Source organism: Paenibacillus tarimensis (assembly GCF_021532315.1).
GTDB lineage: Bacteria > Bacillota > Bacilli > Paenibacillales > Paenibacillaceae > Paenibacillus_I > Paenibacillus_I tarimensis.
The window spans coordinates 57,672-288,357 of record NZ_JAKGAO010000012.1 but is presented as its reverse complement, the minus strand read 5'-3'; the positions used below and the strand labels follow the sequence as shown (position 1 = coordinate 288,357).

The window sequence follows — 230,686 nt, the reverse complement described above, 5'->3', positions numbered from 1 at the left end:
GCTATGGTATGAGCAGCCAGCCGAAGTTTGGGAGGAGGCGTTGCCGATCGGCAACGGCCGCCTGGGTGCCATGATTTACGGTGGAACAGTCCAGGAAAGGCTTCAGTTGAACGAGGATACACTGTGGGCCGGATTTCCGCGGGATACGGTTAATTACGAGGTGCGAAGGCATCTTGCTAAGGTGCGGGAGCTAATCTTTGCCGGCCGTTACGTCGAGGCACAGGAAATAATAGAAGCTCACATGCTTGCGCGAAATACCGAGCCTTATCTGCCGGCAGGTGATCTGATAATTGACCAGCTGGAGGAACAGGGGGAAATCATCGGCTATTACCGGGACCTTCAGCTTCATGACGGCGTTGCCCGCGTACGTTATCAAGCGGGGCAGACTGTTATCAAGCGGGAATATCTGGCTAGTGCACCCGATCAGGTGATCGCGCTGCGCTGTATGGCAGAAGACGGAGCGTTGAATGTACGTCTGTCGCTCACTTCGCCGCTTAAGCATCGATGTGAAGCGGATGAATCAGGTTGTCTGCGGCTCTTGGGTCAGGCACCAAGCCATGTCGCTGATAACTACCGGAACGACCATCCGCAGTCAGTCCTGTACGAAGAAGGGCTCGGCATGGGTTATGCTGTAATAGCGGGTGTCGATACAGACGGCGTTATATCTGTGACCGAACAGCAGCATATAGAGGTGCGGGATGCCAAACAGCTGACCGTATATGTAACAGCAGCAACTAGCTTTGCGGGAATCGACAGGCAGCCGGAGACAGGAGTAAGCGCTTATACTGAGCTGTGCCGTCAATGGATCAGCAATGCGGTGTCGTTAGGCTTTGACCGGTTGAAGGAGCGTCACGCGGAGGATCACCGCCTGCTGTTTGGCCGGGTAGAGCTGGAGCTTGAAGGCGGGCGGAGCGCTTATGATGACCGGCCTACGGATCGCCGCTTGATGGCGTATAAGGAGCATGGGGATGATCCCTCGCTTGAAGCGCTGTACTTTCATTATGGGCGCTACTTGCTGATGGCCAGCTCCCGGCCGGGGACACAGCCGGCGAATCTTCAGGGGATCTGGAATCCGCATGTCCAGCCGCCCTGGAACAGCAACTATACCATTAACATAAATACGCAGATGAACTACTGGCCCGCTGAGGTTTGCAACCTGAGCGAATGCCATGAGCCGCTGTTCGACCTGCTTGATGAGCTCAGCCGGACAGGGGGGAGAACGGCTCTGGTTCATTATGGGGCAAGAGGGTGGACCGCTCATCATAATGTGGACTTGTGGCGTATGTCGACCCCTTCTGCGGGCAGTGCCAGCTGGGCATTCTGGCCGCTGGGCGGGGCGTGGCTGTCCCGGCATCTGTGGGAGCACTATGCTTACAGCCTTAATCTTAGTTTCCTTAGAGACCGCGCCTATCCGGTTATGAAGGGAGCCGCATTGTTTGCCCTGGACTGGCTGGTCGAGGGTGAAGATGGCGTGCTGGTCACCAATCCGGCGACATCTCCTGAGAACGTATTTCTAACGCCGGATGGCCAGCCATGCAGTGTGTCAGCCGGTTCCACTATGGATATCAGTATGATCAGGGAATTGTTCACGAATTGTATTGAGGCAAGCCGGCTGCTGGGCGTCGACGAGGCTCTGCGTGTGGAGCTCGCGACCGCTCTGGGACGCCTGCCCAAGCTGCAGATCGGAAAGCATGGACAGCTTCAGGAATGGCTCGAGGATTTTGAAGAGCATGAGCCGGGACACCGTCATGTTTCCCATCTCTATGGTTTGTACCCCGGCAGTGAGATTCACCCAGGCACACCAGAGCTGCTGGAAGCAAGCCGTACGACGCTCAGACGCCGGCTTCAGAATGGTGGCGGCCATACGGGCTGGAGCTGCGCTTGGCTGATTAATCTATTTGCAAGGCTTCGTGACGCCGAGCAGGCCCATCATTTCATTGCCACCCTGCTCACAAGGTCAACCTACCCGAACTTATTCGATGCGCATCCTCCTTTTCAAATTGACGGGAACTTCGGAGGAACATCGGGGATGGCGGAGCTGCTGCTCCAGAGTCATCTGGACCGTATTGATCTGCTTCCGGCTCTCCCGCCACAATGGAGCGCAGGCAGGGTAACCGGTCTACGGGCGCGCGGCGGCTTTACAGTAGACATTACCTGGAGGGAAGGTAGGCTGGAGCGGGCTGTCATCCACTCGGCTGCCGGTGCCAGATGTACGCTGAATTATGCGGAGCACTACCTGATAACGGATTCCGCCGGCACTGCTATGCAGCTCTCGCACGGCGGCTTCGACACGCAGCCGGGCTCCCGCTACACGGTTACGCCGGGGTAAAGGAAAGCTTGCCAAAGCTGGTACAGTAAAGGGTAAATTACAGACCGTCCGGTATGCAGGCTGTGCATTCGGACGGTTTTTTGGCGTGCTGGTTTTGGGAGTGTTAATCTGGGTTTATTGGTGCTGGTTATGCTATAATTCTGGAGAAGCAGGCTAACAGTGAAATTTACGGGGGGCTAACTCGGATGCGGATTGGGGCAATAGAAGCGGGAGGCACTAAATTTGTATGCGGTTACGGAAATGAGCACGGTGTTATAGAGGAACGGGTTAGTTTTCCGACCCGCAAGCCGGAAGAAACCCTTGCTGATGTTATCGGTTATTTCAAGGACAAGCAAATAGAAGCTGTCGGGATTGGCACATTCGGGCCGATTGATATCGATCCGGCGAGCCCAACCTACGGCTTTGTGACAACAACGCCAAAACCCGGCTGGTCCGGTTATAACTTTTTGGGCGAGATGAAGAGGGCATTCCCGGTTCCGTTCGGCTGGGATACAGATGTCAATGCGGCTGCCTATGGGGAGGCGGTCTGGGGAGCTGCCCAAGGCTTGGACAGCTGCGTCTATTACACAATAGGAACCGGGATCGGAGTAGGCGTATATGCGGAGGGCAGGCTGGTTCACGGCCTTGTGCATCCAGAAGGCGGGCACGTGCTCGTCCGCAGACATCCTGACGATACCTATGAAGGCTTCTGTCCCTACCATGGTGATTGTCTGGAAGGTGTTGCTGCTGGCCCGGCGCTGGAGAAGCGCTGGAAGGTTAAGGGGAGCGAGCTTGCGCCTGATCATCCGGCATGGTCCATGGAGGCTTACTATATCGCTCAGGCAGTGGCTGCGTCCATCCTGATGCTGTCCCCGAAGAGGATTATTCTGGGCGGAGGCGTCATGCATCAGCAGCAGCTGTTTCCGATGATAAGGAAGGAAGTCGCCAGCCTGCTTAACGGCTACGTGAGCCACCCTCTCATCAGAGAAGGAATTGATCATTATATTGTTCCACCAGGACTTGGGGATAACGCGGGACTGAGCGGCGCTCTTGCGCTAGGGCTGGCAGCATACAAGCAGGCAGCGAAGGGGCGTTAGAGAGCAATCTGGCAGCGGGGAGAGGGGGTTACGAACATCTATCATAATTTTTACATGTTCATTTCGGTTCTCAACCTGTTCTTTGCAGCGGTTATCGTTTTTTTGGAGCGGCGGAATGTCGTCGTCACATGGGCGTGGATTATGGTGCTGCTATTCCTGCCTGGTGTCGGGTTTGTGCTCTACCTGATATTGGGACAGAATCTGAGCCGGCGCAAGCTGTATAAGATGAAGGAAGAGAAACGGGGAAGATTCCATGCGCTTATCGAAGCACAGCGGGAACGCTTCAGAGAAAGCCGGATAAATTTCCACGATCCGCAAATGGCTTATTACAAGGATATGATGTTCATGAATCTGACAAGCGGCAATGCGTTCTATACGCAGGACAACAATCTGGATATATTTCCCGACGGGTTATCCAAGTTTGATGCGCTATTGGAGGATATCGGGAAAGCGGAGCACCATATCCATCTCATGTATTTTATTGTCCGCAATGATCTGATCGGCAGGAAAATCGTAGATGCACTTGCCTGCCGTGCGCGTGAAGGGGTCAAGGTCAGGTTCTTGTATGATCATATTGGCTGTTCCTCGCTGCCAAAGGGATTCTTTGATCAGTTGATCGCTTCTGGCGGGCATGTCGCCGCTTTCTTCCCGTCAAAGCTCAGGTATATCAATTTCCGGGTGAATTACCGCAACCACAGGAAGCTGGCCATTATTGACGGACGATACGGATATATCGGCGGGCTCAACATTGGTGATGAATACATGGGCCTGGTTCCCCGCTTCGGATACTGGCGGGATACACACCTGCGCTTACAGGGCAGCGCCGTGCTGCAGATGCAGGCCCAATTTATGATGGACTGGAACCTGGCGGCGCCCTATCGGGCATTTTATGAGGATGAGAAGTATTATCCTCACCATTCATACAACGGTAAGATCGGCGCCCAAATTGTGGCCAGCGGCCCGGATGAAGAGCTTGAGCAGATCAAGAACGGCTATATCAAGATGATTCTCGCGGCCAAAGAATCGATATATATTCAGACGCCTTATTTTATACCGGATGATAGTCTGCTGACGGCTTTGCGCATGGCTGCATTTGCGGGTGTTGACATCCGTTTTATGATTCCAAGCAAGCCGGACCACAAGATGGTCTACTGGGCCACCTATTCATACCTGCACGACCTGCTCGAGGCAGGAATCAAATGCTATCTGTACGAACGGGGATTTCTTCACGCCAAGACCATTGTTGTTGATGGCAAAGTGGCTTCGGTTGGTACAGCGAATGTGGATATCCGCAGTTTCAAATTGAACTTTGAGGTCAATGCATTTATCTATGATACAGCAGCCGCACACCGGCTCCAACGGATATTTGAAGCGGATCAGGAAAACTGCAGGGAACTTACGCTCGAAGCATACCGGAAGCGCCCGCTCCTGCACCGTATTGAAGAGTCGTTCGCCAGACTGCTGTCGCCTATATTGTAAAGCTCAAGACGCTGCCGACTGGCAGCGTTTTGTTGGTATATGTGCCAACGCTTGCTTAAATCCCGGATGAATTGGCTCGCTCTCCCGGTTGGTCTTTTAATCTGAAGCGTCTATAATGAACAATAAGTAGAATATAGTAGAACTAATTGATATGGACACAGGGGGGAGCAGATGAACAGCTTAACACCGCAGCCAGCCCCGCAGCCCGGCCCCGCACGCTTGGCTGGTTTGTGGCGATGGCTCGTTGACCGTGCGGCTACAGCATGCCGTTACGATACCTTCATGTGGAAGGCGGGCTCCCTTGGAATTGCAGTTTGCTTTGCCATGCTGCTTGCGATCACGGCGATGGGCATACCAACGGGGCTGGGGTATGGGGTTGATGCTGCTATTCTAGTTACACTTGGCCTGTCGGCCTTGTGGCTGGTCTCCCGCTGTATTGCCCTGCTGCTCGCATTAATCGGCATTCCGGTCCCCCGATTTTTTGCTGGCTGCTTCCTTGCGGCAGCAGGGGGTACCTATGCCATGTTCCACTTTGCCGAGATCGGCTGGCAGCCTGCGCTCCTGCTGTCTGTAATAGCGGCTGTAAGCGGCTCGCTCGCAGGCTGGTTTACGGGACTGCTGGTTCACCCGCGCCTGAGACCAGGTGTTAAATGGACAGCAGCAGGACTGGCATTGATCATAGCCTTGGCATCGATGCAGTTAAGCTCATATGGTGCCGAGGAGGCAGGCGGAATCCCTGTTGCGGGTAGCAACGCCAATATTACACCTATACAAGCCGGGAATCCTGCTGAGAAGGGTCCATATAAGGTGAAGTATTACACTTACGGCAGCGGAGATGACCGGCACCGGGAAGAGTTTGGAAGCGGCACAGATTGGATTAGTGAAACAGTGGATGCGGGTGCTTATATAACGAGATGGCCGAAGTTAAGAACCTGGTTTTGGGGCTTTGACCAGTCCGCGCTTCCGCTCAACGGACGCTTGTGGATGCCGGAAGGCGAGGGACCGTTCCCGCTGGTTCTTATCGTGCACGGAAACCACCTGATGGAGGATTGGTCGGACGGCGGGTACCGTTATATCGGTGAGCTTCTGGCAAGCCGTGGTTTTATTGCTGTATCAGTGGATGAGAATTTTCTTAATTATTCTGTATGGTCTGGCATCCCGAATCAGGATATGAAGATGCGCGCGTGGATGCTGCTGCATCACCTGCAGCAGATTCAAGCATTTAACCTGATTGCCGGACACCCGCTAGGCGGTAAGGTGGATCTGGAGCGTGTGGGCTTAATTGGCCATTCCCGTGGTGGCCAGGCTGTGGCAATGGCCGCAGATGCGAGCAGATGGTTTGACGAGGATCCGCTGCTGGAGAGCCTGCAGAAGGTTCAAATCAAAGCAGTAGCTGCCCTGGCGCCGACAGACCGGACGGTTGACAAGAAATCGGCATATCTGCGGGATGTTCACTATTTAACGATTCAGGGCGCAAGAGACGCGGACGTTAATAATTTTTACGGAGAGCAGCAGTACAACCGGGCATCATTTTCTAAAAACAAAAATGCTTTTAAGGCAGCTGTCTATCTGCCCGACGCCAACCACAGCCGATTTAATTCAGATTGGGGCTCCTATGATCTCAGCATGCCGGGAGGAATGCTGCTTGATATAAGCGATGTGATGAGTGCCGAAGATCAGCGCCTCGCGGCCCAAGTTTACCTGTCAGCCTTTATGGAGACCGCTTTACACGGAAGAGAAGAGTATGAGAGATTGTTTGCTGATTACCGGACAGGCAAGCAGTGGCTTCCGGCGGCAGACTATATCACCCGTTACGAAAGCGGCGCCTTCAAGGCTATCAGCCGGTTTGAGCAGCCTGCCCTGGAGTCGATTAACGCTGGTGTTACCGCTTATGCGGATGGAGCTGACTCGTGGTATCACGGCAGCGTCCTTAACCGTGACGGCAAGGATAAAGGAACCGATGCGCTTGTTCTCAAATGGAATTCAGTCGCGTCCTATTCCATCTCATTTGTAGGCCGGTACTGGCAGACGGTACAACCGGAATCCGTTACAGCAATAACCTTCTCAGTTGCCGATCTTAGTCATGAGCTAAAGGAAGCGGCGGCGGTTCCCGGCTTGATCATCGAGGTAGAAGGCCAGGATGGCCATACAGCAGCTGTGCCGCTCAACGCGCATGACGTGTTCCGGTCGCCTCCATCCATTACGTACACGATTCATCCTTTCCTCGAGCGCAAGCTTAAGAAGGGGAAGTACAAACAAGCCATAGAGCCTGTTTTTCAGACGTATACGATTCCCGTTTCTTATTTCAAGAAGATGAAGCCCGATGTGTTCGATGGCGGGCTCTCGCGCCTTACCATCCGTCTCATGAACGGACCCGGCAGAATCATGATTGATGATCTGGGGTTCAATGCGATGAGCTGACGGATTCATACCACCGCCCACCCGTTTATTAGTTGACGAGGAGCTATACCGTCTTGCCGGACAAGAGCACGATTGTCCCGAGATAGTATAGACCCGCCGGGGAGGCGGTTTTTTTGGCTTATGCCGGGAAACCTAATAGTTGTTTCAATCCTGCGCAAAGAGGAGGAACATCATCATGGATAATATTTTCGAAAAGGCGCCGCTTCCGCTCACCTCGAAGGCAAGCGGGAAGGGGGCGTTCTTCGCGCCTGAAGTATACGCTTTTACGGTACAAATCGTTAATGTATGCTTCATCGGAAAAGGACCTGGCAGCTGGTTCCTGATTGATGCCGGTGTGACCAAGGCGGAAGGCGATATTGTAGAACAGGCGGAAAGGCTGTACGGGAAAGGCTGCAAGCCGCAGGCAATCCTGCTGACTCATGGGCATTTTGACCATATTGGTGCCCTGCCGGAGCTGCTGAAGACCTGGGATGTTCCTGTCTATGCTCATGCTGCGGAGCTGCCGTATTTGACAGGACAGCAATCTTACCCGCCGGGAGACCCTTCGGTTGATAATGGAATGGTCAGCAAGATGTCACCGATGTTTCCGCATGACGGCCTTGATCTGACTGGTCGGGTGATAGCTTATAACACGGATGGGACGGTCCCCGGGCTGGCTGGCTGGCGGGTTATCCATACGCCGGGCCACACGCCGGGGCATGTGTCACTCTTCCGCGAGGAGGACCGTACCCTCATCGCCGGCGATGCTTTTGTAACCGTGCAGCAGGAATCGTTATACAAGGTAGTTACCCAGAAGCAGGAGATCAGCGGTCCTCCCAAATATATGACAACGGATTGGGATGCTTCACGCACCTCGGTTAAGAAGCTTCTGGCCTTGCGGCCTAAGACTGCCGTAACCGGTCACGGGCTTCCAATGGAGGGAATAGCACTGATTGAGGGACTAGAGAAGCTCGCTTCTCATTTTGACGAAATAGCGGTGCCCGAGAAGGGCCGCTTTGTAAATAAATAAAGGTCAAGCCGCCTCCCTACGGGTTTCGGCATCCATACTCCTGGCCATAATGGAAATGAAAGGAGGGGCTATGGATGCCGATTCTTCCCGTGCATGAGCGGTTGGCAGAACTGTGGGTGCTGCGGCAGTCCAGGCAGCTGACAGATGCTGAACAGAAGGATTACGAACACTGCCTTGCTTTCAATGCTTCTTACTGCCGGGAGCTGGCTCACCTGAAGAATATGTCGCTGCTTGCCTCGATGACCTCTGATACGCAGTGGCAGCATGAGCTGTGCTGTAAAATTGACAAGCTTTCAACGGGACGGTAGGGGATTAGTATAGTGGACTTGGAATGGCAATGGCTGTGGAAGACGATTCTAATCGTCGTTGTTGGAGCAGGTCTCCTGCGGATTGCCGGAAGGAAGTCCATTGCGCAGATGACTACTTCACAGACGGTTATTATGATAGCGATTGGCTCATTGCTCATCCAGCCCGTGTCGGGCAAGAGCATATGGGTCGCTTTTTCCGTTGCGGCAATAATGGTAGCGACCTTAATCGGCCTGGAATGGATGCAGCTGAAGCTTAACTGGGTTGAGAAGCTCATTACAGGCAGTGCTGTTCCGCTTATCGTTCATGGACAGCTGCAGGAGCGGAACCTTAGAAAGGTCCGGTTAACGGTGGACCTGCTTGATAACCAGCTCCGGCAGAAAAGTGTGCTGCGGCGTTCGGATGTTAAGCATGCGATTTTGGAGCCAGGCGGCCAGATTACGGTGGTTCTGAATGAAGCCGCACAACCGGCTTCCAAGCAGGACCTTGTCCGCCTGAGCAAGGATGTTCAGTCCTTGCGGAGCTTGATTGAACAGCTGCTTGACCAAGGCAAAGCTCAGGATCACAGCAGCCATACAGATGGCGCCACCACCCAGGGCAATAAACAACCGGGGCATCAGAAGGGTGAAAAGGTTTCGGACCCGTCGACAGCGGATCTATTCCTGAAGGTTATAGGGGAGAAGGGTCCGGCCAGTCTGGAGGAACGGCTTCAGTGATAGATCCTGCGATTGACTCGTCATAACGGGTATAACAGGTTCCTGTTGGGGGATACTATGTGTTGGTCATGGTTGGCATGGCACAACAGATAGCTCATAAGGAGGCTGTACATACTAATGACAGCAAATTTAGGTGCTCACGAGGTATTGGAAATTCATGAGGTGCTGAATTGTACAATTGACGCGGCTAACACGTACCAGCTGCTGCGCGGGCAGGTTAGGGACCCTCAGCTCCAGCATATGATGGATCACCAGCTTCAGTTCATGATGAATGAATACAACAGTATGGTCCAGATGACACAGCAGCAGGGCATGTCTCAGGCGGCTCCTTACCGGGCAATGAAGACGTCCCAGCCGGTATACGGCTTGGACAATCCGCAGCAGATGAGCCCGGTCACAAGTGCAAGCCAGATGGACGACCGCGATGTAGCATCCTGTATGCTTGGCCTTCTGAAGTCGGCTGCAGGCCTGAAGATGAAAGGCTCGCTTGAGTGTGCGAATCCGCAAATCCGCCGTGCTGTGCAGCAAGCGGCGATAAACTGCTCGGAGCAAGCATACGAGGTATGGCAGTACATGAACCAGCAGGGTTATTATCAAGTACCTACGATGAAGGAAGTAACCACCGATACTATGCTGGGCATGTATGCAACAGCAGGTGGCATGCAGCAGTCCATGGGCGGCGGTATGAACCAGCAAAATATGATGCATGCAATGCATCAGGGCAATATGCATCCAACCTCGCAGTCCGGCAGCATGCAGGATATGAATAACATGAATAACATGAATAACATGAACACGATGCAACAGGGGAGAGGCTACAACCATACGCTGCCGCAGTAAGCGGCACTCATTTGGCAAATGGAGACGCTCCTTCAGACGTCGTTAATAAAAACGGAAACGACCCGGAATTCGGGTCGTTTTTGCACATTGCCAATCTCGTGTAGGGAAGGGAGAATGAACAGATGAAGGAAAAAAATCTGCTTGCTTATTTCAAAAGCATGGAAGAAGCCCAAGCGGCTATGCAGCAAATCAAGCAGCTGAATTTGACGGACAGCTCCATCCGCCGGGTTGACGGGTATCCCGGTGATGGCAATGAGAGGATCATGAACCCGATAACCAGCGATTTTCACAGCTTGGGTTATCTGACTCTCGATGCTGAAATTACAGACCATAATGCAGGGATTTTATCAGCGGCAAGTGTCAGCGCGAGCGGCTTCAGCTCCGGCGGACCCGACAATCGTGTAACCGGCAGAGACGTTCTCCTTACAGCTGTTATGGATGCCAACGATTATGAAAAGGCTGTCCGGGCAGCTGAGGAGCATGGCGGGCTCGTGTAAACAGTAGGCTTATAAGAGGGCTGCTCCGGGTCTTAAGTGACCGGGAGCAGCCCTCTTCTTGCTGTCTCTTTGTGTCCAGTGCCCAAGCTTTGGTATCATGGTAGTGAGAGTGAAAATCAGGAGAGGAGCATATGGAGATGAGCTATGGACCTACAATCGAAGGGCTGATGAATCATCGGTCGATCCGCAAATTCACCGATCAACTGGTAACGGAAGAGCACCGGTCAGCGATATTGGCTGCGGGGCAGCAGGCCTCCAGCTCCAGTAACATGCAGGCTTTCAGTGTCATCCGGATTACAGACCGGCAGCTGAGAGAGGAGCTCATGGCTATAACCGGGAATCAGAGCTATGTACTTGAGAGTCCGGAGTTCTGGGTATGGTGCGCGGACTTGTACCGCTATACGATGGCAGCGGGACAGGGCTCAGGCAGTGAAAGGCTGGAAGAAGCGAATGCGGAGTGGTATACAATCGGCGCGGTGGACACGGCACTGGCCGCTCAGAATGCGGCTGCGGCGGCTGAATCACTGGGTTTAGGCATTGTCTACATCGGCGGCATCCGTAATGATATCCGCAGGGTGGGCGAGCTGCTCAAGCTCCCGCAGCTGGTTGCACCGCTGTTCGGCATGTGCATCGGCTATCCTGATCAGGATCCTGTCGTGAGACCGCGGTTGAGCCCGGAAGCGGTCATGCATGAGAATGAGTACTCTTCTTCCGCTTATGCCAGTCTCATAGCTGAATATGATGACCGTCACCGGTCTTATATGAGAGAACGGTCGGGCGGTAAGCTGGAGACCAGCTGGTCGGAACAAATGGCGGCCAAGCACTCCCAGTCCGGCAGACAGATTGGCGGTTACCTGAAGCAGCAGGGCTTCCGCCTTGATGATTAAGGAGGTGCTGTTATTGGACCGGTTAAAGTCTGAGAGATTCCGGCTGGAATTGGGTGAAGGGCTGTATCTGAAAGGGACTGTAACCGCCGGCAATGCCGCTCCCGGCGCAGGTAGTCCGCAGGGCAGACGGGGGATGCCTGTTCTTCTGCTCTGCCATGGGTTTAAAGGCTTTGCCGAATGGGGGTTTATTCCATATACGGCAGAATGGTTCGCTCAGAAAGGCTTCTACACGGTACGGTTTGACTTCTCGTGTAACGGTGTGGGCGAGACTGATTTTGATGAATTAGACAAATTTGCGGCTAATACGTATTCCCGTGAGCAAGCCGATTTGGAGGCGCTGCTTTCCGCAGTCAGACGCCGGCAGCTGCCCCTTATGGACGGGGTGGATGAGACCTCAATTTCTCTATTGGGGCACAGCAGAGGGGGAGGTAACGCCATTCTGTTTGGAGCCGACCATTCGGATATCTGCGCGGTTGTAACCTGGAATGGCATTGCAAATGCGAACCTGTTTGATGAAGAGTTTGAAGCAGAAGCGCGAAAAAATGGCCGTGCCTTCGTTATGAACGCCAGAACGAAGCAGGAGATGCCCATCGGTGCCGGTTTCTTTGACGATCTCCACAGCAATAGGGAGCGCTTCAGTATTCCCAAGCGGCTTGCAGATTTGCGGCTTCCTGTACTACTTATTCAGGGTGATGCGGATTCCGACAGGCTGGTTGAGGGCCATGCGCTCATGAAAAGCGCCGCTTCCCAGCATCAATATGTCACGATCACTGGTGCCGGACACACGTTTGGAGCTGTGCACCCATTTACGGGGCCGACTGCTGAATTAACTGAAGCACTGAATTCGACCTTTAATTTTCTGAGCCGAATACATTCGTTCTAATTCTATTCCAGGGAATATATACAAAAGAACAAAGCCCCTGACCGGTGCGGCGGTCAGGGGCGTTTCGCATTGAATTGAGGGATAGATTTTGGTACAATTAAGAAATTGGAAAAGATGTAACTTAATAAACAGATATTACTAATAAAATTATACACTACAACGACGGTCCCTGTCAATAGCCTTTGAGGTCAAAGGGATCAAAGCAGTGAGGAGCGAAGCTTGCATGAATGAAAAGGATGAGCAGTGGCAAGCCGAACAGGCACGCGTAACTTTTGTTGTTGACAGCATTTCCAAACGAGCTGATGAGCTGGAGGATGAGATAGGAGATGTCCGGTCGGAAGCGGTGGATATCCGCAAGCATTTCTGGGATGAAGTAACGGTTAATTTCAGTAATGCTGAGGATTTAACGGAGACGTATTTCAGCATGAAGCAGCAGGCTGACCTGCTTGCCGAACGTGAGCGCAGCCAGCGCCATTCCGCTGCTTATCTGGGCAAGCTTAAACGGCTTATCCAGTCACCGTATTTTGGAAGAATTGACTTCCGGGCGGAGGATGAGAGCGAGGCTGAAACCATTTATCTGGGGATTGCCTCGTTCCGGGAGGATGACAGCGATACGTTCCTCGTGTATGACTGGCGTGCTCCGGTTTCCAGTCTGTATTACGATTATCCGCCAGGGCCAGCTGCGTATGATACACCAGGCGGAGAGGTGCGCGGCGAGCTGGAGCTTAAGCGGCAGTTTGTCATCCGCTCCGGAATAATCCGCTATATGTTCGATACCGGTGTGACCATCGGCGACGAGCTGCTGCAGCAGATGCTGAGCCGGACGTCAGATTCGACTATGAAGAGCATAGTGGCCACCATTCAGAGAGAACAGAACCAGATCATTCGTAATGACAGCAGCCGCATGCTGATTGTACAGGGAGCAGCGGGCAGCGGCAAAACGTCAGCAGCTCTCCAGCGGGTAGCTTACTTGCTCTATAAATACCGGGGCGTGCTTACTTCAGACCAGATGGTGCTTTTCTCGCCAAATCCGATGTTTAACAGTTACGTATCATCGGTCCTGCCTGAGCTGGGTGAAGAAAATATGCTCCAGACAACCTTCCAGGAATATCTGGAGACAAGGCTTGGCAAAGAATTTGAGCTGGAGGATTCCTTCGACCAGCTGGAATATGTGCTGACAGCCGGACAGGAAGCGGGCTACGGCGCCCGGTTAGAAGGAACCCGTTATAAGTCGTCGACCGCATATCTGGAGCTGGTCAAACAATACCTCGATGGGCTTGTTAACGGCGGAATGCGTTTTCGTCCTGTTGTCTTCCGGGGCAAACAGATCGTGTCAGCCAAGGAGATGGCTGACAGGTTCTACAGCATGGACAGCTCAATCCGGCTTGCCAACCGGCTGATTCTGATTAGAGACTGGCTGCTTGAGCGAGTTGAACGTTATGCTTCGTCGATTAAGGAGGAAGCATGGGTTGAGGAGGAGATGCAGCTGCTCTCAGCGGAGGACTATCAGCGGGCTTATACCAGGCTGCGCAGACAGAAGAAGGGCATGGGAGAAACCTTCGACGATCATGAAGCGGAGAAGGAGCTGCTCGCCGAAATGATCGTGGCCTCAGCCTTAAAGCAGGTGCGAGCCAGAATCAAGCTGATGAGGTTTGCCGATGTAAAGGGATTGTACCGGAAGCTGTTCGAAGACCGGGAAGCAGCAGAGCGGGCGGCGGGTTCCCTCGCACTGCCGGAGCAGTGGGATGAGATAGCCGCACAGACGGTTCGCGAGATGGAGCAGGGCAGGCTTTTTTACGAGGATGCGACACCTTATCTGTACCTTAACGAACGGCTAAAAGGCTTTAGAGCAAACACGAATGTCCGGTACGTGATTATAGACGAGGCACAGGATTACACCCCCTTTCAGCTCGAATTCCTGAAGTGGCTGTTTCCTCGTGCGAGAATGACGGCACTTGGCGATTTGAACCAGGCTATCTATGCTCAGACATCTGCTATGTCAGATACCGATCCGCTGACCAATCTGTACGGCCCTGATCAGACCGAATGGATTCATCTGCTGCGGAGCTATCGTTCGACCCGGGAGATCGTCAACTTTACCAGAGGACTGGTGCCAGGGGGCGATAAGATTGAACCCTTCAACCGGGCAGGCAAGCAGCCGCTGGTCAAGCTTGTTAACGGGCAAGAGGAGCTTCACCGCCAGATTATCAGCCTGCTGCAGACATGGACAGCGGAAGGCTATGAGTCCGTGGCCGTCATCTGCCGTACAGCGGAAGAGAGCAGCAGGGCTTATGCGGGGCTTAGCGGCGTGTTGCCTATCAGGCTTGTTACGAAAGATACCATGCAATTTGAACGGGGCATCTCCATTATTCCGGCTTACCTGGCAAAGGGTGTAGAATTTGATGCTGTCATGATCTACGATGCGTCTGAGCAGGTGTACCGGCAGGAGAGTGAACGCAAGCTGTTCTATACGGCCTGTACGAGAGCTATGCATGAGCTGGTCTTGCTGTCTCACGGCGTACCGAGCCGCTTTATCCGGGAACAGACTCCCGATAGCTATAGAACGGAGGAATAAGCATGTGGGTTGCTGCAGCCGGATATCTCATTATCATCAATTTGCTTATGTTTTGCCTCATGTCCGTTGATAAGCGGCGCGCGGTAAAAGGCGCTCGGCGGATTGCCGAGAAAACGCTTTTTACCACCGCTGCACTCGGCGGGGCAGCAGGCGGAATCGCTGCCATGAAGCTTTGGCGCCACAAGACCAGGCACCGCTCGTTTACCGTTGGTCTTCCTTTGCTGGTTATGCTGCATCTCGCCTTAATAGCTCTTCTTGTCAGATATGCGTAAAGTTATTTGACATAGTTTCTGGGTAAAGCTGTCAACAGGTTGAATCCGTAGTATATTGGATAACATCATATTATTCATGACTCCCGGTATAACCAGATCAAACAGATCACTGTCGCAGCTAATACCCGCCTGACTATCCGCTTTCGTTATTCCCACCATGGTTCTTACACACTTCTGTACTTCAGCCCGTTGCTGTTTGGAGCTTCCGCTTCAAGGGTATTGGGGTGAAGAGAGATAGATTGTCCTTCATAACCTAACTGCTCCTTGCTTATGCTGTTCTGCCGGTGGACAGCCGGCAGTAAAGCCCGGGCAGTGATTGGTTAGCCGCTCTCACACAGCATTATATACCTTGTAAGCAGAAGGTTACCCGTTGTCATGCTGGCAGCGGTGCTAGAGTGATGGTCCAAACAGATACAGGGAGTGATGAACATGGCCCGGAAAGAAATGATCGCCATGCTGCTTGCAGGTGGAGAAGGAAAGCGGCTTGGTGTGCTGACCAAAAATCTGGCAAAGCCTGCCGTCCATTTTGGCGGGAAATACCGGATCATTGATTTTACCCTAAGCAACTGTACGCATTCCGGTATTGATACGGTAGGGGTGCTTACGCAGTATCAGCCTCTTGTTCTAAACCGGTATCTGGGGATCGGCAGTCCCTGGGGGCTGGACCGCAGAGACGGCGGGATGGCAGTACTACCTCCTTATATGAAATCCAAGGGAGGCAGCTGGTATAAGGGAACGGCTAATGCGATCTACCAGAACATGAGCTTCATTGAACGCTATGACCCCGAGTATGTCCTCATTATTTCAGGTGACCACATTTACAAGATGAATTACGACCAGATGCTCGCCGATCATAAGCGGCGGGGCGCTGATGCAACCATTGCAGTTATTGAAGTGGATTGGAAGGAGGCCAGCCGGTTCGGCATCATGGCAACGAATGAAGAAGGACGCATCGTCTCATTCGAGGAAAAGCCGAAGAAGCCTTCCAGCAATCTTGCATCGATGGGTGTATACATTTTTACATGGCCTGTGCTGCAGCAGTACCTGATCCGCGATGAGGAGAATCCGGAATCAACCAACGACTTTGGCAAAGACATTATCCCGGCCATGCTGGAGGATGATATATTCCTTAACGCTTATTCCTTTAAAGACTATTGGAAGGATGTCGGCACGATTCAGAGTCTTTGGGAAGCGAATATGGATCTGCTGTCGGACCGCACAAGCCTTAACTTGAACGATAAAGAGTGGCGCATTTATTCGGTTAATCCGAATCAGCCGGCTCACTATGTTTCTCCTACCGGCTGTGTAACCGGTTCGCTCATTACAGAGGGCTGCTTTATTGAGGGCAGGGTCAATCACTCTGTATTGTTTGCCGGTGTGCAAGTCGGTGAGAATACGGTCATTGAAGACTCCGTTATCATGCCCAACGTGCAGATTGGCCGGAATGTCACGATTTACCGGTCGATTATTGGTGAAGGTGCGGTGATTGCGGACGGGGTGACACTTGGAACTCCTGACACGAACACTGATATTCATGTCGTGGCAAGCGACGAAATGGTGCTTCGCAATGAATCCGCATCGGAGGTGGAGGCATGAGTGAGCAGATGATGGGTGTTATCAACCTGATTCAGGAGCCGGATGAGCTCGGTTCCCTTACAGCCAGCCGCTGTCTGGCCACAGTGCCATTTGGCGGCCGGTACAGGATGATAGATTTTACGCTGTCTAACATGGTTAACTCCGGGATTACCAAGGTGGGGCTGTTTGCCCATACCAAATTCCGCTCCCTGATGGACCACGTGGGATCCGGGAAGCATTGGGATCTGCATCACCGTCAAAGCGGGCTGTTTGTACTTCCTCCCGTTGCCGAGGATATGAGTGATCTTCGCAAGGGAGACCTGTTTCATTTTTATATGCACCGCGATTACTTTGCCCGCTGTCATCTGGAGCATGTGATCATTTGCCGGAGCCATATGGTATGCAATATGGATTTGTCAGCCGTCTTGAAGCAGCACCTGGAGAAGGATGCTGATATTACCCTGGTTTGCAAGCGGCTGGATGAGGAGCCTGCAGGCCTGGCGAGACGGGTACAGGTGGATGGGAATGGCCGGGTCATCGATATCCAGGAGCATTTCGGAAGGCTGGAGACAGACATCGCCTCGATGGAAATGTACGTCATGAAGAAGGAACTGCTGCTTGACCTGGTTGAGACATCGCTGGCACGCGGCCAGGATGACCTAATAAAGGATGCGATTATGTCGCGGCTGGGCTCCTTGAATATCCAAGCGTTCTTCCATGAAGGTTACCTAGGTATAGTCAATACCTTGCCAGCCTACTTCAAGTATAATATGGAGCTGCTTCAGCCGTCCGTCTGGCGGGAGCTGTTCTTTATGCCGGGACGGGTCTACACGAAGGTTAAGGATGAACCGCCGACAAGCTATCTGAAGGGAGCGCAGAGTGTCAATTCATTGATCGCCAACGGTTGCGAAATCGAAGGTACTGTGATCGGCAGCATCCTGTTCAGGGGAGTTAAGGTCGGTAAGGGAGCCGTGGTCCGCAACAGTATCATCATGCAAAACGGAATCGTCGGGCCTGACAGCACGCTTGAGCATGTTATTCTGGACAAAGAGGTTAAGATTGAGCCGGGCAGGGATATCCGGGGGGTAGAAGCCTCGCCTTACCTGGCTGTAAAGCGGAAGGTGATCTAATATTCTAACGCATAAGAACAGCAGGAGATGACTTCATGAATGTATTGTTTGCCGCGTCTGAAGCGGTTCCCGTTATCAAAACAGGAGGGCTTGCGGATGCAGCGGGGGCACTGCCGAAGGAACTGGCTTCGAGCGGTGTCAGAGCCGCTGTTATCCTTCCGGGTTATGGAGCTGTATCCGGCAGCATCCGCTCTTCCTTCCGCTTAGTAACAGAATTCCGGGCAGGGTTCCGGGCGGCCGAGCGAACCTGCCGGCTGCTTGAGGCGACTTTTGAAGGGGTTCGTTACTATCTAATTGAAGAGCCGGGTTATTTTGGCGGACAGCAAATGTACGGGTACCGGGATACTGCTTCCCGGTTCGTCTTCTTCAGCATGGCTGTATTGGACGCGCTGCCTTACCTGCACGTTAGACCTGATATTATTCACTGTCATGACTGGCACACGGGCTGGATACCTTATCTGCTCAAGACAAAGCTCTGCGTGGAGACAAACTGCCGTATCCGTACAGTTTTTACGATACATAGTCTCTTATATGATGGAATTATGCAGACAGCTGATCTTAAGGCGGTAACCGGCGAGGAAGCGGAAGCGCACAGCAGACTGCTGGCCACAGCAGACGCCGGAAGCTGCCTGCGGACCGGTATCCGGTATGCGGATAAGCTGACTACGGTCAGTCCGGCTTATGCAGGTGAAATTCTTTCAGCGGAGTTTGGAGGGGCTTATGCCGGGCTGCTTCAGGAGCGGGCGCAGGACTTGACAGGCATTGTAAACGGGCTTGATCAGGATCTGTTCGATCCTGAACACGACGGCATGCTGGCACATACGTTTACCGGTGATATAATGGCAGCCAAGCGTGTGAACAAGCTAGCCCTGCAGCGGGATCTTGGTCTGATTGCCTCCGAGCGTATCCCCCTTGCGGGAATCGTATCCCGGCTGGTGGAGCCGAAAGGGCTTGATCTGCTGGAAGAAGCCATGCATCAGATCCTGCAGCAGACGGATTTGCAGATTGTTGTGCTGGGTACGGGTGAGAGGCGATATGAGGAGATGCTTCTCCGGGCGTCCGGGCTAATGCCTGACAGGGTAGCTGTGCGAATCGGCTTTGACGATGCGCTGGCACGTAAAATATATGCAGCATCCGATCTGTATCTCATGCCTTCAAGGGTGGAGCCCTGCGGAATCAGCCAATTAATTGCAATGAGATACGGAGCGGTTCCTGTCGTCCGGGAGACCGGGGGATTGAAGGACACAGTTGAAGCTTATGATGAATATACAGGAAGAGGGAGAGGATTCCGCTTTCAGCCTTATCAGGCCGGCGCTTTCCTTGCCACGCTGCATGAAGCGCTTGCCTGCTACAGGCACGAGTCGCTATGGCGGCAAATCATTGATAACGGCGCTTACGCAGACTACAGCTGGAGCAGTTCCGCAAGGCAGTACAAAGCGGTATACAATACGCTTGCGGGAAACGGAAAGGGGTAATCATACATGGCGCGTCATCTGGTTGTCGGAAATGGAAAGATGCTTGTCAATTTGGACAAAAATTGTTTTATTCGCGATATTTACTTTCCCTTTGTCGGGCAGTTGAATCATGTCGGCGGGCAGTATTGCCGTTTCGGCGTGTGGGTGGACGGTTCGTTCTCCTGGCTGGACTCGCCTGAGTGGAAGATGGAGCTTGGTTATGTCGAGGATTCGCTTGTAACGAATGTAATCGCACGTAATGAAGCGCTTGGTTTGGAGCTGCAGCTTAATGATGGAATACATCAGCGGGAATGCATCTACCTGAAGCGGGTGGTCGTACGAAGCACGACAGAACATGAACGCGAGGTTCGGCTGTTCTTTCATCATGACCTGATGATCGAGGGGACAGAGGTCGGTGATACGGCGGCATTCTACCCGGAGAACCGGACTGTCTTCCACTATAAGCGTTCCAGTTACTTTATGTTTAACGGCTTCTCTGATGAAGGCGGTATTATGCAGTATTCAACCGGTATCAAACGGTTCCATTCCGCTGAAGGCACATGGCGTGATGCCGAGGATGGCAATCTGATGGGCAATTCCATCGCTCAGGGCTCCGTTGACAGCACGATCGGATTCATGACGCGGGTCTCTGGCGGCGGCGAGAAGACAGTCTATTACTGGATGTCGGCCGGCCATAACCTTGAAGAGGTTAAGCAGCTGAACCAGTATGTCACTGACAGTCATCCGGAGAAGCTGCTCAGCCGGATAGTCATCTACTGGCGGCATTGGCTGCTTCGCACCGAAACGGATTTTGGCGATTTGCCGGAGGAAGTTGTAAAGCTGTACAAGAAGAGCCTTCTGATTGTTCGTACGCAGACTGATGAGAACGGAGCGATCATCGCTGCGAATGATACCGATATTCTTCAGTATAACCGGGATCATTACAGCTACATGTGGCCAAGAGACGGGGCATTAATTGCCGAGGCCATGTCGATGGCCGGTTACCAAAGCATGATTGCGCCGTTCTTCCAGTTCTGCGCGGATACGCTGTCTCCGGAAGGCTATTTGTTCCACAAATACAACCCGGACGGAACGGTGGGCTCCAGCTGGCATCCTTATCTGGTTCAGGGCACCGAGCGGCTGCCGATTCAAGAGGATGAGACGGCGCTGGTGCTGTATGCGATGTGGAAGGATTACACTTACCATCAGGTCATTGAGCTGCCTCAATCCCACTACAGCACGCTGATCCGGAAGGCGGCCAATTTCCTGAGCGAATTTATGGAGCCCGGTATGAACCTGCCGAAGCCCAGCTACGACCTGTGGGAGGAGCGCTACGGAATTTGGACCTATACGGCGGCTTCCGTATATGGGGGGCTGATGGCTGCCGCTTATTTTACCGATTTGTTCGGCGACTATGAACGGAGCGATCATTACCGTAATACGGCCGAGTTGATCAAACAGGGCATTCTGGAGCATATCTGGGATGAGGAAGCGGGCCGTTTTGCAAGAGGTCTGATCTACAAAGACGGTGCCTGGGTTAAAGATATGACGCTTGAGAGCAGCTTGTTCGGCTTATGGGAATTCGGAGTCCTTCCGGTTGATGATAGCCGTGTCGAACGCACGATCAAAGCGATTCGCGACGGCCTGGGTGTCAAGACCTCGGTTGGCGGAGTTGCCCGCTATACGAATGACTATTATTTTCAGCAATCGAGTGATATTGAGAATATTCCCGGCAACCCATGGATTATCTGTACCTTATGGATTGCCAATTATGACATTGAATCTGCGAAGACGCTTCAAGACCTGGAGGCGCCAAGAAGGACGCTTGAATGGGTATCCAGGCAGGCTTTGTCCAGCGGTGTGCTGCCCGAGCAGTTAAACCCGTTCGACGGTTCGCCGCTTGCGGTTGCTCCATTGACATGGTCGCACGCAACCTATGTGCAGAGCGTCTGCAAGTATGCCCGCGCTTACCGCAAGCTTAAGGGGCAAGACGGGAAGCGATAGGGATCTGGATTAAAGAAGCCGCAATAAATGGGGCTGGTCCTCAGCTGTTCTCGAAAGAGCTGCTGGGGCCAGCCCTAATTGTTAGTGCGATGGCTGTTGGAGATTTATCTTGATCAATTGTGTGCTGTGCGCCACCGCCAGGCCAGTACGGCTCCGGCAGCTGCAGCGGCCGCCCCGAAGTAAAAGCCGCTGTCGATGCCGGCAAGGCCGTTCAGCCAGCCGGCCAGGAAAGGACCTGCGAACATACCGGCCGCGTACATCGCTTGATAGAACCCCATGGCGGTCGCACGCTTGCTCTGCGTTACATCCTGGATGGCCATACCAAGAAGAATGGGCAGGTGAAGCCCCTGAGCGAAGCCGTTAAATGCCTGAGTGGCCATTAATACCGGAAGCGACGGCGACCAGGCGACAGCAGCCGTGAAGAGGCCGCTTAGTAGGAAGCCGGCCGCCAGAATGCTCCAAGAGCCGTAACGGGGTGCGAACCACTTGGTGCTGACCAGGCTGGTGAAGGCATGAGGGATCATGAAGGCAGCGACAATAAGGGTTAAGTCGGCTTTGCTCGCCCCAAGATCCGTTGTCGCCTTGAGGGGGGTAAAGCCGAACATCGTTATGAACAATACGCAGTGGGCCAGAATGGATAGGATAGAGACGCGCAGCAGAATGCCTTCCCTTACGACGCCTCTCATCTCTCCTAGTGTTATCGGCCGCCTGCTATTGATTCCGTTACTAGGTTCCTTGATAGCGAAGGCTGCAGCCAATCCGGCTAGGCCTATACCAATACCGGCCGCGAAGGGGGCTTCCCAGCCGTAAAGCTCGGCCAAATATCCGCTGACCGCCATTCCGGCCAGCTGGCCGGAAACCGTCATAAAGCTGATTGTGCCCATTGCTTTCGTCGCGTCTTGGCTGCGGAAATAACCGGCATACAGTACGGTAAAGGCGACCCAGGTTGAAGCGCATATCCCTGCCATAACCCTGCCTGCGAGCGGCCAGACAGCCGAGCCTGGTATGATAAAGAGAAAGCAGCTGGCCGCCCCGGTCAGCATACCAAGCATAATGAATGGCTTGCGCCTGCGCAGCCTGTCGGACCAGATGCCGAGCGGCAGCCTTACAAGGATTTGCGTAAATCCATAACTGCCAAGCACAAGCCCGATCAGCTGCATGGACAATCCGCGAAATTCCAGATAGGGAGTAAGAATGGGCATGTATACATAGAGTGTGATCCAGTAGAGCAGGGTGACAATCCAGAAGAAGGTATGATCCGCTCTGGTCGTCGCTATAGGCGGTTCCTCAATAACGGCAGATGCAGGCCTTCCATACGGAGAGCTCTTCGTCATCATTGATCGACTCCTGACATCCATAAGAGTAGGTAATACAAGGCAAGGCGTTCCCGTTTACTTTACAGGATTATTGTCAAATTTGTCACTAGGGGAGCTTGCAGGCAGGAATCGGCCTCCGGAACTTAAAACAATATACAGCTGTGATTCGTAAAAGGATTATCAGCGCGCAGCAAAGGAGTTTTGTAAGAGATGCCCTTTACCATATCACATACCGTATTTGCAGCCCCGCTCAAGAAGCTGGCACCCCGTTATTTGTGCGTTACAGGGCTTGTTCTCGGCAGCATGGCCCCGGATTTGGAGTATTTTGTGGCGATGAAGTCCTTCCGGACGATTGGTCATTCCCTGGAAGGGTTCCTCCTGATTCACCTGCCGCTATGCACAGCCTTTGCATTTGCTTTTCATACCTTTATGCGGCCGACGCTGCCCCTCATGCTGCCTTCAGCAGGCGGCGCCGACCGGTTCGCTGAACCGCGAAGCACCTGGGGGCTGAACTGTCTGAAAGATTGGATGATCTTTCTGATCTCGCTGTTTATCGGGTTCTTGACCCATATGTTTATGGATGAATGGACACACAAGCACACGTTCTTCTACGAACGGTTATCCTTTCTTCGCCGGTCAGTAGCCGGAGATCATGTGTACCATTGGCTGCAGTACGGTTTATCGGCCCTCGGGATCGGAGCGCTTGTGCTGTATGCTGCCTACAGGTGGTGGAGATGGAGGTCCGGGAGGACGAAGCCTGATGCCGGGCGGCCGCTTCATTCAGGAGGAGCCAAGCTTGTCTTTATCCTGCTTGCTCTGCTCGCGGCTGCGGCTGTGATTCTCTTGAAAGCCTATTCCGTCCGCAGCTTCAAGGTCGTAGAGCTGATCGCGATCGCGCCATTCTCGGCCGCTGCTATCGGATGGTTTACAGCCGGGGTACTGGTTATGCACAAGCGCAGCTTGGCGACTGGCCTGCTGAAGCTGCTGCTTGTATTCGGTTCTGCCTGCTGGTGCTGGGCGTCGGGATGGCTGCTGAAGCATTATGGCCTTGCGCTTGCAAGGAGGCTGCCGGGGCTGGATTATACAGATCTCTTCTACATGCGGTGGATAAGCTGCATATGGCTGCTCTCACTGGTACTGCTTGCGGTCTCCTGCTGGAGAGTTAGCGGGAGAACTGCAATGCAGAGGACGGAGGTAATCAAAGGCAGACGCTTAGGACACAATAAGCGGTATGAAAGTTAATTGCGGGAGAATAAGGGTAATAGAGTTTAACATGACAATGAATGAAAAGGGCGTATGCTTGTGGCACTAGAATGGTTCCTTGTCGCACTGTTGATCGGACTAACCGCTTTCTTTGTCGCTGCTGAATTTTCATTTGTTAAGCTGCGGCCGAGCAGAGCCGACCAGATGGTTATGGAAGGAAGACGGCATGCGCTGGCTGTTCAGCGTGTGCTGAGCAACCTGGATGGCTATCTGTCTGCCTGCAGGCTTGGCATGATATTAACTGCGCTCGGACTTGGCTGGCTGGGTGCGGTAACGGTAGAGCGGACGGTAACACCGCTGCTCGTCCGACTGGAGGGTATGGAGCAGTCTACAGCAGCAGTATCCACGCTTGTGGCCTTCCTGCTGGTGGCTTTTTTGTATATCGTGCTGGGGGAGCTGGTGCCCAAGACTGCTGCTGTGCAGAAGACGGAGAAAGTAGCGGCCTGGTGTGCGCTGCCGGTTATCGGATTCTACTGGCTGATGTTTCCGGCGCTCTGGCTTCTCAGGGGGAGCGCAAGTCTGCTTGCTGGTTTATTCGGTCTGCGGAAGGGCACAGGAGAGACGGAGGCGCATTCCGAGGAAGAAATTAGGCATATCCTGTCTGAAAGCTATGAAAGCGGCAAAATCAACAAGACGGAGCTGAGCTATGTCAGCCGGATTTTCACCTTCGATGATTTGCTTGCCAGGGAAATTATGGTGCCCCGGACGGACATGGTTTGCCTGTACCTGAACAAGACGCTGGAAGAAAATCTGCGGATTATTAAACGCGAGCAGTATACCAGGTTTCCGGTTGCAAGAGAGAGCAAGGATCACATTGTCGGCTTTATAAACACCAAGCAATTTTTCCTGAAATATGACAATAACCCGGATTTCAAGCTGGCCGGACTCTTAATGCCGCCTATGACGGTGCCCGATGTTATGCCGGTGAAGTCCCTGCTTAAGAAGATGCAGGCGGAACAGGTGCATATTGCCCTGCTTCTCGACGAATACGGCGGAACCTCCGGCATTATTACCATAGAAGATATTCTTGAGGAAATCGTCGGTGAAATCCGCGATGAATTCGACAAGGATGAAAGCAAGGCGATTGAGATGGTTGAGCCGGGCCATTATCGTGTGGAAGGCAAGGTGCTGCTTAGCGAGCTGAACGAGCTGCTTGGCACCGAGCTGCCCAATGATGATGTCGACACAATCGGCGGCTGGATCTACAGTGAGCGCCCGGAGGTTCGTACTGGGGACACCTGGGAGCATGATGACCTGACGATTACAGTCACCGAGATGGATAAGCACCGGATCTTGAAGGCAGAGCTCCATAAGCTGTAAATAAAGCGGAAAAGACCAAGGGAAGCGCGCCGGCGCTTCTCTTTTTTTCTTCTGCAGGCTGGATTGGCCGGTTTCTTAATGAGAAATATGGACAAGAAGGAATTTTTCAACTGCTGGGCGAATATTATTGCGCTAATGCCCAGTTTTGGCTGAAGGCCATATGCCGGGCGAGGCAAATAGAGAAGAGAATGGGAAATGGAAACGGAGTGAGTGGATTGGGTGATTTTATTACCGGAATTATTATGGGAATCGTGGAAGGCCTAACCGAATTTCTTCCTGTTTCGTCAACGGGCCACATGATTCTCACGGCGCATCTGCTGAACTTTGAAGGGGATGTTGCCAAGACGTTTGAGGTCGTCGTCCAGCTTGGGGCCGTGCTGGCCGTACTTGTCTTGTACTGGAACAGGTATATGACGATCTTGAAGGATATGCTCCGCTTCCGCTTCAATGAGCCTAACAAGCTGAACGCCATTCACATGCTGATCGCCATGCTTCCGGCCGGTATCATAGGCATCAGCCTTCACGGTTTGATCAAGGAGCATCTGTTTGGACCGATGACGGTTATCTACGCCTTGGTGGCAGGCGGCATACTAATGATAGTGGCTGAACGTACGAAGCGGACGGTGACAGCCGAAGAAACGAATGATATTACGTATAAGCAGGCGTTCGGAATCGGCATGTTCCAGTGTCTTGCGCTGTGGCCCGGGTTCTCGCGGTCAGGTTCCACGATCTCAGGCGGTTTACTGCTTGGCACAAGCCAGAAGGCTGCGGCAGATTTTACGTTCATGATCTCGGTCCCGGTTATGCTTGGCGCTACAGGCATCGACTTGTACAAGAGCCGTGAATTTCTGACGGCAGGCGATATGCCGCTGTTTCTCATTGGACTCGCTGCTTCCTTCATCGTGGCGATGATTGCGGTGGTGACGTTCTTGAATCTGATTAAGAAGCTCAGGCTGATGTGGTTTGCCATTTACCGTTTCGTCCTTGCGGCTGTCTTCTATCTGTTCATGATCTAAACTGGCGTCATGCATATTTTGGCAGCGGGCTGAGCACCCTACCTCCAAGGATTGGAGGGGCAGCTATGGGAAAATCAGTCTTGCTTAAGGCCGTACTGGCTTGCGCACTGTTCATGTTAACCGGGGCTGAAATGGAACCGGAATACGCACGATGGGGCCGGGTAGCGATGGAAAGAACCGCCATCCGCTACGATAAGGCGAGTATTGTCGATTACAGCTACCTGGGACGGCGTGAAGCCGGTCAGCATAAAGCTGTTGAGTCCTTCCGGTTGTGGCTGCGGCAGGCAGGAAGAGAATTTGGCGTTGTTGTCCGCATATCGGTTGACACGGCGAGCAACAGGCCGACAGACATTGTATTTGAAGAGGTAAAGCCATAACGTATAGATGAGGGTTGCCCTGTCGTCCTGCGGACGATGAGAGCAGCCCTTTCTGTGCTGCACTTCTTGGTAGGTAATCCGGCTTGTTGGTATATGCATGATGACAAGGGAGTGAGCAAGAGAATGAATCGTACAGGAATGGAAGAACCAAGAGATTCGGGAGCATCAGATCAGGAAGCGCCGGCGATCCTGGGAATCGGTACGGCGCTGCCTCCATACAAGCTCGAGCAAAAGGAGGCGGCGGGCAGGCTTGCGGAGTCTTTCGGCAGCCAGTCGGATACGGGCAGGTGGGTGCGCCGCCTGTTCAGGCAGTGTGGTGTAGAAACCCGTTACACCTGCGAGCCAGACCTTCTGCCGATGGCAGCAGAAAGCCGCTATCTGGGAGATCCCGCGGCCATGAGGGCGGGGGCTCCGACTACCGCGGAGCGAATGGCGGTGTACAAGCGTGAATCAGTACCGCTTGCACTTCAGGCGGCCCGGGGAGCAATGGATTGCTCTTATACAGAACCTGAGGCTCTTACCCATCTGATAACGGTTAGCTGTACAGGACAATGGCTGCCGGGCCTAGAGACCGAGCTAGTGAAGCTGCTTGGTCTGCGAACGGATATTCGTCGTATCCCGCTCACCTTTGTCGGCTGTGCGGCAGGCTTGAAGGCTATCGGCTTGGCCGGGCATCTGATGGCTGGTCATCCGGGTTCCCGCATTCTGATTGTCTGTGTAGAGCTGTGTACGCTTCATCTTCAGCCGTCGGGTGACCGAGACGCACTGTATGGAGCCTCTTTCTTCGGGGATGGGGCAGCGGCTTGCGTCATTGGGCATGCTTCAGGTATTGCGGCTTCGGCAGACCGGGGAATATTCCAGCTTGGAGACTGCCGTACTGTCTTGTTCCCGGATTCCCAGGATGAGATGACCTGGGATGTAGGGGGCCACGGGTTCGATCTGTACCTTTCGACGCAGATCCCCAAGCTGCTTGGAAGGTTCGTGCCGTCAGAAGTGTCCGGGCTGCTTGGTGATAGAGGTAGACCCGATTTCTGGGCAATTCACCCGGGAGGCAGGGGGATTGTGGATGTCATTCAGGAAATGCTGGCACTTACTGACGATCAGGTGGATGCCAGCCGGGCGGTTCTCCGCAACTACGGCAATATGTCATCTGCCACTATCCTGTTTGTGCTGGAGCTGATCAGCCAGAAGCTGCAGGCGGAAGGCGATGGGGCGACTTCCGAAGGAATGGCTGTGGCCTTCGGTCCGGGGCTGACGGCTGAGCTTGTCCGAATGACCTATGTTCCCCCTGTACCGGGCAGGACTCTAGAGGAGAGGAAAGTGGCGGTTTATGCCCCTTTTTAAGCCGTTACGGCAGCGGGCGGCAAGGGCGGAGCTGATGGATGATTTTTCGCTTGGCGGCGAGGAACTCAAGGGTGCTCTTCAGAAGCTGCGTATATTAAACCGCATCTTCCTGGCTTCATCGCCTACCCTGCATGGCGTACAGAAGCTTTGGCAGGACGCGGGAAAGCCCCAGGCACTGTCGATTCTTGATATCGGAGCCGGTTCAGGCGATGTGAACCGCCGGCTGCTGAAGTGGGCTGACGGCTGTGGCGTACGGCTTCGGATCACGCTGGCGGACATTACGGAGGAAGCATGCGAGGAGGCAAGAGCTTACTACAGGAGTGAACCGAGAGTAAAGGTGACCCGCCGGGATTTGTTCGAGCTTCCGGAAGAAGAAGCGGACATTGTCACAGCTACCCAGCTTGTCCATCACTTCGACGGGGGAGTGCTGCCGGCTGCTGTCCATGCCATGCTGTCGGCTTCACGGATCGGAGTGGTGATCAATGATATTCACCGTCACTGGCTTCCATGGGCTGCCGTCTGGACTGCAGCGCGGCTGCTGACCACGAACCGGTATATCCGGCATGACGGCCCCTTATCGGTGGCGAAGGGCTTCCGGGCAGAGGATTGGAGAAGGCTGGGCGCGGAGCTCGGCAGGCCCGACCTTTATTATTCCTGGCGGCCTCTGTTCCGCTACGCGGTAGTTATAAGCAGCTCGGCGAAGCAGGATGAAGGACGAAGGGGGAAGGGACATGATGCACGAGTATGACGCAGCTGTCCTTGGGGCCGGAATTGCCGGCGCATCTCTGGCGAAGTCGCTGGCCGATAAGGGGTGGAATACGGTTCTGGTCGACCGGAAGACATTTCCGCGGCATAAAGTGTGCGGCGAGTTTATGTCGCCTGAATCCGTCGGCCTGCTGCGCGGTTTGCGGCTTGAGGATACCGTAATGTCACTGAATCCTGCACGAATTAATATGGCCAGGTTAATCTTTCAAGGCGGCCAGACTGTAGAGGTGCCGCTCCCTGGACAGGCGCTTGGTATAAGCCGTTATACACTCGATGCGGCGCTGCACAGGGAGGCTGTCCGTTCAGGTGCCGACCTGATGGAAGGACATGTCGTACAGGCGATATCCCAGCCTTCGGCGGGGGAAGGGTTCGCCATTCAGCTGCGGCACAGCGGTGAAGTACAGACCATAGGAGCCCGGATAGTTGTCAGCGCAATGGGAGGGAGCGTGCCGGCAGGCTTGCCCGGACACAGGAAGCTTCCAGCGAACGGCCGGGGTTACATAGGTGTGAAGTCGCACTATGATAATATGGCGATCGGACCGGCTGTGGAGCTCTATATCATGAAAGAAGGGTATTTGGGGCTCAGTCCGATAGAAGAGGGGAGGATCAATGCCGCTGCGCTGGTGACGTCCCGGCTGGCTAAGGAGAGCGGCAGCTCGGCGATGATGATCATGGAACAATTCATCGACAAGCATCCCGCCCTGCGGAAGCGGATGAGCCAGGCAGAGCCCGTACCCCGTTCGCAGGCGGCTGTATTCCCGGTTCATATTGGCTCCCCCCCGCAGATTTGGGACGGTATTCCTCTTGCGGGTGATACGGCAGCCGTGATCCCGCCGCTGTGCGGTGATGGCATGGCGATGGCGCTTCGTTCCTCGCAGCTGTGCGCCGGTATGGCAGACCAGTTCCTGCGGGGAGAGCTTTCGTATGAGAACTGGCATATGGCCTATACACATGCCATCCGCAGCGAGTTCCTCCGTCCTCTAAGCTGGGGGAATATGCTCCACAGGCTGCTTAAGATACCGGCTGCCGCCTGGATGTTTCCTCATCTGGCGAATGCAGTTCCCGGCTTGTCGTCCAGGCTCGTAAGGGCTACCCGCTTATAGCCGCCAGATAGCCGCAGCAATCCGCAAACCAAGGCGTTCAATAGATTACCAATAATTTGAATCCAAACGCGCGGCGTTCCGTATATCTACTTATCACTGGATTGGAGGCGCACTTGGATGATTATAACGACGACACCAACAATTGAAGGCAGACCGATTTCGGATTATGTGGGCATCGTGAATGGCGAGGCGATCATGGGGGCGAATTTTGTCCGGGACTTCATGGCTTCCATCACCGATATGGTGGGCGGGCGATCCGGCACCTACGAGAACAAGCTGAAGGAAGCAAGGGACCTGGCTATTGGGGAAATGATCGAGCAGGCAAGACGAATGGGTGCCAACGCTATTGTCGGTATCGACATTGACTATGAGGTTGTCCGTGACGGCATGCTGATGGTTGCGGTGAGCGGAACGGCTGTCAGAGTGTAAGGAATAGGAATACTGAGCTGCTTCTGGTCCAATAGGATCGGGGCAGCCTTCTTTTTGCCCGAAGGCTCTGACCGGTAATATGCTAAGGTGTTACCCGTTCTCTCTATCGGAGTGTCTATTCTGCTGCAGGACTACTGGACTTCCATATCCCGGAACGATACAATGCTAGTGACAAAACCTGCACCGGGTGCACAGCCAGGAGGGTGTCAGCATGGACTATATGCGCAGGATGGCAGAAGAGAAAATTCGGGAAGCGATCGAACGGGGCGAGCTTAAGAATCTCCCAGGAGAGGGCAAGCCGCTGAAGCTGGACGATTTGTCCCATGTGCCTGAAGAGCTCAGGGCAGGCTACATCATGCTTAAAAATGCCGGCGTGGTGCCGGAAGAGGTACAGCTGGCCAAGGAATTCGTCACGCTGCAGGATATGATTCGAATGGGCACCAGCGAAGCCGGGAAGGAAGATCTGCGCAGACAGCTGACGGAGAAGCAGCTCCGTTACAGACTGCTGATGGAACAGCGCGGCTTCACGGACAGCGGCGTGTTCGATCAGTATAAGGAACAAGTGAAGCGACAATTGGAAGGAGAGAGCTAATATGTATCCGGAAATCACAACGACTGAACTGGCTGAGCGTCTGGCCAAGGGGGAGAAGCTTAATCTTGTGGATGTGCGGGAGCGGGATGAATGGCAGGAGGGTCATATTGCTGAGGCGAGACTGATACCAATGTCTGAGCTTGCCGACCGCGTGGACGAGCTGAAAGCGGATGAAGAGCCGGTCATTCTGATCTGCCGCAGCGGCGGCAGAAGCGGCAAGGTATGTGATTATCTGCACGCCCAGGGTATACCAGTGATCAACGTCACTGGCGGCATGCTGAGCTGGATGGGAGCGACCGTATCAGGCGAGTAATCGAGCCAGATAGCTGGACGAGATATGTTATTCGTTTGACGATTTGTGCAGGTTGTAGACAGTAAACGCCGTTCAATGCTATAGTAACGATTGCAGAAACAACTTCATCGATTGGGGAACAGGTGCCGACTTCTTGCCTGCCAGGCGGGAAGGCGGCTTAATAGGGAAGTCCGGTGAAATTCCGGCACGGTCCCGCCACTGTAACGAGCTGCCTGCGTATGCCTTGTGAGCATACGAGGGACAAGCGCCGATTGTCACCGGCACACCGGACGGCCGCTTGTAGGCTCTAGTCAGACACCTGCCTGAACCCGGATTAACGCTACCTACGCGGATCTAGGGAAGTGTTGGAGATTGACTCATGCCTTGCGAATCCGTCCTGCCTGGACAACCGGATACGTAGACGATCTGCCAGTTGCCCGGCAGTTGAGACAACGAACATTTCCGACACTCCCGTCGGGAATGTTCTTTCTTTTTTTATCACTTATTTACTACAGGAGGATGATACATCATGAACGAACAGAACACCAAATCCCGCCCCCGCTATATCCAGGTACTCCTTACGGCCGTGCTCGTACTGACGCTGGCCCTGCTTGCCGCCTGCGGAAGCGGCGATAAGACGGGGAACGGGGAACAGACCAATACGGAAGCAAGCCAGCAGAACCAGCCAGAAAGAAATGCGGGAGCAGTGAATGAAGCGCCGGTTGAACCGGAAGCCGAGCCGGCGGGTGAGACAGCCTATCCGCTTACTCTGACTGATTCTACAGGCACCGAAGTTGTAATCGCACAGGAGCCTGAGCGGGTTGTGTCGCTGGTTCCGAGCGAAACGGAAATTCTGTATGCGATTGGCGCATCCGAGCAGGTAGCGGGCGTTGACGACAACAGCAATTATCCCAAGGAAGTAGCAGACAAGCCGAGAGTCGGCGGTATGGACACAAACATCGAGGCAGTGGCCGGACTTAACCCGGATCTTGTCATCGCGAACGGCAGCATGAATGGATCGGCTGTTGAAGCTCTCCGCAAGATGGGAGTAACGGTGTTTGCATCTGAGCCCAAGACAATCGAAGAGACGATTGCACACATTGAGCAGATTGGCGTCATCGTGAATCGCCAGCAGGAGGCACAGGAAGTCGCGGAGGAAATGAGAACTGAACTGCAGACTGTGCTGGAAGCTGTAAAAGGAGCATCGGTCAAGAAGGTGTATCTGGAATTCTCACCGGGCTGGACAGTCGGCAAGGGCGAGTTCCTTGACGAAGTGGTGACACTGGCAGGCGGCAAGAACGTAGCCGGAGACCAAGAGGGCTGGTTCGCGATGGATGCCGAGCAGATTCTGCAGGCGAACCCCGATGTCATTATCTACCCCGATATGGGCGAGGACACCACAATCATTGACGCCATCAACAGCCGTCCGGGCTGGAATGAAATTGCAGCGGTCAATAACGGCGAGGTCCATGCAGTTTCCAATGATCCGCTTGTCCGGGTTGGCCCGCGTCTGACAGACGGCCTGCTTGAAGTCGCGAAGGCGATACATCCGGACCGCTTCTAACAGACATACATCATGAAACTGAAAATAACAGCCTATGGAGGAGCAGCAATGCTTCTCCTTGCTGTATCTGTTGTTGTAACGCTGTCATTTGGCTCGGCGGGGCTTTCGGTTGGCAAAGTGTGGGCGATTCTTCTTCATCAGCTCGCCTGGAACGCAGATTCCCCGCCTGAATGGACCAGGCTGGAAGAGGCCGTCGTCCTCCAGGTCAGACTGTCCCGGGTTATTCTGGCTGTATTAGTAGGCGCCTGTCTTGGGCTTGCCGGCGCGGGGTTTCAGGGTGTGCTGCGGAATCCGCTGGCTGATCCCTACACGCTCGGTGTCGCTTCGGGCAGCTCCGTTGGTGCCGCATTCATCATTCTTATGGGCTTCCAGGCAGTGCTGGGCATGTGGACGGTTCCGGCCGTTGCATTCGCGACCGGACTTGCGACGCTGCTTGCTGTATTTTGGCTGGGGCGAACCGAAGGACGGGTGGAGCTTGAAACGCTGATCTTATCCGGTGTTATTATACAGGCTTTTCTTGGCTCATTCGTATCGCTGATGATTTCCATGTCGAACAGCGTTGTGAATGAAATTCTATACTGGCTGATGGGCAGTCTTGCCAAGCGGGGCTGGGAGCATGTGCTGCTCATGATCCCGTTTGCCCTGCTGGGGCTGCCGGCAATCGCCGCATTTGCCCAAGCGATGAATTTGATGGTTTTGGGCGAGCGGCAGGCCGCACATTTGGGGGTGCGTGTTGAGCGTACCAAGCTGATTGTACTCCTCTTCAGCACGCTGTTAACCGCGGCAGCCGTATCTGTGACTGGCGTCATCGGCTTTGTCGGTCTGGTTGTACCGCATTTGGTTCGTCTTATAGCAGGCCCGGACTACAGGCTGATCGTGCCGCTGTCTGCCCTGGTTGGCGGCATCTATGTACTGTGGGCAGACACGCTTGCCCGCATGGCGCTCAGTCCCAAGGAAATACCGCTTGGCGTGCTTACCGCTCTTGTAGGAGCACCTTTCTTTGCGTATCTGCTCAAGCGGCGGAAGGCCGGGCTTAAGGAGGGCAGCGCATGATAGAAGTGGAGCAGGTACATAAGCGTATTGGCAGCAGAGATATTCTGCAAGACATCTCTTTTACATGGAGAGAGAACAGGATGTATGGCATTATCGGCCCCAATGGCGCAGGTAAATCTACGCTGCTCAGCCTTTTGTCGGGGGTAGAGCCGTACCAGTCAGGACGTATCCGGCTGCGCGGCAGGCCGATTGAAGAATACGGACGGAAGGAGCTGGCCCGCTGGCTTGCTGTGCTGCAGCAGGAAGCGCTGCCGAAGGCAGCTTTTACCGTGCGTGAGATTGTGGCTATGGGCCGTTATCCGTTCCAGAATTGGCTGGGTCAAGAGGAGAAGGATGCGGAAGAGCTGGTGGACAGGGCATTGCAGCTTGTGGGCCTGCACGCCATGGGGAACCGCCGTTTACACCAGCTCAGCGGAGGCGAGAGACAGAGGGCGGCACTGGCTAAGGTCATCGTGCAGCAGCCGCAACTGATCCTGCTCGATGAGCCGACGACCTACCTGGATATCGGCTATCAGGTGCAGCTGCTGGATACGGTTCGCAGCTGGCAGCGGACAGAAGGGCTGACAGTAGTGGCGGTCCTTCATGATCTGAATCTGGCTGCTCAATACTGCGATGAGCTGCTCGTTCTCCAAGACGGCAGAATTGCTGCAGCGGGTACTCTGGCAGAAGTGTTGACAGAGGAGATGATCCGCAGCGTATACGGTGCGGACCCGATTGTGTTGACGCACCCGGAGCATGGTGTCCCGCAGGTGCTGCTGCGGCGGGGTAAGGAACCAGAATGATCATATAGGGAGAGTGCGGAGGATGGGAAGAGAACAGGAACTGCAGGCCATTATCAACCGTATCGGAGGGCTTGATGAAGCAGCGGTGTCAGCTGCCGCCCAGCGTCTCGACAGCTTGACGAAGCCGCCGGGGAGCCTGGGTAAGCTCGAAGAAGTCGTTAAGCAGCTTGCTGGCATCACAGGACAAGCCATACCGCCCGTTGAACGCAAGGCTGTTGTGGTAATGGCTGGCGATCATGGGGTGTGTGAGGAGGGGGTCAGCGCTTTTCCTCAGGAGGTGACATCACAAATGGTGGCCAACTTCCTCTCCGGGGGAGCTGCGGTTAACGTTCTTGCCCGGCAGGCAGGCGCAGAAGTAATTTGCGTGGATATTGGTATGGCCTCACCGCTGAAGCATCCCGGACTGCTGCAGCGCAATGTCAGGAGAGGCACAGCGAACATGGCTAAGGGTCCTGCCATGCGCCGGGAAGAAGCGGTGGAGGCAATCCTGACCGGTGTCATCATCGCGGAAGAGCTTGCCCGCAGGGGGGTGGAACTGCTGGCAACGGGAGAAATGGGGATTGGCAACACGACTGCCAGTGCCGCAGTTTATTCAGTACTTGCGGGTGTCCCAGTAGAGGATGCTGCCGGTCGGGGAACAGGCATCAATGATGAGCGGCTGGGCCACAAAATCGAAGTGATCGCCCGGTCCGTTAAGCTTAATGAGCCGGACGCTGCAGATCCGATTGACGTGCTTGCGAAGGTTGGCGGACTTGAAATCGCAGGCTTGACGGGACTGATTCTCGGTGCGGCGGCTGAGCGCAGGCCGATTGTTATCGACGGGTTTATCTCCTCGGCGGCTGCACTTGCCGCCGCTCGGCTCTGCCCTGCGTCGGTGTCTTATATGATCGGCTCCCACCAGTCTCATGAACGGGGTCACAGTAAGCTGCTGGACGAGATTGGTTTGACACCGGTGCTAAGGCTGGATATGCGGCTTGGTGAAGGGACCGGCGCCGTTCTGGCCTTCCATCTGATAGAGGCCGCTGTGCGTCTCCAGTCCGAGATGGCAACCTTCGAGAGCGCCGGTGTGGCGAAAGGATAGGGGGTTGAAACAATGGCCTATCTTGTAACTGGCGGCGCGCGCAGCGGAAAGAGCGGCTTCGCCGAGGAGCTGGCGTCCAGGCTCGGCAGCCGGGGAATCTATGTAGCGACTTCTCAGCCTTATGATGGCGAGATGGAAGAGCGAGTTGCGCTGCATCGTGCTGCGCGGACGGAATCTGGATTCTCTTGGGAGACAGTTGAGGAGCCGCTGCGTCTTGCGGATTTGCTGCTCCAGCTGAATGATAGTCTCGCCGCGGAAGGAGAAGCGCCGGTCATCCTCGTGGATTGTCTGACATTATGGTTGACAAACCAGATGCTTCTCTTTGAGGAAGCTGATGAGGAATTGTCGCGCCGCGAAAGAGATGAAAGGCTGTATGCCAAGGTGGAGGAGCTGGCTGACGCTGCAGCAGCTGTCCAGTGTCCGCTTATTCTGGTGACGAACGAGGTTGGCAGCGGAATAGTGCCGGATTACCCGCTTGGCCGGCGGTTCCGGGACCATGCGGGGCGACTGAACAGGAGAATAGCAGAGCTTAGTGAACGGGTTTTCCTGGTTACGGCAGGGATTCCGGTTGACCTGAAGGCGCTGGCGTTTCGATGGGAGGAGCTGTAGGGCATGCTGGTACATTCTTTGCCTGATATAGCTCTTCTGATCAGCTGTGCGATTGTAGTGGACTGGGTTGTAGGCGACCCTAGGTGGCCGATGCATCCGGTCATTTTGATCGGAAGATGGATATCCCGTTTGGAGGAATGGTTATACCGTTCCCCGGAGCATGGCGGAACGCCTGCTGTCCAGCGGCTGCGCGGCACTATGCTCGCACTGTTGACGATCCTGGCTTCCTTCGGACTCATGGCGTGTATCATATGGACCGGCTACTGGATTCATGAATGGCTCGGATTTGTACTAGAGGTGTGGTTTATATCGACGACAATTGCCGCGAAAGGGTTGAAGGATGCGGCGATGAAGGTTTACATGCCCCTTAAAGCCGGAGATATCGAGAACGCCCGCCTGTATACAGGCTATATTGTTGGAAGGGATACTAATGATCTCACAGAAGCGGAGACGGCAAGAGCAGCGGTGGAGACGGTGGCGGAAAATACGGTGGATGCATTCGTGTCTCCCTTGATTTTTGCACTGATTGGCGGAGCACCGCTAGCTATGCTGTACCGATCGGCTAATACGCTGGATTCAATGGTTGGATATAAGAATACCAGATACATAGATTTCGGCTGGTTTTCGGCACGCCTTGATGATTGGCTGAATTTCATCCCGGCCCGTCTCACCGGTTTACTGCTGGTTATTTCGGCCGCGGTATGCCGGGGGATGTCAGCGTCTCGAGCATTCCGGTCTATCCGGCAGTTTGCCCGGCTGCATCCGAGCCCGAACAGCGGTATTCCCGAATCGGCCGTAGCCGGTGCGCTGGGGATAGAGCTGGGAGGAATCAACCGGTATTTCGGGCAGCCAAGCGAGCGTGCCAGGATGGGCTGGCCGATCCGGCCTTTGCACCGGGAAGACATATTGGCGGCCTGCAGGCTGTTATACATAGTAAGCGTTATCTGGTTCACGGGAGGAGCAGTGATATGGTTATGGCTGCAGTAAAAAGCGCACTGCAGGGCCTTGTAATGGCTGTGCAGTTCTTAACCCGTTTCCCGGTGCCGGTGGGCGTGCCATTCGACCAGAGAACGGCGGCGTGGAGCACGCTGTTCTTCCCGGTGAGCGGGGCTTTAATCGGCCTTGCTACCGGCGGCGCAGTATGGCTGCTCGCGGAGTGGCTTCCTGTACTGCCGGCTGCTGTCTTAATTGTCGGGTTGTGGACCATGCTTACCGGCGGTCTGCATATGGATGGCTGGATGGATACGGCGGATGGCGTGCTCAGCCATCGTTCGAGGGAGAGAATGCTTGAAATTATGAAGGACAGCCGGGTTGGGGCGATGGGCGTCATTGCCGCCGTCCTGCTGCTGCTGTTCAAATTTGCAGCGATTGCTGCGCTGCTGGAGGATGGAAGAAGCCTGGCGGCTGCTGTCGTTATCGCATGTGTGCCAGTGTGGAGCCGGTGGTGGATGACCGTTTCAATTGCCGGTTGGCCTCATGCGCGTACTGAAGGTCTCGGCCAGCTGTACCAGGAGGTTGGCATCAGGCATGCGGCAGCTTCGGCTGTGACCGGTATTGTTGTGACAGCTGCAATTATTTATATGGCCGGTAGAACGCATCTCCCAGGCGTTTACGGCTGGATTACAGAGATTAGCACGGGTACATCAGATCATGATTTGGCGCTATCCGTTTGGATTGGCGTGCTGCAGTGGCCGCTGCTTGCCGTGTTATTCGGACTGCCCCTGGCCTGGTGGCTGGCCCGTAAGCTTGGCGGGCAGACCGGTGATACCTACGGCGCCCAGAATGAGTGGGTCGAGGCCGGCCTGCTGCTGGCTGCCGTGATATCGCTGTCTCCAGCGTGACAATATCAATCAACTTGAGGAGGATGAGAATGCTTGAGAGGTTTGGACACGGCGGTGATCTGTTAACCGCACAGGAAGCGTTTGGCGGAAGTGCCGCTGATTTTGTTGATTTCAGCTCTAATATGAACCCGCTTGGACCGCCGCAGGCGGTTCTCTCTGTTATACAGGATTACGGGCGGGTCATAACTGCTTATCCGGATCCTGCTTCAAGGAGGCTGACTGCGAAGATTGCCAGGCTGCACGGCGTGCAGGAGGAGAGTGTGCTGGTCGGTAATGGGGCGGCGGAGCTGATCGACCTTATTATAAGAGTAAAGCGTCCGAGGGCTGCTGCTGTCCCGGCGCCAAGCTTCACAGAATATTCAGACGCCGTTCATAAGGTCGGCGGGCAAGTGTGGGATGTACCGCTGCTGGAGGAGGAGGAATTCGCCTTTAATGAGAGAGCGGCTGCCTCAGTGGAAGGCAGACCCTCTCTGTGGATATTCGGCTCACCGAACAATCCGACCGGACGCCGGGTAGAACCTTCGATAATCCGGCAACTGCTGGATGACGGACATACGGTTGTACTCGATGAAGCGTTCATGGACTTTATGCCTGACGGAGAAGCCGCGAGCCTGATTCAGGAAGCGGAGGGTCATGAGCGCTTGACCGTACTTCGCTCGATGACGAAGTTTTACGCGGTCCCGGGTATCAGACTGGGCTATGCTATCGCTCACCCTGATACGATAAAGGAGATGCGCCACCTTCAGGTGCCTTGGAGTGTCAATTCCCTGGCGCAAGCGATTGGGGAGGCGGCTCTGGAGGACAGCCGTTTTGCCGAGGAAACTTTGGAATGGCTGACTATTGAACGTCCTTATCTGTCGGAGCAGCTAGGCAGGCTGGGGCTGCGGGTATATCCTGGTGAAGCGAACTATATCTTATTCTCACTACCTCCTGAATCAGGGCTCACGGCAGGTGACCTGCAGAGGGCATTGGGCCGGAGAGGGGTATTAATCAGGGACGCTTCATTATTTGCAGGGCTTAGCCCGTTTCACTGCCGGGTAGCCGTCAAGCTTCGAGGGGACAATGACCGCCTGCTGGCTGAACTGCGGGCATGTTTAACTACCGGCACAGATGAAGGGGGTGGAGCGGTTGAAGCCAAATGAAAGAGGTCACAAGGCCGTTACGCTGATGGTACAGGGAACGACGTCAGATGCCGGAAAAAGTCTGCTGACCACTGCGCTCTGCCGGATATTTACCCAGGATGGTTATAGAACGGCCCCCTTCAAATCCCAGAACATGTCGCTTAATTCTTACGTCACGTGGGACGGGAAGGAAATCGGCCGGGCACAGGGCATGCAGGCTGACGCATGCGGGATAGCGGCTACGACGGATATGAACCCGATTCTGCTGAAGCCGAAAGGGAACATGACTTCACAGGTTGTGGTGCATGGAAAACCGCTGCGGGATTATGATGCAAGGGCTTACAGGGAAGAGTATCTCGCTGAGGCTGGGAAGATTGTGCAGGACGCTGTCGGGAGATTAAGGAATGAATATGAAGTGGTTGTTCTGGAGGGAGCCGGAAGCCCTGTAGAAATTAACCTGAAGGACCGGGAAATCGTGAACATGAGAATGGCAGCTTGGGCGGAAGCACCCGTACTGTTAGTCGCAGACATTGACAGAGGAGGGGTGTTCGCATCAATTGTCGGCACTATGGAGCTCCTGGAACCGCATGAGCGGGAACGGGTTGCCGGGTTTGTCATTAATAAATTCCGGGGGGATGTTTCTCTTCTGCAGCCGGGGCTGGATTTTCTGGAAAAGAAGACCGGTAAGCCGGTGCTTGGTGTCATTCCCTACCTTGAAGCGCTTGGCCTGGAGGATGAGGACTCGCTTTCGCTCGACAGCCGGCTGGCCAGAGACGGATTCGGCGGCAGCGGCAGCAGGCCAAGCGCAGGGGAGTTTGCAGGGCAAGCGGGCTGCGATTCACTTGAGAAGCTTGATATTGCTGTTCTTCGTCTGCCGCGCATCTCGAATTTTACCGATATAGATCCGCTGTATTATGAACCGGATGTGCGGATTCGGTATGTGACAGAGACGTGTGATTTTGGACAGCCGGACGCTGTGATTATACCCGGAAGCAAGAATACGGTAGAGGACTGGCTATTTCTACAGGAGTGCGGTCTGGCTCAAAGGCTTGTTGAATACGCTAGTGCCGGAGGCTTGGTGGCCGGAATCTGCGGGGGATACGAGATGATGGGCAGCCGCCTACTTGATCCTATGAAGGTGGAATCGGATAAGGAAGAGACGGCCGCATTGGGATGGTTTCCGTTCTCGGTAGTATTCGCCGCTGACAAGAGAACGGTCAGGGTGAAGGGTGAGGCTCAGCTGCCGGGCTGGCAGGAAAAGCATTCTATTGCGGGATATGAGATTCATATGGGTGAAGTGCGGAGTGAAGGGGATTACGCCCGGCCCTTCATACTTGCACGAGAGGAAGAACCGCTACGGGCAATGAGCGGGCAGTCGCAATATGAATCCGCTTATGCTGAAGGGGCGGCTAGCGGGGACGGCAGAGTCTGGGGTACCTTCATCCATGGTGTCCTGCACAATGACGATTTTCGCCGAGCTTGGCTGAACGAAGTGCGGGCAGCAAGGGGGCTGGGGCCGCTTAAGCCGCTGCTGCGGTTCAGAGAGCGGCGTGAAGCCGCGTTCGACCGTTTGGCAGACCATGTGAGGCGGCATCTGGACATGGAAGTTATTTATAACATTACGGGACTTGGGAGGAAATTATAATGCAGCCCTTTCGCTCCGGACGCTTATATCATGCAGATTGCTGGCCTGACCTTACATTCACGCTCAAGGAAGACGCCATTAGTGTGAGCGGAGCCGGGAGGCTTGATTGCGCCAGCAGTGCCATTCTTAACGGCGGTTTCTATCAAGCGGATACGTTTGTTAACCGCCGGGTAGCGCTTGACTTTGACTGCTCGGACCCTGTAACGGATTTGCGGCATTATCTAAACGCGCAGGGAGTGGATGCTTCCCGTACAATCGGGCTCCTGACTGCTGCGGACTTGACCCGGGCATCGGTTCAAGAAGCCAGGGGGGATGGCTTCAGGATGGTTGTATGCACAACTGCCGGACTGGGCAACGCAGCTAAAGCAGGGATTCCCCGCACCGTCTTTCCATCCTACCGCCCCGGTACGATTAATACGATGATTTTTTTGGATGGCCTATTCTCGCCTGCCGCCATGCTGAACCTTATGTGTACGGCTACTGAAGCCAAATCCTCGGCATTGTGGGATCTGGGTGTCCAGGATGCGGAATCAGCGGGCAAGCTGGCAACAGGCACAACGACCGATGCGCTTGTCGTGGCTGCCACCCAGAGCCGGACATACGGCTTGGAGCATGTCTATGGCGGGACTGCGGCGGCAGTCGGGCATGCGGCCGGCAGGCTCGTGTATCTGACTGTCAAAGAATCCGCTTCGTCTGCCGATAAATAAAGGGCATCGAAAAAGGCATCAAACATACATCTAACTTACATCTAAGATACATCTAAGGGGTAGCAATTGTTCATGAATAAATACCGGGATATGCTAATCACAGATCTTGTCCGCCAGCTTGAGATATGGCTGGAGGAATCAGAGTCCGTACCGGATGCTGAAGTCCATAGGCTGCTGCACACGGTCATAGGAACGGCGGGAACGATTGGACTGGTTGATCTACAGGAAGCAGCCGAGCAGCTGATGGAGAAGCAGAAGGATAACAACGAAAAATGTTGGATGCCCGCTGAACTGCGGACCTTCCTGGTAGACATTATAAAGATTGTATACAACTATCATGATAATGAAGAGCTGCGTATGGACGGTGATGATTTATCGCCTGCCGTAATTGATAAGGACAAGCCACTCGTTCTAATTTTGGACGATGATATAACATTTCTTATGTATTTGAAGGAGAAGCTCGAGCAGTGCGGCTGGGTCGTGGTGGCTACCCGCAGCCCTGATAAAGCAATATCCTATTTTCATAACTTGAATCCTGATTGCTTTATTATTGATTACTTCCTGCCTGAGACGAACGGGTTGCGGGTAATGGAATCGATTCAGGATATTATCCGAAAGCAGCTCGCGTCAACGATCATGGTCAGTGTGGACAACGACAGGGAGACACGGCTGAATGCCTTCCGGATGGGTGCTGATGATTTTCTACATAAACCGCTTGATTTGGAAGAACTAATTATTAAGCTTCAGCGGAAGTTCGAGAAAAAGCGCTGGATCAATCAGTCGCTCTTTATAGATGAGCTGACAGGGGCCTATAACCGGAAATATCTGTCCGACCATTATGCGAAGCTTCAGCTCGAGTACGAACGCAGCAAGAAGCATTTCTCGCTTGCCGTGCTCGACCTGGATCACTTCAAACAGATCAACGATGCCCACGGACATTTGATGGGCGATTATGTTTTGTCCCAGTTTGCTGAATATATGAAGGCCAACATGCGTCCCACGGATGTCTTTACGCGTTATGGGGGCGAAGAGTTTGTGCTGCTTCTGGACCAGACGGGGGGCACCGAAGCGATGCAGATCGTCGAGCGGCTGCGCAAGGGCTTTGAACGGCTGGTCTTCACCTCGAATTCGGAGCGTTTCCCGGTCACATTCTCCGCTGGTGTGGTGGAATACTTCGGCGAGCACACGGAGATGAAGGACTGGCTGTCCTGGGCTGACCAGGCGCTGTACATAGCCAAGAGGAAGGGCCGGAACCGCTCTGTAATGGCGGATTCGAACAGTCTGGAGATGCAGGGATGTGTGCTCCGTGTAGCGGTCATTGATGATGACCCGATTGTGCGGACCATGCTGGCGGAGAGTCTGAAGGGTCTGCTGGGCCAGTTGGTGAATGCCGACATTCGGACTTATAGGGGTGGAGAATCGTTCTTCGAGGATGAATGGCACACAGGCGGCGATTCCTACTTAATTGTGCTCGATGGCATGCTGCAGGGAATGGACGGGCTCGAAGTATTGGAACGAATCCGCAGAATAGCGGAACCATCCCGTTATCTGGTGATCATGCTGACCGCAAGAGGCAGCGAAGAGGATATCGAGAGAGCGCTTGATCTGGGAGCGGATGATTATATGACAAAGCCGTTTAGTCTGGAGGAGCTGAAATCTCGGATTATCCGACTGGCAGGCTAGTGGGATTGACAGCATGATGACATATTGAAACAGATTAGGAGGGATTATGTGCTGAGAATAGCCCGGATTCCAAGCTGGCCGGGAGCCAGCCCTTTTTGAGCGTCTTGAAGAACTGCATGAGCATAATTTTGATTGGGTGTGGGTGGACTTCGATATGCCGTCTGCCGATGAGACTGAACTGCTCGATACCCATTCCCATTTTCATCCGCTGGCGATACAAAATTATTCCAGTAACGTTAAGAAAACCTTAAGCAAGCCTTAAACATTCTTATAAAGCGATCACGATCGGGACAACGGCTGAGCATCTCGTGTATAGTGGGAATAAAGCCGTATTTTTGTGTGGATAAGGAGAGCTGAAGGATGTTGAACCGCCGGATATTAATCGTAGACGACGATCGGGAAATTGCAGAGCTGATTGATATATATCTGCGAAATGAAGGTTATATGACCGAGCTGGCGCATGATGGACAGCAGGCTTTGGAGGTGTTCGAGCGGCAGCCTGCCGATCTGGTAGTGCTTGATATTATGATGCCGCATATCGACGGTCTTGAAGTGTGCAGAAGGCTCAGACGTGAAGCAAGCATTCCAATCCTGATGTTAAGCGCCAAAGCGGAGGATATGGACAAAATACTCGGTCTGATGACCGGGGCGGATGATTATATGGTAAAGCCGTTCAACCCTCTAGAGCTGGTTGCGCGCGTAAAGTCGCTCCTAAGACGTTCGTTCCAGTATAGTGCGGCGGGGCCTGTGGAGAAGGAAGAGACGGGCATTGTACGACTGGGTCCGCTGCGGATTGACAAGACCACACATTCTGTCCATGCCGACGGCCGGGCGCTGCATTTGACATCTACAGAATTTGGCATCCTGCATTTGCTGGCTTCATCTCCGGGCAGAGTATTCAGCGCAGAGGATATTTTCCAGCAGGTGTGGAAAGAAAAGTACTTCGAATCCAACAACACGGTCATGGTCCATATCAGCAAGCTGCGGGACAAGCTCGAGCAGGAGACAGGGGATAAGCTGATCGTAACCGTATGGGGAGTTGGTTATAAAATTGAAGGCTAACAAAACGAACGGCATGATGCTGCGCTTCATCGGTCAGCTTATCCTGAGTGTAATTTTGTCGGTTGTTACGGTCTACTCAATGCAGATCCTGGGTGAACGGGTAACGCGCGATATATATTTTGCCCGTTCGTTCGCGCTGGAGGTGCTGCGCACCTTTGGTGAAGGCTTCGTGATCCTGGCCAGCTGTGCGTTCTTCTTCGTGATGTATCTGTGCTTATTCCAGTGGAGATGGTACCGGTATGTAAACGAGATCAATGGCTCGGTCATGCATATTGCCGAAGGAAACTTCGATCATAAGGTTCCGGTTAAGCAGAACAATCCGCTGGGCGACCTTGCTTTTTATACTAACAGGCTGGTCACCCAGCTTCGCAAATCTCTTGATGAAGAGCGCAAGGCAGAGCAGACCAAGAACGAGCTGATAACGAATGTTTCCCATGACCTCAGGACGCCGCTCACCTCTATTCTCGGGTACTTAGGTCTGGTAGAGCAGGATCGATACCGCGATGAAGTGGAGCTCCGTTATTATATCCAGATTGCACACGACAAGGCGCGGAGAATGAATGTGCTGATCCAAGACCTGTTTGAATATACGCGTATGCGTCATGACAGTGTGCCGCTGCGGCGGCTGCGGTTCAATCTGGTTGAAATGCTGGGCCAGCTGCTGGTTCATTTTCGGGTTACGCTGGATGAAGCGGGCGTAAAGGGCAATTTGCGTGCTGGTGCCCAGCATGTCTATGTGTTCGGGGACCCTGACAAGCTGGTGCGGGTCTTTGAGAACCTGCTTCATAACGCGGTGACATACGGGAAAGACGGCGGGCGTGTCGAAGTGGAGATCCGCACCGTGCTGCAGGAAGCGGTCGTTGAAGTAATCAATTATGGCGATCCCATCCCAAGTGTGGATCTTCCCCACATCTTTGACCGGTTTTACCGGGTGGATAAGTCCCGCGCGGAGCATACCGGCGGCTCGGGACTTGGGCTTGCTATTGCCAAGAGCATCGTCGAGCGTCATGGCGGAACAATCAGAGCGAGCAGTGATAGTGCCCAAACGGTGTTCGAGGTCCGTCTTCCGCTGTATAACGAGAATCAGGAGCAAGACCATTAGATGCTTCTCGCTCTTACGCCGAATGAGCATCGTATGATGCCGGATTCTGTCCAAAATAATAGAACGATAAGGCAATCTTAAGAATTTCTTATGAATTGGTTAGCCTCTTCTTAAATCTCCTCCTCTACAATGAATAGTATCAACGAAGAGAACGATAGCCTAATTATTGGGCTGCAGGCAGTTGGATCTATGCATTGGGATGGGGAGAGTGAAGGGGATGTTGAAGCAGGCGGCCATGCTGCTGTGTGTAGCTGCCACGGCAGCTGTAGGTTTTAAATGGGTATCGGCGGAGCCGGCCCTATCGGCGGAGATGAAGCCCGAAATAGCGGCCGCATCGGCTATTCTCATAGATGCAGATTATGGTACCGTATACTATGAAATGAATGCCGATGATGCGCTGCCCCCGGCCAGCATGTCGAAGATGATGACGGAGATCATCCTCCTGGACCGGATCAAGGAAGGCGCTATCGCATGGAATGATAAGGTGACAATAAGCCCCTATGCCGCTAATGTTGCCGGCGCTGAGATGGGAGCTGAGGAAGGTCAACGGCTGACTGTAGAGGAGCTTTTTGCAGCGATGACAGTCCATTCGGCTAATGATGCCGCAGTGGCACTGGCCGAGCATGCAGCGGGTACGGAGACACAGTTTGTGGAATGGATGAATGAAAAGGCGCAAGCAATCGGCTTGTCCAAGCAGGCATTCTTTGCCAATGCGACCGGCTTGTCGTCGGCTGACTTGATCCGATTTCCGCAGGCGGCTTCCCTCGAAGAAACAAGCTTGACAGCCAGGGATACGGCTAAACTGGCGGCTTATCTGGTTAAAGTCCACCCGAAAGTGCTGGATGTAACCAAACGGAGTGAGGTTACGGTTGACCAAAGCCGTATTGTCTTGCGTACAACAAATATGATGCTTCCCGGTGAAAACCATGCTTACAATGGGAATGACGGGCTTAAGACGGGTTATACACAACGTGCGGGCTACTGCTTCACAGGCACTGCAGAGCGCAATGGTAAACGCCTGATCGCCGTTGTCATGGGGACGCCCAATAGTGACGCACGGTTCACCGAGACAGAGAAGCTGTTCCGTTACGGATTCGGGCGGAAATCAGCGGACAGCTGGCAGGCCATGCTGAGAGCAGTACTTATTAACCATAATTAGAGACCGGCGGCGCACGAGCATTCGTGGCTGCCGGTTGTTTTTTGCTTACGCGATTATTACAATGGACAAATAAACAAAACTATGCCTTGCACAGGAGTGATAGAAGCAAGTGGAAAAGGTAACCAGCAGACCAATCCGTAATTCTGCCCGAGCGGTAATCATTCAGGACGGCTGTGTGCTGCTCACCAAAAATAAGGATGCAGACGGCTTCTTCTACCTGTTTCCCGGCGGCGGTCAAGAGCATGGAGAGGAGCTTCGGGACGCAGTCATGCGGGAATGCATAGAGGAGACGGGGATGCCCGTCAAGGTGGGAGACCTAATTCATATACGGGAATACATTGGCCGCAATCACGAATTTGCGGAGACGGATGCTGACATCCATCAGGTGGAGTTTTATTTCATGTGCGAGCGGGAGACGGATGGGCCCGAACCGGTAATGAACGGAGATCTGCCGGATTCTTATCAAGTAGGCGTCGAGTGGGTAGAGCTTGAACGGCTGGGAGACATCCGCCTGTATCCGGCAAGTCTCGGCGACAAGCTTGCGGGGAAGAGGGCGCTGCCCTGTTACATGGGAGATGTGAACTAGGCTGGCTGGCCGGCCTTGGAATGGCTAGTGAGAAGAGGGGAAACGAGATATGCTGCAATCTGATTTGCCAGTGGATGCGGTGCTGCCGGAGCTGACATCAGCTCTTGCCAGGACGTCCAATGCCGTTCTGGTAGCGCCTCCGGGAGCGGGAAAAACGACAAGAGTGCCGCTTGCTCTGCTCCATCAGCCTTGGATGTCCGGCAAGAAAATTCTTATGCTGGAGCCAAGGCGTATGGCTGCCAGATCAGCTGCGCATTATATGGCGTCAAGTCTGGGGGAGAAGGTCGGCGGGACAGTCGGCTACCGGGTGCGAATGGACAGCCGAACAAGTGTACATACACGGATAGAGGTCATAACCGAAGGGATACTGACCCGGATGCTGCAGTCGGACCCGGCAATTGAAGAAGCGGGGATTGTCATCTTCGATGAATTTCACGAACGCAGTCTTCAGGCGGACCTTGGGTTAGCGTTATGTCTGGAAGCGCAGCGAGTTTTACGGGAAGATCTTCGCCTTCTCGTCATGTCCGCAACAATTGAAGCGGAGCCGGTTGCCAGACTGATGGGCGGCGCCCCCGTAATTATTAGTGAAGGAAAGAGATTTCCGGTAGAGACCCGGTATTATCCGCGGCAGGGAACCGCCGAACAGCTCGAACAGCACACGGTCCGGGTTATCGAGCACGCACTTGCACATGAAGCGGGCGACATTCTGGTCTTCCTGCCGGGTGAAGGTGAAATCCGGCGGGTACAGGGTCTGCTGTCCAGCCGCGGGCTTCCGGATACCGAGGTGCTTCCGCTTTATGGGGCACTGCCCCAGGAGGCGCAGGAGAAGGCACTGGCACGGGCAGCCGCTGGCAGGCGGAAAGTCGTGCTCTCCACTTCTATTGCAGAGACGAGTCTGACGGTAGAAGGCGTCCGGGTGGTAATAGATGCGGGGCTTATGCGGGTACCGCGTTTCTCCCCGCGTACGGGCATGAGCAGATTGGAGACCGTACAGGTGTCGGCGGCGTCTGCCGAGCAGAGAAGAGGGCGCGCGGGCAGGCTGGGTCCTGGTGTGTGTTACCGACTCTGGACAGAAGAGCAGCATCAGCATCTAGAGCCAAGTGGTAAGCCGGAGCTAATGGAGACGGATTTGGCTTCGCTTATGCTGGAGCTTGCCGCTTGGGGTACGCCTGACCCGGCACAGCTGTCATTCCTCAATCAGCCTCCCGCGGGTGCTGTTAATCAGGCAGGCGAACTGCTCAAGCTGCTGGGCGCTGTGGATCAGGGAGGTCTGCTGACCATACATGGTAGACTGATGGCGGAGCAGCCGCTGCATCCGCGGCTTTCGCATATGGTGTTGCGGGCCAAGGAGCATGATGAGCAGCTTGGCGTACTGGCTTGTGATCTGGCTGTTCTGCTTGCCGACCGGGATGTTCTGCGCTGGAAGCAGAAAGATTCTGCTGAAGCGGACATCGTTCTGCGACTGCAGGTGCTTAGAGCGGCCGGCCAAGGAAATGAAGGGATATTCCGGGGCGGACTGGCAGATCTAAAAGCCGCCAGCCGGCTTGTTCAGGAAGCCGCGCGTCTTAAACAAAGCGTGGGATTGCCGCAAGCCCTTAGTGATGGGAGCCTTGATCATATGAGCGGTGTGCTGATGGCTTTTGCATACCCTGACCGAGTGGCCGTGCCCCGCCGCAGTGGAATTGAAGGTTATCAGCTAAGCGGGGGCAGAGGTGCGGTCATGCGGCCGGTGCAACCCCTCTCGGCAGCTCCAATGCTGGCTGTGGCCGAGATTGATGACACCGGATCAGCCGGACGCATCCGTCTTGCGGCCTGGCTGGAGCCAGAACAGCTGGAGCGATATTTTGCAGAATCCATTAACGAAACGAGATCCGTGTTCTGGGATTCACAGACGGGAACCGTCCGGGCACGGTTATACAGAATCTTTGGCTCTATAATATTGCAAGAGAAGACACTTGCCAGACCGGAGCCTCATGAGGTTGCAGCAGCTTTGATGGAAGCGGTTAGAACGGAAGGGCTGGACATTCTACCGTGGACCAAGACAGCGAAGGCATACCGGCAGCGGTTAGCCTTCCTCCATCACGTGGATGCCTCCTGGCCGGATGTATCGGACGAAGCACTGCTGGAGCGGCTGGATGAATGGCTGCTGCCTTTTTTGGACGGTCTTGGCAGCCGCCTTGACCTGCAGCGGCTCCAGGTTCAGCAGGCCCTGGAAGCTCTGCTTCCTTGGGACAAGCGCCAACGTCTGAATGAAGGCGCACCCACGCATTGCACCGTTCCAAGCGGGTCACGTATACCGATCGATTACAGTGAACCGGCTTCGCCGGTCGTGTCGGTGAGGCTGCAGGAGCTGTTCGGACTTCACACAACGCCGGTCATTGGTTTCGGCCGTGTGCCTGTTACGATCCATCTACTGTCTCCAGCCAGCCGCCCGGTGCAGGTGACACGCGATTTGGCAAGCTTCTGGCGCAATACGTATCACGAGGTGAAGAAGGATCTTAAGGGACGCTACCCGAAGCATTACTGGCCAGATGATCCGATGACAGCCGTACCTACCAGCCGGGCCCGGCCAAAGCAGCAGGGGTAGTGCAGTGAGCGCAAATCTGATGGTTTGCAGGCAGCATGCTATATGCTCTGCTGTGTTTGGATGTCTAGTTAAGGTTACCTTAGAATGGCTGCGCCTCAGGCTGTATACATTGGACTGCATTGTCCATATTAACAACTGGGTTACGCGGAAAGGAGGGGGAACCATGACATCGAACCATAAGCAGGAACAGGCTCAAAACTCGGCTGAGCATGCGCATTGCGCTGTAATGCAGGCGGAGGAGCACCCGTCCGAACGAATGATCGACCAAGCTTCGCATTCGCTTGTACATGCCGAGGCGGCTATGCATCAAGCCGATGAGGCAGGCTCCGGACAATCGATGGAGGCGACCAAGAGTCAGCTGCGGAAAGACCGCAACCGGCTTGAGGGCAATTAATTGATTAATTGACTAATTGATTAATTGATTCAGGCAGCACAACCTTTATCCTTCTAACAAATAAGCCGGTCAAGCCACTGCTAAGTGGTTTGACCGGCTTCATTATTGTAACGACTGTTGAGCGGTTAACGGCTGCGGCCTTTGCCTGAAGGTTTGCCTGACGGGCGGCCGCCGCCCCTCCGGGATGAATCGCTCCCGCGTCCCGCAGTTTTCCCGCCGCCGCGCACGGAGTCGCTGCCACGGCCGGCGGGTCTGCCAGCGCCGCGGGCATCATCGCGACCGCGCCCGGCAGGTCTACCAGTGCCGCGAGCAGATTCGCCGCGCTCAGCGAATCCGCCAGCGCCGCGGGCATCATCGCGACCGCGCCCGGCAGGTCTGCCAGTGCCGCGAGCAGATTCGCCGCGTTCAGCGAAGCCGCCAGCGCCGCGGGCATCATCACGACCGCGCCCGGCAGGTCTGCCAGTGCCGCGGGCAGATTCGCCGCGCCCAGCTGTTCTGCCGGCACCCCGGCGAGCTTCACCGCTTCGTTCGCCGGAGCGTCCTGCAGCATCTCTGCCGCTGCGGGCAGGCTGCTTGCTCCGGCTGGCGCGAGGTGCGCGCTCTGCTGCTTCAGGACTGAAGTCGTCATCAGCTGAAGCAGGTCCGACACCAAAATCGGAGCTCGACCGGCGCTCCAGCCTTGCGTCAACCGTCCTTTCAATGGAAGCGAGCTTCTGCCTGTCGCGAGGCGAGAACAGCGTGATCGCCATCCCCTTTTGCCCTGCACGACCTGTTCTTCCAATCCGGTGAATATAGCTTTCCCCGTCGAGTGGAATATCATAGTTGTAGACGTGGGTGACTCCTTCCACATCGATACCACGGGCTGCTACATCGGTAGCAACAAGCAGCTGCAGCTTGGCGCTGCGGAAGCGGCGCATAACCTGCTCCCGCTTGGCTTGTGTCAAGTCGCCATGCAGCTCGTCTGAGAGGAGGCCGTGCTCCTGCAGTGCTTCATTCAGATTTTTGGCCCGAACCTTTGTCCGGCAGAAAATCACGGCCAGGTAAGGACGATGCTGCTGGATCATAGCGAGCAGGGTGTCCTGCTTAGCTCTGTCGGTTGTTTCGACAGCCAGCTGCTTGATGCTTGTCAAGGTAACCTGCTGCGTGCGAATCCGGATATCCTCCGGGCTCTTCATATAACGCTTGGCAAGTCTCCGGACGGCATCGGGCATAGTGGCGGAGAAGAGCATCGTCTGCCTTCGTTCGGGCGTTTGCATGATCAGCTCCTCCACCTCGGTCAGGAAGCCCATATGCAGCATTTGGTCTGCTTCATCCAATACGAGCATCGATACGTCGGACAACCGGATCGTACGGCGCCGGAGATGATCAAGCAGCCTTCCGGGTGTCCCGACTACGATGTGAGGTCGGCCTTCCAGCTTACGAATTTGCGCCTCGACGTCTTGTCCTCCGTAGGCGGCCAGAACATTAGCAGATACAACCGAAGCCAATTTATTAAATTCCTGCGTAATCTGCAGGGCGAGCTCGCGTGTGGGAGTGAGAATAAGCGCCTGAACATGACTGTTGTCTGGCCGAATCTTCTCTAGAATTGGCAGGGCAAATGCAAGTGTCTTGCCGGTGCCTGTCTGGGCCTGTACAATGGCATCTGCACCAGACAGAAGCACCGGGATAGCACTTGTCTGAACCGGGGTTGCCTGCACAAGTCCGTGCTGGCGAAGCTCATCCGTCAGTTCTTTCCTGACGCCCAGCCGGTCAAAAGGGGTGGTCATGGGTTTGATTCCTCTTTTCGGTTTTGTAAATTAGCATGATTCCCCTAGTATACCAGTTTGCGCAGGAAAAAACAGAAATCGCGTCAATTTGATTTTTATACGTGTTATTTCACTATCGGCCAGACATCAGCAGATTATTGACCAAAGTATTCGATATCGCCGCGGTAAGCTTCGTAAGCGGCCGAATATTCCATCGTCCTTGCCACCTCATTAATGAAGTCTTCCCCAAATCCGGCACGCCGGAGCAGGTGAAAGCCAAGCTCCATTCCAGAGGCAATTCCGCCAGCGGTAATGAAGCGTCCGCTGTCCACCACGCGTGCCCGGCTGATTTTGCAGGCCGGTGCGATATCCGCAAGCCGGTCGATCGGTACTTGGCCCATATTGGATGCTTCCAGCCGATCGGGCTCCTTGCGGTTGGTTGCAGCGAGGCCGTCCAGCAGTCCCATAGCACCGTAAATCCAGGAACCGGTGCAGACACTGCTCAGCAGAACATCCTCCGGGAGGCTCTTGATATAGTTGTGAAGCCTTCCATTGTATAACTCTTGGCGGGTGCCGAAGCCGCCCGGGATCAGGAACGCGTCAAAGTTCGGCTGATCCTGGAAGCTGTACGAAGGCCAGACGGTCATACCTGCCTGTGTCTGGACAGGCCTCATGCTGTCTGCAATCAGAAATGCGTCCAGTCCAGGCTCGAAGCGGCGTGCTACGGAGAAGACGCCGTAAGGAGCCGCGTAGTCAATAATTTCTGCATCCTTAAAGACATAAATCCCCAATCTAAACCCATTGTTAGCCATCGTATTCACTCTCCGTTACGTTCCATTATTCCGTTCCGCGGTCGGTAGTTATACGATATCACAGGAAGCGGTATTTTACTTATGAATGGTTATGATATAACATATTTATAATCGAAATAGGTCAACTGGATTGAGCATGGGAGGGATCGGAACGGTTATGCTAGAAAAGATGGAAGGCCGGTATCTGAAAACATTTCTGGCGGTCTGGGAGCAGCGCAACTTCAGTAAAGCGGCGGAATACCTTGGCTATGTACAGTCAACTGTTACGGTTCATATCAGTCTAATGGAGGAAGCCCTGGGGGTTAAGTTGTTTACGCGTCTCTCCAGGGGAGTGGAGCCAACAGAGGCGGGAATCAAAGCGGCGGCATATATTTACCAATGGGAGCAGCTTGGCCGTGCACTGGAAGCGGAGCTGTCAAGCGGAGGGGAGCCGGCGGGCGTTGTACGAATCAGACTGCTCGAATCCTTATGCGTTTCGGTGCTGCCAGGCTTTTTGCAGCAGTTTCTGAAGAGCTATTCCGGCATCAAGCTCCGTCTCGAGACCGGATTTATGCAGGATATTGCGGAGGCCGTCCGAGCCAGGCAGGTTGACTTTGGTATTGTGCCGAAGGACCCGGAAAGCGACGACCTGCACTTCACATTGTTAATGGAGGACGAACTGTTATGTGTTGCTGCGCCTGAGCTGGCTGCACGTATTGAGCGGTCTGGCTGGAAGTCGGCTGGAGAGGAGCCGGTGCTTTCCTTCGGGAGCCGCTGCATGTATCAGACGGCAGCCGGTCAGGTGCTGTCAGCCGCAGGGGTCGATCGCATCAGGTATACGGAGTTTGCCAGCCTTGATCTGATCAGGCAGACGACAGCCGCAGGACTCGGCATTGCTTTTTTGCCGGCTGTCACGGTTAGAGGAGAGCTGAGCTCAGGCATACTTGCCAGCATACCTCTTGATAATCCGGTGAAGCTTGGTTACGGGCTGATCGAACGGAAGGACAGGTACATTAACCCTGCCGGTGAAACGTTCAAAAATTCGCTGATTTCCTCTTTAGACCTGTTTCCAATACAATAGATGATAGCATGATTAATGGTCCTGTATGGCATGAGATAAACCAAGACAATGAGGGGAAAATTGGAGGTTCGGGCGGCAATGAATCAAGGGACGGTCAATTGTGGGGAAGCAGAGTCATACATCGTGTCCTGCCTGCGCGAGCTTGGCAAAACGAAAGAAGAGATAGACAGCCGGGTTAAGGAGGTCCGGCGGGATATAGCGGCTACCGGCACTTATATGCATACATATGAAGAGCTGGTTCACGGCGCTCGAATGGCCTGGCGTAACAGCGGACGCTGCATCGGCCGATTGTTCTGGAAGACGCTGGAGGTATTCGACTGCCGGCATATCTTTAAAGAAGATGATATCTTCGCGGCTTTACAGAGGCATATCGATTATGCGACCAATGGAGGACGGGTAAGACCTGCGATCTCAATCTTCAGGCAGTCATCGCCTGATGGAGAGCCGGAGGTGCGGATCTGGAACCATCAGCTGATCCGTTATGCCGGTTATGAGACGGAGCATGGGGTGACGGGAGACCCTGCATCCGTTCCGCTGACACGCATCTGTACCAAGCTGGGATGGCGGAGTGACGGCACAGACTTTGATATTCTTCCCGTTGTTCTGCAGACAGGCACACGCGAGCCTCATATTTATAATCTTCCCAGGCAGCTTGTTAAGGAGGTGCCGATCCGGCATCCGCATATGGAATCGTTCCATTCGCTTGGCTTGCGATGGTACGGTGTGCCGTTCATATCGGATATGGCACTTGAGATCGGCGGCATTCGATATACCGCAGCCCCGTTCAATGGATGGTATATGGGGACGGAGATCGGTGCACGGAATCTGGCTGATCCCTTCCGCTACAACAAGCTTCCGGAAGTGGCGAAGCTAATGGGCCTCAGCATGGACAGTAATATCAATTTGTGGAAGGACAGGGCGCTCGTTGAGCTGAATACCGCTGTTCTCTATTCCTTTAAATTGGAGGGTGTAAGCATAGTAGACCACCACACTGCTGCAGACCAGTTTGTCAGATTCGAGGAGCAGGAGGCGGCGCTGGGAAGGGAAGTGTCAGGCAACTGGTCCTGGCTCATTCCGCCGATGTCACCGGCTGCTACGCCTATATTTCACAGGCATTATGAGAACAAGATCGTTAATCCCAACTATCATTACCAGCGCTGTCCATTCCATCAAGCCCCCTAAGCGGGCTATAATCAAGAAAAGGGGCGGGATGCACATATGGTATGCATGAGGTGCAAAGGCAAAGGCAAGATCCGAATTGTAATTCCGGCCGCCATGATGGTTCCGTGTACCCGCTGCGGCGGGACAGGGGTTGAGCCTGACACCAAGCAGGCAGGAAAAAGCTTGTTGAAAGACCGCATCCTGGGTTGGTTCAACCGGGGGAAGCGGTAACGCCGGACTACGTTTCGATGGACAAAAGGAGAACCACCTATGGCATTCGGGTTGAAGCGTGAGGAGTTGAGGGAGTGGAAGGCTAAAGTCTCGTCGGGCGAAATCGCTTTTATAACCCATTACTGGCTGGAGCCCAGGTTTCCCGGAATCCGCACGGTCACGAAGGTCGGATGCGCCGATGTGGACAAGCTGAAGCGCTGGTGCCAAGTTAACGGGCTCGATCCTTCCTATATTCATTACCGGGAGCGGTATCCGCATTTCGACCTTATCGGGCGAAGACAAGCCGAGATTCTGCTGCAAGAAGGACTGACTGATCAGCTGAAGCGTTTTGGTATGCTTTGAGTAATTAGGATTTTATCTATATAAGCTAATAACAGACAGGAGTGAACAAGATGGACAAGCTGTTTTTCATCCAGCTGGGAATGGGAACCGATTTGCACGGTCAGAATATCACCAAGGCTTCGGTACGGGCTGTTCAGAATGCTATTCATACGAATTCCATGCCGGGACTCCGCTCTGTCCTGCCTGGAGGCTCTCTTCAGGAAATGAAAGTTAACGTCAAGCTGGCTGTACCCTGTGATCAAGATAAATTGGATGTGGAGAAGGTTAAAGCTGTGCTCCCGTATGGGCAGGTTACGGTCGAAATCACCGACGGCGGCATGCTGACAACCAGCGGTGTTGTGCTGCCGGATAAGGATGACGTCAACGATTTGATCTATGTTGTCATAGCCTCTGTGGAGGTTGGGTTATAGGCGCGAACCGAAGGAAGTTTATTGGAAAGGCGGGCCGTTTAGGAAGGATTTGTGAAAAGGAATCTGCCTATTAAGCGGTGCCGCCTCTTTTGTTACTTACCTGGTGCAAAGTAAAGGATTGGCTTGGCAAGTAACCGGCTTCTATGCTACATTATAAACGTATTGATACAGATAGTAGCAAATAGGTGAAGCGTCCGCTTCTCCTTTTGGGGGGGAGACACATGAATATTCAGCATCTGCGAATGAATGAGGAAGGATTGAACCGTTTCTTCGGACCGCTGGAAGCGAAAATTATGAACATTATCTGGAGTTCTTCCAGAGTGACGATTCGAGAAGTACAGGCTGCACTAGGAGAGCAGCATCCTCTATCTTTCAATTCCGTTATGACGGTTATGAACAGGCTCATAGAGAAAGGCCATCTTACCAAGGTTTCCGAAGGTCGCGGTCGCGGCAAAACAACTCTATTCATGCCTGTGCAGACTAGAGACCAGTTTATCCATGCCCAGACGAAGCGAGTAGCGGAGGGGCTTATCAGTGAGTTTGGCGACCTTGTTGTTAACCATATGGTTGAGGCGATGGAGGATGCGGATCCTTCTCTGCTGGAAAGGCTGGAATTTAAATTGAATGAAATGAAAGTGCGGAGGACTGGATGCTTATAAGACGGCATGGTTCCTTCGCCTGCATTATTATGATCGGTCTCCTTGTATACAGCCTGTTAAGTTTTATCCTGCTCAAGGACTGGATAACATTCAGGCCCGGCTGGTGGTGGCTGAGCTGGTTTCATGATGCCGTTCGGACCAGAGGCTGGGCGTATAACGGAGCTGTTCTTCTGCTTCAAATAATGGCGCTTGTGATAATGATCCGCACGCTGTGGTACGCGCTCCAAATTTGGCTCCTGCACCGGAGAAGCATGAGCAGGCTTCTTGCTAGTACTGCTGAGCCGGGTCAATATGAGATTCCGGCATCGTTGAAAAAGCTGTTAGGCTATCCTGTGATGATTATTCCTTCCGGGAAGCTGTCAGCTTTTGCGGCGGGCTGGCTTCGTCCCCGAATTGTGGTCACGACTGGCCTGCTCTCCTTATTCGATTCCGAAGAACTTAAGGCCATTTTGCTGCATGAGCAGTACCACTGCCGCCAACGTGACCCATTGCGGCTCTATATTGTAAAGGTACTGGGCAAGAGCTTGCGGTTTGTTCCCGTACTGAGGGGGCTTGTCGATTACTACATCATTTGGGATGAGTTGTGTGCGGACCGGTATGTCATACGAAATATGCGCACTTCGGAAGGCTTGGCAGGGGTGCTGCTAAAATGGTCAGCCGCCCGCAGGTCAGCACCGCCGGTTCATGAAGCAGCAGCCGTGGCTTATTTTGCACCGACGGCAATGAACTACAGGATTCTGCAGCTGCTTGAGCCGGGCCGGGAACCGGAAGTACCCTTAATGAAGCTGCGGAAGGCTGCCGTTACAGCGGCGGGGCTGCTGTTTATATTTATGATGTCGGTTGACGTATGCGGCTAGTATAGGCAAACCTGTTGAAGTTAGCACGATTTGATTAGTAAGATATACAAAAGGGGCAGTTCCCATGGTCATCCAGGATGACTTTGGAACTGCCCCTTTTGCCCGCTTAATCAGGCTTAGGCCTCATGCTTCAGCTTGCGGTCCAGCAGGAATGGACCGAACGGTACAAAAGCGGAAGCGACGGCGGCGGCAACTCTTGTGACCGTCCATCTCTTAACGAGCGTGACGTGGGCAATTGCCAGAAGATACAAGACAAACAACAGACCGTGCAATCCGCCTACAACGGCGACAGCTTGCGGCATGTCCGCCCAGTACTTAAGAGGCATAGCGATGAAGAGCAGCAGAATGAACGAGATGCCTTCCGCAATGCCAATGTAGCGAACACGACTGATTACATTACCGAGCATGGATACAACCTCCATCGTTTGGGGTGTGATAATTAGCACAACAGTTACAATACATTATAACCGACATATCCGCCGCCGGGAAATCATTCGCGAATTGTTCAGTAAATATACAATTGTTAATCAATTATTATGCATTTCGGGCAAGCTGTCAGGTTTCTTGTGTGATCATGCTTAAAGGCGTTTAATAATGAATAAGTGTTGCACTTAGGCTGTTAGGAACAGAGAAATTGGAAGGGTGATCGCTGTGACGGTCCATATACGGACAGCTGCGATAATGCTGGCAGCTGCCCTAACGATAATTGGCTGCAGTACGGAGAATAACCCAGGCCTTGGTGAGCGGAAGAGCAGCAGGGAGCCAGTCGAAGCAACAGAGCGGCAGGCTAGCAGGAATGAAACAAACGGTGAGACGGAGAAATATGAAGTCATTGCGACTGACCTAGAGAGCCCTTGGTCCATTGCGCCGCATGAGGATGTTTTCTATATTAGTGAGCGCGAGGGGACAATTGCGAGGGTCCAGGGCCAGAAGCTGACCAGAGAAGCGGTCAATCTGAAACGGCCAGTCGTTCAAAGGGGCGAAGGCGGGCTTCTTGGTCTTGAGCTGTTCCCTGATTTCAGTGAAACGGCAAGAGCTTATGCTTACCACACATACGAGTCTGAAGGGGAACTGATGAACCGGATTGTTGTCCTGGAACGGGTGGACGGGCAGTGGGACGAAGTAGACGCGGTACTTGAAGGTATTCCGGGGGCCATGTTTCATGATGGCGGGAGACTGAAGGTTGGTCCGGATGACCATCTATATGCAACAACTGGCGATGCCCAGCAGGAAGGGCTCGCCCAGCAGCTGAATAGTCTGGCAGGCAAGATACTGCGTATGAAAAGGGATGGAAGTGTTCCGGGGGATAATCCGTTTGCAGGCTCTCTTGTCTATTCATACGGTCACCGCAACCCGCAGGGAATCGCTTGGTCCGAAGATGGGGTGATGTTCAGTATGGAGCATGGACCCTCCTCGAATCCCGGCGGGCATGATGAGCTGAATGTGATACGGCCAGGCTTGAATTATGGCTGGCCTGAGATAATCGGAGATGAAGCAAGCGAAGGCATGGAACTGCCGCTGTATCATTCCGGCGAGGATACGCTTGCTCCGTCGGGTATAGCGGTCAGCAAGAGTGGTGATATTTTTGCGGCTGGTCTGATGAGCGAGCAGCTGGTCCGCTTCTCGCCTGAAGGAGATTTTGAAGGGATTGTGCTGGATAAGGTGGGGAGGATCCGGGATGTAAGCATCCATAACGGACAGTTGTATGTAGTGACGAACAACACGGATGGACGGGGAAGCCCTGGTCCAGAGGATGACCGGCTTTTGCGGTTGAAGCTGGAGTAATGCGATAGATCCCCCATTATCCTTCTCCCCAGTAGGACAAGAGCTTTCTGCTCACGCAGTTATGATCAAGGCTAACAGGGAAGGAGAGAGCTGAGGATGCGTTTTCAGGTGAAGCGTGATGTCCGCTACATAGTCGGCGGTTTGTTAGGTGTGGCTATTATCGATCTTGTGCTGGTGCTGCCGCTATGGATGAGCAGGGGGTCATCGCTCATAGAGAATTTATGGTTCTTACTGCTGGGTTTTGCAATCAGCTGGCTTATTATCTGGTTATTTTTCGATATATCCTATAAAATGGAAGATGATGCGCTGCTTATTACAGCAGGACCCTTCCGCAGCCGTATTCCATATGAGAACATTACCAAGATATCCAAAGCGAAGGAGATTGAAGCTGGTTACCGGCCGCTCTTAGCCTCTGATGCGCTGGAAATCCATTACTGCTCAGGGGTGTTTTCCAGTGTGAAGCTTTCACCTCGTGACAAGCAGCGTTTCCTTGAGGAGCTGATCAAGCGCTGTCCTTCTCTTATCATTGGGCCGTTAGTATAATTTATTTGCAATGGGGGACTTGCGTTGGATAAACAATCAGTAAGCGAAACGGCCCGGAGGATCGCTCTGCTCAGACGCTTATTGACCGTAGTGGTTGCCCTGCTCTCTTACATCGGCGGGTGCGCTGCATATGCTGCTGCAAGCAAGGCATGGTCGGGAGAAGTACCACCGTTCACACTTTCCTTCCTGTTCTGGACATTCACGGCCTATGTCACAATGGGGGCGCCTTTTTTCTGGCTGCTGTGCACGGTAATCAAGAGGCGGTTTGGGCGGAATAAGAAGGCGGTGTTTGTGAGTATCCTGGTTTGCGGGCTGTATTTTGTGGTCCCGACTATGCTTACATATATCATGCTGTTAATTCCATTTCCTGAACTTCTCGTGGCTCCGATTGCTATCAGGTTCTATATACTATTCGGCAGCTCGGGGATCTTGTTCGGTATGGGGTACGGCATCGTTCAGCGATTTGCGGGTGCGAAATCTGCGCGGACGATACAATAGGGGGACTGGCCAGGAACACTATGTTCCATGGGCCGTCCCTTATTTATTATCAGCAGTCAGTCATACAGCGGATGATTAGTTACGCTTTGCGGCAGAAGGATATCCCCTAGCAGCCTGTTGAAATGCCAAGGTATAGCGCAACTCATACGACAGGTTCTATCCTACAGCTTTAATGGCATACCTCTCTACATGTAGTCTGGTTATACAAATATCAGTACAAGATATAGTGTGTTAGGAGGGGGTGGCTTCACATCATTTTGCTGAAGAATTGGTAAAATTCTATATCCAACAACCTCAAAATCTGGTACATTAACAATAAGTAAAGGAACACATATTTCCATAATTGCAGCTAATGCGCAGGAGTGATAGGCGGATGACAGTGATTCGTTATACGGTAAGGAAAGCAGACGGGCAGGACATTGACCAGGCGGCTGAATTGTTTAACGCTTACCGGATTTTTTATGGGCAGGAGCCCGACTTGGAGGGAGCCAAAGTCTTTTTAACGGAGCGTTTATCCCGTAATGAATCCGTATTTTACCTTGTATGGGATGAGACTTCCGGGCGTACAGCAGGCTTCACGCAGCTGTATCCGACTTTTTCCTCGGTTTCCATGAAGCCGGTCTGGACGCTGAATGACTTGTATGTACGTGAAGAGTACCGGGGCAGGGGTGCTGTTCAGCTCCTTATGGATGAGGCCAGGAGGCTTGCGTCATCCACTGGCGCAAAAGGGCTTCAGCTTTCAACCGCGATCGATAACAAGCGGGCCCAGGCGGTGTATGAACGCAGCGGCTATAAGCGGGATGAGGCCTTTTATACATACAGCCTGATGCTGTAGCGGTGATGACAAAATCGTTGAGCAAAACGTACAGGCGGGCGGTAAGGATGCGGCCGGATAGGAAGAGCCGGATTACAAGTATAACAGCACTTGGAATTCTTCTTGTCTACACCTGCCTTCTGGTCTATTGGATGTTCTTTGCCTTCGGGCGTTCCGCAGGAACAGGTATAGAGGGATACTCGTACAATTTAACGCCCTTCTCTACTATTCAACAATTTCTGAATATTCAGCAATATAATGTGAAAACATGGGCCACCAACCTCATTGGAAATATCGGTGTGTTCCTGCCCTATGGCATCCTGATGCCTGTCATCGTTAGACGGCTGAGCTTCCGGTGGTTCTTAACAGGCTTTATGCTATGGATAACACTGGTGGAATGGATACAGATGCTCAGCAGGAGAGGGAGCTTTGACATCGACGATGTCATACTCAACTCACTGGGGGCTTGTATAGGCTGGGCTGCATATGCCTCTATAAGACGTATGATTCGATAACAGCTGCTGCCTGGCCGCAATAATACGATAAGGTGGTGTCACATATGACAGGAAGAGGACAATTATTGGCCGATTTCCGGGAATGGATTGAATATGTGAAGGAGCTGGAGCAGCGGAACATGGAGGCCTGGAGCCGGCCTGTCGGCCCTGGGAAGTGGTCGGTCAAGGAGGTTGTGAGCCATATCATGCTGTGGGACAAAACATTTTGCGAAGAGGCGATTGAGCGTATATACCGGGATGAACCCCTGACGGTAAGGCATCTGGACTACGACCGATTTAATGCGGATGCGTCTCGTTATGGACTCCAGTCCAGTATCCAGCACTTGACTGACCAATCGATTCGCTATCGTGAGCGTATTATTGACCTTATTCAATCACTCTCTGAGGAAGCGTATTCCCGCACCTACCTGGACGGAGACAAGCAGATGTTTAAGGTTGAGCAGTATTTGCAGGACTTTATTGCACATGACCGCCATCATATGAATCAAATTCGAAATGTGCTGGCAGCTGACAGGAGTTTGTTTAACCGGGACAGTGAACCGGACGGCTTGGCAGTCATGTAACAGAGGGGATTGAGTATGAAGTTTTATATTGTGGATGTATTTGCGGAGAATCGCTATGAAGGGAATCAGCTTGCGGTCTTTACACCCGAGGAGCCGCTGACGGAGAGACTGATGCAGCAGATTGCGAGAGAGGTCAATTACTCGGAGACTACTTTCATCATGCCTGAAAAACGTGCTGACGGAGGGTATGAAGTCCGAATATTCAGTCCTGCTGCCGAGCTGCCCTTTGCCGGTCATCCCACACTCGGAACCGCTGCAGTCATTGAGAGACTTCTTGAGCCAGGGAGCAGCAGCCTTATCCTTCATTTGCAGGTCGGCCCCATTCGGGTCGAACGGATTCAGGAGCAGTGGTGGATGGAGCAGAATCAGCCAATGCTGGGTACAATACTATCCGACCGGAAGCAGGCGGCATCTGTCCTGCAGCTAAAGGAAGAAGACCTTGTCAGTGATCTGCCGGTCCAGCTTGTATCGACTGGTCTCCCTTCTGTTATCCTGCCGTTGGTATCGCTTGAAGCGGTCAGCCGTTGTCTTGTCGATCATCATCAGTTCAAGCTATTCTTGGAACAGCAGGTGCAGGCTAATATAGTAGCTTTTGCCAGAACCGGGCCGGGCTCTGAAGACACCTTTCGGGTCAGATGCTTCATTAATGAGCCGGGCTTCCTGGAAGACCCGGCTACCGGCAGTGCAAACGGCAATCTTGCGGGTTATCTAGTTGAACATCAATATTTTGGTAATTCAGAATTGATCAACTACTCCGTTCAGCAGGGTGTAGAGATGGGCAGACCTTCTCGTCTTGCTGTCCAGGCGGGTAAGTCGGAAGGTCGGTTCACGATCCGGGTCGGCGGAAAAGTGGTGCCAGTGGCATCGGGTGAATGGCTGCTCTAAGGCCCGCCGGCATGCAGGTAATCATCTCTGATCGGGAATCTGGCGTATTAATTCGCCGGCACTGGCAGCCTGTTCAAAAAGCTGGATGCCGCCAGCAGGGTCGGTACAGGGGCCGCCGTGATAACAGATAATAGAGTGAATTGGATAATGCGTAAGATGCAACAATGATTGCAGAGCTTTAGCCGGGTCAGAGCATAGTCCGGGTTCCGGCAGCTGCAGCAGCCCGTTCTGCACAGAGGCCGCGTCACCGGCTATCAGCGTGCCCGTAGCCTCATGAAAAATGCTGATATGGCCGGGTGTATGACCCGGTGTAGGTATAATGATGAGTCCGCCGCATAACGGCAAACGTTCCCCGCCTTGAAGCTGCACATCAACCGGTGCCTTCGGCGGGTTATTTAACGTTCTCCGAAAAGCCTCCCTCCATTCGGCAGGCACGCTCTCCGGCAGGGAGCGAACAGCGTGCTCTACCGCTTCAGGTGACAGCTTCAACAGTCTCTTCTCTCCTTGTATATAAGGCGCTTCCAGTTTATGAGCATATACAGTGAGTTTTTCGTGTCCTGAGGCCAGAAGATCCGGGAGGCCCCCAATATGATCCAGGTCCTGGTGGGTTATCAAGACATGCTTTATCCGGGATAAGGCCAAGCCGGCCTGCGCGGCTGCTTCCTTTAACAAAGAGAGTTGTCCTGGATAACCGGTGTCGATTAATACAGCATCATGTTCATCCCAGACTATGACGGGGTACACGGTTTCTGCCTTACCCATTATCGGGGCGGATAACGGAAGAGCTTTAATTCCACTCCTGTTGTTCATTTTATCCCTCCAATAAAATAGCTTTCTTAGCAAAAGTGATTTTACCAGAAGGAAAGGTTAGTTGTAAATAATAAAATAATTATTATACCATAAAAACAGTTATTTGTCAACTTAAATTTTGATCATTATAATCTAATGATTGTAACGTTTTCATATTATTGGAATGCCTGTGTTACGAGATCTTTGTATAATGTTGAACTTCAGCAAACATTTCCTCTATATGATCGCTATGAATCTATCATAAGGAGGAGAATAATGCTTAGAAAGTTCGCTGTGCTCTTATTGTCTATGGTCGTTTTGGCCGGTACATCGCTAGTCCCTGCTAACGCCGGTGTGGTGACTAACCCGAATCCCGGTGGGACGCCGGGCTCTTGGACACAAGGGGACAGGCCGCCCGTCGTCGACCCCGCAAAGCCTGCAATCTTATTCGTTCATGGCTTAAACAGCAGTGCAAAGGTCTGGTATGAAGGCAATGATATGTATCAGTATGCGTTTGACAATGGGTATGAGACGGCCTTTATTAATCTGCATGATATTACCGGCACCTCTCAGAATATGTGGGATAACGGCCGGCTGCTGGCGGACAAGATCAAGGAAATCAGCAATCATTTTGGCAAGAAGCTTGTCATCGTAGCACATAGTAAGGGCGGCGTTGACACCCAAACTGCTTTAGTCCACTATAACGCTCATGCGTATGTCACCAATGTGATTACACTCGGAACACCGCATCATGGCTCGCAGCTTGCGGATCTTGCCTACAGCAGCTGGGCCAGCTGGCTTGCGGCGTTGATTGGTTCTAAGAGCCCCGGCACGGAATCCATGCAAACCTCTTATATGAAATACTTCCGCTCACAGACAGACGGCCTTGCCAATGTCTCGAAGAATAAATATTATACGTTTGCTGGTGATAATTGGGGTTCGGGCAGTACCTCCCATGTGATCGGCGGTATGTATCTGTCCACGTTTGGCGCAAACGATGGTGTGGTGACGGTAAACAACGCCTATCTTCCGAAGGGGACGATGGTTTCCATCGGGCGTTGGAACCATTCCACGGTGCGGACAGGCTCCCATGTCTTTAACCTGATTAAGCCTTATCTGACAGCTCCTTCGGTGTCCACAGGAATTAGCAGGATGTCTGCTGAGGATATGGGACAGGTTGAGAATACGAGCGCCGATCGGAGCGCGGAGCCAGTAGAAGTGCAGGCGGCAGCAGTACATGCGGGTCAAACAGCACAATCAGAGGCAGACAACCGTTATTATATCCGCGGCGGCGAGCATAACGGTACAGCCTCTGAAAAACTGGTTGTAGAAAATGGCGTTGCTTCTGTCAATCTGAACTGGATTTCTAACTATCCGGTCGATCAGCTTCATGTTGTAACACCAGACGGGGAGGAGCTCCCTGTACAAGCGCAAGTGATAGCGGATGACGGCTTGCTGAATGGAGCCTATCACCACACGGTATCGCTACCGTCGCCTGAGGCAGGGGAATGGACTGTGAAGGCGGACAGCAGCCAGCCTGGCGCTTATTTGTTCATGGCTGCTTTTGAGAAGGCGAACGATCAGCATGCCAAGCTGAAAAAAGAACTGAATGGCAAACAGCTCAAGGTGGATACGAAGGGTCTGAAAGCCGATAAGACCAAACTGAAGGTGCAAGTTGAATATTACAATAACGGAACAAAGCAATCCGCCGCCTCCATTAAACAATCGTATGGCAAGAAGGGTAAGAAGGTGCAGCAAAGCCAGATCCAGGCTTCAGAAGCGATTGTACTCCCGGTGACAGAAGGAGAAGGCGTATATAACGTAACTGTGGATGTCGAAGGGGAAACCACGGAAGGATATCCGATCCGCCGGACGCTCATTAAATCTGTCTACGTGGATGCGAACGGCAACGCATACAGCTCTTGAGATTAAGAGTGCTCCACAACCCGGTCTGCTCGAATGCTGGAGCAGTCCGGGTTTTACTCTACATGGCCTACGTATTCTGCACACAGCAAACAGCTGCCCTTCCGGTTGCGGGAAGGACAGCTGTTTGCTGTATTTCTGCTTGGCTATTCTTATGGAGTCTGAGTGTCCTGCTTAGATTTGCTTCCGTTTGTGAAGTTTTGGAATTGACTCATCAGTTTCTGGCGGGCCTGCTTGTTTCGGAGCAGGTAAGCGGCTCCTGCACCCAGTGCGCTAAGCATCATATGTTTTGTTCTCATGGTTAATTCCTCCTGTCTATTCTTGTTTGTCGTTCTGATTATTGAATACCCCGTATTTGCTAAGCTAACGCTTTATCATACAAGCTCTAATGAAATCCTCATCTAAACAGGAAAATCCAATTCGGTTCGCGAATTGAATAGGGAACGTATAGGCTGCGGTATAGAAAGATGGGATGAAGCGTCGTAGTCTGATAGCAGTTTATGCCGAATACTGCGCTTGCCCGGGAAATACCCCCGGTAATATTTAACGTTCCTTCTCGCTACGGCTGTATACCATTTCGGCTGCGATTGTGATCAGTCCGGCAAGAATACTCGAGGTACCAACTACTAATGCTGCGACGCCTAGGCCCATCCCCTTAAATCCGCCGACCGCAAAGCTGTAGATTAGTACAGATATACTCAGAAGCAAGGTCAGAAGAAATGGGGCATAAACAGCAGGTCTCGTGTTCGGGACAAGGCGTTTAAACGTGTACGCGAGAATAAGCTGCAGGATCAAAGTGCCTGTGAAGAGGAGCGCCATTTCGGCCACTGGAAACACCCCCAGAAAATTAATCATGGACAGTTTACCATACACTATTTACCTAGTGATGATCCACATGGTAAATACGTAAGGAGAAAGAGACGCATCGAAGGAGATGATGGCATGAGCCAAGCTATCGCCGTTATGGCTGACATACATAGTAACTCACCAGCACTTGACGCGGTGCTTAACGATATAGAGTCCAGACATATTACGCAAATTGTTAATCTGGGCGACACCTTGTTTGGACCAATTGATCCACTCGGTACTGCCGATCGGCTCATGCAGCGGAACGGAATCATACATATTATGGGTAACTGTGATGAGCTTCTGCTCAAGGCTCATTCCGAGTCATTAACGTTTCAGTATGTGAAGCCGCTTATGAGCCCTTCCATGCTAAGATGGATCCAAACGTATGTGTCTACCTGGGAGTATGAGAACATCTTGTTTTGCCATGGTACCCCCGATTCTAATGATATATACCTGGTTGAGGAGGTCACGGATCAAGGTGCGGCGGTCAAGCACCCTTCCCGGCTGGCGCAAGAATTGGCAGGGGTCCAGCAGACACACATAATATGCGGGCACAGCCATATCGGGCGAACAATCTATTTGCCGGATGGGAAATTCGTCATTAACCCGGGTAGCGTCGGACTGCCAGCGTACTATGATCAATTACCTCTGCCGCATGCTATGGAATCTATGGCTCCGCACGCCAGGTATGCAATTCTGAAGAAGATGGAGGATGCCTCCTGGCGTGTGGAGCATGTATCACTTGTCTATGATTGGGAACGGGCTGCGCGGCTGGCCGAGAGGAATGGCCGCAATGACTATGCATATGCCTTGAGAACGGGTCTGGTTGAGCCGTGTTAAGCATAAGGAGTGCGGGTACTCGCCAAAGGCTCTGGTATTTGTTGGCTGTCATGCTGACGATGGCACTTGGGCTTTGTGTCAGAGCGCTGCCGTTCGGGCTGCCGGAGTTCCTGGCGGTTCATGCTGGCGACGCCATATGGGCCGCCATGATTTATGCGGGTATACGGGTCATTAAGCCTGATCTCCGCCCCATGCAGTCGGCAGGAATTGGCTTGTTCGTCTGTCTGATCGTGGAATTAAGCCAGCTGTATCAGGCTGACTGGATTAGTGCTATTCGCAGTACCACGCTAGGAGCGCTGGTTCTGGGGCGGGGATTTCTCTATACTGATCTGCTGCGGTACACGGTGGGGACGGTTATCGCGACAGCTGCTGATTTGACTGTTAAAAGAGTCGGCCGGGTCTAATATCGGGACCTGAATCTTCACTATGAGGCCCGTACCTCACCAGGCAGGCTCCGTGCTATAATAGGCTGGCAGTACATTCAGACTACTTCTATTAGGAGCATTGGAGTGAATCATCATGCTTAAGAACAACGATTTTATAATTGAAGATGCAAAGCTTGAGGATCTGGAAAGCATCGTAGCTATCTACAATGAAACGATACCCTCACGGCAGGTAACAGCTGATCTGGAGCCGATAACGGTGGAAGACCGGTTGAAGTGGTTTGATGAGCACTCACCTGAGCATCGGCCATTATGGGTAATGAGATCGGGCGGCAGCATTGTTGCCTGGTTGAGCTTTCAATCCTTCTATGGTCGTCCTGCTTACAATGGTACAGCTGAAATCAGCATCTACATAACCGCCGCTTACCGCTCCAGAGGAGTCGGCGCGATTTTGCTGCAGCACGCTATCGAAGCATGTCCGCGGCTTAAGCTTAACAACCTGGTCGGCTTTGTATTCGGCCATAATGAGCCGAGTTTAAGACTGCTTCGTAAGTTCGGCTTTGAGCAGTGGGGGCTCCTGCCGAGAGTTGCAGTTCTTGATGGCGTAGAACGGGACCTGGTTATTATCGGCCGGCGTGTGGAATAGATGCCTGTGCGCGTAGTCAGTTGAACTGTTTCGGGTTAAGAGAGAATAGGTCTTAGAGCGGCATGAAGCGATTGAGGTACATATCGAATGGGAGGAAGATCCGATGGACAACGGAAACAAGGAGATCCGTGTTGGATTGATTGGTTACGGTTTGGCGGGCGCTACCTTTCATGCGCCGGTGCTGACGACGGTCGATGGATTGAAGCTGGTCAAAGTAGTCGAACGAAGCGGCCGTGGAGCCTCGAAGGAGCGTTACCCGTGGGTTCAGGTTGTCCGGCAGCCAAGCGAGCTGTATTGCGACCCGGAGATTGATCTGGTTGTTATTACAACGCCGAGCACGAATCATTACGAGTTCGCCAAAGAAGCGCTTAAGGCCGGTAAGCACGTAGTTGTGGAGAAGCCATTCACAACGACAGCGGAGGAAGCGGCAGAGCTCATCACGCTTGCCCGCGAGAAGCAGCTGATGCTCAGTGTCTTCCACAATCGCAGGTGGGATGGAGACTTCCTTACTGTTCAGCAGATTGTCAGACAGCAGTTGCTTGGCCGGATTACAGCATGTGAATTCCGTTGGGACCGCTATCGTCCTGTAGTCAACAAAGCGAAATGGCGGGAGACGGATGCAGCTGGCAGCGGTATATTTTATGATCTCGGTGTACACTTCCTGGATCAGGCGCTCAAGCTGTTCGGCCATCCAGAGACGGTTCGGGGAGATATCCGTGTCCAGCGTGATGGCGGAGTTGCAGATGACTTCTTTGATGTTTCGCTTGGTTATCCGGATGGCTTGAATGTCCGTTTAACATCCTCTGTGCTTGTACGGGAGCCGGGACCGCGTTACGCCTTGCATGGTACAGAAGGGTCCTTCATCAAGTATGGCATTGATCCGCAAGAAGATGCACTGCGCGCGGGACTTTCGCCAAGATCGGCCGGATGGGGAATGGGGCCCGAAGCCAACTGGGGAATGCTGAATACGACTGTGGGCGGCCTTCATGTGGTCGGCCGCGTAGAAACAGCTGCAGGCAGCTACGCTTCCTATTACCGGAATATTTATGAACACTTGGCTTATGGAGAAGAGTTGGAAGTGAAGCCGGAGGAGGCAGCCGCAACGATCCAGTTAATTGAGCAAGCCTTCCAGAGCAGCAGGGAAGGGCGAACAATAAACCTGATGGGTTGAAGTGTGCCCTGCAGCATACGGTACAAGGGCATGCTTCCTATAGATGGTTAGATCATGGATCCCCCTGGTTAAGAAGATGGTATCGCAAAGGAAGATACTGCATACCGGGGGGATCGTTATGTTATCCAGAATAGCGCGTGTGCGCGAACAGGAAAGGCTTTACCATGAGCACTGCTTTGAGGAAAACCGCTTATACCAGAAGGGGACCTGGATGGAGGAGCCCACGGAGATTGTGCTGCTGTATGCAGGAGAGCTGATTAAGGCTGCGGAAGCATCCGGTACCGGGCCGTTGAACGTCTTGGACCTCGGCAGCGGGGTAGGGCGCAACAGTATACCGCTTGCAGCCATGCTCAAGGAATCAACAGGCGGTCAGGTAATATGTGTAGACCTGCTTAAGATGGCGGTTGATCAACTTTTCGAGTATAGTGAAGCCTATCAAGTGGCGGAATATATTAAGGCGGAGCAGGCTGATATCAGTGATTATCAGATTCCGGCCGGCCATTACAATTATATTGTAGCTGCTTCAAGCTTGGAGCATGTCCGTTCTGAAGAGCTTCTTGACCGTGTTCTGTTAAGGATGAGGGAGGGCACCGCACCGGGCGGCATCAATTGTATTGTAATGCATACGTCAATTTCAGAATATGATGCGCAAACCGGCGCGAAACGAGAGACCTTCTTCGAAGTGACGATGGACCAGGGTACAGCATTGTCCAAGCTCAAGAAGTGTTATGCGGGGTGGAATGAGCATCACGTACAGGCAGAGCCGCAGGAGCTTGAAATTAACAGGGGTAACACACCGGTCATCCTGAAAGCAACGAGCATTACTTATGTGGTGCAGAAGCCGTGAAACAAAATCAGGTGACAAACTGTGCAAAATGTGTCACAATAAAAGCAGGACGATAAGGTATAGGGATACCAGGGCACTGCCGATCCAAGGATGCCCTGGTTTTTTCTGTTACGGGTTATTGGTATGCTGCTTATTAGGCAGCTTTGCGGAAGGTGTGCCTTTGCCTTGCGTCTGCCGGTTCTTTTGATCCTTCGCTTGTGTATCTTTCACTTTATTAACAAAATCCCGGGTATTCTCCATGTGAGTCATGCCTCCCCTTGTAATTTACAATCGTTCATAGGTTGTCCTTGGTCCTGCAGCGTATACATAACTTAATAGTTAAACGCTTACCAATATGACCAATCAACGCTATAATTAAACTAGAACAGCTTTCAAGACGGGAGTGAGCGTCTCTTGAATTTTATTCATCATAACGGCTATCATATCAAGCTGATGATGGCGGCCGTCGAGCACAAGCCGGTCATGCGCAATCTGATGCAGTTTTATTTGTACGACACAAGCGAGTATAACGGGAAGGACCCGGATAAGCATGGCGTCTTTGACTATCCATATTTTGACCATTATTGGACAACTCAAGGACGTGAGGAGGAGGGGCGGCTTCCGATTCTGATTCAGATTAATGATTCATTAGTCGGCTTTGCATTCCTCAATAACTTCAGCCTGACGATTCCCCGGACACCGACAACCCGCAACCTGGCGGATATATTTATTCTTCGCAAATGGCGGCGAAAGTCGATCGGGAAGGTCATTGTGAAGGAAATATTCGATTCTTATCCCGGCCAATGGGAAGTTAAACAAGAGAGAGAGAACACGAACGCGCAGCAGTTCTGGCGTAATGTTATTCATGAATATACGAATGGCGGCTACCGGGAGGTTGTGCTTCAGGACGAGCGGTGGGACGGCCCTGTCCAGTCGTTCGATAATAACGGCAGACTGTAACAGCAGACGGTGTCCGCCTTCCTTTCCTTTCATTACTTAACTCTTAGACGGCGATTCCCTACAGGGGATATCGGCGTCTTTTTGCCTGTTTACCAGAAAAGTCCTGTGGTCGAAACGGGCAGATTGGGGTAAGTAAGGATACAGAACGAACCCAATAATACGGAAGGGTGAGGTGATCGGAATGCCTTTAATGTCGGTTAACGCCTGGAGCTTTGAGAAAAAGCTTGGCCCAATGCGAATGATGGAATGGGATGAGAACTGGAATGAGCACCGTCTTGTTGTGGAGCCAAATCAGCAGGAAATGACCATTCCCCAACTGCTGAATATGCTGGGTAACAACGGTTTTTATGGGGTAGAAATTCCCTATGGCAACATTCAACTGACATCTGAGGAGAATGTTAATCAGCTGTGGGAGAAATCCCGGTATACCGGTGTGCAGCTTACGTCACTGCTGCTTGATTACGGCGATTTGTCCTCGGAGGACGAGGAAAGAAGGCAGCGGGATATCGAATGGTATAAACGCTGGATAGATATCGCGGGTAAGGCTGGATTTATCAGCGTGCGTATACCGGGCGGGGAGGCTGAGCCGGAGGATGAAGAGGCGCTCCAGCGTTCGGTGGAAGGTATGCTGGAGCTGGCTGATTACGCGGACAGTCGGCGGGTGAGAGTATTGACGGAAAATTTAGGCAGGCTTCTCTCGACCTCTGATAACTGCCGCAAGCTTCTCGACGCTTGTGAAGGTAATGTGGGATTGACAGTAGACTTTGGCAACTTCAAGACAGACAAGTACAGACAGCTTGCTGTGCTGCTGCCTTTTGCTTATACAGTTCACGCCAAAGCCGAACTGGACAGCAGAGGGGAGATTGACTGGGATGATTTTCGGGCTTGTCTTGATTTATGTGCAGAGGCGGGCTTTAGAGGCGCTATGTCCTTTACTTATCTGGGAGAAGGCGATGAGTGGAGCTCGATTCTGCAGCTGAAGGAAGAAGCGGAAACGGTCTTCGTAAACCGAGTATAAGAAGGTGTATATAGTATGGGCGTTCGTTTGACGAAGAAGGATGCATTTGTGGATACCGCGCTCCTGCAGTTTATTTTCCCCTTTTCAATTAAAGACGGTTTGAGGGATGAACTGAGGGCGGGACTGCTGGAGCGCGGTTATCAGCCCTTTACTCTGGGAGACCGTTCATTGGAGGATGCCTACTATGGCGCAGACTACCGCGTATCCCATCAGCAGCTGGAACGGTATTATCTTCCTTTTACCGGCAGTATATTATTTCCGGATTATCACAGCAATAGTGTCTTTCAACGCTTGTCCCGGGCTATTGAAGAGGATTACCAGCTGTCACTGGGCGAGAGGAGCATTCCGTTCTGTGTTCAATCGGTTGATGTCGTCATCTGTCCATTCGACCTCGGGTTTGTTACGACGCGCGTTTCTATCGAAGAGAAATTACCTTACAGCCTGGTTTTGGAGTTTGCAGACCGTTTCAGGGACTTGGAAGATATTAATTCGCGGGATAAGCATACCTCAGTCAGGCAAGGGGAGCATCGTTACGGACAAATGGAAGAATTTATATTCAAGAAGGTTGCGCCGGGAGTAATGCCTTATCTGGAGACCACGGATTTGGATGAAGCATATTATGAAACACTCCCTTATTTTGTTGACGAGCGCATGTTTGTGGTTATGTTTTGCAGGTTTGCTGAAGGATATGCTATTGATACGGTGGATATATACAGAGCCCTTCACTTGGATGGCATGGATGAGAGCGGTGAATCTGTCATCGGGTCCTCCAACCCAGACTTTATCAAACGCTACTGTGATCAGCATGTTTATGACAGATGGAGTCCGGGAACGGTGTACGGAGCTAATGAGCATACCTTCTGCTGTATGACAACCACTGAGGGGAAGCGGAAGCGCGAGCTTGCAGGGGGGATGTACGGGGAGCTTTATTACGGGCTGCTGCTCAGCCTCTTTCACAAAATCGTGCTGTTAAAGCTGTCAAACAACTACTCTACGATCCGTCTCGAAATTGATAAACAGATGGTGGAGAAATTAATTCGCGCGATAACGACGCTGTCGGCCAAGTACTATTTTCTGGAGGTCGCATCCCAGCTTAAGGGCAAGGAACTGTTCAAAATGATCCGGGCTAACTTTGGCATCCATGAGCTATATATTGAAGTGAAGGAAACGCTTGGAGAACTGTATGATTATCAGGACCGTACCAATGCGAAGACCCAGAATTACCTTCTAATGCTGCTTACTCTCTATACGGTTATTGGCGGTATTTATGGTATGAATCAGGTCATCGAAGATCTCGATGGTTCAATCAACTGGGCGGCAATGATGAAATATTCGCTCTTCGAGTATATTGCATTATTCGTAACAATGTCGGGGCTAGTAATTGGAATTGTGCTTGCTGTAGTCGTAACCAAACAATGGCTGTCCGACTACTTACGCAGGAGAAATTCACGAACCTAGGAAATCTTCCTCATCACACCCCGGTAGAGAGCTAAAGGGTTATGTTACTATAGTTCGTAGATGAAATTATTTACTTAGTACAAAGGTCTCCTTTACATTTTTTTTCAAACATTTTACAATTAAAGAAACTGATACGTATTGTATCTGTTTGAAAAATGACAGAGACAAAGAAGGTAGATTTTATGTCTTCTATTTTGAAGGAGTGGCTCGAACAGAAGAAGATCGAGGCGGTAAGAAAATACGAGGACTATGGCCCCCAGATCACGGATTATCATTTTGTATGGGATGACTGCACGGAAAGGTGGATATTTTACGTCGAGATTCTGCTGGAAAAACCATTTGTGCTTCCGTGGGTTGATGAGGAGAAGACCTATGTGATGAACGCCGCGTTCCCGGTTGATCCGGAGATGAATGATTTTGTACAGGTGTATTAGGACAGGTTATGCGATCAGAAGCATCCGCGACCCGGATGCGCCTCTGATCGTAGTCAGAAGATGAGGCATTACGGTGAAGGGTGGCATACGGGAATGCTGAGGTTCTCAGATATGGCACCTAAATTCATGGTTGACACTGAGAATGAATATCATTATTATATAGTCAACAGCTTGATTAGATGTTCTGCTTAAGGGGTGTCTGGATTGAAGACGATAAAGTACTGCTGCCGTAACGAACGACACGGGTCTAAGACAGTATATAAGACGCTTAAGAATGAGTTCCCGGATTTGAAGCAGAAGAAGAAGAGCTGCCTTGGATCCTGCAAGATGTGTCATAAGCAGTGCTTCGTCAAAATCGGCAAGCAGAATATGCTGTGTGCGCATACACCTGACGAGCTGTACGCAGAATTGAAGAAGCTGATTCAAGAAGGCAAGAAGCCGAAGAAAAGCAAGAGCAAATCGAAAGAGCGGGAGCTGCTGCCGGTATAGCTGGATCTAGCTGGTCCTGATCAGCTGCGGGCATTGTATTTCTGGTCCAGGTTCTGGTAAGCTAATTCTAGAATCATGGCGTGTGATTCATTCACGAACAGAAAGGTGTGCTGCAGAATGATTAATGATACTTTAAGCGAAGCGCTCAACGACCAGATGAACTTTGAATTTTACTCTGCGCAAGTGTACCTGGCCATGGCGGGATACTGCTCCGGTGAAAGCCTCGACGGGTTTGCCAACTTCTTTATTGTGCAGGCTGAAGAGGAACGATTTCATGCGATGAAGATTTATAAGTATCTTAATGACCGCGGTATTCGCGTCCAGATTACGGGAATGGATGATATACGCAATGATTACGGGTCGATACTTGAAGCCTTCGAGCATGCCTATGACCATGAGAAAATAGTGACCAAGCGCATATACCATCTGTCGGACCTCGCGATGAATGATCGTGAGCATGCGACGATCCAATTCCTGAAATGGTTTATTGATGAGCAGGTAGAGGAAGAATCGATGTTCGATAGTATTATTAATAAGCTAAAACGAATCGATAAAGACAGCAATGCTTTCTTTATGATGGACAATGATTTTGCACAACGCGTGTTCACGCCTCCCGCTGACTAATTCAGCTTCGGCCGTTAACATACCCTCAGCACAAGCCCTTCTGCCTGCAGGCAGAAGGGCTTGTGTGTTATAAAGACAGGAGATTCTTGCACTGGTGTGGTAAACGGTGGACATGTTCTGAAAAAGGGGCATAAAGCAGAAACTGACAGCATAGGATAAAAAATCACATTTCCGCGAGAAGCAGCAGGAGGCAGTTGGATGGGAATCTTATATGATATTGTGAATCAGAAGAAGGTAAGGCAGGGGCTGGAAAACAGTAAAGTCAGCAAGCCGGTAATCCGGACAGGCAGCACGTCTGCCCTCAAAGGGGAAGGCGGCACATCCGTCCGGCAGAAGGAAGTATTTGATGTTCTTGTAAAATGACAACTTAGGCTGCGGCATGCAGCCTGCGGTTAGCTTGAATGGTGAAGACAGAAGGGGCTGTTCCGGCAAGTCTACAGGACTTGCCGGAATGGCCCCTTTAGGTTGGACAGCCTCTTGTAGAGCAGTTTATCGCTGCTGAAGCTTCTCCAGCCAATCGGAGTCCACGGTGACAGGCTTGTCTGGGATTTTGGATACACGAAACGACCTGATTAGCTCTCGGGCATGAATCGGCTCAACCCGGTCGTGCAGCCCGCTAATGCTGGCTAATGCCCCTATGATATGTTCGGGAAGCACTCCCGCCTCTCTGAGCGCTCTCAGAGAGAGGGCTCCGCTGCGCTTGGCAAGCCGGCTGCCATCCGGTTCAACCAGCAGCGGAACATGCGTGAAGCTGGGCGGCTGATATCCGAGGGCCTCATACAGCAGAAGCTGTCTGGGCGTGGAATCGAGCAGGTCAGAGCCTCTGAGGACATCGGTGATCTGCATGGCAGCATCATCCATAACAACGGCCAGCTGGTAGCTGAATATTCCGTCCGCCCTTTTGATAATGAAATCTCCTCCTGAGCCGGCGCTGAAGGACTGCAGGCCAGCAGCCTGATCCTTATAGCTTATAGGACGATCAGGAATAGTGAAACGAAGAGACGGCGACTTTCTAGCTGCCTTGGCTGCTCGTTCATCATCTGTCAGCCCGCGGCAAATCCCCGGGTAGACTGGCCCTTCAGAAGACAGTCCGTGAGGAGCTCTAGCTATGGCATTAAGCTCTGCTCGGCTGCAATAACAGGGATAAAGGAGTCCCTGAGCCTGGAGCTTGGCTGCTGCTTGCTCATACAGTTCAAGGCGTTGGGATTGTGTGTAAGGCCCATAGGGACCGCCAATATCCGGTCCCTCGTCCCAATCCAGGCCGAGCCAGCGAAGGTCCTCCAGTATTTGCCTGGCGAGCGCCGGCTTAGAACGCGGCCTGTCAATATCCTCCATACGTATAATAAACTGTCCGTCGGCACTTCGTATCTGCAGCCAAGCGAGAAGTGCAGTCCGGGCATTGCCAATATGCATTTCACCAGATGGTGTCGGAGCAAATCGCCCGCGCGGCATTGAGTATCACCCCTGTAGAAAAAGAGCAGGGAAGCATCCCTGCTCATTACGGTTCGAGTTATGTAAGTGGCGGAGCTGACGGGATTCGAACCCGCGGTCTCCTGCGTGACAGGCAGGCATGTTAGGCCTCTACACCACAGCTCCTTGCACTTGGCAATGATAACATGACGGATAAGCAAGCGCAACGGTTTTATCGTAGATTAATATAGGCCATAAGGTTAAATCACCGGGAAACCGATTATAAATAAAGTAGAGAACCTGATTCAGGATATGGTAAAGATGGAGAGGAGGTCATGTATGGATAAGCTGTTCCGTATGAATTGGCAGCTTCGTGACGGCTGGTTCGTCTGGTGTGAGAACGTTCCACAGATTGAGCTGGCAGCTGTGCGGGAGGGCGGTCACGGATCCATTCTTCAGACATTGTTTCATATTATCGATATGGAACAAAGCTGGATGCGAAGCTTTGCCGGGCGGGCTGAGCATCATTTTCAGTATGAAGATTATTCGGATCTGGATGCCATCATGGCATTGTCGGATCGCTGCAGGCCATTTATCGAGGATGTAGTAACAGCATGGAGCCCCGAGAAGGATCTGGAGACGTTCTCCCTGTTTGGAGCAGACGGCAGACAGATCGAGACGACATGCGGCTATGCCATTCGTTATGTAGCCTCGCATGAAACGTATCATCTAGGACAGCTTTCCATCTGGGCAAGACAGCTGGGCTACGACCCGGTGGATATGTCACAGCTGCTGACTGACCCGCAAAGGCTGGGCAGATCCAGAGTGCAAACCCGATCGAGACAACGATAACAGTCTCCCAGCCGTTATATAGATTCAGTAGAGCTGAAAATGGGGTATACTGTTAATAACCATGCAATTCATCAGGAGGAAACATGATAAAATCCCATACGGCCGGAAGCTCCAGCGGAGAAGCCGAGGCGGCTGTTCACGGTTTGGACACGGACAAGCTTAATGAGATGAATGATACAGCCAGGCAGTACGGCATGCGTTCGGTGCTGATTATGAAGGATGGACGCAAGGTATGGGAGTGGCATGAGCAGGGAGCGGATCGTATCGGGTCTGTCTATTCCTGTACGAAGAGCGTTTTATCGGCCTTAATTGGCATTGCGCTGGATGAAGGCCGTATCCGCAGTGTCGATGACAGGGCCGTTGAATATTTGAATCTGCCGAACAGCTTTGACGGACATCCGGTTACAATTAAACAGCTGCTGACGATGACTCCCGGTTATGACTGGCCTGATTTTGATAAACCGTATAAAGAGATGAAGAAGGCAGACGATTGGGTTCAATATGTTCTGAACCGGCCTTTGGTTCATAATCCTGGTGAAGTATTTACTTATAACTCAGGAGGCTCTCATTTATTATCTGTTGTCTTAACCAGAGCGACCGGGAGGAGTACGCTTGCGTACGCGAGAGAGAAGCTGTTTGGCCCACTAGGCATCAGGCGCCTTAGATGGGGAGGGCAGCACGGCATTCAGGAAGGTGGTGCAGGCTTGTACCTGACAGCTGAGGATCTGGCCAAGCTGGGAATTCTGTATGTTAATCAAGGCGTCTGGGAAGGTAGTCGTCTGCTGTCCGCTGGCTGGATTAATGAGTCAACAAGACCTCATTCCAAGGGATTGGTCAACTATCGGCCCTCCATCTACGGTAACTATGGCTATCATTGGTGGGTGTCCGCTGAGCAGCCGGAAGAAGTGCCGGCCTATTATTTTGCTTTTGGGTATGGCGGGCAGTACATGGCGGTTGTGCCTGAATATAATACCGTTGTGGTGCTGCGTAAAAATCTTGCGGGACGCAATAAGGCGATCCTCTCCAGGCGGATTCTGCACGAATATATTTTTTCTTCGTTAACGGGCAAAACCTGCAACATTATTGAAGGGTGAATCGTCATATAAGTATAGAAGAAAACACATCCGTACAGACGCAGCAAATGAAGTGGGCTCGCAGGCGGTAGTCTTCTGAGGCAAAGATAAGACAGAAGGGCAAAGGGTGATTGGACATGAAAAAGATGGTTCTGCTGCTCGGCGTTATGGTTCTTAGTTTCCTGCAATTCAGTGCTGTAGACGCTAATCAGGGTGATAACGTTCCGGACGAGCATACGCAAACCTACTATATTCATAAGGTCAATCGTGAAGCTGGCGGACGCATGCTGATAACTGCGGAGCGGATTGAATGGTATGAGGGCGAGGAAGCAGATGCGAAGTTCCGGGAGATCGAACAGGATCCCGAGATGACCGAAGCCGTAAACGGTTATTATATTGTGGAAACTGGTGAAGGCAGCGTTACATTTGAGGTAGCGGATAACGCAGCATTCCTTATGCAGATCTATAACCGTACTGGCAAAATCGAAGAAGCGGATATCGTCTGGAATGAAGCCGTTACGGGTGAGAAATTTGCCAGCATTCTGGAATCAGATGAGGCTTGGAGTTTGAAGGATTACCCGTACCATATCACGTTCCGAAATGGTAAAGCAGTGAGAATTGTCCAGCAGTATCTGCCTTAGAACAGCATACTCAACAGATAAGGCTGTCTCAATTACCGGAGGGTTCCCGGTCTGAGACAGCCTTGTTTAATGCTGAAATACTTATTTGTTATCTGCAAGAATGTTACACTGCATGGATTTTCTTCGAGCCGGCAAGCTTGCGGAGCTCAGCCTTAATACGTTCCTTAAGCTCGGCGTCTGCACTAAACTGGACGCCGTATAAATACCGATCCTGTTCTTGCAGCTGCCAACGAACATCACCGGATACGAGCAATGGCCCTTCCTCAGAAAACGGAAAATCAATCATCAGCTTCACGTGATTAATCTCGACGCGCAGATCCAGCTGAGCTGCCAGCTTGCAGCCGCTCTTATGAATATCGATTAAATCCGCTCGTGCATGTCTGGATTCAATAACTTTACCGTTGATTTCACTAATTTGGAACAGGCAGCTCTCTGGTGTAGTGAACTGGTAGCGAAAAGGCTCTTGTCTGCGACTAGCTGTCATGCCTACCTCCAATAGTAATATATAACTAATAGTATACTAGGTAATGGTCACCTTGACAATTTAAGATTTAGCAGGCTCTAGTGAGGATGATCGAATGCCGCTGTGGCAAGATTGTTCTGAAGGTTAAACGGATTTTATCTGAATTTCAGCTTTTATTAAGGAAAAATGCTCTAATTCATGGTAAAGTGTAAAATAGATTGGGCATAGATGAAAGGGGTAACGATAACACAATGACGGACAAGCTGCAAGGAAGTACAGAAGAATTGGCAAATATACAGGCTTCCGGGGGGGAAGTTAAGGGTAAGGGGAACAAGAAAGGGCCCAGCGGTGGTATGATTTTATCCTATGTACTGGCTGTCATGCTGGTAGGAGCCATCGTCCAGCCGCCATTTGCCAGCAGTGCAGAGGAAAAGTCAGCAGTAGTCGCAACGGTTAACGGTGTGGCTATAAGCAAGCAGGATCTGTATGACAAGCTGGTGGAGCAGGAGACTACAAGGGCTCTGCTTGACAATATGATCAGTGAGGAGCTTATTCGTCAGGATCTGGAAGGAGCGGGTGTTACGGCTTCTGAAGATGAGATTAATGCCGAGCTAGATAAGATTAAGCAGAACTTTCCGACGGAAGAAGATTTTCAACTGGCACTCGAACAGAACAATCTGACACTGGAAGCTCTTAAGAAGCAGATTGAAACCCAGGTGAAGATCGATAATATGCTGTCTGCAAAGGTGCAGGTGACAGATGCTCAGGTTGAGGAACATTTTGAGGCAAATAAGTCTTCCTATGATCTGCCTGAACGTGTGAAGGCTTCCCATATCCTGGTTGAGACCAGGGAAGAAGCAGATGATCTGCTGGCTCAGCTGGAAGGCGGAGCTGACTTCGCATCTCTTGCAGTCGAGCATTCCTTGGATACGAACTCTGCCCGGCAGGGCGGCGATTTGGATTATTTCCCTAGAGGCATGATGGACCCGGGCTTTGAAGAAACGGCTTTTAATCTGCCGGTTGGCTCTATGGATATTGCCCAATCAAGCTACGGTTATCATATCATCCATGTAACCGATCATCAGCAGCCTAAGGAAGCGACACTGGAGGAAAACAAGGAACAGATTCGGGAGCAGCTAGAAACCGAGCAGCTTTCCGTTTTAACGAACGAGTGGTACTCTAATCTCCAAGCAAATGCCAAGATCGTGAATCATTTGAATTCAACTGAGGATGCAGCTGCAGCCGAGGGTGACACTGAAGCGGCTCACTGATTAATAGCGCGATAGCTAATAAAAAAGAGAATCCCCAGCGTGCAGGGGGTTCTCTTCTTTAATTAAGGGGGTGGAACGGATGAAGATTGTGATAACGGGCGATACGCATATGCCAAGAAGCGCCAAGCAGCTGCCCTCGCGCCTGATTGATGAGCTTCGGGTTGCGGAGCTGATCATACATACAGGGGATTGGTGCTCGCTTGAGGTTGTTGAGATGCTGGAGGCGTATGCCCCTGTCAAAGGTGTGAAGGGGAATAACGATGGTCACGATATTTTCATGCGGTATCCATCGAGGAGCACTGTAGAGGCAGATGGATTCCGGTTAGGCGTGGTTCATGGCGATGGGACTAAGGGTTCCACGGCTTCCCGGGCTTGCGCCGCCTTCGCGGAAGATAACGTGGATGCCATTATCTTCGGTCATTCTCATATTCCTCTTCATGACATTAAGAACGGGGTACACCTGTTTAATCCGGGCTCTCCGACAGATAAGCGAAAGCAGTCCCGATTTTCATTTGGCGTACTCGAAACAAGGGACTGTGCAGGATCAAGGATTCTTAACTTCAGGCATATTTATTATGATTCCAAGCTCTAAGGACGGGGAGCTGCAGAAAGCACATTCGTGGGCGTAAGAGGCGGATGTGTTCTTTTTGCGTATAATGATCCAGGTCAGTTAGCGCTCGATCACATTGTTTTCGGAAATAACTGAAAATTCTTGTATCAAAACGGATACAAGTTGATTATAATAAAATTGTAAAGAATGCGCTTACATTATGTGTCTCTTGTGGAGGTGCGCAGCTAATGAACGAAACGAAATATCGCAAACAGGCGTTGAATTCTTGGGAAGCGGAGAAAACGCAGACAGTCTTGGAAATAAAATCTGACTTGATTTTCTGGAACAGGAGGCTGCATAAAGCGGTTAGTCAAATTGCCGGGTGGCTGGAGGAATTACAGACGCGGATGAGAAGAAGAACTTCCTGAAGAAAGAACATAAAATAAACAGGCGGCTGGAATGTCGATTAGCATTCCAGCCGCCTGCTTTATTTAGTTTAGTGAGAGCCTGTCGAATGCAAACCGATCTTATCGATGAGATTCTGGCTCTCCTTGTTAAGCCCTTCGATTGTTACCGTCTTGCCGTTATCCTTATATTTGGCAATTACCTTGGCGATCGCAGTCACAGCTGAATGATCCCAAACATGAGAGTGAGTGAAATCCAGGACGATATACTCCGGATCGTCGCTGTAGTCAAACAGCTCGGCGAACTTCATCATCGTACCGAAGAAGAGCTGGCCGGTAATGGTGTATCTTGCGGCCCCATTGGCTTGAATGACCCGGGAACTGTGGATCTTGGCGCTTCTCCATGCGAAGATGAGGGCACTTAGAATGACACCGGCAATAACACCCTTGGATAAGTCATGTGTGGCTACTACTATGGCTACTGTAACGACCATAACGAGCGAATCGGCTACTGGTATTCTCCGCATGCTAGTAAGGGATTGCCAGTCAAAGGTTCCGATGGATACCATGAACATAACGCCAACGAGTGCAGCCATCGGAATTTGTTTAACTACATCCCCCAGTACCATGATCAAGAACAGAAGGAATACACCTGCTACAAGTGTTGAAAGGCGTGTTCGTCCTCCAGATTTAACATTAATAACGGATTGTCCAATCATTGCACAGCCAGCCATGCCGCCGAAGAAGCCGGTAATAAAGTTAGCGATGCCCTGGCCTTTAATTTCACGATTCTTGTCACTGCCGGTATCGGTCATCTCATCTACTATTGTGGCAGTAAGCAGAGACTCCAGTATACCGACGATCGCTAGTGAAAGCGCGTATGGAAAAATAATGACGAGCGTCTCCCATGTCCACAGAACAGCCGGGATATGGAAGACTGGCGGCAGATTGGACAAATCTCCCATGTTGCCGACCGTATTCACATTAAGTCCCATCGCGATCACGATAATGGATACCGCGATAATCGCTGCGAGCGCAGAAGGTATGGCCTTCGTAAACCGTGGAAGGATATAGATAATCGCAAGCGTGAGCGCGACCAGACCGTACATAACCCAGCCCTGGCCTTCAAAGTGGGTAAGCTGAGCCATGAAAATCAGAATGGCGAGCGCATTAACAAAACCGGTAATAACAGAATGGGGAATGAATGTTACGATTTTTCCAAGCTTTAACCAGCCTAATATAACCTGAATCACACCGGTCAGGATGGTGGCGGCAAACAGGTATTCCACACCGTGCTCCCTGACAAGTGTCACCATTAGCAGGGCCATGGCACCAGTGGCGGCCGAAATCATCCCTGGACGCCCGCCGGTAAATGCAATCACGACAGCGATACAGAAGGATGCATACAGTCCGACCATCGGATTGACACCAGCGATGATCGAGAATGCGATTGCTTCTGGAATAAGGGCAAGCGCGACGGTAATACCCGACAGAATATCCCCGCGGGTATTGGTAAACCAATGCTTATGAAGTTGTTGAAACACGAATAAGTTCCTCCTTGTTGTTCTTGCTAATGTAATATACCGCTGATAAGTGACTTTCCACTCTCAGGAAAGTCGGGGCCGATGTGTGCTAAACGGCATTATACAGGAAGTTGGCCGACAACTCTAGTGGTCAAAAAAGTCACTAATCCCAGTATAACAGATGGTTTTCTTAAAATATCTCCGGATATCTTCGTTATTTATTAAGTTTCACAGTCTATGATGAAAGATGCAGAGAGTCAAACGGCTGTGTTAAACTTATTTCATCATTAAAGGAGTATACAATATCACTTTAGAGGAGCAGCTGGTGCAGATGAGACGAAAGCAGTTCTTTCTGGTTGTTTTATTGTTTCTTGCTTTTGTAGGAATTAATTATTACATCGGGTGGAACGGCAGTGCTTTTCTGGAAGTGGCTGCTCACGGCTTTCCGATATGGATGTTTTGGATTATGTACTGGTTATTTGCAACAGCTTACCTGATTGGCCGCTCTGGCATTATAAAAGGACCGGCAGCCAGGCTGTTAAAGGTGATTGGGTCGTTCTATTTCGCCATACTGGAATTCGCTGTGCTGCTTCTCCCGCTAACTAATCTTGGATACCTTGCGGCAGCGCATTGGGGTTTAGACAAAGTTACATACATTAAAGCCGCCGGGTGGTCGATAGTCGGCATATTAATGCTGCTGCTCGCCCGGGGCTGGTGGAACGCAACCCGGCCTGTTGTCAGAAATTATGAGCTGTCCATACCAAAGAAGTCTGAAGGAGCGCAGCAGCTTACCATCGTTATGGCTTCAGACATCCATTTAGGCAATGTGGTCGGGAACCGGCATTTGTCCAAGCTGGTAAAGGCAGCCGAGCGGATCCATCCCGATCTTATTCTTCTGCCAGGCGATATTATCGACGATGTCATCGAGCCTTTTGTCCGCAACCGTATGGCAGATACAATGTGCAAGCTGCAGGCTGCAGCCCGATATGGTGCCTATGCTATTCTTGGCAACCATGAATATTACGGCGGCCATGCCGATGAATATGTGAAGCGTATGGGGGATATTGGAATTCGTGTGCTGCGTGATGAGACGGTGACCGTGGATGGATGGTTCCATATCGCAGGACGCAAGGATAAGACGGCGGAAAGCGCGGAGCCGGACGGGCGCAAGACTGTGGAACAGCTGCTGGCTGAGATCGACAAAACGAAACCTGTACTGCTTATGGATCACCAGCCATATGCCTTCAACAAGGCTGCAGCTGCGGGAGCGGACCTGCTGCTTTGCGGACACACGCACCGCGGACAGTTTGCGCCCAATCATCTGATTACCAAACGGCTCTTTGAGCTTGATTGGGGATATATGATGAAGGAGAACATGCATGTGATCGTATCATCAGGCTTTGGAACGTGGGGACCTCCGGTCCGCCTGGCAAGCCGGTCAGAAATTATCTCCATTACCTTGAAATTTTCCGGCTGATTGAATGAATCGTTCGAAATATTGTGACAAACCGTATGTCAAAACCGGTTGTGCAAGCGATCAAAAATGACTAATCTAGATAGAGGATTGCTGAATCATGGTTGGGGGGATCATATTGGACAAGCAAAAGGAACGCAATTGGGTTCTGACCATATTCGGATTTTCGATTATACTGGTCGGGATTATTACGGTACTGTTCTTCCTGCCGGGTTACGAAGGCGAGGTTGGATTTGACGTAACTATTCTTCCGCTGCTGAATGCGATTTATAATTGCTTCACGTTTACCTTTCTTATTATCGCTCTTGCAGCTATTAAACGACGCAATATAGCGGTGCATAGAACCTTTATACTTGCGGCCTTTACAACGACTGCTCTATTCCTGATCTGTTATGTTATCTATCATTTCCTGACAGAACCAACGAAGTTTGGCGGCAGTGAAGTGATGCGCTATGTGTATTTCTTCATTCTGGTTACCCATATCCTGCTGGCTATCATTAACGTGCCGCTTGCTCTTTTGTCCATCGTATGGGGCTATACAAACAATATTAGCAAGCACCGCAAGATTAGCCGCTGGACAATGCCCGTTTGGCTGTATGTCAGCTGTACCGGGGTTATTGTGTATCTGTTGATCTCTCCTTATTATTAAGTTCTGTAATGAGATAAGAAGCTGACAGCGTTCATTTTTGCAAAAGGGTTTACCTTTGCGAAAATGAGCGCTGTTATCTTTTATGGCAGACGTTACGCAGAAATTTGAAGCGGGGAATAAAATGACATACAATAGGATTGCAGAACCTATAGAAAAAGGAAGGATGATGCATGGTGGCAGAATGGAAGGAAATTACGACGCTTGATGAATGGGAGCAGTTGAAGCAACAATCTGCCGAGCGTCAGGTACTTCTGTTGAAGCACAGTACCCGCTGTCCGGTTAGCACCAGTGCACTGGAGGAGTATGAAAGCTATTTGGCGGGAAATCCGAACGCAAATACGGATTATTATTTAGTTAAGGTTATCGAATCTCGTCCTGTTTCAAATCAGGTAGCCGAGGATCTTGGTGTGACGCATGCCTCACCGCAAATCATTCTGTTCAAGGATGGAAAATCGGTCTGGAATACGTCCCACTGGTCAGTTACCAACAAGCATATTACCGCGGTACTCGACTAATCCGGCAGAGGCGCACAGCGTTTAAGCCTAACACTAATGAAAAAAAGCTGTTCCCTGTCGAGTGATCAATCAGGGAACAGCCTATGTGGTCATATATGTTAAGCAATATCAGCTTGTACAGACAGCCGATACGCTTGCAGGGAATGCTCCACAATCGTATCAAATAGCTGTCCAGCTGCAAGACCGAGAATCTCTCTTGCATACCGCCAGGCGTTTTCTTCGATGCGTAAGGCAATTAAGTTATGCTCCATCTCGCTGAAGGCAGAATCGAGCCGGTCCGAAAGCTCCGTGAGCTCATGGTCCTCCGCGTGACCAAGCTCATGAGCGAATATAATGGTGATGTATTCATCAAGCTGTTCAAGAGAGCCGAGAAGGCTGCTGCATTGTTCCTCAATTTCCTTCAGATACAAGGTAATCGAATGGTCGCTCATCTTGTATTTACCGCCCACATTGCGATTATCCGGAAAATAATTCTCGACGTTTAATCTTACGCTGCTTCCCGACAGCTTGATAAGCGCTGTAATACGGCTCATCGATACTTCGCTTAACATGTCATTCCCCGTTTCTAGATGTCTTTATAGTAGTTGACACTTACTCACGGCCAGAAAGTTGCTGATTGAACTGTTTAACTAACGGGATATTTGGGTAGACCCTACACAATATACCACTAAAGAGTTCCGTGTACAATAATATGGTAACAAAAAGAGCGTACTGTTTGGCAGCACGCTTGTCTTATCGCCAGCTTAGATCAGGCGATCATATAAATATCGAACTCACCGATGTCGTTGAGTACTAAAGGTACGGTTAAGGCCTCCATCTTGTGGAAAGCAGAGTCAGCCTGAACGATATCCGGCGGTGTTATATCGACAGCAATTCCTTCGTTGGACAGCATGGTGCTTGCGTTGCCGCTGATCATATTACCGAGCTCCGCAATCGCGCTCATGCACATGTCATCCAGCTCAGAAACCGGATAGCCCCCCATCATGGAAGATACGATCTTCATCGCTACATCCTGTGGAAAGCAAAACACCACATCTCCTTTGATCTGACCGATAATGCCAATCCTGAGCATCAGAAACTCGCTGCCTTGAATAGGTTTCAGCACGACTTGTCCGACGGAAGGTTTAACCTGAATCATCGTCTCAATGACGTGAACAGAAGACGCCAGGAATGGATTAATGTATTGTGCATTCATGTGCAAAGCCTCCAAGTGAGAAAATATAAAAGCCGCTGGCCATTTCCGGTGCGGCTTGTTGACGGTGCGCTCCCGCAATTCGGCAGCCCGGCGACCCTGGGAGCTGGTGCAATTCTTCTCCGTTAGGCCCGTAGCTTTGCGTCCCAGACTTTCGACTGGTTTGCGATTATCGTTGCTGATATATTCATTTGCAGCAAAAGTCCCATCAAAATAGTTCTTTATACCTCATCTTAACACAAGGATACGACAAATGTCATTGATAATTTTGTAAAATTATCCCGTACGCCTTGATACATAGGTAGTCGTGCGCCATTAACAATGTCGTGACAATCTCTTAGCTAAAATACCAAAAACAGCGTAGTCTTGTTGATCCCCCTTTTGAACGGCTCTACAATGAGGGCACTCCAATAAGGATGTAACGTGTAGGAGCATAGGAGCATTTGGCTTATTGTCTAAGGAGGAGTATGGAATGCAGAACAGAATGCCCCAGGTGCGGCAGGCGATGGTGGCTGCCCCTCATTATATAGCCAGCGCAGTAGGCGCCTCTATTCTCCATAAGGGAGGAAACGCATTTGATGCTTCCATCGCGGTCAGTGCAGCGCTTGGTGTTGTATATCCTCATATGACTGGACTGGGCGGCGATTCATTCTTCCTCATGTATGAAGCTTCCACGGGGGAGTATACCGGTTTTAATGGAAGCGGACGGTCCGGGAGGAAGGCAGTCCCGGATTGGTATACAGACAGAGGGATGAGCCGGATCCCCATGCGGGGAATCGAGAGTGTTGTTACCGTGCCCGGAATGGCGGATTCATGGTGGGAAATATGGTCCCGCTACGGAAAGCTGCCTTGGGAGGGGGTGCTCGAGCCTGCAATCCGGTACGCAGAGGACGGATTTCCGGTTTCTGAAAATTTGGCGGAATGGCTAAGGAAGGATGAGGGTCTTATTCTCTCAGACAGTAATATGAGAACAATCTATTCGAAGGAAGGACGAATTATTCAGGCATCCGAGCACCTGCTGCAGAAGGGGCTTGCCCAGTCGCTGCGGTATATCCAACGAGAGGGAGGGAGGGCGTTTTACGAAGGGGAGCTCATGGAGCGGATTATAAGTGCCTTGGGGCGGGATGGCGGTCTGTTGACGGAGGAGGATTTTCGGGGTCATCGGGGTGAATGGGTGAAGCCGATAAGCACTGTATACCGTGGCAGGACAGTCTATCAGATGCCGCCGAACTCTCAGGGCTTCAGTTTGCTCATGATGCTGAATATGCTTGAAAATACCGAGCTGGCACAGATCCCCCGCCGCTCAGCTGCCTTTTATCATGTGATGACTGAAGTGATAAAGAAGGCGTTCTATGACCGGGACGCTTACTTGACGGACCCCGATTTCCGCGAGATTCCGCTCGAGAGGCTGCTGTCCAGAGAATATGCTGAGCAGCTGTGGAAGAAGGTGCGCCTGCTGCCGCCGCAAGCAGACCCGTTCCTCTCTCAAGCGAGCGGCCAGGACACGGCCTATGCGGCTGTGGTGGATGATGAAGGAAACGCTGTTTCGTTCATCCAGAGCTTATATTTTGATTTCGGTTCGGCTTACATGGCAGGCGATACCGGTATTATCATGCAAAACAGAGGCTCTTATTTCTCACTCAAGCCAGCCTCTCCGAATATTTTGGAGCCGAACAAACGCTGTTTCCATACGCTCATGCCTGGGATGGTTGCGGAACAAGGGCGCCCATGCCTTCTTCTGGGAACGCAAGGGGGTGAAGGGCAGCCGCAGACCCAGCTGTCGGTGCTGACTGGCGTCATCGACTACGGATTGACGGCCCAAGAAGCGGTGTCGCTGCCGCGATGGGTTTACGGAAGGACCTGGGGAGAGGACAGCGACACGCTGAAGCTGGAAGGAAGATGCGGCAGAGAAACGGCCGCTGAGCTAAGCGGCATCGGGCATCAGGTTGAAGTGCTTCGCGAATGGGATGGGGCAATGGGGCAGGCACAGGCGATCAGCATCAGCCGGGACGGTGTTATCAGTGGAGCGGCGGATCCCAGGGGAGACGGATCAGTAATAGGCTGGTAGAGAGGGAGGAGTGAGCGGATTGAAGCTCTGGGATTTGTTTTTGGCCTTCGGCACGGCAACGATGCTTGGATACGGAGGAGGCCCTGCTATTATACCGCTGTACGAGCATCAGGTAGTGACGCGTTATGAGTGGATGGATACGGAAGAGTTTGGTAAAGCGCTTGCTTTCGGCAATGCTCTCCCGGGACCGATAGCGACCAAGCTTGCGGCTTATATAGGGTTTAAGGTGGCAGGCTATGCCGGTTCGGCTGTTGCATTGACAGCTGTCGTCCTGCCTACAGCTATCATAATGATCCTGCTAGCGGGTGTGATGCTGAAGCTCTCGAATAACCCTCTAATCAGGGGAATGATCCGGGGAATACAACCGGTTATCTTTGTGATGATGGCTATGCTGGCTTATGATTTTGTGAAATATGCGGTTCAGCCGATTGCAGGACCGGTGCCTTTCCTGCCGCTGGTTATCGCAGCGGGCTTCTTTGTACTGGTTCATTATTATCAGATTAATGCTGTATGGGGAATCGTCGCTGCCCTTATTGTAGGGGCTCTGTTCATGAGGGGAGGCTGACGCAGCTTTAATGAATGATCGCTTGTTAATTGTTATATTATCTAACATCGGCATTGATTTCTGAATATTTCGGATTTACAATGTTAGGTAATCTAACACACAAGCGATGCGGACAGTGAAGTCCGTCATTCACCGGAGGGAACGCCATGAATATGACAGTCGAGCAGGCCATGAATGTATATCCGTTATCAGAAGGAAAGCTGATCGCGGGAGAGGCGGGGAAGAACCGCATTGTTAAAGCGGTGAATGTGATGGATGCGCCGGATATTACAGATTGGGTCAAAGAGGGGGAGATGCTCTTTACCACGGCCTATCTTATTAAAGACCGCCCTTCCGATGCGGCACAGCTTCTATCCAAGCTGAATCAATGCGGATCCGCAGCACTTGGGATCAAGCTTGGCCGGTTCTGGGAGAGTGTTCCTTCTGAGCTGATTGCGATAGCTGATGACCTGGGCTTTCCCCTAATAGAACTCCCCTACCAATTCACATTCTCTGACCAGATGAACGGTTTATTCCGTGAAGAGATGAAGCGGAGCACAGGCGCGCTGCAGCTGCTGCTGGATAAGCAAGTCAGGCTGATGCGGTTTGCTTTACATTTTGACCATATCAGAGACTTGTTTGAAGCGGTCGAGGAGGTTGTGGGTGATAGGATGGCGGTGATTGGATCCCGCGGACAGATGCTGTACAACACATCGGGGATTGCCGATGAGGCGCTGCTCGATAAAAGGCCTTGGTCGCTGAGCCACCAATGGATGAAGCACGGCGGCTGGCAGGCATTCCGGGTTCCGCTGATGAGACAATCGCAGTGCACCGGCTTCGTGCTGTTCTTCAATTCCGGGCCGTTCCACACGACGATTGAAGAAAGTCTATATATGCAAGCGGCTGAGCTGATCGCCTTTCATATGAATGTAAATTATGAGGATTATTTCGAGATGTCCGTTCAACGGGACTTTGGATTGCTGGTAAAGCGCTGTATCAAGAATGGTCTTCCTGTTGAAACGCTGCAGGAGTATGCGGAGAGATGGGAGCTGGATATATTTGCTCAGCCTTACCGGTGCGTTCTCACGGACTGCGGCCATGTCGATAACCCTGTGGAGCGTGCAGGACGGCTGGAGGAGCTGAAGCTTGATTTGCTAGCTCATACACGTGTTCAACAGCTGAAGGGAATCCATATTGTACTGGATGAGGGGGTTCTGTCCCTGTTCCCGGACACCGGAACGGCTGGTGGTGAAAGAATCGGAGAAGCGCTGGAGGCGTGTTTTGCAGGAAAGAAGCCAGTGAGAGAAGCGGGGCTTCGCTCTGTGGTAAGCGGGCGCAGGAAGACGGCGGCCGGTCTGCTGGAGGCTTATGAGGAGTGTCTGGAATGCCGCAGATTGTCTGTGGACTGGGGTATAGAAGAGCGTATTGTTAAGTATGACACAATGGATCTTGGTTATGTGTTTGAGCGAGTGCCGTTGGAGCGGATGCAGATGTTTTGTGAAAGGTGGCTTGGCGGTCTTCTCGGGAAGGACCCGGATTATGCACAGGAGATGCTGCGTACGCTGGAAACCTATCTCGAATGTGATGGTCAGTTGAACGAGACGGCCAAGAAGCTGTACATTCACCGCAACACTGCAACATACCGGATTGAGAAGCTTGGGGAACTGCTGGATGTGGATTTCAAGAGAGTGAATGACTTGCTCAGGCTCAAGATCGCATTCATGTTCCGAAGAATACTTGCCAGGGAACGGCTTTCTGGCTGTACCCGGTAAAGGCGGGAAATATCGGGAGGTTCGCATATGGGGACGCTGCTTATAAGGGACGCAGTTATCGTTACAATGAACGAGCAGGATGAGATTATCCGCGGGGATGTGCTCATAGAAGGGAATAAAATTGCCAAGATCGGCAGTGACTTGGCTGCAACGGCAGACCGGATTATAGAAGCCGGGGGCAGGGTGCTGTTACCCGGATTTGTGCAAACGCATATTCATCTCTGTCAAACGTTGTTTCGCGGGCGCGCGGATGACCTGGAGCTGATTGACTGGCTTCGTGAACGCGTATGGCCGCTTGAGGCGGCACATAACGAAGAATCCGTTTATTATTCAGCGCTTCTCGGTATAGGCGAGCTTATTCGCAGCGGGACCACCACAATATTGGATATGGAGACTGTCCATCACACGGAGGCGGCATTCCAGGCAATTGCAGAGGGAGGGATCCGCGCTCTGTCGGGCAAGGTGATGATGGATCATGGATCGGAGGTGCCGCCAGCTCTTCAGGAGAACACGCAGCAATCCTTAAAGGAAAGTGTTGAGCTGCTTGAGAAGTGGCATGGTGCGGAAGGCGGTCGCATAGAGTATGCCTTTTGCCCGAGGTTTGTGGTGTCTTGTACGGAAGAGCTGCTGATGGGGGTTAGGGATTTATCCAGGCAGTACGGGGTGAAGGTTCATACGCACGCTTCGGAGAACAGGGGAGAGATTGCGATTGTTGAGGCCGAGAGGGGGATGCGGAATGTGGTCTATCTCGATCATATCGGCCTAGCAAGTCCTGACTTGATTCTGGCGCACAGCATATGGCTAAACGACGAGGAAAAGCGTATCATCCGTGAACGCGGGGTAAAGGTTACGCATTGTCCCGGCTCTAACCTGAAGCTTGCTTCGGGCATCGCGGAAATACCGGAGCTCATGAGCTTGGGCGTGCCGGTAGGTATTGGAGCTGACGGAGCGCCCTGCAACAATAATCTGGATATGTTCCAGGAAATGCGGCTGACCGCTTATATTCAGAAGGTGAAGCATGGACCTACTGTCATGAATGCGAGAACGGTGCTTCGCATGGCAACCATGGGAGGGGCCAGGGTACTGGGGATGGAAGACAGGATCGGCAGTGTGGAAGCTGGCAAGCTGGCGGATCTGCAGCTTCTGGACCTGGAGGATTATCATGTTTATCCCTCCTATGATGCAGATTGGTATTCGAGAATTGTATATGCGGCGACCCGCGGAGATGTCGATACCGTCATTATAGACGGACGAGTGGTTATGGAAGGCGGAAATATCCGGACAATTGAGCGTTCGAGTGTACTCAAGGGAGCTGATCGTAGTCTTAAGCAGCTGCTTGAGCGAATATGAGAAGGAGGCGGCCGCATGGATGAGCTTAACGTGCTTGAATGTGCAGCCGGCTTACAGCAACCGGCGGTGATGGCGACGATTGTTCGGGCAGTTGGACATTCCTATCGGAAGGAAGGGGCCAGCATGCTGCTTCTGCAAGGCGGCAGCCGTGCTGGCAGCATTAGTCCCGGTTGTCTGGAACAGGATCTCCAGGAGAGGGTGCAGACTATTCTGGCGGCTGGAAAACCTTGTCATGTCGTATATAATATGGACCCGGTTGAGGACGCGTTATGGGGAGAGGCTGTTGGCTGCGGCGGTGCTCTTACTGTTCTGCTTGAACCGGTTGCCGGTGAGTTGCACAGCCGGTTGCAGCGGGCGTTTGATGTTGTGAGCAAGGGTGTGCCAGTAAGGCTGATGCGGCGTAGTAGTGAGCAAGCGGGTGACATTTGTTACTCGCTTGCCATAGGGGGACCAGCTCTGCGGAACTCTCCTGCTGACTTGGGCAGGGGGGGAGGGGTGACGCAGGGCATGCCTCTTCTTGATACATTGTGGATGCCGAAGGAACGGTTGATCATCTTTGGTGGTGGTGAGGACACGGTACCGGTAAGTGAGGCGGCTGTGCGGATCGGCTTTCGTGTCATTACCGCTGACTGGAGAGAGGGTGTGCTGCAGGCGCGCCGGGCCAGGGGAGAAGAGGTGATTGCCGGTTCGGCCCGCGATATCGTCTTGGCGCTTGAAATACGTCCGACCGATTACATCCTGATTTGCAGTCATAATCTTGCAAGGGATAAGGAGATGCTGGCTGAGGTGCTTAAGCGGAATCCGCAGTACATCGGTCTGCTAGGCTCTGCCAAGAGAGTAGGTTTGCTGCTGGATGGCTTGATGGTACGCCACCAGGTTATCCACGCGCCGGTTGGCCTGTTAATAGGAGCAGAAGGAGCGGAGGAAATTGCGGTCAGTATTGCGGCGGAGCTGGTTTCCGTTCGTTCGGCTATGCGCAGCTCAATGCGGAAAGGGGTGGAGCGGAGTGAAGGCGGGAGGATTATATCTGGCGGCAGGCTCAGCACGAAGAATGGGTTTATCCAAGCTGCACGCTGATCTATCGGCCGGCCTGCCGCTAGGCTCTCTGGCGCTAAGGGAGTTGTCAGAGAGGTGGCAGGGTCCGGTGGCTGTGGTCGTCAAGCCTGAAGATGACAGGAAGTGGATTCCACAAATAAGGAAGGGGCAAGTTGTGGTCGTAGAGTGTGCGGATGCTGCTGGCGGGATCGGCCATTCTGTACGGGCGGGGATGAAAGGTCTGCTGGATTTGCAGGAGGCTCAAGGCCTCGAAGCCGTCCTGGTGATGCTGGCGGATCAGCCATTCATTCAGAGGGATACGCTTCAGCGTTACCTGGATGAGCTGGACGCCGATCCAGCCCGGGACTATGTTGCGGGCTGCTACCAGGGCCGGCTGATGCCTCCAGTGCTTTGGAGCAGGCGGTGTTTCCCGGAGCTTATGAAGCTTCGCGGAGACGAGGGTGCCAGAAAGTTGATGCATTCGGGCAGATGGAACGGAAGCAGAGTGGAACTGGACGAGGCGGAGGCCTTCGACGTGGATACTCCAGAGCAGCTTGAAGAAGCCCGTGCTTGGTGGGCGGCAGGTAGAGGGTGGGGTTGCAGGAATAATGGAAGATGAGTAGATTAAATTTTTTTGACTTTTTAACGTCACATATAAGTGATAAAACTTAACCTAATTTGGCGAAACAGTGCTTTAAACACAATGAAACAGTGCTTTTTTATATATCCGGACAATATAATGTCAGGAAAGTTGACTCATACATCCTTAGAACATATAGTAAATCAATATTAAATCCTGTCATACCGGCAGCCCGGTGTTGACCACATCTATGCCAGTCACTCGTTGACAGGCTCGAACAGGATTTATAAAGCCAGCAGGTAAATACGAGGTTCTGCGAGGCTTCCCATACTGGAGTGGAGCGCGGCGGTACAGCTACAAGCGATAAGAAGGGGAGGGGAGTTAACATGCAGGAATACCGTACATCATCCCCGGCTGTCTGGTATCCGAACGATATTGCAGAGGCCTGGCGGATGAAAGAGATGTTCGCCGCTGACGGCCAGTATATCGCTGGGGGCACACTGCTCCGCACTTGGTGGGAATCCGGTACGGCTGTACAGCCTCGCCATCTGATCAGCCTGAACCGCATCCCTGGCTTATCAGACATTACGCTTCATGAGCAGTATCTGATAATCGGCTCTCAAACATCGCTTTCAGAAATCCGGTATAACATTGCAGCAGCCCTGCATGCCCCGCTGCTCGTGGAAGCATGCAAGGTCATTGCGGCTCCGCCGGTCAGGAATCTTGCGACGATTGGCGGCAATATCAGCAGCAGGGTGGGGGATTCACTGCCTGCTCTTCTGGCGCATCATGCCGACTTGTTGTGGTTTAACGGCAGTCAGACAGAGGCCGTACCTCTCGAAATATGGCTCGCAGAAGCGGGAACGGACACAGATGCAGCTGCGCTGCTCACGCATATACGAATACCTCTTCTGGATGTACGTCTGGAGTCTGCAGAACCAGATTGCGTTTGTGAAGGGGAGTGTACGTGCCGAGGCGAAGCAGCTGCGTCCTTGGGAACTAGAATAAAGCGGTTGTCTGCTTATGATAAAGTCGGCCGACGAGAGATCTTTACACCTTCGGTCGTTACCACTTCTGTATCGGGTCAGGTCTCGGATGGCGGCAGGCTGGCAAATATCCGGATTGCTGCAGGCGGAGGCCAGACGCCGCCTTCCCGGCTGCGGAACTCAGAAGCTGTTCTGGAAGGACGAATGCTTGGAGATGCCGGGCTGCTGTTTGCCTTATATGAAGCGGTGTACACCGAGTTTGAACCTGTAGGGGATGTTTTTGCGGGAGCGGAATACCGCCGGCTGACTGCCGCAGGTCTGCTGTCTGCAGCCGTATGGAAGTCAGCGAAGGAGATGGGCTGGGGGGAGGAGTTAACATGCTGTTGAACCGCAAGAACAGCGGAGAACGCTGGCGTATCCGTCCTGATGGCCCAGGCAAGGTGACAGGAGCCATGGAATATCTAACGGATATGGCGCTCCCCGGCATGCTGGTTGGTCTTGTACTCCGAAGCCCATATCCCCATGCGGCCATCCGTAGTATTCACGTGGACCAAGCACGCAAGCAGCCCGGCGTGCGCGCCGTACTGACCCATGCTGATATGCCGGGCCTTAATGCTTATGGCATTGCAATTCAGGACCAGCCGGTCTTATGCCATGACCGTGTTCGCTATGTAGGAGATGCAGTCGCAGCCGTGGCGGCCGAAACTCTGGAGCAGGCTGAGAGGGCGCTGGCGGCTATCGAGGTGGATTATGAGCAGCTGCCTGTCCTGGACAGTCCGGCGAAAGCGCTGGCGGAAGATGCTGATCTTCTTCATCCGCACGGCAATGTTTTGCACCGTAATGCTTATAAGACAGGGGATGTGGAGCAGGCTTTCGCGAATTGCGCGCACATTGTAGAGGAGACCTACTGTACGCCAAGGCAGATGCATACGTACATGGAGACGGAGGGCGGGCTGTTCGTCCCGGAGACGGATGGTCGGCTGACTGTATATGCGCCCACCCAGCATGGCTTCATGGACCGGCTGCAGCTGTCACGAATTCTTGCTATGCCGCAGGGAGACATCCGAGTGGTATCCAGTCCGATCGGCGGTTCATTTGGCGGTAAGGATGAGTTGAACATACAGCCTTACGGAGCCCTGCTCGCTATGAAGACCGGCTATCCTGTTAGGATTCATAACTCTCGCTGGGAATCTGTACGGGCCGGGCTTAAGCGGCATCCGATGGTCATTACAATGCGCACCGGTGTAGATGAAGAAGGGCATCTGATTGCCCATCAAGTAAGGGTGACGGCGGATACCGGTCCTTATGCCACGTTAGGCGCAGAGGTATTGAACTTTGCGACCGAACATGTCACTGGCCCCTACCAATATGCGAACGTAGACGTGGAAAGCCTGTCGGTATTCACCAATAACGGCATGTCGGGCGAATTTCGGGGCTTTGGCGGCAATCAGGCGATCTTCGCGCTGGAAGGCCAGATGGACCGGTTGGCTGAATGCCTGGGCATGGACCCGTGGATGTTTCGCAGGCTGAATTTGAGGGCTGCTGATGATCCTGGACCTTTCGGGCAGCCAATTGTTCGTACAGACGGTGCAGAGCAGGTATGGAGGGCTCTTCACGATAGCCGGCTCTGGAGGGAAAGGCAGGCGGCTATTGAACGCAAGCCGTCTATTGCCTGCATGCCAACCGGCAATCCGCCAACCGGCTTGAGAGACTGTTATCAGGGGAATTCAGAATCAAAGCTTCCGTGGCTGAAGGAAGGGATTGGGGCAGCTTACGTCATGCATGGCGCCGGTCTGGGTGTAGGCATACCTGATCCTGCCGGCGGGAGGCTGCAGCTGGCCCAAGATGGCAGGATAGAAGCTTTGTTCGGCTATGAGGAGTTCGGCCAGGGGCTGATTGCCACCCTGGAGCTTATGCTGATCGAGACGTTCGGACTCGCGGCGGAGGATATCCGTATACGGATTGGAGATACGGATGTTGTCCCGGACAGCGGCTCCAGTACGGCTTCAAGAGCCACGAGCATGATGTGGAAAGCTGTCCAAAACATGCGCATGCCGTTCATGTCGGCCTTGCTGGAGGCGGCAGGCAGGCTGCTGCACCGGAATCCCGGGCAGCTGCACATGGGCAGAGGAGGGATTTATGGCCGGGCGGACCATGGGGGAGCAGAACAGAAGCTTCTGCTGCCATACCGGGCGCTCGCTGCCGCCACAGAAGAGCCGTTAACGGCGGAAACGAGGTTCAGTTACCCGGTCTCGCCCGTCGATAGGGTGGGTGCACATTTTTTGTACACCTATGCGGCGGTTGCGGTGAAAGTGGAGGTGAATACCCTCACAGGGAGAGTGCGGGTTATAGATCAATTTCATACTGTAGCAGCCGGCCCGGTGATGAACCCGCAGGGTTATCTGGGGCAGATTGAAGGAGGCAGCAGCATGGCTCTCGGCTTTACCCTGACTGAGGATGCCATCATGTCAGGCGGCCATTACGTTACCCGCAATTTGGATACGTATCTTGTGCCCACCATTGCTGAACAGACCGGTCAAGTTGATGTTCTTCCAATTGAGGATTTACCGCCTGGGGATTCGCATGGTCCACGGGGAATCGGGGAGATCGGCTCAGTCGGTCTGGCCCCCGCCATTGCGGCAGCTGTTAGACAGGCGGTTGGCAAGTGGGTGTGCAAGCTTCCTATCGATCCGGCAGAGCTCCAGGAACGCCCTTATTTTACACAGAAGGCGGTGGCTGTACATGAGTAAGGAACAAGCAGCCGAGCGACTTACGGCACCAGTAACAGAGCTGCATGTCAATGGAAACCGTGTGACAGTCTGTGCCGAGCCCTCCAAGCGTCTGCTTCATGTGCTGCGCGATGACCTGCTTCTGACGGGGACGAAACGATCCTGTGAAATAGGCCGCTGCGGGGCCTGTATGGTACTGCTGGATGGCAGGCCTGTCAACGCTTGTCTGGCCATGCTGTACCAATGCAGCGGAAGCGCAGTGATAACAGTTGAAGGTGTGGCACCGCAAAAATCCGGGGAGCTGGATCCGATTCAGCAAGCTTTTCTTGAGGAGGGCGGATACCAGTGCGGGTACTGTACGCCGGGTATGGTGATATCTGTCAAAGCGCTGCTTGATTTCAGTCCTGAGCCGACTGACGCTGAGATAGTAGAAGCATTATCAGGCAACATATGCCGCTGTACAGGCTACGGAGGTATCTTGCGAGCGGTGCGCCGTGCGGTAGAGCTTAGGAGGGCGGAAAGGTCATAGTTGTATGAATGGAGGGTCCAAGTCCTTATGAAAGTTACGATAGGCGAGCTGAATAGAATGGGGCATGCTGAATTCTCCCGGCTGCTGGAAGGGATCTATGAGCACTCGCCATGGGTGGCGGAGCTTGCCTCAGGGGCTGGTCCCTTCGAATCAGCAGAGCATCTGGCGATGGTCATGTCGGGAATCGTGGATGATGCCGGCGACGAACAGCAGCTGGGGCTTATTAAAGCGCATCCTGATTTGGCTGCGAGAATTTCTCTAACCGAATACTCCGTGAAGGAGCAGCAGGGCGCGGGATTGCAGCAGCTCAGCAAAGAGGAGTATACACAGTTTGATGAAGCGAACCGGCGGTATAAAGATAAGTTTGGCTTTCCATTTATTATTGCGGTTCGGGGTTTGGACAGGACAGCCATTCTGGAAGCGATCCGCCAGCGGACAGGAAGCACACCGGCCGAGGAGAAGGCGGAGGCTCTCCGGCAGATCCACAAGATTGCACGGCTCCGGCTGTTTGATCTGGTTGAATAGTTAGCCAAGATGGGTTCGGGGATCAGCGTGTGTACAGATAAGAGCATGAGAGGAATGGTTGGTATGATGAAGCTAAAGAGCGGGCGGACGCTGTATTATGGCAAAGGGGATGTAATGACGTACCGAACCTACGCCAAGCCGCTTAAGACTGCTCCTGTGCCGGAATCACGGTATACAGGCGGAGACAATGTCATATTTGCACATAATGTGCTGTTCTCGGTTAGTGGCGAAGCGCTGCTTGCGTCGTTTACGAAGGGCGACAATTCGCTTGTCATTGCGACCGATTCGATGAAAAATCTCATTCTGCGGGAGTCGGCGGCTTATGAGGGTGCGACTACTGAGGGGCTGCTGCACTTTATAGCCGAGCGCTTCTTTGCCAAATATCCTTCTATCACGGGCATCGAAATCAGCGGAGACCGCATTCCGTTCCTGCCGCTTGAAGTGCCCGGACCGGAAGGGCTGGCGCCGAGCGGTTTAGTATACCGGCGCTCGCACAATGACCATGCCAGTGCCTCGCTATCGCTAATCCGGACAGAAGACGGATGTTCGGTGACCGGGCACCGCTGTGTATTATCCAACCTGCAGCTGATTAAAGTGAGCGGCAGCTCCTTTTACGGTTTTGTAAGGGATGAATATACGACTCTGCCGGACAGCTTTGACCGTCCGCTATTTATTTTTCTGGATATTTACTGGCGCTACAGCGATGTTACGGATGCGCTGGACAGCGACAAGGGGGCGTATGCAGCTGCCGAACAAATTCGTGACATTGCGCATGCTGTATTTCACGAATTCAACACCCCTTCCATTCAGCACCTCATTTACCAAATTGGGTTAAGGCTGCTTGCCCGTTATCCGCAGCTCGAAGAGGTCGGCTTTGAGTCTAACAACCGTACCTGGGAAACAGTGGTGAACCCTGCTGAAGGGCTGGAGCCAGGCGTTTTCACCGAGCCGCGTCCGCCGTATGGCTTTCAGGGCTTTACGATGACTAGAGAAGATCTCATCGCTTCTGGAGAGCAATCTTGATGAGCGGGCGGCTGACAACGCATGTGCTGGATCTGTCCAACGGCCAGCCGGCTTCGGGTATGAAGGTCGAGCTCTATATGCTGGCTGGCGGATCGGGTTTGAGCATCAGACTTGCCGAAGCTGTGACTAACAGGGATGGCAGGCTTGATGCACCGCTTATGTCCGGGCAGGACATGAAGCAGGGGATGTTTGAGCTGCTGTTCCATGTAGGCGCGTACTATGACGGCAGGCAGGGTCGTGAATCCGAAGCGACGACACCCTTTCTGGAACAGGTTCCGGTCCGCTTCAAGATTGAAGCGGCAAAGGAGCATTATCATATCCCGCTGCTCATAGCACCCGGAGGTTACAGCACATATAGGGGCAGCTAATGGCAGAGGTCCAGCAAGATAGAATAACCATGGTGCTTAGGAAGCGGAATTGTTAGCTACAAGCTGTGGGGGGTGACGCTTATGTCATTGGATCTGGTCATATACGGAGGGGACGTGGTGCTCCCAAACGGTGTCATGCAGCTTGATATCGGTATAAAGCATGGCCAAATAGCAGTGCTTTGCGGACATGGAGAATCAGGGGCCTGGCCTGCAGAACAGCGGGTGGATGCAGCCGGATTGCATATATTTCCCGGCATGATCGATGTTCACGTCCATTTCAACGAGCCGAACCTTGGACACTGGGAAGGCTTCGCAGCAGGATCATCCGCGCTGGCGGCTGGAGGATGTACGACTTATATTGACATGCCTCTTAACGGCAATCCGCCCACGGTTACCGTTCGTGCATTTGAAGAAAAGCTCCGCCTTGCAGCCGGTCAATCGGTTGTCGACTTTTGTCTATGGGGAGGACTAGTGCCTGGGAATGCCGAGGAGCTGGATGGCATGGCCAAAGCGGGCGCAGCTGGATTTAAAGCGTTCATTTCAAATCCTGGCGGAGAGGGGGAAGGCCGGTTCCGCGAGGTGGATGACTGGACGCTCTACGAGGGCATGAAGCGCATAGCTTCCTTCGGGGGGCTGCTTGCCCTGCATGCCGAGAACGAGGCTATCACATCCTTGCTTGGGGAAGCAGCGGCGTCGGAAGGGCGGACGGATGCGAGGTCATTTGCTGCTTCCCGGCCTGTTGTGGCAGAGACAGAAGCAGTGGGAAAAGCGCTGCATTTTGCCGCTTTAACCGGCTGCAGGCTTCATTTTGTCCATATCAGCAGCCCTGAGGCCGTACGATTAATTTCCGGTGCCAGAGAATCGGGGCTGGATGTAACGGTTGAAACGTGTCCGCACTATTTGCTGCTCACAGATAAAGATATGGAGGCCATCGGACCTGTCGCCAAATGTGCACCTCCCTTAAGAAGCAGGGAGCGGGTTGAACAGCTGTGGGCACTGCTGGAAGAGGGGGAGATTGATCTGATTGCCTCCGATCATTCACCATGTCCTACGTCCATGAAGGAGCCGGCGAGCGGATCATTTCTGGATGCATGGGGCGGCATATCGGGTGCCCAGAGCTCCCTGGAATTAATGCTCCATGAGGGAGTGCGGCGCAGGGGCTTGTCGTATGAGCGAATTTCCAGGCTATTATCCGGCAACCCGGCGAGGCGCTTTGGCTTATATCCCGTGAAAGGCGAGATTATGGTAGGAGCGGACGCAGATCTGGCTCTTGTGGATATGAACAGTTCCTACACCTTGAAGGCAGAGCACCTGAAGTACCGGCATAAACACAGTCCCTATATCGGAAGAACAATCGGCTGCCGTGTAGCTGCGACTTATGTGCGAGGTGTTAAGGTTTATGACTTGAAAAGCAGAGAAGCTGCCGCTAAGAGTTATGGAAGACCCGCTCTGCCGCGAATGATATCCTCGCCGACGCATACTGCAAATCTGAAGGGAGTGTGATTGATGATGCGAATGACGATGGAACAGGCATCTGGTGTGACGAGCCTGCTGGAGAAGCTGGCTGGCTTTGGCAGCACGGCGGATGGCGGGGTCACGCGCCTGCTTTATTCGCCATCCTGGAAGGATGCACAGTCGTTTCTGGAAGCTGCAATGTCGGCCGCCGGGCTGGAGACACGTTATGATCGGGTCGGGAATTTGTTTGGCCGTCTCGAAGGGAAGCGTAAGGAGCAGGGGGTCATCCTCACCGGCTCCCACATTGATACGGTCCGTTCAGGCGGCAGATATGACGGTGCCTATGGGATAGCTGCATCGCTGGCGGCTGTTTCTTTCCTGCGGTCGACATACGGAGAGCCTGGAAGATCCATTGAGGTTGTCTCGTTCTGTGAAGAGGAGGGCAGCAGGTTTCCGCTCGCCTACTGGGGTTCAGGCAATATTACAGGCGCTTATACAACCGGTATGTCCCCTCTCATAGTAGACCCGCAGGGCATTACCCTTGAGCATGCGATGCAGGCTGCCGGATTTGGCAGGGAGGATCAGCCAGAAAGTTTGCGCGAGGATTTGGCCGCGTTCGTAGAGGTGCATATAGAACAGGGTGTCATCCTGGAGAGAACAGGAGGCAAGGTAGGTATCGTGGAGACGATTGCCGGCCAGCGGCGATATGTTATTACCGTAAAGGGAGAGACCAATCATGCCGGAACCACCCCGATGGCGATGAGGCGTGATGCGGTCGCAGGTGCTGCCGAGATGATCGCAATACTGGAAAGAGCCGCGAACAGGGCAGGTGAACCGCTGGTGGCAACGGTAGGGAGAATGAAGCTGCTGCCGAATATTCCGAATGTTATTGCCGGAACAGTGGAATTCACCCTGGACATCCGCCACATATCCGAAACACTGCTGACCGGATTTACCGACGCTGTTATCGGTTCTTTCCACTCCGTTGCAGAGCGGAGAGGGCTTGAGCTGGATGTGCAAGCAGCCCTGCATGCGAGACCGGCGCCGATGGATCCTGTACTGACCGGCAAACTGGAGAAGATATGCTCGGACGGCGGAATCCCATACCGGCGGATGATGAGCGGCGCGGGCCATGACGGGCAGATGTTTGTTAACCGTTGTCCGACAGCGATGCTGTTCGTGCCAAGCAAGGATGGCATCAGCCACTCTCCAGAGGAGTATACAGCTGCCGAGGATTTGGCCTTAGGCGTAGTGGTGCTGGCGGAGATGCTCTATGATCTTGCTTATGAGGAGATACTGACATGACCTGCTACGCAGATTTGGCGCCATCGTCACGAAGAATAATGACCCCAGGACCGGTGGAGGTTGATCCGCGGGTGCTGCGGGCACTCTCCTACCCCATACTTGGACAATTCGATCCAGAGTTTACCGCCCTCATGAATGAGACAATGGAGATGCTCCGGCTGCTGTTCCGCACCGGCAACAAGTGGGCATATCCTGTGGACGGGACCTCCCGCTCCGGTATAGAAGCCGTGCTGACAAGCCTGATTGAGCCGGGGGACCGGATACTTATACCGATATACGGACGATTCGGCCATTTGCTGCAGGAGATAGCCGAGCGGGTCGGAGGAGAGGTAACGACGATTGAGAAGCCTTGGGGAACCGTATTTGACCCTGAAGAGGTTATTGCTGCTATAGACAGGGTAAAGCCTGAGCTTGTTATTATGGTGCATGGGGAGACATCTACTGGGCGCATTCAGCCGCTGGAAGCCATCGGACGGGAATGCCGGCGGCGGGATATTCTGTTTGTGGTGGATGCTGTAGCGACGATAGGGGGTGTGCCGGTTGAAACGGATGAATGGTGTATGGACGCGGTGATCGGCGGCACGCAAAAGTGTTTGTCCGTACCTTCCGGCATGGCACCGGTTACGTATAACTCACGGGCGGAGAAGAAGGTGCTCGCACGCAAGAGGATCGAACGGGGTTTGCGGATACCGCAGGTGTCGCCCGCTAGCCCAGACTTCATGCTCAGCGAAGCTGAACAGCGTTCTTATATCAGAAGCAATTATCTTGATCTTAGCCAGCTGCAGGATTACTGGAGCCCGTCCAGGCTAAACCATCATACCGAAATGACTTCAATGCTCTACGGACTTCGGGAAGGTCTGCGTATTATGCTGCAGGAAGGGCTGGAAGCCCGGTTCCAGCGCCACAGGCTTCATGAGAGAGCGCTCATTGCCGGCCTCCAAGCGATGGGTGCCAGCCTGTATGGCGACCCTTCCTGCAAGCTGCCGGTCGTGACCTGTGTCAACATTCCGGATGGCATTGACGGAGAATCGGTCAGAGGTATGCTGCTGGAGAAGTTCGGGATCGAAATCGCCAGCTCCTTTGGACTGCTAAAGGGAAGGATCTGGCGAATTGGAACGATGGGCTACAGCTGCCGCAGGGATAATATTCTTCAGCTGCTTGGAGCGCTCGAGGCTGTGCTGCTGCGTCACGGTGTATGTCTGCCCGCTGGAGAAGCCGTTCAGGCGGCGCTTCATGTCTATGATGAAGAGGCTTCCCCTCAGGCTGCTGTCTGACCAACAGCTGTGCGGAGAGCTGCAGCCCGTATCCATCTCTGACATCGGTTCCCTTCATGCAATTCTTCCCCGTCTATGATATTCTATTAGAATCGAGAGGAGGGATTGCCGTGAACCCGGATTTCCTGCAGCTGAAGACAATTGACGGCGAGCTTAAGCTTTCGCAGAAGAAGAGTGACTATGGCGTTACGGTTTCAACGAAGGAATTTGTATTCCATAAACCTCATGTGAATTATCATATAAAGCTGGAAGATATCACCAGCATCACTCCGTTTGAACCTGTGGGTAAACGCAAGGTTTCAATTGAAACCCGCAGCTCGGATACGGTTGAATTTGTAAGCTCAAGAGCGGGTGGGGACCAGTACCGGATTTTCGTCAAGCAGGCCGTGATGCATAACCGGAGCGGCTTGTTCCCGATTGGAGCGATGCAGTTTGTTATCCCGATTAACGAGAGGTTCATGAAGCTGATTGGCGATTACAGCGGCATGCATTTTTTTGAGTAACAAGGGGTGACTGATATAATAGAGGGTTAGCCGTACATGACGGTTAGCCTCTTTTTTGTACCAACAGCTGCGTGTCAGCATACTTTACATAAATATGGATGATAAGCTATGATGAAAGTTAAAAATTCACTGATAATAGATAACGCTTATAAAGCTTGGGAAAGCTATCACTACATTACCGGATAGAGGGATCAGCATGGATATACGAAAAATACGGCTGGATGAATCGGAAAAAACGTATTCAGGCGAAGCTAGGGATGAATATGAGAAAGATTATGCGCGCCTCATTCAATCGCCTGCATTTCGCAGACTTCAGGGGAAATCCCAGGTCTTCGGTGCGGGTACCGGCGACTATTACCGCACCAGGCTGACGCACTCGCTTGAGGTATCCCAAATTGCCAGAGAGGTGGCCAGGCGTCTGGGTAAAACCTATCCGTTCCTGTCAAAGCCTGAGCATCCCGGTCTGATGCTAGAGCCGGAGGTGGTGGAATGCGCGTCCCTGGCCCATGATCTGGGCCATCCTCCCTTCGGGCACAAAGGCGAGGAGGTGCTGGATCGTCTGCTACGCGCGCAGTACGACCTCCCGTATGAAGGCAACGCGCAAAACTTCCGGATACTCATGTTCCTCGAGAAGCGCACAGGCAGCGGGAGCGGACTGGATCTAACGGCAGCCGTGCTGCTGGCAATCAACAAGTATCCTTACAATCTGGGTGAGGCAGGAAGGCTTAAGGGCATATATGAAATGGAGTGGGAAGGAATCAGCAGGCTCAGGGATCAGTGGAGCATGCCGGCCGGAATTGCGACGCTGGAAGCCCAACTGATGGACCTGTGCGACGATATCGCCTACTCGACGCATGATATTGAGGATGGTATCCGGGCAGGGAAAATTTTGATGAGCCGGAATTTCATCGAGGATGACCGTTTGATCGGCCATATTGTACAGGAGATCGTGAATGACCAATACAATATGAGTGTAGGCTGGGATCAGACCGATATACCCGCCATGGTGAAGCAGGTACTGGAAAAGTACCTGGAGCAGTGGGAAACCGTCTACAGGGAGAGCGGCAGGGAGCCTTCAAGAGCCAGACGGGAGATGAAGGCCCGCTGGGTGAGCCGTTTTGCCAGCCAGGTAGGGATTCTGGATGATCCTAAGACCGGTTGGAAGCGTGTCACGTTTGTGAAGGACGGTATGCAGGACTTGGAGCTTCTTCGTACTATGGAGATCCTGAAGAAGCTTGCGTGGGTCACCTTAATTAAGGATTTCCGGGTGCAGCGGCTGCAGAAGCGGAGTGAAATTATGATTACCCGCCTGTGGGAGAGCTTCATTGAATATGACACCGGCAAGCTTATCCTTCCGCCAGACTGGATCGAAAGCTTCGAGGAGCAGAAAGGGAAGTGGCCCTGGGAACGGCTGGTAGCGGATTATATAGCGGGCATGACGGATGCTTATGCCGAGAAGGTCTATTCGGAGCTGTTCGCGAGCCGCTCCGGGTCTATCTATGAACGGGATTAACCGTTGAATTTGGGGTCGTTTGCAGCGATATGCGAGCGTATAACAGCAGCGCATGGGGGTAACCTAGAGGAGCACCATCACTTCTTCTTAGGAGGTTATCCCATGGGCTTTTTCGATTTTTTTAAAGCAGATGAGCAGCAGGAGAAGCGTAACTTCAAGCAGGTGGGCGTAGTGGATACGGAGTTTGCCGAAGAGACGGCAGCCGAATCCGCTGCAGTTGAGGGAGAAGCCACGATGCAGCTCCGGGAAGAAGAAATGGATATCAGCAAGGAGCGCGTCAAGACAGGTGAAGTGGTGATGCATAAAGACGTGGTGGAGGAAGAGAAGCATGTTGAGGTTCCTGTAGCTCATGACGAGGTTGTCATTGAACGCAGGGCGGTCAGTGGCACACCGTCCACCGAGCCGATTGGCGAGAGTGAAACGGTTCACATTCCGGTGACGGCTGAGCATGTTAATGTCGGCAAGCATACGGAAGTGCGGGAAGAAATCTCTGCCCACAAGCGTGAAGTGCAGGAAACCGAGCATGTAGATGATGTCCTGCATAAAGAAGTAGCGCATGTAGAAACAGACGGGGATGCGCTGCTGAGCGACACAGACGCTGATTCCCTACGTTAACGGCACGACCACCCCGCCAAGCCTTTAGTGCTGGCGGGGTGGTATTTTTGATCAGAGAGGAGCAAAGGTCATGCTGAAGAAGATGCTCATGGGAGCTGCAGCAGGCTGCCTGCTGGGCATACTGGCTTCTTACCTCGTGCCAGCTCTCACGCTGACGAACGGACTGTGGTCAGGCCTGTTCCTGGGTGCCGCGGGGGCAGCAGTTATTACCCTTAACCTCCAAGCGATGAAGGGTCAGAGAAAGAGCAAGCACGATGCCGTACTCGCTCATGCAAGGAAAGCGGGTGCAAGCGCCCTGGACCATCATCAGGAGCCAGCCCTTCAGTTAAAGGAAGAAGTGCTGGATATCAGCAAGGATCGTTTAGTAACCGGGGAAGTTACCGTGCACCGCGAAGTTGTGGAAGAGGAAAAGACTGTGACTGTCCCTGTCCGCAGGGAAGAAGTTGTGATTGAGATGCACAACGACGATGCGGAAGCAGGGGATCGCCACCGGTCCGAAACGCTTAGAATCCCGGTTAAAGAGGAAAGAATCGATATCCGAACTTATCCGGTGGCTCTTGAGGAAGTGGATGTTCATACAAGACAGGTGCAAGGGAATGAGCCTGTGACAGTTAAGCTCAAGCATGAGGAAGCTGAAATTGAACCAATCGGTCAGGCGGCAATCATGGAGGACAGGCAGGCTGAGGAAACCAGAACCTGAGAGGGGCAGACCCTTTCAGGTATTTTTTTTGCAGTTTGTGTGCTATACAGGTTGTTTTCTGGCATGCTGGCACCACCTTTATACATGACGGCATAAACAAAAGAGTGGAGGCGGATGCTTCTATATCTTGTTAGGCCGATCACGATAAAGGGAGATGGAGTCCAAGATGAGAAATGTGCTGTATGTCCCCCTTGATGACAGACCTGTGAATCTGGATGATGTCGTAACACTGGGAAGATCGGCGGGTATGAAGGTTCTGACGCCTGACCGCAGTGATGTCCAGAACCGGCTGGATACGAAGGCTGATGCGGATGGTTCCGTACTGCTAGCAACTTCTTCCCCTGTCTATGGCTGTACAGCGAATATTAGACAGTTTATATTGGATCATGCATCAAAGGCCGATGGGTTCATTATTTCAACGGATATGCTGGCTTATGGCGGGCTAATTGGCAGCAGGAGGCTCCGGAGCAGCGGTGGCGGCAACTATCCGGAATACGATGATCAAACTACATGGCTGCTGGATGTAATTCGGCTCGTCAAGCAATCGTATCCGGATAAGCCGGTCTTTGTGCTGGATACGATCATGCGGCTGGCGACAACCACATTTGTTGAAGGTCTTGATTACGAGGCTTACAGGGAATCACGTGCGCTGATGCAGCAGCCGCGCAGGCGGTTAACCCGGTTTGAAGACATACTTGAAGGGTATGACCTGTCCCCGGAATCGAGCTATGGGGTGACACATCATTTTGATAAGGAAATGTATTATAACGCCCGGAAGCATAAATTCAAGACCAATCGCTATGTGATGGAGAAGCTTGCGAAAGCGGGTTACATTGATTTTTTAGCAGTGGGTGGGGATGATTCTTCCACGCAAGGCGTGCAAGCTAATGAGATAAGCTATCTGGAAGAGCGGGTTAACGAGTGGCTGGGCGGCACCGGCGGGCAAAATCCCGACCGGGCCATTATTTTGCCGGATGCGGATGGGCTGGGTCATGCCTTAATGGCGAGGATGGCTAATACCCTGTACCGATGCGGCTCCAAGCCGCGGTATTCGGTTGCTTATTTTGGCATGGATGGCACGTCTATTATTAATCCATATGAATATATGAATGTGCATGATAACATCAGGCGTCATGTGGATATTGTCGGCGGCCAGCTGGTGACGGAGGCACCGGATGCTGAAATTATCGCGATTACAGAAGCAGGTCAGTCTTCAAGCGCCATCATGAGGATGGAAACCAACAGCGTCGAGCGGATTCCGACAGTTGTGATTGACTTTGTGGCGAAGGGGGCCGCGAACCGTGAGGTTACAGATGCGCTGCTGGACAGCCATTTCACAGGCCGTCTGCTAGGCTACAGCGGCTGGAATACGGCAGGCAATAAGATAGGAATTGCAATTGGGATGGGGGAGGCACGGCTTGCTTTTATAACAGCGGAGCGTAACCCAGCTATCCTGCAGAAGGCAGTCCAGGCACATGGTTCGCTGCTATTTAAGCGATTCCTAAAGGATTACTACTATAAAGCGGTAGCCATTGGGGACATTCGAGCCTATTCACGGTCGCATTCGCTGTATGAGAATACCGCCGCGGTCGCGGACCAGAATATGGAGCTCTTTAACAGCGAGGAGGATTATGGAGCACTGCAAGTGCTTCTGCGAGACCTGATGCAGCGCTATACGGAGACGCTCGCACGCCGGAATGCCTTTTCGATCGGTATGAAAAGCACATCCTGTGACATACGTCAAATCAAGTGGGACGGCTGGTCGTATGCGCACTATGAAAAGGCAGTGCTCCCGTACCGTAATCCCAGCTTTACATGGGGGCGCGCCTTTGAAATTATGTTAAGCCCTGAGGTTAAGCTGCATTAAAGACAGATCTGTGTTTGTGAAACCACCCTCCTGTTTGCTTCGTCCTATAGGAATAACAGCAAGTAAGGGAGGAAGAGACAGTGGCAGATTTCAGTGATTTTATGAAGCTGGACATTCGGATCGGCACAATTCTTACAGCAGAACCGTTTCCGGAAGCTCGTAAGCCGGCATACAAGCTAGGAATTGATTTTGGTGAGCTTGGCATGAAGATGTCGAGCGCGCAAATTACACAGCGCTATACGCCTGGGGAGCTTATTGGCAGGCAGGTTGCGGCAGTCGTTAATTTTCCGGTTAAACGGGTGGCAGGCTTCAAATCCGAGGTGCTGGTGCTGGGGGCGGTGCCCGGTGAGGGGGATGTCGTGCTCATAGCTCCGGATGTTCAGATACCTAATGGAACGCCCATTGCGTAATGAGATAGAACAAGACCCGGCAGCCGTCAGGCTTCCGGGTCTTGTTCTAAGGTAATTTCTATTCGGGCGGATACAGAGTGCTGGCCGAGAGGATTTAATAATCGGTTTTGGTGCGATACAATGGAGACTGATGAACGAAGGCCTCAGACGTCTGAGGGAAGCGTGGCTTCCTTATATTGTCCGTGACAAATCCATGCCGAGGAGATTACAAGTTGAGCTTTCAATTAAATGAATCGATCATGAGACGTCTCTGCGGCAGATTTGCTTATGAGGACGGCGAATATCTATATAGAGCAAGCCTGGTCAGCGTTACCCGTTCCGAGCCGGGCATCCGGCGTTATGAAGCGGAAGTGGGCGGAGAGGACGGCGGCGGGAGGGTAGAGCTCCGGTTACCTGAAGACGGTGAGATTACAGCTGTATGCTCCTGCCCTGTATTTCATCCAGAAGATCAATACTGCAAGCATATTGCCGCCGTACTGCATGCTGTTTATATCTTAGAGCAGTCCGAAGGATCTACGGCTGAAGAGGAAGGCGCCCTAAGCCAGCCGGATTATACCGTCCTGATGAACCAGGTCTTGGAGCTGTTCGATGAGGGGCCGCAGCGGATGACTGCTACAGGCTCTTATTACGATAACCGGACCGAACTAGCAATAACTTTTATTATCAGTGTGTTCCTGTCGCGGGACAACCGTCCGATGCTCGGTATTGGACTGATGGCCGGGACAGACAAGCTATACACTGTGAAGGAGGTTCGTAAATTCCTCGAGCAGGTGGATAACCGCCGGGCGTACCGTTTGTCCAGAAGTTTGGTTTATGACGCCGAGCTGCACAGCTTTATGCAGGAGGATCATAAAGTTATTCAGCTGTTAATTGATATCGCCTATATGGAGCAGGAGAAAACAGTAAAGGCGGGACGTTCTTCTGACCTGCTTCCAATACCGGCCGCTATGTGGAGCGAGCTTGCTCCTCTGCTCACAGCTGCTGTTTCTGTAAAGCTGCTGCAGGGAGGGCTTCTTTATGAGCAGGATATTATAACGGATGGTAAGCTGCCGCTGGTGTTTGAGTTAGACCGGTCAGACAGGCTGAAGGACGGTTACCGGCTTGTGATCCGGGGTTTGGAGAGCATCGTTCTGCTGGAAGCCTATGGGCTGGTTCAGGCTAAAGGCTGCCTTGTGCGGATGCCGGCCCGGCGGATCAAGCGCCTGAGCGAGCTGGTGCAGCTTTTGTCCGTATCTGCTTCGAGACAGCTGCACATGACGGCCGGGCAAGCTGGTGTTTTCATTAGCAAGGCGATGCCCGGCCTTGCTCAGATCGGCGAAGTACAGGTTGCGGATACTGTGGCCGGCGTCCTTGTACAGGAGCCGCTTCGGGCATCTCTCTACCTGGACCGGATTAAGGACCGGCTGCTCGCAGGTTTGGAGTACCGCTACGGAGATGTAATTTTTAATCCCTTGGACGAAAGTACTGGAAGCCCCGCCCAGGAACGGATCTTTATTCGGGAGGAGGAGAAGGAGCGGCGTATCTCCGAGCTGCTGGAGCAAAGTGCATGGATGAGAACAGAGGGCGGATATGTACTGGCAGGTGAGGAGGAGGAGTATCACTTCCTAAGCCAGGTGCTTCCAGAGCTGGAGAAGCAGGTGAAGGTGTATGCAACATCTGCGGTGAAGGTGAGGCTCTTCAAGGGGCACGTGAATCCGAAAGTCAGCATCAGCTTCGATGAGCGGACAGACTGGCTGGAATTCAAATTCGATATAGATGGCATCCCCGAAGCCGAGATTCGTAAAATTATTCGAGCCCTTCAGGAAAAGCGCCGGTATTACCGGCTGCCAGACGGCGCCCTGCTCCCTATGGAAAACGAGCAGTTCCAAGAGATACTCCGTCTCATGAACGAAACCGGTCTGCACAAGGTAGATTGGGAGGGGACATCCGCAAAGCTCCCGCTCACAAGCGGCCTGCATCTCGACAGCTATGATCGAAGCCGAGGGGCGGTAAGCCTCAACAGGTCACTGCGGCTGCTGCTGGAGCATATTCGTAACCCGGATCATCTGAATTTCCCGGTTCCGCAGGAGATGGAAGCGGTGCTAAGGGATTATCAGCACTTCGGTTACCAGTGGCTCAAGACACTGGCTCATTACCGTTTTGGCGGCATACTGGCGGATGAGATGGGTCTCGGCAAAACCGTGCAGAGTATCGCATACCTGGCGTCTGTACTGCAGGAAATCCGATCGTCGGGGCAGCCTGCGCTCATTGTATGTCCGGCCTCACTGATGTACAACTGGCACCAGGAGCTGAGCAGGTTTGCTCCGGCTGTCAGAGCGGTTATAGTGGATGGTTCAAAGACGCAGCGGGAAGCAGCGCTCCGCAATACCTTCTCTGCCGATGTGTTCATTACCTCGTACCCGCTGCTGCGGAGAGATGCTGCTGCGTTTGCGCAGATTCCGTTTCATACCTTATTTTTGGATGAAGCGCAGGCCTTTAAGAACTATACGACTCAGACCGCGCAGGCGGTTAAGGGGGTACAAGCCCGTCACCGGTTCGCTCTTACAGGAACACCGATTGAGAACCGGCTGGAAGAGCTGTGGTCGATATACAGTATCGTGTTTCCCGGGCTGTTTCCTGCCAGGAAGGCTTTCATCGAACTGTCCGGCGAGTCTGTTGCCAAGCGGATTCGGCCATTTCTGCTGCGCAGGTTAAAATCTGATGTGCTGAAGGAGCTCCCGGGCAAAATTGAGTCCGTGCAGTTATCCGAGCTGCTGCCTGAACAGAAGAAGCTCTACGCGGCTTACCTCGCAGAGCTTCGCCAGGAAACACTCAAGCATCTCAGCTCAGGGAGCTTCCAGAAACAGCGTATCCGGATATTGGCCGGGCTCACGCGCCTGCGTCAGCTGTGCTGCCATCCAGCCTTGTTTGTGGAGGGCTACAGCGGAAAATCCGCTAAATTCGAGCAGCTGCTCGATATGGTCAGGGAGCTCAGAAGCTCCGGGAGAAGAGTGCTCGTATTCTCGCAGTTTACGGAAATGCTCGGCTTGATCGCACGTGAACTTGGGCAGCAGGGTGTGCCTTTCTTTTATTTGGATGGTGGAACAGGGGCAAGAGAGAGGGTTGAGCTCTGCGCGCGGTTTAACAACGGGGAAAAGGATGTGTTCCTGCTATCGCTTAAGGCTGGCGGTACGGGATTGAATTTGACGGGCGCAGACACGATTATCCTGTATGATCTCTGGTGGAACCCTGCGGTTGAACAGCAGGCGGCGGACCGGGCCCACCGCATCGGCCAGACTCGGGTGGTACAGGTAATCCGCATGATCTCGGAGGGCACGATTGAAGAGAACATGGTCCGCCTGCAGCAGAGAAAGATGAATCTGGTCGATGAAGTAATCCGGCCGAATGAGGGTGCCGCGAGCATGCTGACAGAGGACGACATCCGTGAGCTGCTGATGCTGTAGCTTGTGATATCTACCGTATCTGATCCAGATTCACAATACCCGTCGTATCCCCGTCTATAACGTACCCGATGATCCGGTCGACAGCGGTGTTGATAAACTGGCTGAACATCCGGTCGGTTTTCCAGCCGATGTGCGGGGTCAGGATCACGTTATCAAGGGATAGCAGCGGATGGTCCGGGGCAAGCGGCTCCTGAACAAAAACATCCAGAGCGGCTCCGCCGATCCGTTTCCGGGCAAGGGCGCTGATCAGCGCATCTTCATCCACGATCTGTCCCCGGGAGGTGTTAATCAGCAGGGCGGTTGGCTTCATTATCTGAAAGTGCTGCTCCTTAAGCAGACAGTTCGTCCGCTCTGAGAAGCGGATTGTAAGACAGATCATATCGGATTGCTGAAGCAAATGCTCAAGCGCTGCGTAGTCTGTATGCTGTTCTCTGGCACGCTGAACGGTTAGATTTGGGCTCCAAGCCAGCACATTCATGCCGAAGGCATTGGCAGCGGCTGCGACACGTGAGCCGATTTTGCCGAGTCCGATGATGCCAAGTGTCTTGCCTTCCAGGCTGGCGCCTATGGCATCAGGCCATTCGCCGGCGGACACCTGCTTATGCAGAGGAATAATCCGCCTTGAGTAAGCAATCATAAATCCGATAATCAGCTCTGCAACGGCACCCGAGCCGCCGGGCGTTGTGGTGACGGGGATCTTCAGACGGCTTGCTTCGTTCATATCAATATGCGCCAGTCCTGAACCAGTCTGCGCGATGAGCTTCAAATGCGGAAGCTGTGACAGCAGAGACTTGGTGAATCTGGTCCGCTCGCGAACGGGAATAACAATATCCGCTTCAGCCAGCCTCTCCAACAAGCGCTCTTCAGAGGGCTTGTCATGGTAAGCGGTGACCTCAAAATGCTCCCTGAGCCGTGTTATACTGGCATGTTCAATCATGTATCGTTCCCAATCATCCAGTATGGCTACTTTCATAAATCGGCTCCTCCCTAATCTGTTATCAGGGTAATCCTACCATATATTAGCGATGCTTAGAAGAGAAGGGGTGTCCCGGCAAGTCATCTCATATGACTGCGGTACACCCCCTCTATATGTCCAAGCGTGTTCAGTAAGCACATGGTGCGGGTTGTGATGAGTAATTATTGTTGACAGTCTTCAAGAGGCTTCTTTCTCAGAAATTCTCCAATACAATTTTGCCAATTGTGCGGCCTTTCTCGATTGCAGCGTGAGCTTTCTTGAGATTGGCGGCATGAATAGGCTCAAGCTTTTCCGTTAGAGTGGTGCGGATTATGCCCTGGTCAACGAGGCGTGCAAGCTCATTAAGTAGATTGTGCTGTTCGATCATGTCGTCGGTCTCATACATGGCACGTGTAAACATGAACTCCCAGCAGAAGGCTGCGCTCTTGTTCTTCAGCAGGGTCAGGTTCAGCGGCTGGTCGGTTTCCACAATGGAGCAGATCTTGCCCTGGGGTGCGATTGCCTCCGCCATGCTGGACCAGTGCTGCTCCGTACTGTTCAGACACAATATGTAGTTGACGTGCTGCAGACCAAGCTTGTTCAGCTGGGGGACAAAGTCTTCATAATGGCTGATGATATAATCGGCACCCATTTCCTCGGCCCAAGCGGCTGACTCGGTTCGTGAGGCTGTGCCGATCACCGTAAGCCCTGCGTACTTGGCCAGCTGAATGGCGATAGAGCCGACGCCTCCGGCTGCGCCTATGATCAGAATCGTCTTTCCTGCTCCCTGGGGTTGTCCAGCCTGAATACCCATCCGGTCGAACAGTGCTTCCCAAGCGGTGATTGCAGTTAAGGGGAGTGCGGCTGCTTCTGCAAAGGACAGTGTCTGCGGCTTGCTGCCGACAATACGCTCGTCTACTAGCTGAAACTGGCTGTTGCTTCCGGGCCTTGTGATGCTGCCCGCGTAGTAAACCTGGTCGCCCGGCTTAAATAAGGTGCAATCCGGCCCTACCTGCTCCACGATGCCAGCTGCATCCCAGCCAAGTATTCTCGGCTCTTCTTCTGTCCGTTCCTTGGGGGCTCTGATCTTGACATCTACAGGGTTGACCGATACTGCCTGCACACTGACAAGCAGGTCCCTGCCTCGAGGCGTAGGCTTCTGAAGCTTGACATCGAGCAGGCTTTCCGTCTGCTCAATGGGAAGGTATTTGTGAAGACCTACAGCCTTCATGGTTTTGTTCTCAGTCATTACATTCATCTCCTATGCTTGCTTGATTGAATACAGTTGTTATTTTACCCAACAGACTTTAGTATAGTAAGTACGCACATTAATGTGATGTAGTATCAAAATGTATACTGAGGGTGAAGAGAATGCGGGACAGGAAGAGCGGTTATGGACAGTGCTTCAATGAAGAAGGATGTCCGGTCGAATATACATTGGATGTAATAGGGGGCAAGTGGAAAGGGGTACTGCTGTATCATCTGATCGGGGGAACGAAGCGGTTTAACGAATTCCGCAAAATATGCCCGACAATCACGCAGCGTATGCTGACCCTGCAGCTCAGGGAATTAGAGCAGGACGGCATAGTCCACCGGGAGGTTTACCACCAGGTGCCTCCGAAGGTAGAATATTCGCTTACGCCTTTCGGAAGGACGCTGGAGCCTATCATTTTACAGATGAAGGAATGGGGGGAAACCTACCGTAACCAGCCGTCCGCCGAGGTTGCAAGGAAGGAGACGGGCGGGGAGCTCTGATAGACAGACTCTAATGCTGCTGCCATGAGGCAGAGCTGCCGGCCTCTAGGAATGAATGGAAGGCTGCCTGTGCAGGCAGCCTTTTTTAGTACTGTAATTAAGAATATTCGCCTTAACTGTACAACTGAGCAGGATTATGCTGCGGCACGGGCTGATAGATCTGCTGCATGGCCATGATCGTGCTGTCCTGTGCGTACTGAACAGGATAAATGCCACGACGAGCCATGTAATTCCACACCTCATAAGCGTGATGAGAACACATCCGGAACGCATCCTCCAGAAAAACGCGGAGCCGGGGCGTCAAGCATTCCATCGCAGACCAAGCGTATTCACGTCCAGCCCGCTTCAAATTCAGCAGGTAAGAGGTGGCAATCGAACGGTCATCAAGCTGCTGGAGCTTTACCTGCGGCTGAACGCCAGCATATTGCGTGCTTGGAATTGCGCTGACCGGCTGCATATTCAAGACGGGTACGTCCAGCTGATCGCGGGACATCATCTGGTTCGCGAACTCAACCTTCATGTTGTAATCCTGCACATGAGCGGAATAGTGGCGGATCAGCATATCACGCAGCTCCTGATCCTGCGCTTGACCAATGAACAGGGCCATGGTTTGGATGGAATTGGTACAGCTGAGGAGCAGCTCGTTCAGTTCGTGCGCCTCATGGGAACCAAGCCGGCTTATTGTAAGCATGTGTTTACCCTCGCTTTTTTCTCGTCAATTAAGCAGATGCTCTGCTCTAGATAATATGGAGACTATGTCTTGTAATTATGTGCAGATTGAGAAAAATTGGACATTTAGCAGGAATTATCCGCAAATAGGCGAATATACATTCGTATCCTTCGATTTTACCCCGATGGACCCAACCTTCATGATGGAGATGCAGCCGATGAACATATCTGGTTTCCATGAAACATCCGGTCAAGGCTTAACGGAATGGCTGGCCAATATCAGGCCTGATTTGCAGCGCTACTGCCGGTCTCTCACTCGTTCGGAGTGGGAAGCGGAAGACCTTGCGCAGGATACGCTGTTGAAAGTACTCGCACATACTCAGCGTGATGAAGCTGTGGCTGGTCCAGAAGGCAATAGGGAAATAAACAGGGCATATGTGTTTAGAACGGCCCGTAACTTGTGGATCGATGGATACCGAAAGACTGGCCGCAGGCAGCTGGAAGTCTTCGAAGAAGGGAAGGCAGGGGCAGTCGTACATTTGGATGAATATCCGCATGACATGGAGGAACTGCTTCAAACGCTGCTCAAGGTATTGATGCCCAAGACGTTCGTTATTCTGCTGCTCTGTGATGTGTATCAGTTTACGGCTAAGGAAGCCGGGGCCTGTATTGATATGTCAGAGGTGGCCGTACAGGTGGCGCTATCACGCGCCCGTGGAAAGCTTCGCCAGTTTGCCGGGGTATTCGGCGGACAGCCGGTTACCAGGGCGGAGCATAAAATCCACGCTGCCAGAGCAGGCAGTGGTTCACCTGAGAAGCTTCAGCAGCTGCTTGAAGCAGTAATTCACGCTTTCGAGGGGCATGACCCACAGCTTATTCACTACGCTTATATGCGCTTGTTCGATAATGGCATACCTGTTGATTCCATTCGTTTGCTTGACGGCAAGCTTGTATTTACCATTATTGACCCCAGCGGCAATCCGCTTATGGTGACAAGCTGAATCTTTTTATCATCTTGTGTATGGTTTCGTACCGGAATTCCGTTTACATAGCAGAGTCCTTATTATTAAGGGAGGCAGGAGTATGATTGAACGAATTGACAAGGTAATGCTGCCGGTACCTAATGCAGCAGCTGCTGCTGAGTGGTATGTCCGGGAATTTGAATTCGACATTGCCAGAATAAGAGAGAGGTGTGTAGATTTAAGGCTGACCGGAGGAGATACGCTCTTAACATTGACCGAGCCCGAGGCGGGAAGTGTCTGGTCACCGCTTCTTCATCTGGATGCGGAAGGCCATGTGCCGTGCTTTAACCTCTACACACACTGGGAGGACCTTCATGCCCGCTGGCTGAATGAACGCGGAATTCAGACGACTGAAGCATTGGAAACTCCGGTGATGAAGGTAAGTGAGCTGAGCGATCCTTATGGCAATGTTGTCGGAGTTTGCCATGAGAAGCCTGAATCTTTATTTTACAAGCCATATGCCAAGCCCGTACCTCCGATGTTTCATCATGTGCTGGCCGTCTTCATCCCCGTTCTCGAGCTTGATTCATCGATTGAGTGGTATACCGCGATGCTCGGATTTAAGCTCCATAACCACTGGGGGGAAGGGGCTGACCTGATGATTGGATCGGGAGAAACGATTGTCACGATGATTCAGATGAGCAGAGAGTCACACGAGCAAGCGAAGACCGCGCTTAGAGGCAGACCTTATTATTCCCTGCAGACACCGAATGTTCACGAGACTTACCGGGCTCTCAGCGGGCAGGGTGTCAGGGCAGTGATTCCTGATCACAAGTGCAGTGGAAGCATGAGCCGCTTCAATTTTATTTCGCCCGAAGGTCTCATTGTTCAAATATCCGAGAAGGAGCTGATTAAAATTGGCTAAAAGTGTAGATAAGAGCGGGAAGCTGACCGTTGTTCCACTGGAAAACAGAGTAGGCGGTGTTTTTATTCATGTAACCGATTTAATGCGGGCTGCGGAGTGGTACAGCCGATTGTTTGGTCTCCCGGTCAAGCAAGAGCGTCTGAATGGCGGACCGGTGTATTGGTTTGATTTCCCTGTAACTGATCTTATATTGGACACTAATTCAGAGAACCGCAAGAATCCGTCGTGGCATGAAGGGATGAAGCCCCGTTTCCTGCTCCCGGTATCTGACATTGACGAAGCTTACCAATACATAGAGGAGCATGGGAAGCCGCTGACGGAACCGGAACGCCATGGTTCAACGGCTTACTTCATCTTCAGAGACCTTGAGGGCAATAACCTGATGGCCTGCTGGACAGAGGAGCCGATCCTAAACGATGAACAACCGGCCGCTTCGCCCATTCTCCCGCGAATAGGCGGTGTTTTTGTTGATGTTAAGGACATGAAGCAGGCTGCTCGCTGGTATTCGGAGCTGCTTGGACAACCGCTGAATGAGGCGGGAGCAGAGCACCCTGTTTATCCGGTTCCGGTCACCAGTGGGGCAGCGCTGCTGCTCGATCAGAACCGTCACCTGAACAGTGAGGCTTTTACAGAGATTATGTACTTAGAGACGCATGATTTTGAGGCTGCGCTTGAACATTTGAAGTCTATAGGCGTCGAGCTCGCCGGTGAGCCCGCTTATTTCGACAACCTGTCGGAGGTTCCGGTATTGGACCCGGACGGGAACCGTATTGTGATTGCGCAGATGAAGTGAAGGTCGGATTGATGAGACTTTAGGAAGGGTGAAACGATGGAGCATTCAGCAAATACTGCAGGCGGCCGAATACTTGGTGCAGTTGTGGTACAAGGAAGAAGACGGCAGGTGGCAGGTCTTGAGTACGCGGTCTGCCAGCAGCAGAAAAAGCCTCAAGAGGTTATACCAATGTTCTGGCAGGCGTTTATGGAGCGTATTGATGAAATTCCCGGCCGTTTAGAGAAATCATGCACCATTGGGCTGTATCTGTATGAGCCGCCCTTCGGTCCAGGACAGGATTTTCGCTATATGGCGGGAGTGGAAGTGGCGGGAGATGAAGCAGTCCCGCTTCCTGAGGGTATGGTCACAAGAACGATTGAGGAAGCTGACTGTGTTGTGGTTACTTACCGCGGCAAGGCTGAGGATTTCGGAATCGTCTGGGACTGGTTTCATGGAGAATGGTTCCCGCAGCAGTCTGAGTATGATGCAGTAGACCACTTCGAATTCGAGCGTCATGACGAGCGTTATCTTGGGGGCGATCAGGAGGAATCCGTATTCGAAATGTACTTCCCGGTTAAGCGGAGAGCTGCCAGCTCCGGCAGCGGGCTACCTTCGTTCCAGTAACCCGGCAAGGAGCAGCATGAGGAAGGAGAAGAGCACGATGGCACCAGCCCATATCCAGGCAAGCAGCGTCTCGTTGCCTTCAACTGCAACGAATATAGCGGTGGGAATCGTCTGAGTACGGCCGGGAATGTTGCCCGCAATCATGAGGGTGGCGCCGAATTCTCCAAGTCCGCGCGCAAAGCCCAGAATATAACCACCTGTAAGCGACCGGAAGGCGAGGGGGGCGGTGATATGGCGGAACACCTGCCATTCCCCGGCCCCCTCTGCTCGTGCTGCGTCTTCAACTTCCTGGTCGACCGCATCAAATCCTGCCCGCATGGTCCGGTATGCAAGCGGAAAAGCGACAGCGGCAGCCGCAATAACAGCAGCACCCCAAGTGAAGATGATCGGGTGTCCTGTGAGCCATTCATAAGCCTGTCCAAGCCAGCTGCGGCGGCCAAGCGCCATCAGGAGCACAAAACCGACGACCGTTGGGGGAAGGACGAGCGGAAGCAGCAGCAGGGTCTCTACAAGCGTCTTGCCGGGGAAGTTAGCCCTTGACATCCATCTTGCGGCTGCAGCTGCAGCGAGGAAGACGATCAGGCTGGAAGCAAGCGCAACCTTGACCGAGATGGCAATAGGGGGAAGAATTACAGACCAGTCATACATACTCGCTACTCCTTCTGCTCGGTCGGTATACGAAAGCCGTAATCCCGGAACAGGTCCGAAGATTCCTCGTTCAGCATGTAATTCAGTAAAGCAGCTGCTTCTTTACGGTTGGATGATCGCTCCACAACAGCCGCTTCATAAATAATCGGGCTGTGCCATTGTTCTGGAACCCGGTAGACGACGGATGCTGCGCTGCTGCTGGCGGCATCAGTAGAGTACACGAAACCCGCATCGGCATTCCCGCTGTTCACATAGGTGAGAACCTGTTTTACATCCTTGGCCATAACCAGCTTAGGCTTCAGCATCGCCCAAAGACCGGCATACTCAAGGGTTTCCCGGGTATATTCGCCGGCTGGAACGACGTCCGGCTCTCCGACCGCAATGCGCCTAATTTCCTCGTTCAGCAGGTCTTCCAGCTTGGACGGACGTACTGCCTTATCGTCAGGTGTAATCAGCACAAGCTCATTCAAGAGCAGCTGCTTTCTGCCGGCAACCGTCTTGGTACTGCTCAGTTTATCCATAGGTGCAGTGCCGGCTGATAAGAACAGATCAACTGGAGCCCCTTCAGCAATCTGTTTGGCAAGAGCCCCCGAGGAGCCCAAATTAAGGGTGATGGAAACTCCGGGATGCTGCTGCTCATAGGCAGCCGCCAACTCGCGAAGACTGTCCTGCAGGCTTGCAGCCGCTGACACAATCAGCTCCGTTCTGTCAGCTTTACTGTCCTGATTCGTGCATCCGCTAACAAGCAAGAGGGCAAGCATTAGCTGCAATAGGGTAAAGAAACGCGGTCGAACCCGTATAAAGCCAGGTAATTTATTATTCATCCCCGACAACTCCGATGCTCCAAATATGGAAACTATACTAACATAACTGCTTCTTTAATGGAACTGCACGATATGAATTAGGCTGCGCTCGGCGTTTACTTGCAACTGATACTGCCCGTTCAGTACAATAGGGCATGAAGGTCCGGCATGGACCTTGCAGCAGGAGATTGGGCGAATAAGCTCTATCACTCCGCGCGAGAACCGGCGGGACATCTACATAATTTAAATACCGGGAGGCTGATTCGTGCATGAATCCATTTCGCTTTTACAACCCCACCCAGATTGTATTCGGTAAGGATACGGTCAGCGAGCTTGGTTCGCTGGTCGCGCCTTACGGTTCATCTATTCTGCTCGTCTATGGCGGAGGAAGCATCAAGAAGACAGGGCTATACGATAAAGTAAAGGAGCAGCTGGCATCTATTCATGCAACGGTGCATGAGCTGTCCGGCATCGATCCTAACCCAAGGCTCTCGAGCGTCGAGAAGGGCGTTCAGATCTGTCGGGAGAACGGTGTGCAGTTTATACTGGCAGTCGGCGGCGGCAGCGTCATTGATGCGGCCAAAGGAATAGCGGCTGGTGTGCCTTATGAAGGCTCGGTATGGGATTTCTGTACCCGAAAGGCACAGGTGCAGAAGGCGCTTCCGCTTGGTGCCATTCTGACTCTGTCGGCCACCGGTACGGAGATGAACGGCAACGCCGTCATAACCAACTGGGATCTGAAGCAGAAGCGGGGCATGGGAAGCATTCATGTCTATCCGCGGTTCTCGATTCTGGACCCGACGCTTACAATGACGGTGTCCAAGGAGCAGACAGCGAACGGTATCGTCGATATGATGTCTCATGTATTTGAGCAGTATTTCAGCCAGACGAAGGACACTCCGCTGCAGGAGCGGCTGTGTGAGTCCATTCTGCAAACTGTCGTAGAGAATGGGGAGACAGCTGTCCGTGAGCCCAACAACTATGAAGCACGCGCGAACCTGATGCTGTGCGGCACTTATGCGCTGAACGGCGGCATGATCAGTGTCGGCATGCAAAATGACTGGGCTTCCCACGATATTGAGCATGCAATCAGTGCGATCTACGATATTGCGCATGGCGCAGGCTTGTCCATCGTGTTCCCGAATTGGATGAAATATGTCTATAGCGCCCGGATCGATCGTTTTGTGCAGTATGCGGTCCGCGTATGGGGCGTTGATCCGGCCGGTAAGACCGACGAGGAGATTGCTCTTGCCGGCATCCAGGCAACAAGAGACTTCTTCACCCGCATTGGCGCTCCTGCGACACTTTCCGATGTAGGAATAAGTGATGAGTCGCTGGATGTTATGGCAGCGGATGCCGTGCGCTTTGGACCGCTTGGCTCGTTCCGCAAGCTGGAGCAGCAGGATGTCCGCTCAATCCTGGAGATGTCACTGTAAAAATCCGATAAAGAACGGCTCATGAATTGCTGGAAACTGGTTATCCTAACTTTTGCGCACGTCTTATGGTTGAACATGCCAGAGGAGGATAACGATGCAAAATCAATTCCCGCAGGGGAACAGCCAGCAAATGACATATGAGCAGTTTCAGGAGCTGCAGCGCCAGCGCCAGGAGCAGGAGCAGATCGCAGCGCGCCAGGCTATTCAGAACATTGGTGCCGACCGCGAATCCGACCGGATGCGTTCGGTAGTCCAGCAGCTGCAGAGCGTCAGTGAAGAGCTTCAAATGGCTGAGAATCAGATCCAGGTTCAGATGGATGCGCAGCTGCGTCAGCTGCAGCTGATCAAGCAGCGCATCCGCCAGTGCGAAAGCCTGATTCAGGAGACCGTGACTCGCCCCGCAGGCGCGCAAGGTCTGGCAGGGATGCAGGGCATGCAGTAGCAGCAGTGGAAGAATACGGATTAAAAAAGGCTGTCCGATTTAGCAGTAAACCTGCTACATCGGGCAGCCATTTTTTGGTTGAGCATCAGTGCTTGATTTGTTCTTCCGCTTCCTCGTTCGTGAGTCCGGTTACTTCCAGCAGCTTGAAGAACAGGCTGAGAATAATTGCAACAACGGTTGCGAGCGCCATTCCTTTGAGCTCCAGATGCCCCCACTTGAATGTCGTTCCGCTTAACCCAAGAACGAGAACGACTGTCGTCAGAATTAGATTGACAGGCTTGCTGTAATCGACCTTAGATTCAACCAGCATCCGTATGCCTGCAGCTGCTATGACGCCGAACAGCATCAAGGAAACGCCGCCTATTACAGGGGGTGGTACAGCGCCGATGATGGCAGAGAGCTTCCCAAAAAAGGAAAGCACGATAGCCGCGATGGCAGCTCCGCCTATTACCCAAACGGAATAGACGCGTGTAAGCGCCATGACACCAATATTTTCACCATAAGTGGTATTAGGTGTCGAACCGACTGCGCCGGATATCATGGTCGATATGCCGTTGCCAAGCAGGGAACGATGGAGGCCTGGATTACGGGACAGGTCCTTGTCCACCATGTTGCCGGTGACGATCAGATGGCCGATATGCTCGGCAATGACGACAAGCGCAGCAGGAGCGATAATTATAATGCTGGGCCAGTCGAATTCTGGTGTTGTGAATTCGGGTACAGCCAGTAAGCTCGCCTGGGCAATTCCTTCCGTCTTGACCATGCCTAGCGCCCAGGCCAGCAGATAGCCGCTTACGAAACCGATCAGGATTGGAATGATCTTCATAAACCCACGGAACATTACGGAGCCGATAATGATGATTCCAAGCGTAATCACGGACACGAGAATGCTCATCGGATCAGGTGTCCATTCTGGAGTGCCGTCGCTGATCCAGCCAGCCTGCTGGGCGGCTACAGGTACCAGCTCCAGACCAATGACCGCGATTATGGCGCCCATCGCGGCGGGCGGGAATACGACGTCCAGCCAGCGGGTGCCGGTCTTGCCGATCAGCAGCGCAACCAGTGTGAAGATCGCGCCGACAACAATGAAGGCCCCCAGCGCTTTCGGATAGTTATCCGCGTTTCCGGCAAGCACAAGCATAACCGGAGAAAGGAACGCAAAGCTTGATCCGAGATATGCCGGGATTTTCCCCTTGCAGATAAACAGATAGAGTAGGGTGCCGATGCCGTTCATCAGCAGTATGGTTGAGGCGTCAACCCCAAACAGGATGGGTACCAGCACAGTGGAGCCAAACATGGCAAACAGATGCTGAAGACTAAGCGGGATGCTCTGTATTAACGGCGGCCGCTCGTCCACTTGAATAGTACGCTGCACGAATTTTTTTCCCCCTATAAAACGTTTTGGTATATGTAGCCATTCAACATATTAACAGAATACGACATAAAGCTCCAAATTATTTTTTCTCACTAGGATGCCCGTATTTGTCCTATTCGTTTCGTCCCCGGCACTGGAAGGTAATGAAGAATAGCGGATGACCGGTACAAGTGTCGTCTAATCTGAAGCTGGGGGTGGCAGTTGTGAAGGAATGGGAGAAAGTGCCTGATGAGAAGAAGCAGAAGGGGAACCGGGATCATCCGGAGCAGTACCCGACAGACGAGGAAAGCTTGTTTGACCAGTTTGACAGCGAAAGGAATGTTGATCCTCTTCCGATGGAGGATATCGCAATGGAGCTCCGGGAAGAGAAGAAGCGGGATGGGGAAGAGAAGAGTGACTCATCCAGTGAACGGAAGCTGCGGCCATAGCCGAAAAATGCTCCTGCCTCACGGGCTTAGCCCGAGTGGCGGGAGCATTTTTAATGGCGTCAGCTGCCCTGCCTTTTCTGACGGGCTTCTTCTTCTATAATCTGGCTGACTGCAAAGGCCAGGTCATCATTACCGAAGAGCGAGAGAACCGTGAGCACGGTTTCGTTATCAATCGGACCAGCCTCTTCCTTAGGAACAGTCAGCTCCACTGCCTGCTTAAGCGCAGCGTTATCCCCCTGCCCCGGATAAGCGCTTGTATAGACTTCAACTGGATTTCGGTCATGGTTAACACACCACTGTGCAAATATAAGAATCATCATATTTTCATCACGTTGATAGCTGGCGATAATCTGGTCGCCGATTTTATTATCTGTCATCGGTACCGCTCCTCCTGTTAGATGGTCGAACCCCTAGCATCAGCGCCATTATACCGAAGATGCAAAAAAACTTCCAAAACTATTTTTTAAGCCACCCTACCAAAAAGGTAGAATCATGTCGAATATTATATTGTAACGTCCAAACGACCTCAGGGAGGAAACAACAGATGAAAAACAGGACTATCGTAGGTACAGCACTTCTAGCTTTTACACTTGCTTCAGGGACGGCATACGCCGAGACTCCGGCAGCAGAGCCAAGCCAAACCGGAACCAGCCAGACTGCGTCGGGAACGGCTGAGGCTGCTCCTGCTAAAGAGACCGCAGAAGAACCAGCAGGCAAGGCAGCAAGGGCCAAACAGAAAGACAAGCAGAGTGAAAAGCAAAAGGTCTCAGAGAGTGAAGAGCAGAAGGTCTCGGAGAATGAAGAGCAGAAGGTCTCGGAGAATGAAGAGCAGAAGGCCGTTCAGAGTGAAGAGGGCAAGGAAAAGGCGAAGCAGGGCGGAGCTAAAGGCCTGCAGAACGCTTATGAGAATGTAAAAGACAAGCCGGCAGGCGCTCGCATAGCCGCTAAATTAAAGGATAAATACGGAATTGAAGTGGCACCTGATGCTGTGCCTGCTGAGGTTGCCGTTGAGCTGGAAGCTGAAGGAGAGCTGGAGGCAGCGGCCGATGTGCTTACTGAGGCCATTCAGGATGATATTACGAATGTAGAGAACTACAAGAAGCTTGGCAAAGTAAAGAACAAGATGGGCAATAAGGGTGTCAAGACCTATATCAATGGCAAGGAGCTTGCTTCCGACGTGCCTCCTGTCGTTAAGAGCGGCCGGACACTGGTACCGTTCCGCGCGATCGCAGAATCCCTGCAGGCGGAAGTGCAGTGGGATTCGAAGACCAAGACCGTGACGGTAACGAAGAACGGGACCGAGGTTAAGGTTGTGCTGGGAAGCCAGACCGCTACCATTAACGGCCAGCAGGTTACAATTGACGTGCCGGGCGAGATGAACAAGAACCGTGTTTTCGTACCGCTGCGCTTTATCAGCGAAGCCTTGAAGGCGAATGTACAGTGGGACAAGGAAACGTCAAGCGCTATTATTGTAGGAGAAGAGGAAGCGGCAGCGGCTGAGGAAGCTCAGGAGCCAACAGCAGCGGAAGAGCCGGCAGCTGAAGAAACGACAGCGGATCAGCCGGTAACTGAAGCGCCAGCGGCCGAAGAGACGACTACCGAGCCGTCAACGACAGAAACATCGGCTGAAACGACCACGCAGCAAGCATAATTATTAATCAAGCAGCGCCAATAAGGCTGGCCGGATCAATAGATCCGGCCAGCCTCTTTGTTTTAAAATGCAGTGTTATACATTAATAAGGGTCTGCTTCATGGCCTTTGCTCTGCGCCTTCTCGGCAGCAGCAGTAGAATTCTGCTGAACGCCTTCCTTCATCCCGGAGGCGGCTTGCTCGAGCCCTTCCTTGACGCGCCTGCCATAGTCGGCATCTGCCTGCGTGAAGTAGCTGATCATCCGCTCCTGAATGTCGGGATTGCAAATCTTGAGTGCGGTGACAAGGTTGGAGATGAGCTCATCACGCTCCCAATCCTCGAAGGAACGGTAGGTTTCCCCGGCCTGCTTGAAGTCATTCGTCCGCTCAATCTTCTCACGGACAAGCTTCGCATCGTAATGAGGCTCATGCGGCTTGCCCTGCTGGACAGCTTCCTTCAGTCCGCCCATGGAGGAAGGCTCATAGTTGACATGTGGATTTTGTCCTGGTGCCCGGTCAACCTTGTACTGCATCTGGCCGCCGCTCAGATTCGTTGCGACGCGGCTTTTCGGTGCATTAATCGGCAGCTGAAGATAATTTGAGCCAACCCGGTGGCGCTGCGTATCGGAATAGGAGAAGGTGCGGCCCTGCAGAAGCTTGTCATCCGAGAATTCAAGACCGTCCACCAGCACGCCTGTACCAAATGCAACCTGTTCCACCTCGGTAAAATAGTCCTCCGGATTGCGGTTAAGCGTCATTTTACCAACAGGCAGGAAAGGGAACTGATCAGTTGGCCACAGCTTCGTCGGATCGAGCGGATCGAAGTCCAGTTCCGGGTGCTCGCCGTCGCTCATAATTTGTACGCAAAGCTCCCACTCCGGATAGTCGCCCTCCTCAATTGCGTGATAGAGATCCAGCGTCGCATGATTGAAGTTTGTTGCCTGTATTTCGCTGGCTTCACGTTGTGTCAGATTCTTGATTCCCTGATTAAGCGGCTCCCAGTGATATTTGACAAGCACCGCTTCGCCCTCGGCGTTGACCCACTTGTATGTATTGACGCCGGAGCCCTGCATCTGGCGGTAGTTCGCCGGGATTCCCCATGGTGAGAAGAGGAACGTTACCATATGAGTCGCCTCTGGAGACAGGGATACGAAGTCGAAGAAGCGGCGCATATCCTGGGCATTGGTGACCGGATCCGGCTTGAAGGCGTGAACCATATCCGGGAATTTCAGCGGATCGCGGATGAAGAAAATCTTCAGATTGTTGCCGACTAGGTCCCAATTGCCTTCTTCTGTGTAAAACTTTACCGCAAAGCCGCGCGGATCACGAAGCGTCTCCGGCGAGTGGCCGCCGTGAATAACGGTAGAGAAGCGCACGAAAACGGGCGTCTGTTTGCCAGGCTCCTGGAACAGCTTGGCTCTCGTATATTTGGACACAGGCTCATCTCCGACTTTTCCGTATGCCTCAAACACGCCATGCGCGCCGGCGCCGCGAGCATGAACAACACGTTCAGGTACACGTTCGCGGTCAAAGTGGGAGATCTTCTCCAGAAAATGATAGTTTTCAAGCGTGGCAGGCCCGCGGCTGCCGACCGTTCTGATATTCTGGTTATCCGTTACAGGATGACCCTGCCGGTTCGTCAGCGTCTGTTCTCCGTTTAGTGCTTCCGGATTCTTGCCGTTCTGTTCGTTCATTCTTCAGCCACCTTTCAAATTGTTGGAAATGATAACATTACAAAATTACCCGTGCTATGAACGGAGCCAAACAGCCTTTAACCCTCTAGAGGATGAAGATTGAATGAAGATTAGATGAATCATTTGGCATCTGCACTGGCAGAACAAGAAAGTAACAGAATGCCTAAACATTGCGGATGCGCAAGGGGCGGGCTTCGTGATAGGTTGAACAAGAAGTTCAATCGCAAACGGAGGATCACGCATATGTTTCGCAGTAAGATGAAGCCTGTCACTACAGTTTCCACGGAGCCGAAATTCCCGGCACTTGTCTGGACTATTGGGTTAGAGATGGTCTTAATGCTGCTCATGGGCAGTGTGGATACCTGGATGCTGAGCGCCGTATCTGACGGTGCTGTAGCAGCCGCGGGCCTTTCCAATCAATATGTGACCCTGGGACTCCTGGTATTAAGAATCGTCACGGTGGGGACTCAAGTTGTACTGGCACAGTATCTTGGAGCGGGCCATGAACAGGAGGGAAGCCGGGCGGCACTCGCATCTCTCTATTTAAATGCGGGAATTGGCGGAGCCATCAGTCTGCTTCTTGTTGTCTTCAGCGGTCCGCTGCTGGAGCTGCTTCAGACAAGTGATGAATTAATGCCTGCGGCCCGTTCCTATCTGATCTGGGTGGGCGGATCCCTGGTTCTCCAGTCTCTCGTAAACGGCTTGACTGCCATCATCCGGATCTATGGCCATACCCAGCTCGCCATGTATGCTTCAGTAGGCATGAATCTGGCTAATATTGCAGGCAATGCGGTATTCATATTCGGGCTGGCTATGATTCCAGCCATGGGTGTCACCGGGGCGGCCGTATCAACCTGCTTAAGCAGGGGACTGACCATGCTGGTCCTGTTCATGCTGTTTGCGAAGCTGACGGGCATCCGGTTTCGTATGCCGTCCAGAGATGTTTTTCATCCTGAGGATCTCGGCAGGATGGTGAAGGTGGGTGTTCCATCGGCGATGGAAACCTTCCTGTATCATGCTGTGCAGACGGTGTTCATTGCGCTGATCAGTCACCTGGGTACCGAGGCGCTTGCCGGGCGGCAGTACGCCGTAAACTTGACAATGTTCATAACCTGCTTCGGCAGTGCCTTCAGTTCGGCTAATATGATTATGGTTGGCCGGTATGTAGGAGGGGGAAGGTTCGACGAGGCCTATCAGCAGACCTGGCTGAGCATCCGTCTCAGCCTGATTGCGGTCCTAATAGCCAACTGCGCTGTCATCCTGTACCGTGAGCCTTTGGTCGGCCTGTTCACAGGGGATGCGGAGGTCATTCGTATAGCCGGGCAGCTGCTTCTGCTTAATCTGTTTGTGGAGACAGGCAAATGTCTTAACATGAATACGGTCAGCGCTTTGCGGGCTGTAGGAGATGCACGGTTTCCGCTGTTAATGGCCATTATTTCAATGGCGGGGATCAGTCTGAGTATCGGATATGGCTTGACTGCTGCCGGGCTTGGAGCTGCTGGAATCTGGATTGCAACGGGATTGGATGAATGGATTAGAGGGCTGTCCATGATGGGCAGATGGCGGAGCCGGAAGTGGGAGGCTGCAGTTCTAGTGCCCCAACACAAAACCGCCGCTCCCGCGAAAGGCGGAGTAACGGCGGCCAAGACGTGATACTGATCGTGTAAGAAATCTGCATTATATTATATGGATTCAAGCAATAGACGCATGCGCTTCGGAATTTCTTCCTTCAGAGTGTCCCATGATACAAAGACGCCCTCCGGCCATTCATAGGGCACATACCGGAAGGAGGGCTTGAACCGGAATTCCTGCAGATGCGCTTCTGACCTGCGGTCCATCTCTTCAGGATCGGTCTTGTAGGTGCCCTTCAGCATATCAGGCTCCAAAACACCACCATTGCCGGCCAGCTCGCCATTGGCCGATTCAACATCCGGAAGCAGAAGGAACAGCTCCGGCATCGGGGAGAAGGCGTGCTTGCCGGGCTGCACATAAAGCACGGCCCGTCCATCCTCTCCCAAATTCGAGCGGTCTGGCAGCAGCCCGCGCAAATATTTGCCATGGAAGCTCGCCTCCACGTTCAGTACGCTGCCGTCATGGGCCACATAGACCCAGACATGCTCCAGATCATAGAGATGCTGGATATCGTAATCGTAGTAGACGGCATACTCAATGACCCCCAGCACGCTCTCCGAATCCACGTTCAGCGTGCGCCGGAATGATGGAGAAGGGGAGGTGCGGTCGATGATTGTCACGCCAACCATAACCGGTTTAAACGGCTCCAGCTCGTCCATGTAAAGTCTCGGCGCAAGCCGGATTGCCAGCTCCCAATCCAATTGGATCTTCCGGGCTGGTCCGGAATCGGTCATATGTTCTTTCATTCTCGTATTGCCCCTTTCAGATGTGATACCCGGCTGCTCAGCAGCCTGTGGCTCTCTTCTATGGCTTCCGGCTCACAAACCGGCTTATATTCATAGACGCGCAGATCTGCTTGTTCAATGGCAGGGAGGAAGCGTTCAAAGCCAGCCGTGTCATCGCTATGGACATACGGGCACCAATGATCAACAAGACCTGCGGTATCATGGATATGCATGCCCTTCACATAGGGAAGCGCAGACGGTAGCTCCTCTGTAATGGAGTAGAGGCCGAGCCTTTCCATCATAATGGCATGCCCGGTATCAATCCACAGGTGAACAGGCGCGCCCTTAATGCTGTTAATAATACTTACCGCTTCCGAGAGGGTGGGCAGTTGATGAATACGCGCTCTCGTCTCCAGGCCGATCCACACATTCAGACCGCGCCTTGTGATTTCCTCGCTAACCCGTTCAAGACTTTCCGCAATCATCCGGCACCGGATGGCGCCGTCCTCGGAGCGGCGCTCCTTCAGTTCGGTGAGCAGGCTCTCATAGGCCGCGCTGTGCCGCAGGCCCTCCTTGTACATACGCTTGAGCTCGGCATCGTAACGGTGCTCAATAATCGCTTCTCCAGGATGAAGAACGACAGCTTCTGCTCCGAAGCGTTCCGCCTGGACAGCTGACTCCACGAGAAGCTGCTCCCCGTGCAGCCGCATTTCCATGTCGGGGTGGTTCAGCATATATGCATCCGGTCCATACTGGGTCATATCCTCCGCCTTTGGAAACACATGATGTACGCTTGAAATTCTGATTTCATTGCGGTATACAAGCGGGTAGATATCATCAGCCATTGTCCTGGTGACCTGATAGTTCAGTTCAATATCGCAGAAACCTAGGCTCTTGATATGACGGACCATATCGGCGCCTGATTCATGCTGCTTCACATTCCATGAAGTAGAGAATGACCAGCCATCCTTCGGGATAGGGGCTGAGAGGGGAGAGGGATGTCCGTTACCTAAGATCATAAGTGGTACTCCTTCCTTGAAAATAAGAGAAGGGCCAAGCATGCTTGACCCTTCCGCCAACTCCTTACTTCGTAAGATTAGCCTGCCATTCATTGGCTTCCTTGGTTGCCTGATCGCCGCCGGCAGCATACCACTTCTTAACGAACTCATCGAAGTAGTCGACCGGCTTGTCACCGGTAATAATGGAGATGTATGCTTCGTCACGCAGCTTGATCAGCTCAGCCTTGTACATGTCATCAGACGGCAGGGCGCCAATCAGCTTGTTGCGCACTGCGCCTTCGCTGAAGCCATTCTTTCTTGCCCATTCATTCTTGACTTCGTTCATCGTGAAGGTGAGGAAGTCAGAAGCAAAGATACCGGCGCCATACACGTTACCTTCCATCTCGTTGTATGGAGGCAGGATCTTGAAGGTACGTAGCGTCTCATCATCCGAATCCCAATGCTTACCCTTGATGCCCAGGTTAGCCGTATAGAAGTTTTCCTTCGTAGTACCCATGTTATGTTCCAGAATTTGCAGAATCTTGCCCAGCTTGTCCGGCTCATCCTCAAGCTGCTTACCGAATACAATAACCGGCGCATCGACATAGTTGTTGGCAAACAAGGTGCGCTCGCCGTTTAAACCGACAGGAGGGAGGCCGTAACGAATTGATTTTGCAATGGCAGGGTCCTTCTTCGCCAGCTCCTCGTAGTTGCGTCCGCCTTTGTCGCCTTCGATTTCTGCGAGCGGCTCATACCAGTGCTGGTTTTGGCCATGACCGGTAAAGCCGATTTTGCCGTTAACGAAAGCGTGGGAGATGCCCCAGTAGTCGCCCGTATTCTCACCGGTAATGAATTCCGGATCAAGCACGCCATCCTTATACCACTTGTTCAGCAGCTTCAGTGCTTCCTTCGCTTCCGGCATTACCGCAGCATTGACGATCTTGCCGTCCTTCTCCATCCAGAACCAGTCCTGCCACTTGTGCGGTCCGTAGCCTGGCAGCACGCCGAAAGCGCCGAAGATTGCCTGCAGCCCGGATTGGGACAGACCGTAGGTATCCTTCACGCCATTACCGTCCGGATCTTCATTCGTAAATTTGTAAAAGGCCTCTTCGAATTCCTCCAGCGTGTCCGGTGTCTTCGTGATGCCGACCTTCTCCAGCCAGTCACCGCGCCAGACAATTGTCGTACGGAATTCAGCCGCGTCACTCAGAATCGGCAGGCCGTAAATTTTGCCGTCGACGCTTGCATACTTAAGCCAGTTGGGGTCAAGCTTCATCGCATTCTCATAGATATTAGGCATGTACTTCTTGATGACTTCCTCAGGAATTTCCGCGAGCACCCCTTGGTCTACATATTGAGGCAGGGTATTGGTCTTGACTGCGTTGCGGTTGTAATCCGGTATTTCACCGGCTGCAAGCCGCATGTTGAACAGCTCAACCACATTGGCGTGGTCCAGATTCCAGATATCGAAGTCCACATTGAATTTCTCTTCGTAATACTTGACCATCTCCGCATCCTCGGGAACTGGCACCTTCTCATACGGCAGCCAGGAAATCGTGTACTTCTTCCCTTCAATTGGCTCATATTTCGCAAGCGGATCAGCCGAGCCTTCTGCCGACGCCGGTACTGCGTTGTTGCCGTTATTAGTTGCCGGCGAGTTCTCGTTGCCGCTGCAGGCTGTCAGCATTGCGCCTGCCAGCATCGTGGCAAGCAGTGTTTTTCCCCATTGTGCTGCTTTCATTCAGTTGTTCACCCTCCTGGAATTGGTTATAAAGAAGTCGGTATTATATGTCAAGATACGGGTGCCCTGTCAGCACCTATCGTATCGAGATTTATGCAGCAGTTACCGGCCGGGGAGAAACCTCAGCCTTTAACCGCACCGACGAGCATACCCTTAATGAAATACTTCTGGACAAAAGGATAGATCAGGATAATCGGGATTGTCGTAAACATGATCGTCGCAGCCTTCAGTGTCTCTGTGTTTACCTGGCGCTGCATTTCCGGAACGGCCGTGGAGAGCATGTCCATCTCGCCATCGAGCACGATCCGGCGCATTACCACCTGCAGAACTTCATTCTCGGGCCTGGTCATATAGAGCATGCTGTCAAACCACTGATTCCAGTGGAAGACGATGTTCCAGAGCCCCAGCGTGACGAGAATCGGCATGGAGAGCGGAATGACAATCTTCCACAAGATGTAGATATCGTTGGCCCCGTCGATCTTCGCGGACTCCTCGAGCTCAGCAGGGAGCGACTGCAGGAAATTCCTCGTTACAATCAGCTGGAAAGCGCTGACCATGGAGGGCAGCACAAGCGCCCACACTGTGTTCATCAGGTTAAGGCCCTTGATCATCAGATAGGTGGGGATGAGTCCACCTGAGAAGAACATCGTGAGCACAATCAGCTGTGTCCAGAACTTGCGATGCGGAAAATAAGGCTTGGCCAGCACATAAGCCGCTGACACGGTAACAACAAGTGTGATCAGGGTACCGAGCACCGTTCGGATAACCGCATTGACGAAGCCGCTGCGGATATATTTGTGCTCGAACACCATCTGATAGTTGGCCCATGTGAACTTCTCCGGCCAAATTTTGATTGTTGTGAATGAGACATCTGACGGACTAAGGGACATCGTAAGCAAATACAGGAATGGATACAGGGTTGTGATGCAGAGCAGAAGCATCATGCCCATATTCACGGTGTCAAACAGCAGTCCGCCCGGGTGGATACGCAGCTTGCGTATTGATTTCATCAGAATCTCCTCCTTGTAAGCTGGCTGCTACCATAAGCTGCTGTCGCTGACCTTCTTGGCAATCCAGTTGGCGATTAGAACCGCGATCAGGGAGATCACGTTCTTGAACAGGCCGACTGCCGTGGCGAAGCTGTACTGAATGCTCTCGATACCGGTTCGGTAGGTATAGGTGCTGAGTACATCACCTACTCCGTATACAGCCGGGTTATAGAGGTTCATGACCTGGTCAAAATCATCCTGGATGATCTTGCCGATCGACAGGATCAGCATGATGGTTACAACCGGCGCAATGCCTGGAAGCGTGATATTGCGGATACGCTGGAACCGGTTGGCTCCGTCCACCTTGGCAACCTCATACAGCTCGGGATTGATGCCGGCCATGGCTGCCAGATAGATGATGGCGCTCCAGCCGAGATCCTTCCAGATGTCCGTGGCAACGAGCACCGACCGGAACCATTCGGGGTTGCCGAGGAAATAAACGGCGTCAAGGCCAATTTCCTTGAGCAGCAGGTTCAGCGGACCGGTTGACGGCGACAGGAACTGGGTGAACACGCCGGCAAGAATAACCCAGGACAAAAAATGCGGGAAGTATGAGATGCTCTGGATGAAGCGGCGCATAAACACCAGCCGGATCTCGTTCAGCAGTATGGCAAATAGTATCGGAGCAGGAAAGCCGAACACAAATTTGTAGAAGCTGATGATCAGCGTGTTGCGAAAAGCGTTATTGAAGCTCTCCATTGCGAACAGCTTTCGAAAGTTCTCCAGTCCAACCCATTCGCTGCCGTTGATGCCGGCCAGGAACTTGTAGTCCTTGAAGGCGATCTGAACGCCATATAAAGGAAAGTAGTGGAACACAAAGAAATAGATGATGCACGGCAGCAGCAGGATCGTCAGGTAACGGTGCTTCCAGTAACGATTGTGCTTTAGCAGTTGGAGCCGGGAACGTACCGGGACGGAAGGCCATTTCCGCCGGATTGTCTCAGCCTTCGTGGGTGCTTGCATATTCGGTATCCTCCTTGAACGTTTGTCCGGCCGGTCAGGACCGGAAGCGATTACGCGGCAGCGCCATAACGAACATAGCAGCAGCAAGGTGGAAGAACAATTCAACATTCTTTGTTTGGTAGCATTTTTTGCGCTAAAACCAGCTGTTTTGACCTATCAATATTTTGTTATAGTGACAAGTTTCGTAGAATGCGGCGAATTTACAAAATTATCATATCTAGTTAACGCTTTCTGTACATTTATGCGTGATAATTGTTGGCTTTCTTCGAGGTAGAAAACAAAAATACTACAACGAAACCACAAAATACTGGGGTGTTCAGTAAATTTGTAAGCCCTTACAATATAACTGACTCATAAAGAGGAGGTGTGCTGGTGGGGAGTAAGCTGTTACGCGGTCTGAGGGCGGCAGCACTTCAAATCGACAAGGCGGTCGAAGCCTTTGCCGTTAGTGCGGTGGCGTTGATGACGATCATTGTTACGGTCCAGGTGATTACGCGAAAGGTGTTTAATTTTGTATTCTTCTGGTCGGAGGAAATTACGCTGCTGCTGCTCATCTGGTTCTCGTTTCTCGGAATCGCTATCGGATTTAGAGAGAAATTGCATTTGGCCATGGATGCGGTAGCCAAGAGGCTACCTGCCGGTTTAAACAAAGCGCTTGATTACATCATTGGTTCTGCTACTTTGCTGTTCGGCGGCTATCTGATTTTGTATGGCTGGGAGTTTACTGTACTGATGCATAACAATACGATGACGGCTACCGACTGGCCGAGCAGCGTCATGTACATCATTATGCCGGTTACCGGACTGATGATTTGTGTTTACACGATTTTGCAGCTGGCTGGGGTGGACACGGTCCGCCACCGGCATCTGGATGAGGAGGTGCAGGAATGAGCGTTACCGGTGCCATGATTTTGCTTGCCGTGTGCTTCTTCGGTTTGATCCTGCTGCGCTTTCCTATTGCGATGGTACTTGCACTTACCTCGCTAATCACGGCCATGGCGCTGGAGATCCCGCTGGCGGTTATTGGCCAGCGTATGGTACAGGGGCTGAACAGCTACGCGCTGCTCGCCATTCCGTTCTTCATTCTTGCCGGTCAGATAATGAGTGAGGGCGGACTCGCTCTTCGCTTAATTAACCTGGCGCAGCTTCTTGTGGGCGCTATCCGGGGCGGGCTGGCTATGGTAAACTGTGTGGCCTGCATGCTGTTCGGCAATATTAGCGGCTCAGCTGCCGCTGATGTCTCATCTGTCGGCTCCGTCATGATTCCGATGATGAAACGCAAAAAATATGATGCCGATTATTCAGTAGCTGTCACATCTGCTGCGGCCATTCAAGGCGTCGTGATGCCGCCGTCCCACAACATGATTTTGTATGCGCTTGCAGCGGGCGGGGTTTCCATTTCAAGCCTGTTCCTTGCGGGGATTATACCGTGTCTGCTGCTGCTCGTCGTATTGATGACAACCTCCTACATTATCGCACGCAAGCGGGGGTATGAGCGGGGGGAAGCCGTCAAACTGAAGGACGTCCCACGAATAATTCTAGATGGCTCCATGTCCTTACTGACAGGCGTCATTATTTTGGGCGGTATTTTCTCCGGCTGGTTTACGGCAACCGAGTCCGGAGCCATAGCTTGTGTCTATGCGTTTATTTTGACCTTCTTCGTATACCGGGATATCCCGCTGTCCCATGTCAAGGTCATCTTCCTGAAGACGTTCCGGACAGTAGCAATGGTGCTGTTCCTGATCGCGGCGTCCAATGCATTTGCGTGGATTCTAACCTATCTGAAGATCCCGGTTATGCTCACAGAACTGCTGCTCAGCATCTCCGATAATCCGGTCATCATTCTTCTGATCTTGAACATACTGCTGCTCATACTGGGCGCGCCGCTTGATATGGCGCCGCTTATTCTGATCATGACACCAATTCTGTACCCGGTCGTCACGGCACTTGGCATGGATCCGGTACACTTTGGCATTGTTCTCATCCTGAACCTGGGAATAGGGCTTATAACGCCGCCTGTTGGTACTGTGCTGTTCGTCGGCTGTGCAATCGGCAAAGTGTCAATTGAACGCGGGACACGAGCGCTCATACCGTTTTTCGTCGTCATGGTTGCTGTATTAATGGTTATCACTTATGTCCCGGCAATCTCACTTTGGCTGCCTAATATGATCAATGGTGGCTCATAGCGGCTGTGCGGGTCATCTGCAGCATGCCGACTAAGTTATTCTGAGAGGGGTAATGAAGATGATTATGCGTAAAATGCTTCAAATGATTGGAGCAGGTGCTGCTGCTGTATTATTAATTACGGGATGCGGAAATGGCGGAGCAGGAGGCAGTATGGAAACTTCCGGGGGAACCGGAGGCAAAGCCGAAGGTGCTACTTACACCTTCCGGCTGGCGGAAGCGCATCCGGCTGATTATCCGACGACCAAGGGAGATATGCGGTTTGCAGAGCTCGTGAAGGAACGCTCCGGCGGACGTATAACTATAGACGTCTTTCCTTCCGCCCAGCTGGGCGAAGAGAAGTCGGTCATCGAGCAGGTGCAGCTCGGGGCAATTGAATTTACCCGCGTCAGCACTGGTCCAATGGCCGAATTCAACAAGGACTTCGGGGTGTTCAGCCTCCCGTATATCTTCGATAACGATGACCATGTCTGGAGTTTCCTGCTTAGCGACGCAGGCACCGGGCTGCTGGATAGCCTGGAGTCATCGGGCATGAAGGGGCTTGCTTATTATAGTTCTGGCTCAAGAAGCTTCTATTCATCCAAACCGTTAACGAAGCTTGAAGATTTGAAGGGCATGAAGATACGCGTCATCGAGAACAAGCTGAACATGGATATCATGGAGGCGCTGGGCGCAAGTGCGACACCAATGCCTTACGGCGAGGTGTACAGCTCGCTGCAGACGGGTGTAATTGATGCGGCGGAAAACAACTATCCAAGCTATTATTCCAGCAAGCATTACGAGGTAGCCTCTCATTATCTTCTTGACAGCCACCAGCGTGTGCCTGAGGTTCTGCTGATCTCCAAGCAGGTCTGGGATAAGCTGTCGGCTGAGGATCAGGAGATTATCCGTCAGGCGGCGCTCGATTCCATTGAATACCAGCGTGAAGAGTGGGCGAAGTATGAGCAGGAGTCCGAGGAGAAGGTCCGCGAGGGCGGCGCAACGATTACGGAAATTTCCGATTTTACACCGTGGAAGCAGGCAGTAGCCCCGGTTATTGAGAAGTACCGCAGCCAGTATCAGGAAGTCCTGGACGCAATCGAAGCGGCCAGACCTTAAGCTGCTGTATCCCTTGGCGGCCCGCTAGACGGTGCCGCCAACTCCAGGTTTAGAGGAAGGAAACGGACACCCCCGCGGAGAACATCTACTAAATACAGTTGTACTACTTGAGTGGTGGTGAGCGTATAGTGACTGTCATAACCCAGCATCGCAGAATGCGCAGACTGCTTAGTAAGCTGCTGCTGCGCGACCGTCCGCTCATGACTAAGCTGATGGTGTTCTCCGCATTTCTAGTTGCGATACCAATGCTTTGTGCCGGTTTAATTACCTATCGGCATTCCTCTATAACACTGGAGAGAGAAGCCAAGCAGTACAGCTGGCAGGTTATTGAACAGGTGAAGCATTATGTGGAGGACTATTTTCGCGATTTCGAAATCAACTCGCTGCGCATCGTGAACCATCCGGAAACGGCAGCCTTCATAAGAAGCCAAGCGAGGGAAGCAGAGCCGGATGAGGAGCTTACGCAACGTGTACGGAATGTGCTGAAAAATTCGGCCTATACGCGTTCGGATGTTGCCAATATGACGCTCCTGGTCCATAACGGGATGAACAGGATTGATTCCAATGACCAGCCCGGTGTTTCCTCTGTCCTTGAGCTTCCGGGCGAGTACTGGTACGGCAGCGTATCACCTGCCGGCAAGCCTAAGGTATACAGCAGGCTGGTGGAATGGAAGGGAAGAGTGGAACCTGTCATATCGGTCGTAAAGGGGATTGCCAATCCGCGGGATCTAAGCCCGTTCGGCATGCTCGTTATTGACCTCAATTATAAGCGCTTACAGGATGTGGCGCGAAAGGTAAGGCTGGGCCAATCGGGGAGCGGCTATCTGTTCATCCTGGATGAACGGGATCATTACATCTATCATCCGGATTATGCCCGGATCGGCACGAGGGCCGAGCAGGCCATTTTACAGGCGGCAGGCCAACAGCTCAGCGGTTCGGCTGTCACAGCAGCGGATACAGAAGGCTCCCCGCGCCAGCTTCTGACCTTCAGCACGAGTGAGGCGCTTGGCTGGCGAATGTTCACTTCCATACCCTATACAGATCTAATGGCAAGCAGATCCTACATTGGCCGTACCATCGTCATTACGTCAGCCGCATTCATTCTGCTGGCTTATGTCCTCAGCTTCGGATTTGCCGCCAGCCTGGTCCGGCCGGTGCGCCGTCTGTACCAGTTCATGAAACGGGTGGAGATTGGTGATTTGAAGGGGAGTGTGGAGGTGGAGTCGAAGGATGAGATCGGGAAGCTGTCAGCTGGTTTCAATAAGATGGTGTCACGGCTTCATGAGTTGCTGGAGGAGGTCTACTTCTCCAAGCTAAGAGAAACCGAAATGTCCCTGCGGCAGAAGGATACTGAGCTCAAAATGCTGCAGGCCCAAATTAACCCGCATTTTCTGTACAATGCACTGGAGACGATCCGGGGGATGGCTCTGGAGCATGACCGTGACGATATCGCCAGCATGTCCGCATCACTATCGCGGCTGCTTCGGTACAATGTTAAGGATGATTCGCCTGTTGTCACTCTGCGTCAGGAACTGGAGGTTGCCGAGGTTTATCTTAAAATTCAGTCGTTCCGATTTGAAGACCGTTTGTCCTATGACTTGAGTATTCCACAGCAGGCCCTTGAATTCCCTGTGCCCAAGTTCACGCTGCAGCCTCTGATCGAGAACAGTATTGTCCATGGGCTTGAGCCGGAGGCAGGAGGGATAAGGATAAGCATTACAGCAGAGCTGCTGCGGGAAGATGCTTATATCCTGACGGTATCCGATACAGGAGCAGGCATGGCACCCGAACAAGTGACACAGTTCATGAAGGCGGACGAACAGCCTAGGGGCCATATCGGAATCCGGAATGTTCAGCTAAGAATCCGGCATCTGTTTGGTGAGCCGTATGGACTGGATGTTGCAAGCCAGCGCGGAATAGGAACAGAGATTAAGCTGGTTCTGCCCTGTAAACATGATAGGAGGGTGATATGACTTGACCGCCCATCAGATTTTGTTAGTGGAGGATGAAAGGTGGGTGCGCACAGCGCTCCGGAAGGTTATTGAAAAATCCGGCATGCCCTTTAAGATTGCACATGAGGCAACTAATGGAATGGAAGCTTCTGATTGGTTAAGCGGCAACGAGGTAGATCTGGTGGTCACTGATATCCGAATGCCGGTTATGGACGGCTTGGAGCTGCTGAAGGAAATTCGCAGCCGGAGGATGCGTACCGATGTCATTATTGTAAGCGGCTATGACGATTTCTCTTATGCACAGGAGGCGCTGCGGCAAGGGGCTGTTGATTATTTTGTTAAGCCGGTAGAGGTAGATGATATTAACCGCTGCTTTACCAGCTGGCTTGGCCGACTGCCTCGCGCGGCGCTAAGAGACGACGGGAAGCAGCCTCCAGTGGAAGACATGTCACCGGTAGAGCAGGTGCTCTACCGGATCGCGAATGATCCGCAATCCCCCATGACCATGGCGGAAGCAGCGGCTTCGGTACACTTGAATCCAAGCTATTTTTGCAAGCTGTTCAAGCAGAAGACAGGCAGGACCTTTACAGATTATATAACGGAAACGAAGGTAGCCGAAGCGGTCCGGCTGCTGGAGAAGACATCGCTCAGAGTGAGCGAAATTTCAGCTAGGCTCGGTTATACGGATGCCGCCTATTTCACTCATACCTTCAAGCGGATTACCGGCCTGACGCCGAGCGATTGCCGAAGGCAAATTGAGGGAGTCAAGGGAGCTGCACGATTATAGAGAGGAGATGAATTTCATGAGCGAGTCAGCACAATGGGAAGCGGCGGAGCCAGGTGTGAAACGGAGGATTTATCCCCCCGGAACAAGCTTGATGATGATGGAGGTTCATTTTGAGGAAGGGGCCGAGGGATATTTGCATGCTCATCCCCATGAGCAGCTCAGCTACTGCCTGAGGGGAAGCCTGGAGTTTTCGGTCGATGGGGAGAAATCAATAATCCGCGCAGGAGAGACCATTGTCATACCGGGCGGTGCGGTTCACGGAGTAGTCGCGCTCGAGCCTTCTGCTCTTCTGGACTGCTTTACGCCGCTGCGGGAGGATTTGCTGAAGCGATAACTAATCATAGAGCGATCCGTCAAAATAGTCATGCGTCCACGCGCCGGGCATCCCGGCAGCATAACTTATCGTATAACACCACAAAGGAGGAATGGTCAAATGGCATACGGAGCAGCAGGAGTAGGAACAGGTGTAGGTGCAGGGATGTGGACGTCGACTGGCGCGATTCTGGTTCTGTTCATTTTGCTTGTTATCATCTCACGTACAGGTTTCGGCGTCTAAGTAATCGGGTAATATAATGTCGTGCCCTGCCTGCAGGACACGACAGAAAGCGGCTGCCTGTCTGGGCGGCCGCTTTCTTGATTTTATTGCGAACATTCTGAGTGTTCCTTAATTGGAGTTTCGCGCCATTGGCGACTATAATAATAAAATTACATAATGACTTAAGTTTGCAGAGGAGACGAACGAATGGCGCTAGAAATTGAGAAGAAATATTTGCTGACTAAGCCGCTGCAGGAGATTGTGGAGGAGCAGGATCTCAGAATCGTGTCGGAGCAGCGGATCGAACAGACCTATCTTGCTATCGATGCCGGGCAGGAGCTGCGGATTCGCAGGATCAAGGATCTGGGAACTGGAGAGGTTACCCATACGCATACCTTCAAGAATGGCAGCGGGCTCGTTCGCGAAGAAATCGAATACAGCATTTCAGCGGGAATCTATGAGCAGGTTGCCAGTGCTGTTGACGCTGTGGCGCTGACCAAAAACCGGATCACTGCCGACTGGAAGGGGCGGCTCGTGGAAATCGACATCTACGATCAGCTGGAGCTTACAGTTGTGGAGGTGGAATTTGCTACTGAAGAGGAGGCGCTGGCGTTCACCGCTCCCGATTGGTTTGGACCGGATATCAGCGCCGAGAAGAAATACAGCAACAAGACGGTGTGGAAACAGCTTCAGGAGCAGCGTTAAAGGCTAGGATGATTAGCTTTGTGTTGTAAAAATGGCTGCCTGCTGCGTCTTTCCGGTCTAGGATCGGGCATACGCAGCAAGCAGCCTTTTCATTTCCTTCCGGCAGCGCGGTGGAGTATCTCCTCTTAACTCCTCCGGAAGTGTATTCCAGAGATCCAGCAGCAGCGGCACGGGCGTCTGCATACGCTGCATCAGAGCGTAATCCCCGAATATCTCCGCTGGAGTGCCTTCTGCGATACACTGGCCCTCCTGCATGACGATGACCCAGTCAGCCCACCTGTATGCCAGATCGGTATCATGCGTTGCCATAACGACGGTCATCCCCTCCTTATGTACCCGTTCCAGCTCATCCAGCAGACGCTGTTCAGAAGCCTGATCGAGATAAGCGGTCGGCTCATCCAGCAGCAGGAGCTCCGGCTCCATGACAAGGATGCCGGCAAGTGCGACCTGTTTTTTTTGCCCCAGGCTTAAGTGGTGTATAGGAGTGTCTGCTATGGGATCGAGGTTCATGGCAGTTAACATACGAGCGGTTCGCCTGTTGAGCTCCGCTTCGCTAATACCAAGGTTCCTGAGGCCGTAAGCCATGTCTTGTCTGGGTGTAGCAAGAATCAGCTGCTGCTCTGGATCTTGAAATACAAGACCGATCTCCCGCCGGAGCTCCTTCAGATCCCGGGAGCGGTAGGATAATGGACTGTTCTTCCACAGCAGCTGTCCTTCAACGGGACGGTGAATGCCGACCGCATGCAGCAGGAAGGTTGATTTGCCTGAGCCGTTATGGCCGTACAGCACGGTCCGCTTGCCCGCGGGAACACGGAATGACAACCCGCGGAGCGCACTGCCGGAGGATGCAGGGTATGTATAATGCAGTTGGCGGGCTTCGAGTAAGGCAGTCATGGCCAGACCTCCAAACGAATTGTGATTTCAAGCAGCAGCAGCACTGCCACTCCTCCTATGATCTCCAGCTTGTACCGTCCCGGGATAGCTCCCATACGAAGAGAGGGCAGCGGGATATGCCCGTCATAGCCGCGCGCGGTGAGCCCTTGGTGCAGCATATGGTACCTGCGCATGGATGAGGTGAACAAGTGCACCGCCAGCATAGCGGTATCATTCAGCCTGCCCTTCAAGCCGTTGTGTCCGCCTCGTGCTTGCTGTGCCGTCTTCATATCTGCTGCCTCCAGCCACAGAATGAAGATGAACCGGTACATAATCATGATCAAATCCAGCACGACGGAAGGAACACGCAGTTTTTTAAGAGCAGCCAGCAGCTCGGGAACCGGCACGGTAAGGATGACCATGTAGCTGCTGGCAAGGCAGGCCAACATGCGTGTGAAAGCTTCCCAGGCGGTCTGAATACCGGAGGAAGTCAGATAGATGGACCTGCCATAAATGTGAAAAAGGCGGAAGTGCTCCGCCTTCTCCTCTGCTGCAGCTGACCCGATTTCCACGATAATGGCAGGTAATCCGGCTGCAAAGAATAGACAGGCTGCGCCCGTCATAAGCATATAAAGTCTGGCGGGCACACCGGCATAGCCGATAGTCCAGACTGCCGCCCAGATCAGGATGAGCAGCCTGACAGCAGGATGAGACAGATAGGCACCCAAGCCAAGCAGCGCCCCGAAGCCGCAGAGCAGGGCGGGGGGGAGTGGTCGAAGCCGGTTATGATGGGAGACTGCGTCAATTTGTCTGATCATGGCTGCGCGATTTGGCTCTTCCCCTCAGACGGCCGGCTGCATAACCAATGAATCCGGCGCCAATGGCGGCCTGCAGCGCAAAGAGCATGCTCTCCGTTTCGGCAGGTGGCTCCATAAGCGGGGTAAACCATGGTTCATACGCCGGTTCGATTGCAGTAATCATCTCTTCCGCTTCTCCGTCTGCACCGCCAAACTCGGCATCAACGGCTAGCAGCGGAACTATGCAGATTAACAGGACCGCAGCCAGTATTAGCAAGGCCTTGGTGCTGAATTTTAAGTTCTTCATGCCTGTTTGCCTCCTCTCAAACGGTTCAGCAGCGTAAGCTCTTCTGCACTATTGGCCTTTAGCCAGTTCCAGACGAGCAGGGTAAGCAGTCCCTCGGTAATAGCAAGGGGTACCTGTGTAACAGCAAAGATGCTGCCAAACTTCGCAAGGGAAGCCAGAAATCCGCCACTCTCCGCCGGGAAAGCAAGTGCGAGCTGGACGGAGGTTACCACATAGGTAGTCAGGTTAGCGGCTGCTGCAGCTGTAAAAACCGCCAGTCCCTGCCTGCCTGTAGCGGCTGACAGCAGCTTGTACAAGGCATAGCCGGCGGCAGGCCCGGCAACCGCCATAGAAAATGCATTGGCTCCGAGTGTCGTGATGCCGCCATGCGCCAGCAGAACAGCCTGGAACAGCAGAACCACGGAGCCCAGCACGCTCATCGGCAGAGGCCCAAACATAACGGCGCCTAGTCCTGTCCCGGTCGGATGCGAGCTGCTGCCTGTTACGGATGGGAGCTTCAAGGCTGACAGTACAAAGGTGAAGGCTCCGGCCAGGCCAAGCATTAGCTTGAGCTCGGGTGTATTCCTGGTGATTCGGACCAGTGCTCTTGTGCCGAGCAGGAAGAAGGGAATAAAGACGGCCCACCAGAACAGGGCCCATACCGGAGGCAGGAAACCCTCCATGATATGCATGGCATATGCAGTTTGGGGCGAGCCCGACCATAAATAAAAGGCTAATCCCGCTGCAAGCAGCACAAATGAGTAAGACTTGCGTGACTTCATCTTCGTCCTCCTTTCGTAATTTATTCCAAGCACGGTTCCAAATAAAAAAGCCAATCCGCCCGGATTGGCTTGGTACGCGTGAAAGCAGCCGGCCCGCCATGAACGAAACAGGCGCCGGTTGCGGCTCGCATACCTCTCCTCTCCGCGAAGGAAGCTGGTACTTCCGATCAGGTAGGTCTCCTGGCTTACGGATCGGCGCTTAACTCCGTCTTCCCCAGCCTGAAGCTGAGTGACATATCTGGAGGCAAGCTACCCGTTTACAGTGGCGGGACCGCTCGGGATTTGCACCCGATTCCCTGTTACCCTTGGCCTCTGGTTGAGACGAAGGCACCTGATCGTATGGTCTGCTGAAGCTGGTAATAACTGCGGTATTATGAATTCGCTCCGCTTGACAAATATCCTTCTGACAGGCTCAAATTTCTTGTCGGGCAGTAGTAGGCCTGGAATCTTTTGTTGCTTAATCTGCCGTGATGCTCTAATATTTTCATAGAGTTCAAGAGTAATCAGAGCTGATAGATCAGCCTGGCAGCAGGCTTAATTAAATAGCAAGGCATTCACTAAGATACAGGTTCCAGAGTGATTCCATCAAGGGACACTCGGATTAATAGGGAAGTCGGTTCAAATCCGACACGGTCCCGCCACTGTGAAGGACAAGGGCATCAGCCCTAAAGCCACGGCATGAAGCCACTGGGAAACCGGGAAGGCGCCGTCGGCAGTCTGAAGTCAGGAGACCTGCCTGTTATCGAGCTGCATCAATTCTGCGAGGAACGGGATGGTGTGCGATGCGAGTGCCGCTCAACAAACGGCTCCCTGCCGGGTGCAGCTCATATGCTGCAGATGCTTGTGTCAGGGGTACAGGAAGCAATGTCGTGTTGACCGGTCCAGCATCCCGCCTTCCGGGCGGGGTGCTTTTTTGTGCCCTTTTTAGCCGAAGACGGCTGGAGTGGGAGCATATAGGAGGGACGCGTAATGAGAGGGAAATTGTTAATTGTCGGCTTCGGGCCGGGCAGCTTTGAACATATTACGAAACGGGCAAGGGATGCAATAGCCGAAAGTGATGTCGTTATCGGCTACAACACTTACGTGGATCTTATCAGTGGTCTGCTTACCGATCAGCAGCTGGTCCGTACTGGGATGACGGAGGAGGTCAGCCGCGCACAAGAAGCGGTAAGGCAGGCAGAGCAGGGCAAGAAGGTCGCTGTGATCTCAAGTGGCGACGCTGGGGTATACGGGATGGCAGGCCTTGTATATGAAGTGCTTGTCCAGAAGGGCTGGGACGCCAAGTCTGGCGTCGAGGTTGAGGTAATTCCCGGCATTTCGGCTATTCAATCAACGGCTTCACTGCTTGGCGCCCCGGTCATGCATGATGCGTGTACCATCAGCCTTAGCGATCACTTGACACCTTGGGCAGTGATTGAGAAGAGGATTCAGGCAGCGGCTGAGGCGGATTTTGTTATTGCCCTGTATAACCCCCGCAGCGGCAGGCGGACGAGACAGATCGTTGAAGCGCAGTCCATTCTGCTCAAGCACCGCAGCCCGGATACCCCTGTAGGCATCGTGAAGAGCGCCTATCGTGACAGGGAGCATGTCGTGGTGACCACGCTCGCCCATATGCTTGATTTTGAGATTGGCATGCTGACAACGGTGATTATCGGCAATTCAACAACGTTCCTGTATGACGGTCTAATGATTACGCCGCGCGGCTATCAGCGTAAATACACGCTGGATTCCGACGTGCAGCCGCTGCGGCCTCATGAGCGGCTGCGGACTGAGGCTGAGCCTTGGTCGCTCAATGCGGCTGAGGAAGCAAGAGCGCAGGGCGGCAATGGCGAGGACACAGAGACAGCAGAGACAGCAGGAACTTCTGATTCTGCCGACAACAAGGACAGGGGGCAGCTGGATTCAGCTTCAGGCCGGGAACAGCAGGCAGGCGGCACAGCCTACGAACTTGCATCCGAGGCACTGCAGCTAGTATCCCGGCGGACGGGAAGACCGGCAGTGCCGGCCGCATCGGCAGCGCCAGACCCTCTATTCCGCCAGGAGGAAGTGCTCGAGTTTGCCGTTAGTCCCGGTGTTGCCTCTAAGAAGCTCTCACCTGAACAGCTCATGCTAATTGCCGAGGCTGCAGGGGAGCGCGGGGAAGTTGAATATACGACTCAGCATCAGCTGATTTTGCGCGTGCCGACATCTGATCCTGAAGCGGTGACTGGCAAGCTGCGTGAGGCGGGCCTGCTGTTAATGCCGCTTGGCGATGTGGCGCTCGTAAAGGCTTGTGACTTCTGCAACGGCGAGAAGGACGAATCCATCCCGTATGCCGAGCAGCTGGCAGCGGCCTGGAATGGGCGAAGGATGCCCAAAGAATTGAAGATCGGCTTCAACGGCTGTGGCATGGCCTGCTATGGAGCTGTTCACGATGATATTGGAATTATTTACCGAAGGGGTAAATTTGATCTCTTCCTGGGTGCAAAGCCTGTCGGCCGCAATGCCCACGCGGGGCAGCCGGTTGCAGAAGGCATAGAGCCATCGGAGCTGGTGGCAACAGTTGAGCGTATTGTTGCAGCTTATGCGGAGCATGGGCATCCGAACGAGCGTTTCCATAAGTTTTTTAAGCGAGTCAAGAAGGTTGCCGGCTATGAATACAGGGAAGTGCCTGTATTAGTCATTGAAGACGCGGTATGCGGAGATTAAGGGGGCAGGCATTATATGGAAGCAGTGCTATTCGTGGGACATGGCAGTAAAGACAGCGCGGGCAACAATGAGGTGCGCGCAATAATAGAGGCTATACGGGGCAAGCTGGATGTCCCGATTGTGGAGACCTGTTTTCTGGAATTTGAGCCGCCAGGCTTAGTCAGCGGTATGGAAGCATGTGTGCGCCAGGGTGCAACCCGGGTTGGTATTGTACCGATTATGCTGTTTACAGCCGGGCACGCCAAAATCCACATTCCGGCTGCGATAGATGATATGAAATTGAAATATCCGAATGTGTTGTTTGAATACGGTCGACCGATCGGTGTTCATGAGCTGGTCCTGACAATCCTGCAGGAAAGAATGACCGAGGGAGGTTATGACCGGCTCGGAGAGCAGGCTCCCGCAATTGGCGGAGCTGAAGGCAGAAGCCATTCGGATGTGGCGGTGCTGGTTATCGGCCGGGGAAGCAGCGATCCCGATGCGAACAGCGACCTGTTCAAGATGTCCCGGCTGCTGTGGGAGCGTCTTGATGTAAAACTTGTGGAGACGGCTTTCATTGGCGTCACGGCGCCGCTCATGGACGAAGGAGTGGAACGCTGTCTCAAGCTGGGTGCCAAGCATGTCTATATATTGCCTTATTTTCTGTTTACCGGCGTGCTGATCAAGCGTATGGAGAAGTTTGTTGAAGACCTGCGGAGTCAGTATCCGGACAATGCTTTTACACTTGCGCCTTATTTCGGTTTCCACCCGATGCTCCAGGAGGTTCTGAGGGAACGGGCGATTGAGGCCTTAAGGGGCGAGGCGAAAATGAACTGCGCGACCTGCCAGTACAGAATTGCGGCGATGGAGCATATCGACCATCATCACCATCATGATCATGAGCACGGACATGACCACCATCACCACAGCCATGATCATGAACATGAGCATCACCAACATAATCATCATGTTCACAATCATCATCATGATCATGAGGAAGAGCATGTTCATGAACATAATCGGGATGAGAAGGTCCTGATCCGGGTGGTGAAGCCGTGAGCGGAAGAAATCTGCTGCTGCTGGCGGGAACCGGCGACGCCAGGGAGCTGGGTGTTCGCATTGCGGCCAGCGGCTGGAGTGTGACGGCATCCGTTGTTACCGAGAGCGCGGCAGCCTCGCTGGAAGCAGCCGGGATTCCAGCCCGGACGGGCAGATTGGATGCGGATGGCATGGCTAAGCTAACTGGTGAACTCAGCGCAAGGGTCATTGTGGATGCGAGTCATCCTTTTGCCGAGGAGGCCTCCAGGAATGCGATAGCGGCAGCTTCCGCAGCAAAAGTGCCCTACATCCGTTATGAACGTGCCAGCCGCTCATATCATGACCATCCCAATGTGACGGTTGTGGATGACTATGCAGCAGCGGCTGAGCTTGCGGCAGAGCGCGGCGGAGTCATTATGCTGACAACCGGCAGCAAAACGCTGGGCATCTTCACGGAGCGCCTGCTGGGACGTCCGGATATCAGGCTGATAGCCCGCATGCTGCCTCGTAAAGATAACATGGAGAAATGCGAAGAGCTTGGCGTCGAGCAAAAGAACATTATTGCCATGCAAGGTCCTTTTTCCAAGGAGCTGAACAAGGCGTTATTTGACCAATATGGAGTCACGCTGATGATTACGAAGGAGAGCGGCAAGGAAGGCGCTGTCGATGACAAGCTGGAGGCTGCCCTGGAGATGGGGCTTGAAACCATCGTGATCGGTCGTCCGGTGATCGATTATGGTACGGTGGTATCCGGATTCGAGGACGTGCTTTCCAAGCTCGAACCACTTTATAAGAATAAGGAGTGAAGTAAATGGATTTCAAGACCGAGTTTAAACCGCTCAGCATTCAACCGCAGGAAATTGAAGCCAAGAGCTTTGAGATTATTGATGAGGAGTTTGGCGAGCATTCGTTTACAAGCGAGCAATACCGGGTGGTGCAGCGAGTTGTTCATGCCTGCGCTGACTTTCAGCTGGGCCACAGCATGATTTTCCATCCGGATGCCGTGCGGTCTGGCATTGAGGCTGTTCGCAGCGGCAAACTGGTCGTTGCAGATGTCCAGATGATCCAGGCGGGCGTCAGCAAGCCGCGGATTCAGGCGTTCGGCGGCGATGTGAAGGTATACATATCTGATCCTGATGTGATAGAGGAAGCGAAGCGGCTGAACACTACCCGGGCCATTATCTCGATCCGCAAGGCGATTAAGGAAGCGCCGGGCGGCATCTTCGCCATAGGCAATGCGCCGACTGCGCTGCTCGAGCTGATCCGTCTTGTGAAGGAAGGGGAGACCAAGCCCGGTCTAGTGATCGGCATGCCTGTAGGCTTCGTATCCGCTGCGGAGTCAAAGGAAGAGCTGGCTAAGCTGGATATTCCCTTCATAACCAATGTAGGCCGCAAGGGCGGCAGTCCGGTCACGGTGGCAGCTCTTAATGCTATTACGCTGATGGCGCAGCAGCAGGATTAAACGATGAGCAAGGAGCAGGCGGCGGATAAACCGCTTCGTTATGGATATACGACCGGCTCCTGTGCGACGGCAGCCACGAAGGCTGCCCTTCTGTCGCTTATCCTGCAGGAGCCGCATTACCGGGTTGATATTCGGCTGCCAATCGGAGAGGAAGCTTCATTCGTTATGAGTGAATGCCATTATGATGAAGCTGAAGCAGCAGCCGGCACGATCAAGGATGGCGGGGATGACCCGGATGCAACGCACGGAGCGTTAATCCGGTCGAAGGTATCCTGGCTTTCGGAGCCGGGGATCGAGCTGGACGGCGGCGAAGGAGTAGGCCGGGTTACAAAGCCGGGCCTGCCGGTTGATGTCGGGCTTGCCGCCATTAACCCTGTGCCAAGACGAATGATAATTGAGACCGCGCAAGCCATTTTGGACGAATACGGCTTGGAAAGCCGAGGCATCCGAATCGAAATTTCCGTACCCGGCGGGGAAGAAATCGCGAAGAAAACATTGAATGGCCGCCTGGGCATTATTGGCGGCATTTCCATTTTGGGGACGCGGGGAATCGTGGTTCCCTTCTCGACATCAGCATATAAGGCAAGCGTAGCCCAAGCGATCCGGGTTGCTGCTGCGGGCGGCTGCACGCATATTGTGCTATCCACCGGCGGACGCAGCGAGAAGACCGGTATTGCATTATACCCTGATCTGCCGGAAGAGGCCTTCGTCGAGATGGGGGATTTCATCGGTTTTGCCCTGCAGATGTGCAAGCGCCAGCCGGAGGTGCAGAAGGTGACGCTGGTGGGCATGATGGGCAAGTTCTCGAAGCTTGCGCAGGGCGTGATGATGGTTCATTCGAAGAGCGCGCCGGTCGACTTTGGTTTCTTGGCCGGTGCCGCCCGGGATGCGGGCGCACCGGAGGAGGAAGTCGAGTTTGTGCGAACTGCGAATACGGCTGCTCAGGTTGGCGACAGGATGGCGGAGCTGGGGATTTCAAGCTTCTTCGATATCCTGTGTGAGTCCTGCTGCCGACAGTCGCTTCAACAGGTGAAGGGCGGGCTGGAGATTGAGACGGTGCTCTGCACGTTAAAAGGGGAACTGCTGGGAAGGGTGTGTATAGATGGAACAACCGGTTAAGGTGATCGGGATTGGCGATGATGGCGCTTCAGGCCTGCTTCCCCAGTATTTGAACTGGATTAAGGAGAGCAGCCTGCTTGTTGGCGGTGAGCGTCAGCTGGCATTTTTCCCGGATTACAAGGGTGAGAAGCTGGTCATTAAAGGCGGGCTGTCGGAGCTTGCGGGAAAGCTTCGTGCTGAATCGCGGAATACCGTGGTTCTGGCTTCGGGCGATCCGCTGTTCTACGGTATTGGCGGGTATCTGGCAAAGCAGATCAAAGCGGAGATTTACCCGCAGCCAAGCTCGCTGCAGCTGGCATTCGCCAGAATGGGCGAAAGCTGGCAGGATGCTTCTATTGTGAGCATTCATGGCCGCAGCATGAAAGGCTTGGCACAGCGGATCGACGGACACAGCAAAGTAGCTGTACTGACAGACGAGGTCAACAGTCCGGGTGCGCTTGCCGCCTATCTGCTTGAGTACGGCATGACTGAATATCGCGCCTATGTGGCCGAAAATCTTGGCGGAGCGGATGAGCGGACAGGCTGGTACGGGCTTGAAGAGATGCAATCCGCTTCGTTTGCCCCATTGAACATCGTTATTCTTAGACGGGAAGGTGAGTCACCGGTATGGCCGCTTGGCATACCCGATGAACGGTTTGCCCAGCGAAAGCCGGACAAGGGCCTGATTACGAAGCGGGAAATTCGTGTGCTCAGTCTGGCGCAGCTGCAGCTGAATTCCAAGAGCGTGGTTTGGGATATAGGCACATGCACCGGGTCGGTAGCGATAGAAGCGGGCCGTATTGCTAGAGAAGGTTCAATATTTGCGGTGGAGAAGAACCGCGACGACCTTGAGAACTGTCTGGCGAACAGCCGCAAGTTCCGGGTGGATCTTACCGCGGTTCACGCTAAGGCTCCGGAGGGACTGGATGGCTTCCCGGACCCGGATGCAGTGTTCATCGGCGGCAGCGGCGGCGAGCTCCGCGCACTCCTTCATATCTGCTGCAGCCGGCTGCGGCGCGGAGGCCGGATTGTCATGAACGCCGCCACACTTGAGAACATGTCTGAAGCGATGAAGGCGCTTAAGGAAGAGGGCATGGAGGTCATGGTTACTCTGGCCCAAATTTCCCGCAGCAAACCGATACTGGATATGACAAGGCTCGAGGGGCTGAACCCGGTCTTCATTATAACCGCATTTCGCAGCAGCCAAGAGGAGGAGACAGCATATGACGGAAGCTAAGCCTGGCATATTATACGGTCTTGGGGTAGGACCAGGTGACCCGGAGCTTATTACAGTCAAGGCGTTCCGGGTCATGAAGGAGAGCGCTGTTATCGCATACCCGAAGAAGCGCTCGGGCAGCAAGAGCTATGCGCTTGAGATTGTAGAGGCTTACATAAATCCGGCGGAGAAGCTGATGCTGGGTCTTGTTTTTCCAATGACTAAGGATCAGGAGACCCTGGACCGCCAGTGGAATAAGGCTGTTGAGCAGGTGTGGGAGCAGCTTTGCGAGGGGCATGATGTGGCTTTTGTCACGGAAGGCGACCCGATGCTGTACAGCACCTTTATTCATATGATGCGGCTGATGAAGGAGCGTCATCCTGAGGTGGAGGTTCGAACTGTTCCAGGCATTTCCTCCATTAATGGTGCCGCATCCCGGCTGAATTTGCCGCTGGCTGATGGCGATGAGCAGATTGCCATCGTTCCGGCAACGAATGATTCAGCCGCCATGAGGAAAGCGCTGCTGGAGCATGATTGCGTTATTTTCCTCAAGGTATCCAAGGTGCTTAATCCGATGATTGAGCTGCTGGGCGAATTGGGGCTGAAGGAGAAGGCAGCGGTATTGTCCAAGGTCACTTCGGGAGAGGAAATGGTCTGGACACGGGTGGGTGAGCTGCTGGACGCCGATCCGGGATATTTAACGCTGATGATTGTTCGTAAATAGAAGGCTGATTGAGCTGTACTGCAGGAGTGGGTGCAGAGCGGACAAGGGGGCAACAGGATGAAGATTTATATTGTGGGAGCGGGTCCGGGAGATCCGGACTTGATTACGGTCAAGGGATTGAGACTGCTGCAGGAGGCAGATGTAGTCTTCTATACCGATTCGCTGGTCAGTGAAGAGCTGACGGCTAAGGCGAAGCCGGGCGCAGAGGTCGTCAAGAGCTCGGGCATGGCGCTGGAAGAAATGGTAGCTTTTATGGTGGAGCGGGTGAAGGCAGGGAAAATGCTCGTCCGCCTGCATACTGGTGATCCAGCCGTTTATGGGGCGACCATGGAGCAGATGGCACTGCTCAAGAAGGAGGGAATCGACACCGTTATCGTGCCGGGCGTCAGCTCCGTATTTGCGGCGGCCGCTGCGGCAGGGGCGGAGCTTACGATTCCAGAGCTTACGCAGACACTGATTTTGACCCGGGCGGAAGGCCGGACGCCAGTCCCCGACCGGGAGCAGCTGAAGGATCTGGCATCGCATCACTGCACCATTGCCTTGTTCCTGAGTGCTACGCTGACGAAGAAGGTGACGAAGGAGCTGCTGGCAGCCGGCTGGCTTCCCGAAACGCCAGTTGTCGTTGTATACCGCGCCTCCTGGCCGGATGAGCGGATTGTGAGAACGACGGTCGAAGGTATGGACGAGGCAATGCGGCAGGCGGGCATACGCTCGCATGCGATGATACTGGCCGGCTGGGCGCTTGACCCGGAGATTCATGGCAAGGATGAGTACCGCTCCAAGCTGTATGACCGTACCTTCACACACGGCTTTCGCAAAGGAGTCAAGCCATGAGGCAGGAAGACATGAACGGAATGGGGACACCAGGTGAGTCAGTAGTCATCAAGCTGCAAGAGGATGTGCTTGCCCCGATCCGGGTAACCGGCGATTATGCGGTGGTGGCAATAACGAAGCATGGTGTGGAGCTTGGGAGAAAGCTTACCGACCAGTTCCCGGGAACCGATCTGTACACGATGTCCAAGTTTGCCCGCGGAGATGAGGAGTCGAAGGGCATACAGCTCTTCGAGGGCAGTGTGCGAATGCTGTTCCCGGCTTTATTCCCGGCTTACAAGGGTCTCATCCTCATTATCTCTTTGGGGGCGGTAGTCCGAATGATCGCACCGCTGCTGAAGGACAAGAAGACCGATCCGGGTGTTGTGGTGGTGGATGATAAAGGCCAATTTGCGATTAGCGTCCTGTCCGGCCATCTGGGCGGGGCGAATGAGCTGGCGAAGGAGGCGGCTGCGGTTCTTGGGGCTGTGCCGGTGATTACGACTGCCTCTGATGTGCAGCAGACGATTCCCGTCGATCTGTTCGGCCGGCGGTTTGGCTGGAGATGGGAATCGGATGAGAAGCTTACGCCTGTCAGTGCTTCTGTCGTGAACGAAGAGCGGGTAGCGATTGTGCAGGAATCCGGGGAGCCTGATTGGTGGACAGCCGAGCGCCCGCTGCCGGAGCATATGCGGGTGTTTGGTTCTGTTGGTGAAGCGCTTCAGCATGAGATGGATGCCGCGCTTGTTATTACACACCGTCTGCTTAACGACGAAGAAAAGGCTATCCTGGCGAACGGAGTTCTATATCGCCCGAAGTCCATTGTGCTTGGGATTGGCTGCAACCGTGGTACCTCCGCAGAAGAAATCGAGCAGGTCATCATGGAGACGCTGGCAGAGCAGAAATTCTCATCCATGAGCGTTCGGGCACTGTGCTCCATCAATCTGAAGCAGGATGAAGCGGGAATTCTGGAGACGGCAGCCAAGCACGGCTGGGAGTTCGTCTGCTACACGCCTGAAGAGCTCAACGAAATGCCCATGGAGGAGCCATCTAATACGGTCTACAAATTTACGGGCGCTTATGGAGTCAGTGAACCCGCGGCCAAGCGATACAGCGGTGCAGAACAGCTGGTTGTTACCAAGAAGAAGAGCGGCAATGTAACCTTATCGGTCGCACTTATGAATTACTCAAGAAGGCTTAAGTGATGGAGGAAAGGCGTGAGTGTGGTGACAAGAAGACTGGTCATAGCAGGAACAGGCAGCGGAGCAGGGAAAACAACGCTCACAATCGGCCTGATGGCCGCTCTCCGCAAGCGTGGTCTCGTGGTCCAAGGCTTCAAGTGCGGGCCTGATTATATCGATCCGACATACCATACTGCCGTGACGGGTCGTATATCCCGCAATCTGGACAGCTGGATGACAAGCCCTTCCATTGTTAAAGAGGTTTGCTCAACCGGGAGTGCAGGGGCTGATATCAGCATTGTGGAAGGTGTTATGGGGATGTTCGACGGCAAGGACCCGGCATCGGACGAGGGCAGCTCGGCGCATATCGCAGAAATAACAGCAAGCCCGGTCGTGCTGGTCGTGAACTGTCAGAGCATGGCCAGGAGCGCGGCTGCTGTCGTAAAGGGCTTCCAAACGTTCTCCCCCAGTGTGCGCATAGCAGGTGTAATCTGCAACCGGGTGGGCAGCGCTAATCACTTCCGGATTGTACGGACCGCGATAGAGCAGACCTGCGCCATTCCCGTGCTCGGTTATCTGGAGCGTTATGACGGTATCGAGATCCCGGAGCGCCACCTGGGCCTGGTGCCTTCCATCGAGCGCGGTGAGCTGGATGGATTATTCGAGCAGCTGGCGGAGCTGGTGGAGCAGACGGTTGACTTGGAGCAGCTGTTGAAGCTTGCGGAGTGTGAGTCCATTGACATGGTTCCTGAGCTGTTTGCAGCCCGGACAGCAGGTGCTGCGGAAAGGCCGGCTGCCATTGATAAGCGCGTGAAAATCGCCGTGGCCCGTGATGCAGCATTTCATTTTTATTATCCTGAAAATCTTGAGCTGCTCGAAGCTAACGGGGCTGAATTAGTATATTTCTCTCCGCTCGCCGGGGAGCCTGTCCCCGGAGATGCAGCCGGACTATATATTGGCGGTGGCTTTCCGGAGGAGTTTGCTGCTGTTTTGACAGAGCAGGCAGCGGTTATGCAGTCGATTCGTCAAGCTGTCAAGGACGGCATGCCAACAATCGCGGAATGCGGCGGGTTCATGTATCTAACCGAAGCCATCGAAACAACGGACGGCGGCCGTTACCCTATGATCGGTCTGATACCGGGCTATGTCAGGATGCAGCGCAAGCTGGCGGCGCTCGGCTACAGAGAAATGCGCGGCATGGGCAAGCATCCCTTCCTGCTGCCTGAAGAGACGGCTAGAGGTCATGAATTCCATTATTCCACCTACCAGACCGGGGATGAGGGAGAGCTGAACCCTGCTTACCAGGTAAAGGGTATGCGCGGGGAAAAGCTGGACGGCCATATGTCAGCGAATCTTGTGGCCGGCTACACCCATATGCATTTTGCCTCAGCGCCTCAGCTGCCCGCACGAATGGTGGAGGCATGCCGAAACTACAAGGATAAGATACAAGGAGCTGAAGCGAAGCAATGATCAGTGAAGCCATTAGACAGCGAAGGGCTGTCCGTCAATTCGACGGCCGGCCGGTGGAGAAGAAGAAAATTGAGGCGCTGCTGGAAACAGCAGTATGGGCCCCGAATGACCGGCTGCGGGAGCCGTGGCATTTTTACGTGATCCAGGGGGACGCGAAAAAACGCTATGAAGAAGCAGCGGAGAGGTTTCTACAGGAGAGATTTCCCACGAAGCCCAAGCTGGTGGAAGAATCGCTTAAAGTGCTGTACACTATACCAGCTCTAATCATCGTTACGGCGGACACACTGCAGGATGATGCAGACAGCACGGAGGACAATGTGTATGCGGCATGCTGTGCAGCTTATAACATATGGCTGGCTGCCGCAGAGCAGGGGCTTGGCTGTGTCTGGCGTACAAGAGGGATTGGCCTGGTGCGGGATGAACGGCTGCGTAGCCTGCTCAATTGCCCGGCTCACCGCAAAATTATCGGCACGCTGTGCATCGGTTATGCAGCAGAAGAACCACCGGTTACCAAGCGTACCCCGGCAGCGGAGAAAACAACCTGGCTTGACTGATAATGTTATATATTAGCCCTCACTTTTGAGCAGTTCTGAAGACCGCTAGCAGACCCGACATCTGGAACAGTGGGTTTATACGAGCATCTATCTAACAGCAAGCCGCCAAGAACGGACATTATTGTCCGTCTTTGGCGGCTTGCTGCTGCATTGTACGGCTGAAAATTTATCCCTCTGGTAAACGTTAAGAAGTTATTTCTAATGCCAGGTGTTCCAGATGCCGATATACATGACAAGCGATAGTTATTATATAGAAGAAACAATCGGAGGAATCCAAGTGCGATATATCAGCATAGAGCGGGTAGAACCGGGCCATTATCTGGGCAAAACAATATACTCCGCAAATGGGACGGTCATGCTGTCGGCAGGCGTTCAATTGACGGTGTTCATGATTAACACCCTGAACCGCATCGGCGTAACGATGCTGTACATTCAGGATACTGCCTATGCAGATATTGATATCTCGGACATGGTCAGTGAAGAGACGAAGCAGGCGGTTATCCGTGAGATGAATGAAACGGTAGAAGCGATCCGTTCAGGGAAGGAATGGAAGGCTGGCAGAATCGGTGTCCAGATTAATGCCATACTGGAAGCGGTGCTGAGCAGTGAAGGGGTGCTGCTGCAGCTGAATGATATCCGTACAGCCGAGAATCAATGGTATGTGCATGCCATGAATGTCTGCATGATCTCTACGCTGATCGGAGCCAATATGGGCCTGAACTCCCTTCAGCTTAAGGAGCTGGCGGCCGGTGCACTGCTGCATGATATCGGGAAAGTCGGCGCAGTTCCCTGGGTGGAATCAACCGGCACGCTGCAGGAGCATCACACTTGGCGGGGCTTTGAACGTCTTAAGAGCAAGCAGGAATTCAGCCTGCTTACAGCCCACATTGCGCTTCAGCACCATGAGCAGCCGGACGGCAGGGGCTTGCCGCGCGGGCTCGCCGCAGATGAGATCAATTCATATGCCAAGATTGTAGCCGCTGCCAACCGGTATGACAACCTGGTAAATCCGGCCATTGGCGGTTTGCAGCCGCAGGATGCTGTAGAGAAGCTGATGTCCATGTCGGAAAAAGAACTGGATCACAAGGTGCTTATCCAGTTCACAAGGATTATATCCGTTTATCCGAATGGGATGTCAGTCCGCCTCTCAACGAAAGAGACAGGTGTTGTCGTACGTCAGCACCGCGGACTGCCATCTAGGCCAGTGGTTAGAATCGTTAGGGGCAGCGGTGAAGATTTTGAAGTAGCTGAGATTGATCTTGCTCTGCATACGACCGTATTCATCGAAGCAGTGCTCACGTAGGGAGCTTATACTCCTCTGATTACACGGACATCAGCCGGTATTATGTTCTCACCCTCGTACAGCACGAACCGGCCATTCTGCCATTCTACCCGAAGCAGCTTGCGGTCATCCGTCTGGAACTGCCATACATGCTGCTCGCCCCCCTGCATGAAGGGTGTTTTGCCAGCAGCAGTAATGAAACCGGCATAATGCTCTTCCAGGTAATAGACACGTCCGTCCAGTTCAAGTGTGGCGGGAACCTCCTGAAGGGAGTCCAATCTGCCATCAATCGGCTCATAGAGCGCATAGACCGTTCGCTCTCGCTCCTCTATAGACAAGTAGCGTATAGCCGCACCATCCTGAAGAGTAAGGATGACGGCATTGCGCTGCCTGTTTTGTGTTCGCCCGGTGACCTGGTAGGTCACAAATGAAACCTCGCATACATCTCCAGGACCGAGCGTCAGAATGCTCTTCTCCGCCGGGGCGGGCGGCTGCTTGCTAATCAGATTCTTGACTCGCTTGAATAAGCTCATATGGCGGTTCTTCCTTCCTGCTCGAGTAAAATTGTACACCTTACACCCTGAAAATAAGCCGCCGATGCTTTAACCGTATAACGGTCCAGCACGGGCGGCTCTTGCTGCAGCAGGTTACTTGTTATCCTTGTTCTCATACTGCTTCAATAGAGCAGCCAATTCATCCTCGACAGCCTTGTCTTTGCCAAGAGCCGCGAATTCTTCATCTAACGACTTGCCTCTGGAGGCGGTTAGCTCATTGCTTGCTTCCGCTTGTGCTTCCATCTGCAGCATTTTCTCTTCCATCCGCTTCATTCCTGAGCCGGCCGAGCTTCCTCCGAAGCCGCTCATCGTCTTGTTAATTTCATTCTGCGCTTTGGCTGCATTATACCGGGCAACCAGCGATTCACGCTTGCTGCGCAGATCGGACAGCTGTTTGCGCATTTCGTCCAGTTTACCGCGCAGATTGTTCGCTAGCATCTGATTCTGTTCGAAGCTGGCTTTATATTCGTTCCTCTTCTCCTCCGCATTCTTCTTCTCTTCCAATGCCCTGCGGGCGAGGTCAATATTCTGTGCCTGCGCTGCCATATGCGCCTGTTCAGTCCGGCGTTCCACCAGCGCTTCCTGTTCTTCGTAAAGAAGCTTGAATTTCTTCTCCAGAGCGATTTGTGCAGCAACAGCTTTCTCTGCGTCCTCCAGGTCACTTTGCATATCACGAATATATTGATCAGTCAGTTTTACCGGATCTTCGGCCTTTTCAATCAATGCATATACATTGGACATCGTCAAATCACGCAAGCGTTTAAAGATAGACATGTTTTGTAAGCCTCCCTGTTTGTTATTGCCATACTTAACCATACGCAGAGGGGCAGAAGCAGGTTTCATTTGCTTTCATATTCAGGGCAAAAAGATTTTACTGCCTTGGCATGTCGACATCCTGTCAACTGACCGATATAGAAGATAACAGCATGCACAGGGAGGGCGATGGTAATGTGGAATTGGCTGAAAAGATCAAGACAGCAGCTTGAGAACAATGTGTCCGGTAAAGGAGCAGAATGCAGCGGAGCAAGTGGGGATCAGCCGGACGGGACATTCCTGGAAACGCAGCATGAGGGTAAACCGGCTTTGGCTGTCATCGTGATCACGGGATCCAGCGGTGCAGGGCGCAAGCAGTTGGCAGGGCAGCTGAGCAGTGAGCTGGGACTGCCGTATATCCGCTCATATACAACGCGCAGCAAGCGGCCGGGAGAAGAAGAAGGCCGGCATTACCGCTTTGTTGGACCCGAGCAATTCGATGCCATGCAGCAGCGGGATGAATTCTTTCAGTTCGTAAAGCTGGGCAGGGGCAGCTACGGTATCAAGGGGGCGGAGCTGCGCGACGCACTCGAGAAGACCGGCAGGGTGATCGTCGTGGTAAACCGTGAAGGGGCGTTGGCGTTCAAGAAGGTGTTTGGAGACCGTGCCATGCGGGTATTCATTTATACAACCAAGGAAGATTTGCTGGTCCGTATGCAAAAGGACCGGGTTCCTGAAGATATCATAACGGAATATATGGAACAGTATACGGAACAAGTGCATACCAAACGGGAATGTGAAATTATTCTTCAGAACAGGGAGCACAGCGAGACCGTTAATCGGCTCCTCCACATACTCGGACCTGCCAAATAGCCGCGTTTTCCGCGGTTTTTTCTGTTTATAAGGTCAAAATTTAAGATACTTTTTGAAACCCCATGGCAGCTGAATCGTATTACTAAGACGGGTTCATCAGAGGATGTCTATTCTTCCGGCCGAAACCGGATGATCCGGACATACTCACGTGGTCGAAACGGCCTTGCCTCCTGTACATAGAGTCTATTATATTGAGGGAGCGTATGCATAATCCGGACTTCGTTGTCAGGACTGTCGGTCTCCTGGAGATCGGTATATCGTATTTGTTCGGACTGACGGTTCTCCTGCCAGCCCCAAATAAGCAAAAGCATCAGCACCATGCCGCATGCTGCGGCTTTTTTTATGATCATAGTCTCACTCCTTCTTACTAGGATGAGCAAGTAAGGGAGTGATTTATTCATGAATGTAAGGTTTATTTTGGATTTTATTGCTTGATGTGTATCATAATAGCTTGTAAGCAGGATATTTGAACTGCATTATATTTTCACCAAGATGGGGGTATGACGGTTGTCTCTACTGCATTTTGCCATATTGGCGCCATTTATTTACGCCATAGCCGTTCCTTTCTTCAGAAAGTACATAAGAGGCGTGCATACCGGCTGGTTTGTTCTGCCTGTTCCGGCTCTGCTGTTTGCTTATTTTATAAGCCGGGTTCCTGATGTGCAGGGAGGGCATAAAGAGCTGTCCACAGTGCAATGGATTCCTTCGATGGATTTGAATTTCACAGCCTATCTGGACGGGCTGGGCTTGATGTTCGCACTGCTTATCACCGGAATCGGGGCGCTGGTCGTTCTGTATTCCATCTATTATCTGGGCAAGGATAAGGAAGCCATCCACAGCTTCTATGTGTATCTCCTGATGTTCATGGGAGCGATGCTGGGTGTGGTCCTCTCCGATAATCTGATTGTGCTTTATGGCTTTTGGGAGCTGACGAGCTTGTCTTCGTTCCTGTTGATTGCCTTCTGGAACGAGCGGGCCAAGTCACGTTATGGGGCCCAGAAATCCATGCTGATCACCGTTTTCGGGGGATTTGCTATGCTGGCAGGCTTTGTCCTGCTGTATATCATGACAGGCACCTTCAGTATCCGGGAAATTATAGGAAGTCTTGATGTAGTAACCGGGCATGCACTCTTCCTGCCAGCGATGCTGCTGGTGCTTCTGGGTGCCTTCACGAAGTCAGCCCAGTTTCCATTCCATATCTGGCTGCCGGATGCGATGGAAGCACCGACGCCGGTCAGTGCATATCTGCACTCTGCTACAATGGTTAAAGCCGGCATTTACCTGGTAGCCAGAATGACACCTGTATTCGCCGGAGCAGCCGAATGGTTCTGGCTCGTCACGGGTGTCGGTCTGATTACACTGATCTGGGGTTCATTCTCAGCTGTAAAACAGACGGACTTGAAGGCGATACTCGCTTTCTCTACGATCAGCCAGCTCGGGCTGATAATGTCCCTGCTCGGCATGGGGTCTGCAGCAGTGTACTACGGCCTGTCCGATGAGTCGGCACTGTACACAAAGGCTACACTTGCGGCTGTGTTCCATCTGATCAATCATGCTACCTTCAAGGGGGCCTTGTTCATGGTGGTCGGTATCGTGGATCATGAGACCGGCACCCGTGATATCCGCAGGCTCGGCGGACTGATCAACTTTATGCCGATTACATTTACCTTTGCGCTGATCGGTTCCTTCTCGATGGCCGGCCTGCCGCCGTTCAACGGCTTCCTGAGCAAGGAGATGTTCTTTACTGCTGCGCTGAATGTGATGCATCTGGAGATTTTTAACGTGGAAACATGGGGCATACTGATTCCCGTAACGGCTTGGCTGGCCAGTGTGTTTACATTCGTATACAGCATGATCCTTGTGTTCAAAACGTTTACCGGAAAATATCAGCCGGAGAAGCTTGATGTGAAGCCGCATGAAGCACCACTCGGACTGCTGCTGCCGCCTGCTGTGCTCATCTCGCTGGTTATTGTGTTTGGCCTGTTTCCGAATATATTGTCCTACCGCATTATCGAGCCGGCGATGGCTTCCATTCTGCCTTCGCTGTTGATGCCAGGGGATATTTTTGAAGTGAAGATTCACTTCTGGCACGGCTGGACGGACGAAATCTTTATGACAATCGGGGTAATTGCGCTGGGCATGCTGCTGTATCTGCTGCTTGACAGATGGTCGGGTCTGTACGGCAAACTGCCGCAGAAGCTTACGCTCAATACCTTTTATGACCGTGGATTGTTCTATCTGGACCGCTGGGCAAATAGAGGGACGCGTTCTTATATGACCGGATCTGTCCGGGATTATTTGATCTACATCTTCACCTTCATGATCCTGATCCTCGGTTATGTATTGTTCCGGACGGATTCGGTCCGCTGGTATTCCGGAGAGCTTGCGGAAATTTCCATCTATGAATTTGTCCTTGTGCTGGTAATGGTTGCAGCGGCCTTGGCGGTGCCGTTTGCCAGGTCCAGAGTGACAGCTATCATCCTGGTGGGCGCGGTTGGTTATATTGTGACGCTGTTCTTCGTTATCCTCCGGGCGCCTGATTTGGCGCTGACGCAGATGATAGTCGAAACGGTATCGGTGGCTTTGTTCCTTCTCTGCTTCTACCATCTGCCTAAGCTGAAGAAGGAAATGTCACATATGCGCTTCAAGCTGGGCAATTTCCTGGTGGCCGCTGGAGTAGGTGCGATTATGACGCTGATCGCACTTTCAGCCAACGATACAAGACTGTTTACAACGATTTCGGATTATTTTGTTGAAGGAAGCTACGAGCTTTCGGGCGGCAAGAACGTTGTTAATGTTATACTTGTTGATTTCCGGGGCTTTGATACTCTGCTGGAGATTGCGGTGCTTGGGATTGCTTCACTTGGCATCTTCGCCATGATTAAGCTTCGTCTTGAACGCAAAAATCCGGCAGCAGCGCTGACTTCGTCCAGCAAGCCTGATAAAGGCAGCAAACGGAGAAAGGGGAGGAGCGCATGAAAACCAATGATGTTATTCTGCAAACGGTAGCGAAGGTAGTCGTGTTTTTGATCCTCACTTTTTCAGTTTTCCTGTTCTTTGCCGGACACAACAATCCGGGCGGGGGATTCATCGGCGGTCTGATGACGGCAGCAGCTCTCGTGCTGCTCGCCCTGGCATTTGATCTGCAGACGATCCGTAAGGTTGTACCGGTGGATTTCCGTAAGGTAATGGCAATCGGTTTGATGATTGCCCTGCTTACAGGCATCGGTTCGCTGGTTCTGGATGTTCCGTTCCTTAGCCATACGTTCGGCCACTTTGATCTTCCGCTTCTGGGCGATACGGAGCTTGCCACCGCCACATTGTTTGATCTGGGCGTATATCTGGCTGTTGTAGGTGTAACAATGACCATTATTCTATCAATCGGGGAGGACCACTAATTATGGAAATCCTAATGGCATTTGCCATCGGCATCTTGTTTATGGTCGGTACATACCTGATTCTGTCACGCAGCCTGCTGCGCATCATTCTTGGGACCTCACTATTGACGCACGCTGTGCATCTGCTGCTGCTTACGATGTCCAGGCTGAAGACAGGAGCAGCTCCGCTGCTCGGAGAGAAAGCTGGAACCTATGTGGACCCGCTGCCTCAAGCCCTTATTCTTACATCCATCGTGATCAGCTTTGGGGTCACCTCGTTCTTCTTCGTACTGGCTTACAGGGCGTATCAGGAACTGGGAACGGATGATATGGAACAGCTAAGGGGACGTGACGATGAATAATTTGCTGATTATGCCGCTGCTCATACCGCTGGTTACGGCAGTGCTGCTCGTTTTCTTCTATAAACAAATCCGGCTACAGAAGTGGATTAGCGGATTCAGTGTTCTGGCCAATGTGAGCGTAGCCGGCTATATGGTGCATGTTGTCCGGCAGGATGGTATACAGACGCTCAATATGGGCGGCTGGGCGGCCCCTTACGGCATCGTTTTTGTGGCCGACATGTTCGCATCGCTGCTGGTACTGACAACAACCGTTGTCAGCGCTGCCTGTCTGTATTATGCATTCGGCAGCATTGGTAAAGAGAGGGAGAAATTTTACTTCTATCCGTTCTTCCAATTTCTGAATGTCGGTGTTATCGGTTCCTTCCTAACAGGGGATATCTTTAATTTGTTCGTTTGCTTTGAGGTGATGCTGATATCCTCGTATGCGCTGATCGTGCTGGGCGGTACGAAGAAGCAGCTGAGGGAATCGCTGAAGTACATTCTGATCAATATTATTTCCTCTGCTTTGTTTGTGGCAAGTGTCGCCTACCTGTATGCGGTCGTCGGTACCTTGAATATGGCACATCTGTCAGTCCGGGTTGCGGAAGCGGGACAGGGTGGGGTGCTGACCACCATATCCGTGCTGTTCCTGATTGTATTCGGCCTTAAAGCGGGACTGTTTCTGTATTTCTGGCTCCCTGGCTCCTACAAGGTGCCTCCGGCAGCTGTCACGGCAGTGTTTGGCGGACTATTGACTAAGGTGGGGCTGTACGCCATTATCCGCACCTTTACACTTATTTTTTATCATGATCCTTACATAACCCATACGCTGATAGGCTGGCTGGCTGCTGCCACCATGCTGCTTGGTGTAATCGGCGCTATAGCTTACTGGGATATCCACAGGATTTTGATTTATAACATAGTCGCAGCTGTCGGCTTCATCGCTTTCGGTCTTGCGGCTGCTAATCAGGCGGCTCTTGAGGGAGCTATCTATTATCTGGTGCATGACATGGTAGTCAAAGCTTTGCTGTTCCTGCTGGGCGGCGTTATTATTGCTTATACGGGTACGGCCAAAATCAGGGAGATGGGTGGCTTAATGCGCAGCCGGCCGGTACTTGGCTGGATGTTCTTCATTGCTGCTATGGCCTTGGTTGGGGTTCCGCCGCTCAGCGGCTTTATTGGCAAGCTTCTGATTGTCGAAGGCGGCCTGGCGGCAGGCTATTACTGGATAACCGGTATTGGATTGCTGACAAGTCTTTTGATCTTGTATTCCATGATGAGGATCTTCATGAACGTCTTCTGGGGTGTTCCCAAGAGTCCGCTGTCAGAACCGAAGAAGGGAACGGGTTGGCTTGTACTGCCAGCTTCCTGCCTTGTCATTCTGACGATTGTACTCGGATTAGGGGCAGAGTGGATCTATCCTTATGTGAACCAGGCGGGTGAAACGCTGCTGAATCCGGACCAGTACATTCAAGCGGTGTTAAAGGAGTAGATGACGATGGCTTCTCAAATAATACTCAATCTATTAATTGCATTCGTGTGGATGTTTCTGAAGAACACCTGGAACCCTGCCACCTTCATAGTAGGGTATCTGATCGGGCTGCTGTTTCTGTTCATGCTGCGGCGTTTCTTGAAAGGTGACTTCTATATGCGGAAAGTAGGAGCGATTATTAATCTCGTTCTTCTGTTCCTTAAGGAGCTCGTGCTGTCCAATATAGCTGTTATTCATGAAATTATCCGCCCGAGGCTGCGCATCCGGCCCGGTATCTTCACGCTGAAGACGGAGCTCAAGAGTGATTGGGAGGTTACTATGCTGGCTTGTCTGATTACTCTGACCCCAGGCACTTTAACGCTTGAGGTCTCTCCGGATAATGGTACCTTATATATCCATGCGATGGATATTGAGGACGCGGAAATGCTGGCGAAACAAATTAAAGGTTCCTTCGAGAAGGCCATCATGGAGGTGTCGAGGTAATGCTTCAAGGAATGCTGCTTATCGCGCTCGTCATCTTGTCATTCTCCGTTCTGGCCGGATTGTGCCGTGTGCTTCTGGGGCCATCTATGCCCGATCGTATTATTGCACTGGACACGATTGGCATTAACCTGATCGGCATTGTAGCCATTCTCTCCGTTATGCAGAGAACACAAACTTATCTGGAAATTATCCTGTTAATCGGTATCGTAGCTTTCTTGGGCACGATTGCCTTCTCGAAGTATATCGAGAAAGGAGCCGTGATTGAACATGAAAGAAGTAATCGTTGAATCGCTGGTAGGCATCCTGATACTTCTCGGGGCTCTGCTGAGCGCGCTTAGTTCCTTTGGGTTAATCCGACTGCCGGATGTATATCTGCGTTCTCATGCGGCAACGAAGAGCACCACATTAGGCATCCTAAGTATACTGACTGGTGCATTCTTGTACTTTATGCTGCTTGACGGCCATACGAGCGCCAGGCTGCTGCTGGGGATCATCTTCGTCTTTATTACAGCGCCGGTAGCCGGCCATCTGATTGGACGGGCGGCTTACCGCACAGGGGTTCCCCTCTGGTCACAGAGCGTACAGGATGATCTGAGGGCAATAATTGAACAAGAAGCACAGTCTAAGGAACGGGGCAGGAATGGTTAAGCTGTAAAACCCGGGGGCCGTCTTAATAGGACGGCTCCTTTTTTGTTGAAAATATGTCAGATTACTTTACATTAAAATTATAAATATGCCTAACAAAACATGAAAATATTCAGTATATTGCCTAATTGACCCATTTTTCAGCTGTCTGCTATACTTATGGACAGAAAGTGGTGTTATTTAACCATACATCAATATGTAAAGAGAAAAGCTGTATACCGAAAAATGTCTCCACTCGCTGTTACCGTTAAAACGGTTCTACTTTACAGTTTGGGAGACATTTTGTTATGTGCAGACAGTTTTTACACAAGCTACATTTCTGCTTAATCATACCTTTACAGTTGCTTGTTACTCTTATTGTTTGTATGGGATTACCCATTTTCGAAATGGTGAGAGGAGAGTCGATGAGTGGTGCAAATGGTAGAAAGCATCAGGAAGCAGGTTAGTCTGCTGCTGGCCGTCGTGATGGTGGCCAGTTGTGTATTTGGAAGTCAAGCGTCAACAGTTACGGCAAGAACAGCGGACGCTGAGCCTGCAAGCGTGACTGCAGCGACTTATGGAAATGAGAGTCCAGAGGAGGGAGGTGCGCCAGGCTCCACTCCACAAGCAGGAACTGCCGACGGGGAGAATGAAGAGAGTGTAAGCATAGCGGAAGCAAGAGTACTGCAGGCCGATACATACGCAAGGATTACAGGCATTGTAACCTATAATGAAACGAGCGGCAGTGCTGTTAATCTCTATGTCCAGGATGATACAGCAGGTATCGTTGTTCGCGGCTCGAATCTGGCTGCAGCAGCTGGGGATACGATAACAGCCTACGGCAAAGTGCAGCAGTATTACGGACTTGCCCAGCTGCTGGCGGAGGATTTTACCGTTACTGCCCCTAATTCTGGTCTGCCTGCACCGAAGCAGGTACAGGGAACAGACCTGCAAGCAGCAAGCGGTGAGTCAGTGGAAGCGCAGTTTGTAGAAGTGCGCGATGTTACGGTTGGCGCAGGAAATACTTATAAGGAATATAAGGTGACGGATGCGCAAAATGCGGAGTTTATCATCAAGTCATCCCTCCTGCAATCGGGGCAAGAGTACGATCTAATTAGGGGTGTCGTCACCTACTCCTATGGTAAATACATGCTGATCCCGCGCAATGAATCCGATATTGTAAAGGATACCTCTGCAATAATCGCTAATCCAGCACCGGACAAGCCGGTAGCAGCCGGGACATCTGTACAGCTGTACAATCCGTTAGGGACCGGTACGATTTATTACACCCTCGATGGCAGCACGCCTTCCACAGAAAGCGGTATGAAATATGAAGCGCCTATCGTAGTGGAACAGTCGACCACCATTAAGGCTGTACGTGAGCTGGATGGTGAACTTGGCGACGTCTTTACGTTCCCTTACCGGATCGCCAACGTCTATGATGGTATCAGCATTCACGATATTCAAGGTGCAGCCCATGTATCTCCAATAGCCGGTCAGGAAGTTACGAATGTTGAAGGCATCGTAACCATGAAGCGCGGCAAGAAGTGGTATATGCAGGCGGAACAAGCAGCTTGGGATAACAGCGACGCTACATCAGAGGCTGTTCTTGTTTATAGTGATATCAGCCCTGCTGTCGGTGACAAGGTGAAGGTATCCGGTACGGTGGAAGAAATCACAGAATCTGGGTATGCGACGTCTGTTGATCTGACAACAACACAAATTACAGCGGCAGCTGTGGAGATTATTTCCTCCGGAAATCCGCTGCCTGCACCGGTTGTTATAGGGAAGGACCGCGTTCTGCCGACCAGCGTTATTTCAACGGAAGAGACCTTTAAGACTTTCTCTCCTGCTGAGCACGCCCTAGATTTCTATGAGAGTCTGGAAGGCATGCGGCTGCAGCTGGATGATGCCCGTATTGTCGGTCCTTACAGCTACGAAATCCCGGTAGTTCTGGGGGATCAATCTGCAACAGAGGTTATGACAGATGCAGGCGGAATTATGCTTACGGGAGAAGATTTTAACCCGCAGCGTATTTTGATCGCCAAGAAGCCGGCAGTACAGGTAAAGACCGGCGACAAGTTCGACGGTTCCATTATCGGTGTACTCGCATATGACTACAGCAACTATAAGATCATTCCAGAGAAACTTCCGGAGATTATTCCAAGCGAGAATGAAAGAGAAGTCACTCATATTAATCCGGAAGAGGATAAGCTGACGGTTGCTTCATTTAATATCGAGAACTTCTGGAATAACCCTAGTGAAGAAGAAACGGCCAGGAAAAATAAGATTGCCGGGTCTATTGTACAGAATCTGAAGTCGCCGGATATCCTTTCGCTGATCGAGGTACAGGATGAGGACGGCACTGCGGATACCGGTACGACCAAGGCAGATGCCAATTATGAGGCATTGATCGCAGCAATTAAGCAGCAGGGGGGACCAACTTACAGCTATACGGATATCGCCCCTGTAAACAATGCGGACGGCGGGGCGCCAGGAGGCAATATCCGCGTTGGGTTTCTGTATAATCCAGAACGTGTTACCCTTGCCCAAGCAGCTGGAGGCAAAGGTACTGCGACACAAAGCATCACCTACGGTGAAAATGGGCTTAACGTGAACCCAGGACGAATCGATCCCGAAAATGATGCATTTAACAACTCACGCAAGCCGCTTGCGGCCGAGTTTGAATTTAAAGGCGAACGCGTGATTGTAATAGCAAACCATTTCAATTCGAAGAGCGGGGACGAAGCGCCGTTTGGCGGCATCCAGCCTCTTCCGGAAGTGCTCCAGAGTGAGGTGCAGCGCCATAAGATCGCTCAAATCGTGAACAGCTTCGTTGATTCTGTGATGGAACAGGATCCTTCGGCAAACGTGGTTGTAATGGGAGATCTGAACGATTTTCAATTCTCCAGGACACTGGAGCTTACCAAAGGAGAGCATCTGGTCAATCTGGTTGATCAGCTGCCTGTAAACGACCGGTACTCCTATGTATACCAAGGAAATTCGCAGACACTGGATCATCTGCTAGTGAACAAAAGTCTTGTTCCATTCTCGGTGTTCGATATCGTGCATATTAATGCCGACTTCGATACGAATCATGGCCGGGTCAGTGATCATGACCCTCTGCTCGTGCAGCTTGATGTACTAAATGAAGCAAAATATACGCCGCTTCATATTTTGCATACCAATGACACGCACGGCCACCTGGAACGGATTGCCAAGCGTGTGACAGCAACTGAGCAGCTGCGCAAGCCGGATACACTCCTGCTTGATGCCGGCGATGTCTTCTCGGGAACCCTATACTTTAATCAGTATAAGGGGCTTGCCGACCTGGAGTTCATGAACAAGCTGGGCTACGATGCCATGGTGTTTGGCAATCACGAGTTTGATAAGGATTCGGCAACACTCAAAGCATTTATCGATAAGGCGGAGTTCCCGTTCGTCAGCTCCAATATTGATTTCAGCAAGGATTCCCTTCTGAGCGGTCTGTTCCATGATTCTGTAGGCCAACCAGCTGAACCATCGAACATTTATCCGGCGATTGTTCGTACTGTGAATGGCAAGAAGGTTGGTATTATCGGTCTGACGACAGAGGATACAGTGGCGCTTGCGTCACCTGGTGACGTTGTATTCAAGGATCATAAAGCAAGCGCGGAAGCAGCCGTTAACCGCCTGCAGGAGATGGGTGTTAATCAGATCATTGCACTCTCCCATCTTGGTTACAGTGCAGATGAGAAGCTGGCTGAAGCAGTTAAGGGGATTGACATCATTGTGGGCGGTCATTCCCACACGGTACTGACCGAACCGGTGGTAGTGAACGAAGATAGTGAGCCTACATTAATTGTGCAGACAGGGGAATACAGCATTAATCTGGGTGAACTGAGTGTAATGTTTGACCAAGATGGTGTCATTCAGAGCTGGGACGGCAAGCTGCATGCGGTGGATAGTTTCCCGGCAGATGAGGAAGTTGCTGCACGAATGAGCGACTTCTACGATCCTCCGCTGGCAGCATTAAAGAACACTGTTGTAGGAAAAACGGAGGTTCTACTTGATGGGGATCGCAATCGCGTTCGTATGCAGGAAACGAATCTCGGCAATCTTATGACGGACGGAATGCGTGCCAAGGTTATGGCTACCTATCCGAATGTGGAAGGAATCAAAGGCTATATTGCCATTCAGAACAGTGGTGGCATCCGAGATTCCATCAAGATAGAGGGCAAGGACAAGAAGCCGGGTGACATAACGCTTGGCGAGGTGCTTACCGTTATGCCGTTCGGCAATAATCTGACAGCGATCAAGATGACTGGCAAGGAAATTGTCGCAGCGCTCGAGAATGGGGTAAGCAGCATTGGAGAGGGCCGTTTTCCGCAGGTTTCCGGCATGCGCTTCACCTATGATTCCACTAAACAGCCAGAGAAATATGACGCTGTGAATGACAAGGTGACACAGGAGGGCAAGCGTGTTCTGAAGGTGGATATCAAGAACAGCGACGGTACCTTCTCTGTAATTAATCCAAATGCCTATTATATGGTGGCAACCAATTCATTCCTGGCAAATGGCGGGGACTTCTACCATGTGATGGCTGATGCTGTAGCTGACGGCCGTCTATATGAAATGAATCTGGTTGATTATGAGGTGTTTACTGATTACTTGAATGTAATTGGTACAGTGAAGATCGGCACGGAGAACCGGATTACGGATATGAAGGGTGTTCAGCCGGCACCTCCGACTGTCGGTCCCCCAGTCACTCCACCAACGGCTCCGGCAGAGCCAGCCGAACCGACTCAACCACCAGCATCCCCAGCACCGGGTGGAGGTCAGGAACCATCGATTCCTGTTCAGCCTCCAGTGAACTTTACGGACATTACAGGACATTGGGCGTCAAGCGCCATCAGCCGGGCCGCTCAGCTAGGTATTGTCAACGGGTATAGCGACGGCTCGTTCCGTCCAAATCAATCAACAACCAGGGCTGAGTTTGTCGTAATGGCTGCAAGGGCGTTCAACTGGGAAACAGATGCTTCAACAAAGAAGTTTAAGGATGCGGGTAAAGTTCCCGACTGGGCTGCTGCGGCAGTATCAGCTGCGGTTGAAAAAGGGTTAATTAGCGGATATCCGGACGGTACGTTCCGCCCTAAAAACGAGTTAACCCGTGAGGAATTAGCCGTTATCATGGCTAAACTGCTTAAGCTGAACACAAAACAGGAAGGCAGTCTAAACTTCCGGGACGCTGATCATATTAATCAGTGGGCGAAGCCATATGTCGCAGCTATGGTCGAAGCAGGATTGATGAATGGTGTAGGCAACAGCAAGTTTGCTCCTGATCAGCCAGCCACGAGAGCAGAAGTGATCGCCATGCTGGTGAAAGGAATGGATTATCTCAGCAGCAACTAGTTTTACCAAACGGCGCAGGACCATCCCAGCTATCATTGGGATGGTCTCTTTTTTTAGGTAAGACACTAAATAAAAGCGCTCTAAAATCCATAAATACAAATTATTGACAATAATATGACAGCAAGGTTATAATGTTACCAAGAATTAGCAAGCGCTTACAAGCTATACATCGAACCCCGTAAAGAGGGGCAGTTCATTAGGGAGGTGATGCGATAAAAGATAAAAACAGGCTTACTGCTTACTATTTTATTGTAGAAAGGGAGAATCAGAGTCATATAAACAGCTGCTTAATGAAATTGTTATAAAAAAACAGACTGCCAGCCATTTTACCACTTATGCCACCAACCTTCCTGATCACCTCTACGCCAATCGAGTCAAACTGCCGGAGTCAGAACCAGTCTTGTGTGGACAAGAATGAAACCGCTTAACTCGATCTGTTTGTGTACCCGCCCAATGATCTCCTATCTGTCCGTATCAATAATTATTAACAAGAGAGAAGACTCAATTTTTATAATCCGTCGTTAAGTCTATTTGCTGTGCCCGCAGTTTGACATTCCTGATTGTCAGAAGGGACCGGAGTCTGGGTGGGCCAATTACTCACGATAAAGGAGTGAAGTTAATGATATCGGTTTTGCGTAAAAAACCTGTGAAAGTCGTTCTTTCGGCCTTTCTCGCCTTAAGTATCTGTCTTCCGACTCAAATGCTGAAAAGCTCTGCTGCTGAAGCTAGGGTGGATAATCCCTTCGTAGGGGCAACAGCTTATATCAACCCGGATTACGCTAATCTTATCGATACCTCAATTGCTAAGGTAACTGACAGCGAGCTGGCTGCGCAGATGGAAACGGTAAAATCTTATCCGACGGCAGTATGGCTGGACCGGATTGCAGCTATTCATGGCGGCGAGCAGAACGGCGGCCGACGCAGCCTTGAAGGGCATCTGGATAATGTGCTGGCGCAAAAGCAGGGAAATACACCGATAACGGCTATGTTCGTTGTCTATAACCTGCCGGGCCGGGACTGTCACGCACTGGCTTCCAACGGCGAACTTCCCTTAACTCAGGCAGGATTTGAACGTTACAAGACGGAGTACATCGACGTGCTCGCCGAAATTTTCGCCAAGCCCAAGTACCAGGATATCCGGATTGTAACCATTGTAGAACCGGATGGTCTGCCGAACCTGGTTACCAATCTCAGTGATCCTCAATGCGCCGCAGCCAACACCAGCGGTCTCTACGTATCCTCGGTTCAATATGCGCTGAACAAGCTGGGCGCGATACCGAACGTCTACAACTACCTGGACATCGGCCATTCCGGCTGGCTGGGCTGGGATGACAACCGTTCCGGCGCCGTTCAGCTCTATACGAATGTGGTACGCGGAACAACGAAGGGCTTTGCCAGCGTAGCGGGCTTCGTAACGAATACAGCCAACACAACACCACTCGAAGAGCCTAACCTTCCTAATCCAAACCTTACGCTTAACGGGCAGCCGATCCGTTCTTCGGACTTCTATGAGTGGAATCCGTACTTTGATGAAGCGGACTTCACAGCGGCACTCTATAACGACTTCACCAGAGCGGGCTGGCCTGCCAGCACCGGCTTCCTGATTGATACGTCCCGGAACGGCTGGGGCGGACCGGAACGCCCTACTATGGCGACAGGCTCAGACATCAACACCCATGTGAACACCGGACGTGTTGACCGCCGGGCTCATCGCGGTCTGTGGTGTAACAATTTGGGAGCTGGTATAGGCAGGGCACCGCAGACTGCACCGATAGAATATGGCGCTCATCTGGATGCCTTAGTATGGGTAAAGCCGCCGGGGGAATCAGACGGTTCAAGCTCCGCTATTCCGAACAATGAAGGCAAGGGCTTTGATCGCATGTGTGATCCAACCTATATGACTCCCGAGGGCGTGCTGTCCGGTGCAACTCCGAATGCACCGGTATCAGGCCACTGGTTCCATGACCAATTTGTTACACTCGTCAAAAATGCATATCCAGTTATCCCTGCCTCGGACAACGGAGGAGGCCCAGGGCCGCAGGTTCCTGCAGTACCTGCAGAACTGAAGGCTGTAGCCGGTGATTCTCAAGCCGTGCTTAGCTGGGCGGCTGTAAACGGTGCTTCGAGCTACACAGTCAAGCGTTCGACCACAGTAGGCGGGCCCTATACGACTGTTGCCTCTGGTGTAGCTGCAGCCAGCTTCACGGACGAAGGGCTGACGAACGGAACAACTTACTACTATGTGGTAAGTGCGGTTAACAGTGCCGGAGCAAGCGCAAACTCTGCACCGGTTAGTGTGACGCCAAGCGGCGGAACGACGCAGCCTCAGGTCCCGGCTGCACCAGCCGGCTTGAAAGCGACGCCTGGTGACGGCAAGGTCGCCTTAAGCTGGAACGCAGTAGAAGGGGCTGACAGCTACACGGTAAAACGCGCTCTGGCAATCGGCGGCCCCTTCACAGCGGTTTCGTCCAATGTGACAGCTGCCGCGTTTACAGATACGGGCCTTACGAACGGAACAATCTATTATTATGTTGTCAGCGCAGTCAACGCAGCGGGCGAAAGTCTGAACTCGGAGGTTGTCAGTGCCGAGCCGGAAGGCCAGACAGCACCTCCTCCAGCAGGCGATCTGGTTCTCCAGTACCGCGCATCCGATACGAATGCACAGGATAATCAGTTCAAGCCGCATTTTAATATTAAGAACAATGGTACAACTGCTGTCGCGATGAGCGAGCTTACTATCCGCTACTGGTATACAGCTGACACGGATGCTTCTGTATCCTTCAACTGCGATTATGCCCGTCCCGGCTGTTCGAACATTACCGGCAAGCATGTGAAGCTGGACAGCGGTTCTGAGCATGCGGATGCCTACCTGGAGCTGAGTTTCAGCTCGGCGGCGGGGAGCATTGCGGCTGGAAGCGAATCCGGTGAGATTCAAACCCGCAATCATGCCAGTAACTGGGGCAATCTTGACGAAGCTAATGACTATTCCTTCGATGCGGCGAATACTTCGTTCGTGGACTGGGATCGCGTTACGCTGTATCAAAACGGTCAACTGGTCTGGGGTATTGAGCCCTAGGTGAAAATGCCAGTGGGCTGTCGCAGTTAATCTGATACCCGGCTCTTCATAAGGGGACGACAGACTAGAAGCCGGCTGCTGGCGTTAGCGGCCGGCTTCAGTCCTTTCAGCATCCGGGAATTATGCAAGAGTTAGTGTGTTGTGGTGATAGGGGCACTGCGGGCGGCTGAACTAGAATTGAAAAACGCGGAAGGGATGGAAAGTATGCGAAATAACCGAACCAGTAAGCTTGCGAAGAGATCCGCTTCTGTTGCATTGGCATGCCTCATCGGAGTCTCATGTCTGCTGCCGGCGACGGTTCTCGCTGACACGGACCCCAGTCCGGTCAGGGTTAACCAGGTGGGATATTTACCGGGCGCCGACAAGATTGCAACCATTGTGAGTCCAGCGTCATCGCCGCTGAAATGGGAGCTGCGGTCAGACAGCGGGACTATAGCTGCGGAAGGGCTGACGCGGGTTTTTGGCATTGACCGTGCCTCCGGCGATCACGTGCATCAGGCAGATTTTAGTTCGGTCACTGTAAAAGGAAGGTATAAGCTGCGTGTGACTGGTATGGGTGACAGCGTGTCGTTTGACATTACCGGCAGCTTATATCCAGATCTGCCTGCAGAGGCGATGGAATATTTTTATTTTCACCGTATGGGTGTGGATATAGAAGGCAGGTATTTGTCTAACCCCGCCTTTGCCCACAAGTCTCTTCATCCGGGAGACGAGAGTGTGGGATGCTTTAATAACTGGTGTCAGGGAGAGCGTCTGAACGTCAGGTACTCTTGGGCGGATGCGGGCGACTTCGGGATCTACCCCGTGAACCAGGCGATATCCGCATGGACACTTCTCAATTTGTATGAGCGGTATCCGCATGTCTTCCCGGACGGCTCACTTCTAATACCGGAGAGCGGCAACGGCATTCCCGATCTGATCGACGAGGTGGCGTTCGGCTCCACGTTTATGAAAGGCGTCATGCCGGCTTCCGGCGGGCTTGCCTCTCACAAGATTCACAACGACAGCTGGAGTGCCTTCCCTGTGGTCAGTATCGATCAGGAAAATGCCATGAGCCGGCAGGCGCAGCCGCCTTCCACCAACGCCACCTATGCCGTTGCCCGCAATTTGGCTCATCTGGCAAGAGTATTAGAGCCGTTTAACCGCGAAGAAGCCTCCCGTCTGTGGACGACGGCAAAAGAAGCCTGGAGAAGAGCGGCCGCTAATCCCACTGTACTATACTCTTCACAAACTTCGGATACGGAGGGCGGAGGCGATTATGCGGACAAGAGCACAAGCGATGACCGGTATGCGGCCGCAGCTGAGCTTTACCTGACGGCTTACCAGCTGAAGGATGGGGATCTGGCGGCCTACCGCTCGGCGGTAACTTCGTCTCCGCATTACCGGGAGATCGGCCATGTTGACTGGGCGGCTGTTGCGGCAGCCGGGACGCTCTCGCTCCTCTCGGGAGCCAGTGACCTTCCTCAACAGGACATTGAGGCAATGGAGGCCGGCGTGCGCCGGTATGCGGATGGTATTCTTGCTGATTTACGCCAGGAAGGCTACCCTTCACCACTGCCGGGCGGAGAGAAATACCCTTGGGGCTCCAATTCCTTCGTGGTCAACAAAATGATTATGCTGGCCTTTGCCTACGATGCGACGCTGAACCTTGATTATCTTAAGGGCATGTACCGCATTATGGATTATTTGATGGGGAACAACGCTATGCGTTTGTCCTATATTACAGGCTACGGCGAGTATTACGAGACCGATCTGCATGACCGCTGGGCATGGGGGAAATACACGAACGGCATTCCATTCCCTCGCGGCTGGCTGTCGGGCGGTCCCAATAACGAGTTGATTAATGACCCTGCAACACCGGCCGGGAAGCCGGCCGCCAAGTCGTATGCAGCCAAGAACACGGCGCCGGATGCTTGGGGATCAAAGGAAAATACAATTAACTGGAATGCCCCTCTAGTATGGGTGGCACAGTACCTGCAGGACCACAAGGGGGATCTGGATAATGCCGGAGGAGAGGAGCCGGTTCCCGAGGTGCCGGGTGTCCCTTCCGGAGTTACAGCTGGAAGCGCAGATGGTGCGGTCCTGTTATCGTGGAAGCCAGCCGCTGGAGCTGTCGCCTATAAGGTGAAGCGCGCTTTAGTCAGCGGGGGTCCATATGCCGAAATCGCGGCCGTTACCAGTACGGGTTACAAGGATCAGGAAGTGGTGAAGGGCACGACTTACTATTATGTGATCACCGCCGTTAATGCAGCAGGCGAGAGCGGGAGCTCTGAGCAGGTGACTGCCAAGCCAGCGGATGACGGAGGAGGTACGCCCCCGCCGGAAAGCGGTCTGGCTGTTGAATATCGCGCAGGGGATACGAATGCCGGAGATAACCAGTTTAAACCGCAATTCAGGATTGTCAACAAAGGAACAGCACCGGTAGCGCTCAGCGGACTAACGATTCGTTATTATTTCACTGCAGACGGCGATGTTCCCCAGACCTTCAACTGCGACTGGGCGGCAGCGGACTGCGCGAATCTGGTTGGTACGATCAGCAAGCTGCCGGAAAGCAGGCAGGGAGCGGACCACATGCTGGAGATTTCCTTCAAAAGCCAGGCAGGCTCCATACCAGCAGGCGGAACAAGCGGAGAAATTCAGACCCGCAATCACAAGAGTAATTGGACCAGCTATAACGAGGCGGATGATTATTCTTACGACCCAGGCAAAAGCTCCTTTGCCGAGTGGGATCGGGTTACCCTGTATCGCGACGGAACCTTGGTCTGGGGAATAGAACCCTAGTGAAGCATGAGTCTTTGCGGGCTGCCAGCCGGCATAAACCTTGCGGCTGTGAAGCTGCAGCTGTAGAACAGAGTCCAAAGGATGGTTTGATCTGTGCATTAAATATTATCCGTAAACATATAACATAAGGTTCCTTGTATGGTAAATTGTCTAAACTGGTATGCGGCCAGGGAGGTGGTGCTGATCGATAAGCTGTTATGATGGTTAACAAAGTTTGAGTGAATGCAGCCGTGAAGACCCGTGTATATGCGAAAAAGAAAGAAGGAATGCAAACAATTGTAATCGTTTACGAAGCAAGATCGGACGCGAGAGGAGGCGCATAACGATTAGGTGGAGCAAGCAGGCAGGTCACTGAAAAGAAAGGCTGAGGCCGCTGTCGGTAAGGGGCTTAGAACCTTAAGAATGGGCAGACCGGAGACATCACCGGTACACAATGAATAAGGGAGAGCTGACAATATGATAGCCAGTTCCAAGAGGAAGATTATCGCGTTAATGCTCACGCTGACGATGCTCCTGTCACTGCTGACTTCCGCTGCTGCGGGAGCAGAGCAGGTGCAGAGCGCAGCGGCTCTGGACAATGTTCATCAGGAACGTTTCTTGCAGATGTATGAGCAGATTAAAGACCCGGCAAGCGGGTACTTCTCGCCAGAGGGAATTCCTTATCATGCCATTGAGACCTTGATGAGTGAAGCACCGGACTACGGTCACATGACGACCTCTGAAGCGTACAGCTACTGGTTCTGGCTGGAGGCTCTGTACGGTTATTATACAGGTGACTGGACGCATCTTGAGGCCGCTTGGGATAACATGGAGAAATTTATAATTCCAAGTGCCAAGGAACAGCCGACAATGAGCTACTACAACCCGAGCAGCCCGGCAACCTCGGCAGGCGAGAAGCCTCAGCCAGACATGTATCCAAGCCAGATTGACGGCAAATATCCAGCAGGCCGCGATCCGCTGGACGCCGAGCTGAAGGCAGCTTACGGAAACAATGATACTTACCTGATGCACTGGCTTGTGGATGTTGACAACTTCTACGGTTTTGGCAATTTATTAAATCCATCCCATACAGCTACTTACGTGAATACCTTCCAGCGCGGGGAGCAGGAGTCGGTATGGGAAGCAGTCCCGCATCCTTCTCAGGATGACCACTCGTTCGGCAAGCCGGGCGAAGGCTTCATGTCCCTGTTCACAAAGGAAACGGCAGCCCCTGCCAAGCAGTGGCGCTACACCAATGCTACCGACGCTGAAGGCCGCGCGGTCCAGGTTATGTACTGGGCGAAGGAGATGGGCTATAACAACCCGGTATATCTGGACAAAGCCAAGAAGATGGGTGACTACCTTCGCTATGGCATGTTTGATAAGTACTTCATGAAGATCGGCAGCGCTGCGAACGGGGCACCTGCTCCGGGGTCAGGCAAGGATGCCGCTCACTACCTGATGTCGTGGTATACGGCATGGGGCGGCGGGCTCGGCGATAATGGCACTGGCAACTGGGCATGGAGAATCGGGGCGAGCCATGTGCACCACGCCTACCAGAATGTTGTAGCAGCCTACGCGCTCTCCCAGCCTGAAGGCGGCCTCATCCCCAAATCAGCTACGGCACAGCAGGATTGGAACACATCGCTAAAGCGCCAGCTTGAATTTTATACCTGGCTGCAAAGCAGTGAAGGAGCGATCGGAGGAGGGGCAACGAACAGCTGGGATGGTGATTACAAAGCATATCCAGCGGGCGTAAGCCGGTTTTATGACATGGCCTATGATGAAGATCCTGTGTATCATGACCCTCCATCCAACACATGGTTTGGCTTCCAGACATGGCCGCTTGAGCGTGTAGCGGAGCTTTATTACATCATGGCTTCGAACGGGGATACAAGCTCGGAGAACTTCAAGATGGCTAAGCAGGTTATCGAGAACTGGATTGACTGGTCGATCGATTATGTATTCGTAAATGAAAAACCGGTAACGGATGCGAACGGCTACTACCTCGATGCAAACGGCAACCGGATCCTGGGCGGTCAAGATCCAGCTGTAGCGACGATCAGCCAGCCTGGCCAATTCTATGTGCCGGGCAGCCAGGAATGGAAGGGACAGCCGGACACCTGGAAGGGTTACTCTTCCTTTACAGGAAATCCAAACTTCCGCGTTGTGACGAAGGATCCAAGCCAGGATGTCGGCGTGCTGGGCAACTATATTAAAGCGCTAACCTTCTACGCAGCGGGCACCAAGGCGGAGAACGGCGATTACAGCGCGCTTGGCAATGAGGCCAAAACGACGGCAGAAGAGCTGCTGGAAGTAGCATGGGGCCACAATGACGGCATTGGCATTGCACTGCCGGAATCCCGTGCGGACTACTATCGTTATTTCACTAAAGAAGTTTATATCCCGAATGGCTGGAGCGGCACGTTCGGTCAGGGCAATGTCATTCCTGGCAATGCAGGAGTGCCTTCCGATCCTGCAAAGGGCGGTAACGGTGTTTACATCAGCTATGCGGACCTGCGTCCGGACATCAAGAACGATCCGCAGTGGTCCTATCTGGAGCAGCTTTACAAGAACTCCTACAACCCGGTTACGAAAAAATGGGAGAACGGTACGCCTACGTTCACCTACCACCGTTTCTGGTCCCAGGTTGATATCGCAACAGCGTACGCGGAATATGACCGTCTGATTGCCAGCGGCGATACCGGATCAGAGCCGACAGCTCCTGCAGTGCCGGTGGGACTGCGTGCTGCAGCAGGTGACGGCAAGGTTGAGCTGAGCTGGAACAATGCAGCCGGCGCTGCTGAATATGTGATTAAACGCGCGGAAGCAAGCGGCGGTCCATACACTGTGATTGCTGAACAGTCTGGTCTTAGCTTCACGGATACAAATGTCACGAACGGAACGACCTATTATTATGTCGTCAGTGCTACCAATGCCCAAGGCGAGTCTGCAAACTCAGCCGAAGTAACGGCTGTACCTGCTGCAGCCCCCGAGGAGCCGGAAGAGCCGATCGGTGACTTGAAGCTGCAGTATAAGGCAGGAGATACGAACGCGACAGACAATCAGTTCAAGCCGCATCTGCGTATCGTGAATACAGGAACCAAGGATGTTCCGCTCAGTGAGCTGAAGATCCGCTACTATTACACCATTGACGGTGACCAGCCGCAGACCTTTAATTGTGACTGGGCCACAGTCGGATGCTCCAACCTCTCTGGAAACCTGGTGAAGAGGGATGAGGCGGTGGAAGGTGCGGACTATTACCTGGAAATCGGCTTTGCGGCCGGTGCGGGTTCAGTGGCAGCGGGTGCAGACACGGGCGAAATGCAGATCCGAATCAATAAGAATGACTGGTCGAACTATAGTGAAGCCGACGATTTCTCGTATGATCCAACCAAGTCTGCCTTTGCAGATTGGAATAAAGCAGCTCTGTATCATAACGGCAAGCTTGTATGGGGTACGGAGCCCAAGTAACAGAATGGTGCACATGAACATGATATAGCTTATAAGACAAGAGCAGCCGGACAGCTGTATAAGGGTCCGGCTGCTACTATGTGCACAGCAGCAGAGAGTTATTATGACATAAGTTGTATTGAATAGTTACAGAGCCTCATAAAACGAACGCATGAAACATACCTATGAAGAAAGTTTCTTGAGTTCTGTTAAGAGAGGGGATTGATGGAGCATGGGGATGAGGATGAAGGCGGCAAGACGGATTGTTCTGGTCACTCTGCTATTAACAGCGGTTGTCGCTTTGTCAGCCTGCGGCAGGGAGGGAAGCAAGGATCTGGTCGTTCTGACGGGCGGTGAACAAGGGACCTATTACCCGCTTGGCGGCGCTTTATCCCAGATCATTAATGAGCATGTGGAAGGCTTGACAGCGACAGCTGTCGTAAGCGGCGCATCGGTTGTCAATGTCAATGATGTCAACGACGGGAAAGGAGAACTGGCCTTTATCCAGAATGACATTGCCTACTATGCCGCTGAAGGCACGCAGATGTTCGAAAGCAAGGTTGACAAGTTCAAAGCAGTTGCTGCCTTGTACCCCGAGGTCATCCAAATTGTCGCAGCAGCAGACAGCGGAATTGTTAGTGTCAAGGATCTCCACGGCAAGCGTGTTGCAGTAGGCGACCAAGGGTCCGGCGCTGAAGCGAACGCGCGTCAGATTCTTGAGGCGCACGGCATAACTTATGACGATATCAAGGCTGAATATATGGCCTTCTCGGACGCGGCAGGCAACCTTCAGGACGGCAATATAGATGCTGCTTTTATAACAGCGGGAACTCCGACTGCGGCAATTGAGGCGTTGAAAGTCTCCAGGCCGATTACGCTTGTCTCCATTATACCGGATAAAGTGAGCGAGCTGACCGAGAAGTACCCGTATTATACGGCGTTCACGATACCGAAGGACGTATATGGCACAGAGACTGATGCAACAACCGTAACGGTTCAATCAATGCTGATTGCAAGTGACGAGCTGAGTGAGGAGCAGGTATATGCCATTACAAAGGGGTTGTTTGAGAACCTGAACACCTTTGCGGATACTCACCAAGCGGGCCGGTATATTACACGCGAAACTGCCTTGGAGGGCATATCTGTGGATCTCCATCCCGGAGCACAAAAATATTACGATGAAACGAAATGACATGAACAGCCGGCTTGCTCACAGGCAGGAAGGGGAGAGGGGATTGCGGAGCGGCAATGCCCTCTTTACTCCCTTAAGAATAACGGCTGTTATCGCTCTCTTGACAGCAGCAGTATTAACTGCCAGATGGGGAATGCAGCCGGGCTCCAGCTGTATGCTGGAAATTGTCAAAGCTTCAACAGGCGAGGTGCTCTGGCAAACCTCCATCCAGGAAGGCGAAAAGCTGTATTACCGGTATATCCATTCCGTAGAGCTGTCGCCGGTAATCGAATATTTTACTGCTGATCAGGCATTGGGCCTGGTAGCGGTTGAGAGTAGGACACGGTCATTTGGCGCGGGGCTTCCCTACACCTCCAAGGGCGATACAGAGCTCGCGGGGGGATATTATACGATGAAAAATCTGTATGAGCCTGTGGGCGAGCTTCATATGCAGCCTTCTTACTTGCACCCCTTTACGCTGCATATCCGGGAGAAAAGCGTTCGTCTTCATGAGCCGCCCTATGCCCGTACACATCTCATTCTTCGGATCAACAGTCCGGCAAGGTGGAAAGAACTGCTCGGCATCTGACAGATCCCGCTTGGGGATTAAGGGAGGGAGCATGCGATGAATAAGCGGCTGATGCTTGGGACGGGCATGGTGCTGTGTGTGCTGCTGTCCGTCTATCATTTTTACACGGCTGGGTTTGGATACTTCCCGGGAGTCGGTACACGTTCGCATCTGGTCATCCATCTGACCGCGGGACTGTGCCTGGTGTACCTTCTATATCCGACTAGCGGCAGGCACAGCTGGTCCCAATGGCTGGACACTGCTCTGGCGATTACATCGGCAGCCGTCGGCTTATACGTATTCATCAATCTGCAGTCGGCCAGTATCATTAGCGCACGAATGGACAGCTTGGACTACACTGCAGCGGTGCTGCTGGTTCTGCTGCTGCTTGAGGCAACGAGAAGGGTGGTAGGATTGCCGCTCGTCATCATTGCAGGTGTATTTATCGCCTACTTCTTCCTGGGTGAATATTTAGTATATCCGTTCGGGCACAGCAGAGCAGAGCTCGAGCGTTTCTTCTATGAGATGTCATTTACGACGAGCGGCATTTTCGGAACGCCGCTGTCGGTATCAGCCAACTATGTGTTCATCTTTATTCTGTTCGGTGCTGTCCTGGAGGCAACGGGGGCAGGACGCATGTTTATAGACCTGGCTCTCAGGGCTTTTGGCCGCTATAGGGGCGGTCCGGCCAAGGCAGCCGTTGTGGCCAGCGGCATGCTGGGCTCTATATCAGGCAGCTCTACGGCCAATGCCGTGACAACCGGAACATTTACGATCCCGCTTATGAAGAAGGTTGGCTTCAAGCCGCATGTTGCAGGGGGCATTGAGGTCGCCGCATCATCGAGCGGGCAGCTTCTGCCTCCGATCATGGGCGCAGCAGCGTTCTTGATGATTGAATATACCGGGCATTCCTACGCGGAAATCATTCGAAGCGCCTTTATTCCCGCCATACTGAGTTACATAGCTATTCTCGTTATGGTTCACTTCGAAGCTTCCAGAGGCGGTATCCTCGGTCTGAAGAAGGAGGAGCTCGCTTCGGGACGAAGGACTTTACTGCGCCAAGGTTATCTAATTGTGCCTGTCATTGTCCTGGTCTGGCTGCTGGCGGAGGGCAAAACGGTGGGCAATGCAGCATTCTACGCAACCGTCATCCTGCTCGTCATCGCTTACTTAGCCCATCAATTTCGAAGCAGGCTGCCTGTTGGGCTGATGTTAGCCGGTATACTGGCAGCAGCAGCCTATACGCTTCATTGGCTGCTTGGCTGGCAGATGGAGATAACGGTTATGATCGTTATCGGATCGGCGGTTGCCTTACTGTTTGCGCTGCTGCAGAGGCGGGCTGGAAGCTGGGCTGATCCGGTCAAATTCGGCTATAAGGAGCTTATCGCCGGACTTGAGCTTGCCGCAAGGAATGCGCTGGCTGTTATTGTGGCTTGTGCAACAGCGGGCATATTGATTGGTGTGGTTAACCTTACAGGATTCTCAAGCAAGCTTCCGCAGCTCATTATAAGCTTCTCTCAGGATATAGCAGGACTTGTGCCGCCTTTTGCTGCTGCTTATACCGATGAGATCCAGCTTTATGCGGCACTTGTGCTGACAGTGATCGCTTGTCTCATACTGGGGCTCGGCCTTCCCACCACTGCAACCTATGTTATTCTGGCGGCTATGGTCGCTCCTGCTCTTATCAGGCTGGATATGCCAGTCCTGTCAGCACATTTGTTTGTTCTGTACTACGGCATTCTCGCTGACGATACGCCTCCGATCAACCTCCCGGCATATGCTACGGCAGGTATTGCGAAGGCCGATCCTATCCGTACAGGTGTCCAGGGGTTTAAATTCGACTCGGCCGCGCTGCTCCTTCCCTTTGCTTTCGCGACCAATCCTAATCTGCTTCTATTAAATCCGGAGGCGGGAATCGGGACAATTGCTCTTAACATCCTCACAGCCCTCGTGGGAATTATTGCGCTTGCCGCCTGCATTCAAGGCTGGTTACTGGAACGAATGAACAAGCTTGAGCGCCTTGTCTCGTTTATAGCCGCACTTGTGTTAATTCACGGCAGCTGGATAACCGACCTGATCGGGGTTGTACTGCTGCTCGCCCTAACCGGAATTAGTTTCCATAAACGCAAAAAGAATAGGACCCATGGTTTATACTATAAAAATACAAGTGTCTAAAGAAATACTTGGTAATAGACCCTTGAAACCTACTATACAGGACATATTAACCAATTTAGCATCTACATGATTCGACATATTCGGAAAGTCTATGACTCTTCCGATATAGTCTCATGAAGATGCTTTTTTGTGTCTAAATTATGGCGGAGGCGGTCAGGGAGGGTGACACATCATGGGATTATGAACCAATACATCAGGAATGGTTACCTACACTTCCAAGTTTTAATCTAACTTCATACTTATAATTATCTAATGGTTGCGCTTTATGATTAACCACAGAAACATTCTGCTTGAGTGCTAAACAATTCGGCCGGCTGGGATCGGCTCAAAAACGATGAGGTGCGTAAAATGTCAAAAAGAAGAAGAAAAGCTCAAATGAACGTAGTTACGGCCATTCTGCTCCTCGTGCTGGGCATTACGGTTATTCCCAATGAAACCTACGGTAATCCAACATTATATTATGTAGCCTTGAATGGCGATGACAGCAATAGCGGCACCAGCCTGGAAACACCTTTTGCGACAATTAATAAGGCTGTATCTGTCGTTAAGGCAGGTGACACGATATTTGTCCGGGGCGGAACGTACAAGCCGACCAAAACGATTAATCCAACGGTTAGCGGGACGGCTGCAGCACGCATAACATTGCGGAACTATGGCAGTGAGAAAGTAATCATCGACGGCTCTAATGTGAATGAAGGCAAGGCCGGCAGTAAAGTAATCCGAATGGATAACATTGCTTATTGGACGATATCTAAAATCAATGTAACCCGTTCGCCGGGAATGGGTATCGGCATTCTGAACTACGCAAACAATATTCGCTTTGAAGATCTTAATATTTACAATAACGGCGGAACAGGGCTTAGCATTGAGAATTTCTCCTATGATAATTACATCAATGGCGTGAACTCTTACTTCAACTACGATGAACCGACAGGCGGGGAGCATGCGGATGGTTTTGCAGTGAAAGCGGGCTCCATTCGTAACACGTTCAACCGCTGTAAGGCTTGGAACAACTCGGATGACGGCTGGGATTTCTGGGGCGGAGGACAATCGCAGATCACGAAGAGCGAGGCGTTCCGTAACGGTATGGATGCGAATGGGAACCCGTATCCAAACGGAGATGGTAATGGATTCAAGCTCGGCGGTCACAGTGCCGGAGGCTGGAGCGGCAACAACACCATACGGACTTCTGTTGCATATGACAATCTGGCTAACGGATTCGACTGGAATAATGCGAGCCTTAAGAACATGGTTTACAACTCAACAGCCTACAACAATAACCGGGGTAATTTCAGCTACGCGTATAACTTCCGGTTTGGCAATGACGATATTATCCGAAATTCTATATCAGCAGGCACGGGCGGTGTTCGTCTGGCTGATACAGTTGATCATAGCCATAATAACTGGAACCTTGGGCTGCCGGACCCTGTCTTTGCAAGCACGACTCCGGGTACCAAGAACTTTCTCTACCTGACGGCCAACAGTCCATACATTGGTGTTGGCACTAATGTCGGCTTAACCTTCTCCGGGAATGCTCCTGACCTTGGCGCATTTGAATACGGAGAGGAATGGCGCTAACATTCCGCTTCTTTTAAAAACAATCACTATCTAATATTAAACAAAATGAAAGGGTTGAAACGCTTGTACCAAAATTCGCCCGCTATTATTGCTGCTAACACTTCCAATCCGGCTGCCGTAAAAGTTCTGCTTGCCATGCTCGCTCTCGTACTGGCCGCCGCTCTATACCCGCAGGTCTCACATGGCAGCGGGGTGAGCTACTATGTCAGTACAGCCGGCAGTGACTCGAATAGTGGGAAATCCTTGTCTTATCCGCTGCTCACCATCAATAAGGCGGTCAGCCTTGTAAAACCTGGTGATACGATCTATGTGCGGAGCGGAACGTACAGGCTGACTAAGACCATTGATCCTACTGTCAGCGGTACAGCTGCAAGCAGAATTACGCTAAGAAGCTATGGCGGTGAACGGGTAGTCGTGGATGCAGCAGGCGCGAATGGAGGCAGAGCGGGTACGAAAGCAATCCGGTTAAGCGGCGTCTCCTATTGGACAATCTCCAAGATTCATGTGACAAAATCGCCGGGTATCGGCATTAGTATTCAAAACGGAGCGCATGACAACCGGATTGATTCTCTTGATATCTATTCCAATGGCGGGACCGGCATGCAGCTGGAAACCAACGCTTACAACAACTATATTAATGCCGTGAATTCCTATCTTAACTACGACCCGCCATATGGTGAGCATGCCGACGGTTTTGCCAATAAAGCCGGTGCCCGCAATAATACATTCAACCGCTGCAAAGCCTGGAATAATTCGGATGACGGCTGGGATTTCTGGGGCGGCGGATATTCACAGATCTCGAAGAGTGAAGCGTTCAACAATGGCTATAATGCCAGCGGTGTCCATTATCCGGAGGGTGATGGCACGGGCTTTAAGCTTGGGGGCCAGAGTGCAGGCGGCTGGAGCGGCAGCAATACGGTGAGAAACTCGGCGGCTTACAATAATTACGGCAGCGGTTTTCTATGGAATAATGCGACCATGAAAAATATGCTGTATAACACTACCGCCTATAATAACAACCGCGGGAAGCTGTCCTATGCTTATAATTACCGGTTTGAGAATGGCGATGTAATCCGCAACAGCGTTTCGGCCGGAACAGGAGGCGTCAGGCTGGCGGATAATGTGAATCAATCTTCCAACAGCTGGAATCTCGGGCTGGCAGGCAATAGTTTTGCGAGCATTGATCCAAAATCCAAAAATTTCCTTTATTTAATATCCAGCAGTCCTCTAATTGATAAGGGTGTACAAGTTGGTATGGCTTACACGAATAAGGCACCTGATCTTGGAGCGTTCGAATTCGGGGCAGAATGGCGGTAGTAATTACCCGGATGTGATCCTTTTGAACCATTTTTCATCTGGAAATTGCAACATTCGTCACGATAATTAGAAGTGGAATCCTAGAAAAATCGAGAAAAACAAAGCATTCTAGAGAAAATGAAAGATCTTTAGCAAAACTTTAAATGTTTATTAAAGTCATCTCATTCGATGTACATTTCACAATTCAACTGATAGAATGCTAGCAGAAAGCATCATTCAGGAGAAAGAGAGGTATACGCAGTACTAATGCAAATGAGAAGGACAAGTAACCGTTTTGTAATCGGCGTGCTCCTGCTGGCAGCCGCCTTGATGTCCATGCCAACCATAACTTATGGTGCTGGCAAATCCTATTATGTGTCTGTTAACGGCAATGACAAGAATGACGGGTTATCCGTTAACAGACCGCTGGCTACGATTAATAGAGCCGTTAAGCTCGTTAAACCGGGTGATACGATATATGTTCGTGGCGGTACACACAGGCTCGAGAGAACTGTTAGTCCGACCGTAAGCGGGACAGCATCACAGCGGATCACACTGCGCAATTATGGTAACGAGCGGGTTATCGTCGATGCTTCCAACACGAATAACGGAGATGAGGGTACGAAAGCCCTCCGGTTCGACAACGTGGCTTACTGGACTGTGTCCAAGATTAATGTTACCAAAGCTCCTGGAATTGGTATCAGTATTCAAAACAAGTCGCACGACATCCGGATCGAGTCGCTCGATACCCACCACAACGGCGGCACAGGGCTTCAAATCGAATCCGGTGCTTATAATAATTATATTAATGCCGTGAACTCGTATTTTAATTATGATGCGAAGACAGGCGGAGAGCATGCGGACGGGTTTGCTAACAAATCCGGCGCTCACAGCAATATTTTCAATCGCTGCAAGGCTTGGAACAACTCGGATGACGGTTGGGATTTTTGGGGAGGCGGAGACTCGCAGGTCACGAAGAGTGAAGCGTTCAACAATGGTTTTGATGCCTCCGGCAAGCCATATCCCGAAGGAGACGGTAACGGCTTCAAGCTTGGCGGCCACGGTGCAGGGGGATGGAGCGGTAACGTAACGGTCCGGACCTCGCTGGCTTACAATAACTATGCTACCGGGTTCCTCTGGAATGGGGCAAGTAAGCGGAACACACTGTTGAACACGACAGCTTACAATAATAATAGGGGCAGATTGTCTTACGCCTATAATTATCGCTTCGAGAATAATGATGTGATCCGCAATTCAATCTCTGCGGGAACCGGTGGCGTAAAGCTTGCCGATAACGTTAGCGACAGCTATAACAGCTGGAACCTTGGACTTGACCAGGCAATGTTCAAGAATACGGATGTAAAGTCAAGAGAGTTTCTGTACCTGAATGAAAAGAGCCATTACCGGAACAAAGGTACGCGGGTAGGTTTGGCGGCAAACGATCTCCCTGATTTGGGTGCCTTCGAGTACGGAATTGAGTGGCGGGAATAGTTTATAAGAAGAGGGGTTGAGCCTGGGTGGGCTCAACCCCTCTTTGTTTATCCATCATGGCCATTCTACTTGTTCCCCTAAGAGGCTGCCGGTAGATCCACGTGGAAAATAATCTGGTCTTCTTCTATCGTTACTGTAATGTTGCCTCTGTATGTCAAGACTCTTTCCTTCACAATTGCAAGCCCCAGGCCCTTGTGTTCGCCGGTTGTCTTGCTGCTATAGCCGCTGTCAAACATGCGTTCCAGCTCTTCATTATTCAGAGGTCTGCTAAGCGAATTGGACACCTTAAACTTGATGCGGCCTTGATCGGTGTAGCAAGCAACATGTACACGGCGGTTGTCGGCATTCAGCTTGCTTACTTCGTCAAATGCATTGTCGACAAGATTGCCTATTATTTTCACAATATCGACAGATTTCATCCCCACCAAATCAAGCTTCCCGACAGATTCAAAATCATAGGTGAAACGAATTTTTCTGGATATAGCTTGCGTGACCTTGGCATGCAGCAGGGATGCTATCGCCGGATGACCTACCTCAATCATATCTTGCAGAAGCTTGGTTTCGCCGACCAGCTCATCCAGGTACTGCTTGGCGTTCGCGTAACGGTCCAGATCCATGAAAGCTTTAATGGTGTTCAGATGATTATTGAAATCGTGATGCTGGCCTCGGAATGCGACGACCAGGTTGTTCATCTCATTCGTATAGTTTTCCTGTACGGCCTGAGCGACCTCGTTCTTTGTCTGGTTCATATAGCGGAAAATAATATACACGCCCACTATACTGACGAGTGTAACAAGAACGATAACAGCTATGAAGAAGAGAAGCTGCTTGTTCAGCTCGCCGCTGACTTCATCCAGACTGCTGGTGAGGCTGATGACATAAGGAAACTGGACAATATCCTCCGTAACCGGGTAAAAAACTTTAAGAACATTATGGCCGTTAATGGTACCGGTATCCGTTACGATTGTGCCGGACGCTGCGGCGGCCTCCACATGCCTGATATCGTCTTCATCAGGATAGTTGTAGGAGCCAAAGACGATTTTACGCTCGGAGTATCTTGGGTTCCGCTTGCCGTCTGTCTCGGTGAATAATCTAGGGTCATCATCCGCATAGCTGAATGTCCGGGGATTATACCCTGTTATTTCGAGAAGCTCGGGATTTTTGGACAATGTATTCTGGATGATGGTATCCACGCCGGCATTCGCTTCCACGCGCTGAATATAAGTGCTGTCAATATACGGATTGATGATATAATTAGTTGTGCCGTCATAATAATATCCGTATTTATTCTTCAGTGAGCTTGGATTGGAAGCCGAACCGGAGAGCTTGCCGGCCCAGAAATTCTTCATGGCCAGACCCGACTTGACTGTAACAGGCTCGAGATTCCACAGCTGGTTAAAGGCGGTAAAATAATCTCCCCATGTCTTGGAGCCCATGTTTAGCTCCTTCGGGTCAGATGAGCGTACAACCACCATGTCATCGCCTTTGGGGGTAAAGAGCGCAATATCGCTGATCCCAAGTTCGTTGCGCAGCCTGACCAGGTGCTCATTCTCCACATCTTTGTAGTCTGGCGGCAGACTGTTCTGTATGGCGATACTGGCCGCTCTGAGCTTCTCGGCCATCAGCTCGTCCGTTACGGAGTAGGCATATTCGACATGGTCAACACTGAGCTTGATTTGTTCGGACAGGGAGATCATTCGTCTGGCCAAACTGTCATTCAGGGAATTGCGTACCGAATAATAGTAAATCACGTCATTTAGAATTAGAATTAGAATAACAGTTAACAGAGATGTAATCGTTACTTTTTTGAAAGTCATAACTTGCTGCACCGCCCCAGGTTTCTATCTATTGCTTTTCCTTATCTTATAATATTTATAGTCATAAATCGACATAAATTTCGGTTTAGGCTTCCTTTAGGAGGGATTATTGTGTTAAAAAGACCTGGCATGGATGAATATGCTCCCTTTTATCAAACCTATATCGACAAGGTGCCGGACGGGCCGATCGTCGAAATTGTTAAGCTGAACTCAGCTGATGCTGCGGAGCTTTTTAACAGTTTCAGTGAAGAGGATGGAGAGTACCGGTATGCGCCTGGCAAGTGGACGATCAAGGAGCTCATCGGTCACATCATAGATAATGAGAGGATTATGGCTTACCGTCTGTTAAGAATATCAAGAGGAGATAAGACACCGCTCGTGGGTTACGATCAGGATGACTACGTTCTCAGCTCGCATTTTAACGACAGGCCGCTAGCGGCGCTTGCAGAGGAGTTTACACATGTCCGCCGGTCGACAATCAGTCTCCTAGAAGGCTTGAGGGAGCATCAGTGGAACTGCAGCGGGACAGCGAACAATTATCCGGTAACAGTCAGGGCTCTCGCATACATAATGGCCGGCCATGAGCTTCATCATCGTCAGATCCTTTCGGAACGTTATATAAAAATGAATTAGCCTATTGTTAAGAGTTTCCGCGTAAATCTTGATTATAATAAACATTCTAAGGTATACTTTTCTCGTCAAATTAACGCAGAGGAGTTCGATGATGGAAAACGTACTTATTTTCGGGCATAAAAATCCAGATACTGATACGATTTGTTCGGCAATTGCTTACGCGGCACTCAAGACAAGCCTGGGCCATAAGGTAGAAGCTGTGCGCCTTGGCAGCGTAAACTCAGAAACACAATTCGCTCTCGACAAGTTTAATGTAGAAGCACCGCGTCTTGTAGAGAACGTAGCAGGTGAAGCGAAGGAAGTTATCCTCGTTGACCACAATGAACGCCAGCAAAGCGCTAATGATATTGACCAGGTCCGGGTAATCGAAGTTATTGACCATCACCGGATTGCGAACTTTGAGACAAGCGGACCGCTCTATTACCGTGCAGAGCCGGTTGGCTGTACAGCTACTATTCTGAACAAGATGTACAAGGAGAACGGCGTAGAGATCCGTAAGGAAATCGCAGGCTTGATGCTGTCGGCTATCATCTCCGATTCCCTGCTCTTCAAATCGCCGACCTGTACGGAGCAGGATGTTGCAGCAGCGCGTGAGCTGGCACAGATCGCTGGTGTCGATGCGGACAGCTATGGCCTTGAAATGCTGAAGGCTGGTGCTGACCTGAGCCAGAAGACCGTTGCCGAGCTGATCTCCCTGGACTCCAAGGAGTTCCAGATGGGCGGAGCCAAGGTTGAAATCGCGCAGGTTAACGCTGTCGATGTGAATGATGTGCTTGGCCGTCAGGGTGAGGTAGAAGACGCATTGAATGCAATTGTAGCCGAGAAGGGGCTGGACCTCTTCCTGTTCGTGGTTACCGACATTTTGAACAATGACTCGGTAGGCATCGCGGTAGGTAAATCGGCGGAGGCGGTTGAGCGGGCTTACAATGTTAAGCTTGAAAACAACCGTGCGATCCTGAAGGGTGTTGTTTCCCGGAAGTCGCAAATCGTGCCGGTGCTGACTGACATTCTCAGCAAGTAATTTGCATCCTGTCTATAATTAGACCCCTTGCTTCACGATAAGTGGAGCAGGGGTCTTTTTGCCTTGTGAGGCTGCACGTTTTCTTGACAACTGTCTGCCACTTCTCCACAATGGAAGCTGTATACGCTTATTACTAAAGGGGAGCCGATAATGGAAGATCATAAGCACGATCACGACAATCATGACAAGGAAGCCGAAATTATAGCGATTATGTCGAGAAGCGGCATGCGGATAACGGACCAGCGCCGCACGCTTGCGAGAATTTTCTCGGATACGGATGCATTTCTTTCGCCTAAGGATGTTTATGATCTGATGCGGGACAAATATCCCGGCGTCAGCTTTGATACGGTGTACCGTAATTTGCGCATGCTGAGCGAGATGGGGGCGCTTGAACAGTTTTACTTTATGGAGGGCGGGCTGAAGTTTAAGGGCAGCTGTATCAGCCATCATCATCATCACTTGATCTGTCTGAACTGCGAGAAGACCATTTCCTTTGAGTACTGCCCGATGGACCAGAAGCTGCAGCTCCCCGGCAGCTTCAAAATCGTCAGTCACCGTTTTGAGGTTTACGGTATTTGCGACGAATGCCAGCTGGCCGGAGAAGCATAAGCTTGCTAGTCAAAGGCTAGAGAAATAGCTGGATGACCAGCATGGAACCGATACCCGCGATGACCGTGGCAAGCAGGCTGCGGGTGAAGAAGGCCACGGCAGCCGTTGGGACGAAAGCGATCAGATTGGTGTTCACCGACAAGGGGATGAGCTCCTCGCCTTCGGTGAGCAGACTCTGCGCCAGCAGGGCGGCCATGACGGCAACGGGGATATGACGAAGGAATCGCAGCATCCATTCCGGCATCTGCATCCGGTTTAAGGTGACGAGCGGAAGCACACGCGGAAGCAGAGTGACGAGCGATACGCCTAGAAGCAACAGCCAGAACTCAGCTCTGATTTCCATGTTCGATCACCATCCCGATGCACGCGGCACCCATAATAGCTGTAAGAACCGCCAGGTTGACGGACATAACTGTGAAGGCAAGCAGGAACAGCACAACAGCAGCCCCCGCCACAGCAAGATCAGTCCGGATCTGTTGGCGGTGTGCCATCTGCAGAACGAGCAGGCCGATAAACATGGCAGGCAGGGCAAAGCTAAGGCCGTAACGGTCCGGGTCTGGAATCCAGGCTCCGAAGTAGGCACCCGCAAAGGTAGCGGCAATCCAGTTGATATGAGCCGTAATGTTAAGGCCAAACATCCACTTGTCCCGGTGCTTCCAATCCGTGCTAAGCCGGTTCACTGCCACGCCGAAGGTTTCGTCGGTCAATTGGGAGCCGATGAGCACATTTTTCCACCAGGGAAAGCCCCGGAAGTAAGGCGAAATTGCAGCGCTTAGCAGAAGATGGCGGATGTTGACGAACAATACGGTTACGATAATGGAATAAACGGTCCCTCCCGCAGCAATCATTCCTGCTACAATAAACTGCGCGGAGCCTGCGTAGAGAAAAATAGATAATAACACGATTTCAGCTGTACTGAGTCCAGCTGTCTTGCCCACCACCCCACAGGCAAATCCGATGCTCAGATAGCCGAGCAGTGTGGGGACACAATCCTTAACCCCCTGCCAAAAGCCGGCACCGGCTGCGGGCTGGTCAAGCTCCGTAAGTGAGCTCCTTGCCGCCGTATCCATAGTAAGTTATCCTACCTCCCTAAAACCTGTTTGCATGGTTTATAATATACCGGACATGGCAGGTGCGTACAAGAGTAAATCCGGCGGTTGGACATCAAACAGGCCGTCTAGATCACGCTGCAGAAGGTGTAGAGACGGCCTGTTTGTATGGAAGCTAGTTTTTTAGAATAACCTTGATGCAATCCTCTTCCTTGTCGCTGAATATTTTGTAGCCGTGTTCCGCATCGTCAAGCGGTAGACGGTGGGTAATGATGTCCGTCGGGTCAACTGTTCCTTCCTTGATCATCTTATAAAGCTCTGGCATATAGTGGATCACGGGAGCCTGTCCAAGCTTCACGTTGAGATTTTTCTCAAACATTCTGCCAAACGGGAACGTATTGTAGCGCAGGCCATAAACGCCTGTCACCTGAAGTGTTCCGCCTTTGCGGACGACTTCGACTCCCGTTTCCAAGGCTGACTTGGAGCCGCCCTGCAGCTTCAGTGCCGTCTGCACCTTTTCTGCAACGGTTTTCTTCGCGTCAAGGCCCACGCAATCGATTACCACATCAGCCCCGCCCTCTGTAGCGTCCTTCAGGAAACCCTCAATGTCATCCACCTTCTCAAAATTGTAGGTCTCTACATTATTGGTCCTCTTAGCATGGGCAAGCCTGTAGTCGACATGGTCGACCGCTATAACGCGGCTCGCACCCTTCAGCCATGCGAATTTTTGCGTCAGCAAGCCAACAGGGCCGCAGCCGAGCACGATGACAGTATCACCGGGCTTCACACCGGCGTTATCCACGCTCCAATAAGCGGTAGGCATAATATCAGAGAGGAACAGAATCTGTTCATCCTCAAGCTCGGAATTCTCGGGAATAATGAACGGCATGAAGTTGCCGTATGGAACACGAAGCAGCTCGGCCTGCCCGCCCATGTAGTCCCCGTATTTTTCCGTATATCCGAAGTAAGCGCCGGTATCGTGATGATCGTTGCTGTTGTCACATTGGCTCTCCAGATTGTGTGTACAGTAGAAGCATTGGCCGCAGGATACGTTGAAAGGCAGCACGACTCTGTCGCCGCGCTTAACCCGTGTAACGTCCGGGCCTACTTCTTCGACAATCCCCATTGGCTCGTGTCCGATCACAAATCCATGCGGAAGCCGGGGCATCTCGCCGGTGTACAGATGAAGGTCAGAGCCGCATATCGCTGTGCTGGTAATTCTTACAATGATATCGTCCTGCTTCTGAATCGTAGGGTCCTCTACCTCTTTTACTTTAACGTTGTGTGGTCCCTGATACGTAACAGCTTTCATCTTAACACTCCTTTGCCAATGAATGGTTACTACATCTCTTAACCATTCTTAGACCTGGCCTAATCCCTGTAGCGGCCAGAGCTTATCCCAGCCATTCCGTTAACCCGATCATGAGAAGAGTCCCGATAATGAATGCGAAGGTGGAAGGGATTTCGTGCCCATCCCCGTGGCTTTCGGGAATGAGCTCTTTGTATACTACATACAGCATAGCTCCACCTGCGAAGGCGAGTCCGTACGGGACCAGGAATTGGAGTTCCAGGCCAAACAGATAACCAAGCAAGCTTGCCGACCATTCAGCCAAGGCAACCATCAGAATGCTGGCTAATGTGCGGGACAGCTTACTGCTCTGGGTAACGAGAAACAAGGCGATCAGGAAGCCTTCGGGTATATTTTGCAGACCCATAGCAAAGGTTACGATACGTCCAAGCTCCTGATTGCTGCTGGCCAGACTGATGCCTGTTGACAATCCCTCCGGGAGATTGTGCAGGAGCATTGCCAGCACCAGAAGCTGATGATTACCCTGTTCCCGTGCATGGAGTTCTGTTGTATGCGTTGGATCGGTGTGTGGAATAAGCCGTTCCATGGCGGTCAAGAGAAGGGTGCCGAGCAGAATGCCGATTGTCAGCGTATAGAAGTTGGAGAGCTTCAAGGCAGAAGGGAGCAGGCCGTATGTGGAGGCAGCTACCATGATTCCGGCTGAGAACGCAAGAAGGATGTCTTTGACCCGGTGTGTCAGTGAACGGATCAGAAGAGCGGGCATTGCACCGGCTATTGTACAGGCAGCGGCTGCTGCGGATAAGGATAAAAACTGGTTCATGGCTCCTCCGTCGGATCGATGTAATACCCCCATTTTATGTACAAGTATGCCGGCAGATGAGTATTATTTTTGGTTAGGGTTTCCAGAAGGCGATAGCTGCTTGGATACAGGGCGAACGTGTTAATGATAAGAAGGCCGGATGAATCTGGCGGGGAGTCCGGCTTACTGGCGATTCATCACGAAATTAACTATAATAAAGAGTGATACATAGGAAGTGGATCATACATAAGTCGGGAGGAAGGCTAGTGTTATTTGCCATTTTGTTTTTCATGCTGATGTCATTTTTCCTCTCAGGCAGCGAGACTGCTCTGACGGCGGTAAATAAGACGAAGCTTCAATCCAGGGCAGAGAATGACGACGAGAAAGCGAAGAAGCTCCTGAAACTGGTGTCAAAGCCTGACGAGCTGCTCACAGGAATCCTGATCGGCAATAATGTAGCCAACATTATGCTGCCGACACTGGTAACGCTGATCGCCATCGATTATGGGATCAATATTGGGCTGGCAACGGGGATTCTCACCGTGTTCCTTATTATCTTCGCTGAAGTTCTGCCGAAGTCAATTGCCGCGACCTTCTCGGAAAAGATTGCGTATCTGGTCATGCCGGTTATAAGACTTCTGATCATCGTGCTCAAGCCGCTCACAATCTTGGTTACAGGCTTTACGAGCATTATTATTAGAATACTGTCAAAGGGGCAGGTGCAGTCGGCCAGTATATCAAAGGAGGAGCTGCTCACTCTCGTCGATATTGCAACGACTGAAGGAACCTTCAAGGATGAAGAGACTCAGCGGATGAAGGGCGCGCTTGACTTCTTTACGCTGGATGTAAGAGATGCGCTGAAGACCCACCGGATGGACATTGTGGGAATGGCCGTGGATGCCTCTTATGAGGAGGCAAGGGATATTGTGCTGGAAAACCATTATTCCCGCTATCCGGTTTACAAGGAAAGCATGGATAATATCGTAGGTGTGTTTCATTCAAAGATGCTGTTGAACTGGTCCATGCTCCCGGAGAAGTCCCTGGAGGACTTCACAGATAAGGAGCCGCTCTTCGTCAGCGAAACTCTGTCAATTGAGAAGCTATTCAAGATGATGCTGAAGGAGAAACGCCATCTTGCCATAGTCATTGACGAATACGGCGGCACACTCGGAATTGTATCCCATGAGGATATAATAGAAGCCATGCTTGGACAAGAGATTGAAGATGAGACAGACCGCGACGAAGAGGTGCTCATTGACGAGCTGACAGACAGCAAGCTGATCTGTCATGGCAAGCTGAATATCCGGCGGATGAATGAGCTGTTCCACACCAAGCTGCCGGAGGACGAGATTGTGCTGGCAGGCTTTATTTATAAAGAAATGGGGCGGATACCGAATGAAGGGGATACCTTTGAGTATCAGCATCTGCATTTCGAAATTAAGCGTGTGGAGGACAACAAGCTGAAGCTGATCGAAATTACGAAGCGGTCGCTGCCTGATTAACCCCTCGCTCCCGTAACATCTGCTCCCGCGTATGAACAGGCCGAAATAGGAAACAATGGAGGCTAAATCCGCTTGTTAGTTCATAAGGGAGTGGTAGAATGGAGCATCTTAAACAAAAATGTGATTACGCACTGTCCCTCTTGCCGCAGTATGCGCATTACTTTGACCTGAACGGCTGTGAGGTAGCAGGAGGAATTCTCCCAGATGAGGAAGACGGAGGGGGTGCAGGCGCTCCTCTTTTCTTCGCGTATAGCATGCGGGAGGAGGATTGTCACTATATCGGCATGGATGAAGGGCTGCTGTCTGAGCTGACCGTACGTGAGATCGCACTGGTTACGCTTGCTAATCTGGCAGCACGTAAGAGCGGGAGCGCTGTGCCGTCCGGCATGGAGACCGCCCGATAACTCGCTAAGTAGACAGGGGCAAGACAAGCTTATAATATTTATTCCGCCGGCCCGGCATCATGCTGGAGCCGGCGTTTTGTGTATATGAGAATCATCATGCAAAGGCGCGGGTAAATAAGGTATGATGATATAGTTGGCTGTTACTAGTATTTAGTTCAGTGTGAAATTAGGATGAACAATACATCTCAGGATCGTTAACAGCAACTGTAATCCTACTGCTGAAAGGAGCTAGTATATGCCAGGAATCAAAATTGTAACCGATTCAACGACCGACTTGCCTGAAGATCTGCTTAAAGCGCTTAATGTAGAGATTATACCGCTGACCGTGCTGGTCGGTGGTGAAACTTATCTGGACAGTGTTACGATAGACCCGCTTGATTTTCTCAGCAAAATGAAGCAGACGGAAGGGCTCCCGAAGACATCACAGCCTTCTATCGGCTCCTTCATTGAGACGTATGACCGGCTCGGGGCAAATGGAGATACGATTCTGTCCATTCATATGACAAGCGGGATGAGCGGAACTTATTCAACCGCTTGTGCGGCAGCAGGCATGACCCAAAGCCGTGTTGAGGTAATAGACTCGCAGATGATCTCTCAGGGATTAGGGTTTCAGGTGGTTGAGGCGGCTCTGATGGCGTGTGACGGAAGGACAATGGATGCGATCAAGCAGCGGTTAAAGGAAATTTTGGATCATACATCCCTATTCGTTGTGGTAGATACATTGGATAATTTAATAAAAGGCGGCCGAATTGGTAAAGCGGCGGGGTGGATCGGTTCATTCCTCAGTATTAAGCCGATTGCCTCGTTGGAAAAGGGCGTCTATACGCCGGTAACGAAAGTAAGGACTGCTTCGCGAATTGTGAAGACGCTCATGGAGAAATTCGAGCAGGATATTAAAGGCAGGGTAGTCAAGGGCATTGGAATCTCCCATGCGGACAACCTGCCGCTTGCCGAGGGGCTTCGAGATGAAATCCGCAAGCTGACAGATACTGAAGTCCGGATACGCCCGGCTACACCTGTAATTACGACCCATACGGGAGAAGGGGCCATCGGCTTCATGTATTATGCCGAATAGCCCCTTAGGCTCCTTATACGGAAGAAGACTATAGGTTCATAGCTTCTGCAATCAGGCGATACGAATGAATACGGGCCGCAAAATTATGGATCGGACTGACGATCAGAAGTTCGTCGGCCTGATACTGCTCTGCAAGCTCTTCCAGTCGTTTCTTGACCTGTGCGGGATTACCTACGATACGCCGGTGGCGCGCCATGCGGATACGCTGCAGGTCATACTCTGTGTATGGATAGTCGTGTGCGGTTTCCACGGAAGGGAAGTAGGAAAGTTCGAGTCCCTGTTCAAGCCGCAGGAAGAATAGGTCCGTGCTCGTAGCGAGCCGGTTTGCCTCCTCCTCGGTATCTGCACATACAGCCAGCACAGCTGCAAGAGCATAAGGCTTCTCGTTCAGCGGAGATGGACGGAAGTTATCCTTGTAGTACCTCACAGCATCTTCGCCGCCCGGTGTGCCGAAGAACTGGGCAAACCCGAAGGATAGACCGAGTCTCGCGGCTATCTTGGCACTCTCTCCGCTGGAGCCGAGCAGCCACATCTCCGGTGCCGTGTCAATGGCGGGCGAGGCATGCAGTCCGGCAAACCGGTGATCGGGGCCGAGCGAATCATGCAGGTACCCGATCATGTCGGTAATCTGCTGGGGATACTCATCGATATGCATGTATTTGCCTTCCTGCAGCGCTCTGGTTGCAATCGGCATGCCGCCAGGAGCTCTGCCCAGGCCAACATCAATACGTCCGGGGTGAAGGGCTTCAAGCAGACGGAAATTCTCGGCTACCTTATAGGCGCTGTAATGGGGCAGCATGACTCCTCCTGAGCCCAGACGGATGCGCGAGGTAGCGGAAGCCAGGTGGGCTATCAGCACTTCGGGACTGGAGTGGGCAAGTGAACGGGAGGCGTGATGCTCGGAAACCCAGTACCGTGAGTAACCGAGCTTGTCGGCTTCCTGTGCAAGCCTTGTCGTCTCCTTCAGCGCATCTGGAGCTGTCCGTCCTTCCCCAATCTGTGATTGATCTAATACACCCAGTTTGAACATGCTGTCACTCCTATCAGTAGAAATAGTGGAATACTTGAGAAAGTATAGTTCAGATCGAAACTATAGTTATTAAAGTATAACAAAATGTCCAGCTTGTTACCAATGAATTTGGCCCTTATTGCCGGTCCATGAGAGCTGTGGTAAACTTTGGAGCAAATAAGACGGGCAGGGGATTGAATGGGAGAAAAGGATGAGCTAACCCGGTTCGGGGTATCTTTTCCCGCGGCGTTAATCGAGCAATTCGACCGGTATATTGCTGAACAGGGCTACCGCAATCGTTCGGAGGCAATTCGTGATCTTGCCCGGAAGGCTCTGCTTGAGCCGTCCGGCCTGCATAGCGATGACTTGGTTGCTGGTACAATTGTCCTCGTATACGACCATCATGTAAGCGAGCTCCCTCTGCTGCTGATGGATATTCAACATCATCACCACCATGACATTATCTCAACCATGCATGTACATCTCAACCATGATCAATGCCTGGAGGTCATAGCGGTTAAGGGGGCACTGAACAGCCTGCGCAAGCTTCATCAGCAGATCCAGGTGCAGAAGGGTGTCATCTACGCTGAGCTCTCTGTCACCTATGCCGTATCACCCGGCGTGGAGGAGCATCATTCCGATTTATAGCGCCACGAAGAACAACAGGATACATAACACGAATATGTATGACCGTGCTTACGCATGAGTGAATTTTCACTTGCATGCCTTCAGTCAGTAATCTTAAGGAGAGTGGTCACATGTCATTGTTCAAGAAAATCATGGCCTCGGTCGGTGTTGGCTCGGCCAGGGTAGATACAATTCTGGATGCGCCTTCCGGAAGTGTCCGGGCAGGCGAAGAGCTTACAGGAAGAGTCATCGTTAAAGGCGGCTCCACAGCCCAACAGATTAATGAGATTCAGCTCCAGCTGGTGACGACCTACACGCGTGAGACCAATGACCAGACTGTACGCGAGCGCGGCACGATCGGCAGGTTTGCGCTTAACGAGGCATTCACAATTCAGGAAAACGAAACAAGGGAGATTCCTTTTTCCTTTGTCGTGCCTTATGTTACGCCGATTACAGCGGGCAGGACGCGGATATGGGTACAGACCGGCCTGGATATTGCAAGTGCTCTGGATGCATCGGATGATGATGTTATAGAAATTGAGCCAACCTATCTGGTTGCCCACATTCTTGATGCTCTTACGTATCTTGGCTTCCGTATGAGGGAGGCGGACTGCAAGTATGATCCGCGGTCACGCTTTGGCTTTAAGTTCTTCCAGGAATTCGAATATGTTCCTGGACCCCAATTCCGGGGTTTGGATGAACTCGAGCTGATTTTTAAGCCGCATCCGGATTATGTGGAAGTATTCATGGAGATCGACCGCAAAGCACGCGGGCTTGCCAAGCTTTTTGATCTGGATGAGACAAGGGTGCAATTCCGCATTTATCCGGACGATGTTAGCGGAGGAATAGAGCCGCTCGCACAAAAGCTGGACCAATTAATTCGTAATTATATGTAAAACACACCATAACAGAGAGAAAAGCTGCTCCTTATACTCAGATGATGAGTAAGGGGCGGCTTTTTTTATAATGCAAAATCGGATAAACTGTGTTACTATTCCTAACATACGTGTTACGAATGTGTGAGCTGTGGCATATATACGTCAGTTTAAGAGTGGAGTGGGGATAGTGACTTCTAGTTATAGTGAGAAAATGAGCAGAGGCTGTCTCTTGTTCGTATGGATTGCTGCGGTAATGGCATTATTATCAGGGTGTTCAGGGCAGGAAGGCGGAACCGAAGCAGCTGAACGGCCGGATAAGCTTGTCATCGCGGTCGGGTCAGAGCCTGAAGGCGGCTTTGATCCTGCGGCCGGCTGGGGACTTTATGGGTCGCCGCTGTTCCAGAGTACGCTGCTGAAGCGCGACAATGACTTGAAGATTGTGAATGATCTGGCGACGGGTTGGACAGTAAGCGGTGACGGGCTTACCTGGACGGTGGAGATCCGTAAGGATGCTGTCTTCTCGGACGGCCAGCCTTTAACCGCAAGAGATGTCAAGTTTACATTTGAAACGGTGCGCAATTCTGCCTCAATTGTCGATTTGACAAATCTTGATCAGGTCGTGGTAAAGGACGAGTATACGGTTTCGTTCCGTCTTAAACAGCCTCAATCGACCTTTATTGCCAGGCTTATCACGACGGGCATAATTCCGGAGCATGCATACGACGAGCAGTATGCTTTCAGACCAATCGGCTCAGGCCCTTATGTGCTAAAGCAGTGGGACCGCGGTCAACAGATCATTGTCGATGCGAATCCGGACTATTATGGTCAGAAGCCTGGCTTCGAGCAGATTACATTTCTGTTCCTGGGTGAGGATGCGGCTTATGCCGCGGCACGAGCCGGGGAAGTAGATCTGGCTTACATCCCGGCTTCCTTAAGCGGTACGAAGGTGCCGGGCATGCGGCTTGAGTCTGTACATAGCGTGGATAACCGCGGCATCATGTTTCCTTACGTGCCTTCAGGCGACCGGACAGCTGACGGCAGGCCTGTCGGCAATGATGTTACAAGTGACCCGGCCATCCGCCAGGCGGTGAATGTGGCAGTAGACAGGCAGGGTCTCGTAGACGGCATACTGGAAGGACATGGCTCACCGGCATACACAGCAAGTGACGGCCTTCCGTGGTGGAATGAACAGACCATCATTAGGGATAACGAGCCGGAGAGGGCAAGCTCGCTGTTGGAGGATGGCGGCTGGCGGGATGCCGACGGAGACGGTATCAGGGAAAAGGACGGGCTCAAGGCTGAATTTGTCCTCCTGTATCCAGCGGGTGATGTTATCCGGCAATCGCTGGCACTTGCCGCCGCCGAAATGGTTAAGAAAGCGGGAATTCATATGATCGTCGAAGGTAAGAGCTGGGAGGATATTGAGCAGGGCATGCATGAAAGCGCAGTGTTATTCGGCTGGGGAAGTCATGATCCTCTGGAGATGTATAATCTCTACAGCAGCAGCTTCATGGGGGTGGAGTATTATAATCCCGGCTATTACAGCAACCCGGAAGTGGACCGGTGGCTTAATAAAGCAATGCATGCCCTGACCGAGGAAGAAGCGCTGGCGTACTGGAAGAATGCACAGTGGGACGGACAGAACGGATTATCTGCAGCCGGTGATGCGCCATGGGCCTGGCTGGTCAATATCGATCATCTCTATCTCGTTCGTGAGGGACTCGACATCGGCAGGCAGCGTATTCAGCCCCATGGACACGGATGGCCGATAACGGACAATATCTCGGAATGGCATTGGAAGGATGAGTGATTGGGGATGGGTGCGCCGGGATGGCTTAAATATGCGTGCGGTAAATTGATTCGTCTTGCATCTTTGCTGGCAGCGGTCAGTATTATAACTTTTGCCCTCATCAGCTGGTCTCCAATCGATCCTGTGCAGGCTTACATAGGCGCTGATATGATGAAGGTAGGAGCCGAACAGCGGGAGGAAATAGCCGCTTATTGGGGGCTTGACCAGCCGCCCGTGGAACGTTTTCTCAGGTGGGCTGGCGCTATTATGCAGGGTGACTTCGGCAATTCTATGATCTATAGAGAGCCGGTAGTAGAGGTGATCGGCCAGCGCTTCTGGTACTCTCTTACACTAATGGCTGCTGCATGGCTGCTATCAGGGCTGTTCGGCTTTGCGGCAGGCAGTGCGGCTGCCATGAACAGGGGAGGGCGGCTGGACCGGTCCATTCAATGGGTGTGCCACACCCTCGCATCGACACCGTCATTCTGGCTCGGACTCCTGCTGCTGATGGTGTTTGCAGTCTGGTTAGGCTGGCTTCCTGCCGGGCTTGGTGTTCCGGCCGGTGTTGCTGCGGAGCATATCACAATCGCTGACCGCATCCGGCATATGCTGCTGCCGGCAGCTGCATTAAGTATCACAGGTATCTCAGCGGTCGCGCTGCATACCCGGCAGAAGCTGATTAATGTCCTGGATAGTGATTATATACTGTACGCGAGAGCGAAGGGAGAACGGGGCTGGCAGCTGTACCGCAATCATGGGCTGCGCAATATTGCGCTGCCGGCGATGTCCCTGCAGCTGGCATCCATTAGTGAGTTGTTCGGCGGGGCAGTACTGGCTGAACAGGTATTTACTTACCCCGGTTTAGGTCAGGCCACTGTACAAGCGGGACTGCGAGGGGATGTTCCCTTATTAATGGGGCTGGTGCTGTTCAGCACTCTCTTCGTCTTTGCCGGCAACACGGCAGCTGATGTCCTGTACCGGCTGGTTGATCCCAGAATGAGGGGGTATGAGCATGACTCGCGTATCGTTTGATGCTTCTGCCCGGGTTCATACACAGTCAGCTGCGTATACAACCGATTACAAACGACACAGTTTAATGATTCTGCTCTCAGCGGCTGTCCTGCTCCTGGTGATGTTGATTGCAGGCTGGCTGACAGACCCGGCTGCCATGACAGTGCAGCTTGAGAACCGAAATCTTCAACCATCTCTCCAACACCTGTTTGGGACAGACTGGCTGGGCAGAGATATGTTTGCCCGAACGATGAAGGGGCTGCTCCTTAGCATCCAGACGGGTTTAACAGGGGCGGTATGCAGTGCGATGATAGCTGCTGTTCTTGGTATATCCGCGGCGCTTCTCGGTCGCCAGGCGGATCGCTTCATTTCGTGGCTCATGGACCTGTTCCTGAGCGTTCCGCATCTGGTTGCCCTAATCTTGACCGCTTTTGTATGCGGGGGAGGCATGAAGGGGATCGTGATTGGCATTGCACTGACCCACTGGCCGGCGCTGGCCAGGCTGATTCGTGCGGAGGCTATGCAGCTGATGACAGCCCAGTATGTGCTTGTCTCCCGGCGTCTCGGGCGTTCGCTGTTCTGGATTGCCGGGCGGCACTTGCTGCCGCATCTGCTGCCGCAGCTTGTGGTTGGCGGACTTCTGCTGTTCCCGCATGCTATTCTGCACGAGGCGGCTATTACCTTCATTGGGCTGGGACTGCCGCCTCATCAGCCGGCTGTCGGTATTATCCTGTCCGAGTCCATGCGTTATCTCTCATCAGGCATGTGGTGGCTTGCTGTATTACCCGGCGCTGCCTTGCTGGTGGCCGTTCGTATCTTCGATGTGCTTGGCAGCCATACGCAGCGGCTGCTTGACCCCCAGCAATATGAACGGCTTTAGCATCGGTATAAACGTACAACTTTTTTCGAGGAGGTGAAGCGAATGAATATACTACAGGCCGAGAACTTATCCATATCATTTACACGGTATACCGGCTGGCTGCGCAGAGAAGTAATTATGCCGGTACGCCAGCTTGATCTTACGCTCGAAGCCGGCGAGATCACTGCTGTTGTTGGTGCCAGCGGATCAGGGAAAAGTCTGCTTGCACATGCCATTCTCGGCATTTTGCCGGTTAATGCGAAGGTAGGGGGCAGCATCCGCTATAGAGGGGAGATATTGACCCCCGCCAAGCAGGCAAGGCTTCGAGGAGAGGATATCATACTGGTTCCGCAGTCGGTTACTTACCTGGATCCCCTTATGAGGTCTGGAACTCAGGTTCGCTTGGCTGCCCGTAGTAGTGATCCCCTTAAGCTGCAGCGGGAAGCATTCCGGCGGTACAGACTGGAGCGTGAAGTCGAGCTTATGTATCCACACCAGTTGTCGGGCGGCATGGCAAGGCGGATAATGGCAGCCTCTGCGTTCGTAAGCGGTGCCAGACTGATCATTGCCGATGAGCCTACCCCTGGCATGCAGGCTGAGGATGTGGCTGAGACGATGAGATGGTTTCGGGAGCTTGCCGATCAAGGACATGCCGTTCTGCTGATAACACATGACTTGGAGTCAGCAGTCACGGGAGCGGACAAGATAGCAGTTATGAATGCCGGTATGACGGTTGAATGGCTGCCGGCCTCCCATTTCAGCGGCAGGGGAGAGATGATCCGACATCCATACAGCAGGGCGCTCTGGAATTCCCTTCCGGCTAATAACTTTAGTCTGCCCCAGGCTTCCTTCAGAAAGGTTAGCGGCGGCCAGGAAGGCCCAGGCTGCCCGCTAGCGGCTTGTTGTGAACTGGCAACTGCGAGATGCCGGGAGGAGCTGCCCGGCATGCGTGAAGTCATGAAAGGATGGGTGAGATGCCATGCTTCTTGAAGGTAAAGGCTTATCTTACCGCTATGGGCGAAACGGTGCATGGCTGCTGCGCGGGCGGGAGATTGCGGTCAGCCGGGGAGAGGTTGTAGGTCTCCAAGGCCCTAGCGGCTCAGGCAAGACAACACTAGCCCGCATCTTGGCAGGGTACCTGCAGCCCCACGAGGGTACCGTCACTCTGGACGGGAGATCGGTCCGGACAGCACGCGGGTACCATCCCGTTCAGATGGTCTTCCAGCATCCCGAGCAAGCGGTAAATCCGCGATGGCGTATGCGGCGGACCATTCAAGAAGGCTGGCAGCCTGATTGGCTAACTTTGCAAAGTCTCGGTATAGAGGAGAAGTGGCTGGACCGTGTACCTGCAGAACTCTCGGGCGGTGAACTGCAGCGCTGCTGTATAGCTAGAGCTCTCGGCCCAGAAACCAAATACCTGATAGCAGATGAGATGACAGCTATGCTTGATGCCGTAACCCAAGTCCAAATCTGGCATGCCATGCTTGAGCTTGCCCGGGAAAGAAATATTGGCATGCTCATCATCAGTCATGACCCGGGTTTGCTCAAACGGATATGCCACAGGATCGAGCCGATGTAAACGGGAACCGGACTTTTGCTGCCCGGCATATGATGGATAACGCCCTCCTGCATATAAATTATGAAGGCGGGCGATGAATCGGCTCAGATCTCTGATTATATCTTCTGTCGAGCATTGCTTTCAGCAGGAAGCCGAAGCCCACTCCGAGAAAAGCGGCGGCCATTGGCAGCCAGACTGGGCCCAGAAGGATGTTCATGAACCGGAAACGATCGGAATAGAACATACCGGTTGTACCAAAGAAAGCACAGAATACAAAAGGGAAGGCGGCATAAGGGGAGGTTCTTCCGCCTCCGGCATCCTTGAATCCGTCCCAGATTGCAAACATATAGACACAAGGGTAGAACAAGAGCCATTGGTAATTGGTGTGTCTCACGGCAGCAAGCGTGTCTCCTTGAAAGCTGTCCATGATGATGGTATTTAAATTCGATCCCAAATTAATGACAAATTCCAGGATAATAAGGGTTACTCCCTTGAGATACTGCCTATTAAGCAGCTGACCAAAACCTGGAAGGGCAATAGACCACAATAATGCTTCAACAGGCGACGTCTTTTTCATCTTGAGCTGTTCTCTTCATAAGAGTAATGTCCTCCGCTGGTTTTTCTTATAGGGTACCCCGTGAACTCCCGCTTATTCCACTTATTATACAAAGTTTGCTAATTATTTCCACAAACGTTTTGCAGCTAGCTGTCGTCCGTGGCATAATGGATGGTAATAAGACAAGATGGAGGCCAATCAATGACATCATCCATGAATCCCGATATTAATTCATCCTATACGCTAGACACCCTGCAGAAGCTGCTGGGAACACCAAGTCCAACCGGCTTCTGCATGCAGATCATGAAGCTGCTGGCACAAGAAGCGGAGAAGCTGGGTTATGCTATGGAATTCACGCCGAAGGGAAACGGTATGATTACCATACCCGGCGATGGTCAGAGCAATAAGGGAGCGCTTGGTATAACAGCTCACGTGGATACGCTAGGCGCTATGGTACGGTCGGTCAAGTCAAACGGTGCTCTGCGATTTACGCCTGTCGGCGGATACAGTATGCACTCGGTTGAGAATGAATATTGTCTTATTCATACACGCAGCGGCAGGACGTATGAAGGAACCGTTCTTAGCACGAAGCCATCTGTCCATGTGTACACGGACGCAAGGGATTTGAAGCGTGAGGAAGAGAATATGGAAATCCGGCTGGATGAATGGGTTACCAGCAAGGAAGAAACGGAGCAGCTAGGTATTTCTGCCGGAGATTTTATCTCTTGGGATCCGCGAACAAGGGTGCTGGACAATGGCCTGATTAAATCCCGCCATCTCGATGATAAGGCAAGTGTTGCAGCCCTGTTTGGGTTGCTGGAGTGGCTAAAACGTGCAAACTTCAAGCCGGATCGCACGATCCGGTTCCTCTTCTCGACCTATGAAGAAGTCGGGCATGGCAGTGCCAGTATCCCGGGAGATATTACGGAATTCATCGCTGTAGACATGGGTGCGATCGGCGATGATCTAACAACTACTGAGAAGGATGTCTCCATATGTGCGAAGGACTCCTCAGGACCTTACGATTACGAGATGACCGGCAGGCTGATTGAACTCGCGAAGCGAGAGCATATTCCATACGCAGTAGATATCTACCCGCGCTACAGCTCGGACGCATCCGCTGCCTTAAGCGGAGGGAGCAATATTCGAGCGGCTCTACTGGGTCCGGGGGTTCATGCATCACACAGTATGGAGCGGACCCATCTCGACGCTGTTGTGAACACTGCTAAGCTGTTAGCGGTCTATATAATGAATTAATGCAGAACGGCAGACCTGCCACCCTTTACGGATAGATAAGGTCTGCCGTCTTTTTTATTACATCCAGCTGACTAGAATTGGCATGATCCCGGATAGCCATCCTGCTCAGCAGCCTGTTTGGGGTCCTTCAGTTTCTCGTCTGCCTGCATTTTTGCAACGACTTTCGGCTGTGATTGGCGAGCCTTCGGACCATTGTTGGAGGAGCCCTTTACAGCATCTTTTATCTCCACGGTAAGTGCCTCCTTTAGTTAATGGATTATTGGATGATGATAGGTTTAATGCACCGTTTCATTCTCAAAAGCGATCTCGTCCACCCGCTCATTCCTGTACATAAGCGATAGGTTAAGACCATCGTAATCCTTCTCCTTGTCCAGCTCCCTCATAAGCAGGGAGGCGATTAACTCTGCATCCTCTATAGTCCGGCTGTCCTGAAAATCTATATATCCGGTAAGCATCCGGCGTTCGATATCGACCGTTGCCGTACCGATCGGGAGGCCGCCTGCGCTTTGCTTGTATATTTCGTAAGTCAGGATGTCGCCATCATCGCGTGCAAGGATAACGCTGTAGTCTTCCTCGGCGTCGTCACCAATCAGTTCGACAGGAGTTTCAATCAGGTCCTCATGGGTCAGCTCGAACGTGTCGATTAGTTGATCCTCGTAGTAATGCTCAAAGGTGAAGGAATCAACTTCGTTGTCGTCAAAATCAGAGATCAGCAGCTCGGTGATTAGCTCGATTTCTTCATCGTCTGGCTGATAAACCCAGCGAATCCGGCCGCTGACGTCAAGCCCGGGTCTGATGAAGGCCTCAGCCGCCCAGTTTCCGTCAGCGTCGTAAACATGGTATTCCACTTCATGATTGTTCTCTCGCACGACCACGAGATCATATTCCGCTTCTGCTTCTGCCCATATTTCTTCACCAGCTTCATCATCAACAATATCCAGAATCTGAATTTGTTCCTCCTGCTCCGCTGGCTCAAGGGCGAACTCCGTCTCGGGTGCGGTGGTCACAATCTTATCATAGCTGCTGTAAGTCACTATGACATCGCACTCACGTGCGCTTATGGCATGAATATAGGATTGGATATACTGCTGCAGATAGTCGATCAGGCGATCCTTATCGGAATTATTCAGGGACTCCTGCTCCAGCTGGATAGAGCCAGCGACACGGTCGCCTTCACGGTACAATAGTGTCAGACTTCCCGCGTAACGCCCGCCAATCATGATATCGTTAATTTCGCCGCCTGATGTCTTCATATCCGGTCTCAGCTCGATGCTCTGCATGACGATCGCCTCCTAATGGTCTGTAGACACCAGCATTAGGTTGCCCGGTCGGCTATCGGTTTATTGCCTTAACTGCTGGTAATAAACGGGATTACATGCGGATAAAGAAGCCGATGAGTTCCTTGGATTCCGGATTGATCACTACGGTCAGCGGCCCGATAAGAGCATCCATCTCTGTACGATAGGTAGCCGCAACAACCTTCACGCCTTCTGCAGCAAGCTTGGCGAGAATCTCCTTCTGCTTGTCGTCTGCTGCCATAATTGATGCATCTCCTGCTGCAATTAGCCTGATTTCGGCTTCTCCACGCTTCGTTATCAGTTGATTCTTATCTGTATCGGGCACATAAGACCATGCTAATTCCTGATACTCTGCTTCTGTGCTTTGCTCCAGCGTATCGTCCAGGACAACAATCAGGTGAGCTGGACTTTGCGGCGGGATACTCTTCGTCATGGCCGGTCCATAATAAGAACGTACTTTGATTCCCGGCTTAAGCTGTGTCCATGGAACATCCCGGCCTTCCCGGTCAACGAGCATCGTTTCCTTCCCGGCATTGAGAACAAGAGCCGGCTTCGAAGCATCCCCGTTCTGTTCTGCCAACTGAATCCTCCAGCCGTCACCAGCATGATTGTCCACAGAAGCAACAACATTCTCTTGTACATGCCGCTGGGTGCCGATCTGAACGGCGGCGGCATGCGACTGTCCAGGATAGCTCATTGCGATGATTGGACCATATTCGGCGGTGATCTGCGTGCCTTCTTTCAGGCTGCTCCAATCTGCCTGGTTGCCCTCTAAATCAGTGAGCCAGGTATTCTTATCAATAGTAAGAAACATCCAGTTATTCGGGCCGTGTCCCAGAACCTCAAGCCGCACCGAATCCCCTTTGGTTTCCGAATTGACGATAATTCCGTTCATCTGAAGCATAGCCTCAGCTTCATCCTCCTCCTGCTTATTCAATTCAATCTCGCTTCCCTTCCAGTGGACTTCATAGCCCATTGTTGACGCGGCTTCTCTGACAGGAAGATAAGCTCTGCCATCGATATAGACAGGATGTAAGGACGTATCGGCTCCGTTAATTTTGACGAGTACATCCCCGCGAAGCAGACCGTTCACATGCTCAGTCATGTCACGGGCGCTTAATACAGGAGTTGCCGCTAGAACACCAGCAGTTGTGAGGGCTATTAGCCATTTTTTCTTGTTTATCATGTAAGACCATCTCCCTAAACATTGTTGTAGACGGCTTCATAGACGGAGCAGGCTTGGGAAAGGTTGCAAGGGGGATATCCACGGTCCTGATCGCATTAGTGCACCAGCATGGATATTATGGAACAAATTGTTGGTTCCATTCGTCTAAAAGAGACAGTCTTCGAAAATTAAACTTGACGGACAACGTTCGTGTATATGATTATTAAAAAATTAAGCTGAGGGCGAGGGGATTCAATGCTTAGCTGCAAAATAAATGATGATCTGGAGTTAAAGCTTCTGGAAAACAGGCATGCTGAAGAAATGTTCTTGTTGGTGGATTCCAACAGGAGCCGGTTAAGAGAGTGGCTGCCGTGGCTTGATGGCACCGTATCTGTTGAACAGAGCAGGGAATTCATCCGTATGTCTCTGAAGACCTTTGCCGAGAACCATGGCCTATATCTGGGGATATTCCAGCAAAGCAGGCTGGCAGGCTGTGTTTCGTTGAACCATATTGATTGGTCCAACCGGAAGACGACGATCGGCTATTGGCTAAGTGAGGATTATGTGGGCAGAGGGACTATGACAGCTGCCTGCCGGACATTAATTGATTATGTGTTTAATGAGCTGCTGCTAAACCGGGTAGAAATCCGGGCAGCCGTCCGGAACGTGAAGAGCAGAGCAATCCCTGAGCGGCTTGGCTTTGTCCAGGAAGGGATCGTCAGACAGGCAGAGTGGCTTTACGATCATTACGTGGATCATGTGGTTTACGGCATGCTGAGGGAAGATTGGCAACCGGGCGGCGCATCTTCGGCTGACTGAAGCGTCAGACCCCAGTATGCTATATACATAGAAGAAGGAAGGATATAGATGAAAGTTTTTCGGTATGATGAACGAGTCGGCAAGAAAGTGGAGCATTTCGGAAGCAGGGAGATGCGGATTACACCGGTTATCAAGATGCTTGACAAGCAGGTTAGCGTGTTCCAGACGGGATGCGTATACCTTGGTCCCGGCGGAAGGATCGGCGGACATGAGGCTGCTGTCCCTCAACTGTTTCTAGTGGTAAACGGGGAGGGCTGGGTAAGCGCCGCGGATGAAGATCGGAGGCTTGTGACTACCGGGCAGGCTGTATACTGGGCGCCTGGCGAATGGCATGAAGTCACGACGGAGCAAGGGCTTACCGCTATTATTATGGAGTCGGACCAATTAGAACCAAGCGGCTTTCTTGTGGAAATCTAAAAAGACATGAAGGGAGCAGGATCCGCACAGTGGACAAGAAGCCACGCAAAGCAGACAATTTACAAGATGTTATTACAGTTGAACTAGCACAACAGCTGATGATAAGCTCTTGGTCCATACGCACCAGCACGAAACGGACGGCCGCTGGCCGAGCAGAAGATCAGTATCTTCGCAGTATCCACCTTTGATACCGATTATCTGCTTGTTAAATCTGACCGGTTAGTTGAGGCCTCGGAAGCGCTTATCAGAGAAGGGCATGCAATTGTAAAATTATAAGGGAAATGTCCCTCATCCGTTTGTTGGTTAGACAACAGCCCAGCGGTTATATAGCAGATGAGTAAGAGAAAGGATGACAGCAGATGTCAAGCAGTCGTAGTGAGGGGATGCTTGAGGCGTTGGAGGAACTGAGGGAAGCGGAGCTGCTTGAGTCTGACGTTCCTTCTATCGAGCGCTACCGCAAGCAAGCGGTATTGTTTATTAGTGAGCTGTGCGGAACTTGCCGGGTAGCGGAGAAGATGGTGCAGGTAGCTGTAGCAAGCGGCCTGCGGCTGCCAGTCCGGAAAATGGGAATTGCCTTTGCTCCCGTATTGCGTCAGCGATGGCAAATCGCAAGCGTACCTTGCCTGGTCATGCTTGAGAACGGCAGTCCGGTTGACAGGCTGTACGCTATGGGATCAGTCGATCATATATATATCATGTTAAAAAGGTTTGAGCAGGCAGGCAGCTGAGCAGGCGTATTCCGGTAAACGGATCAATGATATAAAAAAGCGGTGTAGCACAGGCTTTCTGCCTTGCTTATCCCGCTTTTTTTGCTTTGGTTGAAGATTAAATGATCTCACAAGGTCAAGGTCGTTTGTCAGCACTCTTCTGCGGTATACGAATCGAGCCGAGGCTGGCATTCTGGTGAGGAGCAAATAATCTGGATTTAGCAGTGCCGACCCGCTGGGACGTATAGATGCCGGTGTGCCCCGAGAACAGGTAGCTAATTATGCAGGCGAGGAAAAGATAGACAGCGCCCTCTGATCCGAACAGCTCTATACCCATTATGAAGCACGCAATTGGTGTGTTGGTCGCGCCGCAGAAAACGGCCACAAATCCGAGCGCCGCGAGAAAAGGCACTGAAACGGCGAGAATATCAGCCAGCGCACTGCCAAGGGTGGAGCCGATCACGAACAGCGGTGTTACTTCGCCGCCTTGAAAGCCTGCTCCAAGTGTTACGGCTGTGAACAATGTCTTCAACAGGAAGACAAGGGGGGACATGGAATCCTCGAAGGATTGCTGAATCAGCGGAATGCCAAGTCCGAGATAAGCCCTGCTGCCAGTCAGGTAGACAAGAGCAATAACGATGAGGCCTCCGGCAAAGCTTTTGATGACAGGATTTTTAAACCACCTGGCATACAGCTGTTTGAGAACGTGTGTAAGCTCGCTGAACAACAGACCGGCCAATCCGAACAGGATGGATGCGAAGACAACCTTACCTACAAGCAGAGGGCTCAAAGGAGGGATATCTCCAATCATGTAATGGATATGACCAATGCCCCAGGCCGAGGCTACCAGATGGCCAACAAAGCTGGCAGCAAAGCAAGGGAGAATCGCTTCATAGCTGACAAGACCGAATGCAAGCACCTCTAAGGCGAATAGGGTTCCGGCCAGCGGTGTCCCGAAGATGGAGCCGAATCCGCCGCTGATTCCGCACATAAGAATGATTTTCCGGTCGAGGGGAGTAAGCTTCAGCAGCCGGCCGAACCAGTCAGCCAGGCTGCCGCCCATTTGAACTGCGGTGCCTTCACGCCCGGCAGACCCTCCGAACAGATGTGTGGTTAGTGTGCCTAGCAGTACTAGCGGCGCCATACGAAATGGAATAGCTCCGCTGCCGCCATGAATCTGGTCAAGAATCAGGTTATTGCCTTTGGCAGAGTCTTTCCCGAATTTCATATACAGGAAGCTTATTCCAGCTCCTCCAAGCGGCAGCAGCCATAACAGCCACGGGTTTGCCATGCGTGTATTCGTAACCAGGTCCAGACCGGCCAAGAATAGTGCGGAAGCGGAACCGGTCAACACCCCCACTAAACCTCCAATCAAGGTCCACTTGAACAATGCCCCAAGCAGTGCAACATGCATTCGCTTATTTGCTGCCTTCAGCAGCCTCACCTTCCGTGCTTGCGAGTACTTTCCCATTAAGCTCTCTCCCTTTACCCGTTACGACAACAACAGATCGCATATAAAGAGACTCCTACCAACGAAGCGCTCGGGCTTACGGCTGGTAGGAGTCATCGGCACTAAGATGGTTAAAGGCGAACTCCATCGCCCAATCAGTTAAATTTTATCATAAAGGAAAGGACAGGGAGCGTCAACGGCTGTTACATAGTTATACATCTAGTCAGTGACAGGGGAGTGGTGCTGGGTATGGTTATGAGTAAGCAGAAGGGTAATAAACCCGACTCCCGTGATCGTGATTAGCGATAACAGGAATTGTTTTTCCGTCATGATGAAGTAACCCGCACCGATGATGAGGACATCGAGGAAAAATATGACGATGCCGACGTTAATGCGGACGATACGGCTGACCAGGTGAGCGATCAGGTCGATGCCGTCGGTTGTAATGCTGTGCCTGAGCATAATGCCGACTCCCATTCCGATCATAATTCCGCCAATAATCGCGCTGGCAAGCGGATGCAGAGGGAGCTTGTAGGGGATCAGATGCACGGCATCGATAAGCAGGGCGGTGATCAAGGCGCTGATAATGTTATAGATGACCAGCCGTCTGCGGTACCACCAAGCGACTGCATAGATCGGGATGCTGATAACGAGCATGGCCGCACCGGCATTCACATGGAGCAGGTACTTCAGCAGCAGCCCCACGCCGATCAGACCGCCTTCGGTGATGTGGTAAGGCAGAATGAACAGATTGATGGCCAATGCAATCAATAGTCCACCGAGGGTCATAATCCATAGTTTTTGAACGATCATCTGTATCCTCCAAGTATCTTGTCTCTGTGCCATTCTATGCTTGTACGTCAGGAAATATGGCATGGAAGGAGCCTGTCTTTAATGAAAATTTAGGAAGAATAATGAACAATTCTATTGATTAATTCCTTCTCTATACCGATAATCCTAATGTATGAAACAAATTCCAAAAGGAGCTTATGAATGAAACAGACAACAAGGAAAGCTAACATCGGTCTGGCATTGCTGCTGATGCTGACCGTCCTGCTTGCACCAGCTAATGCCTATGCAGAGCAGCCAGATTTTGAATGGGTGGAAGGAAGCGGCCAAACCGTACAGCTCGGTGATAAAGCGACCATTGTCGTTCCAGAAGGTTACGTATTCCTGGATGGTCCTAATACCATTGCATACGAAGAGTACTACGGTATGATCCCTAGTGACAAGGAGATCGGTGCTGTGATTCCTAACTCAGAAGATGAGGACTGGATCGTATACTTCGAATATGAAGATTCAGGTCATATTGAAGACGCAGATCAGCAGGAGATTGACGCCGATGCGCTGCTGGAGAGCTATACGGAAGGACAGAAGGAAGCAAATAAAGAGATGGATGAGTCTAACTGGCTGTTCGTCGACGGCTGGGATGTCGAGCCCTTCTACGACACGGAGCTTCACAGTCTGAAGTGGTCTCTCCTCCTGCATGATAACAGTAACAACAAGCTTGTGAATTATAATATGAGGCTGCTTACCCGCGAAGGCTACATATCCGCGATTCTCGTTTCTTCACCTGAAACGCTTGAAAAGGACCGTCAAACCTTCGAACGTGATATCCTTGCCAGCTATTCGGTAAATGAGGGTCACCGTTACAGTGACTACAATCCCGAGACAGATAAAAAGGCTGACTACGGTCTTGCCGGATTGATCCTGGGCGGAGCAGGACTGGCTGTAGCCAAAAAAGCGGGTCTTCTCGCCGTTATACTGGTGTTTGTCAAGAAATTCTGGTTTATCGGTATAGCTGTTATAGCTGGCTTGTTCAAGTTGTTCAAACGCAAGAAGAAGGACGAGCCGACGTCAACTAACGGCGATATGACGGTACAGCCTAGCGAGGATACGAACCGTAATAATCATTTGTCTTAATCTAACGGTTGTTTCACCAATAAAGATAAATACAAGCCCTGTACGCCAATCTGGCGCGCAGGGCTTGTATCTGTGCTGGGCGGCAGCCCGAAATTTTGCTTTCGGGTTTGTTTTCCCATAAAATGATGAGATAATAACAAAAATATAGATGTTTGCCCGATGGAGGAGTGTAAGTAATGACAGACTTTCAAACCAAACTTGCCCGTTACGCTGAACTGATTGTGAGGACGGGAATCAATATTCAGCCAGGCCAGACGCTTGTAATTAATGCTGCATTGGATTCAGCCGAGCTGGTCCGGCTCGCAGTCAAGAAGGCTTATGAAGCGGGGGCGTATCTCGTAAAGGTGAACTGGTCGGATGACGTGGTATCGCGCCTGCGCTATGATATGGCCGCTGACGAATCTTTCCTGGAAGAACCCAAATGGTATGCGGGAGAAATGCTGGAGCTGGTGGAAAATAACGCAGCGGTTCTTCATATTGTGTCGGCTAACCCCGATCTGCTTGCCGGCGTGCCGCAGGAGCGGATTATGAATTACCAGAAGACATATGGCAAGGCCATGTCGAAATACCGCCAATATGTTCAGTCCGATAAATTCAGCTGGTCGATAGCAGCTGCACCTTCAGCTGCCTGGGCGGCCAAGGTATTTCCGGATGTACCTGAGCAGGAACGCATCAGCCGGATGTGGGAAGCTATTTTCAAGGCGGTGCGTGTGGATCAAGAGGATCCGGTTGCAGCTTGGCAGGAGCATATCCGTAACCTTAACGCCAAGTCCGATTATCTGAATGCGAAGAAGTACAACAAGCTGCATTACATAGCGCCTGGGACAGACCTTACCATTGAGCTGCCTGAAGGGCATATTTGGGTAGCGGCGGACAGCATTAGCGAGAAGGGCACTGCGTTTGTTGCCAACATGCCGACAGAAGAAGTGTTTACGGCACCATCTGCCGCAGGCGTTAACGGCAAGGTAACCTCAACGAAGCCGCTCAGCTACGGCGGAACGCTTATTGACAAGTTTACCCTGACGTTCGAGAACGGGCGTGTAACCGAAGCTACGGCTGAGCAGGGAGAGGAAACGCTGAAGGGGCTTCTGGCAATGGATGAAGGCTCGGCCCGTCTTGGCGAGATTGCGCTTGTGCCGCACCGCTCTCCGATCTCCGAATCGAATATCTTGTACTATAACACGCTTTATGATGAGAATGCCTCCAATCACCTGGCACTTGGAAGCGCGTATGCTTTCTGCCTGGAAGGCGGCAAGGGGATGTCACAGGAGCAGCTTCGCGAGCGGGGGCTGAATACGAGCATCACGCATGTTGATTTCATGATTGGATCTGGTGAGATGGATATCTACGGGATTACGGCTGACGGCAGCAAAGAAGCTGTCTTCCTAAAGGGAGAATGGGCATTCTAATAAGAAAATTAATCCATAAAGGAGCGCTTGCATATGGAACTTAAACCTCTCAAGGGGCAGCATCATGTCTCCGCCATCACGGCTTCAGCTGAGAAAAACTATACGTTCTACACGCAAACGCTTGGAATGAGACTGGTTAAGAAGACCGTAAACCAGGATGATACCTCAGTTTATCATCTCTTCTACGCTGACGAACGGGGAAATCCGGGTACGGATCTGACCTTTTTTGAAATTCCGCGTGCCGGCTCAACTGTTCCGGGTACCGATAGTATTACTATAACTTCACTGCGAGTGAAGGATGATTCGTCCTTGGAGTACTGGAAGCAGCGATTAGAAGAATGCGGTGTTGAGCATGACGGGATATCGGATGTTAACGGACGCCGGGCATTGGCATTCCGGGATTTCGAGGGGCAGCGGTTGATGCTCGTGTCCGATGAGCATAACGAGGGTGTTGCCGGCGGCCGGCCATGGGAGAAGAGCCCGGTGCCAGTCCGGCACGGCATTCTTGGTCTTGGGCCTGTCTTCTTGACCGTGTCCAGACCGGAACGCACAGCTAGGACACTGGTAGATGTTATGGGCTACCGCGAGCTTGAATCATTCGAAGGGGAAGAAGGTCTGCCAATACGCGTGTTCACAACAGGTGAAGGCGGTACAGGTGCTGAAGTCTATCTGGTCGAGCGTGCAGATTTGTCCCGGGAGCGTCCGGGCAGAGGCAGTGTTCACCACGTTGCCTTCCGGGTTGAAAATGAAGAAGAGCTCCGCAAATGGGTGGATCATATCTCAGCCAGCGGGCTTCCCAATTCGGGTTTTGTAGAACGATATTACTTCCGATCCCTATACTTCCGCGAGCCTAACGGTATTTTGTTTGAGCTGGCAACTGACGGCCCCGGTTTTGAGGGGGACGAGGATTTCGAGCATTTGGGGGAAGGGTTGGCCTTGCCTCCTTATTTTGAACCGCACAGAGAAGCAATAGAAGCAAATCTAAAGCCGCTGCATACAAACCAGCGCTCCTAACCCCATTGAAAGTAACGACATGCAGTTCGAAGAGATCGCTCCGAGGGAAGCCAGACGTTATACTTCGTTTCCTTGGACTTAGCGATCTCTTTGTTTTGTTCATTTGCGAAACATGGTAATATAGCTGGTGAAGCGCTCCAGTCGGCCCAGACGGGTCAAGGGCTGCATATGAGGAGGCAACTTATGGAGAAGATAGCTGAATTCATTATATATCTAAACCGCAGCCAGACAAGGCGGGGGACGTTCCAACAGCTGGATGAAGATATCTGGTACAATTATTCGGCTGAAGAGAAGTGGTGCCGTTACCGTAAGGCAGAGAAAGAACAGCTGCAGCTGGAGGTTGTAGAGGTATGGGGAGACGGCTTCGTAACCTTGGTTGAGGTCACGATTCCTGCGGGCCGCCAGAATATCCGCCGGCTGATTGCTGAGCTAGGCGAAGACGACTGCGTGGACGGGGAGCTGACAGACGCCTTTCAATGGAAGACTGAGGGTACGACTCTGCATCCTACGGACAGCGAGCCTGTAATCATTGAGAAGCTGTGTATCGAGCTTGGCAAAACAACCTCCAAACGGATTTACCGCAGTAAGAAGGAGCTTGCTGACATTCTCTCCGGCTGGAATATCGATATCGTTCGGGTAATGGGCGAGGGGGAAATGACATTGAAGGAATGGCTGAGTTATGGCAGGACTGAGGAATAGCTTCTTTTTTCTAATATGATACTCAAGAGCTTGCGGTGGACTGCAGGCTTTTTGTCATGGAAGCGACGTTGTTTTCGGAGACTTGCCGAACAGCTGCAGCTGCATGTCTGCGCTTCCCAGCCGCTTGTTTCGCTGCGGTTTTCTGCTGTCTGCACATCCTCCATTCCCTACATTTTCAGCTTACATTCAGGGAACATTTAGGCTGGTATAAGGTTCGTCTCAGTCTGCGTTCAGGTTAGCAGCCTATAATTCTATTAACGACGAATAAGAATGATAGGGTTTATCAGGAATGGAGGGACAGACGATGAATGAGAACGATAAATTACAGGAGACTGTAATAACCTTGAATCCGGCTGCCAGCGAGGGAACGGTGCTTGAAGGTGAAGTTGTATCCATTAATCCTGAGGGCGGGAGGTCACAGGGCAGAGCCCGAAGAGGAACGGCGATCAAGCTGTTTGCCGCATTTGTGGCAGGAACACTGACTATAGGCGGCTTTACCTACACTGCAGACAGGAATAATTGGTTTACTGGTGTCTCCGCTGATACCGCGGGCATGATCGCAAGCATGAATGGGTCCGAACAGGTTCAGCCAGTGTCATACAGCCTTTCCGCCACGCCAACAGTTGCCGAAATCGTTGCAGCGGCAAATCCGGCAGTCGTCAGAATTGGAACGAAGGTGCAAGCTCAGTCGGTTTCACCATATTGGCAGAATGACGGGTACTCCAGCCGTTCACGAGGTCAAGGGGGCAGATGGCAGCAGGGATGGAGTCAAGGAGAGACGGCCGGCGAGCTGCAGGATAGCGGTACTGGAACGGGCTTTCTATTTGACCAATCCGGTTATATATTGACTAATGAGCATGTTATTAATGGCGCTGACGTCATTGAAGTATCGGTCCAGGGGTATGATGAGCCGTTCATCGCCAAGCTGGTTGGGAGCCGGTATGATCTTGATCTCGCAGTGTTGAAGATCGAAGGGGATACCCGTTTTCCGGCATTATCTATGGGGAATTCGGATGAGACGGCTCCTGGGGACTGGCTCATCGCCATCGGCAACCCTTATGATCTCGACTATACCGTTACGACTGGTATTTTGAGCGCGAAGGAACGCTCCTTTACGATTGAAGATGAACAGGGCACAAGAAATTATGAGCATTTGTTTCAGACGGATACAGCGATTAATCCAGGCAATTCCGGCGGACCTCTGCTTAATATGAAGGGGGAGGTAATCGGTATCAATACGGCGGTAAGTGCGGATGCTCAGGGAATAGGCTTTGCAATCCCGGTATCGACCGTGAAGTCGGTGCTGAGTGAAATGATGAAAGGAACAGGGGAGACAATATAGGATGGATATGCAAGAAGGAGGGACGCCAATGGCGTCCCTCTTGTCTTATCTGATAAATGCTTTTAACCGTTCCAGCTTCTCTTGGGTCAGAGGCCCAGCGTTATCAAGATGCAGAATGTGGGATTCCGGAAGGTTCCATTCCACCTTCTTGGGAATAAGGGTTTGCCGGTATAAATTCCAATTCTCCAGCTTCCACCGGTCCAGTGGCAGGCCGCGCTGTTCAATCCTTGTGCGGTACAGCTGCTCATTCTCCAGATACACATAAACAGCCCTGCAATTCTTTAGTTCATCTTCAAGACCCGCTTTCTCCAGCTCCCGTTCCAGCCAGTATCGGTCAGAGAGCTCCTTGGTAAACGGTCCGATCACGTAAACCTCGCTGCCAAGCTGCAGGTTTTCAAGTGCTGCATCCATAGTAATCCGGTAGCCAAGATCGCGGCACAACCGTTTGTATTCCGGGGAATCCCGGTCCTCAGGATCAAGGCCAGCCGCCAGCATAACAGCGCTTGCGGCAGGCTGAAGCAGGGTATCCATATCCAGGAATACTGCGCTGCTTGATGCTGCCAGAGATTTGGCTAACGTTGTTTTTCCGGCCCCAGCGGGTCCAATGAAGAATACCAGCTTTGCCATATGCGAACATACCACCTTATCCTCAGTTTGGAATTTAATAGACCTCATGATTCTGCTGCAGCAATTGGCAGCCGGATGACGAATTCCGTCCCATTCCCCTGTTCGCTCCTGACATTGACCCTGCCGCCCAGCGATCGGATAAGCTGATAAGAGAACGTCAGGCCAAGACCTGTACCGGTTGATTTTGTGGAGAAGTAAACCGTACCAAGCCGTTTGATCTGTTCAGAGCTCATTCCGACTCCGTTATCCTTAATTAATAAACCTGCCTCGTGATTAGAGGCGAGCAGGCGGATGATAACCATCCCATCATGGCGGTCTGAACAAGCTTCAATGGCGTTCTTAATGAAATTGATAAGCAGCTGCTTCATCTCGTCCCGGTTCGATTCCACACGAATTGACATACTCCTGATATCCTCCACAACAAGCTTCACATTATTCATGTTGGCATAAGGTGTCATGACATCAGTTACTGCATAGATTTGTTCGGACAGGTCAATCTCTTCCTTGTGCTTGCCTAGCGGTCTGGAGACAGCGAGGTACTCCGAGAGGATAGTCTGCATTCTTGCCAGTTCCTCGGTACACACATCGATATACTGGTCCACCTTTTCCCTCGGCAGGGACGGATTGCGGATCAGCTTAAGGAATCCCATCACGGAGGTGAGCGGATTTCTGACTTCGTGGGCAAGGGAGGCTGCAACATGGCTGATGGCTTGTACACGCTCGTTATGTACATAACTGATGAACAGCTCTTTATCCGCTGCTGCTTTCTTGAACAGGGAAATGAGGAGCCAGATCCCTAGAGAATTCTGAACCGGCATAACCATGATGTGAAAGCTTAAGTGACTAAGCATATATTTTGTTTCCATAATAAACAGGATTAACAGCGGGATAACAGAAAAGCTAATCCCGGCGAGAAACACAATCAGCTGTTTTCGTTCCTTGGCCCTGTGATACCAGTCGCACAGCAGGATAGACAAAGGAAAGGTGGCGATCAAAATGGTGTAGGCAGACAGCATTCCTTCTCCGCCCAGATAGAGGCGGTAAAGAAGGAAGACGGCAAGCAGAGTAACTCCGGTGGGGAGGCCGCCGAACAGAATGCCAAAGAACATAATTACATAACGGATATCAAAAATAAAACCAGTTTCGACAGTTGAAGGAAACGTCATGGACAATATCAAGCATGCACAGGAGGTGACAGTGATAAAATTTCGGGAATAATTGACCGGCTTATCTCGGTAATAAATGGTAAACAGCACGAATGGCAGCAGAGCAAACAACAGCTGCAGCATAATATTTTGGATATAGGTCATATCAGGCTTGGCCACCTTGGCGCTAGTATAATTTCAATAATTATACAACAACCAAAAGTAAAAGGGGTCAGGAAACCTAAAGTTAATATTTTTTTCGGCTGTATATGAATGAAAAAAACGCCATGGGCTTTGACAGCCGCATGACGCCTCCATACCCATATCCGTTAGCGGTGTTCAATCAAGTCAATTGCGCCGAGCACAACATGTGCCAAGCCGAAACCAAGCACGCCGGTTGCAGCCAGCTTATATTTGGTTTTCCAGAGGGCAGCACCTGAAGCTGCAGTTACGACCGTGCCGAGTACAGTAGGAATCATACCTTCACGCATGAATAAACACTCCTTCAATTATAAAGTAGGATAATACCTCTGTAGTATTCGCAATAATGCGAGTGAAGCATACACGTATTGTTAATGCCAATGCCTTCTAATGATGCTGCTCGAATACCGTATTTGGCTGAGCAATTGAAAATGTGAACGGAGATTTAGGTTATGATATTATTAAGCAGGTCATCAAAAAGCATACCTGGAACAGACCGGTTCTTATGCAGGGAGGGATTGTAATATGTCGGAACAGGTGCAGAAAGTGCCGTTCGGCTATGAGCCGCCCACCGAGAGTCGAAAGGGCACTCTAATTTTTTATGACACATTTGATACGGTATTTGAGGAGGAGCTGGATGAGGCCAGGCAGGCTGCCGTGCATCGTTCATTCGCCAAGCTTGTTCTCTATCCACTGCATGAGCAGACGGTTAAGCGGATGTTCGGCGAGCCGGTGAAGCCGTATTACAAACGGGAAGACAGGCTTCATGATTGGAGAAGGCACAGCGGCAGCGAGATGGTGTCCGTTGAAGGCTGGGAGGGGAAACGTAAGAAGTATACGCCTATTGATGCGGCTCTGCGTCATCTTGTCCAGCATTATCCGGCACCGTACTTTCTTCTGCTGCAGCCTCGGACTGCTAATGTTTTCGCTTCATTTGATGTATTTCCGGAATGGATAACAAAGTTACGCCTGCTCCTGACCAGAGAGCCAGATGAGCTGCATCCGAGACTTGAGCAATATAGAGGCAGATGGGACACGCTTGATACCAGCAGTTAGTCAGTTATTAGTCGAGGCCCGTCATTGACGGGCTTATTTGGCCATCAGCTCTGACTCTTCTCTATGTAAATTTGGCAGATCAGAGGGTTCGTGGTATTTTATTAGATACATTATAAATAGAGTTATAAGGAGGAGTTATTAGCGCGTGTTACATACTAGCAAGCCGGCAAAGATACGCTGGAAAAGAATAATGCAGCTGCTTCTGGCAGCTTCTGCGGCGGGTATGATAGGATTGCAGCAGCCCAGTAAATTGATTGCTGCTGCAGCACAGCAGGCGCCGGCTAATGTCACGGTACTGAGTGACGGCCAAGCGATTGGCTGGAGTGCTCTGCCCTTTGTCGAGAAGGGGACAACCTATGTGCCGGTCAGAGAATTCGTCAAAGCAGCGGACGCTAAGCTCGACTGGAATGCCAGAACGAATCAAATTACGATAAAGCGTGGAGCTCGCACAATTAACTTAATTCCGGGCAGTACAGAGATGATTGTTAATGGGCAAACTGTCCGTATACCAAACGGTTCGAGGCTGGTCCATTACACGACCTATCTGCCCTTTCGCTCTGTAACAGAGGCGCTCGGCATTCCTTTTGAGCTGTGGAATAAAGCAAGGCCGATTATTAATCTTAATGTAAGTACGCCTGCAGGCCATAACGGTTCAAAAGAAATGACAGCGGTAGATGCCTATCTAAAGAGGCAGAATTTTACGGGTATTGCCCTTATCGCGAAAAATGGCACTATTATGCTTGAGAAGGGCTATGGTCCGGCTGACAGCAGCAGCATGAACGATAAGGACACACTTACGCGGATTGCCTCCATTACCAAGCAATTCACAGCTGCCGCGGTACTGAAGCTGTGCGAGGAGGGGGCGCTGCAGCTGGACGAGCCGCTGAGTGCAATTATCCCGGATTTCCCCCGGGGTGATGAAATTACGATCCATATGCTGCTTGCACATACAGCGGGTCTTCCCAGCGATATTCCGCGGACAGCGGAAGCGAAGCTGGAAGATACGGTTGCGGCAATCAAGCGGATGAAGCTGGTTAATGAGCCCGGGACAACCTTCCGGTACAGCAATCCGGGTTATGTTCTGCTTGCCTCGGTCATCGAACAGCGAAGCGGCATGAGCTATGGAGAATATCTTCGCAGGCATTTCTTCGAGCCTGCGGGGATGAACCAGACGGGGGAAGCTTCTCCTGATACGCCGACCAATGCCGGACATTTGCTGGAAGGCAGCAGGCTGCTGGAGAGAGGCTATTATATTTCCCAATCAGGCACAGGCAGCTTGTACTCTACGGCTTCGGACTTGTTGAAATGGCATGATGCCTTGTTTGGCGGCAAGGTACTGAGCCGGGAATCGGTCGAGCGTATATTCGAGGAGTTTCCTGAACGCGGGAACAGCTACTACGGCTGGGAAATACGGGAGATGGACGGCCGGACCATATACTCTACAACCGGGGGCGGAGCAGGCTATACGACGTTGTTCTCGGTGGAGCCGGCTGCGGGCACGGTATTGATCCTGCTGAGCAATCAGCAGAGGATCGATATTCAATCCTATCATACAACTATCCGTTCTTTGCTGCAGAACCCGGCATAGCTAGACCAAACCTGCGGCTGGTCCGCAGGCTTATTCATTTTGCAGCAAGCTGAAGGCAGCTCGGACTCCGGCTCGTTTCCTTCTGGCGCATCATGTATAATGTAAGGGATGGATGAAGGAAAGGATGAATGATTTGGATATCAGCGAATACAGCGTAGAATATGTGAAGGATCCATTCGGGATCATAACGGGTAAACGATACGAGTTTATTCTGGACCTGACAATCGATGAAGATGATGAGCTGTACTCACCCCAAGGTGTGTATGCGCGCGTTATATTTGGAGTCGAGGAGGAAGGCTCCCGGATAGTGAAATATGATCTGCTTGAGAGGACGACTGACCGGTATCTGGAGTTTGACCTGGATGATGAGGAATTGCAGGAGCTGGAGACTTTCTGCCGGACGCATTATACGGAAGCCGAAGCGTAAGGAGGAGGGCAATTCATGAAGCTGTCAATAGATAAGCAAGCTGCTGATTTATACATACGCGAGATGGGGCTTGCAGCAGGTGACGCTCTAAGGATCTTCGTAAGGCTCGGCGGCTGCGGAAGTGTACAGCCTGGGCTGTCGCTCGGCATTATGAAGGAAACTCCCAGAGATCCGGGTATTGAGCACGTTGTTGCAGGCATTCGCTTCTATATGGAGAATGACAATCTGTGGTATCTGGATAACCGCGACTTATATGTCCGCTATGATGAATCGGAAGATGATGTTTACTTTGATGTTCATTGATTACCGGATACTCAGGAAGGGGCAGGCAGGATGCTGAAGGGCTGGCGGTTGCCGATTGCCGGAGTCGTAGTTGTCGGGGCAGCAGCAGCTGCTGCCCCGCAATTGGGATTATCCGATTACGGACAAACGATTCCGCTGTTTATCCTGTTTGTTCTGTTTGTCGGAGCACTCCAGCTTCTGGAATGGCTGAAGGATAGGAGACGGAGGCGCTGACAGCTGGCTTATAAGCGTTGTTCAGTGTCCAGGGAGGCAGCGAAAGGGGAGCGGGGATATGGGAGATGACGGATTGAAATTGCATTTCATCCGGCTGTTTGAGCATGTCTGGTGGGCTGACAACCGAATTGCGGAAGCATTCTTGGAAGCGGACGGAGATGTACCAGAAAAAGCCCTTCGGCTATTTACCCATGTGCTGGCTGCTGAGCAAATATGGCTGATGCGGCTATCCCGGCAGGATGCTTCACAAGCAGCCATATGGCCCCGGAATGCATCGCTTGCTGAATGCCGGCTTCTGGCGGAATCCAACAAGAGAGGTTACAGACAGTTTCTTGAAGGGATTACCGGCGAGAATCTGTCCGTCAAGGTTGTTTACCGCAACAGTAAGGGCGCATTATTCGAAACGCCTGCCGTGGACATACTTGCGCATGTTTCTCTGCATGGCAGCTATCACCGCGGCCAGATTGCTTCGCACATGCGTCTTAACGGTCTAGAGCCTGCTAACACTGATTATATAGCCTATGTAAGAGAAATGTAGTGCCGATAATGCTTGGATGACGCGGGCCACCGTGCATCCAGGCATTTTTTGTTATATAAACCTCTGGCAGCTTTTGTTTACCCTGCATTCTTTTGTTGTAATGATGTTTAGGAGGGATGTGTCATGGGAACCGAACAATTACAGCATCTTGATGGTTCAGCCGCTGGTAGCAAGGACCAGTGGGAGCCTGTGTTGAATGAACTGCATGTCCAGTTTCGCAGTCATGGGCGGCGGGCTGTGGAGGATTTTGATGTAGAAGCTGTACATCAGGCCAGAGTAAGCTGCCGCAAGCTGCTGACTTTGCTGCGTATACTTGACCCTGACAATCGTTCAGGATTGTATCCGATATTCAAGAAGTCACAGAAGCAGCTCGGTAAAGTCAGGGATAAGGATGTCCTGATCGGGACGTTCAAGCAAAGGCGGAAACTCGTCAAGGCGGCGGGGGATAAGAAGCAGGACCGTCTGCTCGGTTCGTTCATTGCCGTCCAGAAGAAGGAACGTAAGCGGTATAGAGCCAAGCTGGCCGAGAAGCTGCCCAAGATGCAGGATGAGGAAGAATTAACGAGATGGAACAAATTCTTGCAAGAGGAACTAGAATCATTGCTGGGTCACACAGATGTCAATGGCGTCATGCGAGAGCTGGAAACAGCTTATGAAGAGAAGAAGCAGCGGTACCGGGAAATAAGCGGCGAGCACGGCTGCAATTCCGAAGAGGCCTTCGACGCACTGCATAAGCTGCGGATTGCCGCCAAGGAATTACGCTACACGGCATCAGCCGCTTGCTTCGCTCTGGATGACAAGTATCTTGGTTACGAAAAATATTACAAGGCTATCCAGGAAGAGCTTGGCGAAATTAATGACAGAAGAGTATGGCTCGATACGGCACTTGAGATCGGGCGGGAGGGACTTGACGCTGGCAAACACACGTGGCATCAATTCAAACAGGAGCTAAGGCGTGAACTGCATGAGCAGATGGAGAGCGTGAAGGTCATAGAGGAATGCTGAAGGAAGGATGTTAGTTTTCTATAAAACAGAGGCTGACCGGCTCGACCCGGTCAGCCTCTGTTTTTGTTGAAGCGGCAAGGTATTCCTCTTGTTCGGTCAAGAGCCGCTTTCCAATCGCTCACGGATTTTCTTCCAATCTGACAGCTGCTGCTCAAGCTGCATGATGAGCTGATCAACTTGTCTCGTGATAACGGGATTGACCTGGGGAGTTATGCCGGTGAGCCTGTTCAAGTCCTTAATATCCTTAGC

General features: G+C 52.2%; 229 protein-coding genes, 1 tRNA gene and 5 riboswitches (2 of these 235 only partly in view). Of the genes, 180 read left to right on the top strand and 50 right to left on the bottom strand.

The features are described 5' to 3' along the window. From L1N82_RS14535 to L1N82_RS14455, 17 genes are all read left to right on the top strand, one after another. Positions 1-2,329: the 3' portion of a glycoside hydrolase family 95 protein gene (locus L1N82_RS14535; protein ID WP_235288158.1), read on the top strand. The gene continues 44 nt to the left of window position 1, outside the view; the window shows 2,329 of its 2,373 coding nt (coding positions 45-2,373); its start codon lies beyond the left edge, outside the window; it ends in the stop codon at positions 2,327-2,329. A gap of 185 nt (positions 2,330-2,514) precedes the next feature. After that, positions 2,515-3,405: an ROK family protein gene (locus L1N82_RS14530; RefSeq protein WP_235288157.1), complete on the top strand. Its 891-nt coding sequence runs from the start codon at positions 2,515-2,517 to the stop codon at positions 3,403-3,405. Between the two features lie 54 nt (positions 3,406-3,459). Next, entirely contained in the window at positions 3,460-4,884 is a 1,425-nt protein-coding gene (gene cls, locus L1N82_RS14525) for a cardiolipin synthase (protein ID WP_235288156.1), read from the top strand. A gap of 171 nt (positions 4,885-5,055) precedes the next feature. Then, complete coding sequence (locus L1N82_RS14520; protein WP_235288155.1) at positions 5,056-7,305, top strand: alpha/beta hydrolase family protein; 2,250 nt, start codon at positions 5,056-5,058, stop codon at positions 7,303-7,305. 175 nt (positions 7,306-7,480) lie between these two features. Then, positions 7,481-8,314, top strand: coding sequence for an MBL fold metallo-hydrolase (locus L1N82_RS14515; protein ID WP_235288154.1), 834 nt, complete (start codon positions 7,481-7,483; stop codon positions 8,312-8,314). 74 nt (positions 8,315-8,388) lie between these two features. Next, positions 8,389-8,622, top strand: coding sequence for a DUF7667 family protein (locus L1N82_RS14510; protein WP_235288153.1), 234 nt, complete (start codon positions 8,389-8,391; stop codon positions 8,620-8,622). Positions 8,623-8,634: 12 nt separating this feature from the next. Continuing rightward, positions 8,635-9,336: a DUF421 domain-containing protein gene (locus L1N82_RS14505; RefSeq protein WP_235288152.1), complete on the top strand. Its 702-nt coding sequence runs from the start codon at positions 8,635-8,637 to the stop codon at positions 9,334-9,336. Between the two features lie 117 nt (positions 9,337-9,453). Next, the gene (locus L1N82_RS14500) at positions 9,454-10,176 is read left to right on the top strand and encodes a spore coat protein (protein WP_235288151.1); all 723 of its coding nucleotides are present in this window, start codon (positions 9,454-9,456) and stop codon (positions 10,174-10,176) included. Between the two features lie 122 nt (positions 10,177-10,298). Further along, on the top strand, positions 10,299-10,673 hold the full coding sequence (locus L1N82_RS14495) for a hypothetical protein (protein WP_235288150.1): 375 nt from the start codon (positions 10,299-10,301) through the stop codon (positions 10,671-10,673). Between the two features lie 131 nt (positions 10,674-10,804). Next, positions 10,805-11,560 carry an oxygen-insensitive NADPH nitroreductase gene (gene nfsA, locus L1N82_RS14490; protein WP_235288149.1) on the top strand — a complete coding sequence of 252 codons (756 nt, stop codon included), beginning with the start codon at positions 10,805-10,807 and terminating at the stop codon, positions 11,558-11,560. 13 nt (positions 11,561-11,573) lie between these two features. Further along, on the top strand, positions 11,574-12,443 hold the full coding sequence (locus L1N82_RS14485) for an alpha/beta hydrolase family protein (protein WP_235288148.1): 870 nt from the start codon (positions 11,574-11,576) through the stop codon (positions 12,441-12,443). A 223-nt stretch (positions 12,444-12,666) separates the two neighbouring features. Continuing rightward, positions 12,667-15,018 carry an RNA polymerase recycling motor HelD gene (gene helD, locus L1N82_RS14480; RefSeq protein ID WP_235288147.1) on the top strand — a complete coding sequence of 784 codons (2,352 nt, stop codon included), beginning with the start codon at positions 12,667-12,669 and terminating at the stop codon, positions 15,016-15,018. 2 nt (positions 15,019-15,020) lie between these two features. Then, the gene (locus tag L1N82_RS14475) at positions 15,021-15,290 is read left to right on the top strand and encodes a DUF1294 domain-containing protein (protein WP_235288146.1); all 270 of its coding nucleotides are present in this window, start codon (positions 15,021-15,023) and stop codon (positions 15,288-15,290) included. Positions 15,291-15,719: 429 nt separating this feature from the next. Next, a complete protein-coding gene (locus L1N82_RS14470; protein ID WP_235288145.1) occupies positions 15,720-16,886 on the top strand; it encodes a glucose-1-phosphate adenylyltransferase in 1,167 nt (388 codons plus the stop codon). Next, entirely contained in the window at positions 16,883-17,995 is a 1,113-nt protein-coding gene (glgD, locus tag L1N82_RS14465) for a glucose-1-phosphate adenylyltransferase subunit GlgD (protein WP_235288144.1), read from the top strand. The genes L1N82_RS14470 and glgD overlap by 4 nt, the downstream gene beginning before the upstream one ends. A gap of 35 nt (positions 17,996-18,030) precedes the next feature. Beyond that, entirely contained in the window at positions 18,031-19,470 is a 1,440-nt protein-coding gene (locus L1N82_RS14460; protein WP_235288143.1) for a glycogen synthase, read from the top strand. 6 nt (positions 19,471-19,476) lie between these two features. Continuing rightward, a complete protein-coding gene (locus L1N82_RS14455) occupies positions 19,477-21,453 on the top strand; it encodes a glycoside hydrolase family 15 protein (protein ID WP_235288142.1) in 1,977 nt (658 codons plus the stop codon). A 113-nt stretch (positions 21,454-21,566) separates the two neighbouring features. On the opposite strand, the gene L1N82_RS14450 is transcribed toward L1N82_RS14455, so the two are convergent. Next, positions 21,567-22,790 (bottom strand): MFS transporter, encoded by a 1,224-nt coding sequence (locus L1N82_RS14450; protein ID WP_235288141.1) that lies wholly within the window; start codon positions 22,788-22,790, stop codon positions 21,567-21,569. A 189-nt stretch (positions 22,791-22,979) separates the two neighbouring features. Between L1N82_RS14450 and L1N82_RS14445 the strand changes: the two genes are divergently transcribed. From L1N82_RS14445 to L1N82_RS14315, 27 genes are all read left to right on the top strand, one after another. Further along, positions 22,980-24,011 carry a DUF4184 family protein gene (locus L1N82_RS14445; RefSeq protein ID WP_235288140.1) on the top strand — a complete coding sequence of 344 codons (1,032 nt, stop codon included), beginning with the start codon at positions 22,980-22,982 and terminating at the stop codon, positions 24,009-24,011. A 54-nt stretch (positions 24,012-24,065) separates the two neighbouring features. After that, on the top strand, positions 24,066-25,352 hold the full coding sequence (locus L1N82_RS14440) for a hemolysin family protein (protein ID WP_407946755.1): 1,287 nt from the start codon (positions 24,066-24,068) through the stop codon (positions 25,350-25,352). A gap of 215 nt (positions 25,353-25,567) precedes the next feature. Beyond that, a complete protein-coding gene (gene bacA / locus L1N82_RS14435) occupies positions 25,568-26,368 on the top strand; it encodes an undecaprenyl-diphosphate phosphatase (protein WP_235288230.1) in 801 nt (266 codons plus the stop codon). 65 nt (positions 26,369-26,433) lie between these two features. Continuing rightward, the gene (locus L1N82_RS14430) at positions 26,434-26,745 is read left to right on the top strand and encodes a DUF3889 domain-containing protein (protein ID WP_235288138.1); all 312 of its coding nucleotides are present in this window, start codon (positions 26,434-26,436) and stop codon (positions 26,743-26,745) included. A gap of 123 nt (positions 26,746-26,868) precedes the next feature. Beyond that, positions 26,869-28,089 (top strand): type III polyketide synthase, encoded by a 1,221-nt coding sequence (locus tag L1N82_RS14425; RefSeq protein ID WP_235288137.1) that lies wholly within the window; start codon positions 26,869-26,871, stop codon positions 28,087-28,089. After that, positions 28,076-28,837: a methyltransferase domain-containing protein gene (locus L1N82_RS14420; protein ID WP_235288136.1), complete on the top strand. Its 762-nt coding sequence runs from the start codon at positions 28,076-28,078 to the stop codon at positions 28,835-28,837. The genes L1N82_RS14425 and L1N82_RS14420 overlap by 14 nt, the downstream gene beginning before the upstream one ends. Beyond that, positions 28,821-29,957: an NAD(P)/FAD-dependent oxidoreductase gene (locus L1N82_RS14415; RefSeq protein WP_235288135.1), complete on the top strand. Its 1,137-nt coding sequence runs from the start codon at positions 28,821-28,823 to the stop codon at positions 29,955-29,957. The genes L1N82_RS14420 and L1N82_RS14415 overlap by 17 nt, the downstream gene beginning before the upstream one ends. 117 nt (positions 29,958-30,074) lie before the next feature. Continuing rightward, a complete protein-coding gene (locus L1N82_RS14410; RefSeq protein WP_235288134.1) occupies positions 30,075-30,386 on the top strand; it encodes a YbjQ family protein in 312 nt (103 codons plus the stop codon). A 211-nt stretch (positions 30,387-30,597) separates the two neighbouring features. Continuing rightward, positions 30,598-30,978, top strand: a complete 381-nt coding sequence (locus tag L1N82_RS14405; RefSeq protein WP_235288133.1) for a DnaJ family domain-containing protein — start codon at positions 30,598-30,600, stop codon at positions 30,976-30,978. A gap of 1 nt (position 30,979) precedes the next feature. Next, the gene (locus tag L1N82_RS14400; RefSeq protein WP_235288132.1) at positions 30,980-31,291 is read left to right on the top strand and encodes a rhodanese-like domain-containing protein; all 312 of its coding nucleotides are present in this window, start codon (positions 30,980-30,982) and stop codon (positions 31,289-31,291) included. A gap of 103 nt (positions 31,292-31,394) precedes the next feature. Beyond that, positions 31,395-31,611: riboswitch (cobalamin riboswitch) on the top strand. A 188-nt stretch (positions 31,612-31,799) separates the two neighbouring features. Further along, on the top strand, positions 31,800-32,834 hold the full coding sequence (locus L1N82_RS14395) for an ABC transporter substrate-binding protein (protein ID WP_235288131.1): 1,035 nt from the start codon (positions 31,800-31,802) through the stop codon (positions 32,832-32,834). Positions 32,835-32,846: 12 nt separating this feature from the next. Further along, complete coding sequence (locus L1N82_RS14390; RefSeq protein WP_235288130.1) at positions 32,847-33,887, top strand: FecCD family ABC transporter permease; 1,041 nt, start codon at positions 32,847-32,849, stop codon at positions 33,885-33,887. Beyond that, positions 33,884-34,669, top strand: a complete 786-nt coding sequence (locus L1N82_RS14385; protein WP_235288129.1) for a heme ABC transporter ATP-binding protein — start codon at positions 33,884-33,886, stop codon at positions 34,667-34,669. The genes L1N82_RS14390 and L1N82_RS14385 overlap by 4 nt, the downstream gene beginning before the upstream one ends. Positions 34,670-34,691: 22 nt before the next feature. Beyond that, positions 34,692-35,750: a nicotinate-nucleotide--dimethylbenzimidazole phosphoribosyltransferase gene (gene cobT / locus L1N82_RS14380; protein WP_235288128.1), complete on the top strand. Its 1,059-nt coding sequence runs from the start codon at positions 34,692-34,694 to the stop codon at positions 35,748-35,750. 12 nt (positions 35,751-35,762) lie between these two features. After that, positions 35,763-36,359 (top strand): bifunctional adenosylcobinamide kinase/adenosylcobinamide-phosphate guanylyltransferase, encoded by a 597-nt coding sequence (cobU, locus tag L1N82_RS14375; RefSeq protein ID WP_235288127.1) that lies wholly within the window; start codon positions 35,763-35,765, stop codon positions 36,357-36,359. A 3-nt stretch (positions 36,360-36,362) separates the two neighbouring features. Further along, positions 36,363-37,346, top strand: coding sequence for an adenosylcobinamide-phosphate synthase CbiB (gene cbiB / locus L1N82_RS14370; RefSeq protein WP_235288126.1), 984 nt, complete (start codon positions 36,363-36,365; stop codon positions 37,344-37,346). Beyond that, entirely contained in the window at positions 37,334-38,200 is an 867-nt protein-coding gene (cobS, locus tag L1N82_RS14365; RefSeq protein ID WP_235288125.1) for an adenosylcobinamide-GDP ribazoletransferase, read from the top strand. The genes cbiB and cobS overlap by 13 nt, the downstream gene beginning before the upstream one ends. 29 nt (positions 38,201-38,229) lie before the next feature. After that, on the top strand, positions 38,230-39,342 hold the full coding sequence (gene cobD / locus L1N82_RS14360; RefSeq protein ID WP_235288124.1) for a threonine-phosphate decarboxylase CobD: 1,113 nt from the start codon (positions 38,230-38,232) through the stop codon (positions 39,340-39,342). A gap of 25 nt (positions 39,343-39,367) precedes the next feature. Beyond that, entirely contained in the window at positions 39,368-40,966 is a 1,599-nt protein-coding gene (locus tag L1N82_RS14355) for a cobyric acid synthase (protein ID WP_235288229.1), read from the top strand. Beyond that, positions 40,966-41,673, top strand: a complete 708-nt coding sequence (locus L1N82_RS14350; protein ID WP_235288123.1) for an adenosylcobinamide amidohydrolase — start codon at positions 40,966-40,968, stop codon at positions 41,671-41,673. Before L1N82_RS14355 ends, L1N82_RS14350 begins: the two co-directional genes overlap by 1 nt. 72 nt (positions 41,674-41,745) lie before the next feature. After that, the gene (locus L1N82_RS14345; protein WP_235288122.1) at positions 41,746-43,356 is read left to right on the top strand and encodes a diguanylate cyclase; all 1,611 of its coding nucleotides are present in this window, start codon (positions 41,746-41,748) and stop codon (positions 43,354-43,356) included. A gap of 360 nt (positions 43,357-43,716) precedes the next feature. Next, the gene (locus L1N82_RS14340; RefSeq protein WP_235288121.1) at positions 43,717-44,418 is read left to right on the top strand and encodes a response regulator transcription factor; all 702 of its coding nucleotides are present in this window, start codon (positions 43,717-43,719) and stop codon (positions 44,416-44,418) included. After that, positions 44,408-45,520 carry a sensor histidine kinase gene (locus L1N82_RS14335; RefSeq protein ID WP_235288120.1) on the top strand — a complete coding sequence of 371 codons (1,113 nt, stop codon included), beginning with the start codon at positions 44,408-44,410 and terminating at the stop codon, positions 45,518-45,520. The genes L1N82_RS14340 and L1N82_RS14335 overlap by 11 nt, the downstream gene beginning before the upstream one ends. 217 nt (positions 45,521-45,737) lie before the next feature. Further along, positions 45,738-46,679, top strand: coding sequence for a D-alanyl-D-alanine carboxypeptidase family protein (locus L1N82_RS14330; RefSeq protein WP_235288119.1), 942 nt, complete (start codon positions 45,738-45,740; stop codon positions 46,677-46,679). Positions 46,680-46,788: 109 nt separating this feature from the next. After that, complete coding sequence (locus L1N82_RS14325; protein ID WP_235288118.1) at positions 46,789-47,265, top strand: NUDIX domain-containing protein; 477 nt, start codon at positions 46,789-46,791, stop codon at positions 47,263-47,265. Between the two features lie 49 nt (positions 47,266-47,314). Further along, on the top strand, positions 47,315-49,852 hold the full coding sequence (gene hrpB, locus L1N82_RS14320) for an ATP-dependent helicase HrpB (RefSeq protein ID WP_235288117.1): 2,538 nt from the start codon (positions 47,315-47,317) through the stop codon (positions 49,850-49,852). Positions 49,853-50,015: 163 nt separating this feature from the next. Beyond that, a complete protein-coding gene (locus L1N82_RS14315; protein ID WP_235288116.1) occupies positions 50,016-50,246 on the top strand; it encodes a hypothetical protein in 231 nt (76 codons plus the stop codon). A gap of 125 nt (positions 50,247-50,371) precedes the next feature. Here L1N82_RS14315 and L1N82_RS14310 read toward each other — a convergent pair whose 3' ends face one another. Together L1N82_RS14310 and L1N82_RS14305 are read right to left on the bottom strand one after the other, a co-directional pair. Beyond that, positions 50,372-52,012: a DEAD/DEAH box helicase gene (locus tag L1N82_RS14310; RefSeq protein WP_235288115.1), complete on the bottom strand. Its 1,641-nt coding sequence runs from the start codon at positions 52,010-52,012 to the stop codon at positions 50,372-50,374. A 134-nt stretch (positions 52,013-52,146) separates the two neighbouring features. After that, entirely contained in the window at positions 52,147-52,803 is a 657-nt protein-coding gene (locus tag L1N82_RS14305) for a DJ-1/PfpI family protein (RefSeq protein WP_235288114.1), read from the bottom strand. 157 nt (positions 52,804-52,960) lie between these two features. Between L1N82_RS14305 and L1N82_RS14300 the strand changes: the two genes are divergently transcribed. From L1N82_RS14300 to L1N82_RS14270, 7 genes are all read left to right on the top strand, one after another. Next, entirely contained in the window at positions 52,961-53,863 is a 903-nt protein-coding gene (locus L1N82_RS14300; RefSeq protein WP_235288113.1) for a LysR family transcriptional regulator, read from the top strand. 78 nt (positions 53,864-53,941) lie between these two features. Then, the gene (locus L1N82_RS14295; RefSeq protein ID WP_235288112.1) at positions 53,942-55,045 is read left to right on the top strand and encodes a nitric oxide synthase oxygenase; all 1,104 of its coding nucleotides are present in this window, start codon (positions 53,942-53,944) and stop codon (positions 55,043-55,045) included. Between the two features lie 45 nt (positions 55,046-55,090). Next, positions 55,091-55,255, top strand: coding sequence for a hypothetical protein (locus L1N82_RS14290; RefSeq protein WP_235288111.1), 165 nt, complete (start codon positions 55,091-55,093; stop codon positions 55,253-55,255). A 39-nt stretch (positions 55,256-55,294) separates the two neighbouring features. Then, entirely contained in the window at positions 55,295-55,597 is a 303-nt protein-coding gene (locus tag L1N82_RS14285; RefSeq protein ID WP_235288110.1) for a hypothetical protein, read from the top strand. Between the two features lie 50 nt (positions 55,598-55,647). Then, entirely contained in the window at positions 55,648-56,007 is a 360-nt protein-coding gene (locus L1N82_RS14280; protein WP_235288109.1) for a Lin0512 family protein, read from the top strand. A 221-nt stretch (positions 56,008-56,228) separates the two neighbouring features. After that, on the top strand, positions 56,229-56,666 hold the full coding sequence (locus L1N82_RS14275; protein WP_235288108.1) for a BlaI/MecI/CopY family transcriptional regulator: 438 nt from the start codon (positions 56,229-56,231) through the stop codon (positions 56,664-56,666). Beyond that, positions 56,657-57,523, top strand: coding sequence for a M56 family metallopeptidase (locus L1N82_RS14270; RefSeq protein WP_235288107.1), 867 nt, complete (start codon positions 56,657-56,659; stop codon positions 57,521-57,523). The genes L1N82_RS14275 and L1N82_RS14270 overlap by 10 nt, the downstream gene beginning before the upstream one ends. A gap of 116 nt (positions 57,524-57,639) precedes the next feature. Here L1N82_RS14270 and L1N82_RS14265 read toward each other — a convergent pair whose 3' ends face one another. Continuing rightward, the gene (locus L1N82_RS14265) at positions 57,640-57,930 is read right to left on the bottom strand and encodes a DUF3817 domain-containing protein (RefSeq protein ID WP_235288228.1); all 291 of its coding nucleotides are present in this window, start codon (positions 57,928-57,930) and stop codon (positions 57,640-57,642) included. A 244-nt stretch (positions 57,931-58,174) separates the two neighbouring features. Here L1N82_RS14265 and L1N82_RS14260 point away from each other — a divergent pair, with 244 nt between their 5' ends. From L1N82_RS14260 to L1N82_RS14230, 7 genes are all read left to right on the top strand, one after another. Then, on the top strand, positions 58,175-59,308 hold the full coding sequence (locus tag L1N82_RS14260) for a PQQ-dependent sugar dehydrogenase (protein ID WP_235288106.1): 1,134 nt from the start codon (positions 58,175-58,177) through the stop codon (positions 59,306-59,308). Between the two features lie 96 nt (positions 59,309-59,404). After that, positions 59,405-59,851 (top strand): PH domain-containing protein, encoded by a 447-nt coding sequence (locus L1N82_RS14255; protein WP_235288105.1) that lies wholly within the window; start codon positions 59,405-59,407, stop codon positions 59,849-59,851. Positions 59,852-59,875: 24 nt separating this feature from the next. After that, positions 59,876-60,349, top strand: a complete 474-nt coding sequence (locus L1N82_RS14250; protein ID WP_235288104.1) for a hypothetical protein — start codon at positions 59,876-59,878, stop codon at positions 60,347-60,349. A 373-nt stretch (positions 60,350-60,722) separates the two neighbouring features. Beyond that, positions 60,723-61,184 carry a GNAT family N-acetyltransferase gene (locus L1N82_RS14245; RefSeq protein WP_235288103.1) on the top strand — a complete coding sequence of 154 codons (462 nt, stop codon included), beginning with the start codon at positions 60,723-60,725 and terminating at the stop codon, positions 61,182-61,184. Positions 61,185-61,231: 47 nt separating this feature from the next. Next, entirely contained in the window at positions 61,232-61,678 is a 447-nt protein-coding gene (locus tag L1N82_RS14240) for a VanZ family protein (RefSeq protein ID WP_235288102.1), read from the top strand. A gap of 44 nt (positions 61,679-61,722) precedes the next feature. After that, positions 61,723-62,241: a DinB family protein gene (locus L1N82_RS14235; RefSeq protein ID WP_235288101.1), complete on the top strand. Its 519-nt coding sequence runs from the start codon at positions 61,723-61,725 to the stop codon at positions 62,239-62,241. 15 nt (positions 62,242-62,256) lie between these two features. Then, a complete protein-coding gene (locus L1N82_RS14230) occupies positions 62,257-63,126 on the top strand; it encodes a PhzF family phenazine biosynthesis protein (protein WP_235288100.1) in 870 nt (289 codons plus the stop codon). Positions 63,127-63,147: 21 nt separating this feature from the next. On the opposite strand, the gene L1N82_RS14225 is transcribed toward L1N82_RS14230, so the two are convergent. Continuing rightward, positions 63,148-63,888, bottom strand: a complete 741-nt coding sequence (locus tag L1N82_RS14225) for an MBL fold metallo-hydrolase (protein WP_235288099.1) — start codon at positions 63,886-63,888, stop codon at positions 63,148-63,150. 303 nt (positions 63,889-64,191) lie between these two features. Between L1N82_RS14225 and L1N82_RS14220 the strand changes: the two genes are divergently transcribed. Beyond that, complete coding sequence (locus L1N82_RS14220; protein ID WP_235288098.1) at positions 64,192-65,841, top strand: esterase/lipase family protein; 1,650 nt, start codon at positions 64,192-64,194, stop codon at positions 65,839-65,841. 149 nt (positions 65,842-65,990) lie between these two features. On the opposite strand, the gene L1N82_RS14215 is transcribed toward L1N82_RS14220, so the two are convergent. Together L1N82_RS14215 and L1N82_RS14210 are read right to left on the bottom strand one after the other, a co-directional pair. Continuing rightward, on the bottom strand, positions 65,991-66,137 hold the full coding sequence (locus L1N82_RS14215) for a hypothetical protein (RefSeq protein ID WP_235288097.1): 147 nt from the start codon (positions 66,135-66,137) through the stop codon (positions 65,991-65,993). Between the two features lie 244 nt (positions 66,138-66,381). Continuing rightward, the gene (locus L1N82_RS14210; protein WP_235288096.1) at positions 66,382-66,693 is read right to left on the bottom strand and encodes a YesK-like family protein; all 312 of its coding nucleotides are present in this window, start codon (positions 66,691-66,693) and stop codon (positions 66,382-66,384) included. Between the two features lie 87 nt (positions 66,694-66,780). Between L1N82_RS14210 and L1N82_RS14205 the strand changes: the two genes are divergently transcribed. The 5 genes from L1N82_RS14205 to L1N82_RS14185 all read left to right on the top strand — a co-directional run bounded on the left by L1N82_RS14205 (position 66,781) and on the right by L1N82_RS14185 (position 70,574). Beyond that, positions 66,781-67,527: a metallophosphoesterase family protein gene (locus L1N82_RS14205; protein WP_235288095.1), complete on the top strand. Its 747-nt coding sequence runs from the start codon at positions 66,781-66,783 to the stop codon at positions 67,525-67,527. Positions 67,528-67,577: 50 nt separating this feature from the next. Beyond that, positions 67,578-67,931, top strand: coding sequence for a ribosomal maturation YjgA family protein (locus tag L1N82_RS14200; protein ID WP_235288227.1), 354 nt, complete (start codon positions 67,578-67,580; stop codon positions 67,929-67,931). A gap of 115 nt (positions 67,932-68,046) precedes the next feature. After that, positions 68,047-68,556 (top strand): GNAT family N-acetyltransferase, encoded by a 510-nt coding sequence (locus L1N82_RS14195; RefSeq protein WP_235288094.1) that lies wholly within the window; start codon positions 68,047-68,049, stop codon positions 68,554-68,556. A 103-nt stretch (positions 68,557-68,659) separates the two neighbouring features. Beyond that, positions 68,660-69,727 (top strand): oxidoreductase, encoded by a 1,068-nt coding sequence (locus L1N82_RS14190; RefSeq protein ID WP_235288093.1) that lies wholly within the window; start codon positions 68,660-68,662, stop codon positions 69,725-69,727. Positions 69,728-69,845: 118 nt separating this feature from the next. Beyond that, a complete protein-coding gene (locus L1N82_RS14185) occupies positions 69,846-70,574 on the top strand; it encodes a class I SAM-dependent methyltransferase (RefSeq protein WP_235288092.1) in 729 nt (242 codons plus the stop codon). 108 nt (positions 70,575-70,682) lie between these two features. On the opposite strand, the gene L1N82_RS14180 is transcribed toward L1N82_RS14185, so the two are convergent. After that, entirely contained in the window at positions 70,683-70,814 is a 132-nt protein-coding gene (locus tag L1N82_RS14180) for a DUF4023 domain-containing protein (RefSeq protein WP_235288091.1), read from the bottom strand. Between the two features lie 153 nt (positions 70,815-70,967). Between L1N82_RS14180 and L1N82_RS14175 the strand changes: the two genes are divergently transcribed. From L1N82_RS14175 to L1N82_RS14145, 7 genes are all read left to right on the top strand, one after another. Next, entirely contained in the window at positions 70,968-71,513 is a 546-nt protein-coding gene (locus L1N82_RS14175) for a GNAT family N-acetyltransferase (RefSeq protein WP_235288090.1), read from the top strand. A 190-nt stretch (positions 71,514-71,703) separates the two neighbouring features. After that, on the top strand, positions 71,704-72,531 hold the full coding sequence (locus tag L1N82_RS14170; RefSeq protein ID WP_235288089.1) for a sugar phosphate isomerase/epimerase family protein: 828 nt from the start codon (positions 71,704-71,706) through the stop codon (positions 72,529-72,531). A 15-nt stretch (positions 72,532-72,546) separates the two neighbouring features. Then, positions 72,547-73,989, top strand: coding sequence for a hypothetical protein (locus L1N82_RS14165; protein WP_235288088.1), 1,443 nt, complete (start codon positions 72,547-72,549; stop codon positions 73,987-73,989). A gap of 155 nt (positions 73,990-74,144) precedes the next feature. Further along, positions 74,145-74,423 carry a hypothetical protein gene (locus L1N82_RS14160; protein WP_235288087.1) on the top strand — a complete coding sequence of 93 codons (279 nt, stop codon included), beginning with the start codon at positions 74,145-74,147 and terminating at the stop codon, positions 74,421-74,423. Between the two features lie 204 nt (positions 74,424-74,627). Next, entirely contained in the window at positions 74,628-74,912 is a 285-nt protein-coding gene (locus tag L1N82_RS14155; protein ID WP_235288086.1) for a DUF1450 domain-containing protein, read from the top strand. Between the two features lie 120 nt (positions 74,913-75,032). Beyond that, positions 75,033-75,536, top strand: a complete 504-nt coding sequence (locus L1N82_RS14150) for a ferritin (protein ID WP_328284488.1) — start codon at positions 75,033-75,035, stop codon at positions 75,534-75,536. A gap of 198 nt (positions 75,537-75,734) precedes the next feature. Then, on the top strand, positions 75,735-75,899 hold the full coding sequence (locus L1N82_RS14145; RefSeq protein ID WP_235288084.1) for a hypothetical protein: 165 nt from the start codon (positions 75,735-75,737) through the stop codon (positions 75,897-75,899). 126 nt (positions 75,900-76,025) lie between these two features. On the opposite strand, the gene gluQRS is transcribed toward L1N82_RS14145, so the two are convergent. Together gluQRS and L1N82_RS14135 are read right to left on the bottom strand one after the other, a co-directional pair. Then, positions 76,026-76,988, bottom strand: a complete 963-nt coding sequence (gene gluQRS / locus L1N82_RS14140; RefSeq protein WP_235288083.1) for a tRNA glutamyl-Q(34) synthetase GluQRS — start codon at positions 76,986-76,988, stop codon at positions 76,026-76,028. A 67-nt stretch (positions 76,989-77,055) separates the two neighbouring features. Beyond that, a tRNA-Asp gene (locus L1N82_RS14135) sits at positions 77,056-77,132 on the bottom strand. A gap of 153 nt (positions 77,133-77,285) precedes the next feature. Between L1N82_RS14135 and L1N82_RS14130 the strand changes: the two genes are divergently transcribed. The 3 genes from L1N82_RS14130 (at position 77,286) to L1N82_RS14120 (ending at position 79,512) form a co-directional block, all read left to right on the top strand. Beyond that, a complete protein-coding gene (locus tag L1N82_RS14130) occupies positions 77,286-77,798 on the top strand; it encodes a DinB family protein (RefSeq protein WP_235288082.1) in 513 nt (170 codons plus the stop codon). Positions 77,799-77,881: 83 nt separating this feature from the next. After that, positions 77,882-78,892: a serine hydrolase domain-containing protein gene (locus tag L1N82_RS14125; protein ID WP_235288081.1), complete on the top strand. Its 1,011-nt coding sequence runs from the start codon at positions 77,882-77,884 to the stop codon at positions 78,890-78,892. Between the two features lie 116 nt (positions 78,893-79,008). Further along, positions 79,009-79,512, top strand: coding sequence for a hypothetical protein (locus L1N82_RS14120; RefSeq protein ID WP_235288080.1), 504 nt, complete (start codon positions 79,009-79,011; stop codon positions 79,510-79,512). Positions 79,513-79,615: 103 nt separating this feature from the next. Here L1N82_RS14120 and L1N82_RS14115 read toward each other — a convergent pair whose 3' ends face one another. Then, positions 79,616-79,996, bottom strand: a complete 381-nt coding sequence (locus tag L1N82_RS14115; RefSeq protein WP_235288079.1) for a PilZ domain-containing protein — start codon at positions 79,994-79,996, stop codon at positions 79,616-79,618. A 230-nt stretch (positions 79,997-80,226) separates the two neighbouring features. Here L1N82_RS14115 and L1N82_RS14110 point away from each other — a divergent pair, with 230 nt between their 5' ends. The 3 genes from L1N82_RS14110 to L1N82_RS14100 all read left to right on the top strand — a co-directional run bounded on the left by L1N82_RS14110 (position 80,227) and on the right by L1N82_RS14100 (position 82,224). Beyond that, complete coding sequence (locus L1N82_RS14110) at positions 80,227-81,246, top strand: peptidylprolyl isomerase (protein WP_235288078.1); 1,020 nt, start codon at positions 80,227-80,229, stop codon at positions 81,244-81,246. A gap of 79 nt (positions 81,247-81,325) precedes the next feature. Beyond that, positions 81,326-81,838, top strand: coding sequence for a metallophosphoesterase family protein (locus L1N82_RS14105; protein ID WP_235288077.1), 513 nt, complete (start codon positions 81,326-81,328; stop codon positions 81,836-81,838). 206 nt (positions 81,839-82,044) lie between these two features. After that, positions 82,045-82,224, top strand: a complete 180-nt coding sequence (locus L1N82_RS14100) for a hypothetical protein (RefSeq protein WP_235288076.1) — start codon at positions 82,045-82,047, stop codon at positions 82,222-82,224. Positions 82,225-82,292: 68 nt separating this feature from the next. Here the strand turns inward: L1N82_RS14100 and L1N82_RS14095 are convergent, their stop codons facing one another. Then, a complete protein-coding gene (locus L1N82_RS14095; protein WP_235288075.1) occupies positions 82,293-83,744 on the bottom strand; it encodes a SulP family inorganic anion transporter in 1,452 nt (483 codons plus the stop codon). Between the two features lie 310 nt (positions 83,745-84,054). Here L1N82_RS14095 and L1N82_RS14090 point away from each other — a divergent pair, with 310 nt between their 5' ends. The 3 genes from L1N82_RS14090 (at position 84,055) to ytxJ (ending at position 86,361) form a co-directional block, all read left to right on the top strand. Continuing rightward, on the top strand, positions 84,055-85,200 hold the full coding sequence (locus L1N82_RS14090; protein ID WP_235288074.1) for a metallophosphoesterase: 1,146 nt from the start codon (positions 84,055-84,057) through the stop codon (positions 85,198-85,200). 109 nt (positions 85,201-85,309) lie between these two features. Then, positions 85,310-85,846, top strand: a complete 537-nt coding sequence (locus L1N82_RS14085; RefSeq protein ID WP_407946760.1) for a DUF420 domain-containing protein — start codon at positions 85,310-85,312, stop codon at positions 85,844-85,846. Positions 85,847-86,019: 173 nt separating this feature from the next. Continuing rightward, positions 86,020-86,361 carry a bacillithiol system redox-active protein YtxJ gene (gene ytxJ, locus L1N82_RS14080; RefSeq protein ID WP_235288072.1) on the top strand — a complete coding sequence of 114 codons (342 nt, stop codon included), beginning with the start codon at positions 86,020-86,022 and terminating at the stop codon, positions 86,359-86,361. A gap of 98 nt (positions 86,362-86,459) precedes the next feature. Here ytxJ and L1N82_RS14075 read toward each other — a convergent pair whose 3' ends face one another. Together L1N82_RS14075 and L1N82_RS14070 are read right to left on the bottom strand one after the other, a co-directional pair. Beyond that, positions 86,460-86,894: a hypothetical protein gene (locus tag L1N82_RS14075; protein ID WP_235288071.1), complete on the bottom strand. Its 435-nt coding sequence runs from the start codon at positions 86,892-86,894 to the stop codon at positions 86,460-86,462. Positions 86,895-87,109: 215 nt separating this feature from the next. Next, positions 87,110-87,556 carry a chemotaxis protein CheX gene (locus tag L1N82_RS14070; RefSeq protein ID WP_235288070.1) on the bottom strand — a complete coding sequence of 149 codons (447 nt, stop codon included), beginning with the start codon at positions 87,554-87,556 and terminating at the stop codon, positions 87,110-87,112. A 78-nt stretch (positions 87,557-87,634) separates the two neighbouring features. Beyond that, a riboswitch (cyclic di-GMP riboswitch) is annotated at positions 87,635-87,731 on the bottom strand. Positions 87,732-88,025: 294 nt separating this feature from the next. Between L1N82_RS14070 and ggt the strand changes: the two genes are divergently transcribed. The 22 genes from ggt to L1N82_RS13960 all read left to right on the top strand — a co-directional run bounded on the left by ggt (position 88,026) and on the right by L1N82_RS13960 (position 114,147). Then, positions 88,026-89,621, top strand: coding sequence for a gamma-glutamyltransferase (ggt, locus tag L1N82_RS14065; protein ID WP_235288069.1), 1,596 nt, complete (start codon positions 88,026-88,028; stop codon positions 89,619-89,621). Positions 89,622-89,631: 10 nt separating this feature from the next. Continuing rightward, entirely contained in the window at positions 89,632-90,186 is a 555-nt protein-coding gene (locus tag L1N82_RS14060; RefSeq protein WP_235288068.1) for a chromate transporter, read from the top strand. Between the two features lie 146 nt (positions 90,187-90,332). Continuing rightward, on the top strand, positions 90,333-91,937 hold the full coding sequence (locus L1N82_RS14055) for a PucR family transcriptional regulator (RefSeq protein ID WP_235288067.1): 1,605 nt from the start codon (positions 90,333-90,335) through the stop codon (positions 91,935-91,937). 27 nt (positions 91,938-91,964) lie between these two features. Further along, entirely contained in the window at positions 91,965-93,287 is a 1,323-nt protein-coding gene (locus L1N82_RS14050) for a 5'-deoxyadenosine deaminase (RefSeq protein ID WP_235288066.1), read from the top strand. A 15-nt stretch (positions 93,288-93,302) separates the two neighbouring features. Beyond that, positions 93,303-94,364, top strand: coding sequence for an XdhC family protein (locus L1N82_RS14045; RefSeq protein ID WP_235288065.1), 1,062 nt, complete (start codon positions 93,303-93,305; stop codon positions 94,362-94,364). Continuing rightward, the gene (locus tag L1N82_RS14040) at positions 94,339-94,941 is read left to right on the top strand and encodes a nucleotidyltransferase family protein (RefSeq protein ID WP_235288064.1); all 603 of its coding nucleotides are present in this window, start codon (positions 94,339-94,341) and stop codon (positions 94,939-94,941) included. Before L1N82_RS14045 ends, L1N82_RS14040 begins: the two co-directional genes overlap by 26 nt. Positions 94,942-95,288: 347 nt before the next feature. Beyond that, positions 95,289-96,275, top strand: coding sequence for an FAD binding domain-containing protein (locus tag L1N82_RS14035; RefSeq protein WP_235288063.1), 987 nt, complete (start codon positions 95,289-95,291; stop codon positions 96,273-96,275). Next, the gene (gene pucD, locus L1N82_RS14030) at positions 96,266-98,638 is read left to right on the top strand and encodes a xanthine dehydrogenase subunit D (RefSeq protein WP_235288062.1); all 2,373 of its coding nucleotides are present in this window, start codon (positions 96,266-96,268) and stop codon (positions 98,636-98,638) included. The genes L1N82_RS14035 and pucD overlap by 10 nt, the downstream gene beginning before the upstream one ends. Next, the gene (locus L1N82_RS14025) at positions 98,631-99,146 is read left to right on the top strand and encodes a (2Fe-2S)-binding protein (protein ID WP_235288061.1); all 516 of its coding nucleotides are present in this window, start codon (positions 98,631-98,633) and stop codon (positions 99,144-99,146) included. Before pucD ends, L1N82_RS14025 begins: the two co-directional genes overlap by 8 nt. A 27-nt stretch (positions 99,147-99,173) precedes the next feature. Further along, positions 99,174-99,671, top strand: a complete 498-nt coding sequence (gene uraD / locus L1N82_RS14020) for a 2-oxo-4-hydroxy-4-carboxy-5-ureidoimidazoline decarboxylase (RefSeq protein ID WP_235288060.1) — start codon at positions 99,174-99,176, stop codon at positions 99,669-99,671. A 63-nt stretch (positions 99,672-99,734) separates the two neighbouring features. Continuing rightward, positions 99,735-100,694: a factor-independent urate hydroxylase gene (pucL, locus tag L1N82_RS14015; RefSeq protein WP_235288059.1), complete on the top strand. Its 960-nt coding sequence runs from the start codon at positions 99,735-99,737 to the stop codon at positions 100,692-100,694. Further along, entirely contained in the window at positions 100,694-101,062 is a 369-nt protein-coding gene (uraH, locus tag L1N82_RS14010) for a hydroxyisourate hydrolase (RefSeq protein WP_235288058.1), read from the top strand. The genes pucL and uraH overlap by 1 nt, the downstream gene beginning before the upstream one ends. Positions 101,063-101,143: 81 nt before the next feature. Then, positions 101,144-102,565, top strand: a complete 1,422-nt coding sequence (locus L1N82_RS14005; protein ID WP_235288057.1) for an allantoinase — start codon at positions 101,144-101,146, stop codon at positions 102,563-102,565. 3 nt (positions 102,566-102,568) lie between these two features. Then, positions 102,569-103,822, top strand: a complete 1,254-nt coding sequence (allC, locus tag L1N82_RS14000) for an allantoate deiminase (RefSeq protein WP_328284486.1) — start codon at positions 102,569-102,571, stop codon at positions 103,820-103,822. Then, positions 103,819-105,096: a pyridoxal-phosphate-dependent aminotransferase family protein gene (locus L1N82_RS13995; protein WP_235288056.1), complete on the top strand. Its 1,278-nt coding sequence runs from the start codon at positions 103,819-103,821 to the stop codon at positions 105,094-105,096. Before allC ends, L1N82_RS13995 begins: the two co-directional genes overlap by 4 nt. Before the next feature lie 110 nt (positions 105,097-105,206). Further along, positions 105,207-105,599 carry a hypothetical protein gene (locus L1N82_RS13990; RefSeq protein WP_235288055.1) on the top strand — a complete coding sequence of 131 codons (393 nt, stop codon included), beginning with the start codon at positions 105,207-105,209 and terminating at the stop codon, positions 105,597-105,599. 196 nt (positions 105,600-105,795) lie between these two features. Next, complete coding sequence (locus L1N82_RS13985) at positions 105,796-107,112, top strand: deoxyguanosinetriphosphate triphosphohydrolase family protein (protein ID WP_235288054.1); 1,317 nt, start codon at positions 105,796-105,798, stop codon at positions 107,110-107,112. A 102-nt stretch (positions 107,113-107,214) separates the two neighbouring features. Next, positions 107,215-107,727 (top strand): YsnF/AvaK domain-containing protein, encoded by a 513-nt coding sequence (locus tag L1N82_RS13980; protein ID WP_235288053.1) that lies wholly within the window; start codon positions 107,215-107,217, stop codon positions 107,725-107,727. Between the two features lie 70 nt (positions 107,728-107,797). After that, complete coding sequence (locus tag L1N82_RS13975) at positions 107,798-108,427, top strand: YsnF/AvaK domain-containing protein (protein WP_235288052.1); 630 nt, start codon at positions 107,798-107,800, stop codon at positions 108,425-108,427. Positions 108,428-108,593: 166 nt separating this feature from the next. Then, positions 108,594-110,294 carry a DUF4127 family protein gene (locus L1N82_RS13970; protein ID WP_235288051.1) on the top strand — a complete coding sequence of 567 codons (1,701 nt, stop codon included), beginning with the start codon at positions 108,594-108,596 and terminating at the stop codon, positions 110,292-110,294. 80 nt (positions 110,295-110,374) lie between these two features. After that, on the top strand, positions 110,375-110,704 hold the full coding sequence (gene csaA, locus L1N82_RS13965) for a chaperone CsaA (RefSeq protein ID WP_235288050.1): 330 nt from the start codon (positions 110,375-110,377) through the stop codon (positions 110,702-110,704). Positions 110,705-110,916: 212 nt separating this feature from the next. Further along, positions 110,917-114,147, top strand: a complete 3,231-nt coding sequence (locus tag L1N82_RS13960; RefSeq protein WP_235288049.1) for a DEAD/DEAH box helicase — start codon at positions 110,917-110,919, stop codon at positions 114,145-114,147. Positions 114,148-114,157: 10 nt separating this feature from the next. Here the strand turns inward: L1N82_RS13960 and L1N82_RS13955 are convergent, their stop codons facing one another. Continuing rightward, positions 114,158-115,120 carry a D-2-hydroxyacid dehydrogenase family protein gene (locus tag L1N82_RS13955; RefSeq protein WP_235288048.1) on the bottom strand — a complete coding sequence of 321 codons (963 nt, stop codon included), beginning with the start codon at positions 115,118-115,120 and terminating at the stop codon, positions 114,158-114,160. Positions 115,121-115,316: 196 nt separating this feature from the next. Further along, positions 115,317-116,351: a zinc-binding alcohol dehydrogenase family protein gene (locus L1N82_RS13950; RefSeq protein ID WP_235288047.1), complete on the bottom strand. Its 1,035-nt coding sequence runs from the start codon at positions 116,349-116,351 to the stop codon at positions 115,317-115,319. Positions 116,352-116,473: 122 nt separating this feature from the next. Between L1N82_RS13950 and L1N82_RS13945 the strand changes: the two genes are divergently transcribed. Continuing rightward, entirely contained in the window at positions 116,474-116,857 is a 384-nt protein-coding gene (locus L1N82_RS13945; RefSeq protein WP_235288046.1) for a winged helix-turn-helix transcriptional regulator, read from the top strand. A gap of 112 nt (positions 116,858-116,969) precedes the next feature. Here the strand turns inward: L1N82_RS13945 and L1N82_RS13940 are convergent, their stop codons facing one another. Then, positions 116,970-117,548: a spore coat protein gene (locus L1N82_RS13940; RefSeq protein ID WP_235288045.1), complete on the bottom strand. Its 579-nt coding sequence runs from the start codon at positions 117,546-117,548 to the stop codon at positions 116,970-116,972. Positions 117,549-117,612: 64 nt separating this feature from the next. Here L1N82_RS13940 and L1N82_RS13935 point away from each other — a divergent pair, with 64 nt between their 5' ends. From L1N82_RS13935 to L1N82_RS13920, 4 genes are all read left to right on the top strand, one after another. Beyond that, entirely contained in the window at positions 117,613-118,527 is a 915-nt protein-coding gene (locus L1N82_RS13935) for an RNA polymerase sigma factor (RefSeq protein WP_235288044.1), read from the top strand. Between the two features lie 82 nt (positions 118,528-118,609). Then, complete coding sequence (locus L1N82_RS13930; protein WP_235288043.1) at positions 118,610-119,413, top strand: VOC family protein; 804 nt, start codon at positions 118,610-118,612, stop codon at positions 119,411-119,413. Further along, on the top strand, positions 119,406-120,206 hold the full coding sequence (locus L1N82_RS13925; RefSeq protein WP_235288042.1) for a VOC family protein: 801 nt from the start codon (positions 119,406-119,408) through the stop codon (positions 120,204-120,206). The genes L1N82_RS13930 and L1N82_RS13925 overlap by 8 nt, the downstream gene beginning before the upstream one ends. 36 nt (positions 120,207-120,242) lie before the next feature. Then, on the top strand, positions 120,243-120,809 hold the full coding sequence (locus tag L1N82_RS13920; protein ID WP_235288041.1) for a GyrI-like domain-containing protein: 567 nt from the start codon (positions 120,243-120,245) through the stop codon (positions 120,807-120,809). Here the strand turns inward: L1N82_RS13920 and modB are convergent. Both modB and modA read right to left on the bottom strand, forming a co-directional pair. After that, positions 120,792-121,457: a molybdate ABC transporter permease subunit gene (modB, locus tag L1N82_RS13915; RefSeq protein WP_235288040.1), complete on the bottom strand. Its 666-nt coding sequence runs from the start codon at positions 121,455-121,457 to the stop codon at positions 120,792-120,794. The genes L1N82_RS13920 and modB overlap by 18 nt on opposite strands. A 5-nt stretch (positions 121,458-121,462) precedes the next feature. Then, entirely contained in the window at positions 121,463-122,281 is an 819-nt protein-coding gene (gene modA / locus L1N82_RS13910; RefSeq protein WP_235288039.1) for a molybdate ABC transporter substrate-binding protein, read from the bottom strand. A gap of 248 nt (positions 122,282-122,529) precedes the next feature. On the opposite strand from modA, the gene L1N82_RS13905 reads away from it, so the two are divergent. Beyond that, the gene (locus tag L1N82_RS13905; protein ID WP_235288038.1) at positions 122,530-123,696 is read left to right on the top strand and encodes an iron-containing alcohol dehydrogenase; all 1,167 of its coding nucleotides are present in this window, start codon (positions 122,530-122,532) and stop codon (positions 123,694-123,696) included. Positions 123,697-123,790: 94 nt separating this feature from the next. Further along, positions 123,791-124,138 carry a hypothetical protein gene (locus L1N82_RS13900; RefSeq protein WP_235288037.1) on the top strand — a complete coding sequence of 116 codons (348 nt, stop codon included), beginning with the start codon at positions 123,791-123,793 and terminating at the stop codon, positions 124,136-124,138. 85 nt (positions 124,139-124,223) lie between these two features. Here L1N82_RS13900 and uraA read toward each other — a convergent pair whose 3' ends face one another. Continuing rightward, positions 124,224-125,513 (bottom strand): uracil permease, encoded by a 1,290-nt coding sequence (gene uraA / locus L1N82_RS13895; RefSeq protein ID WP_235288036.1) that lies wholly within the window; start codon positions 125,511-125,513, stop codon positions 124,224-124,226. A gap of 170 nt (positions 125,514-125,683) precedes the next feature. Here uraA and L1N82_RS13890 point away from each other — a divergent pair, with 170 nt between their 5' ends. Beyond that, positions 125,684-125,941 carry a hypothetical protein gene (locus L1N82_RS13890; protein ID WP_407946754.1) on the top strand — a complete coding sequence of 86 codons (258 nt, stop codon included), beginning with the start codon at positions 125,684-125,686 and terminating at the stop codon, positions 125,939-125,941. A 59-nt stretch (positions 125,942-126,000) separates the two neighbouring features. On the opposite strand, the gene L1N82_RS13885 is transcribed toward L1N82_RS13890, so the two are convergent. Continuing rightward, positions 126,001-126,318, bottom strand: coding sequence for a hypothetical protein (locus L1N82_RS13885; RefSeq protein WP_235288035.1), 318 nt, complete (start codon positions 126,316-126,318; stop codon positions 126,001-126,003). 167 nt (positions 126,319-126,485) lie between these two features. On the opposite strand from L1N82_RS13885, the gene L1N82_RS13880 reads away from it, so the two are divergent. Beyond that, a complete protein-coding gene (locus L1N82_RS13880; protein WP_235288034.1) occupies positions 126,486-127,592 on the top strand; it encodes a copper amine oxidase N-terminal domain-containing protein in 1,107 nt (368 codons plus the stop codon). Between the two features lie 82 nt (positions 127,593-127,674). Here L1N82_RS13880 and L1N82_RS13875 read toward each other — a convergent pair whose 3' ends face one another. Further along, positions 127,675-129,264 (bottom strand): catalase, encoded by a 1,590-nt coding sequence (locus L1N82_RS13875; RefSeq protein ID WP_235288033.1) that lies wholly within the window; start codon positions 129,262-129,264, stop codon positions 127,675-127,677. A 243-nt stretch (positions 129,265-129,507) separates the two neighbouring features. Between L1N82_RS13875 and L1N82_RS13870 the strand changes: the two genes are divergently transcribed. Next, positions 129,508-130,917, top strand: a complete 1,410-nt coding sequence (locus L1N82_RS13870; protein WP_235288032.1) for an MATE family efflux transporter — start codon at positions 129,508-129,510, stop codon at positions 130,915-130,917. Between the two features lie 29 nt (positions 130,918-130,946). Here the strand turns inward: L1N82_RS13870 and L1N82_RS13865 are convergent, their stop codons facing one another. The 5 genes from L1N82_RS13865 to L1N82_RS13845 form a co-directional block, all read right to left on the bottom strand. Further along, the gene (locus L1N82_RS13865) at positions 130,947-131,642 is read right to left on the bottom strand and encodes a hypothetical protein (RefSeq protein ID WP_235288031.1); all 696 of its coding nucleotides are present in this window, start codon (positions 131,640-131,642) and stop codon (positions 130,947-130,949) included. Then, positions 131,639-132,640, bottom strand: a complete 1,002-nt coding sequence (locus L1N82_RS13860) for a sugar phosphate isomerase/epimerase family protein (protein WP_235288030.1) — start codon at positions 132,638-132,640, stop codon at positions 131,639-131,641. The genes L1N82_RS13865 and L1N82_RS13860 overlap by 4 nt, the downstream gene beginning before the upstream one ends. Positions 132,641-132,704: 64 nt before the next feature. Beyond that, on the bottom strand, positions 132,705-134,360 hold the full coding sequence (locus L1N82_RS13855; RefSeq protein ID WP_235288029.1) for an extracellular solute-binding protein: 1,656 nt from the start codon (positions 134,358-134,360) through the stop codon (positions 132,705-132,707). A gap of 122 nt (positions 134,361-134,482) precedes the next feature. Next, positions 134,483-135,370, bottom strand: coding sequence for a carbohydrate ABC transporter permease (locus L1N82_RS13850; RefSeq protein WP_235288028.1), 888 nt, complete (start codon positions 135,368-135,370; stop codon positions 134,483-134,485). A gap of 27 nt (positions 135,371-135,397) precedes the next feature. Further along, positions 135,398-136,372, bottom strand: a complete 975-nt coding sequence (locus tag L1N82_RS13845; protein WP_235288027.1) for an ABC transporter permease — start codon at positions 136,370-136,372, stop codon at positions 135,398-135,400. A gap of 372 nt (positions 136,373-136,744) precedes the next feature. Between L1N82_RS13845 and L1N82_RS13840 the strand changes: the two genes are divergently transcribed. From L1N82_RS13840 to L1N82_RS13805, 8 genes are all read left to right on the top strand, one after another. After that, complete coding sequence (locus L1N82_RS13840; RefSeq protein WP_235288026.1) at positions 136,745-137,263, top strand: TRAP transporter small permease; 519 nt, start codon at positions 136,745-136,747, stop codon at positions 137,261-137,263. Continuing rightward, positions 137,260-138,558: a TRAP transporter large permease gene (locus L1N82_RS13835; protein WP_235288025.1), complete on the top strand. Its 1,299-nt coding sequence runs from the start codon at positions 137,260-137,262 to the stop codon at positions 138,556-138,558. Before L1N82_RS13840 ends, L1N82_RS13835 begins: the two co-directional genes overlap by 4 nt. Before the next feature lie 58 nt (positions 138,559-138,616). After that, positions 138,617-139,654, top strand: coding sequence for a TRAP transporter substrate-binding protein (locus L1N82_RS13830; RefSeq protein ID WP_235288024.1), 1,038 nt, complete (start codon positions 138,617-138,619; stop codon positions 139,652-139,654). Between the two features lie 128 nt (positions 139,655-139,782). Continuing rightward, positions 139,783-141,627: a cache domain-containing sensor histidine kinase gene (locus tag L1N82_RS13825; RefSeq protein ID WP_235288023.1), complete on the top strand. Its 1,845-nt coding sequence runs from the start codon at positions 139,783-139,785 to the stop codon at positions 141,625-141,627. 1 nt (position 141,628) lies between these two features. Beyond that, positions 141,629-142,393 (top strand): response regulator transcription factor, encoded by a 765-nt coding sequence (locus L1N82_RS13820; RefSeq protein WP_235288022.1) that lies wholly within the window; start codon positions 141,629-141,631, stop codon positions 142,391-142,393. Positions 142,394-142,409: 16 nt separating this feature from the next. Beyond that, positions 142,410-142,727 carry a cupin domain-containing protein gene (locus L1N82_RS13815; protein WP_235288021.1) on the top strand — a complete coding sequence of 106 codons (318 nt, stop codon included), beginning with the start codon at positions 142,410-142,412 and terminating at the stop codon, positions 142,725-142,727. A 99-nt stretch (positions 142,728-142,826) separates the two neighbouring features. Beyond that, on the top strand, positions 142,827-142,949 hold the full coding sequence (locus L1N82_RS13810) for a sporulation protein YjcZ (protein WP_235288020.1): 123 nt from the start codon (positions 142,827-142,829) through the stop codon (positions 142,947-142,949). Between the two features lie 186 nt (positions 142,950-143,135). After that, positions 143,136-143,633, top strand: a complete 498-nt coding sequence (locus L1N82_RS13805) for a CYTH domain-containing protein (protein WP_235288019.1) — start codon at positions 143,136-143,138, stop codon at positions 143,631-143,633. A 57-nt stretch (positions 143,634-143,690) separates the two neighbouring features. Here the strand turns inward: L1N82_RS13805 and L1N82_RS13800 are convergent, their stop codons facing one another. The 4 genes from L1N82_RS13800 to L1N82_RS13785 are packed head-to-tail and all read right to left on the bottom strand — an operon-like array spanning position 143,691 to position 146,371. Next, complete coding sequence (locus L1N82_RS13800) at positions 143,691-144,527, bottom strand: energy-coupling factor ABC transporter ATP-binding protein (RefSeq protein ID WP_235288018.1); 837 nt, start codon at positions 144,525-144,527, stop codon at positions 143,691-143,693. Then, a complete protein-coding gene (cbiQ, locus tag L1N82_RS13795) occupies positions 144,524-145,324 on the bottom strand; it encodes a cobalt ECF transporter T component CbiQ (RefSeq protein WP_235288017.1) in 801 nt (266 codons plus the stop codon). Before cbiQ ends, L1N82_RS13800 begins: the two co-directional genes overlap by 4 nt. Next, complete coding sequence (locus tag L1N82_RS13790) at positions 145,308-145,610, bottom strand: energy-coupling factor ABC transporter substrate-binding protein (RefSeq protein WP_235288016.1); 303 nt, start codon at positions 145,608-145,610, stop codon at positions 145,308-145,310. Before L1N82_RS13790 ends, cbiQ begins: the two co-directional genes overlap by 17 nt. Then, positions 145,607-146,371 carry an energy-coupling factor ABC transporter permease gene (locus L1N82_RS13785; RefSeq protein ID WP_235288015.1) on the bottom strand — a complete coding sequence of 255 codons (765 nt, stop codon included), beginning with the start codon at positions 146,369-146,371 and terminating at the stop codon, positions 145,607-145,609. The genes L1N82_RS13790 and L1N82_RS13785 overlap by 4 nt, the downstream gene beginning before the upstream one ends. A gap of 153 nt (positions 146,372-146,524) precedes the next feature. Beyond that, positions 146,525-146,721, bottom strand: a riboswitch (cobalamin riboswitch). Positions 146,722-146,920: 199 nt separating this feature from the next. Then, a riboswitch (cobalamin riboswitch) is annotated at positions 146,921-147,125 on the top strand. Between the two features lie 215 nt (positions 147,126-147,340). Here L1N82_RS13785 and cobJ point away from each other — a divergent pair. From cobJ to L1N82_RS13725, 12 genes are all read left to right on the top strand, one after another. Beyond that, positions 147,341-149,059, top strand: a complete 1,719-nt coding sequence (gene cobJ, locus L1N82_RS13780; protein ID WP_235288014.1) for a precorrin-3B C(17)-methyltransferase — start codon at positions 147,341-147,343, stop codon at positions 149,057-149,059. Between the two features lie 15 nt (positions 149,060-149,074). Next, complete coding sequence (locus tag L1N82_RS13775) at positions 149,075-150,097, top strand: sirohydrochlorin chelatase (RefSeq protein ID WP_235288013.1); 1,023 nt, start codon at positions 149,075-149,077, stop codon at positions 150,095-150,097. After that, positions 150,094-150,882, top strand: coding sequence for a precorrin-6A reductase (gene cobK, locus L1N82_RS13770; RefSeq protein ID WP_235288012.1), 789 nt, complete (start codon positions 150,094-150,096; stop codon positions 150,880-150,882). Before L1N82_RS13775 ends, cobK begins: the two co-directional genes overlap by 4 nt. 5 nt (positions 150,883-150,887) lie before the next feature. After that, the gene (locus L1N82_RS13765; protein ID WP_235288011.1) at positions 150,888-151,538 is read left to right on the top strand and encodes a precorrin-8X methylmutase; all 651 of its coding nucleotides are present in this window, start codon (positions 150,888-150,890) and stop codon (positions 151,536-151,538) included. 3 nt (positions 151,539-151,541) lie between these two features. Next, positions 151,542-152,657, top strand: coding sequence for a cobalt-precorrin-5B (C(1))-methyltransferase (locus L1N82_RS13760; protein ID WP_235288010.1), 1,116 nt, complete (start codon positions 151,542-151,544; stop codon positions 152,655-152,657). Continuing rightward, positions 152,641-153,873: a precorrin-6y C5,15-methyltransferase (decarboxylating) subunit CbiE gene (cbiE, locus tag L1N82_RS13755; protein ID WP_235288009.1), complete on the top strand. Its 1,233-nt coding sequence runs from the start codon at positions 152,641-152,643 to the stop codon at positions 153,871-153,873. The genes L1N82_RS13760 and cbiE overlap by 17 nt, the downstream gene beginning before the upstream one ends. Then, entirely contained in the window at positions 153,860-154,576 is a 717-nt protein-coding gene (gene cobI, locus L1N82_RS13750; RefSeq protein WP_235288008.1) for a precorrin-2 C(20)-methyltransferase, read from the top strand. The genes cbiE and cobI overlap by 14 nt, the downstream gene beginning before the upstream one ends. Positions 154,577-154,633: 57 nt before the next feature. Next, positions 154,634-155,410: a precorrin-4 C(11)-methyltransferase gene (gene cobM / locus L1N82_RS13745; RefSeq protein ID WP_235288007.1), complete on the top strand. Its 777-nt coding sequence runs from the start codon at positions 154,634-154,636 to the stop codon at positions 155,408-155,410. Between the two features lie 20 nt (positions 155,411-155,430). Beyond that, positions 155,431-156,591, top strand: coding sequence for a cobalt-precorrin 5A hydrolase (locus tag L1N82_RS13740; protein WP_407946759.1), 1,161 nt, complete (start codon positions 155,431-155,433; stop codon positions 156,589-156,591). Between the two features lie 18 nt (positions 156,592-156,609). Then, a complete protein-coding gene (locus L1N82_RS13735) occupies positions 156,610-158,037 on the top strand; it encodes a cobyrinate a,c-diamide synthase (protein WP_235288224.1) in 1,428 nt (475 codons plus the stop codon). Continuing rightward, on the top strand, positions 158,034-158,591 hold the full coding sequence (locus L1N82_RS13730; protein WP_235288005.1) for a nitroreductase family protein: 558 nt from the start codon (positions 158,034-158,036) through the stop codon (positions 158,589-158,591). The genes L1N82_RS13735 and L1N82_RS13730 overlap by 4 nt, the downstream gene beginning before the upstream one ends. A gap of 277 nt (positions 158,592-158,868) precedes the next feature. Next, on the top strand, positions 158,869-159,894 hold the full coding sequence (locus L1N82_RS13725) for an HD-GYP domain-containing protein (protein ID WP_235288004.1): 1,026 nt from the start codon (positions 158,869-158,871) through the stop codon (positions 159,892-159,894). 5 nt (positions 159,895-159,899) lie between these two features. Here the strand turns inward: L1N82_RS13725 and L1N82_RS13720 are convergent, their stop codons facing one another. Together L1N82_RS13720 and L1N82_RS13715 are read right to left on the bottom strand one after the other, a co-directional pair. Continuing rightward, entirely contained in the window at positions 159,900-160,406 is a 507-nt protein-coding gene (locus L1N82_RS13720; protein ID WP_235288003.1) for a DUF4178 domain-containing protein, read from the bottom strand. A 114-nt stretch (positions 160,407-160,520) separates the two neighbouring features. Continuing rightward, positions 160,521-161,201, bottom strand: coding sequence for a PspA/IM30 family protein (locus L1N82_RS13715; RefSeq protein WP_235288002.1), 681 nt, complete (start codon positions 161,199-161,201; stop codon positions 160,521-160,523). Between the two features lie 174 nt (positions 161,202-161,375). On the opposite strand from L1N82_RS13715, the gene L1N82_RS13710 reads away from it, so the two are divergent. After that, positions 161,376-162,053, top strand: coding sequence for a nucleoside/nucleotide kinase family protein (locus L1N82_RS13710; RefSeq protein ID WP_235288001.1), 678 nt, complete (start codon positions 161,376-161,378; stop codon positions 162,051-162,053). Between the two features lie 107 nt (positions 162,054-162,160). Here L1N82_RS13710 and L1N82_RS13705 read toward each other — a convergent pair whose 3' ends face one another. Further along, positions 162,161-162,403, bottom strand: coding sequence for a hypothetical protein (locus tag L1N82_RS13705; protein WP_235288000.1), 243 nt, complete (start codon positions 162,401-162,403; stop codon positions 162,161-162,163). A 157-nt stretch (positions 162,404-162,560) separates the two neighbouring features. Here L1N82_RS13705 and L1N82_RS13700 point away from each other — a divergent pair, with 157 nt between their 5' ends. The 17 genes from L1N82_RS13700 to L1N82_RS13620 all read left to right on the top strand — a co-directional run bounded on the left by L1N82_RS13700 (position 162,561) and on the right by L1N82_RS13620 (position 191,329). Then, entirely contained in the window at positions 162,561-165,032 is a 2,472-nt protein-coding gene (locus L1N82_RS13700; RefSeq protein ID WP_235287999.1) for a Na+/H+ antiporter subunit A, read from the top strand. After that, on the top strand, positions 165,029-165,451 hold the full coding sequence (locus L1N82_RS23665; protein WP_235287998.1) for a Na(+)/H(+) antiporter subunit B: 423 nt from the start codon (positions 165,029-165,031) through the stop codon (positions 165,449-165,451). Before L1N82_RS13700 ends, L1N82_RS23665 begins: the two co-directional genes overlap by 4 nt. 2 nt (positions 165,452-165,453) lie before the next feature. After that, positions 165,454-165,792: a Na(+)/H(+) antiporter subunit C gene (locus tag L1N82_RS13690; protein WP_235287997.1), complete on the top strand. Its 339-nt coding sequence runs from the start codon at positions 165,454-165,456 to the stop codon at positions 165,790-165,792. Further along, positions 165,785-167,263, top strand: coding sequence for a Na+/H+ antiporter subunit D (locus L1N82_RS13685; protein WP_235287996.1), 1,479 nt, complete (start codon positions 165,785-165,787; stop codon positions 167,261-167,263). Before L1N82_RS13690 ends, L1N82_RS13685 begins: the two co-directional genes overlap by 8 nt. 6 nt (positions 167,264-167,269) lie before the next feature. After that, positions 167,270-167,746, top strand: a complete 477-nt coding sequence (locus L1N82_RS13680; RefSeq protein ID WP_235287995.1) for a Na+/H+ antiporter subunit E — start codon at positions 167,270-167,272, stop codon at positions 167,744-167,746. Further along, positions 167,746-168,033 (top strand): Na(+)/H(+) antiporter subunit F1, encoded by a 288-nt coding sequence (locus L1N82_RS13675; protein ID WP_235287994.1) that lies wholly within the window; start codon positions 167,746-167,748, stop codon positions 168,031-168,033. Before L1N82_RS13680 ends, L1N82_RS13675 begins: the two co-directional genes overlap by 1 nt. Beyond that, positions 168,014-168,394, top strand: coding sequence for a monovalent cation/H(+) antiporter subunit G (mnhG, locus tag L1N82_RS13670; protein WP_235287993.1), 381 nt, complete (start codon positions 168,014-168,016; stop codon positions 168,392-168,394). Before L1N82_RS13675 ends, mnhG begins: the two co-directional genes overlap by 20 nt. 414 nt (positions 168,395-168,808) lie before the next feature. Continuing rightward, complete coding sequence (locus tag L1N82_RS13665; protein ID WP_235288223.1) at positions 168,809-173,761, top strand: S-layer homology domain-containing protein; 4,953 nt, start codon at positions 168,809-168,811, stop codon at positions 173,759-173,761. Positions 173,762-174,380: 619 nt separating this feature from the next. Next, entirely contained in the window at positions 174,381-176,837 is a 2,457-nt protein-coding gene (locus L1N82_RS13660; protein WP_235287992.1) for a glycoside hydrolase family 6 protein, read from the top strand. 204 nt (positions 176,838-177,041) lie between these two features. After that, positions 177,042-179,618: a glycoside hydrolase family 9 protein gene (locus L1N82_RS13655; protein ID WP_235287991.1), complete on the top strand. Its 2,577-nt coding sequence runs from the start codon at positions 177,042-177,044 to the stop codon at positions 179,616-179,618. Positions 179,619-180,074: 456 nt separating this feature from the next. After that, positions 180,075-183,071 (top strand): glycoside hydrolase family 48 protein, encoded by a 2,997-nt coding sequence (locus L1N82_RS13650; protein ID WP_235287990.1) that lies wholly within the window; start codon positions 180,075-180,077, stop codon positions 183,069-183,071. Between the two features lie 211 nt (positions 183,072-183,282). After that, the gene (locus L1N82_RS13645) at positions 183,283-184,242 is read left to right on the top strand and encodes a TAXI family TRAP transporter solute-binding subunit (RefSeq protein ID WP_235287989.1); all 960 of its coding nucleotides are present in this window, start codon (positions 183,283-183,285) and stop codon (positions 184,240-184,242) included. Next, complete coding sequence (locus tag L1N82_RS13640) at positions 184,229-184,810, top strand: DUF1850 domain-containing protein (protein WP_235287988.1); 582 nt, start codon at positions 184,229-184,231, stop codon at positions 184,808-184,810. The genes L1N82_RS13645 and L1N82_RS13640 overlap by 14 nt, the downstream gene beginning before the upstream one ends. Positions 184,811-184,846: 36 nt before the next feature. After that, positions 184,847-186,964 (top strand): TRAP transporter permease, encoded by a 2,118-nt coding sequence (locus tag L1N82_RS13635; RefSeq protein ID WP_235287987.1) that lies wholly within the window; start codon positions 184,847-184,849, stop codon positions 186,962-186,964. Between the two features lie 375 nt (positions 186,965-187,339). Continuing rightward, on the top strand, positions 187,340-188,542 hold the full coding sequence (locus L1N82_RS13630) for a right-handed parallel beta-helix repeat-containing protein (RefSeq protein ID WP_235287986.1): 1,203 nt from the start codon (positions 187,340-187,342) through the stop codon (positions 188,540-188,542). 45 nt (positions 188,543-188,587) lie between these two features. Next, positions 188,588-189,859: a right-handed parallel beta-helix repeat-containing protein gene (locus L1N82_RS13625; RefSeq protein WP_235287985.1), complete on the top strand. Its 1,272-nt coding sequence runs from the start codon at positions 188,588-188,590 to the stop codon at positions 189,857-189,859. Between the two features lie 252 nt (positions 189,860-190,111). Continuing rightward, positions 190,112-191,329 (top strand): right-handed parallel beta-helix repeat-containing protein, encoded by a 1,218-nt coding sequence (locus L1N82_RS13620; protein ID WP_235287984.1) that lies wholly within the window; start codon positions 190,112-190,114, stop codon positions 191,327-191,329. A 77-nt stretch (positions 191,330-191,406) separates the two neighbouring features. Here L1N82_RS13620 and L1N82_RS23485 read toward each other — a convergent pair whose 3' ends face one another. Next, positions 191,407-193,158, bottom strand: coding sequence for a sensor histidine kinase (locus L1N82_RS23485; RefSeq protein ID WP_235287983.1), 1,752 nt, complete (start codon positions 193,156-193,158; stop codon positions 191,407-191,409). Positions 193,159-193,257: 99 nt separating this feature from the next. Between L1N82_RS23485 and L1N82_RS13610 the strand changes: the two genes are divergently transcribed. From L1N82_RS13610 to L1N82_RS13600, 3 genes are all read left to right on the top strand, one after another. Next, a complete protein-coding gene (locus tag L1N82_RS13610) occupies positions 193,258-193,779 on the top strand; it encodes a DinB family protein (protein ID WP_235287982.1) in 522 nt (173 codons plus the stop codon). Between the two features lie 91 nt (positions 193,780-193,870). Further along, positions 193,871-194,800: a manganese-dependent inorganic pyrophosphatase gene (locus L1N82_RS13605; RefSeq protein WP_235287981.1), complete on the top strand. Its 930-nt coding sequence runs from the start codon at positions 193,871-193,873 to the stop codon at positions 194,798-194,800. Between the two features lie 150 nt (positions 194,801-194,950). Continuing rightward, a complete protein-coding gene (locus tag L1N82_RS13600) occupies positions 194,951-195,409 on the top strand; it encodes a Fur family transcriptional regulator (RefSeq protein WP_235287980.1) in 459 nt (152 codons plus the stop codon). Between the two features lie 16 nt (positions 195,410-195,425). On the opposite strand, the gene L1N82_RS13595 is transcribed toward L1N82_RS13600, so the two are convergent. The 4 genes from L1N82_RS13595 to L1N82_RS13580 all read right to left on the bottom strand — a co-directional run bounded on the left by L1N82_RS13595 (position 195,426) and on the right by L1N82_RS13580 (position 198,587). After that, positions 195,426-195,752, bottom strand: a complete 327-nt coding sequence (locus L1N82_RS13595) for an AzlD domain-containing protein (protein ID WP_235287979.1) — start codon at positions 195,750-195,752, stop codon at positions 195,426-195,428. Beyond that, positions 195,736-196,479 carry an AzlC family ABC transporter permease gene (locus L1N82_RS13590; RefSeq protein WP_235287978.1) on the bottom strand — a complete coding sequence of 248 codons (744 nt, stop codon included), beginning with the start codon at positions 196,477-196,479 and terminating at the stop codon, positions 195,736-195,738. The genes L1N82_RS13595 and L1N82_RS13590 overlap by 17 nt, the downstream gene beginning before the upstream one ends. Before the next feature lie 154 nt (positions 196,480-196,633). After that, the gene (locus L1N82_RS13585; protein ID WP_235287977.1) at positions 196,634-197,770 is read right to left on the bottom strand and encodes a zinc-dependent alcohol dehydrogenase; all 1,137 of its coding nucleotides are present in this window, start codon (positions 197,768-197,770) and stop codon (positions 196,634-196,636) included. A gap of 82 nt (positions 197,771-197,852) precedes the next feature. Further along, entirely contained in the window at positions 197,853-198,587 is a 735-nt protein-coding gene (locus L1N82_RS13580; protein WP_235287976.1) for a ZIP family metal transporter, read from the bottom strand. Positions 198,588-198,832: 245 nt separating this feature from the next. On the opposite strand from L1N82_RS13580, the gene L1N82_RS13575 reads away from it, so the two are divergent. The 3 genes from L1N82_RS13575 (at position 198,833) to L1N82_RS13565 (ending at position 201,547) form a co-directional block, all read left to right on the top strand. Further along, entirely contained in the window at positions 198,833-200,068 is a 1,236-nt protein-coding gene (locus L1N82_RS13575; protein ID WP_235287975.1) for a hemolysin family protein, read from the top strand. 98 nt (positions 200,069-200,166) lie between these two features. Then, entirely contained in the window at positions 200,167-200,472 is a 306-nt protein-coding gene (locus L1N82_RS13570; RefSeq protein WP_235287974.1) for a hypothetical protein, read from the top strand. A gap of 235 nt (positions 200,473-200,707) precedes the next feature. After that, positions 200,708-201,547: a DegV family protein gene (locus tag L1N82_RS13565; RefSeq protein ID WP_235287973.1), complete on the top strand. Its 840-nt coding sequence runs from the start codon at positions 200,708-200,710 to the stop codon at positions 201,545-201,547. 28 nt (positions 201,548-201,575) lie between these two features. Here the strand turns inward: L1N82_RS13565 and L1N82_RS13560 are convergent, their stop codons facing one another. Continuing rightward, positions 201,576-202,577 carry an LLM class flavin-dependent oxidoreductase gene (locus L1N82_RS13560; protein ID WP_235287972.1) on the bottom strand — a complete coding sequence of 334 codons (1,002 nt, stop codon included), beginning with the start codon at positions 202,575-202,577 and terminating at the stop codon, positions 201,576-201,578. A 177-nt stretch (positions 202,578-202,754) separates the two neighbouring features. Here L1N82_RS13560 and nikR point away from each other — a divergent pair, with 177 nt between their 5' ends. The 7 genes from nikR to L1N82_RS13525 all read left to right on the top strand — a co-directional run bounded on the left by nikR (position 202,755) and on the right by L1N82_RS13525 (position 209,299). After that, on the top strand, positions 202,755-203,204 hold the full coding sequence (gene nikR / locus L1N82_RS13555; RefSeq protein ID WP_235287971.1) for a nickel-responsive transcriptional regulator NikR: 450 nt from the start codon (positions 202,755-202,757) through the stop codon (positions 203,202-203,204). A gap of 110 nt (positions 203,205-203,314) precedes the next feature. Beyond that, positions 203,315-204,079 carry a sporulation protein gene (locus tag L1N82_RS13550; RefSeq protein WP_235287970.1) on the top strand — a complete coding sequence of 255 codons (765 nt, stop codon included), beginning with the start codon at positions 203,315-203,317 and terminating at the stop codon, positions 204,077-204,079. 193 nt (positions 204,080-204,272) lie between these two features. Beyond that, complete coding sequence (locus L1N82_RS13545) at positions 204,273-205,871, top strand: ABC transporter substrate-binding protein (protein WP_407946758.1); 1,599 nt, start codon at positions 204,273-204,275, stop codon at positions 205,869-205,871. 6 nt (positions 205,872-205,877) lie between these two features. After that, a complete protein-coding gene (locus tag L1N82_RS13540) occupies positions 205,878-206,882 on the top strand; it encodes an ABC transporter permease (RefSeq protein ID WP_235287969.1) in 1,005 nt (334 codons plus the stop codon). A 64-nt stretch (positions 206,883-206,946) separates the two neighbouring features. Beyond that, the gene (locus L1N82_RS13535; RefSeq protein WP_407946757.1) at positions 206,947-207,741 is read left to right on the top strand and encodes an ABC transporter permease; all 795 of its coding nucleotides are present in this window, start codon (positions 206,947-206,949) and stop codon (positions 207,739-207,741) included. 42 nt (positions 207,742-207,783) lie between these two features. After that, the gene (locus tag L1N82_RS13530) at positions 207,784-208,710 is read left to right on the top strand and encodes an ATP-binding cassette domain-containing protein (protein WP_235287968.1); all 927 of its coding nucleotides are present in this window, start codon (positions 207,784-207,786) and stop codon (positions 208,708-208,710) included. Continuing rightward, positions 208,700-209,299 (top strand): ABC transporter ATP-binding protein, encoded by a 600-nt coding sequence (locus L1N82_RS13525; RefSeq protein WP_235287967.1) that lies wholly within the window; start codon positions 208,700-208,702, stop codon positions 209,297-209,299. The genes L1N82_RS13530 and L1N82_RS13525 overlap by 11 nt, the downstream gene beginning before the upstream one ends. Positions 209,300-209,357: 58 nt before the next feature. On the opposite strand, the gene L1N82_RS13520 is transcribed toward L1N82_RS13525, so the two are convergent. Then, entirely contained in the window at positions 209,358-209,855 is a 498-nt protein-coding gene (locus L1N82_RS13520; RefSeq protein WP_235287966.1) for a hypothetical protein, read from the bottom strand. 192 nt (positions 209,856-210,047) lie between these two features. Between L1N82_RS13520 and L1N82_RS13515 the strand changes: the two genes are divergently transcribed. Next, positions 210,048-211,091 carry a M42 family metallopeptidase gene (locus L1N82_RS13515; RefSeq protein ID WP_235288220.1) on the top strand — a complete coding sequence of 348 codons (1,044 nt, stop codon included), beginning with the start codon at positions 210,048-210,050 and terminating at the stop codon, positions 211,089-211,091. 71 nt (positions 211,092-211,162) lie between these two features. Here L1N82_RS13515 and L1N82_RS13510 read toward each other — a convergent pair whose 3' ends face one another. The 3 genes from L1N82_RS13510 to L1N82_RS13500 form a co-directional block, all read right to left on the bottom strand. Beyond that, complete coding sequence (locus L1N82_RS13510; protein ID WP_235287965.1) at positions 211,163-211,321, bottom strand: hypothetical protein; 159 nt, start codon at positions 211,319-211,321, stop codon at positions 211,163-211,165. A gap of 45 nt (positions 211,322-211,366) precedes the next feature. Then, positions 211,367-212,371 carry a hypothetical protein gene (locus tag L1N82_RS13505; protein ID WP_235287964.1) on the bottom strand — a complete coding sequence of 335 codons (1,005 nt, stop codon included), beginning with the start codon at positions 212,369-212,371 and terminating at the stop codon, positions 211,367-211,369. 91 nt (positions 212,372-212,462) lie between these two features. After that, positions 212,463-213,575, bottom strand: a complete 1,113-nt coding sequence (locus tag L1N82_RS13500) for a copper amine oxidase N-terminal domain-containing protein (RefSeq protein ID WP_235287963.1) — start codon at positions 213,573-213,575, stop codon at positions 212,463-212,465. 234 nt (positions 213,576-213,809) lie between these two features. Between L1N82_RS13500 and L1N82_RS13495 the strand changes: the two genes are divergently transcribed. From L1N82_RS13495 to L1N82_RS13480, 4 genes are all read left to right on the top strand, one after another. Continuing rightward, positions 213,810-214,373 carry a GNAT family N-acetyltransferase gene (locus tag L1N82_RS13495; protein WP_235287962.1) on the top strand — a complete coding sequence of 188 codons (564 nt, stop codon included), beginning with the start codon at positions 213,810-213,812 and terminating at the stop codon, positions 214,371-214,373. 48 nt (positions 214,374-214,421) lie between these two features. After that, on the top strand, positions 214,422-214,790 hold the full coding sequence (locus L1N82_RS13490; RefSeq protein WP_235287961.1) for a cupin domain-containing protein: 369 nt from the start codon (positions 214,422-214,424) through the stop codon (positions 214,788-214,790). A 144-nt stretch (positions 214,791-214,934) separates the two neighbouring features. After that, positions 214,935-215,066 (top strand): ACT domain-containing protein, encoded by a 132-nt coding sequence (locus tag L1N82_RS13485; protein ID WP_268821979.1) that lies wholly within the window; start codon positions 214,935-214,937, stop codon positions 215,064-215,066. A gap of 83 nt (positions 215,067-215,149) precedes the next feature. Further along, on the top strand, positions 215,150-215,518 hold the full coding sequence (locus tag L1N82_RS13480) for a thioredoxin family protein (protein WP_235287960.1): 369 nt from the start codon (positions 215,150-215,152) through the stop codon (positions 215,516-215,518). A gap of 115 nt (positions 215,519-215,633) precedes the next feature. Here L1N82_RS13480 and L1N82_RS13475 read toward each other — a convergent pair whose 3' ends face one another. After that, the gene (locus L1N82_RS13475; protein ID WP_407946753.1) at positions 215,634-216,968 is read right to left on the bottom strand and encodes a voltage-gated chloride channel family protein; all 1,335 of its coding nucleotides are present in this window, start codon (positions 216,966-216,968) and stop codon (positions 215,634-215,636) included. A 79-nt stretch (positions 216,969-217,047) separates the two neighbouring features. Continuing rightward, a riboswitch (Fluoride riboswitch) is annotated at positions 217,048-217,108 on the bottom strand. Positions 217,109-217,166: 58 nt separating this feature from the next. Then, complete coding sequence (locus tag L1N82_RS13470) at positions 217,167-217,760, bottom strand: YitT family protein (protein ID WP_235287958.1); 594 nt, start codon at positions 217,758-217,760, stop codon at positions 217,167-217,169. A 180-nt stretch (positions 217,761-217,940) separates the two neighbouring features. Between L1N82_RS13470 and L1N82_RS13465 the strand changes: the two genes are divergently transcribed. The 5 genes from L1N82_RS13465 to L1N82_RS13445 all read left to right on the top strand — a co-directional run bounded on the left by L1N82_RS13465 (position 217,941) and on the right by L1N82_RS13445 (position 223,334). Beyond that, positions 217,941-218,870, top strand: coding sequence for a DUF2167 domain-containing protein (locus L1N82_RS13465; protein WP_235287956.1), 930 nt, complete (start codon positions 217,941-217,943; stop codon positions 218,868-218,870). Positions 218,871-219,046: 176 nt separating this feature from the next. Further along, positions 219,047-220,279, top strand: a complete 1,233-nt coding sequence (locus L1N82_RS13460; RefSeq protein ID WP_235287954.1) for an aminopeptidase — start codon at positions 219,047-219,049, stop codon at positions 220,277-220,279. A gap of 33 nt (positions 220,280-220,312) precedes the next feature. After that, a complete protein-coding gene (locus L1N82_RS13455) occupies positions 220,313-221,293 on the top strand; it encodes a ring-cleaving dioxygenase (protein WP_235287952.1) in 981 nt (326 codons plus the stop codon). 183 nt (positions 221,294-221,476) lie between these two features. Then, the gene (locus L1N82_RS13450; RefSeq protein WP_235287951.1) at positions 221,477-221,992 is read left to right on the top strand and encodes a hypothetical protein; all 516 of its coding nucleotides are present in this window, start codon (positions 221,477-221,479) and stop codon (positions 221,990-221,992) included. A 304-nt stretch (positions 221,993-222,296) separates the two neighbouring features. Continuing rightward, positions 222,297-223,334, top strand: a complete 1,038-nt coding sequence (locus L1N82_RS13445; RefSeq protein ID WP_235287949.1) for a S1C family serine protease — start codon at positions 222,297-222,299, stop codon at positions 223,332-223,334. Between the two features lie 45 nt (positions 223,335-223,379). On the opposite strand, the gene L1N82_RS13440 is transcribed toward L1N82_RS13445, so the two are convergent. The 3 genes from L1N82_RS13440 to L1N82_RS13430 form a co-directional block, all read right to left on the bottom strand. Then, complete coding sequence (locus tag L1N82_RS13440; protein ID WP_235287947.1) at positions 223,380-223,961, bottom strand: AAA family ATPase; 582 nt, start codon at positions 223,959-223,961, stop codon at positions 223,380-223,382. 44 nt (positions 223,962-224,005) lie between these two features. Further along, positions 224,006-225,271 (bottom strand): ATP-binding protein, encoded by a 1,266-nt coding sequence (locus L1N82_RS13435; protein ID WP_235287945.1) that lies wholly within the window; start codon positions 225,269-225,271, stop codon positions 224,006-224,008. A 164-nt stretch (positions 225,272-225,435) separates the two neighbouring features. Continuing rightward, entirely contained in the window at positions 225,436-225,597 is a 162-nt protein-coding gene (locus L1N82_RS13430) for an asparagine synthase (protein WP_111145537.1), read from the bottom strand. Between the two features lie 235 nt (positions 225,598-225,832). Here L1N82_RS13430 and L1N82_RS13425 point away from each other — a divergent pair, with 235 nt between their 5' ends. The 7 genes from L1N82_RS13425 (at position 225,833) to L1N82_RS13395 (ending at position 230,437) form a co-directional block, all read left to right on the top strand. After that, positions 225,833-226,363, top strand: a complete 531-nt coding sequence (locus tag L1N82_RS13425; RefSeq protein WP_235287943.1) for a hypothetical protein — start codon at positions 225,833-225,835, stop codon at positions 226,361-226,363. A 190-nt stretch (positions 226,364-226,553) separates the two neighbouring features. Further along, positions 226,554-227,951, top strand: coding sequence for a serine hydrolase (locus L1N82_RS13420; protein ID WP_235287941.1), 1,398 nt, complete (start codon positions 226,554-226,556; stop codon positions 227,949-227,951). Between the two features lie 124 nt (positions 227,952-228,075). Beyond that, positions 228,076-228,378: a DUF6509 family protein gene (locus tag L1N82_RS13415; RefSeq protein ID WP_235287939.1), complete on the top strand. Its 303-nt coding sequence runs from the start codon at positions 228,076-228,078 to the stop codon at positions 228,376-228,378. Between the two features lie 15 nt (positions 228,379-228,393). Further along, on the top strand, positions 228,394-228,681 hold the full coding sequence (locus L1N82_RS13410; protein ID WP_235287937.1) for a HesB/YadR/YfhF family protein: 288 nt from the start codon (positions 228,394-228,396) through the stop codon (positions 228,679-228,681). A gap of 30 nt (positions 228,682-228,711) precedes the next feature. Beyond that, positions 228,712-228,894 carry a hypothetical protein gene (locus tag L1N82_RS13405; protein ID WP_235287935.1) on the top strand — a complete coding sequence of 61 codons (183 nt, stop codon included), beginning with the start codon at positions 228,712-228,714 and terminating at the stop codon, positions 228,892-228,894. A gap of 73 nt (positions 228,895-228,967) precedes the next feature. Continuing rightward, positions 228,968-229,432: a DinB family protein gene (locus L1N82_RS13400; RefSeq protein WP_235287933.1), complete on the top strand. Its 465-nt coding sequence runs from the start codon at positions 228,968-228,970 to the stop codon at positions 229,430-229,432. Positions 229,433-229,555: 123 nt separating this feature from the next. Beyond that, a complete protein-coding gene (locus tag L1N82_RS13395; RefSeq protein ID WP_235287932.1) occupies positions 229,556-230,437 on the top strand; it encodes a CHAD domain-containing protein in 882 nt (293 codons plus the stop codon). A gap of 96 nt (positions 230,438-230,533) precedes the next feature. On the opposite strand, the gene L1N82_RS13390 is transcribed toward L1N82_RS13395, so the two are convergent. Further along, on the bottom strand, positions 230,534-230,686 hold the 3' end of the coding sequence (locus L1N82_RS13390; protein ID WP_235287930.1) for a ParB/RepB/Spo0J family partition protein. 1,026 nt of this gene lie beyond the right edge of the window; 153 of the gene's 1,179 nt are visible here — the last part of the coding sequence; its start codon lies beyond the right edge, outside the window — the gene reads right to left on this strand; the stop codon is at positions 230,534-230,536.

Bases quoted from the DNA above. Each gene is read 5' to 3' on its own strand.
- L1N82_RS14270 (WP_235288107.1), top strand. From the start codon at position 56,657: ATGCTTATAAGACGGCATGGTTCCTTCGCCTGCATTATTATGATCGGT.
- L1N82_RS13945 (WP_235288046.1), top strand. From the start codon at position 116,474: ATGCGGGACAGGAAGAGCGGTTATGGACAGTGCTTCAATGAAGAAGGA.
- L1N82_RS14035 (WP_235288063.1), top strand. From the start codon at position 95,289: ATGCAGGAATACCGTACATCATCCCCGGCTGTCTGGTATCCGAACGAT.
- L1N82_RS14235 (WP_235288101.1), top strand. From the start codon at position 61,723: ATGACAGGAAGAGGACAATTATTGGCCGATTTCCGGGAATGGATTGAA.
- L1N82_RS13690 (WP_235287997.1), top strand. From the start codon at position 165,454: ATGGAAATCCTAATGGCATTTGCCATCGGCATCTTGTTTATGGTCGGT.
- L1N82_RS13590 (WP_235287978.1), bottom strand. From the start codon at position 196,479: ATGGATACGGCGGCAAGGAGCTCACTTACGGAGCTTGACCAGCCCGCA.
- L1N82_RS13490 (WP_235287961.1), top strand. From the start codon at position 214,422: ATGAAAGTTTTTCGGTATGATGAACGAGTCGGCAAGAAAGTGGAGCAT.
- L1N82_RS14470 (WP_235288145.1), top strand. From the start codon at position 15,720: ATGGCCCGGAAAGAAATGATCGCCATGCTGCTTGCAGGTGGAGAAGGA.
- L1N82_RS13885 (WP_235288035.1), bottom strand. From the start codon at position 126,318: ATGACAGATAATAAAATCGGCGACCAGATTATCGCCAGCTATCAACGT.
- L1N82_RS13500 (WP_235287963.1), bottom strand. From the start codon at position 213,575: ATGATAAACAAGAAAAAATGGCTAATAGCCCTCACAACTGCTGGTGTT.
- uraH (WP_235288058.1), top strand. From the start codon at position 100,694: ATGAGCGGGCGGCTGACAACGCATGTGCTGGATCTGTCCAACGGCCAG.
- L1N82_RS14305 (WP_235288114.1), bottom strand. From the start codon at position 52,803: ATGGCTAACAATGGGTTTAGATTGGGGATTTATGTCTTTAAGGATGCA.
- L1N82_RS13860 (WP_235288030.1), bottom strand. From the start codon at position 132,640: ATGATCTTAGGTAACGGACATCCCTCTCCCCTCTCAGCCCCTATCCCG.
- L1N82_RS14005 (WP_235288057.1), top strand. From the start codon at position 101,144: ATGTCATTGGATCTGGTCATATACGGAGGGGACGTGGTGCTCCCAAAC.
- L1N82_RS14110 (WP_235288078.1), top strand. From the start codon at position 80,227: ATGACGGACAAGCTGCAAGGAAGTACAGAAGAATTGGCAAATATACAG.
- L1N82_RS14460 (WP_235288143.1), top strand. From the start codon at position 18,031: ATGAATGTATTGTTTGCCGCGTCTGAAGCGGTTCCCGTTATCAAAACA.
- L1N82_RS13560 (WP_235287972.1), bottom strand. From the start codon at position 202,577: ATGTTCAAACTGGGTGTATTAGATCAATCACAGATTGGGGAAGGACGG.
- L1N82_RS13430 (WP_111145537.1), bottom strand. From the start codon at position 225,597: ATGCGTGAAGGTATGATTCCTACTGTACTCGGCACGGTCGTAACTGCA.
- L1N82_RS14395 (WP_235288131.1), top strand. From the start codon at position 31,800: ATGAACGAACAGAACACCAAATCCCGCCCCCGCTATATCCAGGTACTC.
- L1N82_RS13580 (WP_235287976.1), bottom strand. From the start codon at position 198,587: ATGAACCAGTTTTTATCCTTATCCGCAGCAGCCGCTGCCTGTACAATA.
- L1N82_RS13600 (WP_235287980.1), top strand. From the start codon at position 194,951: ATGGAAGATCATAAGCACGATCACGACAATCATGACAAGGAAGCCGAA.
- L1N82_RS13445 (WP_235287949.1), top strand. From the start codon at position 222,297: ATGAATGAGAACGATAAATTACAGGAGACTGTAATAACCTTGAATCCG.
- L1N82_RS14345 (WP_235288122.1), top strand. From the start codon at position 41,746: ATGAATAAATACCGGGATATGCTAATCACAGATCTTGTCCGCCAGCTT.
- L1N82_RS13625 (WP_235287985.1), top strand. From the start codon at position 188,588: ATGAAAGGGTTGAAACGCTTGTACCAAAATTCGCCCGCTATTATTGCT.
- L1N82_RS14215 (WP_235288097.1), bottom strand. From the start codon at position 66,137: ATGAGAACAAAACATATGATGCTTAGCGCACTGGGTGCAGGAGCCGCT.
- L1N82_RS14315 (WP_235288116.1), top strand. From the start codon at position 50,016: ATGACATCGAACCATAAGCAGGAACAGGCTCAAAACTCGGCTGAGCAT.
- L1N82_RS13730 (WP_235288005.1), top strand. From the start codon at position 158,034: ATGATCAGTGAAGCCATTAGACAGCGAAGGGCTGTCCGTCAATTCGAC.
- L1N82_RS14405 (WP_235288133.1), top strand. From the start codon at position 30,598: ATGGACTATATGCGCAGGATGGCAGAAGAGAAAATTCGGGAAGCGATC.
- L1N82_RS13655 (WP_235287991.1), top strand. From the start codon at position 177,042: ATGCGAAATAACCGAACCAGTAAGCTTGCGAAGAGATCCGCTTCTGTT.
- L1N82_RS13565 (WP_235287973.1), top strand. From the start codon at position 200,708: ATGCCAGGAATCAAAATTGTAACCGATTCAACGACCGACTTGCCTGAA.
- cbiE (WP_235288009.1), top strand. From the start codon at position 152,641: ATGGAACAACCGGTTAAGGTGATCGGGATTGGCGATGATGGCGCTTCA.
- L1N82_RS13790 (WP_235288016.1), bottom strand. From the start codon at position 145,610: ATGAAGAACTTAAAATTCAGCACCAAGGCCTTGCTAATACTGGCTGCG.
- L1N82_RS13420 (WP_235287941.1), top strand. From the start codon at position 226,554: ATGCAGCTGCTTCTGGCAGCTTCTGCGGCGGGTATGATAGGATTGCAG.
- L1N82_RS14190 (WP_235288093.1), top strand. From the start codon at position 68,660: ATGGACAACGGAAACAAGGAGATCCGTGTTGGATTGATTGGTTACGGT.
- L1N82_RS14275 (WP_235288108.1), top strand. From the start codon at position 56,229: ATGAATATTCAGCATCTGCGAATGAATGAGGAAGGATTGAACCGTTTC.
- L1N82_RS13975 (WP_235288052.1), top strand. From the start codon at position 107,798: ATGCTGAAGAAGATGCTCATGGGAGCTGCAGCAGGCTGCCTGCTGGGC.
- L1N82_RS13850 (WP_235288028.1), bottom strand. From the start codon at position 135,370: ATGAAATCAATACGCAAGCTGCGTATCCACCCGGGCGGACTGCTGTTT.
- L1N82_RS14145 (WP_235288084.1), top strand. From the start codon at position 75,735: ATGGGAATCTTATATGATATTGTGAATCAGAAGAAGGTAAGGCAGGGG.
- L1N82_RS14330 (WP_235288119.1), top strand. From the start codon at position 45,738: ATGTTGAAGCAGGCGGCCATGCTGCTGTGTGTAGCTGCCACGGCAGCT.
- L1N82_RS13515 (WP_235288220.1), top strand. From the start codon at position 210,048: ATGAATCCCGATATTAATTCATCCTATACGCTAGACACCCTGCAGAAG.
- L1N82_RS13630 (WP_235287986.1), top strand. From the start codon at position 187,340: ATGAACGTAGTTACGGCCATTCTGCTCCTCGTGCTGGGCATTACGGTT.
- L1N82_RS13870 (WP_235288032.1), top strand. From the start codon at position 129,508: ATGTTTCGCAGTAAGATGAAGCCTGTCACTACAGTTTCCACGGAGCCG.
- L1N82_RS13950 (WP_235288047.1), bottom strand. From the start codon at position 116,351: ATGACTGAGAACAAAACCATGAAGGCTGTAGGTCTTCACAAATACCTT.
- L1N82_RS13955 (WP_235288048.1), bottom strand. From the start codon at position 115,120: ATGAAAGTAGCCATACTGGATGATTGGGAACGATACATGATTGAACAT.
- L1N82_RS14040 (WP_235288064.1), top strand. From the start codon at position 94,339: ATGGGTTTATCCAAGCTGCACGCTGATCTATCGGCCGGCCTGCCGCTA.
- uraD (WP_235288060.1), top strand. From the start codon at position 99,174: ATGAAAGTTACGATAGGCGAGCTGAATAGAATGGGGCATGCTGAATTC.
- L1N82_RS14055 (WP_235288067.1), top strand. From the start codon at position 90,333: ATGAATATGACAGTCGAGCAGGCCATGAATGTATATCCGTTATCAGAA.
- L1N82_RS13530 (WP_235287968.1), top strand. From the start codon at position 207,784: ATGAATATACTACAGGCCGAGAACTTATCCATATCATTTACACGGTAT.
- L1N82_RS13405 (WP_235287935.1), top strand. From the start codon at position 228,712: ATGCTGAAGGGCTGGCGGTTGCCGATTGCCGGAGTCGTAGTTGTCGGG.
- L1N82_RS14195 (WP_235288094.1), top strand. From the start codon at position 68,047: ATGCTTAAGAACAACGATTTTATAATTGAAGATGCAAAGCTTGAGGAT.
- L1N82_RS13620 (WP_235287984.1), top strand. From the start codon at position 190,112: ATGAGAAGGACAAGTAACCGTTTTGTAATCGGCGTGCTCCTGCTGGCA.
- gluQRS (WP_235288083.1), bottom strand. From the start codon at position 76,988: ATGCCGCGCGGGCGATTTGCTCCGACACCATCTGGTGAAATGCATATT.
- L1N82_RS13720 (WP_235288003.1), bottom strand. From the start codon at position 160,406: ATGAGCTTATTCAAGCGAGTCAAGAATCTGATTAGCAAGCAGCCGCCC.
- L1N82_RS13415 (WP_235287939.1), top strand. From the start codon at position 228,076: ATGAATGATTTGGATATCAGCGAATACAGCGTAGAATATGTGAAGGAT.
- L1N82_RS13645 (WP_235287989.1), top strand. From the start codon at position 183,283: ATGGGGATGAGGATGAAGGCGGCAAGACGGATTGTTCTGGTCACTCTG.
- L1N82_RS14495 (WP_235288150.1), top strand. From the start codon at position 10,299: ATGAAGGAAAAAAATCTGCTTGCTTATTTCAAAAGCATGGAAGAAGCC.
- L1N82_RS13395 (WP_235287932.1), top strand. From the start codon at position 229,556: ATGGGAACCGAACAATTACAGCATCTTGATGGTTCAGCCGCTGGTAGC.
- L1N82_RS13465 (WP_235287956.1), top strand. From the start codon at position 217,941: ATGAAACAGACAACAAGGAAAGCTAACATCGGTCTGGCATTGCTGCTG.
- L1N82_RS13800 (WP_235288018.1), bottom strand. From the start codon at position 144,527: ATGACTGCCTTACTCGAAGCCCGCCAACTGCATTATACATACCCTGCA.
- L1N82_RS13640 (WP_235287988.1), top strand. From the start codon at position 184,229: ATGAAACGAAATGACATGAACAGCCGGCTTGCTCACAGGCAGGAAGGG.
- L1N82_RS14185 (WP_235288092.1), top strand. From the start codon at position 69,846: ATGTTATCCAGAATAGCGCGTGTGCGCGAACAGGAAAGGCTTTACCAT.
- cobI (WP_235288008.1), top strand. From the start codon at position 153,860: ATGACGGAAGCTAAGCCTGGCATATTATACGGTCTTGGGGTAGGACCA.
- hrpB (WP_235288117.1), top strand. From the start codon at position 47,315: ATGCTGCAATCTGATTTGCCAGTGGATGCGGTGCTGCCGGAGCTGACA.
- cbiB (WP_235288126.1), top strand. From the start codon at position 36,363: ATGCTGGTACATTCTTTGCCTGATATAGCTCTTCTGATCAGCTGTGCG.
- L1N82_RS13765 (WP_235288011.1), top strand. From the start codon at position 150,888: ATGGATTTCAAGACCGAGTTTAAACCGCTCAGCATTCAACCGCAGGAA.
- pucL (WP_235288059.1), top strand. From the start codon at position 99,735: ATGATGAAGCTAAAGAGCGGGCGGACGCTGTATTATGGCAAAGGGGAT.
- pucD (WP_235288062.1), top strand. From the start codon at position 96,266: ATGCTGTTGAACCGCAAGAACAGCGGAGAACGCTGGCGTATCCGTCCT.
- L1N82_RS14100 (WP_235288076.1), top strand. From the start codon at position 82,045: ATGAACGAAACGAAATATCGCAAACAGGCGTTGAATTCTTGGGAAGCG.
- L1N82_RS14265 (WP_235288228.1), bottom strand. From the start codon at position 57,930: ATGCTCGGTAATGTAATCAGTCGTGTTCGCTACATTGGCATTGCGGAA.
- L1N82_RS14310 (WP_235288115.1), bottom strand. From the start codon at position 52,012: ATGACCACCCCTTTTGACCGGCTGGGCGTCAGGAAAGAACTGACGGAT.
- L1N82_RS14090 (WP_235288074.1), top strand. From the start codon at position 84,055: ATGAGACGAAAGCAGTTCTTTCTGGTTGTTTTATTGTTTCTTGCTTTT.
- nfsA (WP_235288149.1), top strand. From the start codon at position 10,805: ATGGAGATGAGCTATGGACCTACAATCGAAGGGCTGATGAATCATCGG.
- L1N82_RS13940 (WP_235288045.1), bottom strand. From the start codon at position 117,548: ATGCTTACAATAAGCCGGCTTGGTTCCCATGAGGCGCACGAACTGAAC.
- L1N82_RS14475 (WP_235288146.1), top strand. From the start codon at position 15,021: ATGTGGGTTGCTGCAGCCGGATATCTCATTATCATCAATTTGCTTATG.
- ggt (WP_235288069.1), top strand. From the start codon at position 88,026: ATGCAGAACAGAATGCCCCAGGTGCGGCAGGCGATGGTGGCTGCCCCT.
- L1N82_RS14115 (WP_235288079.1), bottom strand. From the start codon at position 79,996: ATGACAGCTAGTCGCAGACAAGAGCCTTTTCGCTACCAGTTCACTACA.
- L1N82_RS13935 (WP_235288044.1), top strand. From the start codon at position 117,613: ATGTCTTGTAATTATGTGCAGATTGAGAAAAATTGGACATTTAGCAGG.
- L1N82_RS14225 (WP_235288099.1), bottom strand. From the start codon at position 63,888: ATGGGTAAGGCAGAAACCGTGTACCCCGTCATAGTCTGGGATGAACAT.
- L1N82_RS14295 (WP_235288112.1), top strand. From the start codon at position 53,942: ATGAATCAAGGGACGGTCAATTGTGGGGAAGCAGAGTCATACATCGTG.
- allC (WP_328284486.1), top strand. From the start codon at position 102,569: ATGATGCGAATGACGATGGAACAGGCATCTGGTGTGACGAGCCTGCTG.
- L1N82_RS14510 (WP_235288153.1), top strand. From the start codon at position 8,389: ATGCCGATTCTTCCCGTGCATGAGCGGTTGGCAGAACTGTGGGTGCTG.
- L1N82_RS13760 (WP_235288010.1), top strand. From the start codon at position 151,542: ATGAGCAAGGAGCAGGCGGCGGATAAACCGCTTCGTTATGGATATACG.
- L1N82_RS13535 (WP_407946757.1), top strand. From the start codon at position 206,947: ATGATTCTGCTCTCAGCGGCTGTCCTGCTCCTGGTGATGTTGATTGCA.
- L1N82_RS14390 (WP_235288130.1), top strand. From the start codon at position 32,847: ATGAAACTGAAAATAACAGCCTATGGAGGAGCAGCAATGCTTCTCCTT.
- L1N82_RS14280 (WP_235288109.1), top strand. From the start codon at position 55,648: ATGGACAAGCTGTTTTTCATCCAGCTGGGAATGGGAACCGATTTGCAC.
- L1N82_RS13605 (WP_235287981.1), top strand. From the start codon at position 193,871: ATGGAAAACGTACTTATTTTCGGGCATAAAAATCCAGATACTGATACG.
- L1N82_RS13980 (WP_235288053.1), top strand. From the start codon at position 107,215: ATGGGCTTTTTCGATTTTTTTAAAGCAGATGAGCAGCAGGAGAAGCGT.
- L1N82_RS13845 (WP_235288027.1), bottom strand. From the start codon at position 136,372: ATGCAAGCACCCACGAAGGCTGAGACAATCCGGCGGAAATGGCCTTCC.
- L1N82_RS13900 (WP_235288037.1), top strand. From the start codon at position 123,791: ATGCAAAATCAATTCCCGCAGGGGAACAGCCAGCAAATGACATATGAG.
- L1N82_RS13995 (WP_235288056.1), top strand. From the start codon at position 103,819: ATGACCTGCTACGCAGATTTGGCGCCATCGTCACGAAGAATAATGACC.
- L1N82_RS13865 (WP_235288031.1), bottom strand. From the start codon at position 131,642: ATGAAAGAACATATGACCGATTCCGGACCAGCCCGGAAGATCCAATTG.
- L1N82_RS14025 (WP_235288061.1), top strand. From the start codon at position 98,631: ATGAGTAAGGAACAAGCAGCCGAGCGACTTACGGCACCAGTAACAGAG.
- L1N82_RS13585 (WP_235287977.1), bottom strand. From the start codon at position 197,770: ATGAAAGCTGTTACGTATCAGGGACCACACAACGTTAAAGTAAAAGAG.
- cobM (WP_235288007.1), top strand. From the start codon at position 154,634: ATGAAGATTTATATTGTGGGAGCGGGTCCGGGAGATCCGGACTTGATT.
- L1N82_RS13495 (WP_235287962.1), top strand. From the start codon at position 213,810: ATGCTTAGCTGCAAAATAAATGATGATCTGGAGTTAAAGCTTCTGGAA.
- L1N82_RS13470 (WP_235287958.1), bottom strand. From the start codon at position 217,760: ATGATCGTTCAAAAACTATGGATTATGACCCTCGGTGGACTATTGATT.
- L1N82_RS14355 (WP_235288229.1), top strand. From the start codon at position 39,368: ATGGTACAGGGAACGACGTCAGATGCCGGAAAAAGTCTGCTGACCACT.
- L1N82_RS14425 (WP_235288137.1), top strand. From the start codon at position 26,869: ATGAATCGTACAGGAATGGAAGAACCAAGAGATTCGGGAGCATCAGAT.
- L1N82_RS14420 (WP_235288136.1), top strand. From the start codon at position 28,076: ATGCCCCTTTTTAAGCCGTTACGGCAGCGGGCGGCAAGGGCGGAGCTG.
- L1N82_RS13705 (WP_235288000.1), bottom strand. From the start codon at position 162,403: ATGATCATAAAAAAAGCCGCAGCATGCGGCATGGTGCTGATGCTTTTG.
- L1N82_RS14130 (WP_235288082.1), top strand. From the start codon at position 77,286: ATGGATAAGCTGTTCCGTATGAATTGGCAGCTTCGTGACGGCTGGTTC.
- nikR (WP_235287971.1), top strand. From the start codon at position 202,755: ATGGGAGAAAAGGATGAGCTAACCCGGTTCGGGGTATCTTTTCCCGCG.
- L1N82_RS13675 (WP_235287994.1), top strand. From the start codon at position 167,746: ATGCTTCAAGGAATGCTGCTTATCGCGCTCGTCATCTTGTCATTCTCC.
- L1N82_RS14455 (WP_235288142.1), top strand. From the start codon at position 19,477: ATGGCGCGTCATCTGGTTGTCGGAAATGGAAAGATGCTTGTCAATTTG.
- L1N82_RS14285 (WP_235288110.1), top strand. From the start codon at position 55,295: ATGGCATTCGGGTTGAAGCGTGAGGAGTTGAGGGAGTGGAAGGCTAAA.
- L1N82_RS13635 (WP_235287987.1), top strand. From the start codon at position 184,847: ATGAATAAGCGGCTGATGCTTGGGACGGGCATGGTGCTGTGTGTGCTG.
- L1N82_RS13835 (WP_235288025.1), top strand. From the start codon at position 137,260: ATGAGCGTTACCGGTGCCATGATTTTGCTTGCCGTGTGCTTCTTCGGT.
- L1N82_RS13435 (WP_235287945.1), bottom strand. From the start codon at position 225,271: ATGACCTATATCCAAAATATTATGCTGCAGCTGTTGTTTGCTCTGCTG.
- L1N82_RS13715 (WP_235288002.1), bottom strand. From the start codon at position 161,201: ATGTCTATCTTTAAACGCTTGCGTGATTTGACGATGTCCAATGTATAT.
- L1N82_RS13450 (WP_235287951.1), top strand. From the start codon at position 221,477: ATGGAGAAGATAGCTGAATTCATTATATATCTAAACCGCAGCCAGACA.
- L1N82_RS13775 (WP_235288013.1), top strand. From the start codon at position 149,075: ATGGAAGCAGTGCTATTCGTGGGACATGGCAGTAAAGACAGCGCGGGC.
- L1N82_RS14240 (WP_235288102.1), top strand. From the start codon at position 61,232: ATGCGGCCGGATAGGAAGAGCCGGATTACAAGTATAACAGCACTTGGA.
- L1N82_RS13830 (WP_235288024.1), top strand. From the start codon at position 138,617: ATGATTATGCGTAAAATGCTTCAAATGATTGGAGCAGGTGCTGCTGCT.
- L1N82_RS13440 (WP_235287947.1), bottom strand. From the start codon at position 223,961: ATGGCAAAGCTGGTATTCTTCATTGGACCCGCTGGGGCCGGAAAAACA.
- L1N82_RS14255 (WP_235288105.1), top strand. From the start codon at position 59,405: ATGCGTTTTCAGGTGAAGCGTGATGTCCGCTACATAGTCGGCGGTTTG.
- L1N82_RS13920 (WP_235288041.1), top strand. From the start codon at position 120,243: ATGGAGCATTCAGCAAATACTGCAGGCGGCCGAATACTTGGTGCAGTT.
- L1N82_RS14340 (WP_235288121.1), top strand. From the start codon at position 43,717: ATGTTGAACCGCCGGATATTAATCGTAGACGACGATCGGGAAATTGCA.
- L1N82_RS13970 (WP_235288051.1), top strand. From the start codon at position 108,594: ATGAGAAATGTGCTGTATGTCCCCCTTGATGACAGACCTGTGAATCTG.
- L1N82_RS14515 (WP_235288154.1), top strand. From the start codon at position 7,481: ATGGATAATATTTTCGAAAAGGCGCCGCTTCCGCTCACCTCGAAGGCA.
- L1N82_RS14180 (WP_235288091.1), bottom strand. From the start codon at position 70,814: ATGGAGAATACCCGGGATTTTGTTAATAAAGTGAAAGATACACAAGCG.
- L1N82_RS14440 (WP_407946755.1), top strand. From the start codon at position 24,066: ATGCTTGTGGCACTAGAATGGTTCCTTGTCGCACTGTTGATCGGACTA.
- L1N82_RS14500 (WP_235288151.1), top strand. From the start codon at position 9,454: ATGACAGCAAATTTAGGTGCTCACGAGGTATTGGAAATTCATGAGGTG.
- mnhG (WP_235287993.1), top strand. From the start codon at position 168,014: ATGAAAGAAGTAATCGTTGAATCGCTGGTAGGCATCCTGATACTTCTC.
- L1N82_RS14520 (WP_235288155.1), top strand. From the start codon at position 5,056: ATGAACAGCTTAACACCGCAGCCAGCCCCGCAGCCCGGCCCCGCACGC.
- L1N82_RS13520 (WP_235287966.1), bottom strand. From the start codon at position 209,855: ATGAAAAAGACGTCGCCTGTTGAAGCATTATTGTGGTCTATTGCCCTT.
- L1N82_RS14290 (WP_235288111.1), top strand. From the start codon at position 55,091: ATGAGGTGCAAAGGCAAAGGCAAGATCCGAATTGTAATTCCGGCCGCC.
- L1N82_RS13545 (WP_407946758.1), top strand. From the start codon at position 204,273: ATGAGCAGAGGCTGTCTCTTGTTCGTATGGATTGCTGCGGTAATGGCA.
- L1N82_RS13650 (WP_235287990.1), top strand. From the start codon at position 180,075: ATGATAGCCAGTTCCAAGAGGAAGATTATCGCGTTAATGCTCACGCTG.
- cobS (WP_235288125.1), top strand. From the start codon at position 37,334: ATGGCTGCAGTAAAAAGCGCACTGCAGGGCCTTGTAATGGCTGTGCAG.
- L1N82_RS13455 (WP_235287952.1), top strand. From the start codon at position 220,313: ATGGAACTTAAACCTCTCAAGGGGCAGCATCATGTCTCCGCCATCACG.
- L1N82_RS14160 (WP_235288087.1), top strand. From the start codon at position 74,145: ATGACAGAGACAAAGAAGGTAGATTTTATGTCTTCTATTTTGAAGGAG.
- L1N82_RS14230 (WP_235288100.1), top strand. From the start codon at position 62,257: ATGAAGTTTTATATTGTGGATGTATTTGCGGAGAATCGCTATGAAGGG.
- L1N82_RS14045 (WP_235288065.1), top strand. From the start codon at position 93,303: ATGGATGAGCTTAACGTGCTTGAATGTGCAGCCGGCTTACAGCAACCG.
- L1N82_RS13805 (WP_235288019.1), top strand. From the start codon at position 143,136: ATGGCGCTAGAAATTGAGAAGAAATATTTGCTGACTAAGCCGCTGCAG.
- L1N82_RS13685 (WP_235287996.1), top strand. From the start codon at position 165,785: ATGAATAATTTGCTGATTATGCCGCTGCTCATACCGCTGGTTACGGCA.
- L1N82_RS13570 (WP_235287974.1), top strand. From the start codon at position 200,167: ATGGAGCATCTTAAACAAAAATGTGATTACGCACTGTCCCTCTTGCCG.
- L1N82_RS14125 (WP_235288081.1), top strand. From the start codon at position 77,882: ATGATAAAATCCCATACGGCCGGAAGCTCCAGCGGAGAAGCCGAGGCG.
- L1N82_RS13930 (WP_235288043.1), top strand. From the start codon at position 118,610: ATGATTGAACGAATTGACAAGGTAATGCTGCCGGTACCTAATGCAGCA.
- L1N82_RS13875 (WP_235288033.1), bottom strand. From the start codon at position 129,264: ATGAACGAACAGAACGGCAAGAATCCGGAAGCACTAAACGGAGAACAG.
- L1N82_RS13985 (WP_235288054.1), top strand. From the start codon at position 105,796: ATGGATATACGAAAAATACGGCTGGATGAATCGGAAAAAACGTATTCA.
- cls (WP_235288156.1), top strand. From the start codon at position 3,460: ATGTTCATTTCGGTTCTCAACCTGTTCTTTGCAGCGGTTATCGTTTTT.
- L1N82_RS14120 (WP_235288080.1), top strand. From the start codon at position 79,009: ATGAAAAAGATGGTTCTGCTGCTCGGCGTTATGGTTCTTAGTTTCCTG.
- L1N82_RS14415 (WP_235288135.1), top strand. From the start codon at position 28,821: ATGATGCACGAGTATGACGCAGCTGTCCTTGGGGCCGGAATTGCCGGC.
- cobD (WP_235288124.1), top strand. From the start codon at position 38,230: ATGCTTGAGAGGTTTGGACACGGCGGTGATCTGTTAACCGCACAGGAA.
- L1N82_RS13905 (WP_235288038.1), top strand. From the start codon at position 122,530: ATGAATCCATTTCGCTTTTACAACCCCACCCAGATTGTATTCGGTAAG.
- L1N82_RS13810 (WP_235288020.1), top strand. From the start codon at position 142,827: ATGGCATACGGAGCAGCAGGAGTAGGAACAGGTGTAGGTGCAGGGATG.
- L1N82_RS14070 (WP_235288070.1), bottom strand. From the start codon at position 87,556: ATGAATGCACAATACATTAATCCATTCCTGGCGTCTTCTGTTCACGTC.
- L1N82_RS13540 (WP_235287969.1), top strand. From the start codon at position 205,878: ATGGGTGCGCCGGGATGGCTTAAATATGCGTGCGGTAAATTGATTCGT.
- L1N82_RS13740 (WP_407946759.1), top strand. From the start codon at position 155,431: ATGGGGACACCAGGTGAGTCAGTAGTCATCAAGCTGCAAGAGGATGTG.
- L1N82_RS14300 (WP_235288113.1), top strand. From the start codon at position 52,961: ATGCTAGAAAAGATGGAAGGCCGGTATCTGAAAACATTTCTGGCGGTC.
- L1N82_RS13525 (WP_235287967.1), top strand. From the start codon at position 208,700: ATGCTTCTTGAAGGTAAAGGCTTATCTTACCGCTATGGGCGAAACGGT.
- L1N82_RS14410 (WP_235288134.1), top strand. From the start codon at position 30,075: ATGATTATAACGACGACACCAACAATTGAAGGCAGACCGATTTCGGAT.
- L1N82_RS14430 (WP_235288138.1), top strand. From the start codon at position 26,434: ATGGGAAAATCAGTCTTGCTTAAGGCCGTACTGGCTTGCGCACTGTTC.
- modB (WP_235288040.1), bottom strand. From the start codon at position 121,457: ATGTATGACTGGTCTGTAATTCTTCCCCCTATTGCCATCTCGGTCAAG.
- L1N82_RS13660 (WP_235287992.1), top strand. From the start codon at position 174,381: ATGATATCGGTTTTGCGTAAAAAACCTGTGAAAGTCGTTCTTTCGGCC.
- L1N82_RS14205 (WP_235288095.1), top strand. From the start codon at position 66,781: ATGAGCCAAGCTATCGCCGTTATGGCTGACATACATAGTAACTCACCA.
- L1N82_RS14170 (WP_235288089.1), top strand. From the start codon at position 71,704: ATGTCGGTTAACGCCTGGAGCTTTGAGAAAAAGCTTGGCCCAATGCGA.
- L1N82_RS14165 (WP_235288088.1), top strand. From the start codon at position 72,547: ATGGGCGTTCGTTTGACGAAGAAGGATGCATTTGTGGATACCGCGCTC.
- L1N82_RS13880 (WP_235288034.1), top strand. From the start codon at position 126,486: ATGAAAAACAGGACTATCGTAGGTACAGCACTTCTAGCTTTTACACTT.
- L1N82_RS13505 (WP_235287964.1), bottom strand. From the start codon at position 212,371: ATGCAGAGCATCGAGCTGAGACCGGATATGAAGACATCAGGCGGCGAA.
- L1N82_RS23665 (WP_235287998.1), top strand. From the start codon at position 165,029: ATGAAAACCAATGATGTTATTCTGCAAACGGTAGCGAAGGTAGTCGTG.
- L1N82_RS13855 (WP_235288029.1), bottom strand. From the start codon at position 134,360: ATGAAAGCAGCACAATGGGGAAAAACACTGCTTGCCACGATGCTGGCA.
- L1N82_RS14385 (WP_235288129.1), top strand. From the start codon at position 33,884: ATGATAGAAGTGGAGCAGGTACATAAGCGTATTGGCAGCAGAGATATT.
- L1N82_RS13665 (WP_235288223.1), top strand. From the start codon at position 168,809: ATGGTAGAAAGCATCAGGAAGCAGGTTAGTCTGCTGCTGGCCGTCGTG.
- L1N82_RS13460 (WP_235287954.1), top strand. From the start codon at position 219,047: ATGACAGACTTTCAAACCAAACTTGCCCGTTACGCTGAACTGATTGTG.
- L1N82_RS14245 (WP_235288103.1), top strand. From the start codon at position 60,723: ATGACAGTGATTCGTTATACGGTAAGGAAAGCAGACGGGCAGGACATT.
- L1N82_RS14445 (WP_235288140.1), top strand. From the start codon at position 22,980: ATGCCCTTTACCATATCACATACCGTATTTGCAGCCCCGCTCAAGAAG.
- L1N82_RS14530 (WP_235288157.1), top strand. From the start codon at position 2,515: ATGCGGATTGGGGCAATAGAAGCGGGAGGCACTAAATTTGTATGCGGT.
- L1N82_RS14400 (WP_235288132.1), top strand. From the start codon at position 30,980: ATGTATCCGGAAATCACAACGACTGAACTGGCTGAGCGTCTGGCCAAG.
- cobT (WP_235288128.1), top strand. From the start codon at position 34,692: ATGGGAAGAGAACAGGAACTGCAGGCCATTATCAACCGTATCGGAGGG.
- L1N82_RS14220 (WP_235288098.1), top strand. From the start codon at position 64,192: ATGCTTAGAAAGTTCGCTGTGCTCTTATTGTCTATGGTCGTTTTGGCC.
- L1N82_RS14450 (WP_235288141.1), bottom strand. From the start codon at position 22,790: ATGATGACGAAGAGCTCTCCGTATGGAAGGCCTGCATCTGCCGTTATT.
- L1N82_RS13425 (WP_235287943.1), top strand. From the start codon at position 225,833: ATGTCGGAACAGGTGCAGAAAGTGCCGTTCGGCTATGAGCCGCCCACC.
- modA (WP_235288039.1), bottom strand. From the start codon at position 122,281: ATGAATAATAAATTACCTGGCTTTATACGGGTTCGACCGCGTTTCTTT.
- L1N82_RS14350 (WP_235288123.1), top strand. From the start codon at position 40,966: ATGCAGCCCTTTCGCTCCGGACGCTTATATCATGCAGATTGCTGGCCT.
- L1N82_RS13410 (WP_235287937.1), top strand. From the start codon at position 228,394: ATGAAGCTGTCAATAGATAAGCAAGCTGCTGATTTATACATACGCGAG.
- L1N82_RS14200 (WP_235288227.1), top strand. From the start codon at position 67,578: ATGCTGACGATGGCACTTGGGCTTTGTGTCAGAGCGCTGCCGTTCGGG.
- L1N82_RS13680 (WP_235287995.1), top strand. From the start codon at position 167,270: ATGGCTTCTCAAATAATACTCAATCTATTAATTGCATTCGTGTGGATG.
- L1N82_RS13815 (WP_235288021.1), top strand. From the start codon at position 142,410: ATGAGCGAGTCAGCACAATGGGAAGCGGCGGAGCCAGGTGTGAAACGG.
- L1N82_RS13595 (WP_235287979.1), bottom strand. From the start codon at position 195,752: ATGGAAATCAGAGCTGAGTTCTGGCTGTTGCTTCTAGGCGTATCGCTC.
- L1N82_RS13785 (WP_235288015.1), bottom strand. From the start codon at position 146,371: ATGAAGTCACGCAAGTCTTACTCATTTGTGCTGCTTGCAGCGGGATTA.
- L1N82_RS13475 (WP_407946753.1), bottom strand. From the start codon at position 216,968: ATGGGAAAGTACTCGCAAGCACGGAAGGTGAGGCTGCTGAAGGCAGCA.
- L1N82_RS13550 (WP_235287970.1), top strand. From the start codon at position 203,315: ATGTCATTGTTCAAGAAAATCATGGCCTCGGTCGGTGTTGGCTCGGCC.
- L1N82_RS14210 (WP_235288096.1), bottom strand. From the start codon at position 66,693: ATGATTAATTTTCTGGGGGTGTTTCCAGTGGCCGAAATGGCGCTCCTC.
- helD (WP_235288147.1), top strand. From the start codon at position 12,667: ATGAATGAAAAGGATGAGCAGTGGCAAGCCGAACAGGCACGCGTAACT.
- L1N82_RS13710 (WP_235288001.1), top strand. From the start codon at position 161,376: ATGTGGAATTGGCTGAAAAGATCAAGACAGCAGCTTGAGAACAATGTG.
- L1N82_RS14050 (WP_235288066.1), top strand. From the start codon at position 91,965: ATGGGGACGCTGCTTATAAGGGACGCAGTTATCGTTACAATGAACGAG.
- L1N82_RS13480 (WP_235287960.1), top strand. From the start codon at position 215,150: ATGTCAAGCAGTCGTAGTGAGGGGATGCTTGAGGCGTTGGAGGAACTG.
- cobU (WP_235288127.1), top strand. From the start codon at position 35,763: ATGGCCTATCTTGTAACTGGCGGCGCGCGCAGCGGAAAGAGCGGCTTC.
- cobJ (WP_235288014.1), top strand. From the start codon at position 147,341: ATGAGAGGGAAATTGTTAATTGTCGGCTTCGGGCCGGGCAGCTTTGAA.
- cbiQ (WP_235288017.1), bottom strand. From the start codon at position 145,324: ATGATCAGACAAATTGACGCAGTCTCCCATCATAACCGGCTTCGACCA.
- L1N82_RS14105 (WP_235288077.1), top strand. From the start codon at position 81,326: ATGAAGATTGTGATAACGGGCGATACGCATATGCCAAGAAGCGCCAAG.
- glgD (WP_235288144.1), top strand. From the start codon at position 16,883: ATGAGTGAGCAGATGATGGGTGTTATCAACCTGATTCAGGAGCCGGAT.
- L1N82_RS14075 (WP_235288071.1), bottom strand. From the start codon at position 86,894: ATGAGCCGTATTACAGCGCTTATCAAGCTGTCGGGAAGCAGCGTAAGA.